The sequence below is a fragment of the Mycobacterium sp. AMU20-3851 genome (assembly GCF_043974665.1).
GTDB lineage: Bacteria > Actinomycetota > Actinomycetes > Mycobacteriales > Mycobacteriaceae > Mycobacterium.
The window spans coordinates 2844907-3075592 of sequence record NZ_CP146371.1 but is presented as its reverse complement, the minus strand read 5'-3'; the positions used below and the strand labels follow the sequence as shown (position 1 = coordinate 3075592).

The window sequence follows — 230686 nt, the reverse complement described above, 5'->3', positions numbered from 1 at the left end:
CCAACGCCGAGAAGAAGGCCGGCGCACTGCGTGCGCAGGCGGCGAAGATGGGTGCCAAGGCCACCAAAGCCGTTGCCGCCCAGAACATGTTGCGCCGTGCTGAACGGATGATCGCCGAGCTCGACGCCGAACGGGTGGCCGACAAGGTGGCCCGGATCAAGTTCCCGACCCCGGCGCCCTGCGGGAAGACGCCGCTGGTGGCCAACGGCCTGACCAAGACCTACGGCTCGCTGGAGATCTTCACCGGAGTGGACCTGGCCATCGACCGCGGATCACGCGTGGTGGTCCTGGGACTCAACGGCGCCGGTAAGACCACCCTGCTGCGACTGCTGGCCGGTACCGAATCCGCCGACGCGGGCACCATCGAGCCCGGGCACGGATGCAAGATCGGGTACTTCGCGCAGGAACACGACACCCTCGACAACGAGGCGTCGGTCTGGGAGAACATCCGCCATGCCGCCCCGGACACCGGGGAGCAGGATCTGCGAGGTCTGTTGGGCGCGTTCATGTTCACCGGTCCACAGCTCGAACAGCCAGCGGGCACACTGTCCGGTGGTGAGAAGACCCGGTTGGCGCTGGCCGGTCTGGTCGCGTCCACCGCCAACGTGTTGCTGCTCGACGAGCCGACCAACAACCTGGACCCGGCCTCGCGTGAGCAGGTGCTCGATGCCCTGCGCAGTTACCAGGGCGCGGTGGTGCTGGTGACCCACGACCCGGGCGCCGCCGAGGCCCTGGACCCGCAGCGCGTGGTGCTGCTGCCGGACGGGACCGAGGACTTCTGGTCCACCGAGTACCGGGATCTCATCGAACTGGCATAGCGCTGTTCGCAAGGCAATTCGGGCGTTCCCGCCCGGACTGTTTGTGTCCTTCACCGTCTGGGTATGCGCACCACTGCATCGCGAAGTGGGGAGATGTCGATGAAGGAAACGAACAAGTCTCGTGAACAGCTCCTGACCGACCTGCGCAGCGCGTACGAACGCGGTGCGAGTATCAGGTCGCTGGTGGCCGAAACCGGACGATCGTACGGATCGGTCCACAGCATGCTGCGTGAATCGGGAACCCGGATGCGCAGCCGTGGGGGACCGAACCACCGGAAGGCGAGCTGACCATTCACCTGGCCGGTGGCGGTGCTCACGGTGCCGGTCGGTGCATGTCGCCGATGGCGAGCGCGGAATCCCACGCGAGCCTGCTCGAAGCCTCGCCGCGACCGGTCCGGACCCGGTACGCGGCCCATCTTGCGTACGTGCCGTCGGCTCGACGGGCCAGCACCGGCACCGCGCGCAGGTGCACCCCCTCGCGCGGCAGTTCCTCGCCCGGAAACGTCAACGGTGTGGGGGCCAGGGTCACGCCGACCGCCTCGACCGGTACGTCATCGCGCAGCAGGGCCCCCTTGCGCAGGGCCAGCTGTCCGGGCTGCGGGGCGATCGGCACGAGCGGAATCCAGTGCGCAGGGATCGCGGTCTGTAACCGGTACACCCGTTCTTCCGGGCTGAGATGCTCCGGCCACGGGTCCGGCTCGGGCCGCGGTTCGCTCGCCCGGGAACGTGGATCTCCGCTGCGGCCCTGCACCGTGCGCTCGATGGCCCACGCCATGTTCGCCATCTCGTCGCGCAGGAACAGCACCTCCTCGACGGCCTCGCCCACCAGGCTGCCCGCCGCCACGGGTGGCAGCACCACGCCGGGCAGTGCGCGGCCCCCGGCCGTCGACACCCGGAACATGGTGAACTCGGGATCGGACAGTTCCGGCAGTTCGACGGTGTCCCCGAAATCGTCTGTCAGCCGCACTGTGACGACCTGATTGATCGCACCCAACAGGCCGTCCACGGGTACACCGAGCCAGTCGTCACCTGTGGACATGGCGAACTCGGCGAGACACAGCCGCGCCAGATCCGTGTCCTGAGCCTCGATCGCGGCGAGGTCCACCTTGCCGTCCTCCAGTTGCCAGTAGCGGTCCGCGGGCATGCCGGGAAAGCGCAGCGGCGTCGCCAGCATGGCCGCTGTCGTTTCGACGGGCGCCCCGGAGGGGGCACCGTCGGGTGTGTCGGCGGCTGCGGCATCAAGCCATTCGAGGTCACTCCAACGCACCTCCGCGGCACCGAACTGGGTGCCCCGGACGCAGACGGCGTCGGCACCGTCGCCGAAGCGCAGCGCGAAACGGTACTCGAGTCGCTCGGTCGACCATGCCCCGCCGGAGTCGGCGGCGCCGGTGAGCCAGGTGAGCCAGCCGCCCAGCACGGTGCGCACGGCGTCGGCGTCACCGGCGTCGGCCAGCCACGACGGATCCCCGGCTGCCAGATCGGTGGCAATGGCCCGGCCATCCGGATAGGCCCCGCCCAGCACCCGGAGCAGCCGTTTGGCCTGTGGATCGAGCGCGTCACGCGCAGCGATCTTGGCCAGCCGCGCCTTCCGGTCGTCATCGGACTCGCCGAGAACCGGCTGCTCGGGGGACTCCGGGTCCTCGGCGAGAGACAGCGGATACCGGGCGGCAAGTGCCGCGGCGAGGTCCGGTTCGCCGGCGTCGCTGAGCAGCTCGACAAGTTGCGCGCCGGCTTCAGCGCGCTGGCGCAGTCCCGAACCGAGGACCAGTTCGGGCACGTCCTGCACGAGTTCCTCGAGAATCGACCCCGCATACCATGGTCGCCACTGAACACCGTCCAGCCCGACGGTACTGTCGTCCAGCGGCGCCCAGGCCGTGATGGGCAGCGCCCGTGAGGAAACCTCTACCGCCACAGCCGATCCGGCGTCCTCGCCGACGAGTTCGCCGAACTGCCACTGCCTGCCGAGCAGCCATGCCGGGTCGGCCAGGCGGGCTTCGGAGCCGGGGGCGGGATCGCCGGTGGTGGAGTCGGGCTCCAACCGGACCAGGGCAGGCGGGTCCAGCAGATGCAGTTGCGCGGCAAGCGCCGCCAGGCGGGGATTGACGACGGCCGTGACCAACGAAACGGGCTCGATCTCGACCATCATTTCACCTCCGAGAGGAAGGGAGCGGCGGATGCGGTCCACTTGACCGCGGCCAGTTCGGCGAAGGCGAAACCCTTGCGCGGTTGCAACCAAGGGCTCGCCACGTAGATCGCGGGCAGGATGGCCGCATCCCCGGGCACCTTCTCCAGGGTGACCAGGCGGGCCTTGGCGATGTCGACTGTGGACAGCACCGCCTGCACCACCGTGTCGGTTGTCCAGCGCCGTCCGTCGGGTGATACCGCGGAGATGAATACCTGCGGCGCCCGAGCGGAGGCCTGGTTCGCGTGTACCGCGAGTCCCGTCGTCGCACGGGCCGCCCGCAGCGGGTTGTCCGGGTCGGCGCCCTCGGCGAATGCCCGTGCGTCCGGTTGGAACGGCAGTGTTTCGACCCACCCGTCGAAACTCAGACCGGCGAATCGGCCGCCGTAATCTGCGGTGGGGGAGACGAGTTCGACAACCATATGGGTTGCGCTGTGTGAGGGCCAGGGTGCGTCGTCGGGCCGCGGCCCGGCCAGCCACAGATCGGTACCGGGGGCCGCCACCGCGCCGTTGCGTTCGGTCAGCTGCGCCACGGTGAGCGCGATCGGGTGCCCGAGCGCACGGCCGAGCAGTTGGGCCTCCGACACCCGGCCGACACCGGCGCGGACCGTGGCGTGGTCGCGGATGAATGCACCGATCTGCGCGGGGGCGGGCTGCGGGAACACCGGTGCGGTCAGCGCCTCGACGAAATCATCAGGGCCTACTACGGCTTCGAGCAGGGGAAGCATCCGGAACCCGTCGCCGAGGATGCCCTCGGCGACGCTGGTGGCTGCGTCGAGGATTTCCTCCGCCGTCCGGGGTGGGTCATGCGGGGCCCGGATGGCATCGACCACCGCGCGGGCGCTTTCCCATCGGGCGGCAGCGGCATGCCATGCGCCCCAAGCCCATCCGGCATTCGTGGGGACCGTGAGGTCCGGTACCAGCGGTACACCGAACGCCGCGAGACCGGCCACCGCATCGGCCACGGCGCCGACGTCGGCCTCGTCGATCGCATACGTTTCCGGGTCGATCAGGGCGACCGCCGGCTCGCCGGCGGTGAGTACCTCGGCCAGCGCATCGAGCAGGGCATCGCAGCGGTGCAACAGCTCGTCGACGTCGACGGTCCGCTGGGCAGCACCGCCGGACCGCACGAGGTCACCGGGGCCCAACGGTTTTCCGCCCGCCGCGATGGTGCGCAGCGTCGAGGCGAGCGTCACCGCCGCGATGATCGAGGTCGATCCGGCGGGCCAGTCCTCGGCCGGGCTCTCGGCCAGCGGGCTCTCACCCATGCCGGCAATGGCGACCCGCAGATCGCGGTCGAGGGTGTCGAGGTTGTCGCACAACACGAGATCGAGCGCTGCGAATCCGGCTTCGGCCAGGGTGTGTCGCGCCCCCGGGGCATCGGTCACGATGATGGCGGCGGGGTCACCGAGGCGCCGCGCCGCCCACGCCTCGAGCCGGGGTTCGGCAATCGCGCGCGGGCGGGTGGTCGACCAGCCGACGGCCTCGACTCCGATGGCGGCGAACACTGCGTGGGTGAGGGTGCGGCCCGGCTGCCGAACTCCCAGCACGGCGAGGTCCGGGTCGACCGAACCGCCCGCCGCCAACGCATCGAGCGCAGCCGCCGCCCGCGCCGGGTTACCGCTCACGTATTGCATGACCGATTCACTGAGCAGCGCATCGGCCACCGCGTCGAGGGTGGTCGATGCGCCCCGCAGCGCGGATTCCACGGCATCCCACTCCGCGCCGGTGATTGCGGCCCAACTGCCGTCGGGGATGTAGGCGTTGACCGGTTGCGCTGCGAGCGCGGCCCTCAGTTCCGCGAGATTGTCCGGCGGGAACCGGCGCAGCAGCTCGACTCCGTCGACGACGTCCGCGGCGGCGACCCGGGTGCTGCGGTCCGCCTCGGCCAGGTCGTTGTTGAGTTCGTCGGTGTTCAGGGGCGCCAGCTCGCGCAGGCTGAGCTGGAACCGGGCGGCCGATCCGACGAGGGCGCGCTCGATCTGATAGCCGAGGAGCGCGCCGATCGACTGTCCGGCCTTGACTCCCTCAAGTACGCGCCGCAGTTCGGTGCCGCGCCGGCTGGAGAGGTCGATCGCAAAGGGCTGGTGCCCGTCCTTGGCGCCGATGTTGGATCGCTTCGCGCTGGCCAGCATGCCTGCGGCGACGGCGTGCGAACTGCTCGGGGCGTGCAACCAGCCGGCCGGCTCCCGGCCGCGCAGCCCGAGCCGGATGTTTTCGACGTAGCCGAAGGCACCGATGGTCATGGCGGGCTCGGCCTGGACGGGGATCCGCGACGCCGCCAGCGCCGTCGCCCATGCATCCACCCGGTGCGATGCCACGTCAAGTGCGGATGCCACGGCGATGCGACGTTCGTCGAGCGGGATCGCGCCCAGCGCGGTCATCGCCGTGCTCACCTCGCCGCGCGTCGCGAACGCATCGAGCAGGCCCGCGATCGCGTTCTGTCCGATCCAGCGCGCCTCGGCGGTATCGCCGAGGTCCAGGGCCACCTGCGCCAGCGAGGTGCGGGTTTCGGTGACTGGTTCGATGGCCGCCAGGCTGATCGGCTCGGTCGGCTGGCCGGCGAAGTGCACCACCGAGCGCAGATTTCGGGCGGCCGCGAAGGCCCGGTCCGGTTCGGCAGCGCCGCTGTTGCCCGGGGCGGTGGCGGCTTGCACCAGCGCCGCGATGTCCGGCTGGGTGGCCAGCAACTCCAGCAGCGGCGGCACGTAGGCATCGGGGGCGGACCGGAAGCCGATGGCCTTGGCGCTGTCCCAGGCGATGTCGAGCAGCGCCTGAAGCACGCTGTCCACCTTGGGGCTGCCGCCGGCCAGGATCTCGGCGATCACCTCGGGATCGTGCGCGGACACGAGAGGCATTGCGACCGTGCGACTTTCCCTGTTGAGTGACGGCGGCTTGTACCATTCGGCCGCTTTCGCCGAGTATTGGGCGAGCATCGCCCGGGTGATCTGGAGCTCGGCCTGTACGCGGGCAGGATCCACCCCGACCGCGGCGCCGCAGGGCTGCATGTGGTTGCCGTCGACCGCGGGCCGAACCCGTACCCCGATGGAGGTGGGGCTGGTCCCGAGCATGTCGAGAAGCTCGGCGTCGCCGATCTCGTCGCCGGGCCCGATGTGGGGGAGCGTACGAGACCGGGTCACCCATCGTTGGAGGGTCCGCTCGATGATCGGCACCAGGCGCGCGGTGAGTTCCCCGCCGCGCGGCGTCCATGCCGACAGATCGGTCACCGGGAGCACACCGTAGGGCTGCGCCCCGATACGCACGACCGGCGCGTGCCCGGCGGCCCGGAGGTGGTCGCGGTGCACCCGGCGGGCGGACTCGAGATTCGCCGGGGTCACCGCGGGGCTGGCCTCATCGACGTCGTCGAGCACCGGACCCCAGGTCGCGAACCACAGGGCGGTGTTCGCGGCCTGCTGGGCAGCGTCCAGTGTCGAACGTGCGGTGTCGGTGTCGAGCAGGTTCTCGATGGCAGCCGGGTCCACACCGAGCAGCCGGCCGGCGTTGCGGGCGTCTGCCGACGGGTCGGGCGGTACCAGCGGGGGCGGCCCGCCGGTGGCGTCGGGACGGTAGGGCGAGCGGTCGGTCTCGGCGTTGTTGGTGGGAGTGCCGGCGGCGCGCAGCGAGAAGCCGTCCGTGTAGCGGTGACTGGTGAGCAAGGCGGTGAAGTCGGCCGCGTTCTGCTCCTCGGAGACCGACCGGCGGGTGCCCACCACCACCACCCGGTCGATCACGGAGGTGCCCTGCGGGAGATCGACTTCCACGCCGAGACCGCCGGCCAGGGCATGGGCGAAGTCGACCGTCCACTCCGATCCGGCAGGCACCTTGAGGGCACCGGCGTCCACGATCTCGTCGTCGCCGAGCGCGATCGGTGCGATCGAGATGTCGCGGGAGATCGGGTTGCCGACCACGGTGATCGGTTCCCGCCCCTGCGGGAAGACGCGGACGACGAAGTGGTCGGGCAGACAGCGGGCGACGGTCCCCCGGGCGATCTCGATCGGCGCGTCCGGGAAGACGGGTGCGCCCGCCCCGCGTTCAGCGGGATTGGTCGGGGTGGTGACGTGGGCGATCCACGGCGCGCGCCGGGCCCCGGTGGCGGTGACGAGATCGGCCCAGGCGGTAGGTGACTCGTCGTCGTCCCACCGCACGGCCCAGTAGGCACGGCCGGCGGCGGCCTCGGCTTCGGTCACCGAACGCAGCAGGCTGTCGACGTGAACCTCGTCGGGGGTGATGCGGACGCGCAAGGTCGACGTCCCGGGCTTCATCTTGGTCTGCACCCGAACCGGCAGCAGCACCAGCGGGACGTCGGGCGACGCGTCGCACGGGTCGATGAGTCCGGCGAGACCGCCGATCCGGCCGGCGAGTTCGAGGTCGATGCGGGCGAGGTCGCGTCGGCGGGCGCGGTCCATCGGGGTGGCGACCAGACGCTCACGCTGTCCGGCAAGCCCGGCAACGGTGGCGCGTGCGGCAAGCAGATCGTGGGGCGTGTCGACGGGCACAGCTCATTCACCTCTCTTGATCAGATCGGTCGCTTGGAAAGCCACCCGCACCGGATCATGCAGGCGGGCCTTGGCGAAGGCAGCCGAATCGGAGGCCGACGGGACCGTCAGGAACTTTCCGTCGATCAGGTCTGCGGCGCCGATATCGGCATCGATCGGACGGTCGAAGCGTGTTGCGGTCGGGTGTTCGGCGATCAGGATCCACCACTCGGGCCGGTCCAACTCGTCGATCGCGAGGTTGACCCCGACCAGGGCGATATCGGGTTCCAGGTGGGCGGCGAACAGCTGCTCCGCGACGGCACCGCCCTGATCGAAGTCAGGGGCGTTGACGGGGCCGGGGTTGCGCACCGCCTGGATGATCAGGTCTGGGAACCGGCGGACCAGCTCGCTCTTGACGACGATCACCGCGCGCGGTTCGCTGCCCCCGGAACCGCCCGCTGATATGTGCCGGGACAACGGGGTCCGGGAAAAAGCGTGGACGGGCTGGGTCAGCTCGTCGTCCTGCGCGTCCCAGAACCTCCGGAAGTACGTTCCGCGCTGGTCGGTCGGGTAGTTGCGCCAGAGCAGCTCGCGGCCCATCTCGTCGGACAGGCCGACCAGGAACGATTCCATGAAGACGCTGTTGGACTCCAGGACGGTGACGAAATCCTCGGCGGGCAGCAGGCCGAGACCGGGTACCAGCCAGTCGCGGTCGTAGTCGTTGAGTGCCTGATACATCGGCCGGTTGAACCGCGGTGCAGCCATGATCGGGGTGATCACCGGCTTCGCGAACCAAGCGGGGGCGAGGTCGTGGGACAGCCGGAGCCGGCCGTTGAGGGCGGCCCGCACGGTGTGTGCGGGGTCGAGTCGCTGGGTCAGGGTGTCGATCGTCAGAGTGTCGCGGCGCGGGACCTTGTCGATGCCGAGCACCCCGCCGGGATCGGCGAATACCGCCATCTCGGCACGCAGCGCCGTGATCGGGAAGGCGTCGATACGGTCGAGAACCGGGGTTGCCCGCACTTCGGCCAGTTCGGCCAGCCGGGTGAGCGCCGTCGCCCGGGCGTCTGCCGGGCTCTGGTTGGTGACGCGTTGCAGCAGAGCGGGATTGAGCTGGTTGAGGCCACGGATCCGGCCGGGCAGCCGGCCCGCGCCCGCTACGGCGAGTCGCCCACCGGCACCGGGGAGGCGGCGCACTCCGGCGCCGATCGCGACGCCGCGCAGCACGGCACCGTCGCGGGCGATCCCGCCAACCGGGTTGGCGACACCGCCGACCCGGTCCACGACACCCCCAAGGGCCCCGACGCCGCCGAGCCCCCTGACGCCGCCGACGCGGTCGACGAGCGTGTTGTTGAACGTGACCGCCTGGCTTTCGAACCGCTCGCGCAGGCCGGCCCGGGCTGCGGCACCCGATTTCGCCAATTCCGCGGCCAGCGGGCCGACCCGTTGCGCGCGAACCGCCGCGAGTGCGGGTATCGGCGCTTCCCGCCGAACACGCTCGCCCCACTGCTCGACCACCATGGCACCCAGGTCGAAGTCCTGCCGGGGATCGGCCCATTGCCCCGGGTCGGTGAGCAGGCTGGCGAGGCCGCCCGCCATCGTCGCGTTGGCCACCGAGAGCGCATTCGGTACGCCTCCGATCGGAACGGCGATGGCGGCGGCCACCAGCGAGGCATCGAGAGACGCGATGGCCGCGGTGCTCAGCCCACCGACGCCGTCGGGATTCCGGTACACCCTGGTGAAATCCTTCATGACGGCATCGGTGCCGACCAACTCCCCGGCCCGTCGGCGGGTCGTCGCGCCGGCCCGCCGCAGTACCGGGCCGTCCGGACGCGTCGAACGGCGGAACGCACCCGAAACCGCCGCAGTGGGCGTCGCACTCTCGGCAATGTCGAGGGCCAGCGTGCGGTTCGCCGAAATCGAGACACGGGCCGCCAGCGGGGCAGCGATCTGCAGGAGCCGGCCTTGCTGCAGATCGGTTATCCGGCGGTGCATGCGCTGAGCGAGAAGTTCGGACAGTTGCGCCAGCCGGATGGCCCGGTTGGCCTTCTCCACCTCGCCGAGTTGTGCCCATGCAGCCTGCATGAGTTGTTCCTGATCGCGTTGCACCACACGGGTGCCCAGTCCGGCCACGATGCGGTTGGTCGGGGTGAGGTTGAGCTCGGAGAACCAGTCTTCGCCGGTGATGACCGCACTCCCGCGGTGCAACTTGGCGTAGATCCGCGGGCCCACGATCGGCAGATCGGGTATGCCCCCGGTGCGTTCTTGGGTGCCCTCGATCTGGGCGGGCAGGTCCAACTGGGTGCGAAGGTCCTCGATCATCGACTCGGGCCAGACCGCGGTCTCGGCGGTGGACTGCTCGGGTGTCGTCGGCGGGGACGGCGAATAGAGGGCGCAACGGAGCACCTGCTTGGCGCCCACTTCGTCATCGGGCAGCGACCCGAGCGGCTTGCCGGGCTCGGATACGTCGATGAACCGCCTGCCCACCTCGTAGGGTGCGACGACACCGGTCAGCCGCAGGGCGAGGGTGGTGAAGTCACCGTCGGGACCGGTGCGGAACTCCCACCGGTCGTAGACGGGAAGGCGGACCGGGTCCGCGGAGGCCGACGTCCACGCCGGGTCGAGGGTGCCACCGGTGAGGCCCAATCCGCCGCGCGCTCCGACATCGGTAGTGGGGACGACCGCGGCGACGTAGTCGGTGTCCTGGCGTAGAACCAGTGGCGAGACCAGCCGGGACAGGTTCACCGCGGCGAATTCGGGTGACATCCGCACCGGCAACGGAGACTCGTTCTCCGACACTGCAGTCTGGGAGTGCGCCCACAGGTGCGCAGCGGTGAGCGGTGGTAGCGCGGACACCGGGACGCGCAATACCGGAAGTAGCCCGGTCCCCGATTCCCATTGCACCGCAGACCTTTCCACGACGATCAGGGTCAGCCACGGCCGCAGCGTAACCGCCGCTGGCGCCGCCGAGAACGCCCACGGCAGTTCGGGACGGTTGAACTCGACGTGCGCGAGCACGGTTTCCTCGGCGGTGAGCGTGCCCGGCGCGGGGTAGCGGCGGACGATCTGCGCGGCGTCGATGCCACGCACGTCGCCGGGACCGTAGAGGGTCACCGTCAGCCCGGCGCTGGCCGTCGCGCCGGTGCTGTCGGCGAGGGGGAGCGTCACCTCGGAACTCGAACGCACCGCGCCCTGGGCCGGCTGTTGCGCCGCGGCAGCCAGACCTCCGACGGCGAATGAGGCGAACTCAAGCCGTTCGATGGCAATCTTGCTTTCGACGAATCGGTCCTCCTCGCGCACAATAAGTTTGAAGGCATCGGATACCACGTTGCGTGCCGTCGTACCGAAGGGCAGCACGACCTGAGCCGCAATTGCTTCGAGGTCTGGCATTGCTCATCCCCTCACCGAGGTCCGGACCGCAAGGTCGGCGGCACCGACTGCGTCGACGACGGCCGCGGCTTCGGTGGCGCTCAACGCACCGAGACCGGCCAGCAGCAGGCCGCCGGTTCTGCCGTCGGTCAGTATCGACGTCCCCTGCGGCAGGACGTCCACCGGCGGGTCGGCCGGCGCCTTCACCAGATACGGATTACCGGTTTCCGCGACGGCCCGGCCCACAGTGCTGGTGCGCACATACGCCGCGCCGAAGGTGTCGAACTTCCAGGTTTTCTGCCGGATGGCCGAGAACCGGTCGTCGGGGTTGCGCACGTAGGTGCGGTAGGCGACATTCTCCTGCTCGGAGTCCCCGAGCGTAGGTGTGGTGGCCGCGGCGATCCGGCAACCCCCGGTCAGTTCCTCGAATCCTGACCGAGCAAGCAGCTTCTCGCCTTCGAGGTCGAAGAAGTGGCCCGGCGCGAACGGGGTGCGCAGTTCGCTGACGGCCGCGACTTCGCCGGCCGAGGAGACCGGCATGCCAAGGGTGACCATGTCCGCCTTGACCGGTGAGGCGCCCACATGGGTGATCCGGACGCCGAGCGGCACCTGGGTCTGTGACACTTCGAGTCCGGCGAGGGGGTGGGCGATGCGCCCCGCGACGTCGTCGACGTCGGCCAGCGTCACCAGCTGCGCGGCATGGTCGGGCAGCGTCGCCTTCCACGAGTCGGGTTCGTCGAGGGCGGCGGCAGCCAGTGCCAGGGCATCGACCGGGGGCAGTTTCGGTGGCTCCCGGTCACCCCAGGTGATCGGACCGAGATCCTCGTCGAAGGTGGGCAGGAACCAGACGTCGACCTTGATGTGGCCGGCCAGTTCGAACGGGCGGGTGCCCTGCAGCGATCCACGGAACATGATCGAGGCGAACGTGAAGCCCAGCAGTTCCACCTCGACGCCGACTTCGATCGCCACCTTGAACGCGAACCGGGGCGACCAGATGAAGATCATGTCCAGGGTCAGCCAGGCCTTCGCGGCGACCACCGCGAAGTCCGCATTGAGCCGGCCGTCGATGCCGAGTTGCACGGACCCCGCGGTGATGGCGAAGTAGGCCTTGATGACGAAGCTGATGGCCTTGGCAGGGGAGAGGTCGATGGTGAGCCGGTCCATCTCGCCGAGCTTCGGCTTCTTGCCGACCAGCTTCTCGTATTCCGGGTGGAACCCGCCGATCGAGAACTCGAATCCGCCGGAGCCCGACCATTCGATGTAGAGACCCATATCTCCGGATACGGTGAACTCGGCGATCTTCGAGTCACGCATGCTCGCGAAGAGCAGAAGATGGTCGGGGGTGATCGCCACGAAGACATCGGCCTTGATGTCGGTGATGGGCGCATCCTTGGTGGGCACCCGCACCCGAAGCGAACCGAGCACGACGATCATCGGGTCGGGAAGGGCAAGGACGACACCGAGTTTCATCTCGACGAACTTCGCCTGGGACCCCCAGCCGAGTTCCACGATCGGACCGACGACGAAACCGCCGGGGCTCGGCGGGAAGATGTCGGCGACCTTGTCGAGCAGCTTGGGGGCCTCGGCGACCGGATTGTCCGGGAACAACATCTTGTCCAGGATGTGGTCCTTCATCCCGGACCTGAGGGCCTCCAGTGACAGTCCGCGGTCGATGGCCAGAATGCCGCCGATACCGTTGAGCGTGAAGCCGAAACTGAGTTCGATGGCGACCGGGAAGCGCACTCCGATCACCAGAACCAGCGAGAAGGGGTCCGGCGAGAGGATGACGATCGCCGAGACGCCGAACTTGAGAATCTGCAGCTGGACAACACCGCCGAACTCGATGCGTTTGACGTCTTTGCCGTCGACCTTGTAGGTGCGCTCGACACGCTGGATGAAACCGCCGCCGGTGATCGGACCCGCCTTGATGCGCAGGCCGAGGGCGTCGGGCCAGCGGGTGGAGACGGGCATCGCGAACATCGCCTGGTGTTCGGTTTCTCCCTCGGGGGTGATCACCAGCCCGCCGCCGACGACCTGCATCCCGACCGCAGCGCCCATCGTGGCGGCGATCGAGGTGGTGATCTCGAAGGCGGTGACCTCGCGGGCCGGATTGCGCACCAGGCCGAGCGCCATCTCGCGCAGTTCCACTCCCGGATAGGAGAAGCGGACGGGCAGCACCGCCTTCTCGTTGGCCCGGCCGTCGCCGAGATAGAAACCCTGGCCGGTGTCCAGCGAGATCGCGGTGGTGGTACTGGTTTTCGGTTCGCCCGCGCCCGGCATGACCCTGGCGAGCAGCGGATCTCGGGTGAGCCCGGGCTGCAGGATGGTGCGCATGCGCAGCCCGATGATGCCGACATCGCCGATGTAGTACTTGTTCTCACGCTGGACGAGTGATTTCTTCTCCTCCTCGGTGGGATTGGCGATCTCGCGGTCGCTGAACTGGAGGAAGCCTTCGAACGAGATCTCGTCGAGGGTCAGCATGCCGAGTGTGGCGGGACCCGCCGTAGGGGTCCGCGCCACCAGCTTGAACCCGTTCTGCTCCCGGTCGAGTTTGATCTTGTCACTCAGGTCCCCGAGCAGGTTGTCGATGCCCAACAGTCGCCCGAATTTGTTGAGCAGGTTGCCGGCGCCGGCTCCGAGGTTCTTGAACGGCTGGGCAGTCGGATTCCACAGACCCATCAGACCGGCCCGGATGTTCTCGTCGACGTGGCCGTTGGCGTCTTTGGCGAGTTCGGTGGCGACGATGTTGTACGCCTCGTCCGCGGCTGACAGTGCCATTCCGATGCGGATCGCCACACGGGCAGCGACATCGAAGTCGAAATCGTCGGTGTCGATGTCGCTCGACGATTCCGTGACCATCTTCTGGATGAGCTCGGTCTGTTTCTTGATCTTCTTGCCGATCTCGTCGAAAACCGGCTCCATCGCCTCGATATCGGCTTTGAGTTTGTCGAATCGCGTCTTGCGTGCCGGGGTGTCGAAGGTCACCACTGCGCCCAGGAACGGCCCGGTGTCGCTCCATGTGGTTTGGGTCATGTGCCCGAGCCGGGAGTTGAGAAACGCCTCGATCGCCTGGAGAAACCCTGTGCCGATATCGGTCATGAATCCCCCCGGTCGTCTGGTTCGGGCCTGCCGGCGAGATCCCTCGCGGCGTTGTCGACATGAGTTCGGATGGCATCGGTCAGTTCGGTCATGCCGGCGAATCGTTGCCGCCGGTTCGAGATCGGGTCCACGATTTCCCCCGTCAATCGGCCCATGACTTCGACGGCGAGGCGCAGCACCAGAGTGATCTGACGTGTGGCGGACAGTTGGTCCGCACTGGGATCGCCTTCAGCCATCGGCCCTCGCTGACTCGGTCGGTTCAGTTCTAGTCCGGGCCGCTGAGGTCGCTCTGAGGGTGACGCCGCATCGGCCGTGAGACTGCGATCAGATGCCGATCAGATCGCCGTGTCACACCGAGCTGGGATCGGTCCGTATCGCCGCGTACAACTGGACCGTCGCCGGCTCGGGCTCCGCATCGAATTCCCGGGCCAGCGCGGCGCGACACAGTGCGTATTGGCGCAACGCCTGAGCGCGCGCACCGAGACGGACATAGGCGCGCATCGTCATGCGGTGCGCATCTTCCCGGCAGGCGTCGATGGCGATCAACTGCAAGGCGGCTGCCAGTGCCTGCGGATAGTCGCCGAGTCCGAAGTGTGCGTCGCCGAGGCGGGCCAGGGAATCCAGGCACAACGCCCGCAGACGTTCCCTGTGGAGCAGGCCGGTGATGTCTTCGGGTGCGGTCAGGTCGCCGCGATACAGCGATACGGCTCGCCGGTATGAGTCGATGGCCGCCGCGACGGAGCCAGCCGAATGGAATCGGTGAGCTGCGTCGACCGCGGTCTCGAATTCCAGGACGTCGATCGACAGCCCGCTCTCGATGTTCAACCGATACCTGTTGTGCGAGTGGATGACAGGTGCCTCACCGCCGAGGGCGTCGTGGAGTTGGCGCTTGAGCCAATGCAGCAGGCTGCTGAGGCAACGGATGGACTGCGGTAACGGGGTATCGGGCCACACTTGTTCGACGAGGGCTTCGCGGGTCACACCGGCATGCGGGTGTGCGGCGAGTGCACTCAGTACGTGCTCGGTCTTTCCGCCCACTCGGAGGGGAAGCGCCATGCCCTCTTTGATGATTTCGAACGGGCCCAGCAGCCGGATCATGACTCCGGATGGCGTGGCGATCTCGAGTCCGCCTGACATCAGCGGCCCGGCTCAGAACGATGTTCCTGGGGCATGGCGTTTCCTCGGCGTCGGAGACATCCTTGCGTTGCGGTACTGAGCCGGTTGGCCACCGGCGCTGCACAACGAAACCTACGTGTGAGCGCCGAGGCCGACCTAGGTATGGCGGTACTCGATTCGCACCGCGGATGTCAGACCGAGCGCCGCTAACGCGGCTGCCGCACCGAATCCTCGACCAGGTCCAAGACCGCGCTGAGTTTGTCGGTGTCCTCCCCGGACGCCATCCGAGCCACCAGTCCATCCAGCACCAGATCCAGATAGGTCTGCACGACCGCGCCGGGCACGTCTTCGCGCAACCGGCCGGCCTGCTTCTGCTTGCGTAGCCGCTCAGTGGTGGCTGCCGACAACTCGGCCGAACGTTCGGCCCACCCCTGCTGAAATGCCGGGTCGTTGCGGAGCTTACGGGCGATCTCCAGTCGCGTGACCAACCAGTCGAACTGGTCGGGCGCGGCCAGCAGATCCCGCATCACCTGAATCAGACCCTCGCGGGCTGCCACCTCGGCCATCCGTTCGGCGTCCTCGCGGGCGAGTTCGAAAAACAGGGTGTCCTTGTCACGGAAGTGATGGAAGATGGCGCCGCGCGACAGCCCGATGGTGTCTTCGAGCCGCCGCACGGTCGCCTTCTCATATCCGTATTCGGCGAAGCAGCGCCGCGCGCCGTCGAGGATCTGGCGGCGGCGCGCCGCCAGATGATCCTCGGTGACCCGAGGCATGGATCAGGACTTCAGCATGTTGCGCAGGACGTACTGCAGGATGCCGCCGTTGCGGTAGTAGTCGGCCTCACCGGGGGTGTCGATGCGGACCACCGCGTCGAACTCCACCTTGCTGCCGTCGTCCTTGGTGGCGGTGACCTTGACCGTCTTGGGGGTCTTACCGTTGTTCAGTTCGGTGATCCCGGCGATGTCGTAGGTCTCGGTGCCGTCCAGCTTGAGGCTCGCGGCGGACTCGCCGGCGGGGAACTGCAGCGGGATGACGCCCATACCGATCAGGTTGGAGCGGTGGATGCGCTCGAAGGACTCGGTGATGACGGCCTTCACGCCGAGCAGTGCGGTGCCCTTGGCCGCCCAGTCACGCGAGCTGCCCGACCCGTACTCCTTGCCGCCCAGCACGACCAGCGGGACATCGGCCTTCTTGTAGTTCTCCGAGGCGTCGTAGATGAATGCCTGCGGGCCGCCATCCTGGGTGAAATCGCGGGTGTACCCACCCGAGACGTCATCGAGCAGCTGGTTCTTGAGCCGGATGTTGGCGAAGGTGCCGCGGATCATCACCTCGTGGTTGCCGCGGCGGCTCCCCAGCGAGTTGTAATCCTTGCGCTCCACACCGTTGGCGTCGAGGTACTGTGCGGCCGGGGTGCCCGGCTTGATCGCACCGGCCGGGCTGATGTGGTCGGTGGTCACCGAATCGCCCAGCAGGGCAAGCACTCTGGCGCCGGAAATATCACTGACCGGCTCCGGGTCGGCGGGCATGCCGTCGAAGTACGGCGCCTTGCGCACATAGGTGGAGTCCTCGTCCCAGGCGAAGGTGTTGCCCTCCGGGGTGGGCAGCGAACGCCAGCGGTCATCACCCTTGAACACATCGGCGTAGGACTCGGTGAACATGTCCCGGTTGATCGAGGAGGCGATGGTCTCCTGGATCTCCGCCGACGTCGGCCAGATGTCCTTCAAAAACACGTCATTGCCGTCGGTGTCCTGCCCGAGCGGATCGGTCTCGAAGTCGAAGTCCATGGTGCCCGCGATGCCGTAGGCGATCACCAGCGGCGGGGAGGCCAGGTAGTTCATCTTGACGTCGGGGGAGATGCGGCCCTCGAAGTTGCGGTTACCGGAGAGCACCGCGGTCACCGACAGATCGTTGTCGTTGATAGCGGCCGAGATCTCGTCGGGCAGCGGACCGGTGTTGCCGATGCAGGTGGTGCAGCCGTAGCCGCCCAGGTAGTAGCCCAACTTCTCCAGGTACGGCCACAGACCGGCCTTGTTGTAGTAGTCGGTGACGACCTGGCTGCCCGGCGCCATGTTGGTCTTGACCCACGGCTTGGAGGTCAGGCCCTTCTCGACGGCCTTCTTGGCCAGCAGCGCGGCACCGATCATCACCGACGGGTTCGAGGTGTTGGTGCAGGAGGTGATGCCCGCGACCACGACCGCGCCGTGGTCGAGCACGAACTCCCCGCGCTCCTCGGAGCGCACGGTGACCGGCTTGGACGGGCGGCCCTCGGCACCGTTGGCCGCGTTCGGGATCACCGCACCGTCATCGGCGAAGGACAGCACCGCAGGATCGCTGGCCGGGAAGGACTCTTCGACGGCCTCGTCGAGCTTGGTGTGCTCGGTCGGGTGGTTCTCTTCGACGTAGTTGTGGATGTCCTTGCGGAACGCGTTCTTGGCGTCGGAGAGCTCGATGCGGTCCTGCGGACGCTTCGGCCCGGAGATGGACGGCACCACGGTGGACAGGTCGAGCTCCATGTACTCGGAGAAGACCGGTTCGGAGTCGGGGTTGTGCCACATGCCCTGTTCCTTGGCGTACGCCTCGACCAGCGCCAGCTGCTCCTCGGTACGCCCGGTCAGCCGCAGATAGTTGATGGTCTCCTCGTCGATCGGGAACATCGCTGCGGTGGAACCGAACTCGGGGCTCATGTTGCCCAGGGTGGCGCGGTTGGCCAGCGGCACCTCGGCCACGCCCTTGCCGTAGAACTCGACGAACTTGCCGACCACGCCGTGCTTGCGCAGCATGTCGGTGACGGTCAGCACCACGTCGGTGGCGGTGACGCCCGGCTTGATCTCACCGGTCAGCTTGAAGCCGACGACGCGGGGGATGAGCATCGACACGGGCTGGCCCAGCATGGCCGCCTCGGCCTCGATGCCGCCGACGCCCCAGCCCAGCACGCCGAGGCCGTTCTCCATCGTGGTGTGGCTGTCGGTGCCCACACAGGTGTCCGGGTAGGCCACCCCGTTGCGGGTCATGACGACGCGGGCCAGGTATTCGATGTTGACCTGGTGCACGATGCCGGTGCCCGGGGGGACGACCTTGAAGTCGTCGAAGGCGCCCTGGCCCCAGCGCAGGAACTGGTAGCGCTCCCCGTTGCGCTCGTATTCGAGTTCGACGTTGCGCTCGAAGGCGCCGGCGTTACCGAAGACATCCAGGATGACCGAGTGGTCGATGACCATCTCGGCGGGCGAGAGCGGGTTGACCTTGTTCGGGTCGCCGCCCAGGGTGGCGACGGCCTCACGCATGGTGGCCAGGTCGACGATGCAGGGCACACCGGTGAAGTCCTGCATCAGCACGCGGGCGGGGGTGAACTGGATCTCGATGCTCGGCTCGGCCGACGGATCCCAGTTCGCGATGGCCTCGATGTGTTCCTTGGTGATGTTGGCGCCGTCCTCGGTGCGCAACAGGTTCTCGGCGAGCACCTTCAGGCTGTAGGGGAGCTTCTCGGTCCCGGGTACCGCGTCGAGGCGGTAGATCTCGTAGCTCTGGTCCCCGACGGCCAGGGTGTCACGGGCACCAAATGAGTTCAAGGATGAATTGGCCGTATTTTCGCTGCTCACATCAACTCCCGGCTAGATCTCGCCGCGACGGGCTGTGTCGACGGCGGTGCTGATCCTAACAGTACGCTTGTCCTGCAACGTGCTGTGGGTCGGGTTCAGTCTTCTCCAGTTCGGCTCCGGGTGCGACCCCGTTGGCCAGATCGTGGGATCACGCGGCAGTCACGCTGCAATGACGACCCGAGCGTCGGTTTCGGCGCTCGCAGTGGGGCGGCGGTACGGTGCCTGTGTGACCGGACCGCACGTACTCCCGCTCATCCCCGGCTATATCCCGCCCGACGTGGACATGAACCTGGTCAAGGCGGAGGTCGCCGACGGCGGTGTCAGCGCACCCGCCGGAGCGGACGTCGAGGGCCTCCGGCAGGTCGTCGCCGACGCCGGCCGGGATGGGATCGATCTCAAGATCGTCGTCATCGAAACCAATCCGCCGATCGACACGCCGCTGCGCGACATCGCCACCGAGGTGGGTACCGCCTACCCCGGATCGACCGTGCTGGCCATCAGCCCGTTCTACGCCGGGACCTACAGCCCGGTCTTTGACCGGGTCACTCTGGAGGCCGGTCAGGACCTGGCTAAAACGGGCGATCCGGTGCAATCTTCGAAGAATTTCGTGGCCGAGTTGCAGACCCCGGACTTTCCGTGGATGCCCTTTACGATCGTCGTTGTTGTCGGCGTTGCGATAGCCGCCGTTTTCACCCGTGTACTGCAGGTTCGCGCCAAGCGAACCGTTGCTGAATCCGGCCCCGCGGCGCCCGCGGAGTAATCGCAGAACCCTTATTGGCGAATTCGAATATCACTATTCGATAACGCTGGATTCAATTACATTCATGTAATTTGTGACTAAAGTTTCTTTAGCGCGTGATGTGACGTACGGTGCAAACAGTGCTCGTGTTGCAGGTGTGATTCCTGTGGCCCCAGACACGTATGTGATGTGCCAACACGTTGGCGTTGAGCCCTAGGAGACCTGGTCGAATGAGACGCACCCCTGGCGCCTCCGCTACCCGGATGTACGGGCGAATCTGCGCGGTACCCCTGTCGATGGGCCTGCTGTTCGCCGCCGCTCTGCCCAACGGCGCGGTGTCGGTTGCCGAACCGGTGGGTCCCGAGGGCGTGGCCGCGCTCGTCGCCGCGGTCGCCGAGGCCAACCAGAAACTGCAGGAGCTCGGCGCCGCCGTGCAGACCGAGCAGGAGAGCGTCAACAAGGCGCTCGTCGGCGTGCAGGATGCGCGTGACGCGGCAGCCGCAGCCGCACAGCAGGTCGAGGCCAGCCATCGCGCGGTGGCCGATGCCAACGCGGCAATCGCGGACGCACAGAAGCGATTCGACACCTACGCCGTCGCCGCCTACGTCAACGGCCCCGCCGCCTCCTACCTGAGCGCCACCGACCCCACCGAGGCGCTGAAGACCGCCGCCGCCGGACAGGCGATGGCGATCAGTTCCCAGCGGGTGATGGACGATCTGCAGCGGGCCCGCACCGAGCAGGTCAACCAGGAGTCCGCGGCGCGCCTGGCCAAGGAGACCGCCGACAAGGCGGCCGCCGACGCGCAATCCAGCCAGGACGCCGCGGTGGCCAGCCTGACCGAAGCGCAGCAGGTCTTCAGGTCCCAACAGGCCGATCTGGACCGACTCAGCGCGGAACGCAGTGCCGCACAGGCGAAATTGGATGCCGCCAGGCCGGTGGCGGCGCCGTCGGGTGCACCGGTGGCCCCGGCACCAGCCGGATCCGGTCAGGTACCGGTCGCGGCCGGACCGGCCGCCGCAGGCGTCAGCGCGGACTGGGACCGCAAGCCCGGGGCGGCAGCGCCAGGCGCGCAGTCCAGCCAGTGGGACCTGACCCTGCCCGCCATCCCGAGCGCGTTCGTCAGCGGCGATCCGATCGCGATCATCAACGCGATCCTCGGTATCGCGCAGACCTCGGCACAGCTCACCGCCGACATGGGCCGCAAGTTCCTGCAGAAGCTCGGCATCCTGCCCACGCCCACCGGCTACACCAACAACGGTGCGATCCCGCGGGTGCACGGTTACCAGGCATCCGAGTACGTCATCAAACGCGCGATGTCCCAGATCGGCGTGCCCTACTCCTGGGGCGGCGGCAACGCCGCGGGTAAGAGCCGGGGCATCGACTCCGGTGCCGGCACAGTCGGTTTCGACTGCTCGGGCCTGGTGCTCTACGCATTCGCGGGCGTGGGCATCAAGCTGCCGCACTACTCCGGATCGCAGTACGACATGGGGCGCAAGATCCCGACCGCGCAGATGCGCCGCGGTGACGTCCTGTTCTGGGGGCCCGGCGGTAGTCAGCACGTCGCCATCTACCTCGGTAACAACCAGATGATCGAGGCCCCCTACACCGGCTCGCACGTGAAGATCTCGCCGGTGCGCACCAGCGGCATGACGCCGCACGCCGTCCGTTACATCGAGTACTGACCGTTGGGAACTCCTTGAACTCCAAACGCTTTCGCAGCCTCAACCGCGTACTGGCCACGCTCGCCCTGGCCGGGGCGATGGCCATCGGCGCCGCTACACCGGCGACCGCGGCGCCCGGGGAATGGGATCCGACGCTGCCGGCCCGTCCGAGTTCGGGTGCGCCCGGGGACCCGGTCGCAATCGCCAATGCGTCCTTCGAGGTGAGCAGGATCGCGCTGGAGACCACCCAGAATCTCGGGTCCAAGTTCCTGCAGTCCATCGGCTTGGCGCCGGCGCCGGCGGCGTCGGCCGGCGGGTTGCCCATGGGTGCCCGGGTCCGCGGACCGCAGGCCATCGAGTACGTCATCCGGCGCGGCGGGTCGCAGCTCGGGGTCCCGTACTCCTGGGGCGGTGGCACCCTCACCGGACCCGGCCCGGGCGTGGACTACGACACCGGCAAGATCGGCTACGACTGCTCGGGCTTCACCCGGTACGCGTTCGCCGGTGTCGGTGTGCAGATCCCGAAGTATTCCGGCGACCAGTACAACGCCGGCCGGCCCATCCAGCCCTCCCAGGCCAAGCGCGGCGACCTGATCTTCTGGGGGCCCGGCGGCAGCCAGCACGTCGCCATCTATCTGGGCGGCGGCAAGATGCTGGAGGCCTCGGGCAGCGCGGACAAGGTGACCGTCAGCCCGTTGCGCACCGCGGGGATGTCGCCCCACCTGGTTCGTATCATCGAGTCCTGACGGCCCGGCACGCGGGCGGGCAACGTCGACGGATTCCGAACTGCCTGGAATAGTTGACGGCGGACGCCCCACCGTTGCGGTGGACGACGGCGAGTACCAGCGAGTTTGGACCGAGCAACCGTGGGAGGAAGCTAGATGACGTCACCGAGTGGGCCGCCGCAGGGCGCCGGAGGCTTTCCAGGCCCCGCCCCGACGCAGGGTTACCCGCCCGGCACGCAGAGCACACCGCCCCCGAGCGCGAACCTGCAGAACGAAGTGCACACCCTGGAACGGGCGATCTTCGAAGTCAAGCGCATCATCGTCGGCCAGGATCAGCTCGTCGAGCGCATGCTCGTCGGCCTGCTCGCCAAGGGCCACGTGCTGCTCGAGGGTGTGCCCGGTGTCGCCAAGACGCTGGCGGTCGAGACCTTCGCCAAGGTTGTCGGCGGCACCTTCGCCCGCATCCAGTTCACTCCCGACCTGGTGCCCACCGACATCGTCGGTACCCGCATCTACCGGCAGGGCAAGGAGGAGTTCGACATCGAACTCGGTCCCGTCGTGGTCAACTTCCTGCTCGCCGACGAGATCAACCGTGCACCGGCGAAGGTTCAGTCGGCACTGCTCGAGGTGATGGCCGAGCGCAAGATCTCCGTCGGCGGCAAGACCTTCCCGCTGCCCAACCCGTTCCTGGTGATGGCCACCCAGAACCCGATCGAGCAGGAAGGCGTCTACCAGCTGCCCGAGGCGCAGCGCGACCGCTTCCTGTTCAAGCTCAACGTCGACTACCCGTCGCCGGAGGAAGAGCGCGAGATCATCTACCGGATGGGCGTGAAACCGCCGGAGCCCAAGCAGATCCTGGACACCGGTGATCTGCTGCGGCTGCAGGAGGTGGCCGCCAACAACTTCGTGCACCACGCGCTGGTCGACTACGTGGTGCGCATCGTCACCGCCACCCGCGAACCGGAGAAGTTCGGTATGCCCGACGCGAAGTCGTGGATCGCCTACGGCGCCTCGCCGCGCGCCTCGCTGGGCATCATCTCGGCTTCCCGCGCGCTGGCGCTGGTGCGTGGCCGCGACTACGTGATCCCGCAGGACGTCGTCGAGGTGATCCCGGATGTGCTGCGGCACCGTCTCGTGCTCACCTACGACGCGCTGGCCGACGAGGTCTCCGCGGAGACGGTGATCAACCGGATCATGCAGACCGTCGGGCTGCCGCAGGTGAATGCGATTCCGCAGCAAGGCCATTCGGCGCCTCCCGGGGTGCCCGCCGCCGCGGCGGCCGGCGGTCGGTGACCGGCACCGGCGGCCGCGCGGTCGATCTGCCCTCGCTCAAGCGCGGCGAGATCCGTGACCCCGCGCTGTCCGCCGCGCTGCGCAAGCTCGAGCTCACGGTCCGCCGCAAGCTCGACGGCGTACTGCACGGCGACCACCTCGGCCTGATCCCGGGTCCCGGCTCCGAGCCGGGGGAGTCCCGGATCTACCAGCCCGGCGACGACGTCCGCCGGATGGACTGGTCGGTGACGGCGCGCACCACCCAGCCGCACGTGCGGCAGATGATCGCCGACCGTGAGCTGGAGACCTGGTTGGTCGTGGACGTGTCGGCCAGCCTCGATTTCGGCACCACCGGCTGCGAGAAGCGGGACCTCGCGGTGGCGGCGGCCGCGGCCATCGCGTTCCTCAACAGCGGCGGCGGCAACCGGATCGGGGCGATCATCTCCAACGGCGACACCACGCGGCGGGTACCGGCGCTGTCCGGTCGCCTGCACGAGCAGGAACTGCTCCGTGCGATCGCCACCACCCCGCAGGCCCCGATGGGGGTGCGCGGGGACCTGGCCGCCGCGATCGACTCGTTGCGCCGGCCGGAACGGCGACGGGGGATGGCGGTGATCATCAGCGACTTCCTCGGACCGATCGACTGGATGCGACCGCTGCGCGCGATCTCCGGTCGCCACGAGGTGCTCGGCATCGAGATCATCGACCCCCGCGACGTGGAACTGCCGGCAGTCGGCGATGTGGTGCTGCAGGACACCGAGTCCGGGGTGACCCGCGAGTTCACCATCGACGAGCAGCTGCGCGACGACTTCGCCCGGGCCGCCGACGCGCACCGCGCCGAGGTCGCCCGGACGCTGCGACGCTGCGACGCACCGCTGCTGACTTTGCGTACCGACCGGGACTGGATCGCCGACGTGGTCCGCTTCGTGGCGAACCGCCGCCGCGGCGCGCTTGCCGGAGGCAGGTAGCCGGGGCATGCCAATCGAGACTGAAATGACTGTGCGCACATGACATTGCCGTTGCTCGGACCGATGACCCTGTCGGGATTCGAACACAAGTGGTTCTTCTTGTTCCTGCTGGTGGTGCTCGGGCTCGTCGGGCTGTACATCATCGTCCAGACGGCCCGGCACAAGCGGATCCTGCGATTCGCGAACATGGAACTGCTGGAGAAGGTGGCGCCCAAACAGCCCACCCGCTGGCGGCATCTGCCGGCCATCCTGCTGGTGGCCGCGCTGCTGTTCCTGACGGTGGCGATGGCGGGGCCCACCCACGACGTCCGCGTCCCGCGCAACCGCGCCGTGGTGATGCTCGTCATCGACGTCTCGCAGTCGATGCGGGCCACCGATGTGGCACCCAGCCGGCTGGTCGCCGCCCAGGAGGCGGCCAAGCAGTTCGCCGACCAGCTGACCCCCGGTATCAACCTCGGGCTGATCGCCTACGCCGGCACCGCCACCGTGCTGGTGTCCCCGACGACCAACCGCGAGGCGACCAAGAACGGCATCGACAAGCTGCAGCTGGCCGACCGCACCGCCACCGGTGAGGGCATCTTCACCGCGCTGCAGGCGATCGCCACCGTCGGCGCGGTGATCGGTGGCGGCGACGAACCGCCACCGGCCCGGGTGGTGCTGATGTCCGACGGCAAGGAGACGGTGCCGTCCAACCCGGACAACCCCAAGGGCGCCTACACCGCGGCGCGGACCGCCAAGGATCAGGGCGTGCCGATCTCGACGGTGTCCTTCGGCACCCCGTACGGCTACGTGGAGATCAACGACCAGCGCCAGCCGGTACCGGTCGACGACGAGATGCTGGGCCGTATCGCCGAACTGTCCGGCGGCGAGGCCTTCACCGCATCCAGCCTGGAACAGCTCAAGGCGGTCTTCAGCTCGCTGCAGCAGCAGATCGGCTACGAGACCATCAAGGGTGACGCCAGCGTCGGCTGGCTGCGGCTGGGTGCGCTGGTGCTCGCCCTGGCCGCGCTGGCATCGCTGCTGATCAACCGCCGCCTGCCCGGTTAGCCGCTAGTACCGCGCGGTCCCGGCCGTCAGCGGCGGGTACTCGCCGGTCGCGGTGCCGTCGACCGTGGTCCCGGCGAACTGCAGCGCCAACCGCAGACCCTCCTCGATCGCGGGCCGGGGCACGTTGCGGGACCGGGACACCGCGTCGAGCCGGCGCAGCTGATCCGCGTCCAGGACCACGTCGAGGCCGGCCAGGTTGCTCTCCAGATGCTCCGGCCGGCGGGCCCCGAGGATCGGCACCACGGTGCCCGGTCGGGACCGCAGCCATGCCAGGGACACCGCCGCCGCGGTGCTGCCGAGTTCGTCGGCGATCTCGGTGACCACATCGATGACCCGGAACTCGTCGTCGTCGGGTGCGCCGACGAACGCGGCCCGCGCGGAATCGCCGACATCGCGGCCGCGCCGGTACTTCCCGGACAGGAACCCGTTGCGCAGCGGGCTCCAGGTCACCAGCGCCAGCGCCTGATCGAGGGCCAGCGGCACCGTCTCGCCCTCCACGTCGCGGGCCAGCAGTGAGTATTCGACCTGCAGCGCGATCAGCGGCGTCCAGGATCGCAGCAGGGCCATGGTCTGCGCCTGTGCGGTCACCCAGGCCGGGATGTTGGAGAAGCCGATGTAGCGGATCTTCCCGGCCCGGACCAGATCGTCGAGGGTGCGCATGGTCTCCTCGATCGGGGTGTGCCGGTCCCAGTTGTGCAGCCAGTACAGGTCCAGGTGATCGGTGCGCAGCCGGCGCAGACTCTGCTCCAGCTGGGTCAGGATGGATCGGCGGCCCGCGCCGCCGCCGTTCGGGTCGCCGGGGGTCATATTGGTGAAGAACTTCGAGGCCACCACCACACGATCCCGCCGGTGCGGGTTCCTCGCGAGGTAGTCGCCGAGGATCTTCTCGGAATGCCCGTTGGTGTAGAAGTTCGCGGTGTCGATGAAGTTCCCGCCGCGCTCGAGGTAGCCGTCGATGATGGACTCGGATTCGTCGACGCTGCAGCCGGCACCACCCGGATCTTCGCCGAATGTCATGGCCCCCAGTGCAAATGGGCTGACTCGCAGTCCGGAACGGCCGAGCGTGAGGTAATGGTCGAGTGTCATGGTGGGCGGCTCCTGGGAAGGTGGATATGACATCTCCATTGCACCGGCCACGCCCGCCCCGACGGTAGTCGAATCCGATCGGACTCTTGCCTGATCCTGCCCGATTCGGCAGGATCGAGCTGCATGCAGGCCGCCTTGGACGAACTGGGCGCACTCATCACCGCCCACAGTCGCCCGGACACGTCCACGACCATCGAGGGCCTGCTGCTGTCCAGCGTCACCGACACCTCGCCGGACTACTCGCTGACCGAGCCGTTGCTGGTCGTGATGGCCCGCGGGGGTAAGCGGTTGCTGCTGGGCGAGCAGATGTTCGAATACCGCGCCGGGGAGATTCTGGTGGTGACCGCCGAGTTGCCGGTCAGCGGGCATTTCCTCGACTGCGGTCCGGACGCCCCCGCACTCGGGGTGGGCCTGGTGCTGCGACCGCCGGCGATCGCCGAACTGCTGCTGCGCGCGCCCGGCGCGCCGGCGCGGCCGGCCGCGGGGCCCGCCATGTCGACGGGCCGGGCCGACCGTGATCTACTCGACGCCGTGCTGCGGCTGGTCCGGCTGTTGGACAGCCCCGGGGACGCCGAGGTGCTGGCTCCGCTGATCGAGCAGGAGATCCTGTGGCGTCTACTGCGCGGTCCGCACGCCGCTGCGCTGGCCGGGATCGGCACCGCCGGCAGTGGGTTGGCACACATCAACCGGACGATCCGGTGGATCCGGGAGAACTACGCCGAACCGCTGCGCGTCGCCGAACTAGCCGCGATGGCCGGGATGAGCTCCTCGGCCTATCACCGCCACTTCCGGGCCGCCACCCGGATGAGCCCGCTGCAGTTCCAGAAACGAATCCGCTTACAGGAGGCCCGCGCACTACTGGTCGGCGCCACCGGCGGGGAGATCGCGCGGATCGGGCATCTGGTCGGCTACGACAGCCCCGCCCAGTTCAGCCGCGAGTACCGGCGCCTGTTCGGCGCGCCGCCCGGCGCCGACGCCGCCCGGTTGGGCGCCCGCCCGGGCACCACGGCCGCCCACCTTCCGTGACAACGAACACGTCCCGCGCCGCGGACACGGCGGCGATGCGATTTCGAGCCGGTGCCGGTCAGACGATAAGTTGGCGGTCATGAGTGACACTGACGCCGCTGCAGCCGCACCCGCCGGCCGTCCGGCCTTCGTCCCGCGTTCGGTCCTGGTCACCGGCGGAAACCGGGGTATCGGTCTGGCCATCGCGCAGCGGCTGGCCGCCGACGGCCACAAGGTGGCGGTGACCCACCGTGGTTCCGGCGCACCCGAGGGTCTGTTCGGCGTGGTGTGTGACGTCACCGACAACGACGCCGTCGACCGTGCCTTCAAGGAGGTCGAGGAGCACCAGGGACCGGTCGAGGTGCTGGTGTCCAACGCCGGGATCTCCAAGGACGCGTTCCTGATGCGGATGACCGAGGAGCGCTTCCAGGAAGTCATCAACGCCAACCTCACCGGAGCCTTCCGGGTGACCCAGCGGGCCTCCCGCAGCATGCAGCGCAAGCGCTTCGGCCGGATCATCTACATCGGGTCGGTGTCGGGTATGTGGGGCATCGGCAACCAGGCGAACTACGCGGCGGCCAAGGCCGGGCTGATCGGCATGGCCCGCTCCATCTCCCGGGAACTGTCCAAGGCCGGCGTCACCGCCAACGTGGTCGCCCCCGGCTACATCGACACCGAGATGACCCGCGCGCTCGACGAGCGGATCCAGGAAGGCGCACTGGAATTCATCCCGGCCAAGCGCGTCGGCACCGCCGAGGACGTGGCCGGTGCGGTCAGCTTCCTGGCCTCCGAGGATGCGGGTTACATCGCCGGCGCGGTCATCCCCGTCGACGGCGGCATGGGCATGGGCCACTAGGCCCCCGAGACACAAGCCAGACACAAGGAGTTCTCACCGTGACATTTCTTCAAGGCAAGCGGATCCTGGTCACCGGGATCATCACCGACAGCTCGATCGCGTTCCACATCGCCAAGCAGGCCCAGGAGGCCGGCGCCGAACTGGTACTCACCGGTTTCGACCGGCTCAAGCTGATCCAGCGGATCGCCGACCGGCTGCCCAAGCCGGCCCCGCTGCTGGAACTGGACGTGCAGAATTCCGAGCACCTGGACTCGCTGGCAGGCCGCATCACCGAGGTCATCGGCGAGGGCAACAAGCTCGACGGTGTCGTGCACTCCATCGGCTTCATGCCGCAGACCGGAATGGGCGTGAACCCGTTCTTCGACGCGCCCTATGAGGACGTCGCCAAGGGCATCCACATCTCGGCCTACTCGTACGCATCGCTGGCCAAGGCGACGCTGCCGGTGCTGAACAGCGGCGGCAGCATCGTCGGCATGGACTTCGACCCGACCCGCGCGATGCCCGCCTACAACTGGATGACGGTCGCCAAGAGCGCCCTGGAATCGGTGAACAGGTTCGTCGCCCGTGAGGCCGGGCCGTTCGGCGTGCGTTCCAATCTCGTTGCGGCAGGGCCGATCCGGACTCTGGCCATGAGTGCGATCGTCGGCGGGGCGCTCGGCGCCGAGGCCGGCGACCAGATGCGTCTGCTGGAGGAGGGCTGGGACCAGCGCGCACCCGTGGGCTGGAACATGAAGGACCCCACCCCGGTCGCCAAGACGGTGTGCGCACTGCTGTCGGACTGGCTGCCGGCCACCACCGGCACCGTCATCTACGCCGACGGCGGCGCCCACACCCAGCTGCTCTAGGCCCATGGCAGCCGACTTCGACGCGCTGCTCCTGCTGTCCTTCGGCGGACCGGAGGGGCCCGAACAGGTGATGCCGTTCCTGGAGAACGTCACCCGGGGCCGCGGCATCCCGCGTGAGCGCCTCGAAGCGGTCGCCGAGCACTACCACCACTTCGGCGGAGTGTCGCCGATCAACGGGATCAACCGGGCGCTGATCGAGCAGATCGAGTCCGTACTGGCCGACCGGGGAACGGACCTGCCGGTCTACTTCGGCAACCGGAACTGGGAGCCCTTCGCCGAAGACGCCGTTGTCACCATGCGGGACAACGGCGTTCGGCGTGCGGCGGTATTCGCCACCTCGGCATGGGGCGGTTACTCCGGCTGCGCGCAGTATCAGGAGGACATCACCCGGGCCCGCGCCGCGGCGGGGGAGTCCGCGCCCGAGTTGGTGAAGCTGCGGCAGTTCTTCGACCACCCGTTGTTCGTGCAGATGTTCGCCGACGCGGTGGCCGACGCCGCCGCGACGCTGCCCGCGGATCTGCGGGCGCAGGCCCGGCTGGTGTTCACCGCGCACTCGATACCGTTGCGCGCGGCATCGCGCTGCGGAACCGACCTCTACGAGCGGCAGGTCGGCTACGCGTCCCGACTGGTGGCCTCGGCCGCCGGCTACGACGACTTCGACCTGGTCTGGCAGTCCCGTTCCGGTCCGCCGCAGGTGCCGTGGCTGGAACCGGACGTCGGCGATCATCTGACCGACCTGGTTGCCCGGGGTGTCGAGGCGGTGATCGTGTGCCCCGTCGGCTTCGTCGCCGATCACATCGAGGTGGTGTGGGATCTCGACAACGAACTCGCCGAACAGGCCGAGGCCGCCGGTGTGGCGCTGGCCCGGGCCATCACACCGAATGCGCAGCGCCGCTTCGCCGAACTGGTGGTGGCGCTGATGGACGAACAGCGGCTCGGGCTGGAACCGGCCAGAGTCGCGGCCCCGCAACCTGTTCCGGGTTACGGCAGCAGCGTCAACGGGGCCTTCTGCACGCCGGACTGCGAACCGGTCAGCGCCGCCAGGCCGAATACAGAATCGCGCTGATCGCGGCCAGTCGCGCGGTGCGGACCACCGAGGCCAACGGGCGCAGGGTGTCCGATGCGATGGCGATCTCCGAACTGGTCTGCAGCCCGATCGGCATCAGCCCGGAACTGGCGGTGATGATCGCGTCGACGTGTGCCGCGTTCTCCAGGACCCGGGCCGCGCGTTCGGGTGCGTGATCGGGCAGCCGGTGCAGCCGGGTCGCTTCCAGGAGTTGCTCGACCATGCCGCGCGGATCGTCGATGTCGGCGGCGCTGACGCTGGCGCTCAGCGCGCCGAGCGCGTCGGCGGCCGACCGCACGGCCGAGCGCAGCGAGTATTCGGCCTCACCCAGGTCGGCGTGCTCGACGAAGGCCGGCCCGGAGACCGAGTACACCGTCCAGGCCAACGACACCGGGTCCGGTTCGAAGTCCGGATCGTCGACGTCCTCGTAGATGTATTCGGGCACCATGCCGACCGAACGGGCCGGGTCCTGGCCGACGATGATGGCCTCGCCCATGGTGATCGCGTCGCGCTGGAACTGGGTGTCCGGTGGCAGACCGCGGACGTCACCCGGTACCGGCAGCACCAGCGCGAGCGCCGGCGCGCCGTTGGGTGCCCCGGCGGCGGTGCGCATGGTCTGCAGCAGCGACATCGTGCCGGAGTGGTCCAGGTCGGGCCACGGCAGGCCGGTTGAACCCGCCGCCACCGAGTCGTACGCGGTCACGGAATGCTTTGGCGCCCACTGCGATAGCGCGTCGAGCACGTCATCGGGCGCGGCGGCACCAGCGAGCCAGGCATTGACCCAGACCGTCAGCGAAGCACTCGGACACCACATAGTTTCCGCAGTGTAGTTGTCGGTCGCAGATACGGCCGTATTCGCTAGGCTGACACGTATGCCCGCGTGGATCTGGCTGGTCGCAGCACTGGGACTGGCAGGAGCAGAAGCCCTGACCGGTGACCTGTTCCTGCTCATGCTCAGCGGCGGTGCGCTGGTGGCGGCCGGCACCGGCTTCCTCTTCGACTGGCCGATCTGGGCGGACGGCGCCGTCTTCCTGGTGGTCTCGGTGTTGCTGCTGGTGCTGGTCCGGCCCGCGCTGCGCCGCAAGATGGAGTCCGGGAAGGGCCTGCCGGAGCCGGTCAAGGCTCTGGAGGGCAAGGCCGCCCTGGTGCTGGCGCAGGTGTCCCGGCACGAAGGCCAGGTCAAACTCGACGGCGAGGTATGGACGGCACGTCCTCTCAACGACGACGATGTCTTCTTGCCGGGCGACCACGTCACCGTCATGCACATCGACGGGGCGACGGCGGTGGTGTACCGGACGATCTGAGCCGATCGAGCAGTCGATATGGATGTGGGAGGGGAGTCTTCATGGATGGTGCTGTCGTAGGTCTCGTGCTGTTCGTGGTCCTGGTGATCTTCGCGGTGGTGGTGGTCGCCAAATCGGTGGCGCTGATCCCGCAGGCCGAAGCCGCGGTCATCGAGCGACTCGGCCGGTACAGCAAGACCGTCTCGGGACAGCTGACTCTCTTGGTGCCCTTCATCGACAAGATCCGCGCGCGGGTGGATCTGCGTGAGCGGGTGGTGTCCTTTCCCCCGCAGCCGGTGATCACCGAGGACAACCTGACGGTCAACATCGACACCGTCGTGTACTTCCAGGTGACCAACCCGCAGGCCGCGGTCTACCAGATCAGCAACTACATCGTCGGCGTCGAGCAGCTCACCACCACCACGTTGCGCAACGTGGTCGGCGGCATGACGCTGGAGCAGACGCTGACCTCGCGCGACTCGATCAACGGCCAGTTGCGCGGTGTGCTCGACGAGGCCACCGGCCGGTGGGGGTTGCGGGTGGCCCGGGTCGAACTGCGCAGCATCGATCCGCCGCCGTCCATCCAGGACTCGATGGAGAAGCAGATGCGCGCCGACCGCGAGAAGCGCGCGATGATCCTGACCGCCGAGGGCAGCCGGGAGGCCGCGATCAAACAGGCCGAAGGGCAGAAGCAGGCCCAGATCCTGGCGGCCGAGGGCGCCAAGCAGGCTGCGATCCTGGCCGCCGAGGCGGAAAGGCAGTCCCGGATGCTGCGGGCCCAGGGTGAGCGCGCCGCGCAGTACCTGAAGGCCCAGGGTGAGGCGAAGGCGATCGAGAAGACCTTCGCGGCGATCAAGGCGGGGCGGCCGACTCCGGAGATGCTCGCCTACCAGTACCTGCAGACGCTGCCCGAAATGGCCAAGGGCGAGGCCAACAAGGTGTGGCTGGTGCCCAGCGATTTCGGATCGGCGCTGGAGGGGTTCACCAAGATGCTGGGGGCCCCGGGCTCCGACGGCGTGTTCCGGTACACCCCGTCCCCGGTCGAGGAGGACCTGCCCAAACCCGAGGACGACTCCGACGAGGTCGCCGACTGGTTCAGCACCGAGACTGATCCGAAGATCGCGCAGGCGGTGGCCCGCGCCGAGGCCGAGGCGCGCGCGACCACGCCGCCCATCGGTTCGGCGCCCCCGGTCCCGCTGGAGGCCCGATCCGAGACACCGGAGTTGGACGGGCCCGCGGCGCCACCGCCGGGCGGTTCGCACCGCGCCCCGTAACGCGGGGTCGCCGGTCTCCGATACAACCCGCGGTCGGGTATTCGGCATCGAAGACGTCACGTCGGTTGACGGTGTCGAACATTTTTCCTGCCGTTGGGCGTTTCGACGTGGTCTAATGGCATATTGACAATTTGCTGACGCGGGACAGGGTTCTTTGCCGGTGCTGATGGGGAATGGCGACGATATGACAGGGACGCTGTGACTACCGCATGCGTGCGCTGCGCCGTGGGCGCGGGCGTGCTTTCGGCAATGCTCCTGGCCGGCGGTCCACCCGTCGCGTTCGCCGACCCCGATTCCGACGGCGGTTCCACGACGTCGACCGGCCAGAGCCAGGACACCAGCCCGGCCTCGGGCACCGAGTCCTCGACCGGCGAATCCGGTTCGGCGACGCCGGGCGCCGTCCGCCCCCGGTTCGACCTGCGCAGCTCGATCCGCGACACCCTGCGGGAGGTCCGGGGGGTACGGGGCACCGTGAAAGCCCGTACCGCGCAGTCCGGCGAGGAGTTGGTCGCACCCGAGCTGGTGCCGCCCTCCGATGCCGTCGTCACTGAGCCCGACGGTGCCGGACAGACCGCGCCGGCACAAGCCGGGTCCGACCAGCCCGCCGGCACCGGCTCGGTCACCCCGGTGTCCCAGCCGGTGGCCCCGGCACCGAAACGGCCCACGGCGCCGTTGTCCTACGACAAGCTGCCCGAGGTCGCGGCCACCGTCGGCAATACCGTTGCCGCGGTGCTCAATTCGACCCAGCAGTCGGTGTCGGCGGTGCCCGCGCTGCTGATCGGGCTGCCCACCTCCAGCACCCCGGTCACCGACGTGATCAGCACGTTGGAGTTCATGCTCACCTCGGTGAACACCTCCGTCAACACCATCGCTGCGCTGCCCGGTGAGCTCAGCGCCCTGATGGATGTCACCGCGCAGCCCGGCGTGGTCGCCGGTTTCGTTCCCGAGACACGGCCGTCGGTGCCGCTCGCTCCCGTCGACCTGCCGTCGTTGATGGTCCCGCAGCAGCTCGTCGAGAGTTCCCTGTGGACTGCTCCGGCGCTGACCGCGGCCGAGGCGCCGGCACTGCCGGCCGTCGCGTCGACACTGTCCCGCCGGATCGCCCCGCTGCCCGATGCGCCGCTCGGCGTCAGCGGCCTGACCGCATCGGGAGCCCCGGAGTCCTTCCTGGACCGGGCGGTCAGCACGCTGCTGGTGCCCATCTCGATCGCCGCCCTGGCCGCCGTGGCGCTGCCCGGGGTCGGCGGCCTGCTCGTGATCTGTGCTCTCGGCATCCGGATCGGATACCGCCAGGCCAAGGCCGGCTGGGCGATCCACGTCGCGGGTATCGGGCGCTTCGCCGGGTCGGGCCCGCTGGGCGTGGTGCGCTCCGGTTCGATGGTGTCGCTGCACGTGTCGCGGGGCGCCCGCGCCGAGAAGAAGCCCGCGCTGCGGCTGGTCGAACGCTCGCTGGAGCAGGCCGCCTGACTCAGCCTTTGACGGCGGGTTTCTGGTCCGCCATCCGCCGCGCATGCGTGCGGCGGTGGGCGCGCAGTTCGTAGATCAGTCCGGCCAGTCCGAGACTCGCGGTGCAGGCCGACACCAGCAGCAGTAGGGGACTGATGTTGCCGGTGAGGGCGTCACCCAGAATGACCACGGCGGCGGTACCGGGGAAGACTCCGATCAGCGTGGCCACCGTGTAGGGCAGTACCCGCACCGCAGAGGCGCCCGCCGCGTAGTTCAGCACCGCGAACGGCACCGCCGGGATCATCCGCATCGACAGCACCGTCACCCAACCGCGCTCCCGCAGCCTGCTGTCCAGCGACTCCACCCGAGGGTGCAGCGTCAGCCTGCTGAGCTGCCACCCCACGGCCCGCACCAGGAGCACGGCCAGGACCGCACTGAGGGTGCTGGCCGCGACGGCGATGCTCACCCCCAGCAGCGGGCCGAACAGCAACCCGGCCGCGAGGGTGAACGCGGTGCGCGGGAACGGGAAGACCGTCATCACGGTGTGGGCGGCGAAGAAGGCGAGGGGAAACCACGGTCCGGCGGCGGTGGCCCAGTCGCGCAGTTGCACGGCACTGGGCAGCGGGACCAGTACGGCGACTGCGACGAGAATCACAATCGCGGTGAGGATGGCCAGTGCCCGGCGCGGCGGTAACTGGGCGGCTGTCGACGTCACTGCGGCCCAGACCGTGCGCAACGTGGTGACGACGGGTTTCACGTCTCCCAACCCTACGGTGCGCCGAGCGGGTGTGCCCACAACGCTACTGCTCAGTAGCTTCCGACCGCCGTACGCTGCTGCGATGCCGATCATTTAGCCTGTGGTGAAAGCGGCCTCACACAGGTGGCTAATCTAACTAAGTCAGACAACGCTTCAGACCCCAGGAGTCGCGAGTGTCCCCGAGCGTCATTGAATCGGATCGCGAGCGCTGGCGCTCGGGTGTGGCCGGCGTATTGGCGAAGAGCCTGCGCCGAGACATCGCGGATCTGCCCGCCGAGCCGGAACGTCTGCTCGACTCACCGACCTATGAGGGTTTCCCGGTGCGGCCGCTCTACACCGCGCTCGACGCGGTACCGGAGTCGCCGCTGCCCGGCCAGTGGCCGTTCGCCCGCGGTGGTGACGCACACCGCGACGTGCTGAGCGGATGGAAGGTCGCCGAGCAGTTCCCGCTCGCCGCATCCGGTACCACCGAAGCCAACGGGGCACTGCTGCTCGCCCTCACCGAGGGCACCAGCGCACTGATCCTGCGCGTCGGGGGCGGGGCGAGCGAAGCGACGGGGAGGGGATCAGCCGATCACACGATCCCGGCCGCCGAACTGGACCGCCTGCTCGACGGCGTCTACCTCGACCTCGTGCCGGTGATCCTGGACGCCGGCGCCGACTACGTGGCAGCCGCCGACGCGGTGCTGCCACTGATCGCCGACTTCGACGCCGACCGGCGGTCCCGGCTGTCGCTGGACCTCGGCGCCGATCCGCTCACCGCGGCGCTGAGCGGCCGCGCCGCCCCGTCCATCGACGAGGTCACCGCGGTCGCCACCCGCACCGCCGGGCAGGCCGGAGTGCGGGCCGTCACCGTCGACGGGCCGGCGCTGCACAATCTCGGCGCCAGCGCCTCCTGGGAACTGGCCGCTGCCATCGCGGCCGGGGTGAGCTACCTGCGCCGGCTGACCGCCGGCGGGCTGTCGGTATCGGATGCGCTGGGCCAGATCAGCTTCCGGTTCGCCGCCGACGACGACCAGTTCATGACGATCGCCAAGTTGCGCGCCGCACGCAAGGTGTGGGCCCGGGTGGCCGACGTGGCCGGTGCCCCCGACGCCGGTGCGGCGGTGCTGCACGCGGTCACCTCCGCGCCGATGATGTCCCAGCGCGACCCGTGGGTGAACATGCTGCGCACCACGCTGGCGGCGTTCGCGGCCGGTGTCGGCGGGGCCGACACCGTTGCCGTGCAGCCGTTCGATGCCGCAATCCCTGGTGGATTGCCCGGCACCGCAACCACTTTCAGCCGACGCATCGCGCGCAACACCCAACTGCTGCTGCTCGAGGAATCGCATCTGGGTCGCGTGCTGGACCCGGCCGCCGGATCCTGGTTCGTCGAGGACCTCACCGCACAGCTGGCCGAGCAGGCCTGGGCGCATTTCCAGGAGCTGGAGTCGCGCGGCGGGTTCGTCGAGGCCCAGGATCACCTGGCCGCGCAGATCGCGCAGGTGCGGGAGAAGCGTGCCGACGACATCGCGCACCGTAAGACCTCGCTGACCGGCGTGAACGAGTTCCCTAATCTGGCCGAGCAACCGCTCGAGCGTGCCGAGGAGGCCGACGGAGATTATCAGGGCGTCTACCGCTACGCGGCCGGGTTCGAGGCCCTGCGCGACCGGTCGGACGCCTACCTGGCCCAGCACGGCAAGCGCCCGCAGGTGGCGCTGCTGCCATTGGGTCCGTTGGCCGAGCACAACATCCGCACCACGTTCGCGGCGAACCTACTGGCCTCGGGCGGCATCGAGGCCGTCAACCCCGGCACCGTCGACGCGACCGGTGTGGCCGCCGCGCTCGAAGAGCTTCCGGCCGGGCACAAGGCGGTGGTCATCTGCGGCACCGACGCCCGGTACGGCACCGAGGCCGAGGCGGTGGTGGCCGCCGCGCGGGATGCCGGCGTCACCCACATCTACCTGGCCGGCCCGGAGAAGGCTTTGCCAGATGCCGGGGAGGGTTCAGCTCGCCCCGACGAATACCTGACCGCAAAGATCAACGCCGTCGAGGCGCTGGCGACCCTGCTCACCCGATTGGGGGCCTGATATGACTGCCACCGAACCGAGCGTGATCGGCAGCTTCGCCGACGTCCCGCTGAACGGGGAGAGCACGCCCGCTGCCCCCACCGCCGAGGCCGCCGCCGAGTTGACCGCCGTCGCCGCCGCCGCGCACGGCTACACCCCCGAGCAGCTGGTGTGGTCCACCCCCGAGGGTATCGACGTCAAGCCGGTCTACACCGGCGCCGACCGGGACGAGGCGGTTGCCGCCGGTTACCCGCTGGACAGCTTCCCCGGCGACGCGCCGTTCATCCGCGGGCCGTACCCGACGATGTATGTCAACCAGCCGTGGACCATCCGGCAGTACGCCGGATTCTCCACCGCCGCCGAGTCCAACGCGTTCTACCGCCGCAACCTGGCCGCCGGCCAGAAGGGCCTGTCGGTGGCGTTCGACCTCGCCACCCACCGCGGCTACGACTCCGATCACCCCCGCGTCGCCGGCGACGTCGGCATGGCCGGGGTGGCCATCGACTCGATCCTGGACATGCGCCAGCTGTTCGACGGGATCGACCTGGGCAGCGTCTCGGTGTCGATGACCATGAACGGCGCGGTGCTGCCGATCCTGGCGCTCTACGTGGTGGCCGCCGAGGAGCAGGGGGTGCCGCCGGAGAAGCTGGCCGGGACCATCCAGAACGACATCCTCAAAGAGTTCATGGTCCGCAACACCTACATCTACCCGCCCAAGCCCTCGATGCGGATCATCTCCGACATCTTCGGCTACACCAGCGCGAAGATGCCGAAGTTCAACAGCATCTCGATCTCGGGCTACCACATCCAGGAGGCCGGCGCGACCGCCGATCTGGAGCTCGGCTACACCCTGGCCGACGGTGTGGAGTACATCAAGGCCGGCCTGGACGCCGGGCTGGACATCGACAAGTTCGCGCCCCGGCTGAGCTTCTTCTGGGGCATCGGGATGAACTTCTTCATGGAGGTCGCCAAGCTGCGCGCGGGCCGCCTGCTGTGGAGCGAGCTGGTATCGCAGTTCGACCCGAAGAGCTCGAAATCGCTGTCCCTGCGCACACATTCGCAGACCTCGGGATGGTCGCTGACGGCGCAGGATGTCTTCAACAACGTCGCGCGCACCTGCGTGGAGGCGATGGCGGCCACCCAGGGCCACACCCAGTCACTGCACACCAACGCCCTCGACGAGGCGCTGGCGCTGCCGACCGACTTCTCCGCGCGCATCGCCCGCAACACCCAGCTGGTGCTGCAGCAGGAGTCGGGCACCACCCGGCCGATCGATCCGTGGGGCGGCTCGTACTACGTCGAGTGGCTGACCCACCAGCTGGCCGAGAAGGCCCGCGGCCACATCCGCGAGATCGCCGAGCACGGCGGCATGGCGCAGGCCATCAACGAGGGCATCCCGAAGATGCGCATCGAGGAGGCGGCCGCCCGCACCCAGGCGCGTATCGACTCCGGTGTGCAGGCGCTGATCGGCGTGAACAAGTACCAGGTCGCCGAGGACCAGGAGATCGAGGTCCTCAAGGTCGAGAACAGCCGGGTGCGTGCCGAGCAGCTGGCCAAGCTGGAACGGCTGCGCGCCGAGCGGGACGAGGATGCGACGCAATCCGCGCTGGCTGAATTGACCCGCGCCGCAGGGGAAAACGTCTCGGCCGGTGAGGATGGGCTGGGCAACAACCTGATGGCGCTGGCCATCAACGCGGCCCGGGCGCACGCCACCGTCGGTGAGATCTCCGATGCCCTGGAAAAGGTGTACGGCCGGCATGTGGCCGAGATCCGGACCATCTCCGGGGTGTATCGCGATGAGGTCGGGAAGGCTGGAAACGTGGGTACCGCAACGGATCTGGTGGAGCGCTTCGCCGAGGCCGACGGTCGCCGCCCGCGCATCCTGGTCGCCAAGATGGGCCAGGACGGCCACGACCGCGGCCAGAAGGTGATCGCCACCGCGTTCGCCGACATCGGCTTCGACGTGGACGTCGGCTCGCTGTTCTCCACGCCCGACGAGGTGGCCCGTCAGGCCGCGGACAACGACGTGCATGTGGTCGGGGTGTCCTCGCTGGCGGCCGGGCACCTGACCCTGGTGCCCGCGCTGCGGGATGCGCTGGCCGAGGTGGGGCGACCGGACATCATGGTCGTCGTCGGTGGCGTCATCCCGCCGGGCGATTTCGACGAGCTCTACGAGGCCGGAGCCACGGCGATCTTCCCGCCCGGCACCGTGATCGCCGATGCCGCCGTCGGATTGCTCAACAAGCTGGCCGAACGACTCGGTTACGACCTGACTTGATGAGCCGCCCGGACCTCGCACCCGCGGAACTGGCTTCGGCACTGCGCAATGGAGACCGCTCCGCGCTGGCCCGGGCCATCACCCTGGTCGAGTCGACCCGGCCGGATCACCGGCAGCGGGCCCAGGAACTGCTGCTCGAGCTCATGCCCGAGGCCGGCAGCGCCCAGCACATCGGTATCACCGGCGTGCCCGGGGTCGGCAAATCCACCACGATCGAGGCGCTCGGCATGCACCTCATCGAGCGCGGGCACCGGGTCGCGGTGCTCGCGGTGGATCCGTCCTCGACGCGCACCGGGGGATCGATTCTCGGTGACAAGACGAGAATGGCCCGGCTCGCAGTACATCCGGACGCCTACATCCGGCCGTCCCCGACCTCGGGGACACTCGGTGGGGTGGCCCGCGCGACGCGGGAGACGATCGTCCTGCTGGAGGCCAGCGGTTTCGACGTCATCCTGGTCGAGACCGTCGGCGTCGGACAGTCCGAGGTGACGGTCTCGGACATGGTGGACACCTTCGTCTTCCTCACCCTGGCCCGCACCGGAGATCAGTTGCAGGGCATCAAGAAGGGTGTCCTGGAGTTGGCCGACATCGTGGTGGTGAACAAGGCCGACGGTGAACACGCCGTCGAGGCCAAGGCGGCCGCGCGGGAACTGGCCGGGGCCCTGCGTCTGATCTATCCGCGCGAGACACTCTGGCGGCCACCGGTTCTCACGATGAGCGCATTGACCGGCGATGGCCTGGCCGAGCTGTGGGAGACCGTCGAAAAACACACTGAAACACTCAAGACGGCGGGGGAGTTCGAGGCCCGTCGGCGTACCCAACAGGTCAACTGGACCTGGGCGATGGTCCGGGACGAGGTGCTCGACCGGGTGCTCGGCAATCCAGGGGTGAAGAGCATGCGTTCGGAGGTGGAGCGCAAGGTCCGCGAAGGGGAGTTGACCCCGGCGTTGGCGGCCCAGGCGATCCTGGAGGCCGCGGACCAGCCGCCCGCCTGAATCTCGCCCGGGGTTGTGCGCCCGATGAACGGGTGCGGCAAGATTGCGTTTCAGCTGGACAGCAAGCATCATTCGACTCGTCGGACCGCTCGGGAGGTTTCAGGGGTGACCCGCATCTTTCTTTCCACCTGGGGGCAGAACGACAACATCGGGGATTCGATACTGCGGCGCGGCCTGCTACGCACCTTCCAGGGGATCGACGGGGTGCAGTTGCACGTCCATGTGGGGCGGCGGGAACCGGGTGAGTACAACGACGAGGGCTACCTGTCGGCACTGCACCTGCGCGGCGACGAGATCCTGCACGACCGCACCGTCGACTGGCTCAGGGCAGCGTCGACGAGTGTGTTCGCCGAGCGCACCATCATGGTGCTGCCGGCCGGGGAGATCGTCTACCCCAAGGTGGGCCGCTCGCTGACCGGGGTGGGCAATCTGGTGTTGGCACTGGCGCCGCGGCTGCGGGGCGGCACCGCGCTGCAGGTCGGGGCCGGTGTGCGGCTTTCGTCGGTCGGCGCGAAGGCCGCGCAGCGCCGGGGCGCAAATGTGACCGTGCCGTTCACCGAGCGGCTTTCGCGACGGACGATGGCGATGGTGGCGTGGCGCGATCCGGCCACCCGGGCCGCGTTCGGACTCGGCGATCTGCTCCCGGACTGGGCGTTCGGCGAAGGCGATGATCCGCTCGACGGCGGCCTGGGGCCGGCGCCGGCCGAGCGAGAGCTGCTGGCAGTCTCCACCCGGTGGGATCGCGGCATGCTCAGCGACGAGAAGATCGCCCTGCTCCGCAGGCTGGCAGACCGGCACGGTCTGCGGCTGCAGGTCTACAGCCAGGTGCGTCGCGACCGTGAACACTGTGAGCGGCTCGCTGCTGCGCTGCATCCCGGCACCGAGGCGGTGCTGTTCGCCGACCAGACGCACGCCGAGTGGGAGCGCGAGGTTCGGGCGCTGCACCGCAGATCGGCACTGGTGGCCAGCGACCGTGCGCACGCGCTCATCATCGGTGCGACCGAGGGTGCGATCCCCGTGGTCGTCTCGAACTGGACCGCCGTGAAGCCCATCGAGACGCTGCGCGCCGGCGGAATCTGTGTGCCGGCGGACGCGGAGTCCGTCGACGGTGCGGTCGAGGATTACGTCGCCACCCAGCTGGCCGATGTCTCGTCGATCGAGCGGTCCGTGGTGGCGGCGCGCCAGCAGATTAGCGACGCCAGGACCCGGCTCCGGGAAGTCGTCGAAAAAGGTGCGTCAGCACCGGTTACCAGCAACGCAATTTGAGGTGTGGGCCAGATCGGGAAGGCCGGTGAACCGCCGCATTTCCGCCGGTCGGCGGTGTCGAGCCGGCAACAATACGCCCGACCCGAGCGCTGCCCGCTTCACAGATAGGTAACGCCTCTCGCTAGTTAGCCCCGCGGAGGAGTAACTTGGTCTGACTGTGACCTACGCAATAAATGGTGAGCGCAGCGCGGCGCCCACCGGCTCCACCAATCGCGCGGCGATGACCGAAGGCGCGGTTCTGCCGCGTGGGGTCGGCGGTGCGGCGGACCCCAACTTCGCCTGTGCCGTCTCGGCGTTCTCCAAGCTGTTCGGACACCGCCGGTTCGGTGGGGGAGCCCTCTCGGTGTACCTGGACGGGGTGCCGGTGGTCGACGTCTGGACCGGCTGGGCCGACCGGGCCGGCCGGCGGCGCTGGACCGAGGACACCGGGGCCATGGTGTTCTCCGCCACCAAGGGCATGGCGTCGACGGTCATTCACCGCCTCGTGGATCGCGGTCTCGTCGACTACGACGCACCGATGGCGGAGTACTGGCCGGAGTTCGCGGTCAACGGCAAGGCGACGATCACCGTCCGCGATGTGCTGCGGCACCGGGCGGGGCTGTCCCACCTGAACGGGGTGAACAGCAGCGATCTGCTCGACCACCGCAAGATGGAGGAACGCATCGCGGCCGCTCCGGCCGGACTGTTCCGCGGCCGTCCGGCGTATCACGCGCTCACCTACGGCTGGTTGGTCTCCGGGCTCGCACGCGCGGTCACCGGCCTCGGGATGCGTGAGCTCTTCCGCACGGAGCTGGCGGCTCCGCTGGACGTCGACGGCGCCCATCTGGGCCGTCCGCCGGCCGGCGCGTTGACCCAACCCGCCCAGATCATCCTTCCGCAGAGTGCCCTGCAGAACCCCATCTTCAATGCGGTGGCGCCGTATATGGCAGCGCTGCCCGGCGGGTTCGGGTCGCTGTACTTCCCCGGGATGAAGGCGACGGTGCAAGGCGACATGCCGCTGCTGGACAGCGAGATCGCCGCGGCCAACGGTGTGGCGACCGCGCGTGCCCTGGCGCGGATGTACGGGGCCATCGCCAACGGCGGCGAGATCGACGGCACCAGGTTCCTGTCCCGCGACCTGGTGGCCGGCCTCACCGGGCCGCGGAGTCTGCACCCGGACGGATCGATCGGGATGCCGATGGCCTTCCATCTCGGTTACCACTCGCTGCCCGTCCCGGGCCTGCTGCCGGGATTCGGTCACGTCGGCCTCGGCGGGTCACTCGGATGGGCAGATCCCGCGACCGGCCTGGCGTTCGGCTATGTGCACAACCGTCTGCTGACCCCGTTCGTGGTGGCCGATCAGGCCGGTTTCGTCGCCACCGCAGCGCTCATCCGGCACGGCGCCGCGCGCGCGAGAGACCGCGGATTCAGTGGGATTCCGCGGCTCGGCGCGGGGTTCGACGGGCCTGCCACGGTGGCCGGCTGAGCAGTCGGCGGGGGTTCGTTTTCGGGCCCGTGAGTTTTGCTTGAGCTCGCAAATACGCAGGTGGTACCGCCGGTCGCAGGGCATTGCTGCAGGCCCCGAATGGTGGGTAGGTCGGCTATCGGAAATCTTTGATCAAGTCCGGCGCGCGAAGGCGGTCCCAACAATCTCCGCCACACCCGATCGTGTTGTTTCCGTTATACATGTCGACGTTGCCGAAATCGGGCCGGGCGAACACCACCGCGCGAGCCCCGGTTGTCGCTGCTGGGGTGGGTGGTGCAGGTGTTTACGGTGGTAGCGCCCCTGAGAATGCTCTCAGCAGGGCCGCCCACGGCGGTCCCAGGTGGGAGCGAAGTTCAGGTCAGCAACGGCCGATAGTTAGCAGAGCTTGTTTGCTGACTTATGCCTTGGCTAATGTTCGGGTTGACAAAGTGAGGCGCATCACATTTACTGAAACGTCAATATGACAATGGATCCGCAGGTTGCGGCATTATCGGGAAGTTGCTGGAAGATCTTGTTGTAGCTGGTGTAGCCTCCGCGTCGCGGCTCTTGAGCCTGTAGAGTGCCGTGTGGATTTGCTCAGTTTTTAACGACCTCGTCAATGGAGACGACTACGCTACCGGCTTACGGACGAGCCACAGCAAGGTGCGGGAAGGGAAATTGGGCGGCGCGCGATGGCGCCACAGCTTGGTCCACTGCCGCAGTCCTGCTCAACTCGGTCTGCAGTACCCGTCTGGAAGAGGTTTGAACTAAGTGGTTGATACACCTGTCACAGCGGTCGCCATCATCGGGATGGCGTGCCGATTGCCTGGCGGAATCGACTCACCTGACCAAATGTGGCAGGCGCTGCTCAACGGTCAGGACTTCGTCACCACGATCCCGGAGAACCGCTGGGATGCCGACGAGTATTACGACCCCGAGCCCGGCGTACCCGGACGCTCCGTCTCCAAGTGGGGCGCGTTCCTCGACGACGTGGCCGGCTTCGACGCCGACTTCTTCGGCATCAGCGATCGCGAGGCCACCGCCGTCGACCCGCAGCACCGGCTGCTGCTGGAGACGGCCTGGGAGGCCATCGAGCACGCCGGTATCGACCCGGCCGTGCTGGAAGGTTCGCGCACCGGCGTCTTCATGGGCCTGACCCACGGCGATTACCAGTTGGTCGCCGCCGACGCGCACGCCATCGAAGGCCCCTACGGATTCACCGGCAACAACTTCAGCCTGGCCTCCGGGCGCATCTCCTACCACCTCGGCGCGCGGGGCCCCGCCTTCTCCGTCGACTCCGCCTGCTCCTCGGGCCTGCTCGCCCTGCACATGGGCGCGCGCAGCCTGCACGAGGGGGAGAGCGATCTGGTGCTCGCCGGTGGCGTGAACATCGTGCTGGAGCCGCGCAAGCTGTCCTCCGGCTCGGCGCAGGGGATGCTGTCGCCGACCGGCCACTGCCACGCCTTCGATGAGGCCGCCGACGGCTTCGTCCCCGGTGAAGCCACCGGCGTGGTGCTGCTCAAGCGTCTGGCCGACGCCGAACGCGACGGAGACCGCATCCTCGCGGTGGTCCGCGGTACCGCCGCCAACCAGGACGGCCACACCGTCAACATCGCTACCCCATCCCGGGATGCGCAGGTCGCCGTCTACCAGGAGGCGCTGGCCGTCGGCGCGGTCGACCCGTCGACCGTCGGCCTGATCGAGGCGCACGGCACCGGCACCCCGGTCGGCGACCCGATCGAGTTCACCAGCCTCGCCGCGGTGTACGGCAGCGACGGCCCGGTGGCCCTCGGTTCCTCGAAGACCAACTTCGGGCACTCGCAGTCGGCGTCCGGAACCATCGGCCTGATCAAGAGTGTGCTCGCGTTGCAGCACGCCACCGTGCCGCCGAACATCCACTTCAACCGGCTGCCCGAGGAACTGGCGAAGGTCAAGACCGAGCTGTACGTCCCGACCACGGCGGCGCCGTGGCCGGCCGGCGATCAGCCGCGGCGGGCCGCCGTCTCGGCCTACGGCCTGTCCGGCACCAACGTGCACGCCGTCCTCGAGGAGGCACCTGCCTCCGCAGCGGCCACCGCCGCGTCGGACTCGGCGGGACCGCACGTCTTCGCGCTGTCCTCGACCTCCGCCGAAGGGCTCCGCGACACCGCACGCAAGCTGGCCGACTGGGTGGCCGACCGCGCCGACACCCTCGATCTGCACGACCTGGCCTACACGCTGGCCCGCCGCCGGGCCCACCGCCCGGTGCGCACCACGGTGCTGGCGGACGACCAGGCATCCCTCATCACGGCGCTGCGCGAGGTCGCCGACGGCGAGACCCCGTACCAGGGTGCGGTCGCCAAGGACGATCGCGGCCCGGTGTACGTCTTCTCCGGCCAGGGGTCGCAATGGGCGGCGATGGGTGCCGGTCTACTGGCCGGCGAGCCGGCGTTCGCGGCCGCGGTCGCCGAGATCGAACCGCTGATCGCGACCGAGTCCGGGTTCTCGGTCAGCGAGGAACTGCGGTCCTCGGTGACGGTCACCGGTATCGACAAGGTGCAGCCGACGGTCTTCACCATGCAGGTCGCGCTCGCTGCGACGCTGAAGTCCTACGGGGTGACCCCCGGCGCGGTCATCGGCCACTCGATGGGTGAGGTGGCCGCCGCGGTGGTGTCCGGCGTGCTGACGCTGGAAGACGGCGTCAAGGTGATCTGCCGCCGGTCCAAGCTGATGGCGACCATCGCCGGTTCCGGTGCGATGGCCTCGGTCGAGCTGCCCGCCCAGCAGGTGCTCTCCGAGCTGGCCGCCCGCGGCATCAACGATGTCGTGCTGTCGGTGGTGGCGTCGCCCAAGTCGACCGTCGTCGGCGGCGCCAAGGAGTCGATCCGTGAGCTCGTCGCCGACTGGGAGAGCCGCGACGTGATGGCCCGCGAGGTCGCGGTGGACGTCGCCTCGCACTCGCCGCAGGTGGATCCGATCCTCGATGATCTGGCCGACGCGCTGGAGGATCTCGACCCGTCCGAGCCCGACGTCGACTACTACTCGGCGACGCTGTACGACCCGCGCGACATCGCGGACTGGGATGCCGACTACTGGGTGGACAACCTGCGCCACGCCGTGCGCTTCGCCGCCGCGGTGCAGGCCGCCCTGGAGGACGGCTACCGGGTGTTCGCCGAGCTGTCCCCGCATCCACTGCTGACCCACGCGGTCGACCAGACCGCGAGCAGTCTGGACATCAGCCACGCCGCGATGGCCAGCGTGCGCCGCGAGCAGGAGCTGCCTTACGGTCTGCGGGCCGTGCTGGCCGACCTGCACAACGCGGGGGCCCAGATCGACTTCTCGGTGCTCTACCCGTCCGGCAACCTGGTCGACGCCCCGCTGCCGGCCTGGACACACCGCGAACTCATGCTGGTCCGCGATCCGCACGAGCTCGCCCCGGGCGGTGCCACCATCGCGGTGCATCCGCTGCTCGGCGCGCACGTGCGGCTGCCGGAGGAGCCGGAGCGGCACGCGTGGCAGGCCGACGTCGGCACCGACACCCAGCCATGGCTCGGCGACCACCAGGTGCACAACGTGGCCGCGCTGCCCGGCGCCGCCTACTGCGAGATGGCGCTGGCCGCCGCCCGTGTGGTGCACGGTGACACCGGCGAGGTGCGTGACATCAGCTTCGACCAGTTGCTGCTGCTCGAGGAGAACACCGAAATCTCCGCGACCGCGACGGTGCTCGGTGCCGGGTCCGCGGAGTTCGCGGTCGAGACCTATCTGCAGGGCGAGCAGGTCAAGCGGGCCACCGCCACCCTGTGCGCCGACGAGAGCGACCCGGGCGTCGCACCCGAGCGGGTCGACATCGACGCCGTGATCGCCGCCCACCCGGTCCGGGTGGACGGCGCCGAGATGCGCGGCTGGTACAGCCAGCGCGGCGTGCAGTACGGCGCGGCCTTCGCCGGACTGGTGGCGGTCAACGTCAACGAGGACTCCCACGGTCCGTCCGATTCGGTGCTGGCCGAGGTCGCACTGCCCGGATCGATCCGCTCCCAACAGGGCGCCTACGGGGTGCACCCGGCGCTGCTGGACGCCTGCTTCCAGGCGGTCGGTGCACACCCGGTGCTGCGCAGCGACAGCACCGGCACGCTGATGCTGCCGCTCGGTGTCCGTCGGTTGCGGGCCCACGGCTCCACCCGTAACGCGCACTACTGCTACGCCCGGATCGTCAGCGTGACCGCGTCCGCCGTCGAGGTGGACCTGGACCTGCTCGACGAGGACGGTGCGGTGCTGCTCGCGGTGAGCGGGCTGCGGGTGGGCACCGGTGTCTCGGACAGCGGTCAGCGCGACCGCACCTTCAACGACCGGTTGCTCAGAATCGAGTGGCGTCAGCAGGAGCTGCCCGAGGCCGACTACCACGACGCCGGCCGCTGGCTGCTGATCAGCACCTCGGATGCGACCGACCTGCTGGCCACCAGGCTGGCCGACGCGCTCAAGAGCCACGAGGTGGACGTCACCAGCATGGTGTGGCCGCAGCACTCCGACCACGAGGCGCACGCCACGCGACTGCGTGAGCAGCTGGCCGCCCAGCCGTTCAGCGATGTCCTGGTCGTCACCCCGCCCCGGCACGGGGTCACCGACGAGCAGTCCGGGGTGCGCGGCGGCGACAATGTCCGCCACCTCGTGAAGATCGCGCGGGAGCTGCCCGAGACGCCGGGGGAGTCCCCGAGTCTGCACGTGTTGACCCGCAATGCCCAGACGGTCCTGCCAGAGGATTCCGCGAACCTCGACGAAGCCGGTCTGCGCGGTCTGGTGCGGGTGATCGGCACCGAGTACCCGCAGCTGTCCGCGACCCAGATCGACGTCGACGACTACACCGATCCGGCGCAGATCGCGGCCCAGCTGGTGTCCGGTTCGGACGAGGACGAGACCGCCTGGCGGTCCAGCCTGTGGTACGTCGCCCGGCTGGTTCCCGGGCCGCTGCGCCCGGAGGAGCGGCGCACCACCGTGGTCAACCCGGCGCGTGAGGGGATGCGGCTGCAGATCCGCACGCCCGGAGACATCCAGTCCCTGGAGTTGGCCGCCTTCGAGCGGGTCGCACCCGGGCCCGGTCAGATCGAGGTCTCGGTCACCGCGTCCAACCTGAACTTCGCCGATGTGCTGGTGGCGTTCGGCCGGTACCCCAGCTTCGAGGGCCGGCTGCCCAAGCTGGGTGCCGACTTCGCCGGTGTGGTCACCGCGGTCGGACCGGGCGTGACCAACCACAAGGTCGGCGACCGGGTCGGCGGCATCTCCGCCGACGGGGCCTGGGCGACGTTCGTCACCTGCGATGCCAACCTGGCCGTGACGCTGCCGCCGGGGCTGCCCACCAACCGGGCCGCCGCGGTGCCCAGTGCGCATGCCACCGCCTGGTACAGCCTGCACGACCTGGCCCGCATCTCGGCCGGTGACAAGGTGCTCATCCACTCCGCCACCGGTGGTGTGGGGCAGGCGGCGGTCGCCATCGCGCGGGCCGCCGGCGCCGAGATCTACGCCACCGCCGGTAGCGAAGCTCGTCGAGAGCTGTTGCGCGGCATGGGAATCGAGCACATCTACGATTCGCGCAGCACCGAGTTCGCCGAGCAGATCCGCCGCGACACCGACGGCTACGGCGTGGACATCGTGCTGAACTCGCTGACCGGGGCCGCGCAGCGGGCCGGCCTGGAACTGCTGTCCTTCGGCGGCCGGTTCGTCGAGATCGGCAAGCGCGACATCTACGGAGACACCCGGATGGGCCTGTTCCCGTTCCGGCGCAACCTGTCCTTCTACGCGGTCGACCTGGCGCTGCTGTCGCTGACCGACTCCGACACCCTGCGCCGTCTGTTGGAGGTCTGCTACCAGCAGATCGCCGACGGCGTGCTGCCGTTGCCGGAGACCACGCACTACCCGCTGGAGGACGGTGCCACCGCCATCCGTGTGATGGGCGCGGCCGAGCACACCGGCAAGCTGGTGCTCGACATCCCGCACGGCGGCCAGATCAACGCCGTCGTGCCTCCGGAAGAGGCGCACGCGGTCCGCGGCGACGGTGCCTACGTCATCACCGGCGGTCTGGGTGGGCTGGGCCTGTTCCTGGCCGAGAAGCTGGCCGGGTCCGGCGCCGGGCGGATCGTCCTGAACGGCCGTTCCGCACCGCCGCCGGCGGCCAAGGAGGTCATCGAACGGATCCGGCGGTCCGGTACCGAGGTCGAGGTCGAGCTGGGTGACATCGCCGAGCCGGACACCGCCGACCGGCTGGTGGTCGCGGCCTGTGCGACCGGACTGCCGCTGCGCGGGGTGCTGCACGGCGCCGCCGTCGTCGAGGACGCCGCACTGCCGAACATCACCGACGAGCTGGTCGAACGGGACTGGGCACCCAAGGTGTACGGCGCGCTGAACCTGCACCGCGCCACCTTGAAGCAGACGCTGGACTGGTTCTGCGTGTTCTCCTCGGCGGCCGCGCTGGTCGGGTCACCGGGGCAGGGCGCCTACGCCGCGGCCAACAGCTGGCTGGACGCGTTCACGCACTGGCGTCGCAGCCAGGGCCTGCCCGGCACCGCGATCGCCTGGGGTCCGTGGGCCGAGATCGGCGCGGGCGCGGCGATGGCCGAGAACAGCGATGCGGCCATCGAGCCCGAAGAGGGTGCCTTTGCGTTCGAGATGCTGCTGCGGCACGATCGTGCCTACAGTGGGTACGCGCCCGTGGTGGGAACACCGTGGCTGGCGGCGTTCGCCCAGACGAGCAAGTTCGCCGAGGCGTTCCAGTCGTCGGGGCAGCGCAACACCGGCAGCGCATTCCTTGCAGAGTTGCATGACCTGCCGCGGGACGAATGGCCGGCGCGCATGCGCAGGATGATCTCCGAACAGATCAGTCTGATCCTGCGCCGGGCGGTCGACCCGGACCGTCCGCTCGCCGAGTACGGCCTGGACTCGCTGGGCACGCTGGAGGTACGCACCCGCATCGAAGCGGAGACAGGTATTCGTATCGGATCGACAGATATTTCCACCATCAGGGCGCTGGCAGATCGTTTGTGCGATGTGCTGGATCCTTCCGAAGTATCGGTTCCGTCATGACCACGGGTTGCGCAACGTCGCACAATCCGGGGTCGGGCGTCGTCGAAGCAGGAGATGAATAGTGGTTGCGATGAAACCGATCCACGACTGGGTCGGCGAACCGGGTTCGGTGATTTCCTGGCATCCCTCGCGGGCCACGCTCGCCAAGGTCAAGGAAGCGCCGGTCAGTGATGTCCCGGTGAGCTACCAGCAGGCGCAGCACCTGTTGGCCTACCGCAAACACGAGTCGTCCGGCACCGACATGGCCCGGCTGAACATCCCGTCCTGGGACATCCCGGGCCGGTGTGATGTGCGCGCGATGACGCACGTCATCAACGCCTACCTGCGCCGGCACGACACGTTCCACAGTTGGTTCGAGTACGCCGAGCAGGACCGGATCATCCGGCACACCGTGGCCAACCCGCGCGACATCAAGTTCACGCCCACCGAGCACGGCGAGATGACCGCGGCCGAGTGGCGCGACCACATCCTGGCCACCGCGAGCCCCTGGGTGTGGGACTGCTTCCACATCGGGATCATCCAGCGCGAAGACCACTTCACGGTGTACATCAGCGTCGACCACGTGCACACCGACGCCATGTTCATGGGCTTGGCGTTCGTCGAGATCCACATGATGTACAACACGCTGGTCGAGGGCGCGGCCCCGCTGAAGCTGCCGGAGCCCGGCAGCTACGACACCTACTGCCGTGAGCAGCACGAGTTCGTGTCCCAACTGACCACGGAATCGCCCGAGGTCCGCGGCTGGATCGAGTTCCTGCAGCAGAACGGCGGCACCCTTCCGACGTTCCCGCTGCCGCTGGGTGACCCGTCGGTGCCGTACTCCGGCGACGTCGTCACCATCTCACTGCTGGACAAGGAGCAGGGCGACCGCTTCGAGCAGATCTGCATCGCAGCCGGCGCCCGGTTCAGCGGCGGTGTGTTCGCCTGCGGTGCGATCGCGCACTCCGCCATCACCGGCGACGCCACCTACCGGGTGATCACCCCGACCACCACCCGCCGCACGCCGGCGGAGTTCATGACCACCGGCTGGTTCACCGGCCTGGTGCCGATCACGGTGCCGGTCGACGAGGACGACTTCGGCGACATCGCCCGCGCGGCCCAGGAATCGTTCGACGGCGGAATGGATCTGGCCCACGTACCGGTCGAGCGGGTGCTGGAACTCGGCGCCGAATCGTACGGGCTGCGTCCCCCGGACGCCGGCGTGCCGATGCTGTCCTACCTCGACGTCGGCCTGTTGTCGCCCGGCGTGATCGCCGAATGGCAGCGACTCAACGGCACCATCTACAGCGATTCCCGCTCGGCGTATCAGGTCGGCATGTGGGTCAACCGGGTGGAGCAGGAGACCACGGTGACCGCGGCCTTCCCGAGCAATCCGATCGCCCGCGAATCGGTGATGCGCTACCTGCTGGCCATGAAGGCCGTGTACGTCGGCGTGGTCGAGGGACGCGACGTCGCTGCGGCCGCCATCGCCGCCGACACGGTCGGTCTCGACCTGAAGACGGCCTGATCGCCGACGTTGGCAACGGAGGTACCGCCGCGATGACGCGTGCCGTCACAGATCCCGCAGGGTTCGATGACCGGCTCGAATACACCGATCAGGCGATGTTCCTGGGTCTGCGCGCCACCGGCCAGGAAGCCGTGATGCAGATCGTCTGGATCTACGAGCGCCCGGTCGACCTGGACAACATCCGGCGCTTCCATGACGGCATCGGTTACGGCCTGCTCGGCCGCCGGATCGAACGCTCGGTGCTGCCGTTCGGCCGGCACCGCTGGGTGTCGGCGCTGGGTCCGCAGGCCGATCTGGACTTCGACGAGCCGCGCGACCGCGCGGAACTGGGCCGATGGATCGACGAACGCGCCACCATGCCGCTGGATCCGGAGCACGGCCCGGCCTGGCACGTCGGCGTGTTGCCGATGACCGACGGGTCCACCGCGGTCAGCATCGTGATCTCGCACTGCGTCAGCGACGGCGGCGGCGCGCTGCAGACCATGGTCAACGCCATCCACGGACGCCGGATCGACTACGGCTATCCGGCGCCGGGCGCGCGGACCCGCGGCCAGGCGCTGCGCGAGGATCTGCGGGTCACCCTGCGCGGACTGCCCGAGGTCGGCCGCACCCTGGTCGAGGCGGTCCGCCAGGTCACCCGCCGCCGCGATGAACTGACGAAATCCGGGGGCGTCAAGCCGCAGGTCGAAGGCCCGGACCAGCAGGTATTCACCCCGTCTGCGACGGTCTGCGTCAAGCTCGACGACTGGGATCGCCGCGCTGCCGAACTCGGGGGCAACGGCCACTCACTGGTCGCCGGTTTCGTCGCCAAGCTCGCCCAGAACATCGGGCGGGTCGGACCGGACGGCATGGTCACCCTCAACATTCCGCAGGGTGACCGCAATCCCGGTGACGACGACACCCGCGCCAACGCGGTGGTGCTGGTCAACCTGGCCATCGACCCGGACAAGGTGACCACCGACCTGGCCGAGGCGCGCGCAGCCCTGCGGGAGGGGCTGCGGACCGCCCGCGAGGTACCCGACGAGAACCTGCGGCTGCTGCCGCTGACACCGTTCACCCCGAAGCGTGCCGTCCGCAAGATGGCCGATGTGGCCTTCGGTTTCTCCACCGAGCTCCCGGTGTCCTGCTCGAACATGGGCGATGTCCCGCCGGGCCTGCCCGATATCGACGGCACCCCGGCCGACCTCGTTTTCCTGCGCGGTATCGACCGGGTGGCGACCCGGCACGCCCTCGAACAACGGTGCGGCCTGCTCACCGTGGTGGCCGGCCGGATCAACGGCACCGAGACACTGACCTTTGCCGCCTACGCCCCGGGTGCGGAGAACACCACCGCATGGCTGCGCGGCGAACTGGAGAAGACGCTGGCGGACTTCGACCTGTCCGGCGTGATCGAGTAGTAAAGGGGACGAGCTTTGACGATCGATGATGTCGGGTTGGCCGACAACCGGCTCACCCTGTGGGACGAGGCCCTGGTCCGTGCCAACCGGGCGACCGGCCGGGTGCAGCTCATCCAGTGCGTATGGGTCTACGAGCGTCCGGTGAACATGGACGCGGTGCAGGAGTTCTACCGCAACTTCGGGTACGGGATGGCCGGCCGCCGGGTGGAGCGCTCACCGCTGCCGTTCGGCCGCTACCGCTGGGTGTCCGCCCTCGGCCCGGCTGCGCCGCTGCAGGTCAACACCGACCCCCTGCCCCGGGATCAGGTGAGCGACTGGGCCGACCGGTTCGCGCAGGTCCCGGTGGACCCGGAGACCGGTCCCGGCTGGCACATGGCGGTACAGGCGTTCGACGGGGGCGTGACCGCGATCTCGGTCGTCGGCTCGCACTGCCTCGGCGACGGGGTGGCCGCGCTGTTGGCGGTGGGCACCGCGGTCGCCGGGGCCAAGATCGACATCGGCTACCCGCCGCCGCTGTCCCGGCGCCGGGGCCGGGCCATCGCCGCGGATCTGCGGGAAACAATTCGCGAGCTCCCCGAGATCGGCCGGGCGGCGCGTAAGGCGGTCAAGGTTCTGCGCGGTGACGGTGCGTCCGCCGGGGCGCCGGTGGCACCCAAAACCGTTCGTACCGTGGACGATCCGAATGAGCTCGTCATCGTTCCGGCGATCACCGCGTACGTGGATCTGGCGGAATGGGATGCCCGCGCCGAGGCGCTGGGCGGCAACGGGTACTCGATGCTGGCCGGGTTCAGCGCCAAGCTGGGGGAGCGGATGGGCCGGCGCAATCCCGACGGCAACGTCTCGCTGCTGATCGCCATCAGCGACCGCACCTCGGAGACCGACGTCCGGGCCAACGCGATGACGCTGGTGAACGCGAAGGTCGACCCGACCGATATGACCAAGGATCTGGCGCCCACCCGCAACGTCCTGCGGGAGGCGCTCAAATCCGCCAAGGATCAGCCCAACGAGATCCTCGAGCTGATGCCGCTGACCCCGCTGGTGCCCAAGCGGCTGGTGAAGAAGGTCGCCGACATGATGATCGCGTCGGACGACATGCCGGTGGTGTGCTCCAACATGGGTGACCTGCCCGCCATGCTGACCAGCGTCGACGGCACCGAGGCGGATTACACCGCGTTCTACGGCGTCGATCAGGCCACCCCGCGCGGTGAACTCGAGCACGGTGACGGTCAGCTGGTCGTGGTGTCCGGCCGCCTCAGTGGCAAGATCATCATCGGCATCGTCGCCTACCAGTCGGGGGCCGAGAATTCGAAGTCGCGGCTGCGCGATCTCACCGCCGAGACGCTCGCGGAATTCGACCTGACCGCTGTCTTCGTTTAATACTGCTTACCGATTGAGCGTGTTCTGAAAAAGGACTGCTGAGAAAGGCACAAACCCGATGTCCGATACCTCCCTCATTGGCGTGCTCCGCGAACGCGCGAGCCTGCAGCCCGAGGACATTGCGTACACCTTCATGGACTACGACCACGAGTGGGACGGTGTCGCCACCACCCTGACCTGGGCGCAGCTCAACCGGCGGGTGCGCAACCTGGCCGTCGAGATGCGGGCACACGGCCAGCTCGGTGACCGTGCGGTCATCCTGGCACCGCAGGGCCTGGAGTACGTGATCGGGTTCCTGGCTTCGCTGGAGGCCGGCATCATCGCGGTGCCGCTGTCGGTCCCGATGATCGGCCAGCACGACGAGCGGGTGTCCGCGGTGATCAAGGATTCGGCGCCGTCGATCATCCTGACCACCTCCGCGGTGGCCGGCACGGTCGCCGAGTACGCGGCCGGTTCGGACGACGCGGCCGCGGCCAAGGTCATCGAGGTCGACGCCCTGGACCTGGACGCCCGGCGCAAGGCGCTGTCCAGTCGTGAGGAGAAGCCGGAGACGGCGTACCTGCAGTACACCTCCGGGTCCACCCGCACCCCGGCCGGGGTGATGGTGACCAATCGCAACCTCACCTCGAACTTCGAACAGATGATGTGCGCCTTCTTCCCGCACTTCGGCAAGGTGCCGCCGTCCGGCGCGCACGTGGTCTCCTGGCTGCCCTTCTACCACGACATGGGGCTGTTGCTGGGCATCGTCGCCCCCATCCTGGGCGGTTGGAGCACGGTGTTCACCACCCCGCTGTCCTTCCTGGCCCGGCCCGCACGCTGGATCCAGCTGATGGGCAGCTACCCGCGGGTGGTGACCGCGGGCCCGAACTTCGCATTCGAACTGGCCGCCGGACGGACCACCGACGAGGATCTGGCCGGTATCGATCTGGCGGACGTGATCGCGGTGTGGAGCGGCGCGGAGCGGGTGCACGAGGCCACCTTGAAGCGCTTCTCGCAGCGGTTCGCCAAGTTCAACTTCTCCGAGGCGGTGCTGCGCCCGTCCTACGGTCTGGCCGAGGCGACGCTGTTCGTCGGCACCGGCGTGCCCGGCCCGCCCAGCGTGGTGGGCTTCGATCCGGAGCAGCTCTCGGCGGGCACTGCCGAACGCGTCGCGGACGGTGGAACCAAGCTGGTCGGGTACGGCAGGCCAGAGGATCCGGTGGTCCGCATCGTCGATCCGGACACCCGGGTCGAGGTTCCGGCCGGCCGGATCGGTGAGATCTGGTCCTACGGTGAAAACAACTGCCTCGGGTACTGGGATAAGCCCGAGCAGACCGAGCACACCTTCCGCGGGACCATCGAGAACCCGACCGACGGCACCCCCGCGGAGCCGTGGCTGCGCACCGGCGACCTCGGCTTCCTCTCCGATGGCGAGCTGTTCATCATCGGCAGGATCAAGGACCTGCTGATCGTGCGCGGTAGCAATCACTATCCCGACGACATCGAGGCCACCATTCAGGAGATCACCGGCGGCCGCGTCGCGGCGATCGCGGTCGAGGGCGACCGCACCGAGCAGCTCGTCGCGATCATCGAGGTCAAGCAGCGCGGCGAGACCGAGGCGGAGGTGTTGGAGAATTTCCTCAACATCAAGCGCAGCGTGGCCTCTGCGGTGTCGCAGACGCACGGGATCAGCGCGGCCGATCTGGTGCTGGTGCCGCGGGGTGCCATCCCGATCACCACCAGCGGCAAGATCCGCCGGCAGTCGTGCGTGGAGAAGTACGGCAAGCAGGAGTTCGCCCGGCTCGACGACAAGGTGCCCACCGCCTGAGCGCGATCGGCACCCCTGAGCGCAACTAGCATGTGGGAGTGGACAACACCCTTGCCTACATCGACCAGGGGTCCTTCCTGGGCCTGCGGGCGCTGGGGCGCGGCCCGATCATCCAAGCTGTCTGGGTCTACGACCACGGGGTGAATCTCGACGGGCTGCGCCAGTTCCGGCGCAACCTGGCCAAGGGGCTGTTCGCTCGGCGCATCGAGCGCTCGGTGCTGCCGTTCGGCCGGCACCGGTGGGTGGCCGACCCCGATCCGCAGACCTTGGATCTCTCGGTGCGCGAACGGCCCCGCGACGACCTGTGGACATGGGCCGACGACTGCCTGCGCACGCCCCTCGATCCCGAGCGCGGGCCGGGCTGGCGGCTGGCGGTGCAGCCGCTGGCCGACGGTGCGGCGGCGGTGAGCCTGGTCGTCTCGCATTCCATCGCCGACGGGCACGGGCTGGTCACCGCGGTCCTGGACGCGGTCAACGGTGTGGACCGGAACCTGGGGTATCCGCAACCCGGTTCGCGCGGCCGGGCCGAGGCACTGGCCCAGGACACCCGGCAGATGCTCGCCGCGGTACCGGAGATCGCGCGAGCGGTGGTGGCTTCGGCCCGGGTGGCCCGGGCCGAGCGCAGCGATCTGGCCACCTCGTTCCGGGCGGCCGCCGATGTCCCGGCCGGTGACGACGTGCCGATGGTGCCACCCGCGGTGGTCGCCTTCATCGACACCGAGCAGTGGGATCGATGTGCCCAGCGCCTCGGGGGCACCAGCAATTCCCTGTTCTCCGGGGTGGCCGCGCGGCTCGGCCAGGTCCTCGGCCGGGTGGACGGTGATGGGCGGGTGCACCTGTCCTGGCCGGTGAGCGAGCGCACCGACGCGGATACCAGGGCGAACGCGCTGGTGTCGGCGGCGATGACGGCCGACCCGGACGAGGTGCTGACCGATCTCAGCGGCGTCCGCGCAGCCATGAAGAAGGCGTTGAGCGAGTCCGCCGAGACCTCCCGGAGAATGACCGGCCCACTGCCGCTGACCCCGCTGACCCCGCGTGTCATGCTGCGCCGGCTGGAGGGCATGGTGCTCGCGGTGAACAACCCGATCGCGTGCTCGAACATGGGGGAGCCGGACCCGGCGTTCAGCCGCCCGGACGGCACCGACGCCGACTACGTGGTGATGCGCGGGGTGGAGCCGACCATCACCAGCCGGGTGCTCAACCGGATCGGCGGGCAGCTGCTGCTCGGCGGGGTGCGGGCGCGCGGACGGATGGCGCTGTCGGTCACGTCGTGGACCGTGCAGCCCGAGCGGCTGGGTCAGTCCAACACCAAGGAAGTCCTGCGCGAGGTGGTGCTCAAGGTGCTGGCCGACTTCGGGCTCACCGGGACAGTCGAGGGGCCGGGTGCTCCTGGGCCTTCTTCTCGATGAGATCCGCCGCGGCTTTCACGCTCTGTTCCGGTGTCGCCAGCCGGGCCGCGAAATCGCGGGCCCGTGCCACCACAGCCGGGTCCAGCACGGTGCGCAGCGCCTCGGTGAGCGACTTCTTGGTGATACGGGTAAAGCGTTGCGAGGTACCGATTTTCAGCTTCTTGACCTGGCGCGCCCAGACCGGCTGGTCGGCCGACACCCACAGCACCAGGGTGGGCACCCCGGCGCGGGCCCCGGCCGCGGTGGTGCCGGCACCACCGTGGTGCACGACCGCACGGCAGGTCGGGAACACCGCGGCATGGTTCACCGCGCCGACGAGTTTGACGTGGTCGGCCTGCGGGATCTCGTCGAGTTCCCACACCCCGGAGCTGATCAGGGCCCGCTCACCGAGTTCGGCGCACACCTCGGTGATCATCGAGACCGCTTCGGCGGGGGACTGGACCGGCATGCTGCCGAACCCGAAGTAGATGGGCGGCTTGCCCGCACTGATCCAGGACGTCACCTCCTCATCGGTGGAGGTCTGTAGGCCCAGCGTGATGGCGCCGGTGAACGGGCGGCTGCCGTTCCATTCCTCGGTCAGCCCGGGGTAGAACAACTGGTCGTAGGCCTGGATCTCCAGCGTCCCGCTGTCGACGACCCGCTTGGCCGAGCGCACCTTGGCCGGGGGCAGACCGAGGGTCCGACGCTGGTCGTCCTCGGCCTTCTTCGAGACCCGCCACAGACCCCACTCGATGACCGCGAAGCCGGACTTCGCCACCCAGTGCGGTGCGGGGACCGGGATGAGCTGGCTGTTGGGCCGGTTCGGGAAGTAGTGCAGGGCGGCCAGCGGGATCTGATGACGCTCGGCGACGTTGGCGGCCACCTCCTGGTAGGTGGTGCCGGTCAGGATCAGGTCGGCGTCGGCGGCCAGCCCACTCAGTGCCGCGTTCATGTCGGTCCAGCCGGCGGTGTAGTAGTCGATGGCCTTGCGCGCGACGGTCAGCGGGTTGTGGAACTGCCAGTAATTCTGGAAGGCGTCGCTTTCGACCTGCTTCTGCGAGTCGACCCCGTAGGGCACTGCATCGGTGAAGCCGATCGAGGCCACGAACCCGGTCAGGTTCGGCGGGACGGCCATCCGGACGTCGTGACCGCGGTCGCGCAGTTCACGGGCCACGGCGGCACAGGGTTCCACATCGCCACGGGTGCCGTGGACTGCCACAACGATTTTCATCAGATCGCAGTGTAGGCCGGTGCGTGCGGCCTCAGTTGTCGACCTTGGAGAACCAGCGGGTCTTGATCCGCCAGGAGTGCGCGGACGACAACGCGAAGCCGGCGCCGCAGGCACACGCGAAGATCCACACGAACACCCCGCGTTCCCATTCCAGCAGGGCGGGGAACAGCGCGGTGGCGATCCGGATGAAGCAGGCGATGATGCCGCTCGCACAGGCGACCAGATACACGTTGGCGATCCGGCGCGACCGCGGGTCCTTGCGCAGCACCATCAGCGCTCGGGCGCCGTACCCGAGCAGGTAGATCAGCATGCCGCAGAGCATCACCCAGTACAGGGTGAGCCAGCCGTCGGTGGGTGCGGCGAAGAGATCGCGGGCGTAGGACGTATGCGCACTGCTCACCGAGAAGGTGGCCAGCAGCAGGGGGATACAGAGCGTCGCAGGCAGTTCGACATATTGCTTGAACGCCCGCTGCATCTGGTGGTCGTCCTGCAACCGGCCGAGCGCGTTGTAGACGATGGCCGACGCCGCGACGATGTACATGTCGTGGCCGAGGAAATCCTCCAGGTTCCACATGCCGGTCGCCGAGTGCAGTGCCTTGCCGATGGTGTCGGAGGCGAGCGGGGACATCAGCAGGATCGCGCCGCCCTGCAAAGCGATATTGAGGGTGGCGGCGACCTCCCAGCGACATGACCACGTGACGCGACGGATCCACAGGCTCCACGCGATACACGCCAATGTGATCACGATCAGTGCGGTTAGTTCCATCGTGCTTCGCCTTCGCGGCCTGTGAGCTGAATTCCTGTCAGCAAATGGTAATGCCTAAAGCGGCGGCGCGTCGCTTCGCGGTGTCAATTCGGAGAGTCGTGGGCGCCTCGTCTTTTGCCGTCGATCGGCCTCCACGCGGACCGCATCCTGCACGGCCGTCACGGTGAACGGTGTCGATTCGATGTAGTTCCACACTTCTTGCCTGCTCATGAGGCCGAAGCGGACTTGGAGATCAGGGTAACTCAGGGCGAAGCGGTCGGCGACTCGACGCAGTTCCTCCGCGTCCGGGTAGCTGTTCTCCTTGATTCGCCGGTAATAGGTGCTGCTGGAGATGTCGAGCGCGTCGTAGATGTCCTTGGCCTCGACGTCTCCGTCCAAAAGGTAGTCGAGCAGGGCTTTCAGCTGTCTGCCGTTCTCATCTGTACGGGGCACCCACCAACAATAGCCATATCCCGCAGCTGGTGGCCAGCAACCAATCAACGGACAAAGTCTTCTTTATTGACAGGGATGTAAGACTTTCGGGAGTGATGTCCCAAATTTGGGACACCGCCTGTAGGCTCCGTCACATGGCCGCACCTGCTATGCACGACGAGCGAATCTTCACCTCGATGCCCCCGAGGAACGTCGGCTACGCCCTTGATCACGGACTACGCGACATCGACCGATGGCGCGTGCCGTTGCTGCTTCGACTCGACCCCGACGTCTCCCCGGCGCACGTGCGGGCGGCGCTCACCGCGGTGATCAACCATCACGTCGCGCTGCGTACCTCTTACGTCGCGCACGATGGCACCTGGGTGCAGCGAATCGCCGACCCCCAGGACTTCGACCGGTTGTCGATCGTGACGCTCGGCGATGCCGTCGCGGCAGACAGCCAGGCCGAACGGGACGCCGTGGCGACGGTGATGTCGGAGTTGATGAGCGAGTCCTCGGCCGCCGGGCCGCTGAGCGCGGCCTACATCGCGCCGGTCGACGGCGGACGCCCCCGGCTGGCCATCGCCCTGCACCGGCTGGTCTGCGACGAATCCTCGGTGGGCATCGTCGCCAGCGACACCATCATCGCCATCAGCCAGCAGGTCGCCGGCGAGCCGATCGTGCTGGCCCCGGTCAGCACCTTGTGGACCGAATGCGCCGCCGGACTCGACGAGCAGCCGAGCGTCGAGCTGAATCCGACGCTGCGGGTCACCGACTTCGACGCCGACGGAGCCCCCGGCATCGACGATCTGCACCGCATCTCGGCGCCGCTGTCCGGCGTGCTGAGCCGCGAACTCGAGGGTGCGGCCCGCGAGCTGGGCGTTCCGGTCGAGCATCTGCTGCTGGCCGCGCTCGGGCGGGCGGTCCAGCGGACCATCGGCGGCGGTGTCGTCACCGTCGACGTCACCCGTCCCATGCGCGCCGAATTCGGCACCGACCTCGGCCGGACCGTGGGCCCGCTGCCCACCACCCGCACCATCGCGCTCGGTTGTGTGGGCGCCGACGAGGTGGATGCCACCCAGATGGTGCTCGACGTGCGCGCCGCCATCGCCGCGGCGGTGCCCCGGGAGTCCGGCCCGGTGCCCAGCGAGCTGTCCCTGAGCTACGTCGGACCGGTGCCCGACCCCATCCAGTGCGATCTGCCGGCCCAGATCGACGGGGACTGGGCCGCCCCGGTCCGCGAGGTGGTGTCCGGTTTCGGTCACGCCGTGGAGCTGCGGGCCTGCCGCAGTGGCGGGGTGATGTATCTGGACTGGTGGTACGACGCGCGGCGCTGTGCCGAGTACACGATCGAGGAGCTGGCCGAACAGTTCCCGCACGCGCTGGTCGAGATCACCTCGGAGTCGATCCCCGAATTCGTCGGCGCCGCCTGACGGTTAGACTGCTAGCCACAGGCGTCGATCCGGCCATCACCGGGGAGCTTCCGGAAGAACGGGCGTCAGCTTCTCGAAAGCAAGCCCTACTAGAACCGGACGGTTTGGCCCGTCATCGCCTGCAGTTGAGTGGCGCACCATCTCGACGCGGTGCGCAAGCGGGGTGGTACCGCGGGCTCGCGCACCGGCGCGATGTTCGTCCCCGTGCCTGAATCTCTGGGCACACAGGAGACGACGAGCAGTGACCGCTTACCCGAAGCCGGCCGCCGGAGCACCGAACTTCCCGGCGCTGGAAGCCGAGGTCCTCGAGTTCTGGGGCACCGACGACACCTTCCGCGCCAGCATCGAACGCCGTGACGGCGCCGAGGAATACGTCTTCTACGACGGGCCACCGTTCGCCAACGGCCTGCCGCACTACGGCCATCTGCTGACCGGTTACGTCAAGGACATCGTCCCGCGCTATCGCACCATGCGCGGCTACAAGGTGGAGCGCCGGTTCGGCTGGGACACCCATGGGTTGCCCGCCGAGCTCGAGGTGCAACGCCAACTCGGCATCACCGACAAGAACCAGATCGAGGAACTGGGCATCGAGAAGTTCAACGATGCCTGCCGCGCCTCGGTGATGAAGTACGCCGACGAATGGCGTGCCTACGTCACCCGCCAGGCCCGCTGGGTGGACTTCGAAAACGATTACAAGACACTCGATCTGGGCTTCATGGAGTCCACCATCTGGGCGTTCAAGCAGCTGTGGGACAAGGGCCTGGCGTATGAGGGCAACCGGGTGCTGCCGTACTGCTGGAACGACGAGACCCCGCTGTCCAACCACGAGCTGCGGATGGACGACGACGTCTACCAGAGCCGGCAGGACCCGGCGCTGACGGTCGGGTTCCGGATCGCCGACGGCGCAGGGTCTTCCTTGGCCGGCGCCTACCTGCTGGTGTGGACGACGACGCCGTGGACCCTGCCGTCCAATCAGGCCGTCGCGGTCAACCCCGAGGTCACCTATGTGGTGGTGGAGGGCCCGGACGGGCACCGTTTCGTACTCGCCGAGGCCCGGCTGGCCGGTTACGCCCGTGAGCTGGGGGAGGAGCCCGTCGTCCTCGCGACCTACCTCGGTGAACAGCTACTCGGCCTGCACTATCTGCCGCCGTTCCCGTATTTCGTCGAATCCGACAAGGCGCGCAACGCCTTCCAGGTGCTGGGCGCGGAGTTCGTCAGCACCGAGGACGGTACCGGCATCGTGCACCTGGCCCCGGCCTACGGCGAGGAGGACAAGGCCACCGCCGACACCGCCGACATCGTCGCGGTCACCCCGGTGGATTCCAAGGGCCGGTTCGACGCGACCGTGCCCGACTACGCCGGCCAGCACGTCTTCGACGCCAACCCGCAGATCATCCGGGACCTCAAGAACGGCACCGGTCCGGCCGCGGTGCACACCCCGGTGCTGCTGCGCCACGAGACCTACGAGCACTCGTACCCGCACTGCTGGCGTTGCCGCAACCCGTTGATCTACCGGGCGGTGTCGTCCTGGTTCGTGCGGGTCACCGAGTTCCGGGACCGGATGGTGGAGCTCAACCAGCAGATCACCTGGTACCCCGAGCACGTCAAGGACGGGCAGTTCGGTAAGTGGCTGTCGAACGCACGGGACTGGTCGATCTCCCGGAACCGGTACTGGGGCACCCCCATCCCGGTCTGGGTTTCCGACGATCCGGCGCATCCACGCACCGATGTCTACGGCAGCCTCGACGAGCTGGAACGCGATTTCGGGGTCCGCCCGACCAATCTGCACCGGCCCTACATCGACGAGCTGACCCGGCCGAACCCCGACGACCCGACCGGGAAGTCGACCATGCGCCGCATCGAGGACGTACTCGACGTCTGGTTCGACTCGGGCTCCATGCCCTATGCGCAGGTGCACTACCCGTTCGAGAACCAGCAGTGGTTCGACGGTGGCGGCACCGAGGAAGCGCATTTCCCGGGCGACTTCATCGTCGAGTACATCGGCCAGACCCGTGGCTGGTTCTACACCATGCACGTGCTGGCGACCGCGCTGTTCGACCGGCCGGCGTTCAAGACCTGTGTGGCGCACGGCATCGTGCTCGGCAACGACGGTCAGAAGATGAGCAAGTCGCTGCGCAACTACCCGGACGTCTCCGAGGTTTTCGACCGGGACGGGTCCGACGCGATGCGCTGGTTCCTGATGGCCTCGCCGATCCTGCGTGGCGGCAACCTCATCGTCACCGAGCAGGGCATCCGCGAGGGTGTGCGCCAGGTGCAGTTGCCGTTCTGGAACGCCTACACCTTCCTGACCCTGTACGCGTCGAAGAAGGGGACCTGGCGCACCGACTCCACCCATGTGTTGGACCGCTACATCCTGGCCAAGCTGGCCGCGCTGCGCGACGACCTGACCGCCTCGCTGGACACCTGCGACATCTCGGGCGCGTGTGACCAGTTGCGGCAGTTCACCGAGGCGTTGACGAACTGGTATGTGCGACGGTCTCGTTCGCGTTTCTGGGAAGAGGACCCGGACGCCATCGACACCCTGCACACGGTGCTCGAGGTGACCGGCCGGCTGGCCGCCCCGCTGTTGCCGCTGGTCTCGGAGGTCATCTGGAGAGGTGTGACCGGTGGGCGTTCGGTGCATCTCACCGACTGGCCCGAGGCCGCCGATCTGCCCGCCGATCCGCACCTGGTGGCCGCCATGGACCAGGTGCGTGAGGTCTGTTCCACCGGTTCCTCGCTACGTAAGGCCAAGAAGCTGCGGGTGCGGCTGCCGTTGCCGAAACTCACTGTGGCGGTGGAGGACCCGGAGAGCCTTCGTCCGTTCGTCGACCTGATCGCCGATGAGCTGAACGTCAAGGCGGTGGAGTTGTCCGACGATGTCGACGCGTACGGCCGGTTCGAGCTGGCGGTGAACGCGCGGGCCGCCGGGCCGCGTATCGGCAAGGATGTGCAGGCCGCGATCAAGGCGGTCAAGGCGGGCGAGGGTGTGCTCAACGCCGACGGCACCCTCACCGCCGGCCCCGCTACCCTGCTGCCGGCCGAGTTCACCTCGAAACTCGTTGCCGCCGATCCCGAATGGACCGCTGCGCTGGACGACGGGGCCGGGCTGGTGGTGCTGGACGGGACGGTCACGCCGGAGTTGGAGGCCGAGGGCTGGGCCAAGGACCGCATCCGTGAGCTTCAGGAGCTGCGCAAGAGCACCGGCCTGGAGGTGTCCGACCGGATCAACGTGGTCCTCGACGTTCCCGCCGACAAGCTGGACTGGGCCCGGACGCACGCCGAGCTCATCGCGGGGGAGGTGTTGGCCACCTCGTTCGAGTTCGGCGCCAGCCCCGAGGCCAGCGATATCGGCGACGGCGTGCGGGCCGCCATCACGAAGGCGTGATCCGGGGCGGATACCTCTAGGCCTTCGCGAGCACGAACGCCTGCGGCAGGACCGGGTATCCGCCCTCGACGTACTGACTGCGGGCGGCCAGGATTCGCTCCGCGGAGAACTCCGGGAAACCGAACAGTTCCGAACGGTCTCCCTCGACGAGTTCCAGCGGGGTGGCGGCCACCAGTTCGGCGATGTCGGCATTCGTGCCGTATTCGTTGGCGATGGCCGGCTGGAACGGCTCGATATCGAGGAACAGGTCGACGGTGAACACGGCCTTGCCGGTCGGGGCCAGGACGTCGTGGATCGCCTGCATCAGACCGATCCGGATGTCGGGATCCAGGTGCTCGATGACGCTGATGCACAGAACGGTGTCGACACTGTTCGGCTGAAGTCCCGCACGGTCGAGCGTGCTCGCGATCACCGAGACATCGGTGCCGAAGGCGCGGTTCATGGTGGCCACCACTGCGGTCGGCCCGGGGCCGCGGTACCTGTTGGTAGGTCCGTACTCCACGAAGGGGTCGACGATCGTCGCCTTGGCCCCTTCGGTAGACAGCACGAAGGGCAGGCCGGAGAATCGGCCGCCGATGTCGATGACGTTGGAGCCCTTGATGGGCGCACACTGGGCGAAGGCCCAGGGGTATTCGAATCGCCGGGTGGTGCTGGTGGGTTGGAACGCAAACGGCCCGGCCTGTCGTGGGAACCACCGTCGTAGTTCCCGGAATCCCGCACGCCCCTTCGGGGCGTTCCACTTTCGATTCCATTCCCGATGTTCGGTGGTCAGAGGTTCTCGCCCGATCAAGGTCAGTCACACCCCTTCAAACTGTCCAAGTGCCCCTCGGGTCAAGGTAGCTGGCACAGTCATCCAGATTGTGGGAATTGATGAAAAGAATTGTGGGCGTGCAGAGTTGAGGTGAAGCAGGGTGGCCCGAGCCCGCGTTATATACGTTGCTGGAACTCGGCGATCCTGCACGCCCGCCCCGGCCGGCGGGTGAAGATGCGCGCGGGGCGACAACTTTGGCAACGTGCCCCGGCGGCGGCGCACCTGCGGGCCCGTGCGCCGCGGCAAACCATCGCGCGTTCGGCAGCGCCGCCCGGCGGGCATGCGCGGCGGGCGGGCGGCGAAGGTTGCTGAAATCGATCAGGGGTGCGGCCGTGAGGCGGCGGCAGTCACTCGCGCACGATGCGGGCGCTGTGCCCGGCGAAACTCACCACGTCGCCGGGGTGCAGCTGCCGGCCCCGGCGTACGTCTATCTCATCGTTGACGTGCACCAGGCCCTCGGCGATGACCGCCTTGGCATCGGCGCCGGAGTCGATCAGTCCGGCCAGCTTGAGAAATTGTCCGAGCCGGATCGACTCGTCGCGAATGGGCACGTCGACAGGTCCTTCCACCCGCTCAGCCTAGTACCGCCTAGCATCTCCAGGCGTGGAGCGCTGGGTGCTGCATCTGGACATGGACGCGTTCTTCGCCTCCGTGGAGCAGTTGACCCGTCCCACCCTGCGGGGCAGGCCGGTTCTGGTGGGGGGTCTCGGCGGCCGCGGTGTGGTGGCCGGCGCCAGCTACGAGGCCCGGGTGTTCGGCGCCCGTTCGGCGATGCCGATGCACCAGGCGCGCCGGATGGTGGGGGCCGGTGCGGTGGTGCTGCCCCCGCGCGGCGCGGTGTACGGCGCGGCCAGCGGCCGGGTGTTCGAGACGATCCGAACCGTGGTGCCGGTATTGGAACAGCTGTCGTTCGACGAGGCGTTCGGTGAGCCCGCCGAGATCGCCGGCGCCGAGGCCGCCGAGGTCGAGAGGTTCTGTGAAGCCTTGCGCGCCAGAGTGTTCGCCGAGACGGGCCTGGTGTCCTCGGTGGGCGCCGGGTCGGGCAAGCAGGTCGCCAAGATCGCCTCGGGTCTGGCCAAGCCGGACGGCGTGCGGGTGGTCCGCCGCGAGGAGGAACGGGTGCTCCTGGCCGGTCTGCCGGTGCGCAGTCTGTGGGGGATCGGCCCGGTGGCCGAGGAGAAGTTGCGCCGGCTGGGCATCGAGACGATCGGCGCGCTGGCGGAACTGACCGACGGGGAGGTGGCCGATGTGCTCGGCGGCACCGTCGGCCCGGCCCTGCACCGCCTGGCGCGCGGCATCGATGACCGCCCGGTCGCCGAACGCGCCGATGCCAAGCAGATCAGCGCCGAGTCGACGTTCGCCGAAGACCTGCGATCGCTGGCCGAACTCCGCGGCGCCGTGGACCGGATCGGTCGGCACGCGCATCGCCGGCTGCTCAAGGACGGCCGCGGTGCGCGGACGGTGACGGTGAAGCTGAAGCGAACCGATATGAGCACCTTGACCCGCTCGGCGACCCTGCCGTACGCCTCCACCGACGTCGCCCTGCTGGTCTCGACCGCCCGCCGCTTGCTGCTCGACCCGATCGAGATCGGCCCGATACGTCTTGTCGGCGTGGGCTTTTCGGGCCTTTCCGACATCCAGCAGGAGTCGCTGTTTCCCGACCTCGAACAAGGCGACGAGGACGTTTCGGCCGACGGTTCAGATGGTGCGGCCCCCACGTCCGCTGCTACCGAGCCGGTGGGATGGCGGATCGGCGACGATGTGTCCCATCCCGAACACGGGCACGGCTGGGTCCAGGGCGCCGGCCACGGTGTGATGACGATCCGCTTCGAGACCAGATCGTCGGGTCCGGGTGTCGCCAAGACGTTCCGGGCCGACCTGCCGGAGATCACCCGCGCCAATCCGATCGACAGCCTGGACTGGGGTGACTACCTGGACACCGTCTACCAGAGCACCGAGTAGAGGCCGGACAGGGTGAACCCGTGACCGCCGTAGGTGTGACACGTCACGGTGCCCTGATAGCCCACGCCGCAACTGGCGCCCCGGTTCTCCAGCCGGTGCCCCTCGGGCAGCACGTCCACATCCCGGGTGAACGTCGGTGTCTGCGAGTATCGGTAGGTGGCGGGCGTACCCGGCATCACCACGGTCTGGTTGAAACCCGGCGTATCGACGGGCACCGCGTCACAGCCGACCGGCCCGCCGTTGGGGCCGATCCCGCAGCGCCTGCCGTCCGGAGTGCGGAAGTACACCTGGCCGAACTCACCGGCGGTGTAGTTGCCCTGGGCGATCGGGTAGGCGTCGATCGCGTCGGCGCCGATCGGCGGTTCGGCCACGGCCGCCGCCGGCGCGGCCACAGATGCCAGCGCCAGGGCGGTCACCACCGAGCCGAGTGTGGTCATCCTTCTCATCAGTCGTGCATACCCCGGCGCGCAGCATCGTCAGCCCCACTCGGCGAAAATCTCCGGCGCCGACGCACCGGCACCCAGTGCGGCCATCAGCAGCACCCGGGCTTGGGCCGGACGCAGCGTCGGCGCCACCACGGCTCCGGCGTCGACCAGGGCGCGGCCCGGGCCGTAGGACGGGCGTACCCGTCCGCCCGGCACCCGGCTGGAGATCACGACGGCGACCCCGGCGGTACAGGCCCGCCGGGCACCGGCGATCACCGCGTCACCGGCATTGCCCGAGCCGAGCGCCTCCAGGACGACACCCCGCGCACCGGCGGCCACGCAGGCATCCAGGGCGACGGCGTCGGCTCCCGGGTAGGCGGCGACGATGTCGACCCGGGGCGCGTCGATCGCCCGCAACGCTCCGAGCCACGGGCGGCGCGGCACGCTCTGCAGGCGCACCACGCCGTCGTGCACCGAACCGACCGCAGCACCGGCGAATCCGCGCAGCTCGTCGGTGACGGCTTTGTACAGGCCCAGTGGCTGCCACAGCACCCCGGCGAAACTCAGCAGCACACCGGCGCCGGACGTCTGCGGATCGGCCGCCACCGTCAGCGCATCGCGCAGGTTGCCGGGCCCGTCGGCGTCGGGCGCGTCGGCGCTGCGCTGCGCGCCGGTGAGGATGACCGGGACGGCGCCGTCGTAGCTCAGCTGCAGCCACAACGCCGTCTCTTCCATGGTGTCGGTGCCGTGCGTGATTACGATGCCGGTGGCTCCGTCGGCGATCGCCTGGATGATCGCGGCGCTCATCCGGTCCCACTCGGGGGGACCGAGTGCCGAACTGTCCAGCGACATCAACTCGACCACCCGTACGTCGAATCCGAGGCCGAGGTCGCGGGTGAGATCCGCGCCGCTGCGGGTGGGGCGGGCCACGCCGTCGGCTCCGGAACAGGTGGCGATGGTGCCGCCGGTGCTGATCACGACGAGCCGCTGCATGACGGCAATTGTTCACCGAGTCGGGCGGCGCCGCGGCATCCGCCCGACAGTTTGGGATGATGGGCTGGTGACTGAGGATTCGACAGGCTCGACCGAGCCGGTGACCGCGGACCGACAAGAGCAACCGCGGCCCCGGAAGCGGCTGCGTCTGCTGCTGTCGATCGCCGGTGTGGTGCTGGTGCTCGACATCGTCACCAAGGTGCTTGCGGTGCGCCTGCTGGTGCCCGGACAACCGGTGTCGATCATCGGGGACACCGTCACCTGGACCCTCGTCCGTAACTCGGGGGCCGCGTTCTCGATGGCCACCGGCTACACCTGGGTGCTGACCCTGATCGCCACCGGCGTCGTGATCGGCATCATCTGGATGGGTCGCCGCCTGGTGTCGCCGTGGTGGGCGCTGGGGCTGGGCATGATCCTCGGCGGCGCGCTCGGCAACCTCGTCGACAGGTTCTTCCGGTCGCCCGGGCCGCTGCGCGGACACGTGGTGGACTTCCTCTCGGTCGGCTGGTGGCCGGTGTTCAACGTGGCCGACCCGGCGGTCGTCGGCGGGGCGATTCTGCTGGTGGTGCTGTCGCTGTTCGGATTCGACTTCGACACCGCCGGACGGCGCGAGCCGGACGGCGCATCCGATACCGCCGGACGGCGCGAGCCCGAGACCCGGACAGACTCCCGCCCCGACTCCAAGCCCGACACCGCTGCGCAGACCAAGACAACCGAGAGCACGCCCGCGACCACCGACAGCAAGCCGGACCGGGTCGACGAGCAGCCGGATATGACGAACTGATGACCACTCGCTCGATGCCCGTCCCGGAAGGACTGGCCGGCATGAGGGTGGATGCGGGGCTGGCGCGGCTGCTCGGCCTGTCCAGGACCGCCGCCGCCGCGATCGCCGAGGAGGGTGGCGTCGAACTCGACGGCGCGGCCGCCGGGAAATCCGACAAGCTCGTCGCGGGCGCCTGGCTGGAGGTGCGGTTGCCGGAACCGCCCGCGCAGGTGGAGAACACCCCCGTCGACATCGAGGGCATGTCGATCCTGTACTCGGACGCCGACATCGTCGCGGTGGACAAACCCGCGGGGGTGGCCGCGCATGCCTCGGTGGGCTGGACCGGGCCGACGGTGCTCGGCGGGCTGGCCGCGGCGGGCTACCGCATCACCACCTCCGGCGTGCACGAGCGTCAGGGCATCGTGCACCGGCTCGATGTCGGCACCTCGGGCGTCATGGTGGTGGCGATCTCGGAGCGGGCCTACACCCTGCTGAAACGCGCGTTCAAGCAGCGCACCGTGGACAAGCGGTATCACGCGCTGGTGCAGGGCCACCCGGACCCGTCGAGCGGGACCATCGACGCGCCGATCGGGCGGCACCGCGGCCATGACTGGAAGTTCGCGGTCACCGAGGACGGCCGGCACAGCATCACCCACTACGACACCGTCGAGGCGCATGTCGCGGCCAGCCTGCTCGACGTACATCTGGAAACCGGACGGACCCACCAGATCCGGGTTCATTTCTCGGCGCTGCATCACCCCTGCTGCGGCGACCTAACCTATGGTGCGGACCCGACCCTGGCCAAGAAACTCGGCCTGGAACGGCAGTGGCTGCACGCCCGGTCACTGGCGTTCGCGCATCCCGCGGACGGCCGGTGGATCGAGATCACCAGTCCCTATCCCGCTGACCTGCAGCACGCTTTGGACGTCTTGCGCAGCCAAGACCGGTGACCGACACCGCTGCCCGCCGTTCCGGCCTGCTCTTCGGAGTCGGCGCGTACGGCGCGTGGGGGATGTTCCCGGCCTTCTTCCCGCTGCTGAAGCCCGCCGGTGCGGTGGAGATCCTGGCGCACCGCATCGTCTGGGGCTTCCTCTTTCTCTTTGTCGTCGTCGTGGCGGTGCGCCGGCTGCGGGACCTACGGGCGATCGACGGCCGGACCTGGCTGCTGCTGGCGGCCGCCTCGGTGCTGATCTCGATCAACTGGCTGATCTACGTGTACGCGGTCAACAACGGCCACGTCGTCGACGCGGCACTGGGGTACTTCATCAATCCTCTGGTCACGGTGCTGCTGGGGCTGCTGCTCTTCCGGGAGCGGCTGAATCGCGCGCAATCCCTGGCGCTGGCGATCGCCGTGATTGCGGTGGTGGTGCTGACCGTCCAGCTCGGCGCTCCGCCGTACATCGGGCTCGGACTGGCATTGACCTTCGGCCTCTACGGAGCGGTCAAGAAGGTCGTGCCGGTCGATCCCCGGGTCAGCGTCGGCATCGAGACCGCCCTGGTGACGCCCGCGGCCGTGGGTTATCTGATCGTGTTGCAGGTCGGCGGGGACGGCGCATTCGGGGCCCACGGTCCCGGACACCTGGTGCTGATGATCCTCGCCGGTGTGTTGACCGCGATACCGCTGCTGTTGTTCGCCGGGGCGGCCCATCGTCTGCCGCTGGTGACGATGGGCCTGCTGTTCTACATGACCCCCATCATGCAGATGTCCTGGGGCATCCTGGTGGGGCACGAACCTATGCCCGCAGCCCGCTGGATCGGGTTCATCCTGATCTGGCTGGCGTTGGCGGTGTTCACCGTCGACGCCGTCGTCCGGACACGCTCGACCCGACTCGACCGGTCCCGTACCTCGTCCGGAGGGGCTCAGGTGTGAGACGGGCAACACTCTGTGAGCAATGGTCGTTCGTGGCACACAGAGTTACCAGCAACACCATGTAGCCTTGTCGCCAATGTCCAGACGTTCGAAGGTGACCGCGCGCGGCCTTCTCGCCTCAAACGGTCGCATGATCGTCCGGCATCCCGTGCTGGTCATCGCCGCATGGCTGGTCATCGCCGGTTCGCTGTTCGCGGCCCTGCCACCGCTGATCACGGTCGCCCAACGCAACCCACCTGGCTTCCTGCCCGAGGAGTCTCCGGTCCTGGCAACCAGCCAGCAAATGAAGGATGCCTTCAACGAGGCGGGCGCGACCAACCTCATCGCTGTGATCCTCGTCAACGAGGACGGGCTGACCGACGCGGACGACGCCACCTACCGCGAGCTGGTGGACAATCTGCGTGCTCGCAACGACATCGTGGTGTCGATGCAGGATTTCGTGAGCATCAAGGAAATCCGCCCCGCGATGACCAGCAAGGATGGCAAGGCCTGGAACCTGCCGGTCAGCCTCAACGGCACGATGGGCACGGGCACCGGGCAGGCCGCCTATCGGGACGCCGTCAAGATCATCGAGGAGACGACGGCCGGCACCACGCTGACACCGAGCGTCGTCGGCGGTGCGGCGACGATGGAGGACGTCACCGGTATCGCGTTGCGCGATCAGTTGATCATCGAGGTCTCCACGGTCGTCACCGTCCTGCTGATCTTGATCATCGTCTACCGCAACCTCGTCGCGATGCTCATACCGCTGCTCAGCATCGGTATCTCACTGGCGGTGGCGCAGCAGGTGGTGGCCGGACTCGGGCTGCTCGGGCTGGGTCTCGCTCCGCAGACGATCGTGCTGATCACCGGCATGATGCTCGGCGCGGGCGTCGACTATGCGGTGTTCTTCTTCAGTCGATATCAGGAATGTCTGCGCGAGGGCCTGAAAACCGACGACGCCATCATGAAGTCGATGGTCACCATCGGGGAGGTGATCGCGGGCTCCGCGGGCACGGTGGCGTTGACCTTCCTCGGTCTGTCCTTCGCCACCTTGAGCGTGTTCTCCACCGTCGGCCCGGCCCTCGCGGCGACCATCTTCATCGGGTTCCTCGGATCGATCACGCTGCTGCCGGCGTTCATCACCCTCGCCGGCCGCCGTGGCTGGGTGAACCCGCGCAAGGACATCACCGGTCCGATGTGGCGGCGGATGGGCGTCAGCATCGTCCGCCGGCCCAAGCGCAATCTGTTCGGCAGCCTGGTCGTGCTGGTCGCGCTGGCCGGCTGCGCGCTGCTGGTCGACTTCAACTACGACGATCGCAAGAACCTGCCGCGGGATTCGGAGAGCAATCAGTCCTACGAGACCATGAACGCCCACTTCCCGGCGAGTGCTTCGGTCCAGCAGTTCATCGTGGTGCACTCCGAGACCCAGGATCTGCGCTCACCCCGCGCACTGGCGGACATGGAGCAGATGGCCCAGCGGATCAGCCAGCTCCCCGACATCGCGGCGGTGCGCGGTATCACCCGGCCCAACGGCGAGATGCTGACCGAGGCCCGGGCCACCCACCAGGCCGGCGAGGTGGGCGGCAAGCTCGGTGAGGCCACCCATCTCATCGACGAGAACGATTCGCGGCTCACCCAGCTATCCGAGGGCGCCCACGCGCTGGCCGCCGCCCTGGACAAGATCCGCGATCAGGTGGTCGGCTCGGCTGACTCGATGCGCACCATTCTCAAGTCCCTGGTCGAGATCGAGCAGGAGTACGGGGGCGAGGACACCCTCAGGGACATCAACGTCGGCGCTGCGCTGGTGACGTCGATGCGCACGCTCGGCAAGACCATGGGGGTCGGCCTCGAGCAGGTCGTGCTGAACTACACCTGGATGGCGCCGATGGTGGCGCTGCTCAAGTCCAGCCCGATGTGCACCCTGGATCCCGCGTGCAACGCGGTGCGCATCGATATGGAGCGCATCGTCATCGCCTACGACGACGGCACCATCCAACAGCTCTACGAACTCGCCAAGCAGATGGAGACCACCCAGGAGGGTGACGGCCTGCAGCGTTCGGTCACCGGTGTCACCGACAACCTGGGGCAGGCGCTGGGCGCGGCCGACCGGCTGGGTCTGGACAGCCCGGAGGCCGTCGAGTCGCAGATGGACGAGCTGCTCAAGGGCGTCAACATGCTCGCCGACTCCAGCGAGGCGCTGGCCCAGGGCGTCCAGCTGCTGGTGGACCAGACCCGCCAGATGGGCGGCGGTCTGAGCCAGGCCTCAGACTTCCTGCTGGCGATGAAGCGGGATGCGGCAGACCCCTCGATGTCCGGGTTCTACATCCCGCCGCAGATCCTGACCCGGCCGGAGTTCGAGAAGGCGGCCAAGCTGTTCATCTCGCCGGACGGCCACACCGCCCGGTACATGGTGCAGACCGCGCTGGACCCGTTCGGCGCGGATGCGATGGACCAGGTCGACGACATCGTCGAAGCAGCTTTGAGTTCCCGCCCGAACACCACATTGGCCGATGCGGACATCGCGATGGTCGGCACCAGCGTGTTCCAGAACGAGATCCGCGGCTACTACAACGGCGACATCCAGTACATCGTGCTGGTCACCCTGATCGTGGTGTTCCTGATCCTGGCCGTGTTGCTGAAGGCGATCCTCGCACCGATCTATCTGGTGCTCTCGGTGGTGCTGTCCTATATGTCTGCGCTGGGCATCGCCGTCGTGTTCTTCCAGATCATCCTCGACCAGCCCATCTTCTGGAACACGCCGGGTATGACGTTCCTGGTGCTGGTGGCTGTCGGCGCGGACTACAACCTGCTGCTCATCTCCCGAATACGGGAGGAGGCACATCGCGGAACCCAGGTCGCCGTGATCCGGACCATCGGCGCGACCGGTGGCGTGATCACCTCGGCCGGCCTGATCTTCGCGGCGTCCATGCTGGCCATGACGGTCAGTAGCATCGCGGCGATCGTGCAGCTCGGGTTCATCATCGGTGTCGGCCTGCTGCTGGACACCTTCCTGGTGCGCACCATCACCGTGCCGGCGATCGCGGTGATGCTGGGCGAGAAGAACTGGTGGCCCTCGACGGTGCCGAGCGAGCTGAAGCGGCGCATCCCGCTGCTCAACCGCCGCTCGGAATCGACCCCCCGGACCGCACCGCTGACCTTCCCGGTCGACGATGACCCCTACGACGACGACACCGACGTCGGCTACGGCGTCGCCGTCGCCAAGGCTTCGATGGTCAGCGCGGCCTGGCGGGCGCGTTAGCCCGACGATCAGGGGCTACGGAACACCGCGGCCATCTGGGCGGCGGCATCGGGCCAGTCTCCGTGGGCGGCCGCCCAGGCGCGCAGCGCGGCGCGGTCCACATCCGGCGACTGCTGCCGTGCCTCGACGAGGCCGCGGGCCAGACCCTCGGCCCCGGGCCCGACGGGATAGAGCCGCTGGCCGCCGGTCAGGTCGGCCAGATGGTTGATCGGCTGACCCACGATCGGGCAACCCATGCTGAGCGAGAGCAGGGCGCTGCCCGAGGTGAAGAACGCGTGATGTGCGACGACGGACACGTCCGCTGCGGCGAAGTACGTGGGCACCTCATCATCAGGAATTCTCTTCGCGTGCACCACGATTCGAGGGTCGCGATGCGCGAGGTCGAGTTCGGCCGAGACGTCACCCTCCGGTTTGCCTGCGACGAGGAGTCGATCGTCGGCACCGGCGATCGACTGGAATGCCCGGATCACGTCCGCGAGCCCCTTGTACGGGCGGATCTTCCCGAAGGACAGTGCGACGAAACCGCGCGGCGGTAGACCGAGCCCGGCGCGGGCCACCGCCTGCGACGGCGGTTGCGGGTGCACGTTCACATACGCCGGGTGATGGACGACGGTGCACGGCCCGGTGTAGCCGAACTCCTTCCGCAGAATGTCCTGTGCCCCCGGGAAGTGGATGAAGACGTGGTCGGTGTGCGCCAACAGTTCCGCGCGGAAACAGCGCCCCAACTCCGGGTGCGGGTCGTCGTGGGGGACCAGGTTGTGCGCGGTCCACGCGATCCGGATTCCGCGCCGTTTGAGGCGGCGTATGTGCTGGTGAAAGGACTCCGCGCGGGTCATGTAGAGCCACCGCAGATGATGTACGTGGGCCTCGGTGGACCAGTGCACATGTAGCCAGTCGCCGGAGCGCAACCGGGTCGATCCGGCCCCGAGGAGATACGGGGTGGTTACCCGCAGCCCCTCGTCGCGTAGCCCGTCGACCACTCTGGGCAGGTAGTTGGTGCTCATCCATCGCGGCCACTGCAGCACCCGGACCGGCCGCGCCGTGCCTCGGTCGTCGCTGGGACCCTCGACAACCGTTGCGGCAGCGGGCTTCAACCCCCGGGCGACTGAGTGTGACACGGCCGGTGACTTTACCTGGGTTTTCTCCCGCGGTGGGGCGGCCGTTGCGGCCCTGCGCGAGAAGGCAGGTCGCCCGCCAGGTGGCCAAAGCAGTTGTCGCGAACGGCAATTCGTGACGGCCGTCACGCACCGGGGGCGGGTCTGCTCACGGGTGCGCGGGAAAACCCGGGCGGGTTTGCCAGAAACGACGGGCCGGGGACGTTCCGGCGGGGTGGCGGGCGCCCCCGGCGGACTTTGCCGGGACGGCGCCGATCCCAACCCGGAGTCGGCGCGTCGATCAGCGGTTGATGTGATGTACTGGGCACCGACGACCCGGCGTCGCCCAGCAGGCCTGCCATCGGTGCCGCGGACGTCAACGTGCAGCAGACACCGTTAGGCGAGGAGAGGTTGTTGGCTGGCAGACTCGATCCGGCCGCAGGTGACACCGCAGTCACATCAGCTCCGTCTTCTGACCGTCACCCTAGAGCCTGGAGTGCAGTCAAATGAAACTCAGCGTGATCGGAACGGGCTATCTGGGCGCCGTCCACGCCGCCTGCATGGCACAGATCGGCCACGAGGTGGTCGCCTACGACACCGACGCGTCCAAGATCGCGCAACTGTCGACCGGCACCTCGCCGTTCTTCGAGCCCGGGTTCGACGAACTGCTCGCCGAGGTGCTGGCCACCGGCCGGCTGCGGTTCACCCAGTCGGTCCAGGAGGCGGTGTCCGGGGCGTCGGTGCACTTCGTCTGCGTCGGCACCCCGCAGCTGGCCGGCTCGGACGCCGCGAACATCGAATATGTCGACAGCGCGTTCCGCACGGTGGCCGCCAACGCCGACTGCGACGGGCTGATCATCGGCAAGTCGACCGTCCCGGTCGGCACAGCCCAGCGACTGTCCGGCGAGGTTGCTCAGGCCGACTCGCCACACCGGTTGGAGGTGGCCTGGAATCCGGAGTTCCTCCGGGAGGGCAAGGCCATCGAGGATACCCTCAAACCGGACCGCCTGGTCTTCGGTGTCACGTCCGAGTACGCGGAGAAGACGCTGCTGGAGGTGTACGGCAGCATCATCGAGGCCGGGACGCCGTACCTGACCGCCGATCTGCCGACCTCGGAGTTGGTCAAGGTGTCGGCCAATGCCTTTCTGGCGACCAAGATCTCGTTCATCAACGCGATGGCCGAGGTATGCGAGATCGTCGACGCCGACGTCGTAACGCTCAGTCGCGCGCTGGGATACGACGACCGGATCGGCAAGCGATTCCTCAACGCGGGCTTGGGCTTCGGCGGCGGCTGCCTACCCAAGGACATCCGCGCGTTCAGCGCGCGGGCCGGCGAGCTGGGTGCCTCGGATGCGCTGCGCTTCCTGCACGAGGTCGACAAGATCAACCTGCGCCGTCGGGAGAAAGCCGTCTCGGTGGCGCGTGCCGTCGTGGGCGGGGAATTCCTGGGCAAGAGCATCGCCGTGCTGGGCGCCGCGTTCAAACCCAACAGCGATGACGTGCGCGACTCGCCGGCCCTGAACGTGGCCGCCGCGATGCATCTGAAGGGCGCCGATGTGCGGGTGCACGATCCGAAGGCGATCGAGAACGCCAAGGCGCGATTCCCCACGCTCGGCTATTTCGACGGTGTCGAAGACGCCTGCCGCAATGCCGATCTGATCGTGCTGGCCACCGAATGGGACGAGTACACCGCCATCGACCCGGTCGCGTTCCACTCGGTCGTCAAGCAGGCCCGTCTGCTCGACACCCGCAACGTCATCGATCGGGAGTACTGGTCGGGAGCCGGCTGGCAGGTGTACTCGCTGGGCAGAGGCGGATTGAACGTCTAGGTCATGACCAATCAGACGATCGAGGTGATCATCCCGGTCCGGGATATGGCAGATCACCTGCCCGGGTTGCTCGGCCCGATCCTCGACCAACTCGCCGACGGCGACCGGGTCACGGTGGTCAACGATGCCTCGACCGACGCGACCGAAGAGGTGGCGCGCTCGCTGGGCGCCAATGTCGTGACGTTGACCGACAGCCGCGGTCCCTATTACGCGCGTCAGGTTGCCGCGAGCAGGTCGCGCGCCGACATCCTGCTGTTCATCGACGGGCGCTGCCGGCCACTGCCGGGCCTGCTCGATGCGCACCGGTCGCTGCAGCAGCAACCGGGAGTCGCGCTGTCCTGCACCAACGTCCGGACCGTCACCGGGCCCACCCTCGCCGCCCGGATGGCGGCCAAGATGCAGCCCTTCATGCTTCCCCGGTCGGGCGGGGCGATGAAGGCGACGATCGGGATGGTGCCGCCCAAACCGGATTACTATCCGACGGCCAATCTCGGGATCGACCGGACCGCGTTCGCGAAGGTCCGCGGATTCCGGGAGATGCGCGGCGGCGGCGACCTCGACATCTGCTGGCGGATCCAGGAACAGTCGCTGGGCACGATTGCGACCGACACCCGGGTGCTGATGGAGTGGGAGCCCCGCGCGTCGATGCGCGACATGGGCAGCCAGTGGAAGCGGTACGGCCACAGCAATGCCTACCTGCGCTGGGCGCACCACAACGACACGGCGAATTCCTACGATCATTCGGCGCCCAAACACTCACCGGTCGAGGCGTGGACGACGCTGCGCGCCGAACTGCGCCGACCGGTCGGTGAGCTGGCGGCCAATGCGATCGTCGGACTGGCATTCCAGTACGGCTTCGTCACCGCGTGGCTGAAGCGCTCGGAGTTCGTGATGCCCAAGCATTTCGAGGTGGTTCCGGAGCTGGACCCCAAGTAGGGACGCCGTCGGCACCGACGTTTCTCGACCCACGGATTTGGTCGGGGCGCTTTTGCATTCGTGAACCTTTCTGAATCAAATATTTGCCGCGGCGCCGGGGGACCTTAATGTGAGGGTGGTATCACGGGGTCGCACGCTCGTTTCCGGAGCGTATGGGGGGACCGTGAGATCCGATACGCCGGGGGGCGATGAAATTGATCGGAAATCGTGCGGTACGAATGGTTTTCATTCTTACTTTGCTGTTCATCGGGTTTCTGCAGTACGCAATTCTCGTCATTGCACGGGCAGAGCCGTACCCCGCGATAATTCTGCCCGGGTTTCCAGCCCATTGCCCGGGCTGTCTGATGGAAACCGGGGTCGCCACGACGAAAAGCCCCGAATTACGCGTTCGATTCGCTGACGGTCATACGGAGGAAACGTCGGTCCGTGGCATTCTCCCGCCCGGACCGTCAGTCAGCCTGATGGCGTTCTCGTCCGCCTTCTCGGACTCCGGCGTCGAGGCCAACCCGGAGACGGTCGCTTGGCTCAAACACAGAACCGAGCGCCTTTTCCCGAAGCAGGACGTAGACGGACTGGACATCGTGTGGCGTTCGACGACCTACCGGACACCACACGAATCCGAGCTCAAGCACGTTCCGCTGTACACGATCAGCATCGATTTCCGAGACGCCCGATGAAATTGGGGGAGAGGTTCGACCGCTGGGTCGCAAGTGGACCGTTCACGCCTGCTGATTTGGGAATCTACCGGATCGTTTACGCGGGGGCCGCCCTTTTGACCGCCCCCGATATTCGCTGGGTCAGCCAATACCCGGATGTGACATTCAATCCGCCGCCCGGCCCCATGGCATTGTTCACGGGATTTCCGTCGCTCACTACTTTGATCGTTTTGGAGGTGCTCCGCACCGTCGCCTTGCTGATGCTCGGACTTGGTATTTGTACGAAATATGCATCCATTGCCGCATGGGTGATGCTGACCATTACCGCCGGGCTGACATATTGTTTCGGAAAGATCGACCATTCAATTCTTCTGGTCATCGTGTCACTGGTGTTCGCTTTCTCGGGCTGGGGAAATCGCTTCTCCATCGACGCGTTGCGCCGGACCGTAGACTGCCCGCCACAGCAGCAGTGGCCACTGCGCCTGATGGCGCTGCTGATCGCCTGGGCCTTCGCCGGTGCCGCGGTGACGAAGCTGCTGACCGGGTGGCTCTCGTTCTCCAGTCAGGCCGCTCGCGGATACTTCGTCCTCGGCTACCTGACCGAAGACAACGTCTACCTGTTGGCGCCGTGGGTAGCCGCACACGATGTGACAGCGGTGTGGGAGTTCGTCGACTGGACCACCGTGATCTTCGAGTTCTCCCTGCTGATCGCGCTGCCGTGGTGGCGTGCGTTCAGAACGGCGCTCGCGGTGGCAACGACTTTTCATCTCGGCGTGCTGTTCGTCATGAACATCGATTTCAGCCACGCGGTCGTTGCCTACGCCGCGTTCGTGTCCTGGGGCGCCATCGCAGAATTACTCAGCCGCCACCGAAGCCTCCGGACGCTGGCACGACTGTTCAATCCCGATGCCGAACCGTTGGTCGGCGCGCCGGCATATCTGCTCCTGGGACTGCTGGCCCTCGCTGTCGGCGGCGGAACCTGGTATCTGATGGTCAACCCGCTGGGGGACCTGCCCACCGGGTCCCTGCTCGGCAACGTATTCATCGTGATGGCCGGAGCCGGTGGCTTGACCTACCTCGCCCTGGAACTGCGCAACGCACTCCGCGCCGTCCGGATAGGGCGCCGCGGCGCGGCCGGTAATTCGTCCGTCGTCGACGAACCCGCGGACGCCGACAGGTAGTCGGGCTCAGGCCTCGAGCTTGCCGCCCTCGACCGCCATGCGGTAACCCCGGACGGTGGCCGGCACGAACAATGCTGCCAGCACCACAGCCCACAGCAGGGTCAGCAGCAGCGGCTGCCAGACGTCACCGCCCGAGGACAGCGCCCGCATGGCCGCCGCCGGCGGCGCGATCGGCTGGTACTCGACCAGCGGGCGCAGCACCGCGGGGATGCGTTCGACCGGGATCAGTGTGGCGAACGCCAGGCCCATACAGCCGCTCTGGGTCCAAGTGAGGATGAGTCGGCCCTGTGGGCGCAGCGCGAGGGTGATGACGACCGTCGCGAAGACGAGCACGACGATGACCGGGATCAACAGGTACAGAACGAGCGACAGTGCGCCGCCGGCGAACCGGAAGCCCATCACGTACGCGGTGGCCACGACGAATGCCGTACCGACGAAGGTGCGCACCGCCTCGGCCAGCAGCGCACCGGTCAGCGGTGCGGTGCGGTGCACCGGCATCATCCACATCCGGGTCAGCAGGCCGCTGTCGCGGTCGTAGGGCACCGAGAGGCCGGCGCCGACGGCAGCCGACATGGCGCCGGCCAGCGCGCACACCGGGATCAGCAGGTCCAGGCCGCTGTTACCGGTGATCCGCACCATCGACTTGCCCACCAGCAGGCCATAGATGATCAGCAGTCCGGTGGGGAACAGCAGCGCCTGCAGCGGGACCATCGGGTACCGGCGCCACTGGATGAACAACCGGCCGGCGAAGATCCAGCTCTCCGTCAGCAGCGAATGCTTGTGGGTGGGTTGGGTGGTCATGATCGCCGTCCCTGCAGTCGCACGGCGATGACGCCGAAGATCACCAGCAGGCCGATGCACCACGCCAGGCTGGCCGCCAGGTTTCCGGTGTCGACGTGACCGCTGGTGAATCCGCGCAACGTCTCGGTGATCTGTGAAATCGGCTGGTACTGCACGAAGGGATGCAGCCACGACGGGAAGGCGTCCAGCGGCGCGAGGCCGGTCGACAGCAGCACCAGCAGCAGCTGCGGGACGAGCAGCAGCTGGCTGGCCACCTCGGTGCGCCCGGCCTTGCTGCCGGTCGCATCGGCGCCCAGCGACAATGCCAGCGTGAGGACCAGCGCCATCACGACGAATGCGGCCGTGTAGCCGAATCCGGCGGACGGCCGGAACCCGAACAGCGCCGCCGCCAGGAAGGACGCGATCAGACCCAGCACACCGCGGACCAGGCTGTAGGCCATCCGGGCCATCAGCGGGGCGTAGGGCGAGATGGGCAACGTGCGCATCCGGGCGCCCAGCCCGCTGATCTTCTCCCAGGCCGCCCGGTCGGTGGTGGTCAGCGCGCCGAACAGCATCGCCTGCACGACCACGGCCGGCAGGACGTACTGGGCGTAGGTCATGTCGCCGACGGCGATGATGTCGCGCAGCAGGAACGTGAGCCCGATCAACCCGGCGATCGGTACCAGCGTGGCAAACACCAAGTCCACCCGGCTCTTGCGCAGCACGCGGGCCGTGAGGATCGCGACCGCCGTCACGTCGTGGTGACCGGGCTGGTGAGGTGCAGGAACACCTCATCGAGCGAAGGCCTGCGCAGCGAGATGTCGATGAGTTCGACACCGATCTCGTCCATCCGCCGGAACACCTCGGTCAGCGTCGCCACGCCCGACGGGGCCGGCACGGACACGGTGGTGGCGTCGGTGTCCACCTCGACCTCGTCGAAATCGGACAGTGCTGCGGCGATCCGCGGCAGGTCGTCGGGGTTCAGCGGCGTCATCTCGCAGTAGCTCGAGCCGGTCTGGCGCTTGAGTTCGTCGGCGGTGCCCTTGGCCACGATCTGGCCGGCGTTGAGGATCACGATGGAATCGCTGAGGATGTCGGCTTCTTCCAGGTACTGGGTCGTCAGCAGCACCGTGATGTCCTGAGCCTTCAACGAGGACACCAGGTTCCACACGTCACGCCGGCTGCGCGGGTCCAGGCCGGTGGTCGGTTCGTCCAGGAAGAGCACCTTGGGCAGGATGACCAGGGACACGGCGATGTCGATACGCCGCCGCATGCCGCCGGAGTAGCCCACGACCTGCCGGTCGGCCGCATGGCCCATGTCGAATTGGGCGATGAGTTCATCGGCCCGGGCGCGGGCCTGCGCCTTGCGCATGCCGCGCAGCCGCCCGAACAGCACGAGATTCTCCCGGCCGGTCAGCCGCGGGTCGAGGGCGGCGTCCTGACCGGTGACACCGATGTTCTGGCGCACCTTGGCGGGCTCGCGGGCCACGTCGTACCCGGCGACCACCGCGGTGCCCGAGCTGGGGGTGAGCAAGGTCGACAGGATCTTCACCGTCGTGGTCTTGCCGGCTCCGTTGTGACCCAGCAACGCACACACCGACCCGGTGGGAACGGAAAAGCTCACGTCGCGCAGGGCGGGCACGCTGCCGCCGAATGTCTTGGCGACGTTCTGGAGCTCGATCACGGAGTCATACGATACAGCCGCAATCCGGTATGTGAGACCTTCGGTCGCGGGTCGTCCTGGGTTGTCGTGACGGTGCCCGGTCTCCCAACGGGGCCCGCTCGGGCTGTGTGGGACGACACGTCATGCGACACGCCCGGAACTGTCGGAGCACACCAATAGACTGGCCACCCTATGAGCGCTTCGTTTGTGCACCTGCATAACCACACTGAGTATTCGATGCTCGACGGTGCCGCGAAGGTCAAGCCGATGGTCGCCGAGGCCCAGCGCCTGGAGATGCCCGCGATCGGCATGACCGACCACGGAAACATGTTCGGGGCCAGCGAGTTCTACAACGTCGCCACCGCCGCCGGGATCAAACCGATCATCGGTATCGAGGCGTACATCGCCCCCGCCTCGCGGTTCGACACCAAGCGCGTGCAGTGGGGTGACCGCAGCCAGAAATCCGACGACGTGTCGGGTAGTGGTGCCTACACGCACATGACGATGGTCGCCGAGAACGCCACCGGGCTGCGCAACCTGTTCAAGCTGTCCTCGCTGGCCTCGTTCGAGGGCCAGCTCGGCAAGTGGTCCCGGATGGACGCCGAACTGATCGCCGAGCACGCCGAAGGCATCATCGCGACGACGGGCTGCCCCTCCGGCGAGGTGCAGACCCGGCTGCGGCTCGGGCAGATCGACGAAGCGCTCGCCGCGGCCGCCAAGTGGCAGGACATCTTCGGCAAGGAGAACTTCTTCCTGGAGTTGATGGACCACGGCATCGAGATCGAGCGCCGGGTCCGGGACGGGCTGCTGGAGGTGGGCCGCAAGCTCGGCATCCCGCCGCTGGCCACCAATGACTGCCATTACGTGACGCGGGAGGCCTCGCACAGCCACGAGGCGCTGCTGTGCGTGCAGACCGGTAAGACGCTGTCGGATCCGACCCGCTTCAAGTTCGACGGGGACGGTTACTACCTCAAGTCCGCCGCCGACATGCGCGCGCTGTGGGACCCCCAGGTCCCCGGCGCCTGCGATTCCACCCTGTTGATCGCCGAGCGGGTGCAGTCCTACGCCGACGTGTGGACCCCGCGGGACCGGATGCCGGTCTTCCCGGTGCCCGAGGGGCACGACCAGGGATCCTGGCTGCGCCACGAGGTCGACGAGGGCCTGGCCCGCCGGTTCCCCGACGGTGTGGCCCAGGAGTACCTGGACCGCGCCGACTACGAGATCAAGGTCATCTGCGACAAGGGCTTCCCGGCCTACTTCCTCATCGTCGCCGACCTGATCAATTACGCGCGCTCGGTCAACATCCGGGTCGGCCCGGGCCGTGGCTCGGCGGCGGGTTCGCTGGTGGCCTACGCGATGGGCATCACCAACATCGACCCCATCCCGCACGGTCTGCTGTTCGAACGCTTCCTGAACCCCGAGCGGCCGTCCGCACCCGATATCGATATCGACTTCGACGACCGCCGCCGCGGCGAGATGGTCCGCTACGCCTCCGAGAAGTGGGGCAGCGACCGGGTGGCCCAGGTGATCACGTTCGGCACCATCAAGACCAAGGCCGCGCTCAAGGACTCGGCCCGGGTCAACTACGGCCAGCCCGGTTTCGCGATCGCCGACCGGATCACCAAGGCGCTGCCGCCGCCGATCATGGCCAAGGACATCCCGCTGTCCGGGATCACCGATCCCACCCATGAGCGGTACAAGGAAGCCGCCGAGGTCCGCGGCCTGCTGGAAACCGATCCGGACGTGCGCACCATCTACGAGACGGCGCGTGGTCTGGAAGGCCTGGTCCGCAACGCCGGCGTGCACGCCTGCGCGGTGATCATGAGCTCCGAGCCGCTGGTCGACGCGATCCCGCTGTGGAAGCGGCCGCAGGACGGCGCCGTCATCACCGGCTGGGACTACCCGTCCTGTGAGGCCATCGGCCTGCTCAAGATGGACTTCCTGGGGCTGCGCAACCTCACCGTGATCGGTGACGCGCTGGAGAACATCAAGGCCAACCGGGGCATCGACCTGGACATGGATCATCTGCCGCTCGATGATCCGGCCACCTACGAGCTGCTGTCCCGCGGTGACACCCTGGGCGTGTTCCAGCTCGACGGCGGGCCGATGCGCGATCTGCTGCGCCGGATGCAGCCCACCGGGTTCAACGACATCGTCGCCGTGCTGGCGCTGTACCGGCCCGGCCCGATGGGCATGAACGCGCACAACGACTACGCCGACCGCAAGAACGGCCGGCAGCCGATCAAGCCGATCCATCCCGAGCTCGAGGAGCCGCTCAAGGACATCCTCGCCGAGACCTACGGTCTGATCGTCTACCAAGAGCAGATCATGTTCATCGCCCAGAAGGTCGCCTCCTACACCATGGGCAAGGCCGACGCGCTGCGAAAGGCCATGGGCAAGAAGAAGCTTGAGGTCCTCGAGGCCGAATACAAGGGCTTCAAGGAGGGGATGACCGCCAACGGTTTCTCCGAGGCCGCGGTCAAGGCGTTGTGGGACACCATCCTTCCGTTCGCGGGGTATGCGTTCAACAAGTCGCACGCCGCCGGCTACGGGCTGGTGTCGTTCTGGACCGCCTACCTCAAGGCCAACTACCAGGCCGAGTACATGGCCGGTCTGCTCACCTCGGTCGGTGACGACAAGGACAAGGCCGCGGTCTACCTGTCGGACTGCCGCCGGCTCGGCATCACCGTGCTGCCCCCGGACGTCAACGAATCGGTGCACAACTTCGCCTCGGTCGGTCAGGACATCCGGTACGGCCTCGGCGGTGTGCGCAACGTCGGCGCGAATGTGGTGCAGTCGATCATCAACGCCCGCCGCGAGAAGGGGAAGTACACCGACTTCTCCGATTACCTGAACAAGATCGACATCGCGGCCTGCAACAAGAAGGTCACCGAATCGTTGATCAAGGCGGGGGCATTCGACTCGCTCGGTCATCCCCGTAAGGGGTTGTTCCTGGTGCACGCCGACGCGGTGGACTCGGTGCTCGGCACCAAGAAGGCCGAGGCGATCGGCCAGTTCGACCTGTTCGGTGGCGGGGACGCCGACTCCGGAATCGAGTCGGTGTTCACCATTCCCGTACCCGAGGGGGAGTGGGAGGACAAGCACAAGCTGGCCCTGGAGCGGGAGATGCTGGGGCTCTACGTGTCCGGGCATCCGCTGGACGGGGTGGCGCACCTGCTGGCCGCCCAGGTGGACACCCAGATCCCGGCGATCCTGGAAGGCGACATCGGCAACGACGCGCAGGTGCGCATCGGCGGGATCCTGGCCTCGGTCAACCGCCGGGTCAACAAGAACGGATTGCCCTGGGCCTCAGCGCAAGTGGAGGACCTCACCGGTGGCATCGAGGTGTTGTTCTTCCCGCAGACCTATTCGGCGTTCGGTGCCGACATCGCCGACGATGCGGTGGTGATCGTCGGCGCGAAGGTCGCGATCCGGGACGACCGGATCTCGCTGATCGCCAACGATCTGATCGTTCCCGACTTCTCGAACGCCCAGGGCGATCGCCCGGTCGCGGTCAGCCTGCCGACGCGGCAGTGCACGGTGGACAAGGTGACCGCGCTCAAGCAGGTGCTGACCCGTCACCCCGGGACCTCGCAGGTACATCTGCGGTTGATCAGCGGGGAGCGGATCACCACCCTGGAACTCGATCAGTCGCTGCGCGTGACACCGTCCTCGGCGCTGATGGGTGACCTCAAGGCGTTGCTGGGCCCGGGCTGCCTGGGCGGCTGAGCGGCGGTCACAGGTCGACCGCGACGATCGCGCTGTCCGGCCACACGTCGCGGTGCCGGGCGCGGCGCAGCTTCTCGCGCAGCGGCAGATCGCGGTGCACGTTGGTGACGCCGGGGATCTTGAGCAGCGGAAGAATGTTCCACTGCCAGCCGTACCGGTTGTGCAGCAAGGTATTGGCGCGGGTGGCGTCGGACCCGGAGAGCAGTCGGGCGCGACCCCCGACGGTGTCGCCGACGCAGTTGCCGCGGTGATCGCAGGCGGTCAACTCCACGTCGGCGCGGACCTGCAGGCGCCGCGTCTTCGGGCCGATCTTGGTGCGGAACAGGACGGTTCGACCGTCGGCGACGAACCAGATCGGCGTGTCGACCGGGGTGCCGTCACGGCGGTGCGTGCGCAGCATGGCGTAACGGGATCGGCTCAGGGCGGCAAGTTCGGTATCCATCGATGGCATGATCGACAGTCAACAACTTAGAGTTGGCTCTAAGTCAAGGGTCTTCAGGGAAGGTGCTGTCGATGGCCACACTATTGACCATCGGTGAGGTCGCACGCCGCACCGGAGTCGCGCAGACCACGCTGCGCTACTACGAGCAGATCGGCTTGCTGCCGCCCCCGCAGCGGGTCGGTGGTCAGCGACGCTACCCGGAATCGGCCATGATCCGGCTGGAGGTGATCCGCGCCTGTAAGGCCGCCGGATTCGCGCTGGAGGAGATCGTGGCGCTGATGGGGGACCACGCCCCCGGCAAGCCGGTGGCCCGGGCACTGGCCGAGGCGAAGCTCATCGAGATCGACGCTCAGATGCGGACCCTGGAGCGGGCCAAGGAGATCATCCGGTGGGGAATGGCCTGCGAATGTCCGTCGATAGAGGAGTGCGGATGCGGCATTCCGCACACGCTGTTGGCTGGGTGAGAAGGCAGAAGCTACCGGCGCGCGGACATTCCACCGGCCAGCCACACCGCGGTCGCCGCGGCGGCGGCGGTCAGCACGGCCGGACCAAGGTTGGCGGCGAGGACGCCGACCGCCACGAGCACCAGGGCGCCGAGGATCAGCGCGACCACCTTGTACATCGGCCACGGGACCCCGGCGATGTTGATTTCGGTGTGCGTGGTCATGGGTCCACGATAGCTCGCAACCCAGAGTTCGGGCAACCGAAACCTTCTGCGTGTCGTACGTCTCTGCCCGGCGTTGTCCCAGCACCGGAGGGGAAACCGGTTTTCGTCGTGAGGACAGGTAGTGGCACCATTAGACGGTGTCTGCAGACCTGAGCCGAGTCCCACGTGTTTCGCCGCTGTCCGCGGCCGACATCGACGAGGCCGCTGCACGAATTTCCGACGTCGTCACCCTTACTCCGCTGCAGTTCAGTGACCGGCTGTCGGCGGCGACCGGCGCCCAGGTGTACCTCAAGCGCGAGGACCTGCAGCCGGTGCGGTCCTACAAACTGCGCGGCGCCTACAACGTGCTGATGCAGCTCACGCCCGAAGAACTCGCGGCCGGCGTGGTCTGCTCGTCGGCGGGCAACCACGCTCAGGGTTTCGCGTTGGCCTGCCGGTCGATGGGCGTGCACGGCCGGGTCTACGCACCGGCCAAGACACCGAAGCAGAAGCGCGACCGCATCCGCTACCACGGCGGCGACTACATCGAACTGATCATCGGCGGCAAGACCTACGACCTGGCGGCCGAAGCCGCGCTCGATGATGTAGCGCGCACCGGGGCCACCCTCGTGCCCCCGTACGACGACCCCCGGACCATGGCCGGCCAGGGCACCATCGCGGTCGAACTGCTCGAGCAGCTCTCCGCCGAGCCCGATCTGGTCATCGTCCCGGTCGGTGGTGGCGGGTGTATCGCCGGTATCACCACCTACCTGTCCGAACGCACCACGACGTCCTCGGTGTTGGGCGTCGAACCGGCAGGGGCCGCGTCGATGATGGCCGCGCTGGCCGCCGGTGAACCCGTGACCCTCGATCACGTCGACCAGTTCGTGGACGGGGCTGCGGTGGCTCGGGCCGGTACCCACACCCACGCTGCGCTTGCCGCGGCCGGCGACATGCTGTCGATCACCTCGGTCGACGAGGGGGCGGTGTGCTCGGCGATGCTCGACCTGTATCAGAACGAGGGCATCATCGCCGAGCCCGCGGGAGCGCTGTCGGTGGCTGCGTTGTTGGAGGCCGACATCACCCCCGGCTCCACCGTGGTGTGCATCATCTCCGGCGGCAACAACGACGTCTCCCGATACGGGGAGATCCTGGAGCGCTCCCTGGTGCACCGCGGTCTGAAGCACTATTTCCTGGTGGACTTCCCGCAGGAGCCCGGTGCCCTGCGTGGCTTCCTGGACAGCGTGCTCGGCGCCAACGACGACATCACCCTGTTCGAATACGTCAAGCGCAACAACCGCGAAACCGGCGAAGCGCTCGTCGGTATCGAGTTGAGTTCGGCCGCCGATCTGGAGGGGCTGATCCAGCGGATGGAGGAGTCCGAGGCGCACGTCGAACTGCTGGAACCCGGTTCGCCGACCTACCGCTATCTGACCTGAGTCCGCAGCACCGCGAAAGAATGCCCCGGGATCGCGGTGCTCCCGCCATCGGTGGACGGTGGCTCCCAGGCCAGCACGGTGTCTCCGGCGACGGGAACGGTCACCGGAGCATCGCCCAGATTGCAGACGACCGCAAATGCGCCCCGGTGCATCACGATCCAGCGGTTCTCTTCGTCGTAGTCGATGCGCAGATTCGGCAGCCACGGGTCGGCGAAATCCGGTTCGGTGCGCCGCAGCGCGATCAGGCCCCGGTAGGTCTCCAGTAGCCGGACGTGCTCACCCTCGGTGACCTCGGCCCAGTTCAGCTTCGAGCGGAGGAAGGTCTCGGGATCCTGCGGGTCGGGGATCTCGTCGGCGTCCCAGCCGTGCTCGGCGAATTCGGCTTTGCGGCCCTCGGCGGTGGCGCGGCCCAGTTCCGGTTCGGGGTGCGAGGTGAAGAACTGGAACGGGCTGCTCGAGCCCCACTCCTCACCCATGAACAGCATTGCCGTGTAGGGAGATCCGAGCGCCAGCGCCGCCTTGACCGCCAACTGCCCGGTGGTCAGGTTCTGTGACGGGCGGTCGCCGGTGGCGCGATTGCCGACCTGGTCGTGGGTCAGGGTGTAGGCCAGCAGCCGGGTCGCCGGGATGGTGGCGGTATCCAGTGGGCGGCCGTGCCGGCGGGCACGGAACGACGAGTAGGTACCGGCATGGAAGTAGCCGTGCTGCAACGTCGTCGCCAGCGTCTCCAGCGTGCCGAAATCGCCGTAGTAGCCCTGCCGCTCACCAGACACCGCGGTGTGGATGGCGTGGTGGATATCGTCATCCCACTGTGCGGTGAGACCCAGTCCACCGCGATCCCGCGGGGTGATCAACCGCGGATCGTTCATGTCACTCTCACCGATCAGGGACAGCGGCCGGCCCAATTCCGCTGCCAACGCGTCCGTCTCGGCCGACAGCTCTTCGAGAATGTGGATCGCGGTCGTGTCCACCAGGGCGTGTACAGCGTCCAGCCGCAGGCCGTCGGCCCCGAAATCGCGCATCCAGCGCAGCGCACAGTCGATGATGTAGCGGCGCACCTCGTCGGCCCCGGCATCGGCGATGTTCACCGATTCGCCCCACGGGTTCGACCCGGTGGACAGGTACGGGCCGAACCGCGGCAGATAGTTTCCGGACGGACCGAGATGGTTGAAGACGGCGTCGATGAGGACTCCGAGCCCGTTCGCGTGGCAGGCCTCGACGAAGCGCAGCAGCGCATCCGGTCCGCCGTAGGGTTCGTGCACGGCGTACCAGAGCACACCGTCATAGCCCCAGCCGTGCGTGCCGCTGAACGCGTTGACGGGCATCAGTTCGACGAAGTCGACACCCAGATCGACCAGATGGGGCAACTTCTCGACCGCCGAATCCAACGTGCCGGCCGACGTGAAGGTGCCGATGTGCAGTTCGTAGATGGCGGAACCCTCGATCGACCGCCCGGCCCAGGTCGGAGCAGGGCGGTCCGGGCTCCACAGCTGCGACGGTGCGTGCACTCCGTCGGGTTGGCGCGGCGAGCGCGGATCGGGCAGCACGGTTTCGTCTTCGTCGAGGACGAAGCCGTAGCGGCTGTCCGGTGCGGCCGGCACCGTTGCGCGCCACCAGTCGCCGCTCGTCCGCTCCATCGGATACAGCGTGCCGTCCACGTGCAGCCGGACACGTTCGGGGCGCGGTGCCCACACCGCGAAGTCGCGTTCAGTCATCGGCTCGCTCCAGCAGTGCCACGGGCAGGTCGGCGAACAGTTCGGTGGCCGCCGGGCTGCCGGCATGGGTCCGGCCGGTCAGCCGGTCGATCCACATTCCCTCCGGCAGGGTGAGAGTGGTGTCCCCCCAGCCGGTTTCGGCGAGTTTCACCGTCCACCGGGACACCGCCACCAGCACGTCATCGCCGCGCAGGAATGAGATCAGGTGGGCCGCCGCAGACCCCGCGGCCGGCATCGGCCGGTAGCTCCCGTCCAGGAAGACGTCCGGACGGTCCCTGCGCAACCGCAGCGCCGCACTGACCACCCGCATCTTCGGATCGGTACGCGCCTGCAGCGCCGTGCGTCGCACCGCGTAGTCCACCGGACGGCGGTTGTCCGGATCGACCAGGCTGTCGTCGAACAGCTCGGTGCCCTGATAGATGTCCGGAACGCCGGGGACGGTGAGCGCCAGCAGTTTCTGGCCGAGGCTGTCGTTGTGGGCGTGCGGATCGGCGCGGTCGACGAACGCCGTGAGTTCTTTGGACACCGGACCCTCGATGACGGCGTCGATCCACTCGTGTACCCCGGACTCGAACTCGGTGTCCGGGTCGTCCCAGCTGGTGTGCGTCGCCGCCTCGCGCATCGCCTTCTCCGCGTACGCGTGCAGCCGGGTGCGCAGTGCATCGGTCACCTCACCGTCCACCGGCCACACCCCGAAGATGTTCTGCCACAGGAACAGTGACGTCGCCGGGTCGGGGGTCAGCACGATCTTCGACCACCGGTCGACCCGGTCGGCCCACTCGTCTGCCAGCTGGGACAGCACACCGATCCGGGCCCGCACATCCTCGCTGCGTTTGGTGTCGTGGGTGGAAAGCGTCACCATCGCGTGCGGCCACAGCCGCGCCCGGGTGGCGCAGCGCTCGTGGAACTCCGCCGCGCTGACCCCGAACAGCGCGGGCTCGCCGCCCACCTCGTTGAGACTGACCAGCCGCGCGTCGCGGTAGAACAGGCAGTCCTCGACCGATTTCGCGGTGACCGCACCGCACAATTGCTGAATCCGGGTGGCGGCCTCCCCGTCGTGTGCCAATGCGGCGGCCACCAGTTGCAGCGGTGCGTCCAGTTCGGGCCGGGTCCGCACCGTCCGGTCGATGGCCGTCGGGGCGATCCCGGCGAGGTCCAGATAGTCGAACCGGTATACGTGCACGTGGGTCAGCAGGGCGCTGACGGCGTCGGGCAGCAGCGGATGATCGGCGCCGGTGTCGGCGACGATGGCCCGGCGCACCCGGGCCAGCTCACTGCCCAGGGTGCGGGTCGCAGATCGTGTCTTGAGTTCTGCAACGCGCTGTTCGACGGCGCTGTAGTCCACGCCGGTCGATTCGTAGAGCGCGGTCAGGGTGGGCTCGGACGCGGGATCGATGAACAGCCCGCCGATTTCGCGCAGCGCGTCGTAGCCGGTGGTGCCGTCCACGGGGAGGCCGGTGTCCAGTGCCTCCTCGGGTGCCAGGATCTTCTCGACGACGATCCACGCCGCAGGCCCGACGAGGTCACGCAGGTCGGTGACGTACCCGGCCGGCTCGGCCAGCCCGTCCGGGTGATCGATCCGCAGGCCGTCGACGAGGTCCTCGGTGAACCAGCGGCCGACCTCGGCGTGGGTGGCCTCGAAAACCCCCGGATCCTCCTGGCGCAGGCCCGCCAGCGAGGTGATGGAGAAGAACCGGCGGTACCCGCACAGGTTGTTCCGCCAGCCGATCAGCTTGTAATGCTGGCGCTCGTGGACCTCGCGGCCGGATCCGCCGGCCGTGCCGGGGGCGATCGGCCACACCCGGTCACCGAGGCACAGCACGTCCCCGTCGACGGTGAGTTCGTCGAGGTCCTCGTCGGATCCCAGCACCGGCAACACGATTCGGCCGGTGGGATCCAGGTCCCAGTCGATGTCGAAGTACGTGGCGTAGGCGGAGTCGCGGCCGTGTTCGAGCACGTCCCACCACCAGGCGTTCTGCCGAGGATCCTCGACGCCGACATGGTTGGGCACGATGTCGACGACCAGGCCCATGCCGCGGGCGCGCGCCTGCGCGGACAACTCGGCCAGCCCGTCTGCACCACCGAGGGCCTCGGACACCGTCAGCGGGTCGGTGACGTCGTAGCCGTGCGTGGACCCGTGCGCTGCGGTCAGGATGGGGGAGAGGTAGAGATGTGAGACACCCAGGTCGTCCAGATAGTCCAGCAGTTCGACGGCCTCGGTGAAGGTGAACGCATCGCCGCGCATCTGAAGGCGATATGTGGAGAGCGGGACACCCATCAGCCGTTACCGCCTAGGTCGTTTTCCGGAGCACCCGAAGCGATCGTGCCTGCAGTGAGATCTTCTCGCCCGCAGATATCGTCACCTCGTCGGCACCGGCGGGATCGCCGGTGTCCAACGCGGTTACCCACTTTTGGGCGTAATCATCCGACGGCAGCACGAAATCCAGGGGTTCGTCGTGTGCGTTGAAGCACAGCAGGAACGAATCGTCGCGGACCCGTTCGCCGCGGGCGTCGGGTTCCGGGATGGCCTCGCCGTTGAGGAACACCGCGATGCTCTTGCCGAAGCCGGAATCCCAGTCCTCGGGGGTCATCTCCACTCCTGCGGGCGTCAGCCAGGCGATGTCGCGTTCCTGCTCGGCGCTGCGGATGGGGTTGCCGGCCAGGAACCGGCGTCGCCGGAACACCGGGTGCTTCTTGCGCAGCGCCACCGCAGTGCGGGTGAACTCCAGCAGGTCGGCGTTGTCCTCGAGTTTGGACCAGTCCACCCAGGCGACCGGTGAGTCCTGGCAGTAGGCATTGTTGTTGCCGCCCTGGGTGCGTCCGATCTCGTCGCCGTGGCTGATCATCGGCGTGCCCTGTGAGACCATCAGGGTGCCGATCACATTGCGCATCTGGCGGGCGCGCAGCGCCAGGATCTCCGGGTCGTCGGTCGGGCCCTCCACCCCGCAGTTCCAGGACCGGTTGTGGCTTTCACCGTCGCGGTTGTCCTCGCCGTTGGCCTCGTTGTGCTTCTCGTTGTAGGACACCAGGTCGGCCAGGGTGAAGCCGTCGTGACAGGTGACGAAGTTGATGCTCGCACCGGGCCGTCGGCCGGTGTTCTCGTAGAGGTCCGAGGAGCCGGTCAGGCGGGAGGCGAACTCGCCGAGGGTGGCGGGTTCACCCCGCCAGTAGTCGCGCACCGTGTCGCGGTACTTGCCGTTCCACTCGGTCCACAGACCGGGGAAGTTGCCGACCTGGTAGCCACCCTCGCCGACGTCCCACGGCTCGGCGATCAGCTTGACCTGACTGATCACCGGATCCTGTTGCACCAGATCGAAGAACGCGCTAAGCCGGTCGACATCGTAGAACTCGCGGGCGAGGGTGGAGGCGAGGTCGAACCGGAATCCGTCGACGTGCATCTCCAGCACCCAGTACCGCAGCGAGTCCATGATGAGCTGAAGGGTGTGCGGGTGGCGCGCGTTGAGGCTGTTGCCGGTGCCGGTGAAGTCCTTGTAGAACTGTTCCTCGCCGTCGAGCAGGCGGTAGTACGCCGCGTTGTCGATACCGCGGAAGTTCAGCGTCGGTCCGAGATGGTTGCCCTCGGCGGTGTGGTTGTAGACGACGTCGAGGATCACTTCGATGCCGGCCTCGTGGAAGGAGCGCACCATCGCCTTGAACTCGGCGACCGCGCCGCCGGCATGGCGGCTGGCCGCGTACCCGGCGTGCGGCGCCAGGAAGCCGAAAGTGTTGTAGCCCCAGTAGTTTCGCAGCCCCAGGTCGAGCAGCCGGTGGTCGTGCAGGAACTGGTGCACCGGCATCAGCTCGATGGCCGTCACGTTCAGCGATTTGAGGTGCTCGATGATCACCGGGTGCGCCAGGCCGGCGTAGGTGCCGCGGAGCTGTTCGGGGATGTCCGGATGCAGTTGGGTCAGCCCCTTCACGTGGGCTTCGTAGATGACCGTCTCGTGATAGGGGGTGCGGGGCGCCCGGTCCGAGCCCCAGTCGAAGAACGGGTTGATCACCACACTGGTCATCGTGCTGCCCAGCGAGTCGACCGGAGGGTCCGCCCGGGTCACGGCCGGATGCTCGGAGCCCAGGTCGTAGGAGTACAGCGCCTGGGAGAAGACGAAGTCGCCGTGAAAGGACTTGCCGTACGGGTCGAGCAGCAGCTTGCTGGGATCGCAGCGGTGGCCGGCGGTGGGATCCCACGGCCCGTACACCCGGAACCCGTAGCGCTGGCCTGGGCTCACCGTCGGAAGATAGGCGTGCCAGACGTAGCCGTCCACCTCGTCGAGCGGGATGCGTTGCTCGGTGCCGTCCTTGGCGATCAGGCAGAGCTCGACCTTGTCTGCCACTTCGGAGAACAACGAGAAGTTGGTCCCGGCACCGTCATAGGTCGCCCCGAGCGGGTAGGGCGTGCCCGGCCAGACCGTGATGTCCATGTCACCACCAGCCGGTGGCAGCTGCCAGCTGACGGCCCAGTTCGTTGGCCATGGTGCGCATGTAGGTCGCCGACAGGTGGTGAGAGTCGTGGTACATCAACACATTTCCCTCCACTACGCGACAGAAGTCGGGCCGGCACACCGCGTCGGTCATATCGAGTGGCTTCAGGTTCGGGAACCGTTTCACGAAGGCCAAGGTCGGGTTGTCGTCGGACAGTACCGCAGCACGCTTGACCCCGCACGAGATGGAGTCGCCGCCGTCGGCCAGGCAGTCGGCGGGGAAGAACGGCTTGTTGTTGCCGCGCACCAGCCAGGGGGTGTCGCGCATGGCCAGCACGTCGATACCGGCGTCCAGGAACTCCTGCCAGATACCGACGTAGAATCCGGGCATCACATCGCCGGGCTTGATGTTCCACGGCCGGGTCGAGGTGGTGAAGACGTAGTCCGGCTTGTCCGCCAGCAACTTCGGCATCACCTTCTCGTTCCATTCCCGGCACTTCGGGTAGGGCCGGTTGTCGCCCATCACCAGTGGCTTCTGCTCGGTGGTCAACGGGCAACCCATCTTCAGGTAGGTGACCACCTTGAAGTCGTGCATCCGGCCCAGCAGGTCCAGCGCGGTGAGCCAATGCTCGGCGTGCGAACCCCCCGCCAGCGCGATGGTGCGTTGGGCGTCCTTGTTGCCGTAGGTGCAGTTGATGACGTCGACGTTCTTGAAGTCGCTTATACAGCCGGCGTGGGTGGATTCCGGGACGTCGTCCTTGGCCTCCAGGATGGTGGGCCGCATCGGCAGCTTGGGTACCTTCGCGTTGTTCACCAGTGCCCGGGCGCCGGGGTAGTCGCGGGCCGACAGGCCGGACAGTTCCTTGCCGCTGGCCCGTTCGATGGTGACGTGCTCACGCCAGGTGAACGAGGTGGCGGTGAGCGTGACACCGAGCAGGGTGACCACCGAGCCGAGGACGATGGTGGGGCGGCGCATCCGGGTGCGCCACGGCACGGCGACCGGGTCGACGCGCGGGACCGGGGCCTTGTAGCGCAGCGGGGTCTCCACGTAACGGGTCGTCAGCCAGGCCAGGACCCCGGACACCAGTAGCACGATCGCGCCGTCGAGGAAGCCGGCGTGGTCGCGGCCGCTGTAGGCCAGCCAGAAGATCAGCAGCGGCCAGTGCCACAGGTACAGCGAGTAGGCCATCGACCCGAGCGCGACGAACGGCTTGGACGACAGCATCCGGTTGGGCAGCGGCAGTTTCCCGCCGGTGCGCGGGTCGGCGGCACGGTTGGCGGCGGAGAGGATGAACAGCACGGTCGCGCCGACGGGCACCAGGGTCCACGGGCCGGGGAATTCGTTCACCCCGTCGATGAACCAACCGCACAGCAGGATGGCCAGCAGCGAGACGATGGCGACCACGGTGCGTACCCACATCGGCCAGCGCACATAGGGGACCAGGGCCCCGATCAGTGCGCCGAGCGTCAGTTCCCAGGCCCGGGCGAAGCTGTTGTAGTAGGCGACGGCCTGATCGGCGTTGTGCGCGATGATCGCGTACACGAACGAGGCGACGGTCAGCGCGGTGAGCACGACGATGAAAACCCAGCGCAGATGCCGGCCGAGCGGTCTGCGCAGCAGGTAGGCGAACGTGAAGATGATCGCCAGCAGCGCGATGTAGAACTGGCCCTGCACCGACATGGACCAGATGTGTTGCAGCGGGCTGACCGTCTCACCGGCGCGCAGATAGTCGGCGGCGGTGTTGGCCAGCTCCCAGTTCTGGTAGTAACCCAGGCTGGCCAGGCTCTGGTCGGCGAAGGTCTCCCAGCGTGTCTCGGGCTGGATCAGGATGGTGAGCACCGCCCCGGCCGCGAGCACCACGATGAGCGCGGGCAGCAGTCGGCGGACCAGCCGCACGATCTCCTGGACCGGGCGCAGCGCGGTGGAGGTGTCCAGCGCCGCGCGCAGCAGCCGGCCACCGAAGAAGAACCCGGACAGCGCCAGGAAGACGTCGACGCCGCCGGATACCCGACCGAACCAGACGTGGAATACCGCCACCAGCGCGATCGCGACCCCGCGCAGTCCGTCGAGGTCGTGTCGATAGAAGCCCGAGTCGCGGGTGCCCATCTTGGGTTTGGCGTCCGGTGCGGAACCCGTGCGGGCCGCAGGTCGGGAGGGAGCGAGGGTCATCATGGTCGGGGAGTCAATCTACCGAAGAATGCTGGGCGACTCAGGTCGCGGGCGTGGCGTCACACCTGTTGAACGAAGCGATAGGGTCCGGTGCCATGCCTGCGTTGACGCCGTCGGAGATCAGCGCGATCGACGCCGCGCACATCTGGCACCCGTACAGCACCATCGGTACCGGGGCGTTGTCGCCGGTGGTGGCGTTGGGCGCCAAGGGCGCCTGGCTCACCGTCGAGCACCACGGCGAACCGATCGAGGTGCTCGACGCGATGAGCTCGTGGTGGACGGCGGTGCACGGTCACGGCCATCCCCGGCTGGACGCCGCGATCACGGCCCAGCTGGCCACCATGAACCACGTCATGTTCGGGGGATTGACCCACGAGCCGGCGGCCCGGCTGGCGCAGCTGCTGGTGCAGATCACCCCGGCCGGTCTGGAGACGGTCTTCTTCAGCGATTCCGGTTCGGTGTCGGTGGAGGTCGCGGTGAAGATGGCGCTGCAGTACTGGCGCAGCCGGGGACGTCCGGCCAAGCACCGGTTGATGACGTGGCGCGGCGGCTACCACGGCGACACCTTCACCCCGATGAGCGTGTGCGACCCGGATGGCGGCATGCATTCGATCTGGACCGACGTGTTGGTGCGCCAGGTGTTCGCCCCGCAGGTCCCCGGCGGCTATGACGCCGGCTACGTGGCGACCCTGGAGCGGCAGCTCGCCGAGCACGCCGACGAGTTGGCCGCGGTGATCGTCGAACCGGTGGTCCAGGGCGCCGGCGGCATGCGGTTCCACGACCCGCGTTACCTGAACGAGCTGCGCCGGATGTGCGACGAGCACGGCGTGCTGCTCATCTTCGACGAGATCGCCACCGGTTTCGGCCGCACCGGGGAGCTGTTCGCCGCCGACCACGCCGGGGTCAGCCCGGACATCATGTGCGTCGGCAAGGCGCTCACCGGCGGATACGTGACGCTTGCCGCCACCCTGTGCACGTCGCACATCGCACAGACGATCAGTGCGGGGGAGCCCGGTGCGCTCATGCACGGCCCGACCTTCATGGCCAACGCGCTGGCGTGCGCGGTGTCGGTGGCGGCGGTCGAGCTGCTGCTGGAGGGGGATTGGCGGACTCGGGTCCGGGAGATCGAGGCGGGGCTGCGGGTTGGGCTGGAGCCGGCGCGCACGCTGCCGAATGTGGCCGATGTGCGGGTGCTCGGCGCGATCGGCGTCATCGAGATGCGCGAGCCCGTCGACATGGCGGTCGCCACCGAGGTGGCGTTGCGGCACGGGTTGTGGTTGCGGCCGTTCGGCAAGCTCGTCTACGCGATGCCGCCGTTCATCTGCACTGCCGAGGAGGTCGCGCAGATCGGTGCGGGCATGGTCGGGGTCGCGCGTGCATTAACCTGAACCGTGAATTGAACACCGTTCAGGAGAGGCAGCACCGTGACCCGAACCGGTCTATCCCCGCTGGCCTGGCTCGCCGACGTCGAGCAGCGGCGTCGCGCCGAGGGGTTGCGCCGCACGCTGCGGGCCCGGCCGCCGGTCGGCACCGAGCTCGATCTGGCCTCCAACGACTACCTGGGGTTGTCCCAGCATCCGGCCGTGCTGGACGGCGGCGTTCAGGCGCTGCGCACCTGGGGCGCCGGCGCCGGTGGATCACGCCTGGTCACCGGAAATACCGAATTGCACGAGGACTTCGAGTCGGCGCTGGCCGATTTCGTGGGTGCCGAGTCCACGCTGGTGTTCTCGTCCGGGTACACCGCCAACCTGGGCGCGGTCACCGCGCTCACCGGGCCCGGCACATTGCTGGTCTCCGACGCGTTGACCCATGCCTCCATCGTCGACGCCTGCCGGCTGTCCCGGGCCCGGGTCGAAGTGACCCCGCACCTCGACGTCGCAGCCGTCGAGCGGGTACTGGCCGGACGCTCCGAGCAGCGTGCCGTGGTGGTCACCGAGTCGGTGTTCAGCACCGACGGGGCGCTGGCCCCGCTGCGTGAACTGCACGAGGTGTGCCGCCGGTACGGCGCACTGCTGATGGTCGACGAGGCGCACGGGCTGGGGGTGCGCGGGGCCGGCGGGCAGGGGCTGCTGCACGAGGTCGGCCTGGCCGGCGCGCCCGACGTGGTCATGACGACGACGCTGTCCAAGGCGCTCGGCAGCCAGGGCGGCGCGGTCCTCGGCCCGGCCGCGGTGCGGGCGCATCTGATCGACACCGCCCGGTCGTTCATCTTCGACACGGGCTTGGCGCCGGCCGCCGTGGGCGGCGCGTTGGCCGCCCTGCGCGTGCTCATCGCCCAGCCGGAACTGGCGACCGCGGTGCTGGCGCGGGCCGCCGAACTCGCGCAGATCTGCGGCGTCGAGGAGGAACCCACCTCGGCGGTGGTGTCGGTGATCCTGGGCGACCCCGACGTATCGGTCGGCGCGGCCGCGGCCTGTCTGGAGGCCGGGGTGCGGGTGGGTTGTTTCCGGCCGCCGACGGTCCCGGCCGGAACCTCCCGGTTGCGGCTGACCGCGCGCGCCTCGCTGAGCGATGAAGAGATGGTGCTGGCGCGGCAGGTGCTCACCGATGTGCTCGACGCCGTGCGGTCATGACCTTTCTGGTGGTCACCGGCACGGACACCGGTGTGGGCAAAACGGTGACGACGGCCGCCCTGGCGTGCGCGGCACGAGTGGCGGGCCTGGACGTCGCGGTGTGCAAACCGGTGCAGACCGGCAGCGCCGATGGGGATGACGATCTCGGTGAGGTCGGCAGGTTGTCCGGGGTGACCGCCCTGCACGGCGGCTGGCGGTACCCCGAGCCGCTGGCCCCGGCGGCGGCGGCCGACCGGGCCGGACTGGCGTTACCGACCCGTGGGGAGCTCCTGGAGGCGCTGCGCGCGGCGGACGCGCCGAACCGCCTGACGCTGGTGGAAGGGGCCGGCGGATTGTTGGTGCAGCTGGGTGCCGACGGCGTCACGCTGCGTGATCTGGCCGTCGAGTTGTCCGCGCCGGTCCTGGTGGTGGTATCCCCGGGGCTCGGTACCCTCAACCACACCGCGCTGACCCTGGAATCGCTTGCCGGACAAGGGCTCACCACCGCCGGACTGGTGATCGGCGCCTGGCCGGAACGACCGGGTGTCGCCGAGCAGGGCAACCGCGAGGCGTTGGCGCAGCTGGCCGAGTTGCGCGCGGTGCTGCCCGCCGGGGCCGCGCCGCTGAGCCCGGCAGGGTTCGAGCTGCTCAGTACCGAGGCATTCGACAAGAACTGGATCGCGGGCCTGGTGTAGCCATGGTGCACTCGGTCGAACTGCTCCTGGACGCCCATGGCGATGCCGCCGTCCGACGGGTCTGGGATGCGCTCACCGAGGCCGGTGTGCGCAGTCAGGCCGCTCATCGTTCGCCGACCAACCGCCCGCACGTCACCATGACCGTTGCCTCCGGGTTGTCCGAACAGGTCGATGGCGATCTGACTGCCGCGCTGGACCGGTTGCCGTTGCGATGCCGGCTCGGGGCCCCGACGCTGTTCGGGCGCGGTCCGTTCACCCTGGTGCTGCTGGTGGTGCCGTCCGCGGAACTACTCGACCTGCACGCCGAGGTGCATCGGATCTGTATGCCGCACATGAAATCTGGGCCTCTTCCGCATGCCGAACCCGGACAGTGGACGCCGCATGTCACGCTGGCCCGGCGGCTGGACGCCGGGCACCTGCGGGATGCGGTGACGGTGGTTTCGGCGGCCACGCCGATTGTCGGCGAGTTCGTGGCCATCCGGCACTGGGACGGCGACGCCCACCGCGAGTACCCGATCGGCATGCCCGATCAAAACGGTGGCGGGTCGCTGTCGTTGTAGACCCCGCCGATGGTCGACCAGCCCTCGTTGTCCCGGCCGACCCCACGGTGGGTGTCGCCTGCTTTCACGTCACCTACTGCGGCATGCGCGAGGGCGAGTTCGGTTGCGTTGCGGGTGCGTTCGGCGTTGATGCGGTATTCGCGGTCTTGGGCGCGGGTGCGGGCCCGGGTGGGCATCATGGAGTCTTGAGTGCCGCGGTGGTCGTCGTGGAGCAGGCTGATGTGTCGTGGTGGTGGGACGTCGGTGTGGCTGTTCCAGTGCGGGAACAGGATCGCCGCGCCCGCGGTCGTGACATAGGTGTGCCCGGTCGGTGCGCGCCATTCGGTGCTGCCGTCGGGTCCGGCGGTGACGGTCCAGCCGTTGGGGCCGGTGCGGAATGTTTTGAGTAGATGATGTTCTCGGCAGAGCGGCCGTAGGTTGCCCGGATGGGTGGCCCCGGCCGGCCACGGGGTGAGGTGATCGATGTCGCAGCGGTGCGCGGGTTTCGAGCAACCGGGGAAGCTGCAGGTCTGCGATTGCATCCGCACGAACGCGGCCAGTGCGGTGGAGGGCCGGTATTGACGTTCGGCGGGTAGGTTCGCGGCCTCGGAGAGGGTGCGGATTTTGGCGCCGGTGGCGATGAGTTCGGCCAGCATGGTCGCGGGGATGATGGCGCCGTCGAGGGTGATGCCGGCGCCGGCGCCGGGGTGGGTGGCCGCGGGCCGGGAGTCGGGTGCGTCCGGTTCGGGTGTCCGGGCGGCGGGCTGATCCGGTGTGTCCGGTTCAGGGGCCGGCTCCGGCGTGGGCCCAGGCTCGGGCTCGGCGGGTGCGGGGCTCAAATCAGGTCGGGGGCCGCCAGTTCCTTGCGGTGCCGGGGTCGGTTGCGGTCCGGGTCCGGGTTCGGGCCGTGCCTCAGCGCCGGGCACTTGGTCGGTGAGTGCATAGATGACGACCGCCGTGGACCGCGGATCCTTGCCGCTGCCTTCGCAGTCGGGGTCTCCGCATTGGCATGCCAACCGCAGTAGGGAGGGGCCGATGATGCCGAGGGCCCCCAGGGCGGCGGCGAGGCGTTCGCGCAGCGGCCGCGGATCATTCGGGCACACGGTGGCGGCCAGATCGTGCAGGCGCTGTTTGACCGCTTCCTTGTCGGTAGCCCGCAATCGCCCCCAGAACGAGCACACCCCATTCGGGTCATTGCGGTCATCGAACTCCACGTAGAGATCCTTGGCGGCGGTCTTGGATCGGATCACCGCGAGGGGATCGAATTTCTGGACCCACAGATCGATTGCCCGGGTCAGTTTTGTTTCTGACAGGGTGCCGTAGCGGGCGGCCTCGCAGGCGATCGCGGCGTCGATCAACGCCAGGGCTTCCTCGTCGACGACCAGTCGGGTGCGCCAGGCGATCTCGGCGATCACCTTCGCCGATACCGCCCCGGTCGCGAACACCGCCGCGGTGCGCGGCAACCGCTCCCGCAGCGCCCTACCGATGTGCATCTGGGTGGAGGCGGCGTGCTCGCCCAGATTGCACGCCGCACTCACCTGGGCTTTGGCGTAGGCCCAGCCATCGATCACCGCGTGGGCGCTGCCGTCGTCCTCGTCCTCACACTGGCGGGCTGTCACCTCGGCGATCAACGCCAACCGATCCGCGGCAGCCATCGCCTCCGCACGGGTCGCGGCCGTCACCGCGCAGATGAGCTCCTCATCACTCATCCTCGCCAACGCGACCCGTTCGAACATATGTTCGACAATACCGGACCCCTGTGACGCGCGCCACAAAGAAGGCCGGCTTATCCGACTGCCGCGTCCCGGTGCGCCGCGATGCCGTCCACGAGGAGACCGAGCCCGAACTCGAATCGGTGACCGGCATCCTCGGCCAGGACCGACTGATCCTCCGGAAGTTCAGCACCGGCAGCGTCCCATTGCAGCCGGGACTGTTCGTCGACGGTGAAACCCAGCACGTAATAGACGACGGTCCGGGCGGCCAGTTCGGCGTGTGCGGCGTCGACACCCGACTCGACGGCAGCCTCGGCAAGGCGCTGCACGACCTGCGTCATCGCCTCGGACTGTCCCGCGGCGAAGCTGGCCGACACCAATTCCGCGCCGTCGGTATGGGAGAGCAGCGCATCGCGCAGCCGGCGGCAGTCGGCACCGACGCGCTCGCGCCAGCCGCCGGCGGACTCCGGAGATCGCAACGCGGGCTGCAGGATTCGATCCGCCACCGCACCGAGCAGTTCCTGCTTGTTGGCGAAATGCCAGTACAGGGCGCCCGGGCTGATGCTGAGTTCGCGGGCCAACCTGCGCATGGTCAGGTCGGCGATCCCGAAGTTGTCCAGGATCGTCGTGGCGGCATCGACGAGGTCATGTTTGTGCAGCTGCACACCGTTACTCTAACCTGAACGGTGTTCAAGTCGAGACCGTAGGGACTGATTTAGGGAGAAGCACCGGTGACGGACATTCTGGTTCAGGCGCGCGAGCAGGTACTCGAGCGCGGCGTCGGCCTCGATCAGGACCAGACCCTGCAGGTGCTGCAGTTGCCCGACGATCAACTCGACGCGCTCCTCGAACTCGCACACGAGGTCCGGATGAAGTGGTGCGGTCCCGATGTCGAGGTCGAGGGCATCATCAGCCTCAAGACCGGCGGCTGCCCCGAGGACTGCCATTTCTGTTCACAGTCCGGCCTTTTCGCCTCGCCGGTGCGCAGCGCCTGGCTCGACATCCCGAGCCTGGTGGAGGCCGCCAAACAGACCGCCAAGACCGGCGCCACCGAGTTCTGCATCGTGGCCGCCGTCCGCGGGCCCGACGAGCGACTGCTGTCCCAGGTTGCCGCCGGCATCGAAGCCATCCGCAACGAGGTCGATATCCAGATCGCCTGCTCGCTGGGCATGCTCACCGAGGAGCAGGTGCAGCGCCTGGCCGATATGGGTGTGCACCGCTACAACCACAACCTGGAGACCGCCCGCTCCTTCTTCACGAACGTGGTCACCACCCACACCTGGGAAGAGCGCTGGGACACCCTGCGCATGGTGCGCGAGGCCGGAATGGAGGTCTGCTGCGGCGGCATCCTGGGCATGGGTGAAAGCCTGGAACAGCGTGCCGAGTTCGCCGCCAACCTGGCCGAGCTCAACCCGCACGAGGTCCCGCTGAACTTCCTGAACCCGCGCCCGGGCACGCCCTTCGGCGACCTCGAGGTGCTGCCGGCCGCGGACGCGCTGCGCGCCGTGGCAGCCTTCCGCCTCGCGCTGCCGCGCACCATGCTGCGCTTCGCGGGTGGCCGCGAGATCACCCTCGGCGACCTGGGCGCCAAGCAGGGCATCCTGGGCGGCATCAACGCCGTCATCGTCGGCAATTACCTCACCACGCTGGGCCGTCCCGCCGAGGCTGACCTGGAGTTGCTCGACGATCTGCAGATGCCGATCAAGGCATTGAACGCCACGCTGTAGAAATTAGTGGTGATGCTCGACATGAGTGAGAGCCCAGTGCTGCCCGCGCCCGTCGGCGCCGGTGTCTACAACGTGTACACCGGTGCCCCGGTCGATGGCGCCGCCGGAGCCGTCATCCCGACCGCCGCTCAGCTGGGCCTGGAACCGCCGCGGTTCTGCGCCGAGTGCGGTCGCCGGATGATCGTGCAGGTCCGGCCGACGGGCTGGTGGGCCAAGTGCTCACGGCACGGGCAGGTGGACTCCACGGACCTGGACACCCGTCGATGAACTCGGGCTCGATGAGCGCACCCCGTCTCTCGCACCGGGCCGCGGCCCTGCGCATCGTCCCCGCCCTCGCGGTCGCGGGTGCGGTGATCGGCGCGCTGTGGGCCCTGCTGGCGCCGCCGGTGCAGGGCGTGGTGGCGTTGACCCGCACCGGCAACCGGGTTCGGGCCTACCTGGGCAACGATTCGGATCACTTCTTCCTGGGCGGATTCCTGTTCATCGGACTGTTGGGCGTACTGGCCGTCGTCGCCGCGGTGGCGGTGTGGCAGTGGCGGGCACACCGCGGACCCGCCCAGGTGCTCGCGTTGACCGCCGGCATGGCGGTGGCCGCCGGGGCCGCCGCCGGAGTCGGTGTGGCACTTGCGCATTGGCGATTCGGGACAATCGACGTAGATGGCGCGCCGGTCAGCGAGGCGAACCGGGTGCACTACGTGTTCGAGGCACCCGCCGTGTTCTTCGGTCACGCCCCGCTGGTCATCGCGGCGACCATCGTGGTGCCGGCCGCGGTCGCGGCGCTGACCTACGCGCTGATGACGGTGTCGACGTCACGTGATGATCTGGGCGCTTGGCCGCCGGTCCAGTACACCGGCGTGTACCCGCCCCGGGTCGTCCCGGCCGCGGCCTCCGGCACGGTGGCCGACCGGCCGGCCGCTCCGCACGCCGCCCCTTAACTGAAACTGCTCGGCCGGGAAAACGTAGCCCCCACAAAGCCGGCTCACAGCGTTATATTTCGGGCGCATATTCCGGGGTTCAGCCGTGCGCGCAGGAATCCCCGTTCGACGTGATGAACCTGTGGAGAAACCGCGATGCCTTTGCTGGAGTACAAGACGACCCCGTCGTGGTTGCTGGAACCGCGCCGCCGGGCGGTGTCGCGGATTCCGATCCCGCTGATGCGCAAGGCGCTGTATCTGATGATGATCCGGAAGCTCGGCAACTTCACCGACCCGCAGACCTTCAACGAGAAGGTCAACTGGCGGATCTTCAACGATCGGCGGGACCGGATCGTCAGAGCCTGCGACAAGATGTGGATGAAGGAGATGGCCCGCGAGGCCTACCCGGGCGCCGATCTGCGCATTCCCGAAACCTTGTGGTCGGGCACCGATCTGCGCGACGCCCCGGACCTCACCTCGTTGCCGCCGTGGGTGCTCAAGCCCAACGCCAGCAGTGGGCACGCGCTGTTCGGCCCCGACTCGGACACCGATCTGGATGCGCTGATGCGCAAGACCCAGGTCTGGTTCGAGGAGACCCCGTTGGAACTGGGCGAGTGGGGTTACAGCGAGGCCCGCCAGCTGCTGTTGCTCGAGGAGCGCATCCCCACCCCGGACGGGAATGCACCCGTCGACTACAAGTTCTTCGTGTTCGACGGCCGCGTCGAGCTGGTCCAGGTGAATCGGGGCCGGTTCGGCACCCAGCAGACCGCGACGTTCCTGGACGCCGATTGGCGCCGGATCCCGGTGCGCTGGCGCATCCAGCCGGTGGCCGACGAGCCGAGGCCGGCCGAGCTGGAAAAGATGCTGGAGATCGCCGCCGTCCTCGGAAAGGACTGGGATTTCATCCGGGTCGACCTGTACGCCGTCGACGGCGAGGTCTGGTTCGGCGAGTACACCCCGTATCCGGGCAGTGGTCTGCTGCGTTACAAGCCGATGAGCTTCGACGTGGAGCAGGGGCGGCACTGGAAGCTTCCGGCGCTGGAGGACGTCCAGCGCGGCCGGCCCTGACGCCGGGCGGATCGATCCCCCGGTCGCTGCGCTCCTGCCCGCCTGATCAGCGGTCGAGCACCGACATCGGCAGCCGGTGCACCCGCCGCCCGGTCAGCACCTTGGCGGTGATGACGGCCAGCCGTGCCATGCCCTTGTAGGTCGACGGGTTGAACATCGTCGGCCACTTGGTGCGCAGCAGATGCTCTTTGAGCGGACGTTCGGCGAACCGGTCGGACAGCCAACGCAGTGCCATCGGCGCAGACATGGGGTGCAGCAGCAGATGCTCGCTGAACAGGTCGCGGTGGTAGGTGACGTTCGCGCCGCCGGAGGAGTATGCGTCGGCCAGTTCGTCGATGCCGTGCACCGAGATGATCTCGTCGTGCACCGCCTGGATGATCAGCACCGGCGGCGTCGGCACGGCGGCGCCCAGCTTGATGTCCTCGAAGACGTGCTGTACCTCGGGGGTGGACAGGATCTGCTCCAGCGGCTGATCCAGCAGGTCGCCCATATCGGTGCGCCACAACCGCACGATGGCTTCGACGGTGGTCATGTGGTGCAACCTGTCCAGCAGCGCACGGCCCTTCTCGCTGGCGTGCTCGGCGATGATCTTCTGCAGGCCGGGATAGACGTCGGCCAGGGCCGCGACGACCAGCGCGGGCAGCGCCGCGGCAAAGGTGCCGTTGAGCTTGCGAAAGGTGCGGCCCAGGTCCCCGACCGGGGAACCGAGCACCGCGCCGACGATGTTGAGCTCCGGGGCGTAGCTGCCGCTCATCTCGGCGGCCCAGGCGCTGGCCAGTCCGCCCCCGGAGTACCCCCACAGTCCGATCGGCGCTTCCGGTGACAGCGTGAGCTGCTCCGAGCTCAGCGCGGCACGCAGCCCGTCGAGCACCCGGTACCCGGGTTCGTACGGGGTGCCCCAGGAGCCGTTGACGCCCTCGTGGTCGGGCACCGATACCGCCCAGCCCTCGGCGATCGCCGCCGCCACCAGCAGCATCTCGAACTGCGGCACCGATCCTGGGGCCACCGCGTGCCGGCGCATGGCATAGGACGGGAAGCACCGCGAGGAGATCGCGTCGATGGCGCACTGATAGGACACCAGCGGACACAGCGGTTCCGGTCCGCGTTCGGCCGGGATGACCACCGTGGTGGCCGCGGCTTCGGGATTGCCGTTCATATCGGTGGTCCGGTACAGCAGCTGGACGGCGCGCACCTGCTGGGGGATCAACCCGAGGAAGGCCAGTTCGACGTCGCGGCTGCGCAGCACGGTTCCGGGGGTGGCGTGCTGGAACCCTTCCGGGGCGACGTAGAAGGGGTCGTCCTTGGGCAACTGCGCCCGCGCGCGGCGGTCCAGCTCCTGGTGCGGGACGGCACCGATCCACTCAGCGTCGGCAGAGGCGGCGGAACCGGCGAAATCCATCCGGGCATTCTTACTTAAGAAGGGTCTAAGAATCCAGTCCGACTCACCCTGGTGGCCGTAATGCCGCAAATTCGTCGGTGACCCGATATTGCGACTCGGTGAACCGGTACAGCGCCGCCGGCCGGCCGCCACTGCGGCCCGAACGCGCCGTGGTACCCGTCCTGGTGATGACGTTGCGGCGCTCCAGCACCCGCTGCAGATTGGTCGCGTCGACCGGGTGTCCGAGCGCCACACTGTAGATGTCGCGCAGCGTGGAGAGCGCGAATTCCTTTGGCGCCAGGGCGAACCCGATGTTGGTGTAGGACAGCTTGGCGATCAGCCGGGCGTGCGCGTTGGTCACCATGGTGCGGTGGTCGAAGGCCATCGGGGGAAGGTCCGAAACCGGGTGCCAGTGGGTGTCCGATGGCAGCTCGGGGTTGGCGGGGGAGGGCACTAGGCCCAGGAAGGTCGATGCGATCGTGCGCGGCCCGGGCACCCGGTGCGGGTCGGAGAAGACGGCCAACTGCTCCAGATGGGCCAGTTCGCGCAGGTCGACCTTCTCGGCGAGCTGGCGCCGCACCGAGCTGGTCATGTCCTCGTCGTCGCGCAGCGCGCCGCCGGGCAGCGACCACGTGCCGCGCTGCGGATCCATGGCGCGTTCCCAGAGCAGCACGCTGAGCTCGGGTTTCTTGGTGGCCAATTGCCGAACCTGGAGCACGACTGCAAGCACTTCGTGGTGGGTGCTAGCATGTGGCATGTTTTCGATTGTAAGTCGAAAACCCGGATTGGCCAAAAGGAGACCGTCATGACCGTCCTCGACCGGACCGCACAGCTGAGCAGCGTGCTGGCCTCGCGCATCGTCGATGGCCCCGGCGGCTACGACGGAATCGTGGGCGACGGGCAGTGGGCGGCCGAGGTCCGCCGCCTCGCGGATCTGCGCGGGGCAACCCTGCTGGCGCACAACTACCAGCTGCCCGCGATCCAGGACGTCGCCGATCACGTGGGGGACTCGCTGGCCCTGTCCCGGATCGCCGCAGAGGCACCGGAGGACACCATCGTGTTCTGCGGGGTGCACTTCATGGCCGAGACGGCCAAGATCCTGTCCCCGGAGAAGACGGTGCTGATTCCCGATCAGCGGGCCGGCTGCTCGCTTGCCGACTCCATCACTGCCGACGATCTGCGCGCCTGGAAGGACGAGTTCCCGGACGCCGTGGTGGTGTCCTATGTGAACACCACCGCCGCGGTGAAGGCGCTCACCGACATCTGCTGCACCTCGTCGAACGCCGTCGAGGTGGTGGCCTCCATTCCCGAGGACCGCACCGTGTTGTTCTGCCCGGATCAGTTCCTGGGCGCTCATGTCCGGCGCGTCACCGGCCGCAAGAACCTGCACATCTGGGCCGGCGAATGCCACGTGCACGCCGGGATCAACGGTGACGAGCTCGCCGACCAGGCCCGGTCACACCCGGACGCCGAACTGTTCGTGCACCCCGAATGTGGTTGTGCCACATCGGCGCTCTACCTGGCAGGGGAGGGCGCGGTGCCCGAGGACCGGGTCAAGATCCTGTCCACCGGCGGCATGCTGGACGCGGCACGGGAGACCCAGGCCCGCCAGGTGCTGGTGGCCACCGAGGTCGGCATGCTGCACCAGTTGCGCCGTGCCGCACCGGAAGTCGACTTCCTGGCGGTCAATGACCGGGCGTCGTGCACCTACATGAAGATGATCACCCCGGCGGCGTTGCTGCGCTGCCTGGTCGACGGCGCCGACGAGGTGCACGTGGACGCCGATGTTGCCGCGGCCGGACGACGCAGCGTGCAGCGCATGATCGAGATCGGGCAGCCCGGCGGCGGGGAATGACCACCGGCGGGGCGTGCGGCGGGGTCGGTTACTGGCAGCAACGCGCCGATGTCGTCGTCATCGGCACCGGTGTCGCCGGTCTGGTCGCTGCGCTGGCAGCTGCCCGGGCGGGCCGGAAGGTCGTGGTACTCAGCAAGATTGCCGAGACCGCCACGTTCTACGCCCAGGGCGGCATCGCGGTGGTGCTGCCCGACTCCTTCTGTGAGGACGGAGACTCCGTCGAGGCGCACGTCGCCGACACCCTGGCCGCCGGCGGCGGATTGTGCGACGCCGAGGCGGTCCGGTCCATCGTGGGCGGCGGATACGACGCGGTGGCTGATCTGGTGGCCGACGGTGCGCACTTCGACGAATCCACCCCCGGGCACTGGTCACTGACCCGCGAGGGCGGCCACAGCCGGCGGCGGATCATCCACGCCGGCGGCGACGCCACCGGCGCCGAGGTTCAGCGCGCGCTCAACGTCGCGGCCACCCATCTCGACATCCGGCGCAACCACGCCGCCTTGCAGATCTGCCATGACGGCGACCAGGTCACCGGTGTGCTGGTGCACAGCGACGACGGTCTCGGTGTCGTGCACGCGCCGTCGGTGATCCTGGCCACCGGGGGCTTGGGTCACCTGTACGCGGCCACCACGAACCCGGACGGATCCACCGGCGACGGCGTGGCGCTGGCCCTGCAGGCCGGCCTGAGCGTCACCGATATCGAGTTCATCCAGTTCCACCCGACCATGCTGTACACCGGCCCGGCCGGTGGCCGCCGCCCGCTGATCTCCGAGGCGCTGCGCGGTGAGGGCGCGGTTCTCGTCGACAGCCGAGGCGATTCCATCACCGCAGGGGTGCATCCGCTGGGTGATCTGGCACCTCGAGACGTGGTCGCCGCCGCGATCGACGCACGGCTTCGCGAGACCGGGGACCGCTGCGTTTACCTGGACGCCACCGGCATCCCGGCGGTAGCCGAGCGCTTCCCGACCGTGACCGCCGCATGTCTGGCCGCCGGAATCGACCCGGCCGTCCAGCCGATCCCGGTGGTGCCGGGCGCGCACTACGGCTGCGGCGGGGTCCGCACGGATGTGCACGGTCGCACCGATCTGCCCGGGCTGTTCGCCGCCGGCGAGGTGGCCCGCACCGGAATGCACGGGGCGAACCGGCTGGCGTCCAACAGCCTGCTCGAAGGCCTGGTCGTCGGCGGCCGGGCCGGCCGGGCCGCCGCGGTGCACGCGCACACCGCGGGAACCGTCCGGGCCGACGCGCCGCGGGCGCTGTCCGCGCCGGTGCTGTCGCGGGCGACCCTGCAGCGAGCCATGAGCGAGCACGCCTCGGTGGTCCGTGACGCCGACGGGCTGAGCCGTCTTGCCGCCCTGGTGGCGGATGCGCCGCGGCGACCGGTCACCGACCGGTCCGGCGCCGAGGATGCGGCGCTGACCCTGACCGCGCGTGCCATCGTGGCGGCCGCCGCCGACCGCACCGAGTCCCGCGGGTGCCACCACCGTGGCGACCACCCGCAAGCAGATGCCGCGCAGGCGGTCAGCACATCGGTGCGCATCGACGCCACCGGCGCGCCGGTCGTCGTCGCGCCGGTCGGAGCCCGCTGATGACACAGACGACCCGAGGAGCGCAGGTGAACCCCGCCGTGACAGGACTGTCCACAGCCGAACTCGAGGAGGCGCGGGCCCTGATCGCCCGCGCACTCGACGAAGATCTGCGTTACGGCCCAGATGTCACCACGCTGGCCACCGTGCCCGCCGATGCGTCGACCACGGCGTCCATGGTCACCCGGGAACCGGGTGTCGCCGCCGGGGTGGACCTCGCCCTGCTGGTGCTCGATGAGGTGCTCGGCGCCGACGGGTACACGGTGACCGAGCGGGTCGCCGACGGAACCCGACTGGAGGCCGGACAGTGCCTGTTGCGCCTCACCGGGCCGACACAGGGACTGTTGACCGCCGAGCGCACCATGCTCAACCTGGTCTGCCACCTGTCCGGGATCGCCAGCGCGACCGCCCGCTGGGTGGACGCCGTCGACGGCACTCGCGCACAGATCCGGGACACTCGTAAAACCTTGGCGGGCTTGCGGTTTCTGCAGAAGTACGCGGTGCGTGTCGGGGGCGGGGTGAACCACCGGATGGGCCTCGGAGACGCCGCGTTGATCAAGGACAACCACGTCGCGGCGGCGGGATCGGTGCTGGCGGCACTGGAGGCCGTGCGCGCCGCGGCACCGGATCTGCCATGCGAGGTCGAGGTCGACTCACTCGAGCAACTCGACGACGTGCTGGGTGCCGGGGTGGAGTTGATCCTGCTGGACAACTTCCCGGTCTGGCAGACCCAGATCGCTGTGCAGCGTCGTGATACCCGCGCGCCGGCAACGAAACTTGAATCCTCGGGCGGTCTGTCGCTGGAGTCCGCGGCCGACTACGCGGCCACCGGGGTGGACTACCTGGCCGTCGGCGCGCTCACGCATTCGGTGCGCGTGCTCGACGTCGGCTTGGACACCTAGCGGCCCCTACGGACCCCGTCGCCGCCGCTCAGGCCGTCCCCTCAGGCCGTTGCGCCGCGCCGGACCAGGGACAGCACCACCGCGGCGCCGGCGAACATGGTGGCGACCACTCGGTTGAGGATCGTCTGCTGACGCACGTTGTGCATCCAGTTCACCAGCCGTCCGGCCAGCCCGGTGTACAGGCCCATCACCACGATGTCCACCACGATCATGGTCGCGCCGATGGCCAGATATTGCGGCAGGAGCGGCGCGGTCGGCACCACGAACTGCGGCAGGGCGGCCAGGAAGAACACCAGCCCCTTCGGGTTGGTGGCATTGACCAGGAAGCCCCGCGCCAGCAGCCCGCGCCGGCTGCTGGCCGCCGTCACGTCGACCTGGGCGCGCAGATCGCGCGGCGCGGTCCGCCACTGCCGGACCGCCAGATAGGCCAGATAGGCCACCCCGAGCCACTTGATCACCGTGAACGCCAGCGCCGACGCCGCCACCAGGGCACCGACCCCGGCGGCCACCAGGACCAGTTGCAGCATCAGGCCGATCTGCAACCCGAGCACGCTCCACCAGCCGCGCCGCAGACCGTCGGTCATACCGGTCGCCATGGATTGCACCGCACCGGGGCCCGGGACGACGCTGATCGCGATCGCCGCGCCCAGGAAGGCCAGCCACATCTGCCAGGACATCAGCTCAGTGTCGCAGAACCCGGCAACCGAGTATCAGGCGATATCGGCGACGAACACCCCGGTCTTGCGGGCCATCACCCGAGCGATGAACGGCAGCGATGAATCCACCGTGCCCGCCGGCAGCACCCGCGGATTCACCAGGCGCAGATCCTTGCCCGACACCTGGATGTCCGCCTCGCCGGCGGCCAGCACATTTTTCACCCAGTTCGTCTTGCCGTGGATCAATCCGATGGCCAGGGTATTGCCCTTGCGGTAGGGAGTGACCGGGGTTTCGTAGGCGGTACCGGACGTGCGACCGGTGTGTTTGATCACGCTCATCCCGGGGAGCTTCTTGCTCACCGGCGTCATCAGCGGGTTGATGTACTTGATCTGAAAACGCTCCAGCCAGGGCGGGACGATCATCGGCACGCCGACGGCATTGTTGGGATGGTCTTTACGCGAAGATGAAGCGGACATGACGGCTCCCGAATTCGATTTGGCCTGTTCTGGGACAATGGGTGCGTGACATCCCCTCGATCCCTCATGGCCCGCATCGACCTGCGCGGCGCGGAACTGTCCGCAGCCCGGTTGCGGACCGCGCTGCCACGCGGCGGCGTCGATGTGGACTCAGTGGTACCGAAGGTCCGTCCGATCGTCGACGATATCGCCGAACGTGGCGCGACGGCAGCCCTTGAGTACGGCGAATCCTTCGACGGGGTGCGGCCGGAGACGGTCCGCGTGCCCATCGAGAAACTTGGTGAAGCTGTCCGTTTACTGGACCCGGACGTGCGCGCCGCCCTCGAGGTGGCGATCGAGCGGACCCGGGTGGTGCACGCCGATCAGCGCCGCACCGACACCACCACCACGCTGGCGCTCGGTGCGGCCGTCACCGAACGGTGGGTTCCGGTGGAGCGGGTCGGGCTCTATGTGCCCGGCGGCAACGCCGTCTACCCGTCGAGCGTCGTGATGAACGTGGTGCCCGCTCAGACCGCCGGGGTCGACTCACTGGTGATCGCCAGCCCGCCGCAGGCCCATGTGCAGGGTCCTTTCCACGGCCTGCCGCACCCGACCATCCTGGCCGCGGCCGAACTGCTCGGCGTCGAGGACGTCTGGGCCGTCGGCGGCGCCCAGGCCGTCGCGTTGCTGGCCTACGGCGGCACCGACACCGACGGGGCCGAACTCGCACCGGTCGACATGATCACCGGACCCGGCAACATCTACGTGACCGCCGCCAAGCGCATCTGCCGCTCCCAGGTCGGCATCGACGCCGAGGCCGGCCCCACCGAGATCGCCATCCTGGCCGACCACAGCGCCGACCCGCGGCACATCGCAGCGGACCTGATCAGCCAGGCCGAACACGACGAGATGGCCGCCAGCGTGCTGGTGACCGACAGCGTGGCGCTGGCCGACGCCTCCGACGTCGAGGTGCAGGCCCAGTTGGAGACCACCAAGCACCGTGCCCGGGTGACCGCGGCACTGACCGGTAAGCAATCCGCGATCGTCCTGGTGGACGACATCGAGGCCGGACTGCGCGTGGTGAACGCCTACGCCGCCGAGCATCTCGAGGTGCAGACCGAGGACGCCGCCGGCGTTGCGGCCCGGGTCCGCTCGGCCGGTGCGATCTTCGTCGGCGCGTGGTCACCGGTCAGCCTCGGCGACTACTGTGCCGGCTCCAACCATGTACTGCCCACCGCAGGCTGCGCCCGGCACTCCAGCGGCCTGTCCGTGCAGACCTTCCTGCGCGGCATCCACGTCGTCGAATACGACGAGGCCGCGCTCAAGGATGTCTCCGGACACGTCATCACGCTGTCGAAGGCCGAGGATCTGCCTGCCCACGGTGAAGCGGTCCGCCGGAGATTCGAAAGGTAAGCATGGCGAAGATCACCCTGGCAGACCTGCCGCTGCGGGAGAACCTGCGCGGCAAGTCCCCGTACGGGGCACCCCAACTGTCGGTGCCGGTGCGACTGAACACCAACGAGAACCCGCATCCGCCGACCGCCGCCCTCATCGAGGATGTGGCGGCGTCGGTGCGCGACGCGGCGGCCGAACTGCACCGCTACCCCGACCGGGACGCGGTGGCCCTGCGTACCGATCTGGCCGCGTACCTGACCGGGCAGACCGGCGTGCAGGTGACCGTCGAGAACGTCTGGGCCGCCAACGGATCCAACGAGATCCTGCAGCAGCTGCTGCAGGCGTTCGGCGGACCGGGACGCAGCGCGATCGGCTTCGTGCCCTCGTATTCGATGCACCCGATCATTTCCGACGGCACCCAGACCGAATGGTTGGAAGCCGCCCGCAGCGAGGACTTCGGACTGGACGTGGATACCGCCGTCACCGCGGTCGCCGAACGCACACCCGACGTGGTCTTCCTGGCCAGCCCGAACAACCCGTCCGGCCAGAGCATCTCGCTACCAGACCTGCGCCGGGTGCTCGACGCGGCCACCGGCGTGGTGATCGTGGACGAGGCGTACGGCGAGTTCTCGTCCCAGCCCAGCGCGGTGACGCTGATCGCCGAGTATCCGGCCAAGCTCATCGTCACCCGCACCATGAGCAAGGCGTTCGCGTTCGCCGGCGGGCGACTCGGCTACCTGATCGCCGACCCGGCCGTGATCGACGCACTGCTGCTGGTCCGGTTGCCGTATCACCTGTCCGCACTGACCCAGGCCGCCGCGCGGGCCGCCCTGCGGCATGCCGACGACACGCTGGGCAGCGTCGCGGCGCTGATCGCCGAACGGGAACGCATCACCTCGGCACTGACCGGGATGGGTTTCCGGGTGATCCCGAGCGACGCGAACTTCGTGCTGTTCGGTGGATTCGCCGATGCCCCCGCGGTCTGGCAGAGCTACCTCGATGCCGGGGTACTGATCCGCGATGTCGGTATCCCCGGATTCCTGCGCACCACCGTCGGGCTGGCCGACGAGAACGATGTGCTGCTCGACGTGAGCGCCAAGATCGCCACGAACGTACTCACCCCACAAGGAGCCTCGTCATGACGCGTCGCGCACGAGTCGAACGCAAGACCCGGGAATCCGACATCGTCGTGGAGATCGACCTCGACGGCACCGGGCAGGTCGACATCGACACCGGGGTGCCGTTCTTCGATCACATGCTGACCGCACTGGGCAGCCACGCCAGCTTCGATCTCACCGTGCACGCCAAGGGTGACGTCGACATCGAGGGCCACCACACCGTCGAGGACACCGCGATCGTGCTCGGCCAGGCCCTCGGCGAGGCGCTGGGGGACAAGAAGGGTATCCGGCGGTTCGGGGACGCCTTCATCCCGATGGACGAGACGCTCGCACACGCCGCGGTCGACGTGTCGGGCCGCCCATACTTCGTGCACACCGGCGAACCGGATTACATGGTGGAGTTCACGATTCAGGGATCCTCGGTGCCCTACCACACCGTGATCAACCGGCACGTCTTCGAATCGCTGGCGTTCAACGCCCGGATCTCGCTGCACGTGCGGACCCTCTACGGCCGCGATCCGCACCACATCACCGAGGCCGAGTACAAGGCGGTCGCCCGCGCGCTGCGTCAGGCCGTCGAGCCCGACCCGCGGGTGTCCGGCGTCCCGTCCACCAAAGGTGTTCTGTGAGTTCGACAGGCGAGCGGAGCGACGGGGAATGAAACGGGTCGTCGTCCTGGACTACGGGTCCGGGAACCTGCGCTCGGCGCAACGTGCGGTGGAGCGGACCGGCGCCGAGGTCACCGTCACCGCCGATGCCACACAGGCCTTCGAGGCCGACGGTCTGCTGGTGCCGGGAGTCGGCGCCTACCAGGCGTGCATGACCGGTCTGCGCGACATCGGTGGCGAGCAGATCATCGCCGAGCGGCTCGCGGCGGGCCGACCGGTGCTGGGCGTCTGCGTGGGTATGCAGATCATGTTCGCCCGGGGTGTCGAGTTCGGTGTGCAGACCGACGGCTGCGGCCAGTGGCCCGGCGCGGTGACCCACCTCGACGCACCGGTGATCCCGCACATGGGCTGGAATGTCGTCGACGCGCCGAAGGACAGCACGCTGTTCCGCGGTCTCGACGCGGACACCCGGTTCTACTTCGTGCACTCCTACGCGGCCCAGACCTGGGAGGGCGACCCGGACGCGCTGCTGACCTGGGCGACCCACGAGGTGCCGTTTCTGGCAGCAGTGGAGAACGGGCCGTTGTCGGCCACTCAATTCCATCCCGAGAAGAGCGGCGACGCGGGTGCGACGCTGCTGCGCAATTGGGTCGAGAGCCTCGGCTGACGAGGCAAGTAAGGTAACCGCACGTGTCTCTGATTCTTCTTCCCGCAGTCGATGTCGTCGAGGGCCGCGCCGTGCGCCTGGTCCAGGGTGTGGCAGGCAGTGAAACCGAGTACGGCTCGGCACTGGATGCGGCCCTGGGCTGGCAACGCGATGGTGCCGAATGGATCCACCTGGTCGACCTGGATGCGGCGTTCGGCCGGGGCTCCAACCGCGAACTGCTCGCCGAGGTCGTCGGGCAACTCGATGTGGCGGTGGAACTGTCCGGTGGTATCCGTGACGACGAGTCACTGCGTGCCGCGCTGGCCACCGGCTGCCGGCGGGTGAACCTGGGGACCGCGGCACTGGAGAACCCGCAGTGGTGTGCCGCCGCGATCGCCGAGCACGGTGACAAGGTGGCCGTAGGCCTCGACGTCAAGCTGGAGAACGGGGACTACCGCCTGCGTGGCCGCGGCTGGGAGACCGACGGCGGCGACCTGTGGCCCGTGCTGGATCGGCTTGTCGGTGAAGGCTGTTCACGATTCGTCGTCACCGATGTCAGCAAGGACGGCACGCTCAACGGACCCAACCTGGAGCTCCTCGGCGCGGTCACCGATCGCACCGACGCCCCGGTGATCGCCTCCGGCGGAGTGTCCAGCCTGGACGATCTGCGCGCCATCGCCACCTTGACCGATCGCGGTGTCGAGGGTGCGATCGTCGGTAAGGCGCTCTACGCCGGGCGTTTCACGCTGCCCGAGGCGCTCAGCGCGGTCGCCGGCTGATGATCGAGCCCGGGAAACTCGCGGCGCTGCTGGCGACCGCCGCAGATGTCCTCGACGATGCGTCGGGTGCCTTCGTCGCCGGTCACCGGGCAGAATCCGCAGTCCGCAAGCAGGGCAACGACTTCGCCACCGAAGTGGATCTGGCCATCGAACGCCAGGTGGTGGCCGCGCTCACCGAGCAGACCGGTATCGGTGTGCACGGCGAGGAATTCGGGGGCGCCCCAATCGATTCCGAACTGGTGTGGGTGCTAGACCCGATCGACGGCACCTTCAACTATGCGGCCGGCTCGCCGATGGCGGCGATCCTGCTCGGACTGCTGGCCGACGGTAAGCCGGTCGGCGGGTTGACCTGGCTACCGTTCACCGGTAATCGCTACATCGCGGCCATCGACGGGCCGGTGCGGGACAACGGAACCGAGTTGCCCAAGCTTGAGCACACCACGCTCGTCGATTCGATCGTCGGAATCCAGACGTACAACATCGATTCGCGTGGGCGGTTCCCGGGCCGCTACCGCGCCGAGGTGATGGCCAACCTGAGCCGGGTGTCCTCACGGGTGCGCATGCACGGCGCCACCGGTGTCGACCTGGCCTATGTCGCGGCCGGGATCCTCGGCGGCGCCATCAGTTTCGGCCACCACATCTGGGATCACGCCGCGGGTGTGGCACTGGTACGCGCCGCCGGCGGCATCGTCACCGACCTGGCCGGTGACGAGTGGACCGCGGATTCCAAGTCGGCACTGGCCGCCGCCCCCGGTATCCATGGACAGATACTCGAATTGGTGGCCGCCGCGGGTTCCCCGGAGGATTACTGACATGGCTGTAGCGGTTCGGGTCATCCCGTGCCTGGACGTCGACGACGGCCGGGTGGTCAAGGGCGTCAACTTCGAGAACCTGCGCGACGCCGGGGACCCCGTCGAACTGGCGGCCGCCTATGACGCCGCCGGCGCCGACGAGCTGACCTTCCTCGACGTCACCGCGTCATCGTCGGGCCGCTCCACCATGCTCGACGTGGTACGCCGCACCGCCGAGCAGGTGTTCATCCCGCTCACGGTCGGCGGCGGGGTGCGTTCGGTCGCCGACGTGGACGTGCTGCTGCGGGCCGGGGCCGACAAGGTCTCGGTCAACACCGCGGCGATCGCCCGTCCGGAACTGCTCGCCGAGCTGTCGCGGCAGTTCGGGTCGCAGTGCATCGTGCTGAGCGTGGATGCCCGTACAGTGCCCGAGGGATCCGGTCCGACCCCGTCGGGCTGGGAGGTCACCACCCACGGCGGGCGCCGGGGCACCGGCATCGACGCGGTCGAATGGGCGCGCCGCGGGGCCGAACTCGGCGTGGGGGAGATCCTGCTGAACTCGATGGACGCCGACGGCACCAAGGCCGGTTTCGACCTGCCGATGCTGCACGCGGTGCGCGAGGCGGTGACGGTGCCGGTGATCGCGAGCGGCGGCGCGGGCGCGGTCGGCGACTTCGCCCCAGCCGTGCAGGCCGGGGCCGATGCGGTGTTGGCCGCCAGCGTGTTCCACTTCGGTGAGCTGACCATCGGTGAGGTCAAGGCGGCCATGGCTGCCGAGGGGATCACCGTCCGATGAGCGCAGCGAAGAGGACAGATCGGGGTGAAGTCCGATGAGCGCAGCGAAGAGGACAAATCGACGAGAGGTGCGGTAGTGCCACTCGATCCCGCCATCGCTTCGCGCCTCAAGCGCAATGAAGCCGGTCTTTTCACCGCGGTGGTGCAGGAGCACGGCACCGGTGACGTGCTGATGGTCGCCTGGATGGATGACGACGCCCTGGCCCGCACCCTGGAAACCCGTGAAGCCACCTACTTCTCGCGGTCCCGCGGCGAACAGTGGATCAAGGGCGCCACCTCCGGGCACACCCAGCATGTGCATTCGGTGCGGCTGGACTGCGACGGCGACTCTGTTCTGCTGGTGGTCGACCAGGTCGGTGGTGCCTGCCACACCGGCGATCACACCTGCTTCGACGCCGATCTGCTGCTCGGCGAGGACTGACCGTGTCGCGCTGCCGGGACTTGTCGGTGCCGTCGGCCACAATGACCGGGTGAAGAACAACGGCCGGGCGAGCCACGACCCGGCGATCGACACCGCGGCTGCCCGCAAGGCGCGCGGCGCGTTCTTCACCCCACCGCAGATCACCCGGTATCTGGCCGACTGGGCGATCCGCAGCAGCGAGGACGCGGTCTTCGAGCCGGCTGCGGGTGACGCTGCCTTCCTGCTCGCTGCCACCGAACGGCTGCGCAGACTCGGTGCCGGGGTGCCGGCCCTGGACGGCGTGGAGATTCACCCGGCCAGTGCCGCCACCGCGCGGCGCCGGGTCACCCAGGCCGGCGGCAGGGCACGGATCCGCACTGCGGACTTCTTCGACATCACCCCCGAACCCACCTACACCGCGGTCCTGGGCAACCCGCCCTACATCCGGTACCAGGAATTCCGCGGTCAGCAGCGGGCCCAGTCCCGGCGCGCGGCCCTGCAGGCCGGGGTGACGCTGTCCGCGCTGGCGTCGAGCTGGGCGGCCTTCACCGTGCATGCCGCGCTGTTCCTGCGCCCCGGCGGCCGGATGGCGCTGGTGCTGCCCGCCGAGCTGCTCAGCGTCAACTACGCGGCGGCGGTGCGGAAGTTCCTCTTCGACCGGTTCGCCAGTGTCGAGTTGGTGATGTTCGACGAGCAGGTGTTCCCCGGCGCCGAGGCCGACGTGGTGCTGCTGCTGGCCGACGGATTCGGCGGCGGGCCGTCCGGGCACGCCGTCATCCATCGCGCCCGCAACGCCGAGTCGCTGACTTCCGAACTGGTCCAACGCCATTGGTCCCCGGTGGATCCGGCCGACAAATGGATCAGCGGGCTGATCGGCACCCGCGCCGTCGAAGATCTTCAGATCCTGCACGACGGCGGTCGGTTCGCCACCCTGGAGCACTGGGGTGACACCACCTTGGGCATGGTCACCGGCAACAACGGTTTCTTCGCGTTGTCCCCGGCCCGGGTGGCCGAACTGGGGTTGCGCCCCTCGGATCTACTGACGCTGTCCCCGCCCGGCAGCGGACACCTGCGCGGGCTGACGTTGTCTCCGGGGCAGCTGGCCAACCTCGGCGCCGACGGGAAATCGGTACACCTGTTCCGGCCCGCCGGGCGGCTGTCGGCGGCCGCGCAGCGCTACATCGACGCGGGCCATGCCGCCGGGGTGCATCTGGCCTACAAGTGCCGGGTCCGCAACCCGTGGTACCTGGTGCCGTTGGTCACACCGGCCGACCTGCTGCTCACCTGCATGAACGCCGACACCCCCCGGCTGGTCACCAACCGGGCCGGGGCGCATCACCTGAACTCGGTGCACGGTGTGTACCTTCGCGCCGAATTCACTGCGCTGGGCCGGGACCTGTTGCCGTTGGCCGCGCTGAACTCGGTGACGCTGCTGCACGCCGAGATGGTCGGGCGCGCGTACGGTGGCGGGGTGCTGAAAATCGAACCGCGCGAAGCGGATCGGTGGCTGGTGCCGAGCCCCGAGCTGATCACGGAGCGGGCCGCCGCCCTGCGGGCCGTCCGGCGTACGGTGGCCGGGCTACTGGGCAAGGGCAGGCTGCTGGACGCCGTGGACGTGGTCGACGGCGCACTGGCCCTCAACACCGATCTGGAATCGGTTCAGGCCGCGCGTCATTCACTGGCCTCCAGAAGGGCGGTAAGGTCTCGGCGTGCCCGCTGAGCCCTCGACAAAAGCCACCGCGTGGGCCATCTTCGACCGGATCGTCGCCGATGCCGCGCCCGGCGGAGTCCACACCAACCCCTGGGCGAGTATCGGCGGGAAACCGACCTTCCAGCCCGACTTCCGGGTGCTGCGCAAGCTGCTCGGCGTGCCGCTGTACCTGGACGCACCCTCGACCACCGGGGTGCCCGCGCTCGCCCTGGACGTCTGGATGTCCTACGAGCTGCGCCGGGCCGGCTTCGACGTCGATGCGGTATGGCCGCGTCCCACCGACCCGCGGATCATGCCCAGCGCCATCGCCGCGCTGCTCGAGGCGTTACCGCAGAAGGAGCGACTGCTCATCGAGCAGCGGCTGCGCCGGTCCATGAAGGGTGTCGCCGGGTCGAGCGCCAGCGTGCTCGGCAAGCACTACATGAAGCAGGTCGACGTGGTCATGTCGGACTGGGACACCGGGCCCGAATTGTTGATCAGCACCAAGCGGATGGATTCCAGCTTCGGCAAGAACGCCGCCAACCGCGTCGAGGAGAGTTACGGCGACGCCAAGAATCTGCGGCTGCGCCATCCACTGGCCGCGCTGGGTTTCGTCTACGGGCTACGCTCGACCATCCTTTCCACCGAACCCGACAAGGCCGAATGGCTGATCGACCTGCTCGGCAAGCTCGGCACCGAGGACGACGCGTATCACGCCGTCGCGTTGGTGATGATCGACTATGACGCCGACGTTGCCGAGACGCCCGAGGAAGCCGTCGACAGCATCGAGAAGGCGGAACCTGACACGCTTTTCGAGATCGTCGACGTCGCCACCGCCGCGGTCGACGAGGCGTTGGCCGCGTTACCCAACGTCGTCATCCGCCATGACGTGGTGCCTCCGCAGCTGCAGCCCGCCCGATTCCTGGAGATCATGGTGAACCGGGTGATCGAGACCACGCCGGTCACCCGGCACCGCGAGGCGCGCCGCCGGCGCCAGGTCGCACCCGAGGATTAGATCGCCCGCGCACCGGCCTTGGCCCGGGCGCTCCACCGGCCGTCGGAGAATCCCACCGTGACCGGGTGCCGGAATGCTTCGGACACGTGCTCGGTGGTCACCGTCGAGCGGGCATCTCCGCTTGCGACCGTGCGGCCCTCACCGATCAGCAGCGCGTGTGTGGTACTGGTGGGCAGCTCCTCGAGGTGGTGGGTCACCAGGATCGAGGCCATATCCGGATGCGTATCGTCCAGCGTGTCCAGGGTTTCCAGCAGTTGCTCGCGAGCCGCGACGTCCAGGCCCGTGGTCGGTTCGTCGAGCAGCAGCAGCCGGGGCTCGGCGATCAGTGCCCTGGCTATCAGCGTCCGGCCGCGTTCGCCCTGGGACAATGTCGGCCAGACCGCGTCGGCACGAGCGGACAGGCCCACCGTGTCGATCAGGGCATCGGCGCGGCGGATCTCGTCAGCGGTGGCCTGCCAACGGGCTGCCGTATCGATGGTGGCCGTGATTCCGGTGAGCACCACCTGCCGAACCGTCAACGGGTACTGCAGCCGGTGCCGCGGATTGACGTGCCCGATCGAGCGGCGCAGCACCGTCAGGTCGGTTCGCCCCATCTGATCGCCGAGGATCCGCACCGCCCCGGTGGTCGGAAATATCTGGGCCGCACAGAAGCCCAGCAGCGTGCTCTTTCCGGCCCCGTTGGGGCCCAGCAGCGCCCAGTGCTCACCCGCGTGCACGGCCATCGAGATGCCGTCGATGATCTGCTTACCGTCGCGACGGAACGTGACGTCGGAGATTTCCAGTACGGGGGTCATGTAAAGGCTTCCTTCAGAGTGCTCAGATGCGTGCGGCTGGAGCTCGACGCGGCGTCCGGGTCGCGGGCCGCGATCGCGTCGACGAGGTCACGGTGCGCATCGTGATCGGCCGATTCGGATGGCACCGGGCGGATTTTGAGCATGTCGATCATCGCCGACCGCAGCCGGGGGAGAAACGCATCGAACAGTTGGGTCAGCACGTCATTGTGGGCGGCGACGATCACCGCCCGATGGAACGCCATATCGGCGTCCACATGGTCGGCCACCGTCTGACCCGCTGCGCTGCGCCCGGCCAGGCTGCGCCGCAGTGCCCGCAGATCGGCCACGGTGCGGCGGGCCGCCGCCAAGGCTGCGGCTTCGGCCTCGATGGCGATCCGCGCCTCGATGACCGAGGCGATATTGGCCCGGCGTAGCACGCTGTCCCAGTCCTCGGTGACATCGACTGCGGTCACGAACACGCCGGCACCCTGCCGGCTGTCCAGTACTCCTCGTCCCGCCAGCTCGCGGATCGCCTCCCGCAGGGTAGAGCGCCCCACCCCGAGCTGCGCAGCCAGGGTCGTCTCGCCCGGCAACCGGTGGCCCAGGGCCCACTCGCCGTCGCGGATGCGGGCCAGCAGCAGTTCGGCGGTCTGCGCGGCCAATGGGTGACGCTGAACCTGAGCGACCATCAAACCTCTCTACTTGTCTGAGGAGTTGTGTACAGTGTAGCCATCATGACGCGCGTCCTCCTCCTTCGCCGCCTCGGCAGGGCCTGAACCGACCGGCCCCCTGCCGTGGGGCTGCGTCGCGCCGGTCGGATCCCCATTGACCGGACAGGGACACCTCATGAACTCGAACAAGAACTGGAACCGCCAACTGCCCGCACCCATGCCGTGGCAGCGTTACTCGAACATCTTCGACCGCGTGGAAGTGCCACTGCGGCAGCGCAACTGGCCCGAGGCGAGGCTGACCGAGGCGCCGCTGTGGGTACCGGTCGACCTGCGTGACGGCAACCAGGCGCTGGCCGAACCGATGGACCCGGACCGCAAACGCCGTTTCTTCGATCTTCTGGTCTCCATCGGCTACAAGGAGATAGAGGTCGGCTATCCGTCTGCCTCCCAGACCGATTACGACTTCGTCCGCCTGATCGCCGGGTCGGACATCGCACCGCCGGATGTCACCATCGTGGTGTTCACCCCTGCACGGCGTGACCTGATCGAACGCACCGTGGACTCGGTGCGGGGCATCGACAACGACGTGGTGATCCACCTGTACACCGCGACCGCACCGGTGTGGCGGGACACCGTGCTGGGCAAGGATCGCGACGACTTGCGGGAGTTGATCCTGGCCGGCGGGCGTGACGTACTCGAGCTGGCGGGACGCCTGCCGAACGTGCGGTTCGAGTTCTCCCCGGAGGTCTTCAACCTCACCGAACCCGATTACGCGCTGGAAATCTGCGACGCCATGACCGACCTGTGGCAGGCGACTCCGGACCGGCCGGTGATCCTGAACCTGCCGGCTACCGTCGAGGTCTCCACCCCGAACGTGTACGCCGACCAGATCGAGTACATGCATCGCAACATTGCCCGCCGCGACAGTGTCATCCTGTCGGTGCATCCGCACAACGACCGCGGGACCGGTGTCGCGTGCGCGGAATTGGCGGTACTGGCAGGGGCGCAGCGGGTGGAGGGTTGCGTGTTCGGCAACGGTGAACGCACCGGCAACGTCGACATCGCGACGTTGGCGCTCAACCTGTACGCCCAGGGCGTGGATCCCAAGATCGACTTCTCCGACATCGATGCCATCGCCCGGACCGTCGCGCACTGCACCCGGATGCCGATCCACGAACGGCACCCGTATGTGGGCGATCTGGTACACACCGCGTTCTCCGGCACCCATCAGGACGCGATCAAGAAGGGACTGGCCGAGCACCGTGACAGGGCGGTGGCCGCAGGACTGACCGAGCGGGAAATCGATTGGCGGGTACCGTATCTGCCCATCGACCCGGCAGATATCGGCCGCACCTACGACGCAGTGATCCGAGTGAACTCACAGTCCGGCAAGGGTGGGATCGCCTACCTGCTGAGCAGCGGGTACGGGCTGGATCTGCCGCGCCGGTTGCAGATCGACTTCGCCCGCCACGTCCAGACGCACACCGACGAAACCGGTACCGAGGTGAGCGGCGCCGAGCTGTATGAACTGTTCGAGGCGACATATTTCGGCGCGACCGGGGCCGTGGACGTGAAGGACTGGCACACCGACAGTGAGGGCAACACCGGGATCACTCTCATGGTCGACGGGCAGCCCCGCACCAGCAGTCACCAGGGCGTCGGCCCCATCGACGCGTTGACCGAGGCGCTGGCCACGGCCGGGTATGACGTCGAAATCCTGAGTCTGACCCAGCAGTCGGTCGGCGCGACCACGGTGACCTACCTGGAGTACCGCGGCGGGTGGGCGTGCGGACGAGCCGATTCGGTGCCGGCCGCTTCGATCGCGGCAGTGCTGCAGGCGGTCAACGCCGCCTGAGTGCCTCGAGCGCCTTGTCGGCGTGGGTGTCCATGCTGATCTCACTGGAGATCACCTCCAGCACGGTGCGGTCGGTGTCGATGACGAACGTGGTCCGCTTCACCGGCATGAACTTCCCGAGCAGTCCGCGCTTCACGCCGAACTGCTCGGCGACCGCACCGTCGGCATCCGAGAGCAGCGGGTAGTCGAAGCCCTGCTGATCGGCGAACTTGGCCTGCTTGTCGACCGCATCGGTGCTGATCCCCACCCGGGACGCGCCCACGGCGGCGAACTCCCCGGCCAGATCGCGGAAGTGGCAGGCCTCCTTGGTGCAGCCGGGCGTCATCGCCGCGGGGTAGAAGAAAAGCACCACCGGGCCGTCGGCGAGCAACGCCGTCAAACTGCGCGGGGTGCCGGTCTGATCGGGCAGTTCGAACTCGGCCACGCGGTCACCGGTCTTCATAAGCGTCACGGCTGCACACGCTACGCCGAAGGGCCGACGGCCGTCTGGGAAGATTGACCCGTGCAACAACCTTCGCCGGCCGCCACGCTGGCCGTCACCACGACTCGTGAGGTCTTCCGGGAGCTTGCCGCCGGGCATCGGGTGGTTCCGGTGACCCGCAAGGTGCTCGCCGACAGCGAGACACCGCTGTCGGCGTACCGCAAGCTCGCCGCCAACCGTCCCGGCACCTTTCTGCTGGAATCCGCGGAGAACGGTCGGTCCTGGTCGCGGTGGTCGTTCATCGGGGCGGGTGCGCCCTCGGCGCTGACCGTCCGCGACGGGCAGGCGGTGTGGCTGGGCAGCACCCCGCAGGACGCCCCGTCCGGCGGTGACCCGCTCGACGCGCTGCGCAGCACCCTGGACCTGTTGGCCACCGCCGCGCTGCCCGGGCTGCCGCCGCTGTCCTCGGGGCTGGTCGGGTTCTTCGCCTACGACATGGTGCGTCGGCTGGAACGCCTTCCCGAACTCGCCGTCGACGACCTGGGCCTGCCGGACATGCTGTTGCTGCTCGCCACCGATATCGCCGCCGTGGACCATCACGAGGGCACCATCACGCTGATCGCGAACGCGGTGAACTGGAACGGCACCGACGAGCGGGTCGACCAGGCCTACGACGACGCGGTGGCCCGGCTCGACGTCATGACCGCCGCGCTGAGCGAGGCCTTGCCGTCGGCGGTGGCCACCTTCAGCCGTCCGCAGCCGCAGTTCCGGGCGCAGCGCACCGTCGAGGAGTACAGCGCGATCGTGGACAAGCTGGTCGGCGACATCGAAGCCGGCGAGGCGTTCCAGGTGGTGCCCTCGCAGCGCTTCGAGGTCAGTACATCGGCGGACCCGCTGGACGTCTACCGGATGCTGCGGGCCACCAACCCGAGCCCGTACATGTATCTGCTCAACGTGCCGGACGGCAACGGCGGACTCGACTTCTCGGTGGTCGGTTCCAGCCCCGAGGCACTGGTCACGGTCAAGGACGGCAAGGCCACCACCCATCCGATCGCGGGGACCCGCTGGCGCGGGGACACCGAGGAGGAGGACCTGCTCCTGGAGAAGGAGTTGCTGGCCGATGAGAAGGAACGCGCCGAACATCTGATGCTGGTCGATCTCGGCCGCAACGATCTGGGCCGGGTATGTGAGCCGGGCACCGTCCGGGTGGAGGACTACAGCCACATCGAGCGCTACAGCCACGTCATGCACCTGGTGTCCACGGTGACCGGACACCTCGCCGATGACAAGACCGCGCTGGACGCCGTGACCGCCTGCTTCCCGGCCGGCACGCTGTCCGGGGCGCCGAAGGTCCGCGCCATGGAACTCATCGAAGAGGTCGAACTGACCCGGCGCGGCCTCTACGGCGGGGTGCTGGGCTACCTGGACTTCGCGGGCAACGCCGACTTCGCCATCGCCATCCGGACCGCGCTGCTGCGTGACGGCACCGCCTACGTGCAGGCGGGCGGGGGAGTCGTGGCAGATTCCAAGGGGCCGTACGAGTACAACGAGTCCGCCAACAAGGCCAAGGCCGTGCTGAGCGCTATCGCGGCGGCCGAGACGCTCACCCAACCGCAGTCGCCGACGCCATGATCAGGATCGCGCAGGCACTCCTGATTCTCGGCGCGCTGGCGCTGTGGGTGGCCTCGCGCCTGCCGTGGGTCGAGGTGAGCACCTTCGATGGCCTCGGACAGCCCAAGACGACCACGCTGTCGGGGGCGCAGTGGTCCACAGCGCTGGTCCCGCTGGCGCTGGTGCTGTTGGCCGCCGCGGTGGCGGCCCTGGCGGTGCGCGGCCTGCTGTTGCGGGCGGTCGCCGTCCTGGTGGCGGTCTCCGCGGCCGGGATCGGCTACCTGGGCATCAGCCAGTGGGTGCTCAACGACGTCGCGGTGCGCGGGGCGAACCTGGCCGAGGTGCCGGTCTCGGCGCTGGTGGGATCCCAGCGGTTCTACTGGGGCGCCGGTGTCGCGGTGGCAGCGGCGGTGATCGCGCTGGTCGCGGCGGGTTTCCTGATGCGCGCGGCGGCGACGGCGCGGTCGGGGGCGGCCCGCTACGCCAACCCGTCGGCCCGCCGTGACGCGGTGCGCTCCGAGACGGCTGACGGGGCGAACACCGCGGACATGACCGAGCGGATGATGTGGGATGCGCTGGACGAGGGCAGCGATCCCACCCGCGAACCGGGCTCGCCCGACACCGGCACCGATCCGGACAGGAAGGGTCGGTGATGGCTGGTGTGGCGCAGCCGACTAACCTCATGGCATCAGCGGGGTCGATGAAGACCCCTCCGGGGGGATCCCGGCCGACGGTAAAGGACGATGGCCAATGAGTTCGGCGACCGTGCTCGACTCCATCATCGAGGGAGTCCGTGCCGACGTTGCCACCCGTGAAGCTGCCGTGAGCTTCGCCGATATCAAGCAGCGGGCCAAGGACGCACGGCCACCACTTGACGTGTTGGCCGCACTCCGCGCGCCCGGCATCGCTGTGATCGCCGAAGTCAAACGTGCCAGCCCGTCGCGCGGTGAGCTGGCGTCGATTGCAGATCCGGCAGAGCTGGCGCGCGCCTACGAGGACGGCGGCGCCCGCGTCATCAGCGTGCTGACCGAGGAACGGCGTTTCCACGGCTCGCTCGACGACCTGGACAATGTGCGTGCCGCGGTGTCGATTCCGGTGCTGCGCAAGGATTTCATCGTCGGGCCGTACCAGATCCACGAGGCCCGGGCGCACGGTGCGGACATGCTGCTGCTGATCGTGGCGGCGCTGGAGCAGAAGGCCCTGGAGTCGATGCTCGACCGCACCGAATCGCTCGGCATGACCGCGCTGGTGGAGGTGCACACCGAGGAGGAGGCCGACCGGGCGTTGCAGGCCGGGGCCACTGTCATCGGTGTGAATGCCCGGGACCTCAAGACCCTCGAGGTCGATCGGGACTGCTTTGCCCGGATCGCGCCGGGGCTGCCCTCCAATGTCATCCGGGTCGCCGAGTCCGGCGTGCGGGGCACCGCCGATCTGCTCGCCTACGCCGGTGCCGGCGCCGATGCGGTGCTGGTCGGGGAGGGCCTGGTCACCAGCGGTGACCCGCGCAGCGCCGTGTCCGATCTGGTCACCGCCGGGGCCCACCCGTCGTGCCCGAAACCCGCCCGCTGATCCGCACCGATGAGCTTGCACGAAAAGAACCTGTAGAAATGGGCGATATCGCCGGCCCCGAGCTGCCGCAGACCAGCGCCGCACTCGCCGAACCCACCAGCCACGATCCGGACGCCAAGGGGCATTTCGGCCCCTACGGCGGACGTCTGGTCCCCGAGGCGCTGATGGCGGTGATCGAGGAGGTCACCGCCGCCTACGAGAAGGCCCGCAGCGACCAGACGTTCCTCGACGAACTGGACCGCCTGCAGCGCCACTACAGCGGGCGCCCGTCGCCGCTGTACGAGGCGGAGCGTCTGTCCGCCCACGTCGGCGGTGCGCGGATCTTTCTGAAGCGAGAAGACCTCAACCACACCGGGTCCCACAAGATCAACAACGTGCTGGGGCAGGCGCTGCTGGCCCGGCAGATGGGCAAGACCCGGGTCATCGCCGAGACCGGTGCCGGCCAGCACGGGGTGGCCACCGCGACCGCGTGCGCGTTGCTCGGGCTGGAATGCGTCATCTACATGGGTGCGGTGGACACCGCCCGGCAGGCGCTCAACGTGGCGCGGATGCGGCTGCTCGGCGCCACCGTGGTCTCCGTGGAATCCGGATCGAAGACCCTCAAGGACGCCATCAACGAGACGTTCCGCGACTGGGTGGCCAACGCCGACAACACCTTCTACTGCTTCGGGACGGCGGCCGGACCGCATCCCTTCCCGCTGATGGTCCGCGACTTCCAGCGCATCATCGGCCTGGAGACCCGCGCGCAGATCCGTGAGCAGGCCGGCCGACTGCCGGACGCCGTGGTCGCGTGTGTCGGCGGCGGTTCCAATGCGATCGGCATCTTCCACGCCTTCATCGACGACCCCGACGTCCGCCTGGTCGGGTTCGAGGCGGCCGGCGACGGCGTCGAGACCGGACGGCACGCCGCCACCTTCACCGGCGGGTCACCGGGTGCGTTCCAGGGTTCGTTCTCCTACCTGCTGCAGGACGAGGACGGTCAGACGCTCGAATCCCATTCCATCTCAGCCGGTCTGGACTATCCGGGCGTGGGTCCCGAGCACGCGCTGCTCAAGGACGCCGGCCGAGCCGAGTACCGGCCGATCACCGACACCCAGGCGATGGACGCCTTCCTGCTGCTGTGCCGCACCGAGGGCATCATCCCGGCCATCGAGTCGGCGCACGCGGTGGCCGGCGGCGTACAGCTGGCCGCCGAACTCGGCGCCGGGGCCATCATCGTGGTCAACCTGTCCGGCCGCGGCGACAAGGACGTGGAGACCGCCGGAAAGTGGTTCGGAATCATGGAGGACGCGTGAGCGGGGCCAGCGGAACGAGTCGGCTCTCGGCGGTCTTCGACAGCTGCCGGGCCGAGGGCCGTTCGGCGCTCATCGGGTACCTGCCGACCGGTTATCCCGATGTGGCGACCTCGATCTCGGCGATGACGGCGATGGTCGAGGCCGGCGCCGACATCATCGAGGTCGGCATCGCCTACTCCGACCCCGGCATGGACGGCCCCACCATCGCGCGCGCCACCGAGGCAGCACTGGCCGGCGGCGTGCGGGTCCAGGACGCGCTGCGGGCGGTCGAGGCGATCAGCAACGCCGGTGGCAACGCCGTGGTGATGAGCTACTGGAACCCGGTGCTGCGCAGGGGTGTCGACACTTTCGCGCGCGACCTGGCATCGGCCGGCGGGCTCGGTCTCATCACCCCCGACCTGATCCCCGATGAGGCCGAGGAGTGGTTGGAGGTGTCCGACCGGCACGACCTCGACCGGATCTTCCTGGTGGCGCCGTCCTCGACCCCGGAACGGCTCGCCGCGACGGTGCGCGCATCCCGCGGGTTCGTCTACGCCGCATCGACGATGGGGGTGACCGGTGCCCGCGACGCGGTGTCCAACGCCGCGCCGGAACTGGTGAGCCGGGTCAAGCAGGTCTCCGACATCCCGGTCGGGGTCGGTCTGGGCGTCCGCTCCCGGGAGCAGGCCGCCGAGATCGGCGCCTACGCCGACGGGGTGATCGTGGGGTCGGCGCTGGTATCCGCTCTCGACGATGGGCTACCCGCCCTGCGGGCCCTGACCGCCGAACTGGCCGAAGGTGTTCGGCAGGCGGTGCGCGCATGACGGTGACGACCCTGGCCTACATCCCGAGCCCCGCTCAGGGTGTCTGGTACCTCGGACCCGTCCCGCTGCGCGCCTACGCCCTGTGCATCATCGTCGGCATCGTCGCCGCGCTGGTGATCGGCGACCGGCGCTGGGAGGCCCGCGGCGGCGAGCGTGGCGTCATCTATGACATCGCTTTGTGGGCGGTGCCGTTCGGTCTCGTCGGCGGGCGGCTCTATCACGTCCTGACCGACTGGCCGACCTACTTCGGCGCAGGTGGCGCCGGGCTCGGTGCGGCATTCCGGATCTGGGACGGCGGTCTCGGAATCTGGGGTGCGGTGGCGCTCGGCGCCGTCGGCGCGTGGATCGCCTGCCGGCGACGCGGTATTCCGCTGCCGGCGTTCGGCGATGCGATCGCGCCCGGAATCATTTTGGCGCAGGCGGTCGGCCGGCTCGGCAACTACTTCAACCAGGAACTCTTCGGGCGGGCCACGGATCTGCCGTGGGGGCTGGAGATCTACGAACGGGTCGATGCCGCCGGTTTCCGGGACACCCTCAACGGGGTGTCCACCGGGAAGCTGGTGGCCGTCGTGCACCCGACCTTCCTCTACGAACTGCTGTGGAATCTCCTGGTTTTCGCGCTGCTGATCTGGGCGGACCGCCGCTTCAAGCTCGGCCACGGCAGGGTGTTCGCGCTGTACGTGGCCGGGTACTGCCTGGGCCGGTTCTGGATCGAGTTGATGCGCAGCGATACTGCGACGCTGATCGCGGGTATCCGGGTCAACTCGTTCACCGCGACCTTCGTGTTCATCGCCGCCGTCGTCTACATCATGGCGGCGCCCAAGGGGCGTGAGGATCCGGCCACGTTGCGGGGCAACGCCCCGACCGAGCCGGCTGCTGGAGCCGAGGAGCCGGCCACCGAGGTGATCGCGGTGGGTGCGGTGACCGGGGTCGTCGCGGCCGCCACCGTCGCCGGTGCAGACGAGGACGAAGGCACCGCGAGTTCCCTGGAACCCGACATCGCCGTCGCGGACGCGGCCGAGGAAGCCGATGAGGTCGAAGAGGCCGTTGAGACCGAGGTGCTCGCCACGACCGGGAACCAGGAGGCAGCCGGGTCCGCCGAAGCGGAACTGGCCGACGTGCTCGACGCCGAAGAGCAAGCCGCCGAAGAGGCCGGGACCGAAGAGGTGGCGGCCGAGGCGGAGGCCGAGGCGCTCGAGTCCGAGGCCCGCGTGACCGAGTCCGAGGCCCGCGTGACCGAGGCCGACGAGCCCGAGACCCGAGCCGACGAGGACACCACGGCGGCAGAAGACGAAGCCGAACCAGAGGCGGAGCTGGCCGACGTGCTGGACGCCGAAGAGGAAGCGGCCGAGGAAGCCGAACTCGAAGAGGCGGCCGAGGCGGAAGCTGAGGCTGAGGCCGAGGAACTCGAGGCCGAAGCAGACGACACCGCCGAAGCCGAACCGGAGGCCGAGCCGGTTGACGCGCTGGCCGCCGCCGAGGAAGCCGAAGCTGAGGCGCTCGAAGCCGAAGCCGAACCGGAGCCCGAGTCGGCCGACGTGCTGGATGCCGAAGAGGAAGCCGAACTCGAAGAGTCGGCGGCCGAAACGGAAGCTGAGGCTGAGGCTGAGGAACTCGAGGCCGAAGCAGACGACACCGCCGAAGCCGAACCGGAGGCCGAGCCGGCTGACGCGCTGGCCGCCGCCGAGGAACCCGAAGCCGAAGAGATCGTCGCCGAGGTGCTCGAATCGGTCGATGCTGCCACCGCCGAGGCCGAGGACGTCGACGGCGAGGAACTCGAAGAGGCTGCCGCCGAGTCCGAGACCGAGACCGAGACCGAAGAGCCTGCAGCCGAAGAGGTGGAAGCCGAATCCGGCTCTGCCGCCGAAGAGTCCGGGCAGCCGGTTGCTCCGGAAACACCGGCCGCGACCCCCGCTGCCACCGGCAAGACGTCTCGTCGCCCGCGGTGGTTCCGGCGTAAGGGCTGACCAGCCCCGCATTTCCGCCAGCGGGTCCCGGCCGCGCCGGGGCTTTGTTTCGGTGATATTTCCGCGGTGAGTCCACCGTGAGTACCGCTGCGCACCACCGCCCCTGCGGACATCGTGAGTTGGTGTTGACAAACACGACACCGCGGGGCAACGGATGCGGCATCGCCGACACATAACTTTCCTCTCAACCGTTTCCGCTGCTGGGAGGACCTCGTGCTCAAGACAAGCCGCAACCGAGACATCGCGCACTGGGATGCCGAAGATGTCGACGCCTGGGAGGGCACCGACGGCCGGACGCCAGGGAAGGTCATCGCGAAGCGCAATCTGCTCTGGTCGATCTTCGCCGAGCACGTGGGCTTCTCGGTGTGGTCCATCTGGTCGGTGATGGTGCTGTTCATGCCGCAGGACGTGTACGGCATCGACGCCGCAGGCAAGTTCTACCTGGTGGCCATGCCCACCCTGGTCGGCGCCTTCATGCGCATCCCGTACACCGTCGCACCCGCCCGTTTCGGCGGCCGCAACTGGACCATCGTCAGCGCCCTGCTGCTGCTGATCCCGCTGGCGCTGACGCTGTGGGTGATGAGTCAGCCCGGCACCTCCTACACCACCTTCATGGTCGTGGCGGCGTTCGCCGGCCTGGGCGGCGGCAACTTCGCCTCATCGATGGCCAATATCAACGCCTTCTACCCGCAGCGGCTCAAGGGCTGGGCGCTGGGCCTCAACGCCGGCGGCGGCAACATCGGTGTGCCCTTCATCCAGTTGATCGGCCTGCTGGTGATCGCCACCGTCAGCAACACCGCCCCCTACATCGTGTGCGCCATCTACCTGGTCCTGGTGGGTCTGGCCGCGGTCGGGGCCGCGCTGTTCATGGACAACCTCGGCAACCAGCGTTCGAACCTGAGTGCCATGGCAGAAGCCTTGCGCTACAAGCATTCCTGGGTGATGAGCTTCCTCTACATCGGCACCTTCGGCTCATTCATCGGCTTCTCGTTCGCGTTCGGTCAGGTGCTGCAGATCAACTTCCTGGCCGGCGGGGACACCCCGGCCCAGGCGTCGCTGCACGCCGCACAGATCGCCTTCCTGGGTCCGCTGCTGGGTTCGATCTCGCGTCCGTTCGGCGGCAAGCTGGCCGACCGCATCGGTGGCGGGAAGATCACCCTGTACGTCTTCGTCGCGATGATCTTCGCCGCGGGCATCCTGGTGGCCGCCGGCGTCCTGGACGACTCGATGGCCGGCGCACCCACCGGTGCCCAGATGATCGCCTACGTCGCCGGCTTCATCCTGCTGTTCATCCTGTCCGGCCTGGGCAACGGCTCGACCTACAAGATGATCCCGTCGATCTTCGAGGCCAAGGCGCAGGGCCACGACGAATGGAGCAAGGACGAGAAGGCCGCCTGGTCGCGCAGCATGTCCGGCGCGTTGATCGGCTTCGCCGGTGCGGTAGGCGCCTTGGGTGGGGTGTTCATCAACATCGTGCTGCGGATGTCCTACGTCAGCGACGCGAAGTCGGCCACCAACGCGTTCTGGGTGTTCCTCGGCTTCTACGTGGTGTGCGCGTTCGTCACGTGGTTCGTCTTCCTGCGCATGGGCGCCGCCCGCCGCAGTGCCACCGACGACCGGCTCCCCGAATCCGCCGTCACCGCCTGACCTGCAGTTTCGTTCGAACAGGCTGCCCTCGCGGCGAGCTCACCGAGGTGTCGGGCTCGCTGTGAGGTGCAGTTTTCTTCGCGCTAACGTCGCCTCAAAGGAACCGGAACAGTGCCCGCTGACGATGGTCGCATGACGCCACCCGGCCCCACCCGCACCGCGTGCTCCTACTGCGGAGTGGGTTGCGGCATGGAGGTGACCACCGCCCCCGATCCGGGAACCGGACTGCCCGTCATCGCCAAGGTCAGCGGGGACAAGCTGCACCCCACCAACTTCGGCCGGCTCTGCACCAAGGGCGCCACCCATGCCGAACTGATGGCCGCGACCGACAACCGGCTGACCACCGCCCTGGTCCGCGGAGCCCGCGGTGAACAGCCCGAACCGAGGCCGGTCGACGAGGCGGTCGCCGAGGCAGGCCGACGGCTGCGAGCCATCGTCGACACGCACGGCCCTGACGCGGTCGCGCTCTACGTGTCCGGTCAGATGTCTCTGGAGGCCCAGTACCTGGCCACCAAGCTGTCCAAGGGCTTTCTGCGCACCGTGCACATCGAGTCCAACTCGCGGCTGTGCATGGCCAGCGCCGGCACCGGTTACAAGCAGTCCCTGGGCTCCGACGGCCCGCCCGGTTCCTACACCGACTTCGACTGCGCCGACCTGTTCTTCGTCATCGGCGCTAACATGGCGGACTGCCACCCGATCCTGTTCCTGCGGATGGCTGACCGGCTCAAGGCGGGGGCCAAGCTCATCGTGGTGGACCCGCGGCGCACCGCCACCGCGGACCGGGCCGATCTCTACCTGGCGATCAAGCCCGGTACCGACCTGGCGCTGCTCAACGGGTTGCTGTACCTGCTGGTCGAAAACGGGGACATCGACCAGGAATTCATCGCCGAGCACACCGAGGGCTGGGATACCATGCCTGCGTTTCTCGCCGACTATCCGCCGGCCCGGGTCTCGGAGATCACCGGCATCCCGGAGTCCGACATCCGCACCGCCGCGGCGATGATCGCCGCGGCGGGGGAGTGGATGACGTGCTGGACCATGGGTCTGAACCAGAGCACGCACGGCACCTGGAACACCAACGCCATCTGTAACCTGCACCTGGCGACCGGCGCCATCTGCCGTCCCGGCAGTGGACCGATGTCGCTCACCGGTCAGCCCAATGCGATGGGCGGGCGCGAGATGGGCTACATGGGGCCCGGATTGCCCGGACAGCGGGCCGTGGTCTCCGCCGAGGACCGGGCCTTCTGCGAAGAACAGTGGGGACTGGAGCCGGGCACCATCCGTCCCGACGTCGGGCCAGGCACTGTGGCCATGTTCGAGCAGGCCGCCGCCGGCCAGATCAAGGCATGCTGGATCATCTGCACCAATCCCGTTGCCAGCGTGCCCAATCGGGACACCGTGATCCGCGGGCTGGAGGCCGCCGAACTGGTGATCACCCAGGACGCCTACCGGGATACGGCCACCAACCGCTACGCCGACGTCATGCTGCCCGCCGCGCTGTGGGCCGAGACCGACGCGGTGATGATCAACTCGGAGCGCAATCTGACCCTGCTGCCGCAATCGGTGACGCCGGCCGGTGAGGCCAGAGCGGACTGGGAGTTGATCTGCGGAGTAGCCGAATACCTGGGTTTCGGTGACGATTTCGCCTACAAGTCCAGTGCGGAGATCTTCGACGAGATCCGCCGGTTCGCCAACCCGCGCACCGGCTACGACCTGCGCGGCGCCAGCTACGAGCGGCTCCGTGAGACACCACTGCAGTGGCCCTGCCCGCCCGGGGACGACCAGGACCGCCACCCCATCCGGTACCTGAACGACGGGGTGTCCCAGACGCTGCACGTCGACGAGGACGGGCATCGGCCCCGGCTGGCGTTCGCCACCGGATCGCGGCGCGCCCAGTTCTTCGCCCGACCGCACATGGACGCCCGCGAACTGCCCGACGACGAGTACCCCATGGTGCTCAACACCGGCCGACTGCAACACCAGTGGCACACCATGACCAAGACCGGGCAGGTGGACAAGCTCAACAGGCTCAATGGCGCCCCCTTCGTCGAGATCCACCCCGAAGACGCGGCAGCACAAGGCATCACCGCACGGCACCGCGTCGAGCTCACTTCCCGGCGCGGTACGGCCGTGCTGCCGGTCGTGATCACCGACCGGGTGCAGCCGGGCAATGTGTGGGCACCGTTCCACTGGAACGACGAGCACGGGGAACACCTCACGGTCAATGCGTTGACCAACGACGCCGTGGACGCCGACTCGCTGCAGCCCGAGCTGAAGGTCTGCGCGGTCCGGCTGCGGCCCGTCGAGTCCGAGCGCCCGGACCCGTTCGGACTGGCCGGCGTCGCACCGGAATTCACCGAGGACGAACGGTTCTATCTCGCCGGCTTCTTCACCGGCCTGGACGCCCACCCGGTCGGAGTGCCGGTGCTGCCGCCCACGGCGCCGGTGCGGGCCCAGGTCCGGCTGTGGGTCGACGGACTGCTCGCCGGAACCTACTCGCGGGCCACCTCCGAAGACTCTGCCGAGACCGCCGGCGATTCCGGTCCGATGGTGTTGTGGGCCTCCCAGACCGGCAACGCCGAGGAGTTCGCCGCCCGACTGGCCGGGCGGCTGCCCGGTTCCCGGTTGGTCACCATGAACGAGGCCACCCTCGAGGATGTCGCGGCCGCCGACCAGGTGGTGTTCGTCACCAGCACCTTCGGTGACGGCGGACCACCGGACAACGGCGCGGAGTTCTGGCAGCGGCTGGCGGCCCCGGACGCGCCGACGCTCGACGGGGTGCGGTACGCGGTGCTGGGCATCGGCGACAAGGCCTACGACAATTTCTGCGGACACGCCAAGTCCCTGGATGCCCGGTTGACCGACCTGGGTGCCAGCCGGACCCTGGATCGCGTCGACTGCGAGATCTACGACGAGGCGCCGATGGCCGCCTGGGCCGACCAGCTGGTCGCCGGCTTGGGGAGGAGCGGTGCAACGACGAGCGCACCGGTGGCCGGCGCCCCGGTACCGCTGACCCGCAACGCACCGGTGCTCGCGCCGGTCTGCCGCAACACCCGGCTCACTCCGCTGTCGGCGCGGAAAGAGGTGCGCCAGTTCGGTTTCGACGTCTCCGAGCACGTGGCCGAGCACGGTGAGTGCTATTCGGTGGGCGACTCGCTCGGCGTCTTCGTCACCAACGCGCAGGAAACGGTGACGGCCTGGCTGGGCGCGACCGGACTGGCCGGCACCGAGATCATCGAGGTCGACGGCGTCGAGACCGATCTGCGTAGTGCCCTCACCTCGTCCTACGACATCTGCCGGATCACCCCCAACCTGCTGAGCTTCGTCGGTGAGCACTGCCGGGAAGCCAAGCGGTTGCGCAAGCGCGGGGACAAACTCGACCGCTGGCTGGACGGCCGCAACGGGCTCGACATCGTCGAGGAGTTCGCCGTGCGCGCCGATCCGGTCGAATGGCAGGACGCGTTGGTTCGGCTGACCCCGCGGCAGTATTCGATCAGTTCCAGCCCGCTGGTCAGCCCCAACGAGATCCAGCTGACCGTGTCGGTGGTGCGCTACCGCAGCGCCCGGGGCGCCAACCGGGGCGGGGTGGCGTCCACCCACCTGGCCGACCGGGCCGCCTCGGTGCCGGTGTTCGTGCAGCGTTCCCCCAATTTCCGGCCGCCCGCCGAATCGTCGACCCCGATGATCATGGTCGGCCCGGGCACCGGGATCGCGCCTTTCCGCGGCTTCCTGCAGGAACGGCGCGCGCTCGGACACACCGGCCGGAACTGGCTGTTCTTCGGCGACCAGCACCGCGCCGAGAACTTCTACTACCGCGAAGACCTTGAGCAGTGGGTCGCCGACGGGCTGCTCAACCATCTCGACCTGGCCTTCTCCCGCGACCAGGCGAGCCGGATCTATGTGCAACACAAGATGCTCGACGCGGGCGCCGAACTGTGGCGCTGGATGGAGGACGGTGCGCACTTCTATGTCTGCGGCGACGCCACCCGGATGGCCCGCGACGTCGACGACACGCTGACGACGATCATCCGCAAGCACGGGTCGATGTCCGGGGAAGCCGCCCACGACTACAAGAAGGAACTCGTCGCGACCAAACGGTACGTACGCGACGTGTACTGAAGGCTGTCCGCGCTCCGCCACGCACAATGGAACGGTGAGCGACGAACCAGACACCTACGTCCGGGTGTACGCCTCCCGTGTGCACAACCTGCGTGGGGTGGACGTCGCCGCACCACGGGACGCGTTCGTGGTGTTCACCGGCGTGTCCGGGTCCGGGAAGTCCTCGCTGGCGTTCGGCACCGTCTACGCCGAGGCGCAGCGCCGCTACTTCGAGTCGGTGGCGCCGTATGCGCGCCGGTTGCTGTTGCCCAACGACGCGCCGAAGGTCGACGACATCACCGGTCTACCGCCCGCGGTGGCGCTGCAGCAGCGGCGCGGGGCCACCAGCAGCCGGTCCACCGTCGGCACCGTCACCACCTTGTCGAACCTGTTACGGATGCTGATGTCCCGGGCCGGCACTTATCCGCCCGGCGCCACCGAACGCCTGGATTCCGATGCGTTCTCCTCGAACACCGTCGCCGGCGCATGCCCGGACTGCCACGGCCTCGGCCGTATCCACCGGGTCACCGAACAGACGCTGGTCCACGACCCGTCGCTGACCATCCGGGAAGGCGCGGTGTCGGCCTGGCCGGGCGCCTGGCAGGGCCAGAACCTGCGCGACATCCTCATCACGCTCGGCTACGACATCGACAAACCGTGGCGCAAACTGCCCAAGCGGCAACGGGATTGGATCCTGTTCACCGACGAGCAGCCCACCGTCGAGATCGACCCGAGCCAACATCCGGTCATCGCCGAGTACTACTACAACGGCACCTTCTCCAGCGCCGAACGGCACATCCGGCACACGCTGGCCAACTCCCAGAGTGCCATGATGCGCCGCCGCGCCCTGCAGTACGTGGACAGCATCGACTGCCCGGCATGCGGGGGTGCCGGGCTGCGGCCCGAAGCCCTTGCGGTGACCTTCGCCGGCCACAACATCGCCGAACTGGTGGCACTGCCACTGGAGGCGCTCGCCGCAGTGCTCGAACCCGCCGCCAGCAGAACCGAATTCGAGGCCGCCTACGAGTCCACCGAGTCCGGTGAGCACACCGAGGTGGCCACCATGATCGCCGCCGACCTGGTGGCCCGGATAGCGGTGCTGGTCGATCTCGGGCTGGGCTACCTCAGCCTGAACCGGCGCACCCCCTCGGTGTCGCCCGGCGAACTGCAGCGTCTGCGCCTGGCCAGCCAGTTGCGGGCCGGTCTGTTCGGCGTGCTCTACGTGCTCGACGAGCCGTCGGCCGGTCTGCACCCGGCCGACGCCGAAACCCTGCTCGAGGTGCTGGACCGGCTGCGGCGCTCCGGGAACTCGCTGTTCGTCGTCGAGCACGACATGGACGTGGTGCGCCGCGCCGACTGGGTCGTGGACGTCGGACCCGGCGCCGGTGAGCAGGGCGGCGACGTGCTCTACAGCGGCCCGGTGGCCGGGCTCGCCGATGTCGGGCGTTCGGTCACCCGGCGCTACCTGTTCGATGCCCGGACGACGCCGCGTTCGACGCCCCGGACCGCGTCGGGCACGCTGGGCCTGCGCGACGTCTCCTTCCACAATCTGCGCGGCGTCGACGTCGACATCCCGTTGGGCACCTTCGTCGCGGTCACCGGGGTATCGGGCTCCGGTAAGTCGACGCTGGTCTGCAAGGTGCTCGGCGACGTGATCGCCCGCGAGCTCGGCACGTCCGAGCCCGTCGAGGATGCCGGAGACGGCGACACCGAACTGCTCGACATCGACCAGGACGCGAGCGTCGGGGTGCGCGTCGACGGCGCCGGGGTCATCGACCGGCTGGTCACGGTGGACCAGAAGCCGATCGGGCGGACGCCGCGCTCCAACCTGGCGACCTACACCGGGCTGTTCGACGCGGTGCGAAAAGCCTTCGCCGACACCGACGAAGCCCGTCAGCGCGGCTGGAACGCCGGCCGGTTCTCGTTCAACGTCGCGGCCGGCCGATGCGACACCTGCCAGGGCGAGGGGTTCGTGGCGGTCGAGCTGCTGTTCCTGCCCGGCACCTACGCCACCTGCCCGGCGTGTGGCGGTGCCCGCTACTCCGACGAGACGCTGGAGGTCACCTACCGGGACCGCACCATCGCCGACGTGCTGGGCATGACCGTGGACGAGGCCGCCGGGTTCCTGGCCGATCTCCCCGGCGCGGCAAGGAGTCTGACCACCCTGCGTGACGTCGGGCTGGGCTACCTGCGGCTCGGGCAGCCGGCCACCGAACTGTCCGGCGGCGAGGCGCAACGCATCAAACTCGCCACCGAGTTGCAGCGTGCCAAACGCGGGCACACGGTGTACGTGCTCGACGAACCGACCACCGGCCTGCACCCCGCCGACGTCGAACTGCTGGAAGCCCAGCTGCACCGGCTCGTCGACGCCGGGAACACCGTCGTGGTGGCCGAACACGATATGACCGTCGTGGCCGGGGCCGACCACGTCATCGACCTCGGTCCCGGCGGCGGCGATGCGGGCGGCACGGTGGTGGCGGCCGGCACACCACGACAGGTCGCCGCGCACAAGGGGAGTCGGACCGCACCCTATCTGGCGGCGGCGCTGATCAGCCCAGCATGAATAAAAATCGCCCGCCCGCCGTTATACCTCGCGTATCAGAGGAGACTTCGGGTCAGGAGAGACGCGCACGATGACTTGGCACACCGGTGACACTGTGACCGCCAACCGCGAGATCGACGAGATGGATGTTCAGACGGTGCCCGAAGGCGCCCTCGGTACGGTCGAGGAGACCTCGATCTTCGGCCGGCCGAAGGTGGTCTGCTTCACGGTGCCGACCGTGTGGGGGCCCAAGCGTGCCTGCGTGCACGTACACCGTGGCGATGTGGAACTCGCCGGCTGAGTCGCTCAGCGATCTCCCGCGGCCCGCAACGCGTCGGCGACCTTCTCGACGGCGTCGACGCTGCGCAGTGAGGGGTCCAGTGCGGTGCCGGACACGATGACGTAGCGCTTCTCGCGGACAGCGGAGAGCCGGCTGGCCAACGGATCGCTCTCCAGGAATTCGATTTTCGCGGCGGCGGTGTCACCGTCGTCACCGCGGGTCAAGTCGGCGAGCACCAGGATATCGGGGTCACGATCCAGGATGGACTCCCAGGTGATCTCCGGCCACAGTTGGCGGCTGTCCGCGAAGGCGTTCTGCGCGCCGACGGCATCGGTGATCATTCCCGGCGCGCCACAGCATCCGGCGATGTAGGGCACCCGCGTCGCCGAATACCAGTACATCAACGTGGTGTCGGAGGCATCCAGGTCGGCCGTGGCGGTCCTCACCCGGTGCTGTATCGAGGTGATCAGTCGGGTTCCCGCGTCCTCGACGCCGAACACCCTTGAAATGTCCCGGATCTCGGCATAGATATCGTCGAATGTGAACGCGCGGTCCTGTTCGGCCTGCTGTCCGCGGCATTCACCGGCCGACAGATACGTGGGGATACCCAACTCGTGGAACCGATCGCGCGCAGCGATTCCATCATCCGAGAAGGTGTAGGCGAACGTCGCGTAGAGGAAGTCCGGGTCCCGCTCCAGGAGGCTCTCGAAAGAGGGGAAGTCCGCGCTCAATTCGGGCACCCGGGCGCTGTCGGCAGCCAATTCCGGTAGCACCGGCTCGTTCCACGACGCCGTCCCGACCATGCGATCGGCCAAACCCAGGGAGAGCATGAGCTCGGTCGCGGGCTGATTCACCGAGATCGCCCGTGCCGGTACAGCTGCGACCTCGACGTCGACCCCGCAGTTCAGCAGTGTCACCGGGAAACCGGATGTGCTGTGCTCCGTTGCGGGAGAGCTGGTCTGGTCGGATGTGTCCGTGCCGCAGCCGGCAGCCAACCCAGCCACCACGCTGAATGCGGCGACAATGGCGCGGCGGGACATCACTTCACTCCCAGCACGATGTAGTCGTCGAGCAGTTGCCAGACGGTGCCGACTTCGGAGAAGCCGGCCTGGGCGAGCGCCGCGAGGTGGAAGTCCACCGCCGTGCTCGGCGGCGGGGTCCGGTCGGCGAAACGCTGTTCACGCAGCGCGGCCAGCTCCGCCACGCCGTCGCGTGCCATTGCCGCCGCCCACCATCGGTCCCAGGTCGGGGCGCCGGCGGCATGCGCCTGCGCCTGGGTCGAGGTGTCGTGGGCCTCGGCGAGCCGTCGCAGCGTCGGCCACCGCCCGTCGAACCGGAAGTGATCACCGTTGAGCAGAATTCCGTTGCCGGGCAACATCTCTGCGGCGGCCGCGTAGACACGCAGCAGCGTGTCGGGAGACAGCCAGTGCAGTGCGGTGGTGGAGACGAAGGCCGATACGGCCGTCCCGGCGAGTGCGTCGGTGAGCGCACCCGTCCACGAGTGGTCGGCGAGGTCGGCTTCGACCAGGACAACGCGGTCACCGTGGTCGACGGCGAGCGTCTTGGCGGCGAGATCGAGCAGCAGCGGGTCGAAGTCGACGGCGAAGACGCGTGCACGCGGATGCGCAGCCAGGATGCGGGCACTCAAGGATCCCGGCCCGCACGCCAGGTCGACGACCACGGGCTCGTCGCCGCACGCCAGCCCGACGATATCGGTGATGATGTCGAACCGAGATTCGCGGCCCGCGATATAGGCCGACTGCTGGGCGTCCCAGGCTCTGACGAGCGCAGCAGGTTCGGTGTGGTTACCGCTGGAGGATGCAGACACGCCACGGCCCTTCGGCATCAGGGGCCTATCAGCGAGACCCGTTGACAACTCCGCGACGGCAGTCGCGGCTGCCAGCAGGTATCCGGACTCGGGGACAACCCCTCACCGCTGCGCGTCAGTCCCGGATTCACACCGGGTTCCCTACTCCTTGCGGAGGTGACTGGCCTGCAAAGGCTAGCAGGCCAGGCTAGACCGCATCGATGTCACGCACCGCGCCCTTGTCGGCCGACAGCGCCAGGGCGGCGTAGGCACGCAGCGCGGCCGACACGGTGCGCTGACGGTCCTTGGGCCGGTAGCCGCCGGAGGCCTCCAACGCCGCGCGGCGGCGGTCGAGTTCCTCGTCGGGCACGTCGACCTGGATACTGCGATGCGGGATGTCGATGGTGATCAGGTCGCCGTCGGCCACCAGGGCGATGGTGCCGCCCGCTGCCGCCTCGGGGGAGACGTGGCCGATCGACAGGCCCGATGTTCCGCCGGAGAACCGGCCGTCGGTGATCAGCGCGCACTGAGCCCCGAGCCCGCGACCCTTCAAATATGCTGTCGGATAAAGCATTTCCTGCATTCCGGGCCCGCCCTTGGGACCTTCGTAGCGGATCACCACCACGTCACCGGGTTGCACCCGCTTGTTGAGGATGGCGTCCACCGCGTCCTCCTGGGATTCCAGCACCACGGCCGGGCCGGAGAACTTCCAGATGGATTCGTCGACGCCCGCGGTCTTGACGATGCAGCCGTCCACCGAGAGGTTGCCGCGCAGCACCGCCAGACCGCCGTCGGCGGAGTAGGCGTTGGCCATGTTGCGGATGCAGCCGTTCTCGGCGTCGGTGTCCAGACTCTCCCAGCGCTCGGACTGGGAGAACGCCGACGCCGAACGTACACAGCCCGGTGCGGCATGAAAGAGTTCGACGGCCTCCTCGGTGGCGCAGCCGCCGCGAATGTCCCAGTCGCGCAGCCACTCTGCCAGCGAACCGGTGTGCACGGTGTGCACCGTCTTGTGCAGGTGCCCGCCGCGCCACAGCTCGCCGAGGATCGCCGGGATGCCGCCGGCCCGGTGCACGTCCTCCATCAGGTAGTGGCCGTTGGGGGCGACCTTGCACAGGCAGGGGACCATCTGGCTGCGCTTCTCGATGTCCTCGAGGGTGTAGTCCAGTTCGGCCTCACGGGCGGCGGCCAGCAGGTGCAGCACGGTATTGGTGGATCCGCCCATCGCGATGTCGAGGGCCATCGCGTTGTCGAACGCATCGCGGGTGGCGATGTTGCGCGGCAGCACGCTGGCGTCGTCGCGGTCGTAGTAGGCGCGCACGATGTCCATCACGGTGCTGCCCGCCTTCTCGTAGAGGGCGCGCCGCGCGGTGTGGGTGGCCAGCACCGAACCGTTGCCGGGCAGCGCCAGGCCGAGCGCCTCGGTGAGGCAGTTCATCGAGTTCGCGGTGAACATGCCCGAGCAGGATCCGCAGGTAGGGCAGGCGGCCTCTTCGATGCGGCTGATGTCGTCATCGGAGACCTCGGTGTTGACGGCATCGGCGATGGCGGACACCAGATTCAGCCGGGTCTTGACCGTGCCGTCCACCAGCACCGCGGTGCCGCCCTCCATCGGCCCGCCGGAGACGAACACGGTGGGGATGTTCAGGCGCAGCGCGGCCATCAGCATGCCCGGGGTGATCTTGTCGCAGTTGGAGATACACACCAGCGCGTCGGCGCAGTGTGCGTTGACCATGTACTCCACCGAGTCGGCGATCAGTTCGCGGCTGGGCAGCGAGTACAGCATGCCGCCGTGGCCCATGGCGATGCCGTCGTCGACGGCGATGGTGTTGAACTCGCGCGGTACGCCACCGGCGGCCGAGATGGCCTCGGACACGATCCGGCCGACGGGCTGCAGGTGGGTGTGCCCGGGGACGAACTCGGTGAAGCTGTTGGCCACCGCCACGATCGGCTTGCCGATGTCGGAGCCGGCGACTCCGGCGGCACGCAGCAAGGAGCGCGCGCCGGCCATGTTGCGACCGTGGGTGACCGTGCGGGACCTGAGTTCAGCCATAGCACAAAGGATGCATTTTGGGGGCCTACGTGGGAAGTCGCTGTTGATACTAGTACTGACACCACTACCCTGTGGGGGTGGACAAGAAGAGTCGCCAGCGGGCCGTGCTGGGGGAGTTCCTGCGTGCCCGGCGGGAGGCCGCACCGCGGGCCGAACTCGGATTCCCCGCCGTGCCCCGGATGCGCACCAGCGGCCTGCGCCGCGAGGAGGTCGCGGTGCTGTCCGGGGTGAGCGCCACCTGGTACACCTGGCTGGAGCAGGGCCGCGACATCAACCCGTCCAAACAGGTGCTCGACGCGGTGGGCCACGCGCTGCGGCTCTCACCGGCCGAACACGACTATGTGCTGGCGCTCGGTGGGTACACTGCGGACTCCGCCGCCACCGTGGACGCCGGCCCACCGCCGCCGCACATCCAGCGGTTCCTCGACGCGCTGGCCGGGTACCCGGCGTTCGCCATCGGCCCGACCTGGACCATCGTCGCCTGGAACCGCGCGTACGCGGCGCTCTACGGAGGCGTCGAGACCACCGCGGCCGCCGACCGCAATCTGCTTCTGCTGGTGTTCACGGATCCCGCGATCCGGGAATTGTTGCCGGACTGGGAGATCGACAGCCAACGATTCCTGGCCGAGTTCCGGGCCGAGGCCGGGCCGCGGGTGGGGGAGCCGTCCTACACCGCGCTCATCGACCGGCTGTTCGCCGACAGTGAGCACTTCCGGGCGGGCTGGCAGGCCAGCAGCATCGAGCGGTTCGCCTCGCGCGAGCGCCGGTTCTTCAACGCCCGGGTCGGCGAACTGCGGCTGGAGCACCATCAGCTGACACCCGCGGATGCGCCGGATGTCCAGATCGTGGCGTATCTGCCGGTCCCGGGCAGCGGGGCGGCAGAACGATTGGCGGAGTTGATCACTGGATGAGAAGAAAGAGGGTGTGTGTCCGAGGGGGGACTTGAACCCCCACGCCCGTTAATAGGGCACTAGCACCTCAAGCTAGCGCGTCTGCCATTCCGCCACTCGGACATTTCTCCGCGCTGTCCGCGAGGAGCGACTAAGGCTAACGGATGGCGGCGCCCAGACCCAAACCAGCCCCGTGAAGAGGTGCGTCACCTCACCCGACGGCGGCCCGGCGGTGGTACGAATGGTGACTGTGACCGAGCCTTCCGCCAGCTCCGCCGACGAGGTCGTCGATCTCGTCAGCAAGCTGATCCGATTCGACACCTCCAATACCGGTGACCCGGCGACCACCAAGGGCGAGGCCGACTGCGCGGAATGGGTGGGCGACCGGCTACGCGAAGTCGGCTACACCACCGAATACGTCGAGGCCGGGGCACCTGGGCGGGGCAACCTTTTCGCCCGGCTGGCCGGGGCCGACCCGAGCCGCGGTGCGCTGCTGATCCACGGGCACCTCGACGTCGTCCCCGCCGAACCGGCCGACTGGAGCGTGCATCCGTTCTCCGGAGCGGTGAAGGACGGCTACGTGTGGGGCCGTGGCGCGGTCGACATGAAGGACATGGTCGGCATGATGATCGCCGTCGCCCGGCACTTCAAACGACACGGCATCGTGCCGCCGCGGGACCTGGTGTTCGCGTTCGTCTCCGACGAGGAGCACGGCGGCACCTACGGGGCACAGTGGCTCGTCGACAACCGGCCCGATCTGTTCGACGGCGTCACCGAGGCCATCGGCGAGGTCGGCGGCTTCTCGCTGACGGTGCCGCGCCGCGACGGCGGACAGCGCCGGCTCTACCTGATCGAAACCGCCGAGAAGGGCCTGGCCTGGATGCGGCTGACGGCCCGCGGGCGGGCCGGGCACGGGTCGATGGTGCATGACGACAACGCGGTCACCGAGGTGGCCGAGGCGGTAGCCCGGCTGGGCCGCCACGAATTCCCGCTGGTGTTGACCGACCCCGTCGCACAGTTCCTCACCGCCATCGCCGAGGAGACCGGTTACGAGTTCGATCTGAATTCGCCGGACCTGGACGGCACCATCGCCAAGCTGGGCGGTATCGCCCGCATCATCGGCGCCACGCTGCGCGATACCGCGAACCCGACCATGCTCAAAGCCGGTTACAAGGCCAACGTCATCCCGGCCGTCGCGGAGGCCGTGCTGGACTGCCGGGTGCTGCCCGGTCGGCGGGCGGCCTTCGAACGCGAGGTCGACGAACTGATCGGCCCGAACGTGGTGCGCACCTGGGAGCGCGACCTGCCGTCGTATGAGACCACGTTCGACGGGGACCTGGTGGACCAGATGAACGCCTCACTGCTGGCCCTGGATGCCGACGCCCGCACGGTGCCGTACATGATGTCCGGTGGGACGGACGCGAAGTCGTTCCAGCGGTTGGGAATTCGGTGCTTCGGCTTCGCCCCGTTGCGGCTGCCGCCGGACCTGGATTTCGCGTCGTTGTTCCATGGCGTCGACGAACGGGTACCTGTCGACGCACTAGAGTTCGGGGCCAAGGTCCTCGAACACTTTCTCACCCACTGCTGAAAGGGCGCGATGAGCCAGTCACCGTATGACAACCTTCCGAAACTGCCGACGTTCACGCTGACGTCGGAGTCCGTCACCGACGGACAGGCGCTGGCCAACGACCAGGTCAGCGGGATCATGGGCGCCGGCGGCCAGGACGTCTCGCCGCAGCTGAGCTGGTCGGGCTTCCCGGAGGAGACCCGCAGCTTCGCGGTGACCGTGTACGACCCGGATGCCCCCACCCTGTCCGGTTTCTGGCACTGGGCGGTTGCGGACCTGCCGGTCGGCGTGACCTCGCTGGCCGCCGACGCCGGCAACGGCGATCCGCTGCCCGGCGGGGCCGTCACGCTCAGCAACGACGCCTCGCTCAAGCGCTTCATCGGCGCGGCCCCGCCGGCCGGGCACGGCCCGCACCGCTACTACATCGCGGTGCACGCGCTGCCCGTCGAGAGCCTCGGGTTGCCCGACGGAGCCACCCCGGCCTACCTCGGCTTCAACCTGTTCGGCCAGGCGATCGCCCGCGCCGTCATCCACGGCACCTACGAGCAGAAGTAGTTTTCTGCCTGCCGCGAGCGTGCGTGGACTCGGTCCAGACCGCGGCGTGTCTGCCGCAGACACGCACGCTCACGGCAAAAGGGGTCACTACCGCGTGGCCGCGCCGACCGCCTCGGACAGCGATGCGTAGCCGCCCTCGCGGAGCCTGCGCGCGAGGCCGTCGTGAATTCGCTTGGCCCACAAGCCGCCGCCGTAGATGAACCCGGTGTAGCCCTGCAGCAGGGTCGCGCCGGCGATGATGCGCTCCCAGGCGTCGTCGGCGGTCTCGATCCCACCGACACTGATCAGCACCAGCTTGTCGCCGACCCGGGCGTAGAGCCGGCGCAGCACCTCCAGCGAGCGCGCGGCGACCGGTGCACCGGACACACCGCCGGCACCCAACTCCGCCACGCCGGGGGTGTGCAGGCCGTCCCGGGACACCGTGGTGTTGGTGGCGACGATGCCGGCAAGATCCAATTCGACTGCCAGATCCGCGATCTCGTCGATATCGGAATCGGACAGATCGGGGGCGATCTTGACCAGCACCGGTGTGGACGTCGCCGCGCGGACCGCGGCCAGGATCGGGCGCAGCGAGGCCACCGCCTGCAGATCGCGCAACCCCGGCGTATTCGGCGAACTGACGTTGACCACGAGATAGGAAGCCAACGGACCGACCAGGCGGGCGCTTTCGGCGTAGTCCTCGACCGCGAGTTCGGCCGGTGTCACCTTGGTCTTGCCGATGTTGACCCCGATCGGCACATCCGAGCTGTGCCGGGTCAGTTGCCCGGCCAGCGCTCCGGCACCGTGGTTGTTGAAGCCCATCCGGTTCAGCAGCGCACGGTCCTCGGCCAGCCGGAACAACCGGGGCCGGGGGTTACCCGGCTGGGCCTGCGCGGTGACGGTGCCGACCTCGGCGTAACCGAACCCGAGCGCACCCCAGGCGGCCAGACCGTGGCCGTCCTTGTCGAAACCCGCCGCCAGACCCAATGGGCCGGGAAAGCGCACACCCCAGACGGTGCTGGCCAATGCCGGGTCGCGGGGCGCAAGCCGGGCACCCAGCAGCCGCCGGGCGAAGCCGGAAGCGGTGGCCAGGCGCAGGACGGCGAACACCAGGCCGTGGATACGTTCGGGATCGACCAGGAAGAAGGCCTGGCGAAGAAGGCGGTAGATCACAGGACGGGCTGCTCGCCGAGAGTCGACTTCTTGCGCCGCAACAGGACCCGGCGGCTGCCGTCGGTGTAGAGCCGTACCCGGGTCAGCTCCCAACCGCGGTACTGCGCCTCGATCGACAACCGCACCGACGCCGACAGCCGGGTGACATCCGGTGGCAGCCGCAGCGGCACCCAGTCGTATTCGTCGGACAGATCGCCCGCCCATCCGGCCGGCATCCGCCCCCGCTGGACCGTCGTCATAACCGTCTCCTCATCGCTTCGGCGCCGCGTCGGGGATCACCTGCACCCCGGCACCGGAACCGGACACCACGAACAGCGTGTTGGTGGCGTCGTCGAAGGCCAGGGTGTTGGGTTGCTGCACGGTCCGATAACGCACCTTCTCGACGGGTATTCCGGTAGCGAGATCGTATCCAACGACGGTATTGGTCGCCGTCTGTGACACCCAGGCCAGATCGGCCGAGCCGGCCACCCCGTAGGGGGCATCGTGTACCGGGAAGCGCTGACGCAGGATGAGTGGCTCGGTGCCATACACCAGCAACGCCCCGCCGCGGGTGTCGGTGACCAGCACCCGGCCCGCCGGGTCGGTGGCCATGTTGGTCGCACCCTCACCCGCGCGCAGGGCCTGCTCGGTGCCGGTGCCGTCGCCGTCGATCTCGGTGACCGAGGTCTGACCACGGTCCAGCACCACCATCGAGTCGTCCTGCGCGACAAGGACGTCGACCCGGGCGAACTTCTTCAGCTCGGCGGACACCGTGGTGTCCGAGTCCAGCGTGTACAGCGTGCCGTCGGCGCTGCCGAGCACCAGGCGGCCGTCCGCGTGCCGGGCGATGGCGGTGAAGTCGGTGTCCGCCCGGCCCTCGACCTCGACCGGGGTGGCGGCCGCGGCGGCGATGTTCACCCGCAGATAGCCGCCTCGCACTGCCAGCCACACCTCACCGCTGCCGTCGCCGGTCAGCGCGGCGGCCTCGGCGGGCAGCGCGATGGTGTAGGACTTGCCGGCGCTCGGCAGGACGGTGAGCTGATCGGCCGGGCCGAGCACGACCAGCGACGAGGTACGGATATCGAAGGTGGCGGCGGTACCGGCGCCGGACAGCGGTTGCACCGCGCCGTCCAACACGCCGGTGACCGGCGGCGACACGGCCGGCAACGCAACCGGAATGGTCGGTGGTGGCGAATCACTGGGACTCGATGAGCACCCCGAAACAACGGCGGCCACCACGGCGAATACCCCCGTCATCCGAAGGCGGAATGCGGATTTCGTGTCCAATGGCCCCGATGTCTCCTGATTTCGTTGAAGCGCTGATTCCGTTTTCAAATTCTAGGCAAACGACGCCTAATCGAACGGTTACGTCAATTCGACGGTAAGGTAAGGCTTATGACTGTCGCGCCGGGAACGGATCTGATGGCAGACGAGTTCGCCATCGAGGACATCTCCACGGGCGTGCACGCGAGTGGGTTCGGATCGCTCGGCGAGGGTCGTAGCTTCTCCTTTCACGTCGAAGACCGCCAGTTCCTGGTCGTCGAGGTGTACCGGCCCCGGCTCAGCGGGCCGGTGCCCCAGGACGAGGACATCATCGCCACCGCGACCCGCCGCCTGACCGACATCGACGTCACCGACGAGCGCAGCGTAGCCGCCGCGGTCCGAGACGCGGTCGCCGGAGCCGAGCCGGTGCGCACAGCACGCTGACACGCACCCCACGGTACGGTCGTCCGCGTGATTGACGTATCCGCGATGTCCTGGCTGCAGGTCATCGTGCTGGCCGTGGTCCAGGGACTGACCGAGTTTCTTCCGGTGTCCTCGTCCGGGCATCTGGCGATCGTGTCCGAGGCGTTCTTCGGGGGCGACGCCGGCGCCTCCTTCACCGCGGTCGTGCAGATCGGCACCGAGGTCGCGGTGCTGCTGTACTTCGCCAAGGACATCGCCCGCATCCTCAAGGCCTGGTTCGGTGGGCTCACCGATCCGGACCGGCGTACTCCCGACTACTGGCTGGGGTGGTGGGTGATCATCGGCACCGTGCCGATCGGGGTGTTCGGGTTCACGCTGCAGCACTACATCCGCGACGACATCCGGAACCTGTGGGTCATCGCCACCGCGCTCATCGTCTTCTCCTTCGTCATCGCCGCCGCCGAGTACTGGGGCAAGCAGACCCGCGCCATCGAACAGTTCACCTGGCGTGACAGCCTGCTCATCGGATCCGCGCAGGCACTCGCACTGATCCCCGGCGTCTCCCGGTCCGGCGTCACCATCAGCGCCGGCCTGTTCCTCGGCCAGAAGCGGGAAGCCGCAGCCAGATTCGGTTTCCTGCTGGCCATACCGGCGGTGCTCGGTTCCGGGCTCTACGAGCTGCGTCACGTATTCGAGCCCGGGGCGACGGGGATGAGTGCCACCGGACCACAGATCGTGGTCGGCACCCTGATCGCGTTCGTCGTCGGCTACGCCGCGGTGGCCTGGTTCCTGCGGTTCCTGGTGCGCCACAGCATGTACTGGTTCGTCGGCTACCGGCTGATCCTCGGGGTCACCGTGCTGGTGCTGCTGTCCACCGGCGTGCTGGCCGCACAGTGATCGAGAGGACCCCATGACCGTCATCCTGCTGAGGCACGGCCGCTCGACATCGAACACCGCGCACACGCTCGCCGGACGCTCCGAGGGCGTGGATCTCGACGACAAGGGCCGCGAACAGGCCCAGGCAGTGATCGACCGGATCGGCGACCTGCCGGTCAAGGCGATCGTCCGGTCCCCGCTGCTGCGCTGCGAACGCACCGTGGAGCCGCTCGCCGCGGCGCTCGGGGTGGATCCGATCGTCGACGACCGCATCTCCGAGGTGGACTACGGCACCTGGACCGGGCGCAAGATCGGCGAATTGCTCAAGGAACCGTTGTGGAAGGTGGTCCAGCAGCAGCCCAGCGCGGCGATCTTCCCCGACGGTGAGGGCCTGGCCGCGGTGCAGGCCAGGGCAGTCGCCGCGGTACGCGAGCATGACCGGCGGCTGGCCGCCGAACACGGCGCCGACGTGCTGTGGCTGGCGTGCACCCACGGCGACGTCATCAAGGCCGTGCTGGCCGACGCGCTGGGCACCCACCTGGACTCCTTCCAGCGCATCACCGCCGACCCGGCCTCGATGAGCGTCATCCGCTATGCCGAGACCCGACCGTTCGTGTTGCACGTCAACCACACCGGCAACGGGTTGACCGCCGGATTGGCCGCCAGACCCGAGTCCGACGCCGGTGCCGCCCCCGCCGGGGATGCGGTGGTCGGCGGCTCCACCGACTGAGGTAGACCCGCTACCGGTATTTTGAAAGGTGCCATGGCACGCGCAATTCACGTCTTCCGAACACCCGACCGCTTTGTGGCCGGGACCGTCGGGCAGCCCGGAAACCGCACGTTCTATCTGCAGGCGGTGCACGACAAGCGGGTGGTGTCGGTCATGCTGGAAAAGCAGCAGGTGGCAGTCCTGGCCGAACGTATCTCCGCGCTGTTGGTGGAGATCAACCGGCGCTTCGGCACCCCGATCCCACCCGACACCGGCGAGGTCGACGATCTGAGCCCGCTGGTGATGCCGGTCGACTCCGAGTTCCGGGTGGGCACCATGGGTTTGGGCTGGGACGCCGAAGCCCAGACCGTCGTCGTCGAACTGCTGGCCGTCTCGGACACCGAATTCGACGCCTCGGTGGTACTCGACGACGCCGAGGACGGCCCGGACGCGGTCCGGGTGTTCCTCAGCCCCGAGTCCGCGCGCGAGTTCGCCACCCGGTCCAACCGGGTGATCTCGGCCGGCCGGCCGCCGTGCCCGCTGTGCGACGAGCCGCTGGACCCCGAGGGGCACATCTGCGTGCGCCTCAACGGCTACCGGCGCAGCGCCATCGGCGGGGTGGCAGACGATGAACCTCCATTCTGAGCAGCAGGTACTGACCGAGGGCGAGCTCACTGTCATCGGCCGTATCCGCTCCGCGAGCAACGCCACCTTCCTGTGCGAGGCGCAGCTGGGGGAGCAGACGGTGCACTGCGTCTACAAGCCGGTGGCCGGGGAGGCCCCGCTGTGGGATTTCCCGGACGGCACGCTGGCGGGCCGCGAGCGCGCCGCCTACCTGGTGTCGGCCGCGCTGGGCTGGGACATCGTGCCCTACACCATCATTCGTGACGGACCGGCGGGCCCTGGCATGGTGCAGCGCTGGGTCGATCAACCCGGCGATGCGCTCACCGAGGACTCCCCGGAAGCCGATGATCCGGACACCGGCCCCGACCTGGTGGATCTGCTGCCCGCGGGCCGGTTACCGGCCGGCTACCTGGCGATCCTGCAGGCCTACGACTACGCCGGAGACGCGGTCACCCTGGTGCACGCCGACGACACCCGGCTGCGCCGGATGGCCGTGTTCGACGTGCTGATCAACAACGCCGACCGCAAGGGCGGGCACATCCTGACCGGGGTGGACGGCCGCGTCCGCGGCGTCGATCACGGTGTGAGCCTGCACAGCGAGGACAAGCTGCGCACCGTGCTGTGGGGCTGGGCCGGTAAACCCGTCGACGACGAGATGCTCGCCGCGGTGGCGGCGCTGCGCGAACAGCTCGACGGTGAGTTGGCCGAGCAGCTCGGTGAGCACATCACCGCACGCGAGGTGGCCGCGCTGAAGGCCAGAGTCAGCGAGCTGCTGGATCATCCGGTGATGCCGACCCCGGATCGGCATCGGCCGATCCCGTGGCCGGCGTTCTAGGTTTCGGGCCGAATCCCTCGAACGGATTCCACGATTGGCTACCCCTCACGTGCAGGTAGTAGGCGTAGTTGGCGGTGGACATGACGGCCCCGGCGAGGGCGAAGGTGACCACCTGGGTCAAAAACTGCGACGCGTGCAGCAGCGACAGCAGCACACCGAGCCCGAAGCCGATGCCCAGCAGCGTGGTGCCCTTGCGCCACATGCCCTTGACGTAGAAGTAGATGAAGCCGAACAGCAGCGCCCACCCGTTCGACGTCAGGCGGACCTTGTCCCAGAACGGCAGGGTGCGGTAGGCCGCCTTGGCCATCGGAGACGAGTTGGGCAGACCGTAGAGATCGAAGAAGGCGAACCGGCGCTGCCAGGTGGGGGCGAGTTCGCCCGCGGCGGGTGCGGTCATGGGCGGGCCTTTCAGGGTCTGGGCGACGGGAGAAGGCGTCCGGGGCAATCCGATCGAGCCAATCCTGAGCCATCGAACCGCATCGTGGAGCGTTTCCCGACACGTGCCCTGCAACTCCGCTCGGCGGCCACGCAATACTGGGTCGGTGAATTCCGCTGAGCAGACCGACGCCGATGTGGCCGCCACCGTGGCCGCCGAGGCCGGCGAACTGCTGGTGGCGTTGCGCGAGGAGGTCGGTTTCTACGACTCCTATGAACTCGGTGACGCCGGGGACCGCCACGCCAACGTGCTCATCCTCCAACGGCTCGCCGAACTGCGTCCCGGCGACGCGGTGCTCTCCGAGGAGGCGGTCGACGACCTGTCCCGGGTGCACGCCGAGCGGGTGTGGATCGTCGACCCGGTCGACGGCACCCGGGAGTTCTCCATGCGCGGGCATACCGACTGGGCGGTGCACATCGCGCTGTGGCAACGCAACGGCAGTCCGGACGGCGCCATCACCGACGCCGCGGTCGCGCTGCCGGCGGTCGGACAGGTCTACCGCACCGACACGGTGACCGCACCGCCACCGCGGCGCGACGGACCCATCCGCATCACCGCCAGCACCTACCGGCCCCCGGCGGTGCTGTGGTGGTTGCGCGAGCACCTCGACGTCGAGGTGGTGCGGATCGGCTCGGCCGGCGCCAAGGCGATGGCCGTCGTGCGCGGCGACGTCGACGCCTACATCCACGCCGGCGGGCAGTGGGAATGGGACTCGGCGGCGCCGGCCGGGGTGGTGCAGGCCGCCGGGCTGCACGCGTCCCGGCTGGGCGGGGCGCCGCTGATCTACAACCGTCGCGACCCCTACCTGCCGGACCTGCTGATGTGCCGAACCGAGCTGGCCGACACCCTGCTGCAGACCATCCGGTCCGCGTTTTGACCCGAATCGGGGATTGCGGGAATGTATTCGGCGCCGAACTTGTCGGTTCCCGTGAGCGGCATCCGGCACGAACCACACCATCGAAAGGCATCGGTGACCGAACACCTTAGAGTCGACGTCATGCAGTCCTGGCCGGCGCCGACCGTTCCCACATTGCCCGGCAGGGGTGTACCGCTGCGGCTGTACGACACCGCCGACCGGCAGGTGCGCCCGGTGTCGCCCGGCCAGACCGCCACCATGTACGTGTGCGGCATCACCCCGTACGACGCGACCCATCTCGGCCACGCCGCGACCTACCTGGCCTTCGACCTGATCAACCGGGTGTGGCGGGACAGCGGGCACGACGTGCACTACGTGCAGAACATCACCGACGTGGACGACCCGCTGTTCGAACGGGCCGAGCGCGACGGAATCGACTGGCGCGAACTCGGCGACCGCGAGACCCAGCTGTTCCGCGAGGACATGACCGCGCTGCGGGTGCTGCCGCCGCGTGACTATGTGGCCGCCACCGACGCGATCGCCGAAGTGATCACGCTGGTCGAGAAGATGCTGGCATCCGGGGCCGCGTATGTGGTCGACGATGCGCAGTACCCGGACGTGTACTTCCGCGCGGACGCCACCGAGCAGTTCGGCTACGAGTCGGGCTACGACCACGACACCATGGCGCGACTGTTCGCCGAACGCGGTGGTGACCCCGATCGCCCCGGCAAGTCCGATCCGCTCGACGCGCTGCTGTGGCGCGCGCAGCGGCCGGGCGAGCCCAGCTGGCCCTCGCCGTTCGGTGACGGCCGCCCGGGCTGGCATGTGGAGTGCACGGCCATCGCCCTAGACCGGATCGGCACCGGCCTGGACATCCAGGGCGGCGGGTCGGATCTGATCTTCCCGCACCACGAGTTCTCCGCCGCGCACGCCGAATGCGTCACCGGGGAGCGCCGGTTCGCCCGGCACTATGTGCACGCCGGGATGATCGGCTGGGACGGGCACAAGATGAGCAAGAGCCGCGGCAACCTGGTCCTGGTGTCCCGGTTGCGCGCCGACGGGGTCGATCCGGGCGCGGTGCGGCTGGGACTGTTCGCCGGGCACTACCGCGAAGACCGGTACTGGAGCCCGGCCATCCTGGACGAGGCCAACGCCCGGCTGCAGCACTGGCGGGCGGCGACGGCGCTGCCGTCCGGGCCGGACGCCACCGATGTGCTGAGCCGGGTGCGCAGCTATCTGGCCGACGATCTCGATACCCCCAAAGCACTTGCCGCCCTTGACGGTTGGTGTACCGACGCAGTGACCTACGGTGGTGGCGACCAGGGCGCTCCCAAACTGGTCGCCGACATCGTCGACAGTTTGCTGGGTGTAGACCTGTAAACGGAGCGGGCGGGTACGTTGATCGCCATGAGCTCACTGCACGGCAAGGTCGTCTTCATCACCGGGGGTGCCCGCGGTGTGGGCGCGGAGGTGGCCCGCCGGCTGCGCCGCAAGGGCGCGAAACTGGTGCTCACCGACCTCGATGCCGCACCGCTGGCCGAGCTCGCCGCCGAGTTGGGCGGTGAGGCCCACGTGCTGACCGCGCTGGCCGACGTGCGTGACCTGGCGGCCATGCAACGCGCCGCCGACGCGGCGGTGGCGCGTTTCGGGGGTATCGACGTGGTGCTGGCGAACGCCGGAATCGCCAGCTTCGGCTCCGTCCTGCAGGTCGATCCCGCCGCCTTCAAACGGGTGCAGGACGTCAACGTCGTCGGCGTGTTCAACACGGTCCGCGCCACGCTGCCGTCGGTGATCGAGCGGCGCGGCTACGTGCTGGTGGTCTCCTCGCTGGCAGCCTTCACCTCGGCGCCGGGGCTGGCGGCTTACCACGCCTCCAAGGCCGGCGCGGAGTACTTCGCCAACACGCTGCGCCTGGAGGTGGCCCACCTCGGGGTGGACGTCGGTTCGGCCCACATGAGCTGGATCGACACCCCGCTGGTGCAGGACGCCAAGGCCGATCTGGCCGCGTTCCGTGAGATGCTCACCCGGATGCCCGGCCCACTCAAACGCACCACCACGGTCACCGAATGCGGCGCCGCATTCGTCAAGGGCATCGAACGCCGCAAGAAGCGGATCTACTGCCCGGCCTGGGTCGGGGTGTTCCGGTGGATCCGGCCGCTGGTCTCGACCCCGTTGGCCGAGCGTGACATCCGGCGGTTCACCCCCGAACTCCTGCCCGAACTCGACGCCGAGGCAGCCGCCCTGGGCCGCAACACCAGCGCCCGCACCGAAGCATTGGAGAAGCAGTGACCCGTCTGCTCTGGGTGATGGTCCTCGTCGCCGCCCTCGCGGGCTGCAGTCCTGCCGCCAGGGAACCGGACCCGACCCCGACGCAGAGCCCCGCCGCGGACCGTCCGGTCTCGCTCGACGAGGCCCGGGCGATCGCGAAAGAGGCCTACATCTACGGGTTTCCGATGGTCGACAACTATCGGGTGCAGTACGCCTACTTCGTGAACAAGGACGACCCCGAATACAAGGGCGGCTGGAACGCCATCCACAACTTCGCCCGGGTGTACACCCCCGAGGACACCGCGATCCAGACCCCGAACTCGGACACCCCGTATTCGTTCGTCGGTGCGGACCTGCGCGCCGAACCATTGGTGCTGACGGTGCCGCCGATCGAACAGGACCGCTACTACTCACTGCAGTTCGTCGACGGCTACACCTACAACGTCGGGTATGTGGGCAGCCGCTCCACCGGCAACGCCGGTGGGCGATACCTGCTGGCCGGGCCCGGTTGGCAGGGCGACAAACCCGAGGGCATCGACGAGGTCATCCGGGCCGGCACGGATCTGGCGTTCGTGATGTACCGGACCCAACTGTTCGGCCCGTCCGACATCGACAACGTCAAGAAGATCCAGGCCGGCTACCAGGTGGCGCCGCTGTCGGTGGCGCTCAACCAGCCGTCGCCGGCCGCCGCCCCGCCGATCGACTTCACCCCGCCGCTGACCGCGGAGGCGCAGAAGACCTCGCCGCAGTTCTTCGAGGTACTCAATGCCGCGCTGCGGTTCGCCCCGGCGGCACCGGGCGAACAGGAACTGCGGGACCGGTTCGCGCGCATCGGTATCGGCCCGGACGGGGACTTCGACGCCGACAAACTGAGCCCGGAGATGCGCACGGCCGTCGAGGACGGCATGGCCGACGCGTGGGCAGAGTTCGACGCATTCAAGAAGGACAAGGTGGACACCGGCGAGGTCGGGTCGGCGCAGTTCTTCGGCACCGCCGAGCAGCTGGACGGCAACTATCTCTACCGGATGGCGGGCGCGGTGCTGGGGATCTACGGCAACACCGCGGCCGAGGCGCTGTATCCGAGCGCGATGAACGACTCCGACGGGGCGCCGCTGACCGGGGCGCAGAAGTACACCTACCGGTTCGAGCCGGGGCAGTTGCCGCCGGTCAACGCGTTCTGGTCGCTGACCATGTACGAGCTGCCGTCCAGCCAGCTGGTGCAGAATCCGATCAACCGCTACCTGGTCAACTCGGAGATGCTGCCCGACCTGATCCAGGACCCAGACGGCGGCTACTCGCTGAACATCCAACACGAGTCGCCCGGTCCGGGCCGGGAAGCGAACTGGCTGCCGGCCCCGGAGGGCCCGTTCGTCGTAGTGTTGCGGCTGTACTGGCCCAAACCGGACGCGCTGAACGGCAGCTGGCAGGCGCCGCAGCCGGAGCGGGTCGGCTAGCGGCTCTGGCCTGACCGGCCGCTCAGCGGCTCAGGCCTGATCGGCCGCTCAGCGGCCGCGCCTTCGCAGGTAGCGCTCGAACTCCGCGGCCAGCGCATCGCCGTCGATCTTGCCGAGAGCCTCGTTCATGTCCACCTCGGCGTCGCCGCGTTCCTCCAGCGACTGCACGTACTCGGCGATCTCGTCGTCCTCGGCGGTCATCTCGGTGACCGCCTGCTCCCATTCCTCGGCCGCGGTGGGCAGGTCGGCCAACGGCACCTCGATGTCGAGGACGTCCTCGACGCGCCGCAGCAGCGCCACGGTGGCCTTCGGGTTGGGCGGCTGCGACACATAGTGGGGGACCGCCGCCCAGAACGTCACCGCCGGGATCCCGGCCTGCACGCAGGCGTCCTGGAACACCCCGGCGATACCGGTCGGCCCCTCGTAGCGGGTCTCCTCCAGCCCGAAGAGCTTGGCCGACTCCGCCGAGTACGCGGCACCGGACACCGGGACCGGGCGGGTGTGCGGCGTGTCGGCGAGCAGCGCGCCCAGGATGACGACGGTGTCGACGTTCAGCTTGTCGGCGATGGCCAGCAGCTCTGCGCAGAACGTACGCCAGCGCATGTTCGGTTCGACGCCGTGCATCAACACGATGTCGCGATCGCTGCCGGGCGGGCGGCAGTGCGAGATTCGCATCGACGGCCAGACCAACTCACGTGTGACGCCGTCGATCTGGCGGATGACCGGCCGATTCACCTGGTAGTCGTAGTAGCTCTCATCGTCGATCTCGACGATGGTCTCGGCTTCCCATATCGAGTCCAGGTGCTCCAGAGCCCCGCTCGCCGCGTCGCCGGCGTCGTTCCAGCCCTCGAAGGCCGCCACCACAACTGTGTTCTGCAGTTCCGGCAGGCCGGGCACGTTCGCATCCGACGGTGTCACACTGCCAGCGTAAGCCCTGGATCGCGGTGATGAGCCACGGCGGGCCGCACGGCGATGTGCCGGCCGGAACCCGGTGGTCGGGGCGGCGGGAGACAAACCCATTTGGCTAGCCGGACTACTCTGTTCATGTGACCGCCGGCTTCCGACACCCGCACGACACCCGCCGACCGGATGTGCCCGGCCGGCGTGTCATGCCCGGTGCCGGCATCCTGGCCGGTGTCCATGAGGTCGAGACCAAATACGTTGGACTACAACAGGTCCAGCCAAGGTGGCGTTGACCTGCCGACAAGATCCGCGAGCTGTTGTCGCGGTGACGCCTCGGGCGTCGGGACGCCCATCGGGTGACGACGTAGACTTTCGAGGGTCGAGAGGCGTTGCAACGGTTATCCGGGGCCATTCCCCCTGGTATCCGCCACGCTCGGCAGAGTCAAGGACGCCTTCCGCCACCGGAAGGAGTGCACGTGACAGGCCTTGAGCCGAACATCCGCCCCGACTGCATCGACGAGCTGACCGCGGCGCTGCAGCAGCGGATCGTGGTGATCGACGGCGCGATGGGCACGGCGATCCAGCGGGACCGCCCCGACGAGGCCGGCTACCGCGGCGACCGGTTCAAGGACTGGCCGAGCGACCTGGTGGGCAACAACGACCTGCTCAACCTGACGCAGCCGCAGATCATCGAGGGTATCCACCGCGAGTACCTGGAAGCGGGCGCGGACATCCTGGAGACCAACACGTTCAACGCGAACGCGGTCTCGCTGTCCGACTACGGGATGGAAGAGCTCGCCTACGAATTGAACTATGCCGGCGCCGCCCTGGCGCGTGCGGCCTGCGATGAGTTCAGCACCCCGGACAAGCCCCGTTACGTCGCCGGGGCGCTCGGGCCGACGACGCGCACCGCGTCCATCTCACCGGATGTCAACGATCCCGGTGCCCGCAACGTCTCCTACGACCAGCTGGTCGCCGCCTATCTGGAGGCGGCCAACGGCCTGGTCGACGGGGGCGCCGACCTGATCATCATCGAGACGATCTTCGACTCGCTGAACGCCAAGGCGGCCGTGTTCGCCGTCGAGACGTTGTTCGAGCAGCGCGGTCGGCGCTGGCCGGTGATCATCTCAGGCACCATCACCGACGCATCCGGGCGCACACTGTCCGGCCAGGTCACCGAGGCGTTCTGGAATGCGGTCCGGCACGCGAAGCCGATCGCGGTCGGCCTCAACTGCGCCCTCGGCGCACCCGAGATGCGGCCCTACATCGCCGAGATGGCCCGCATCGCGGACACCTACGTCTCCTGCTACCCGAACGCCGGCCTGCCCAACGCGTTCGGCGAGTACGACGAGTCCCCGGAGCGGCAGGCGTCCTACATCGCCGAGTTCGCCGACGCCGGCCTGGTCAACCTGGTGGGCGGGTGCTGCGGCACCGCACCGCCGCACATCGCCGAGATCGCCAAGGTGGTCGACGGCAAGACTCCCCGCGAACTGCCGCAGATCCCGGTGGCCACCCGGCTCTCCGGTCTGGAACCGCTGAACATCACCGACAGCTCGTTGTTCGTGAACATCGGGGAGCGCACCAACATCACCGGCTCGGCCCGGTTCCGCAACCTGATCAAGGCCGAGGACTACGACACCGCGCTGTCGGTGGCCCTGCAGCAGGTCGAGGTCGGGGCGCAGGTCATCGACATCAACATGGACGAGGGCATGATCGATGGTGTCGCCGCGATGGACCGGTTCACCAAGCTGATCGCCGCCGAACCGGACATCAGCCGGGTCCCGGTGATGATCGACTCCTCCAAGTGGGAGGTCATCGAGGCGGGCCTGAAGAACGTGCAGGGCAAGCCGATCGTCAACTCGATCTCCCTGAAGGAGGGCGAGGAGAAGTTCATCCGCGAGGCCCGGCTGTGCCGCAAGTACGGCGCGGCCGTCGTCGTGATGGCCTTCGACGAACAGGGCCAGGCCGACAACCTCGAGCGCCGCAAACAGATCTGCGGGCGCGCCTACCGGATCCTGACCGAAGAGGTCGGTTTCCCCGCCGAGGACATCATCTTCGACCCGAACTGCTTCGCGCTGGCCACCGGTATCGAGGAGCACGCCACCTACGGGATCGACTTCATCGAGGCCTGCGCCTGGATCAAGGAGAATCTGCCCGGGGTGCACATCTCCGGCGGTATCTCCAACGTGTCGTTCTCGTTCCGCGGCAACAATCCGGTCCGCGAGGCCATCCACGCGGTGTTCCTGTTCCACGCCATCAAGGCCGGCCTGGACATGGGCATCGTGAACGCCGGTGCGCTGGTGCCGTACGACTCGATCGACCCCGAGCTGCGCGAGCGCATCGAGGACGTGGTGCTCAACCGGCGCGAGGACGCGGCCGAACGGCTCCTCGAGATCGCCGAGCGGTTCAACTCCAAGGACAAGGGTGAGGACCCGAAAGCCGCGGAGTGGCGCGGCCTGCCCGTCCGGGAGCGGATCACCCACGCCCTGGTCAAGGGCATCGACGCGCACGTCGACGACGACACCGAGGAACTGCGCGCCGAGATCGCCGCCGCCGGTGGGCGGCCCATCGAGGTGATCGAGGGCCCGCTGATGGACGGCATGAACGTGGTCGGCGACCTGTTCGGCGCGGGCAAGATGTTCCTGCCCCAGGTGGTGAAGTCGGCCCGGGTGATGAAGAAGGCCGTCGCGTACCTGCTGCCGTTCATCGAGGCGGAGAAGGAAGCCAACGGAACGTCCTCGTCCAAGGACACCAACGGCACGATCGTGATGGCCACCGTGAAGGGGGACGTCCACGACATCGGGAAGAACATCGTCGGAGTCGTTCTGCAGTGCAACAACTTCGAGGTGATCGACCTCGGCGTGATGGTGCCCGCGCAGAAGATCCTGGACGCGGCCAAGGAACACGACGCCGACATCATCGGTCTGTCCGGTTTGATCACCCCGTCGCTGGACGAGATGAGCAACTTCGCCGTCGAGATGGAACGCGCGGGGCTGGAGATCCCGTTGCTCATCGGTGGCGCGACCACCTCGCGCGCGCACACGGCCGTGAAGATCTCGCCGCGCCGCAGCGGGCCGGTCGTCTGGGTCAAGGACGCGTCGCGTTCGGTTCCGGTGGCCGCCGCGCTGCTCGACGACAAACAGCGGCCGGCGCTGCTGGAGGCCACCGCGAAGGACTACGCGGCTCTTCGTGAACGGCACGCCCAGAAGAACGAGCGGCCGATGCTGACCCTGGAGAAGGCCCGGGCCAACCGGACCCCGATCGACTGGGACGGCTACACCCCGCCGGTGCCGGCCCAGGGCCTCGGCGTGCGCGAGTTCGAGAACTACGACCTGGCCGAATTGCGGGAGTACATCGACTGGCAGCCGTTCTTCAACGCCTGGGAGATGAAGGGCCGCTTCCCGGACATCCTGAACAACCCGGCGTCCGGGGAGGCCGCCCGCAAGCTGTACGACGACGCCCAGGAGATGCTGGACACCCTGATCAAGGAGAAATGGCTGACCGCCAACGGGGTGATCGGCTTCTTCCCGGCCAACGCCGTCGGCGACGATATCGAGGTCTACACCGACGAGACCCGGTCACAGGTGCGGACCACCCTGCACAACCTGCGCCAGCAGGGGGAGCACCGCGACGGCATCCCGAACCGGTCCCTGGGTGACTTCATCGCCCCCAGAGAAACCGGTCTGCAGGATTTCGTCGGGGCGTTCGCCGTCACCGCGGGCCTGGGCAGCCAGGACAAGATCATGGAGTTCAAGGCCGACCACGACGACTACAGCGCGATCCTGCTGGAGTCGCTGGCCGACCGGCTGGCCGAGGCGTTCGCCGAGCGGCTGCACCAGCGGGTGCGCCAGGAGTTCTGGGGCTATCAGCCCGACGAGCAGCTCGACAACGAAGCGCTGATCGGGGAGCGCTACGTCGGGATCCGTCCGGCCCCCGGCTACCCGGCCTGCCCGGAGCACACCGAGAAGACCACGCTCTTCGACCTGATGGACGTCACCGAGCGGACCGGTATCGAGCTGACCGAGTCGATGGCGATGTGGCCCGGAGCCGCCGTCAGCGGCTGGTACTTCTCGCACCCGCAGTCGCAGTACTTCGTGGTGGGCCGGTTGGCTCAGGACCAGGTCGCCGATTATGCGCGGCGCAAGGGCTGGACCCTGGCCGAGGCGGAGCGCTGGCTGGCCCCCAACCTCGGCTACAACCCGGAGGACTGACCCCCGGAACCGTTGTCCGGCAAGGAGAACTGATCGGCGTTGCGGCGGGCCCACTCGTCGATCGAGATCGCCGGTGCGCCGGTCAGTTCGGCGACGAGGCCGTTGGCCTGCTGCGGCGCCTGCACTCCGGCCGCCAGGAGGTCGACGTACCAGTTCGCCTGGTCACCCATGACCGGCGCGAGCGTCGCCAGGGCCTCTTCGCGGCTGCACGTCTCGAACCGCACCGGCCGGCCGATGCCGACCCCGATCTGTTCGGCGATCTGGGCCCGGGTCAGCGCCTGCGGTCCGGTCAGCTCGTACATCTGCCCCAGATGATCGTCGGGCGCGGCGAGCAGGGCTGCTGCGACGCGGGCGATGTCGTCCATCGCGATCGGGGCCTCGACCACGTCGGGGTAGGGCTCACGAACCGTGCCGGTGGCCGCGATCTGCGGGGCCCACATGGCGAAGTTCTCGCAGAACTCACCCGGCCCGAGCTGGATGGTTGGCACGCCCGCCCCGGCGATCGTATCGGCGTGCTGCTGCCAGTGCGCGCCACCGGAAAGCGCCACCAGGCAGGACACCCGGGCCGCCGCGATCATCTCGCAGGTGATGCCGATCGTCGGCGGGTACGGCGCCAGGTACAGCCGGTCCACGTCGGCCAGCGCCACCGACAGCGTCTCCGGCTTGCCGAGGTAGCCGGTGACCACCTCCACGCCCTCGGGCAGATTCGCCTTGGCGGGATTGTTGGTCAGTGCCCGGATATCGGGGACCTCCAGTTCGAGTAGTCGATCCACGACCTTTCGGCCGATGTTGCCGGTGGCGCCCGTCACAAGAACCGTCATGCGACCACGTTAACCGCGCGCACCGACGGCCTTCGATTTTCCGGCCCGCCCGGTCGATGAGAGGATGGCAAACATGCGTGCTGTGTTGTGGGATATGGACGGCACCATCGTGGACTCCGAAAAGCTCTGGGATTTCGGCATTCACGAGCTCTACCGCCGACACGGACGGCAGCTGAGCGCACAGGTGCGGACCAGCACGATCGGCGGCTCCAGCGAGACCGTGATGAACATCGTGTACGCCGATCTGGGCCTGGAGCCCGATCCCGCGGACATGGCCCGGACCGCGGACTGGCTGCACGAGTACGTCGGGGGACTCTTCGCGGCCGGCCTGCCCTGGTGCGCCGGCGCACGGGAGATGCTCGAGGGGCTGTCCGCGGCCGGCGTGCCGATGGCGTTGGTCACCAACACCCGTCGCGATCTGGCCGATCAGGCGCTGGAGTCGATCGGCCGGCACTACTTCTCGGTGTCGGTGTGCGGGGACGAGGTGCCCGCCGGCAAACCGTCGCCCGACCCGTATCTGCGGGCCGCCGAGATTCTCGGCCTGCGCCCCGCGGACTGCCTGGCCATCGAGGATTCGGTGACCGGATCGACCTCGGCGGAGTCCGCCGGGTGCCCGGTTCTGGTCGTGCCCAACGAGATCGAGGTGCCTGTCGGCCCGCTGCGCCGGCACGCCGAGTCGCTGGCCGGGCTGTCGGTGTCCGATCTACGGGTCGTGCACAGCGAACTCGGTGAAGCATTGGACGAACGCAGCGCCTGATCCGGGCCCGATCCCACCGCGTCTGTGCGATTGTGATGTGACACCCATCGCAGCACGATGCGGAAGGACGAGTCGATGACACACGGTCCGGTCGGCGGAGATGACGCTTCGTTCCTCGACGATGATTCCGGGTTCCACTCCGGTCACACAGCGGTAAGGATCGCCGCGGTGGCCGCACTCGGCGGCCTGCTGTTCGGCTACGACAGCGCGGTGATCAACGGCGCGGTGGACTCTATCCAGGAAGACTTCGGGATCGGCAACTACGCGCTGGGGCTCGCCGTCGCCTCGGCGCTGCTAGGTGCCGCCGCCGGCGCCCTGTCGGCCGGCCGCATCGCGGACCGGATCGGGCGCATCGCGGTGATGAAGATCGCCGCGGTGCTGTTTCTCATCAGCGCATTCGGCAGCGGTTTGGCTCCCGAGACCATCACCCTGGTGGTGTTCCGCATCGTCGGCGGGATCGGCGTCGGTGTCGCCTCGGTCATCGCGCCGGCTTACATCGCCGAGACCTCACCACCCGGGATCCGCGGCCGGCTGGGCTCGCTGCAGCAACTGGCGATCGTGCTGGGCATCTTCGCCTCGTTCGCGGTGAACTGGCTGCTGCAGTGGATCGCCGGCGGACCCAACGAGGTGCTGTGGCTGGGCCTGGACGCCTGGCGCTGGATGTTCCTGGCGATGGCGGTGCCCGCCGTGCTGTACGGCAGCCTGGCCTACACCATTCCGGAGTCTCCGCGTTATCTCGTTGCCGCCCACAAGATTCCGGAAGCCCGTCGGGTGCTGACCATGCTGCTCGGGCAGAGGAATCTGGAGATCACCATCACTCGCATCCGGGACACCCTGGAGCGCGAGGACGAGCCGTCCTGGCGTGACCTGAAGAAACCGACCGGCGGCATCTACGGCATCGTGTGGGTCGGCCTGGGCCTGTCGATCTTCCAGCAGTTCGTCGGGATCAACGTCATCTTCTACTACTCGAATGTGCTCTGGCAGGCCGTCGGTTTCAGTGCCGACGACTCGGCGATCTACACCGTGATCACCTCGGTGGTCAACGTGCTGACCACGCTGATCGCGATCGGGCTGATCGACAAGATCGGCCGCAAGCCGCTGCTTCTGATCGGTTCGGCGGGGATGGCGGTCACCCTGGGCACCATGGCCGTCATCTTCGCCAACGCCACGGTCAACCCCGACGGCACGCCCAGCCTGCCCGGTGCGTCCGGCGTGATCGCATTGATCGCCGCGAACCTGTTCGTCGTCGCGTTCGGCATGTCCTGGGGCCCGGTGGTGTGGGTGCTGTTGGGCGAGATGTTCCCCAACCGCATCCGGGCGGCCGCGCTGGGGTTGGCCGCGGCCGGCCAGTGGGCGGCGAACTGGTTGATCACGGTCACCTTCCCCGAACTGCGCAATCAGCTGGGCCTGGCCTACGGTTTCTATGCGTTGTGTGCCGTGCTGTCGTTCCTGTTCGTGACGAAGTGGGTGCGTGAAACCAAGGGCGTCTCATTGGAGGACATGCACGCCGAGGTACTCAGCGAGGGGGACCGCCCGGCGCCTCGGTGAGCGGCCGGGCCGGTGAGGTGAAACCCGCGTGACCGCGCGAACGGGTCCGTGAAAGAATTGCGGTCCGTGAAGACCTTCGACGGCCTGTTCGCCGAGCTGAGTGAGAAAGCACAGACCCGGCCTGCCGGTAGTGGGACGGTCGCGGCGCTGGACGCCGGTGTGCACGGGCTGGGTAAGAAGATCCTCGAGGAGGCCGGCGAGGTGTGGCTGGCCGCCGAGCACGAGAGCGACGACGCACTCGCCGAGGAGATCAGCCAGTTGCTCTACTGGACTCAGGTACTGATGCTCAAGCGCGGTCTGAGCCTCGACGACGTGTACCGGAACCTGTGATGGCGCACGCAACGCGGGCCGGGGTGCTGCGAGTCGCGGTGCCCAACAAGGGCGCCCTCAGCGAGTCCGCCGCCGAAATCCTGTCCGAGGCCGGTTACCGGCGACGGACCGACTCCAAGGATCTGACGGTCGTCGACCCGGCCAACAATGTCGAATTCTTCTTCCTGCGGCCCAAGGACATCGCGATCTACGTGGGTTCGGGGCAGCTCGACCTCGGCATCACCGGACGCGATCTGGCCGCCGAGTCCGGCGCGCCGGTGCGGGAACGGTTGGCCCTCGGATTCGGGTCGTCCACGTTCCGCTACGCGGCACCGGCCGGCCAGAGCTGGACCGTCGACAAGCTGGCCGGCAAGCGGATCGCCACCGCTTACCCGAATCTGGTTCGTAAGAATTTGGCGGACAAGGGAATCGAGGCGACCGTCATCCGCCTCGACGGTGCCGTGGAGATATCCATCCAGCTCGGGGTGGCCGACGTCATCGCCGACATCGTCGGCTCCGGACGCACTCTGGGGCTGCACAATCTGGTGGCCTTCGGGGAATCGCTGTGCGACTCCGAGGCGGTCCTGATCGAGCGGACGGATGCCGAGCCGGACCCTGCCCGCGACCAGCTGGCCGCCCGCGTCCAGGGCGTGGTTTTCGGCCAGCAGTACCTGATGCTCGACTACGACTGCCCGCGCAGCGTGCTGGAGGCGGCCAGCGCCGTCACCCCGGGGCTCGAGTCGCCCACGATCGCTCCGCTGGCTGACCCGGACTGGGTGGCGGTGCGGGCGCTGGTGCCGCGGCGCGACGTCAACTCGATCATGGACGAGCTCGCCGCGATCGGCGCCAAGGCGATCCTGGCCTCCGACATCAGGTTCTGCCGCTTCTGAGCCGATTCGATTAACCGGGCCTGTAACCGTTCTGCGTGTTAGCGTCCGGGAAAATCATCGGTGTGCCCGGAGGTGGTCATGACGATCGTTCTCGTTCTGGTGCTGGCCCTGCTGATCGGTGTCGTCGCCGGTCTGCGGGCGCTGACGCCACCCGCCGTGGTCGCCTGGGGCGGTGCGCTGGGCTGGATCGATCTGGACGGCACCTGGGCCGAGTGGGTGGCCCACCCCATCACCGTCACGGTGCTCACCATCCTGCTGGTGGTGGAGCTGGTCACCGATCAGCTTCCCAACACCCCGGCGCGGACGGTGGCCGCACAATTCTCGGCCCGGCTGCTGACCGGCGGGTTCGCCGGTGCGGTTCTGGTCACCGGCGCCTTGGTGGCGGTCAAGACCGGCACCGTGGTCTCCGGTATCGGGGCCGGGGTCATCGGCGCGGTGCTGGGCACCCTGGGCGGCTACCGGGCCCGCAGGGCCCTCGTGGAGCGCAACGGTGGCAACGACCTTCCCGTCGCCCTCGTCGAGGACGCGGTGGCCGTTCTCGGCGGGTTCGCCGTCGTCGCACTCGCGACCCTGATCTGATGCCCGCCGACGTCACCGAATTCGACGCGATCATCGTCGGGGCCGGTCAGGCCGGACCACCGTTGGCCGGCCGGCTGACCGCGGCCGGCCAGAAGGTGGCCGTGATCGAACGCAAACTCGTCGGCGGCACCTGTGTGAACTATGGGTGCATCCCCACCAAGACCCTGGTAGCCAGTGCGCATGCCGCGCACATCGCCCGCCGCGGTGCCGACTTCGGCATCGGCACGGGCGAGATCACCGTCGACATGGCCCGGGTCAAGGCCCGCAAGGACGGCATCGTCGAAGGCGACCGGCGCGGTGTGGAGAACTGGATCGACGGGATGGACGGCGCGACGCTGCTGCGCGGGCACGCCCGCTTCACCGATCCGCACACCCTCGACCTGGACGGCAGGGCGCTGGGCGCGGACCGGATCTTCCTCAACGTGGGCGGCCGGGCCGTGGTGCCGGACCTGCCGGGCCTGTCCGACATCGACTACCTGACCAATGTTTCTGTCCTGGAACTGGATACCGTGCCCGAGCACCTCGTCATCGTCGGCGGGAGCTACATCGCCCTGGAGTTCGCGCAGATGTACCGCCGCTTCGGCGCCCGGGTGTCGGTGCTCGAGCGGGGCCCGCGACTGACCTCACGCGAGGACGAGGATGTCTCGGCGGCCATCCGCGAGATCCTGGAGGCCGAAGGGATCGAGATCCACCCCGGCGCCGATGACATCCGTTTCACCAAGCTGGAGAACGGATTTCAGGTCAGCACCGGTGCCGGGGCCGATCCGATCGTCGGCAGCCACGCGTTGATCGCCGTCGGCCGGACGCCCAACACCGACGATCTCGGTCTGCAGAACGCCGGTGTGCGCACCGACCACCGCGGCTACATCGAGGTCGACGACACCCTGCGCACCAGTGTCGGACACATCTGGGCGATGGGGGACTGCAACGGCCGGGGTGCGTTCACCCACACCTCCTACAACGATTTCGAAATCGTGGCCGCGAACCTGCTCGACGACGACCCGCGCCGGGTCAGTGACCGGGTTCCGACCTACGCGCTCTACATCGACCCGCCGCTGGGCCGGGCCGGGATGACCGCCGACGAGGTGCGCCGCTCGGGCCGGAAAGCGTTGGTGGGCAAGCGCCCCATGACGCGCGTCGGGCGCGCGGTGGAGAAGGGTGAGACCCAGGGCTTCATGAAGGTGGTGGTCGACGCCGAGACCGAGCAGATCCTGGGCGCCGCGATCCTCGGGGTCGGCGGTGACGAGGTGGTGCACGCCATCCTGGACGTGATGACCGCGAAACTGCCCTACACCGCGATCTCGCGCACGATGCACATCCATCCCACCGTGAGCGAGCTGGTGCCGACCCTGCTGCAGGACCTCAAGCCGCTGACATAGCCGCGCGTCCGGCATTGAGCTGGGCGGTGACCTCGGCGACGCGCTGTCCGAGGTGCCGGCAGGTCGCGACGTCGGCGGGGTGGACGTTCTCGGCTGCGGCGTCGACATCGGTCTGCGCGCCGGCGCCGAGCCAGAACCCGAGCCGGTTCAGGTCGTGCTCGCTGCCGGTCGAGGAGTTCCAGCCCGGACCCAAACCCAAACTGACCCAATGCATGTGGTGCTGGGCGGCGAACACGCTCATGGAGATCAAGGCGGTCAGCTTGTCGCCGCTCTTGGCGCCGGAGTTGGTGAAACCCGCGGCGACCTTGTCCCGCCAGGCACCGGTGATGCAGCGCCGCCCGGTCTTCTCCGTGAACGCCTGGAATCCGGCCGACACGTTGCCCATGTAGGTGGCGGCGCCGAAGATGATCGCGTCGGCCCCGTCCAGCAGGGCCCAGTCCGCGTCGGCCATGGTGTCGACGGGCACCTCGTGCACGGTGGCCCCGCCGGCACGCGCACCATCGGCGACCGCGGAGGCCAGGGTCGCGGTGTGCCCGAATCCGGAGTGGTAGGCGATGACGATCGCCGCGGTCCCGAATGTGTGTGCGGTCATGAGAACTCCTCAGCTGTCGGCGCGAAGCCCGAGATGGCCTGCACGCGTTGCGCCCAATTGGGTAACGGTTCACTGGCAAGATGTGCGGCGAGCCGGTCGAGGAACGCGTGTGTCCCGGTCCGGAAGCCGTTGGCGTTCGGTGCGCTGAGCCCCCGGTGACTGAACCGCAGCAGGGTGCCCGTCCCTTCGGGACTGAGCTCATAGCGGACCACCCCGGGCTCGACGATGGGCTGGAGCCACTCGTGTTCGAAAACGTGCGGCGGGTCCCACACCAGGATCCGGCCGGTCATCCGCTTGCGCTCGGGCGGTAGCGGTGGACCGGAGGCGACGGTATCAATCATTCCGCCCTCTCGCGGGTCGATCACGGTGCGTCCCAGCCACTTTCCGCGGTGATCGGGATCGGTGATCGCGGTCCACACCTGCTCGACCGGATAGGGGAATCGGCGTTCGAAGTGCAGCACCGCGCGGTCACCGTCGACGACGACACGGCCGTCAGGCGCGGTCACGACGACTCCCCGAAGGTTGTGCGCAGGTGGTCTTCGAGTGCGTCGAGGCGGTTGGCCCAGAAATGCCGGTAGGACGCGATCCAGGCGTCCATCTCGACGAGCCCGTCGGCGCGCAGGGCGTAGATGCGCCGCTGCGCATCGGAACGGACCTCGACCAGGCCGACCTCGCGCAGCACCCGGAGATGACGGGACACGGTCGGCTGGGTCAGCCCGGGCAGGGTTTCGACCAACTCGCCCGCGCTGCGCTCGCCGTGCCGCAGTGCGTCGAGCAGGGTGCGCCGGCTGGGTTCGGCGACGGCCTCGAAGACATCCACCCCACCAGTATTGCCCATCATCTATATAGATGCAAGCACATACAGGTCAGTGGGCGGCCCGCAGCATTCGCAGCAGGCCGATCTCGGAACCGTTCTTGGCCAACTCGATATTCAGCCACAGCACGGTGTCGGCGACGGTCCGGCCCGCGCCCGGCCCCCACGGGAAGTCACAGGGGGCGCCGAGATCGTCCGGGCCCAGCGCCGCCAGGATCTCCCGCCACCGATCGCGCAGGGATCTGATCGCCTGTACCGAATTCACCGGGCCGGGCCAACCGATCTCGCCGGGCGGCCGGACGGGCATGCCGGTCAGCTCGTCGACTGCCGCCGACCACCAGTAGATGACATGCCAGGTGAGCCAGCCGATGGTCGGCACCGGGACCGGGTCCGGTTCGGTCTCAGCCCAGTCCGGGTGCCAGGATCCGCCGGCGCCGCGATGTAGCGTCCACACCACTGCGGCGGGTTCCCAAAGGAAGTCATCCTCGGTCAGTGCGCTCAGGTGAAGATCGGTCAGCTCCCAGGCCAGGTCGAACTGGTTGCGCAGGGCCTCGATCACGGCGCCCGCTGCACCAGCAGGGTCTGCGCCGAGGTGCCGATGAATCCGTGCCGGTCGAAGATCTCCGCCGTCGTCACGCCGATGCCATCGGGTCCGATCGACCCGCGGGCCCGCAACGCGAAATCGTTGCCGCGCGGCGCCCGGTGCAGGTGCACCGCGGTGTCGGTGTTCATGAACACGAACCGGTCGGGATCCAGCGCCGCTCCCACACCGTTGGCCGAGTCCACCACCATCGCCAGCCGCTGCAGATCGGTGAGCGGCTCGGAATCGACCAGTGGCACAAGTGGACTCATCCAGGACACGGCGGGCTCACCGGGCGCCGTCTGCTGTCGACGCCAGCTCACGGTGTCCAGATAGCCGGGGGCGCCCAACCATGCGTGCGCGTCGGCCGAGGCGGTGCCCTCGGTCAGGGGCGGGTACCGGTCGGTGGCCGCATCGGCGGTGTCACTGGTGGCCAGCAGCCAGGCGCTGACCCGGGCCAGCACCCGGTCGGATCCTTCGACCGCGCGCATCTCGGCGACCGCCATGGTGATCCGGGCGCCGGGGCGCTCCACCCAGGCGCGGACCTTCACCGGGGCCACCGGGATGGCGCCCAGGATGTCCAGCAACAGCCGACCCACCCGCAACTCCGGGCGATCGCTGTAGAGCTCCTCGATCGCCTTGGTCAGCAGCGCCAGCGGCGGCGACCCGTGCTGGATCGAGGAATCCCAGTTGCTGGCAGTACCTATGGTGGATTCGAAGACCTGGAATCCGTCGGACCCGGACAGCCGTCGGTAGTGCGCGTCGCTCACTCTGCCATCATCTCCGGGGCTCTTCGCCCCTGGGCCTCGGGCTGCTCCGGCCAGCCCGGATAGCGCGGCGGGGTGCCGCCGAACTCCGGGCAGAACTGCTGATGCGCACACCACCCGCACAGCTTCGAGCGGCTGGCCCGGAAGTCGCCTGTGCTGCCCGCGGATTGGATCGCCCGCCAGATCGCGGTGAGCGTCCGCTCGAAACGCTGGAGCTCATCGAGATCGGGGGAGTAGTCCAGCACCTGACCGTCGGCGAGGTAGAGCAGCCGCAGTTTCGCCGGCAGCACACCACGCGACCGCCACAGCGCGACGGCATAGAACTTCATCTGAAACAGCGCCTTGGCCTCGGCCAGGGCCCACAGCTGCGACGGTGACTTGCCGGTCTTGTAGTCGACCACCCGCATCTCGCCGGTCGCAGCGATGTCGATGCGGTCGACGAAACCGCGCAGCAGTGTGCCGTCCTCCAGCTCGACCTCGACCCGCTGTTCACAACTGTGCGGGTCGAACCGCGTCGGGTCCTCGAGTCGGTAGTAACCGGACAGCAGCTTGCGGGCGTCACGCAGCAGTTCGGTACGCAGCGCCGCGTCGAGTTCCAGCCCCGTTTCACCGGCCTCGGACACCACCCGTTCCAGCGCCGGGTCGATCAGGGTCAGCGCGGTGTCGTGGCCGCGCTCGGCCGCGGGCAGTGCGTAGAGATCCTCGAGCGCGGCGTGTACGACCGACCCGCGCAGCTGCGCGGCCGACACCGGTTCGGGCAGCCGGTCGATGGCCCGGAACCGGTACAGCAGCGGGCACTGCTTGAAATCGCTGGCCCGGGACGGTGACAGTGCCGGACGCCAACCGGTCCGCGAAGGTGCTGGCGCGCTCATACCCTGCAGCCTAAGCCCGGCTCCCGACAACGATTCGGAGGACGACGATTCGGAACGGTGGCGGCGCGTCTGGCAGGCTGACCCCGTGCAAATCACTGGTCCGTTCGTCGTCGGCGATCGCGTACAACTCACCGATGCCAAGGGACGGCACTACACCATGGTGCTCACGCCCGGTGCCGAGTTCCACACCCACCGCGGCGCCATCCCGCACGACAACGTGATCGGTCAACCCGAGGGCAGTGTCGTCAAATCGACCAATGGCGACGCCTTCCTGGTGTTGCGGCCGCTGCTCATCGACTACGTGCTGTCGATGCCGCGCGGAGCGCAGGTGATCTATCCCAAGGACGCCGCCCAGATCGTGCACGAGGGCGACATCTTTCCCGGGGCGCGGGTGCTGGAGGCCGGTGCCGGGTCCGGCGCACTGACCTGTTCGCTGCTGCGCGCGGTGGGCCCGACCGGTCAGGTCATCTCCTACGAGGTGCGCGACGACCACGCCGTGCACGCCATCCGCAACGTGGAGACGTTCTTCGGTGAGCGGCCGGCCAACTGGGATCTGCGGATCGCCGACCTGAACGAGTATCCCGCCGGGGCGAGCGCAGCGACGGGCGACCAGGAAGTCGATCGGGTGGTCCTGGACATGCTGGCGCCGTGGGAGGTGCTGGACACGGTGTCCACGGCGCTGGTGGCCGGCGGTGTGCTGATCGTCTACGTCGCGACCGTCACCCAGCTGTCCCGCGTCGTGGAGGCGCTGCGCGAGCAGCAGTGCTGGACCGAGCCCCGGGCCTGGGAGACCATGCAGCGCGGCTGGAACGTGGTGGGTCTGGCGGTGCGTCCGCAGCACAACATGCGCGGGCACACCGCGTTCCTGGTCAGCGCCCGCAAGTTGGCCCCGGGCACCGTGACGCCGACCCCGCTGCGTCGTAAACGCCCGCAGGCCTGATCCGGCCTACTCGTCGGTGCTGCGGTGCAGGCCGCGCCGGGTGGACAGCAACTCCAGCTCCGGTCGGGCCGCCACCAGGCGTTCGGCGGCGTCGAGCACATCCACGACGTGTGCGCGATCGCCGGCCACCACCGAGATGCCGATGCCGGCCCGGCGGTGCAGATCCTGATCCCCGGTTTCGGCCGCCGACACCGCGAACCGGCGGCGCAGTTCGGCGATCACCGGGCGGACCACCGAACGCTTCGCCTTCAGGGAGTGCACATCGCCGAGCAGCAGGTCACACTCCAGCCAGCCGATCCACATGGTCCTACCGCGGAGGGTCCGGCGGCTGCGGGCCCAGTTCGAGCAGTTGATCGGCGGTCTCCCGGGTCAGCTGCCAGGCGCCCTCGTACAGGGTGAACTGCATGGGGAAGGTGAAGGGGCGAGCCTGCGGGCCCGGGTTGGCCGATTCGGCGGTGACGGTCGCGACCACGTCCCCGTAGTCGGTGGGTGACCAGGACAGGTCGGCGGCCCGGAAGGTCAGCGGCGCCAACCCGCCGTCGACGGTGGCCTTGGCGAACCGGTCCAGCGCCGCGCCGTCGTCGGCGGTGGCGTGCTGGACCAGAGCGACCTTCTGCTCACCGGGAATCGATGGATCGGCGAGCTTCTGGAGCACCGCGGTCAGGGCCTCGGGCGGCGGCAACGGCGCCTGGGGAGCCGTCTCCGGCCCCGGCACCGCCGCCGAGAACGGCGACGGTTCGGGCATCGGCGGCACCGGCTCCTCGCCGCAGCCCGACAGTCCGAGCACCAGCACCGAGATGGTGGCGCTCAGGACCGCCCTGGCGGGCAGCGCGGCGAGGCGGCGCATCGTCGTGGCGTCAGCCGACCGCCGACAGCAGCGCCATCGCCGACTGCTTGGAGACCTGCCAGCCGGTCGGGCTCGGGCCGGCGATGAACGTGACGCCCTGGGTGGCGGTCCCGCCGGTGGCCGCGGTGGCGGTCACGTTCGCGGTGGCGACCGGACCGTTCACGTCGATGTCGACGACGTTGAAGGTCAGCGGGAACTGTCCCTTGGCGGCCGCGTTGCTGTAGGCGCGATCGGCGGCGATGGTCTCGATGCGGCCCAGACCGCCCTCGATGAAGACCTTCTTGCCGGCGAATCCGCCGGGACCGGCGAGCCCGGCCAGCGTCTGCGCCAACGGCGCCTGCAGTTCCGGTGCGGGCGCCTGCGGCATCGGGGTGTCCCACACGACCGGCGTGATGGCCGGGGCCGCGCCGGACGCAACGGAGGTCACTCCCGCGGTCGCTGCGGTAACGATGCCGGCTGCTGCGGCGCTGGTTACGAAGCCGATTGCGAGGGTTTTGAAGATCACGGTGGGCCTTTCAATGGGGCAAACTCATCAAGGAGGTTAACAGCGTTGCGGGTGTGTCGAATTCCTAGAGCACACACAAAGGCTGAATCGCCGGTAGCGTTGAAGGTGTTACTGCACCAACATTCGGTGCGGGAGGGAGCGCAACATGAGTGAGTCCGAGCGTTCTGGGAGTTTCGGAACACCCCACGAATCCGGTATGTCCGCCGAAGATGCCGCCGAGCTGGAGCGGTTGCGCCGCGAGGCCGCCGCGCTCCGCGAACAACTCGAGGGGACCGTCGGGCAGTCCAGTGGGTTGCGGACCGCCCGCGACGTACAGCAGCTCGAGGCGAGGATCGACTCCCTGGCGGCACGCAACGCCAAGCTGATGGACACGCTCAAGGAAGCGCGTCAGCAATTGCTGGCGCTCCGCGAGGAGGTCGACCGGCTCGGTCAGCCGCCCAGCGGCTACGGCGTGTTGCTCGCGACCTACGAGGACGAGACCGTCGACGTCTTCACCTCCGGCCGCAAGATGCGGCTGACGCTGTCCCCGAACATCGAGGCGGCCGGGCTCAAGCAGGGTCAGACGGTGCGCCTCAACGAGGCGCTGACCGTGGTGGAAGCCGGCACCTTCGAGGCAGTCGGTGAGATCAGCACGTTGCGCGAGATCCTGTCCGACGGACACCGCGCGCTGGTGGTCGGGCACGCCGACGAGGAACGCATCGTGTGGCTGGCCGAACCGCTGGTCGCCGAGGAATTCCTGCCCGAGGGCATCGAGGTGGAGCCCTCACTCGACGGTGAGCAGCCGCGCAAGCTGCGCCCGGGCGACTCGCTGCTGGTCGACACCAAGGCCGGGTATGCGTTCGAGCGCATCCCGAAGGCCGAGGTGGAGGACCTGGTGCTGGAGGAGGTGCCCGACGTCAGCTACGGCGACATCGGCGGCCTGACCCGGCAGATCGAGCAGATCCGCGATGCGGTGGAGCTGCCCTTCCTGCACAAGGACTTGTACAAGGAGTACGCGCTGCGCCCGCCCAAGGGTGTGCTGCTCTACGGTCCGCCCGGGTGCGGCAAGACGCTGATCGCCAAGGCTGTGGCGAACTCGCTGGCCAAGAAGATGGCCGAGCTGCGTGGCGAGGACTCCCGCGAGGCGAAGTCGTACTTCCTGAACATCAAGGGCCCCGAGCTGCTCAACAAGTTCGTCGGCGAGACCGAGCGCCATATCCGGTTGATCTTCCAGCGGGCCCGGGAGAAGGCATCCGAGGGCACCCCGGTGATCGTGTTCTTCGACGAGATGGACTCGATCTTCCGCACCCGCGGCACGGGCGTCAGCTCGGACGTGGAGACCACCGTGGTGCCCCAGCTGCTCAGCGAGATCGACGGTGTCGAGGGTCTGGAGAACGTGATCGTCATCGGCGCCTCCAACCGCGAGGACATGATCGACCCGGCCATCCTGCGGCCCGGCCGCCTGGACGTGAAGATCAAGATCGAGCGGCCCGACGCCGAAGCCGCCCAGGACATCTTCAGCAAGTACCTCACCGAGGATCTGCCGATCAACGACGACGATCTGCAGGAGTTCGTCGGTGACCGCGCGCTGACGATCAAGACGATGATCGAGAAGGTCGTGGACCGGATGTACGCCGAGATCGACGACAACCGGTTCCTGGAGGTCACCTACGCCAACGGTGACAAGGAAGTCATGTACTTCAAGGACTTCAACTCCGGCGCCATGATCCAGAACGTGGTGGACCGGGCGAAGAAGTACGCCATCAAGTCGGTGCTGGAGACCGGGAAGAAGGGTCTGCGTATCCAGCACCTGCTCGATTCGATCGTCGACGAGTTCGCCGAGAACGAGGATCTGCCGAACACCACCAATCCCGATGACTGGGCCCGGATCTCGGGCAAGAAGGGGGAGCGGATCGTCTACATCCGCACTCTGGTCACCGGGAAGAGTTCGTCGGCCAGCCGGGCCATCGACACCGAGTCGAACCTGGGCCAGTACCTCTGACCCTGGCACTGCACTGAGGGCATCTCCCGGCTACGGGAGGTGCCCTCAGGCGTTGGCTTCCAGCTCGAGATAGGCGTCGCGGCCGGCGAGGCTGACAGCCACGTCGGCGATCAGCGGTTCGAAGAAGCGCTGCCGGTACAGCGGATCGACGCTGGTGCTCACGGTGAAGTACAGCCCGGACAGCACGGCCACGAACAGCGAGGTGTGCACCACCGTCTGCGGAATGGGCAGATGAACCCCGAACCATGTTCCCGCACAGGGCGGTTGGCCGACCTGGCAGGTCTGTTCACCCGACCACAGCACGGTCACCTCGTAGGGGATCGCGACGATGCCGAGCGCCAGGAAGAAGGCGAACAGCCCGGCGGTGAACAGCACCACCTGAATCGCCTGGGACACCACCATCACCGCGACGACGTTGATCTGTTCGGCCCGGGACAGCGCCGTACGGGCGCCGGGGATGCCCGCGAAGGGGGTGTCTGCCAGCAGCCGGACCGGATCGTTCTGCTCGGCGCGGTCCTCCCGCAGGGCCCGCACTTCGTCACGAATGGTGGTGACCATGAAGACCAGGGCGACCATCGCGAGGAAACCCACTGTCTCCCAGAGCCGTTGGCGTGTCATCCGGGCCGAGAGTTGCCACAGCTCACCGGTGAAGTAGACCACCACGGTCAACATCAGCAGCGGCAGCGCTCGGCTCATCAGGTTGCCCAGGGCGCCCAGCTGCACCCAGGCGAACCGGAATGCCCAGGCCGCGATGGAACCGACACCCAGATAGGTGAACCAGATCGCCAGCACCGAGATCAGCACGAACAGCGGCACCTCGGCCGCTGCGGCAGCCGAGGCGCCGCTCACCGTCACCGGCATCACCACGACGAAGATGGCCATCACCGACCAGGCACCCCACCGCCGGGCCACCTCGCCGAGCGCGGAGGACCGCCGGTGCAGCGCGTAGAGCACGAACGGGGCGGCCAGCAACACCGCGGCGATGATCCCCAGCCGCGATACGTAGCCGTAGTCGGTGCTCTCCGCGGTGGTGAGCTCGGCGAGCATCATGGTCACGGCCGTCAGGGCACCGACCGAGCTGATCATCGGCGCCGACCGCTCGATCAGTCGCCGGGAACGCACCCGCCGGGTGAGCACCAGCGGCAGCCCACGGTGCAGAAACCATTCATGCACCTGCTCATCGCGTGACAGCGGCGTGGAGTCGGGCACCGCAACATTGTGCGCGATCACCGGCCGATCGGTGGCGATAAGGCACAGTGGACGGATGCGACGTGGGCTGACCCGACCCGGCAATTGGGGGATTTCGGCGCGTTCGGCGTTCGTCGCTGCCAGTGTGGTGTTCGTCGCGCTCGGTGTGACGGGCATGGTGCTCGCCGGTGTGCTGTACCAGTCGATGCTCAGCGAGGTCGACAATGCCGCCGCGGCGCGGGTGGCCAGAGCCGCGGCCATCATTGCCGCCCGCGGCCCCGATGGGCTCGACGACGAACTGCTCGGCACCGATTCACGCATCCTGGCAGTCCAGGTGATCGGTGCCGACGGAACCGTGCTGCACCGGTCCCCGGGCGCACCGGCCGCGCCGCTGATTCCGGTGGGAGAGCTCGGGACCGGCCCGCGAATCGGTATGCCCGAACATGATTCACCCTTCGGCCAGATCCGTTTCAGCGCACAGACGGTCAGCGGACCGGACGGGGCCAACTACACCGTGGTGGTGGGGGAGGGCAGCCCGCTGGTGTTGTCCACGGTGGGTACCGTGGTGACCGCGCTGGCGGTGGCGGCTCCCGTGGTCATCGCGGTGTCGGCGGCCGCCACATACCTGTTGGTGCGCCGGTCGATGCGCTCGGTCGACGACATCCGGTCCCGGGTCGCGGCCATCACCACTTCCGATCTGACGGAGCGGGTCCCGGTACCGGACAGCCGCGACGAGATCGCCGCCCTGGCGGTGACGATGAACGAGATGCTGGCTCGCGTCGAGGCCGGCCACACGGCGCAGCAGCGGTTCGTCGGCGACGCCTCCCATGAACTGCGCAGCCCGCTGGCCACCATCATCTCGGCGCTGGAGGTCGCCCAGGCCCATCCGGATCTGCTCAACACCGACCTGGCCGAGCACACCCTGATGCCCGAGGCGCAGCGGATGCGCTCGCTCATCGACGATCTGCTGCTGCTGGCCCGCGCCGATGAAAAGGGCTGGAACATCCGCCACGACGACGTGGATCTCGATGATCTGGCGGCCGGCGAGATCGAGCGGATCCGGCGCGAGCACGCGCTGGAGGTGACCGCCACGCTCACCCCGGCCCGGGTGACCGGGGATCCGGCGGCATTGACCAGGGTGCTGCGCAATCTGCTGGATAACGCTGCGCGGCATGCAACCTCGGTGATCGAGGTCGATCTGCGACGGACCGGCGCCGATGTGGTGCTCACGATCGGCGACGACGGCCCCGGGATACCCGTGCCCGACCGGCTGCGGGTGTTCGACCGGTTCGTGCGCCTCGACGAGGGCCGCTCACGGGGTGCGGGCGGGACCGGACTGGGACTGGCGATCGTCTCGGAGATCGTCGCCGCCCACCTCGGGCAGGCGCGCATCGAAGACCGGCCCGGCGGCGGGACGCGTGCGGTGGTGCAGTTGACCGCCGCTGGATCGGCCACCGATCAGTGGTCGGCGGCCAACCGGTAGCCGACGCCGCGGATGGTCTCGATGGTGCTGGTACCGAACGGAATATCGATCTTTCGGCGCACGTAGCCGACGTAGACCTCGACGACGTTGTCGGGGCCGTCGTAGTGCGCGTCCCAGACGTTGTGCAGGATGTCGGCCTTGGTCACCGCGACGTTCTTGTTGCGCATCAGATACTCCAGCACCCCGTACTCGCGCGGGGTCAGCGACAGCGCCTTGTCGCCGCGGGCCACGGTGCGCCGACCCGGATCCAGCGTGAGGGTGCCGGCGGTGAGCACCGGGGGCGTGTGCGGGGCCGCGCGCCGGACCAGCGCCCGCAATCTGGCCACCAGCACGATGAACGAGAACGGCTTGGTCAGGTAGTCGTCGGCGCCGAGATCGAAGGCGTCGGTCTGGTCGTACTCGCCGTCCTTGGCGGTCAGCATCAGCACCGGCGTCCAGACTTCCCGGGCCCGCATCCGGCGCAGGACCTCATAGCCGTTGAGACCGGGCAGCATGATGTCCAGGACCACGACGTCGAAGTCGTTCTCGGTGGCCTGCCACAAGCCGTCGATCCCGTTGGCGGCCTCGACCACGGAGAATCCTTCGGCGCGTAACCCGATGGCAAGGGTGGAACTCAGACGGGGCTCGTCCTCGACGATCAGCACTCTCATAACGTCTCTATGTCTACCGCGTCCACGCAGAGGTCGGCACGCCACGCTGTTCGCGGTACCCCCATGCCAGGGAGTCAACGATGAGCATGAAGGTCAGTGCGCGGCGCGCCGACGGTCTGTTGATCCTGCGCTGTCTCCGCACGCTAGCCGCCGCGCCGCCGGTTGGTGCGCGATTCGCAGAACCTATGAGGTGCCGGGCGGAGCCGGGGTTTGGTCGGACAGCCGGTAGCGGTCGCGGGCGTCGAGGGTGAGCCGCAGATCCCGGATCAGCGGATCGAGAAACTCGGCCCGGTAGTCACCGTCACCGACGGCCCGCGCACTGATGTACATGAACGTCAACGCACCGAGGAACATCGAGATCTGGATCAGCGCCTGCGGGACCGGCAGCGTCATACCCAGCAGATACCCGTCGGTGGAGCCGTTGCGCGTCCACTCCGCCAGCAGGGCCGGATTCAACAGGATCAACCCGAGCACGAAGAAGATGAGACCGGTGACGATCGCGACCGTCAGCACCTGTAGCACCTGCGAGACCACCAACACGAAGACCACGTTGACCCGTTCGAGACGGGTGACCGGCACCCGCTGTTCGGGGGCGGGCAGGCCCTCGAACGGGGTGCCCCGAAGTCCGGGATCGTCGCCGCTCGGGCGGTCGGTGGTGGTCAGCATCGGGCGCACCCGCTCCACGGTCGCCGATGTGACGAACGCCACCGCGATCAGCCCGAGAAATCCGAGCGCCAACCACAGCCGGGACCGGCTGACGAGCGAGGCCATCAACCACATGTAGGTGTTGAAGAAGGCCAGCACCGTCAGCAGCATCACGGGCAGGGCTCGCACGAAGAGGTTGCCGGCCAGCGCCAGGTTCTGTGCGGTGGCGTCCAGCGCCCAGCCCAGGATCGCGCCCACGCCCGTCGCGGTGAGCGCCAGGATCACCGCGACGACCACGCCGACAAAGACCAGATCGATTCCGATCCGCGGGGTGGGTCCGCCGAACACCGCACCGAGCACCGCGGCCAGCACCGCGATCGCGGCCGCGACCGTGCGACTGCGCAGACCGCCCAGCCGGGACACCCACCAACCCACCGCGGCCGCCACCGGCAGCACCAGTACCAATAGCCCGAGAATGAACCATTCATCGCGGGTCGGCTCGCCGGCGATGTCGATGGTGTGTTCGTCGGTGAGCGCCACCACCGCGATCGAATTGAGCATGAACACCGCGAATGCGGCGAGGGTGGGGGCGGCCCGCGGCCACAATCCTCTGGCCAGCGCACCGGGCGGGAGTACCGCGGGCAAGCCCCGGCGCAGGAACCACGCGTGTGCCTCGATGCGTTGCACGACACCTCCGATTGCCTCTTGGCGGGCAGTCGAATCGTAGTCACCGCGGCCGCGCACCGACGGCCGCCGGGCCGCAGAAATGTCACTGCCGAAGAAAGAATTTCAGTCGAATTGAACTGTGACCGGGATCATGGTTTAGATAACGATTGTATAACGACTGCGCTCGGCGACCACGTCCGAAAATTTCGGCGTCGGCGCAGGTGGGTGCGCTTACCGCAGGGTTTCGCTGACCAGATGTGGCGTGTCACAGCTTGATTCGTGACTTCCGGTATGGCTACGTTCGGTGCACCGAAGACTTGAAACCAAATGTGATCGATGACTGCTCGGTGGTGACTTTTACTGAATATGAACGGCGTACAAAACGCACCGGATACGCGTATCCGGGCCCATGAAACTCCGGCGATCGCCGCGCAGGACCGGTCGATAACGCTCCGGCGGCCACAGGGCTCCGACGCCATCGCCATTCGCGAACTGGTGGCCGAGACCGGGGTGCTGGATCTCAACTCCACCTATGCATACCTGCTGCTGGCGACCGATTTCGCCGAGACGTCCATCGTCGCCGAGGTAGCAGGCGAACTGCAGGGTTTCATCACCGGATATTCCCCACCGAGCAGACCGGACGTGCTGTTCGTCTGGCAGGTCGCCGTCGCCCCCCACGCCCAGCGCGGCGGACTCGCCGCGGCCATGCTCGACGACCTGGTCGACCACGTCCGGTCCCGGCGCGGCCGAGCACCGCTCACCGTCGAGGCCACCGTCGCGCCGGGCAATGCGAGTTCGCGGGCCTTCTTCGGCGCGTTCGCCCGCCGCCACGGCGTACCGCTGCACGAGCAGCCACACTTCACCGCCGCGCAGCTCGATCCCGACCAGGCCCACGAGGACGAACCGCTGTTGCGCATCGGCCCGATCGGCTGACCCACCCCGCCCCCTTTGTTTCGCCGAAACCCCTTGGAGGACATCCCTTGTTGCTCGATACGCCCCTGACTGATGCCACCGGCCCGACCGAGTCCGACCTGCCGGCGGTATTCTCCTCGGTGGAGTCCGAGGTCCGCAGCTACTGCCGGGGCTGGCCGACCATCCTTGCCACCGCCAAGGACTCCTGGGTCACCGACACCGACGGCCGCCGCTACCTCGACTTCTTCGCCGGCGCAGGCGCTTTGAACTACGGGCACAACAACGATCAGCTCAAGGCCGCCCTGCTGGACTACCTCAGCGGCGACGGCATCGTGCATTCGCTGGACATCGCGACGACGGCCAAGCAGACCTTCCTGGAGACCTTCGACCGGCTGATCCTCAAGCCCCGCGGGCTCGACTACAAGGTCCAATTCCCGGGACCGACCGGGACCAACTCCGTCGAGGCCGCACTCAAGCTGGCCCGCAAGGTCACCGGACGAGAGTCGATCATCAGTTTCACCAACGCATTTCACGGCATGACGCTGGGTTCGCTTTCGGTAACCGGGAATTCGATGAAGCGCGCCGGCGCCGGCATACCGCTGGTGCATGCCACCCCGATGCCGTACGACAACTACTTCGGCGGCGTCACCGAGGACTTCCACTGGTTCGAACGGGTTCTCGATGATTCCGGCAGCGGTCTGAACCGGCCGGCCGCGGTAATCGTGGAGACCGTGCAGGGTGAAGGTGGGCTGAACGTGGCCCGACTGGAGTGGCTGCAGGAGCTGGCGAACCTGTGCCGCAAGCGCGACATCCTGCTGATCGTCGACGACGTCCAGATGGGCTGCGGCCGCACCGGCGAGTTCTTCAGCTTCGAGGCGGCCGGCATCGTGCCCGACATCGTGACGCTGTCGAAGTCGATCAGCGGCTACGGCCTGCCGATGGCGCTCACGCTGTTCCGGTCCGACCTCGACGTCTGGGCGCCGGGGGAGCACAACGGAACCTTCCGCGGCCACAACCCGGCCTTCGTCACCGCCACCAAGGCACTCGAAATGTACTGGCACGACCCGGCTTTCGCCGCCGAGACGGCCGAGAAGGGCCTGCTGCTGCGGGCCGGCCTGGACAGGATCGCGGCAACACACGACGGTGTGTCGGCCCGCGGCCGGGGGATGGCGCAGGGATTGCTGTTCGCCGACGCCGACCTGGCTGCCGATGTGTGCCGCAGCGCCTTTGAACGCGGCGCGTTGATGGAGACGAGCGGACCGTCCGACGAGGTCGTCAAGCTGCTTCCACCGTTGACCACGTCGCGCCCGGACCTGGAGGCCGGCCTGGAGATCCTGGCCGAATCCGTCGCCACGACCGTCTAGAACCGAAAGGAAAACGAAGGACCATGATCGTCCGCACCACCACCGAGATCACCGGAACCGACCGCGATGTCAGCGCCGGGGCCTGGCGCTCCAAGCGGATCATCCTGGCCGGCGACGGGGTCGGCTTCTCGTTCCACGAGACCACCATCGAGGCCGCATCGGTCAGCGAATTCCACTACCAGCACCACGTCGAGGCAGTGTGGGTCGTGGAGGGCTCCGGCACCCTCACCAATCTGGAGACCGGCGAGGTGCATCCCCTCGGGCCGGGCACCATGTACCTGCTCAACGGGCATGAGCGCCACCGGGTCACCGTCGACGAACAGATGCGCATGCTCTGCGTGTTCAACCCGCCGGTGACCGGCGACGAGGTGCACGACGAGACCGGCGCCTACCCGGCCCCGCAGGTTGAGGGCGTTGCATGAGCGCGCTGGTCCAGCAGGTTCACGATCCGTACCCGACCAGGCTCCCGCACGCGGTCAGTCCGATCGAGCGACTCGAACCGATCGTATGGGGCGACCAGAGCAGCGGACCGCTGAATTCGGCCGAGCTGACCGACTTCGCCACCCAGGGGTATCTGGTCCGTCCGGACACCGTCGACACCGATGCGCTGGGACCGCTGGGCAACGAACTCGAACGACTGGCAGCCGAACTCGGCAGCGACGACCCCAGGGTGATCCGGGAGCCCGGCGGCTCGATCCGGTCGATCTTCCAGCCCCACCTGCTGAGCACCCTGATCGCCGAGGTCGTGCAACGCGACACGGTGCTGCCGATCGCCCGTCAACTCCTCGGCGGGGACGTCTACATCCACCAGGCGCGGATCAATCTGATGCCGGCGTTCACCGGCACCGGCTTCTATTGGCACTCCGACTTCGAGACCTGGCACGCCGAGGACGGGATGCCGGAGATGCGTGCGGTGTCCTGCTCGATCGCGCTGACGCAGAACTACCCGTACAACGGCTCGCTGATGGTGATCCCCGGGTCGCACCGGACCTTCTATCCGTGCGTCGGCGCCACCCCGGACAACCATCACAGCTCCTCGCTGGTGGCGCAGCAGTTCGGGGTGCCCGACCAGGACACTCTGACCAAGGCGGTGGACGCCGACGGGATCGACCAGTTCACCGGGCCCGCCGGCTCGGCGCTCTGGTTCGACTGCAACCTGCTGCACGGTTCGGGCTCCAACATCACCCCGCTGCCCCGGTCGAACGTCTTTCTGGTGTTCAACTCGGTCGACAATCAGCTCGGCGCGCCCTACGCCGCGGCCGACATCCGCCCGGAATACCTGGCGGCCCGTGAAACCCGCTCGCTCGGGCTGTCCGCGTCCTGCGCCAGTGCTGCTGATCAGCGCGGGTACCACGTCCCCTAGGCTGGCCCCATGCAACGGATTATCGGCACCGAGGTCGAGTACGGCATCTCCTCGCCGTCGGACCCCACGGCCAATCCGATCCTGACGTCCACTCAGGCGGTGCTGGCCTACGCGGCGGCCGCCGGGCTGCAGCGCGCCAAGCGCACCCGGTGGGACTACGAGGTGGAGTCCCCGCTGCGCGACGCCCGCGGTTTCGATCTGTCCCGGTCCTCGGGTCCGGCGCCGATCATCGACGCCGACGAGGTCGGCGCGGCGAACATGATCCTGACCAACGGGGCACGCCTGTACGTCGACCATGCGCACCCGGAGTACTCGGCGCCCGAGGTCACCGACCCGATGGACGCGGTGATCTGGGACAAGGCGGGCGAGCGCGTCATGGAGGCCGCGGCCCGGCATGTGGCCAGCGTTCCCGGGGCGATCAAGCTGCAGCTGTACAAGAACAACGTGGACGGCAAGGGCGCGTCCTACGGCACGCACGAGAACTACCTGATGTCCCGGCAGACGCCGTTCTCGTCGGTGATCGCCGGATTCACCCCGTTCCTGGTGTCGCGCCAGGTGGTCACCGGGTCCGGCCGGGTCGGGATCGGACCCTCCGGTGACGAACCCGGTTTCCAGCTGTCCCAGCGTGCCGACTACATCGAGGTCGAGGTCGGCTTGGAGACCACCCTCAAGCGCGGCATCATCAACACCCGCGACGAACCGCACGCCGACGCCGACAAGTACCGGCGGCTGCACGTCATCATCGGCGACGCCAACCTCGCCGAGACGTCGACCTATCTCAAGGTGGGTACCAGCTCGCTGGTGCTCGACCTGATCGAAGAGGGACCGGCTCACGGCCTGGATCTGTCCGATCTGGCACTGGCCCGGCCGGTACACGCCGTGCACGTGATCAGCCGGGACCCGTCGCTGCGGGCCACCGTGGCGCTGGCCGACGGCCGGGAACTGACCGCCCTTGCGCTGCAACGGATCTACCTGGACCGGGTGGCCAAGCTGGTGGACGCGCGGGACCCTGATCCGCGGGCCAGCCATGTGCTGGAGACCTGGGCTCACGTGCTGGACCTGCTGGAGCGCGACCCGATGGAGTGCGCGGAGATCCTCGACTGGCCCGCCAAGCTGCGGCTGCTCGACGGTTTCCGGCAGCGCGAGAACCTCGGCTGGAACGCCCCGCGCCTGCATCTGGTCGATCTGCAGTACTCGGACGTGCGCCTCGACAAGGGGCTGTACAACCGGCTGGTGGCGCGCGGTTCGATGCAGCGTCTGGTCACCGAGCAAGAGGTGCTCGACGCGGTCGACAACCCTCCGACGGACACCCGGGCCTACTTCCGGGGTGAGTGCCTGCGCCGGTTCGGCGCGGATATCGCCGCGGCGAGCTGGGACTCGGTGATCTTCGATCTCGGCGGGGATTCGCTGGTCCGGATTCCCACCCTGGAGCCGCTGCGGGGCAGCAAGGCGCATGTCGGTGCGCTGCTCGATTCGGTGGACAGTGCGGTCGAACTGGTGGAGCAGCTCACCACATAAGCTTCGCTATCCCCGGCATCGACGGTGTTGACCGGTAGTGTGAAAGAACTGGACGAGCAATCAGGAGGCAGCGATGGCTCAGGAGCAGACCAAGCGCGGCGGTGGCGGCGGCGAGGACGACGACGCCGGCGGTCCGACGGCAGCCGGGCAGGAGCGTCGCGAGAAGCTGGCCGAGGAGACCGACGATCTGCTCGATGAGATTGACGACGTCCTGGAAGAGAACGCCGAGGACTTCGTGCGCGCCTATGTCCAAAAGGGTGGCCAGTGACGGCCTGGTCGAACAAGCCTTTCGCCGATTCGCTCGATCTCACCTCATCCCATCTGAACCTCTCCTCCTTCTCGGACTTCCTGAGTAGGCAGGCCCCGGAGTTGCTGCCCGGCGGTGTCTCACATGCCACCCCGAGCGGTAACGGCGGCGTGGAGTTGGCTCACGGCACCACGATCGTGGCGCTGAAGTATCCCGGCGGGGTGCTGATCGCCGGTGACCGGCGCGCGACGCAGGGTCACATGATCGCGAGTCGTGACGTCCAGAAGGTGCACATCGCCGACGATTACGCTGCCACCGGCATCGCCGGCACCGCCGCGATCGCCGTCGAGTTCGCCCGGCTGTACGCGGTGGAGCTGGAGCACTACGAGAAGGTCGAGGGTGTCCCGCTGACCTTCCGTGGCAAGGTCAACCGGCTCGCCACCATGGTGCGCGGCAACCTCGGTGCTGCGCTGCAGGGATTCGTCGCGTTGCCGCTGCTGGTCGCCTTCGACGTCGACGCCGCCGAACCGGTCAGCGCCGGGCGCATCGTGTCCTTCGACGCAGCCGGCGGCTGGAACATCGAAGAGGAGGGCTACCAGGCGGTGGGTTCGGGATCGCTGTTCGCGAAGTCGTCCATCAAGAAGCTCTACCCGCAGGTCACCGACGCCGATACCGCGTTGAAAGCGGCCATCGAGGCGCTCTACGACGCCGCCGACGACGACTCGGCCACCGGTGGACCGGATCTGGTCCGCGGCATCTATCCGACCGCCGTGCTGATCGGCGCCGACGGGGCCGAGGAAGTGACCGAGGCGCGGATCGCCGAGCTGGCCCGCGAGGTCATCGAGCGCCGGACCCGTACGGACGGGAACGGCTGATGAGCTTTCCGTACTTCATCTCGCCCGAGCAGGCGATGCGTGAACGTTCCGAGCTTGCGCGCAAAGGCATTTCGCGTGGCCGCAGTGTCGTGGCGCTGGCCTACGACAGCGGTGTGCTGTTCGTGGCGGAGAACCCGTCACGGTCGTTGCAGAAGGTCAGCGAGCTCTACGACCGGGTGGGCTTCGCCGCCGTCGGCCGGTTCAACGAGTTCGACAAACTGCGGGTGGCCGGCATCCAGTTCGCCGACACCCGCGGTTACGCCTACGACCGCCGCGACGTCACCGGACGGCAGCTGGCCAACGTGTACGCCCAGGCGCTCGGCACCATCTTCACCGAACAGGCCAAACCGTTCGAGGTCGAGCTGTGCGTGGCCGAGGTCGCGCACTACGGTGAGACGAAACCCCCTGAGCTGTACCGCATCACCTACGACGGGTCGATCGCCGACGAACCGCATTTCGTGGTGATGGGTGGCACCACCGAGCCGATCGCCGCCGCGCTGGAGGCGTCCTACACCGAGAACGCCGGTCTGGCGGATGCGGTGACCATCGCGGTCAACGCGCTGCGGGCGGCCGGGAACGGCAACGAACCGCGGGTCCTGGAGCCGTCCACCATGGAGGTGGCCATCCTGGACGCGAACCGGCCGCGCCGGGCGTTCCGCCGGATCACCGGGGCCGCGCTGGAGGCGCTGGTGCCGGCCGCCGAGGCGGACAAACCCGCCGCCGAATAGGCCTCAACAGGGCCGGACCTACCGGGCTTCCGGCTCGCTGCGTGCTGCGCCGCGAGCCGGAGATCGGGTAGGCCTTACGGGCCATCCAACTGCCTGGACACAGTCTGGGCGGCCACCGCCACACCTGGACTGAAACCGCAAGCCGTAAGCGAATACCGGCGAGCTTGCCCACCGATACCGAGACCCACCCCGTAAGCTCGAATGTGTGCAGCGACGGATCATGGGAATCGAGACTGAATTCGGTGTGACCTGCACGTTCCACGGTCACCGCCGACTCAGTCCGGACGAGGTTGCCCGCTACCTGTTCCGGCGGGTGGTGTCGTGGGGCCGCAGCTCCAACGTTTTCCTCCGCAACGGGGCCCGGTTGTATCTCGATGTGGGCTCGCATCCGGAGTACGCCACCGCCGAGTGCGACAACCTCCACCAGTTGGTCACCCACGACCGGGCCGGGGAGCGGGTGCTGGAAGACCTGCTGATCGACGCCGAGCAGCGCCTGGCCGACGAGGGCATCGGCGGCGACATCTACCTGTTCAAGAACAACACCGACTCGGCGGGCAACTCCTACGGCTGCCACGAGAACTACCTGATCGTGCGGGCCGGTGAGTTCTCCCGCATCTCCGATGTGCTGTTGCCGTTCCTGGTGACCCGCCAGTTGATCTGCGGTGCCGGCAAGGTGTTGCAGACCCCGAAGTCGGCCGCCTTCTGCCTGTCCCAGCGAGCCGAGCACATCTGGGAGGGCGTCTCCTCGGCGACCACCCGGTCCCGTCCCATCATCAACACCCGCGACGAACCGCACGCCGACGCCGAGAAATACCGCAGGCTGCACGTCATCGTCGGCGACTCGAACATGAGCGAATCGACCACCATGCTCAAGGTCGGGACCGCCTCGCTGGTGCTGGAGATGATCGAGGCCGGTGTCGCGTTCCGGGACTTCTCGCTGGACAACCCGATCCGGGCGATCCGCGAGGTCAGCCACGATCTGACCGGCCGCCGTCCGGTTCGACTGGCGGGCGGCCGGCAGGCCAGTGCCCTGGACATCCAGCGCGAGTACCACGGTCGCGCGGTGGAATACCTGCAGACCCGCGAGCCGAACACCCAGATCGAGCAGGTCGTCGATCTGTGGGGCCGCCAGCTCGACGCGGTCGAGAGTCAGGACTTCGCCAAGGTCGACACCGAGATCGACTGGGTGATCAAACGAAAGCTGTTCCAGCGCTACCAGGACCGGTACAACATGGAACTGTCCGATCCGAAGATCGCCCAGCTCGACCTGGCCTATCACGACATCAAGCGCGGGCGCGGGGTGTTCGACCTGTTGCAGCGCAAGGGTCTGGCGGCCCGGATCACCACCGACGAGGAGATCGAAGCCGCCGTCAACACGCCGCCACAGACCACCCGCGCCAAACTGCGCGGTGAGTTCATCAGTGCCGCACAGGAAGCGGGCCGGGATTTCACGGTGGACTGGGTGCACCTGAAGCTCAACGACCAGGCCCAGCGCACGGTGCTGTGCAAGGACCCGTTCCGGTCCGTCGACGAGCGGGTCAAACGGCTGATCGCGAGCATGTGAGCGGGTTCTTCGGCCCGTCGTGCACGGGTGTGGCGGTGCGGACGCCCTAAGCTTCTCGGGGTGGCGACATCCAAGGTCGAAAGACTGATGAATCTGGTGATCGCACTGCTGTCCACCAACTCGTATCTGACGGCGGAAAGGATCCGCAACAGCGTTGCGGGGTACGCCGACAGCGCCAGCGACGAGGCGTTCTCGCGGATGTTCGAGCGGGACAAGAACGAGTTGCGCGACCTGGGCATCCCACTGGAGACCGGGAAGCTGTCCTCGTTCGATGCCACCGAGGGCTACCGCATCAACCAGCAGGCCTACGCCTTGCCGCCGGTCGAGCTGACCCCCGAGGAATCCGCGTCGGTCGCGGTCGCGACGCAGCTGTGGCAGTCCCCGGAGATGGTCACCGCCACCCAGAGTGCCCTGCTCAAGTTGCGCGCCGCCGGCGTCGACGTCGATTCCGAGGACGCCGGGGTGGCGTTCACCTCGACGGCCACCCTGCCCGGCCTGCGCGGCTCGGAGGAGGTGCTGCGGGTCCTGTTGGCCGCCACCAACTCCGGTCAGGTGGTCCAGTTCGAGCACCGACCCTCCCGCAACGAGCCGTATCGGACCCGGACCGTGGAGCCGTGGGGCGTGGTGACCCACCGCGGGCGGTGGTATCTGGTCGGGCACGACCGCGACCGGGCCGATACCCGCACCTTCCGGCTGTCGCGCATCGCGCCCGGCGTGCAACCCGTCGGCCCCGCCGGCGAGGTGCGGATCCCGGACGGCATCGATCTGCGTCAGATCGTGCAGCGGGTGGTCGCCGATGTTCCCACCGGCGAGCAGGCCAGAGTGTGGATCGCGCAGGGACGCGCCACCGCGCTGCGCCGTCAGGCGACCTCGGCGACCCCGCGGGTGTGGCGGGGCCGGGCAGGGGAGGAGATCACCGTCGACATCGGCATGTACGACCGGCTGGCCCGCGAGATCGCCAGCTACGGTACCGACGCGGTGGCGCTGGAACCGCAGTCGCTGCGTGAGGACGTGCTGGCCCGGCTGCGCGCCCAGGCGGTCTCATGAGTCAGGTCTCCAACCGGCTGGTCCGGCTGCTGAACATGGTGCCGTACTTCCAGGCCAACCCGCGGGTGACCCGGGATGAGGCGGCCGCCGCGCTGGGGGTGACCCGCAAACAGCTCGACGCAGACCTGGACCAGCTGTGGATGTGCGGGCTGCCCGGCTATGGTCCCGGCGATCTGATCGACTTCGATTTCACCGGCGACACCATCGAGGTGACGTTCGCCGCCGGCGTCGACCATCCGTTGCGGCTCACCTCCACCGAGGCCACCGGGATCCTGGTGGCGCTCCGCGCGCTGCTGGACGTGCCGGGCATGGTGGATCCACGGGCCGCGCGCAGCGCCATCGCCAAGATCGAGTCGGCGGCCGGCACCGCGGCCGCAACCGACGCCCCGGCGCCCGAGGACGCCGAGGAGCCCGAGAGCGCGTCGGCGGCGGCCGTCCGGGACGCCACCCGCGCCGGCAGGGCTCTGGCACTGGAGTACCACTCGGCTTCCCATGACACCGTGTCCAGCCGCGTGGTGGACCCGATCCGGGTGGTCCTGGTCGGCGACCACAGCTACCTGGAGGCCTGGTGCCGCAGCGCAGAGGGGGTGCGGTTGTTCCGGTTCGACCGGATCGTCGACGCCCGGGTGCTCGACGAGCCGGCCGTCCCGCCCGCCCCGGCCGTGCAGGCCGGGCCGGACACCGCGTTGTTCGACGCCGACGCCGAGGACCCGTCGTTGCACTCCTCGCGCCTGCTCATCGACCGCTCGGCGGAGTGGATGTTCGACTACTACCCGCTGCGGGTCATCGCCGAATTGCCGGACGGTGCATGCGAGGCGGCCATGACCTACGCTTCCGATGAGTGGATGGCCCGGTTCGTGCTGGGCTTCGGCTCCGCGGTGCGGGTCCTGGCTCCGCAGTCGCTAGCCGACAAGGTCCGCGAGACAGCCGCGGCAGCGGTGCGCGCGTACGAGGACGAGTAGACTCGTCCACAATCTCTGGAGGTGTTTGAATTGGGCGGTCTTCAACCGTGGCACTGGCTGATCGTTATCGCGGCGTTCATCCTTCTTTTCGGTGCCAAGAAGCTCCCGGACGCGGCGCGTTCGCTGGGTAAGTCGATGCGTATCTTCAAGTCCGAGATCAAGGAGATGCAGTCCGACGGCGCCGACAAGCCGGACGCCACTCCGCTTTCCGGCAGCCCGGTCACCCAGGTGAACTCGGAGCGGGTGGACACCGCCGCGCCCGAGCAGTCCGGCGACAAGCGCTCGGCCTGAACCTGCCACATCCGTCCCCTCGCGGTGTGACGTCGCGCCGCTAGAGCGCGCCTGCCTGCGCCGACGTTAAAGGCTGTCCGTGCACACCCCTGGAATCTTCAAGAAACTCGACCCGCGCAACGTTCGCGCCATGGGTCGTAAACGTTCTAACCCCGACGGCACCATGTCGTTGGTCGACCACCTCGCCGAGTTACGTAACCGGCTGCTGATCGCCACCGCCGCGGTGGTGCTGACCACGATCGTCGGCTTCATCTGGTACACCCACGGGTTTCTGGGTTTCCACAGCCTCGGCGAATGGTTACGCGGCCCGTACTGCGCGTTGCCGGAATCGGCGCGGGCGACGATCGCACCCGACGGCGAGTGCCGGCTGCTGGCCACCGGCCCGTTCGACCAGTTCATGCTGCGCCTGAAGGTGGCGCTGATGGCCGGTGTCGTGATGGCCTGCCCGGTGTGGCTGTATCAGCTGTGGGCGTTCATCACACCCGGGCTCTACAGCAAGGAACGCCGGTTCGCGATGGCCTTCGTCGCGTTCGGGGCCGTGCTGTTCATCGGCGGCGCGATCCTGGCCTACGTCGTGTTGTCCACGGCGCTGAGTTTCCTGCTCACCGTCGGCAGCGACGTCCAGGTGACCGCGCTGTCCGGCGACCAATACTTCGGTTTCCTGATCAACCTGCTGCTGGTGTTCGGGATCAGTTTCGAGTTCCCGCTGTTGATCATCATGCTCAACCTGACCGGGGTGCTCAGCTACGCCAAGCTCAAGGAGTGGCGCCGCGGCCTGATCTTCGCGTTGTTCGTCTTCGCCGCGTTCGCCACGCCGGGCTCGGACCCGTTCTCGATGCTGGCGCTGGCGCTGGCGTTGACGCTGCTGCTCGAATTCGCCATCCAGATCGCCCGCATCCACGACAAACGGAAGGCCAGGCGGGAGGCGCTGGCCGAGGTGCCCGAGGATGAGGCCGCACCGATCCCGGCGGCCGAGCCGATCGCCCCACCGACAGCGGTGACCTCCCAGGCCTTGTTCGATGACGACGCCACCTGAGTCCGGGCCGGAACTGGCGGCATTCGCGGGCCAGTTGCCGTTCGGGCTGGACCCCTTCCAGATCCGCGCCTGCGCCGCGTTGGAGGCCGGGCACGGGGTCCTGGTCTGCGCGCCGACCGGCGCCGGTAAAACGGTGGTCGGCGAGTTCGCCGTCCACCTGGCGCTGGCCACCGGCCACAAATGCTTCTACACCACACCGATCAAGGCGCTGAGCAATCAGAAGCACCTCGATCTGACGCACCGCTACGGCGCCGACCGGGTCGGCCTGCTGACCGGGGACCAGTCGATCAACGCCGACGCCCCGGTGGTCGTGATGACCACCGAGGTGCTGCGCAACATGCTCTACGCGGACTCGCCCGCCCTGCAGGGGCTGTCGCATGTGGTGATGGACGAGGTGCACTTCCTGGCCGACCGGATGCGCGGCGCGGTGTGGGAGGAGGTCATCCTGCACCTGCCGGAGGAGGTGCGGCTGGTCAGCTTGTCGGCGACGGTGAGCAATGCCGAGGAGTTCGGCGGCTGGATCCAGACCGTGCGCGGGGACACCACGGTGGTGGTCGACGAGCACCGGCCGGTGCCGCTGTCCCAGCACATGATGGTCGGCAAGCGGCTCTTCGACCTGTTCCAGTCGGGCGGCGACAAGACGCTCGTCGACCCGAACCTGCTGCGCCATATCGCGCACCGGCGGGAAGCCGACCGGCTGGCCGACTGGCAGCCGCGCGGCCGCGGCCGGGGACGCCCGAACCGGCCGAGCCTGCACCGCGGCCCGTCGCGGCCCGACGTGATCGCCACCCTGGATGCCGAAGGGCTGCTGCCGGCAATCACTTTCGTGTTCTCCCGGGCCGGCTGCGATGCCGCGGTGAAGCAGTGTCTGCGAGCGCCCCTGCGGCTCACCGACGATGGCGAGCGGGCCCGCATTACCGAGGTGATCGACCGGCGATGCGCCGATCTCGCCCAGTCCGATCTGGCCGTACTCGGTTACTACGAGTGGCGCGAGGGTCTGCTGCGCGGGCTGGCCGCGCATCACGCCGGCATGCTGCCCGTCTTCCGGCACACCGTCGAGGAACTGTTCACCGCCGGGTTGGTGAAGGCGGTCTTCGCCACCGAGACACTGGCTTTGGGCATCAACATGCCGGCCCGCACGGTCGTGCTGGAACGGCTGGTGAAGTACAACGGCGAACAGCACGCACCGCTCACGCCGGGGGAGTACACCCAGCTGACCGGACGGGCGGGCCGCCGCGGGATCGACGTCGAGGGCCACGCGGTGGTGCTGTGGCACGCCGACGACAACGCGGCCGAACCCGCCGAGGTGGCGGGGCTGGCCTCCACCCGTACCTTCCCGCTGAAGAGTTCGTTCGCGCCCTCCTACAACATGACGATCAACCTGGTGCAGCAGATGGGCCCGGATCAGGCCCGGGCACTGCTGGAGCGGTCCTTCGCGCAGTACCAGGCGGACCGTTCGGTGGTCGGCCTGGTGCGCGGCATCTCTCGCGGCGAGAAGATGCTCGACGAACTGGCCGCCGAACTCGGCGGCCGGGACTCGGCGGTGCTGGATTACACCCGACTCCGGGCGACGATCGCCGCGCGGGAACGGGCGCAGTCCCGCGCGTCGCGGTTGCACCGGCGCCGTGCCGCCGACGAGGCATTGGCATCACTGCGCCGCGGCGACATCATCACCATCACGCACGGCCGCCGCGGTGGGTTGGCCGTGGTGCTGGAGCCCGCTCGGGACGCCGACGACCCGCGTCCGCTGATCCTCACCGAACACCACTGGGCGGGCCGGATTTCCTCGGCCGACTACTCCGGTGCCTCCGCTCCGCTCGGGTCGATGTCGCTGCCCAAGCGCGTCGAGCACCGTCAGCCCCGGGTACGCCGCGACCTGGCGTCCGCGCTGCGCTCGGCGGCGGCGGGACTGGATGTGCCGTCCCGGCGCCGCGACAAGGCCGTCGAACGGGACACCGACGCCGAACTGGCGGGGCTGCGTGAGCAACTGCGCCACCATCCCGCGCACCACGTGCCCGACCGGGAGGCCAAGGTCCGGGTGGCCGAGCGCTATCTGCGCATCGAGCGGGACAACGAGCAGATCCGGCAGAAGGTGGCGGCCGCGACGAACTCGCTGGCCCGTACCTTCGACCGGATTCTGGTGTTGCTCACCGAGCGCGGCTTCATCGACGGCACCGGCGACACGCCGAAAGTCACCGAGGACGGCCGGTTGTTGGCGCGGATCTACAGCGAGAGTGACCTTCTGGTCGCCGAATGCCTGCGCCGCGGTGCCTGGGAGGGATTGACGCCCGCCGAACTGGCCGCGGTGGTCTCGGCGGTGCAGTTCGAATCCCGCGGTGACGGTGCCGGCCCGCAGGGTCTGCAGATCCCCACCGCCGAGATCCGGCGGGCACTGACGGCCACCCGGCGGCTGTCGGCGCAGATCCGTGGCGAGGAGCAGCGACACCGTATCGCGCAGAGCCGTGAACCCGACGACGGTTTCGTCGCCGCCGTCCACCAGTGGGCCAGCACCGGTGATCTCGCGTCGTCGTTGGCGGCGTCGGATGTCAACGGCAGCGGATCTCCGCTGTCCGCGGGGGATTTCGTTCGCTGGTGCCGTCAGGTGCTGGATCTGCTCGACCAGGTGCGTATCGCCGCACCTACCCCTGCGCTGCGGACAACCGCGAAACGCGCCATCAACGACATTCGACGCGGCGTCGTAGCTGTTGATGCAGGGTAATGTGGCGGCGTAGATCCGCGGCGGCGGGTCTCGATGATGCACAACGAGCCCGGATCAAGGAGAAACGATGAGCGGACCGCAGGGATCTGACCCCACGCAGGGGTGGTCGGGTCAGCCGCCGCAGTCCGGCGGTGCCCCGTCGTCTGGCGACCAGCCCGCATGGCAGCCGACGTCGGGCGAGCAGCCCGCGTGGCAGCCACCGTCCCAGCCCGAGCAGCCCGGCGGCGATGCGCAGGCCTGGCAGCAGCCGGCCTACCAGCAACCGCAGGCCCCGCAGCAGTACCCGCAGTATCAGCAGCCTGCCTACAACCCGCCGCCGCAGCAGCCGTACCCGCAGCCTGACCAGTACGGTCAGCAGCCCACCGGCTATGGCCCGCAGGGCTACCCGCAGTACGGGCAGCCGGGTCAGCCGCCCTACGGTCAGCCGCAGTACGGCCAGCCGGGCCAGTACGACCCGCAGCAGTACGGGCAGTACAACGCACCCGGCAGCGAGGAGAGCTCGAAGAAGTCGCTGGCGGTCATCGGCACCGTGATCGGTGTCCTGGTCGGCGTGATCGTTGCGGTGGTGCTGGTGCTCGGTTTCTGGAAGCCCGGATTCTTCGTCACCACCACGCTGGACGTGGACGCCGCGCAGACCGGCGTGCAGCAGATCCTGACCGACGAGGCCAACGGATACGGGGCCAAGAACGTCAAGGACGTGCGCTGCAACGACGGTGTGAGCCCCGAGGTCCGCAAGGGCGACACCTTCACCTGCCAGGTGAGCATCGACGGCACCAAGCGACAGGTCACCGTGACGTTCCAGGACGACAAGGGCACCTACGAGGTCGGCCGACCCAAGTAAGCACCGCTGTCGGCGAATGCCCCGTGACATCCGGTGTCGCGGGGCATTCGTCCGTCAGGGGAGTTTGTCCAGCGCCTTCTGCAGCCGCCCGATCGAGGACAGCACCCCGTACTTCTCGGCCAGCGCCGCCACCCGGCCGGGATCGGCCGCCGCCAGCGGCAGCGCATCGGTGGCCGTGGACAGCGTGACGGGAGCATCCAGGGCGACCCGCACCACCGGTTCGGCGGCCGTGATGTAGTCGTCCGCGGCGAGCAGTTTCTTGCGTTGTGCGGCAGGCATTTTCGAGGCCGGATCCGCTGCCGCGGCGAGGATCGCGGCCAGCGACCCGTGTTGGGCCAGCAGCGTGGCGGCGGTCTTCTCGCCGATGCCCGCGACGCCGGGCAGCCCGTCCGACGGGTCGCCGCGCAGCAACGCGAGTTCGGCGTACGCGGCGCCGGCCCGCGCCACGGGCACACCGTAGGTGTCGGCGACCTCCGCGGGTCCGAACAGCACCGCCTTGGCCAGGCCCCGCCCGATGTAGAGCACCCGGATGCCGGGCGCCTCGTCGCTGACCAGCTGCAACAGGTCCCGGTCGCCGCTGACCACGATCACCGGATCGCGCTGCTCGCCTGCGGCCAAGGTGCCCAGCACGTCGTCGGCCTCGTATCCGGGCGCGCCGGCCGTGGCGATCCCGAACGCCTCCAGGATCTCCATGATCATCTCGACCTGAGGCGTCAGTTCGTCGGGCACCTCCTCGATGTCGGGGGCGCCGTCGGTGCGGGCCTCCTCGACGCGGTGTGCCTTATAGGACGGAATGCGGTCCACCCGCCACTGCGGGCGCCAATCGTCGTCGCGGCACACCACGAGCCGGGACGGCTGGTGCTGGGTCACCAGGGTGGAGATGGCGTCGAGAAACCCGCGCAGCGCATTGACCGGCCGCCCGTCCGGGGCCGTGATGGAGGACGGCACCCCGAAGAACGAGCGGAACCACATGCTCGCGCCGTCCAGCAGCAGCACCGGGCCGGTCATGCTGCGGTCCCGAACACGTAGGAACCCACGGTGACCAATCTGTCCTCATTTCCCTCGTCGTAGAGGTGCACCCGCACCGCGACGGTGCCGGCGGCCCCGTCGAATCGTTCGGTCTCGACCCGGAACGGCCCGGTCTTGCCGCGGGCCAGGAACATCACGTGCGCGGAGATGCCCTGCATGGTGCCGCCGGCGGCGTCCGATGCCGCGGTCTCCAAGATGACGAACTGCGGGCCGATGTGCAGCGCGGCGTCCGGCGAGGCCACCTCGGCGGACAGTTCCGGCAGGCCCCAGTTCCCGTCGTCGCGCCGGTAGCCGCCGAACACCTGCCACAGCGGAGGGAGGTCGGGGGAGTCGACGACCTCGATGTTGTCGACCTCCATCTTCTGCAAGCCCTCCGGCGGCACCCCGATGCTCACCCCCTGGCCTTCGATCAACGCCAGCACCCGGTCCGGCCGGTCCGCGTCGAGGATCTTGGCCCGGCTGTATCCGAACTGACGGCCCCGCTTCAGCGGCTCGGAGACGATCTCGATGCGGCGCACGTCGCGGCCGGGGTCGAGGATCTGGCAGGAGTGGATCACCGGATTGGGTACCGCCTCCAGATCCGACATGTGGCCGCTCTCGGGAGCCGAGATGCCGAGCACCGCGAACAGCAGACCGCCCTGGGCGTTGCGCATGTCGTGACGGACCGTGACGGTGTCCTCGACGTCACGCGGATCCATCGAGGCATACATCCGCCCGATGTAGCGGTAGCTGAGCAGACCGCCCCAGCGCCGCCGCAGTTCCTCGGCGTAGGCCTCCTGCTGGTCGGTCAGTTCACGAATATCGCGCAGCATCCCACTAGCCTATGGGCATGGCTACCGCCGGCGACGTCAATCTGTTCCCCACCGAGATCTACTCCCAGCGCATCTCCGCGGCCGCGGCCGGCGCGGCGAATGCCGGCCTGGCGGGTCTGGTCATCACCCCGGGCTATGACCTGCGCTATCTGGTGGGCTCGCGGGCGCAGACCTTCGAGCGGCTCACCGCGCTGGTGTTACCGGCCGACGGGTCGGCGCCCACCGTGGTGGTGCCCCGGCTGGAACTGGCCGCGCTGCGCGAGTCCGCGGTGGCCGAACTCGGTGCGACGGTGCTCGATTGGGTGGACGGACAGAATCCCTACGAACTCGTCGCCCGCGCCCTGCGTGGCTCGGGCGCCGATCCGGTCACCGTCGCGGTCACCGATTCGATGACCGCACTGCACCTGCTGCCGCTGGCCGAGGTGCTCGGGGCGGTGCCGGTGCTGGCCACCGATGTGCTGCGCAAGCTGCGGATGATCAAGGATGCCAGCGAGGCCGACGCGCTGCGCAAGGCGGGGGCGGCCATCGACCGGGTGCACGCCCGGGTGCCGGAGTTCCTCAAGCCGGGGCGCACCGAGTCCGACGTTGCCGCCGACATCGCCGAAGCGATTGTCGCCGAAGGCCACTCGGAGGTCGCGTTCATCATCGTCGGGTCCGGACCCAACGGCGCCGACCCGCATCACGAATGCTCGGACCGCGAACTGCAGGTGGGCGATATCGTCGTCGTCGACATCGGCGGCCCGTACGCCCCCGGCTACAACTCCGACTCCACCCGTACCTACAGCCTCGGTGAGCCGGACGCCGAGGTGGCCCGACGGTACGCGGTGCTGCAGCGGGCGCAGGCCGAGGCGGTGGCGGTGGTGCGGCCGGGGATCAGCGCCGAGGCCGTCGACGCCGCGGCGCGGGATGTGCTGGCCGCCGAGGGACTGGCCGAGTGGTTCGTGCATCGCACCGGGCATGGCATCGGGTTGTCGGTGCACGAGGAGCCCTACATCGTGGCCGGCAATGAAATCACCCTGGAGCCCGGGATGGCGTTCTCCGTGGAGCCGGGCATCTATTTCCCCGGCGAATGGGGCGCCCGGATCGAGGACATCGTGCTCGTCACCGAGGACGGTGTTGAGTCGGTGAACCGGCGCCCGCACGACCTGGTCGTGGTACCGGTCTGATATGGGGAGCTGATTGTCAAGGGGCAGGGTGAAGCGGCGGCCGTAACCGTCGCTACGGCCGCCGCTTCGTTGGCCAGGTAAGTGCTTGGTGGTGTCGAGCGTGTCATGTCGACGCGTTGTCAGTCTGATATGCGCGGGTTGGTTACCGCAGGACGGGACTTTCGAGTCGGAGTTGACCGCCATCTAGCATCGAGCGTGATCACGTTGTCGGAAAACGCGATTGCTCATAGACCGCTCGTGGGTCACTCCAAGACGCTGCCGTCTCCACCAAGCATTCCGACCTGGACGTTCATGGGTGACTACTCGTCGAGTACCGCCAGTGACCAGCACCAGCCGGCCAGTTCGCGGGCCACGGCCATGTTGGCGACCACGGAACGTTTCTTACGTTGATCGAAATGGGCCCACCGCTGATGCAGCCGCCGGTTGGCAGCCTGGCCACGCGCCTTGGCGGCCGGCGAGGCCAGCTCCCAGCGGCGCCGCAACACCGTTCCAGGCCGATAAGGGGCCCGGTGGTGCCAGGCCGCCTCGACCAGCAGGCGCCGGGCGTGTCCATTGCCAGTCTTGGTCACCGCGCCCTGGGCCCGGCTCGCGCCAGAGGAGTGTTCCGAGGGAACCAGGCCCAGGTAGGCGCCGATCGTTCGCCCGGTCAACCGGTGCCAATCCCCGATCTCGGTGGCCAGTCCGAACGCGGTCAGCGTGGCGATCCCCCGTAGGCAGCCCAGCCGTCGCACCACCGGGGTGAACTCACTGTCAGCTGCCATCGCCTCGATCGCCGCCTCGAGACGTTCACGACGGTCTACGCAGGCGGCCATGGCGTCGAAGGATGCGTCGTAGGTCAACTGCAATGCCGGACTGCCGAAGCGCTGCCGGCGCAGCCACAACTCGTGCCGCATGGTCCAGGCCTTCCCGTCGTAGTAGACGATTCCCTGGCGCAGAAGCAGTTTGGAGATCCGATGTCGCGCGGTCATCAGATCGCCGCGGCAGTCCTCCCGAGCCCGCACCAGATCGCGGGCCGCTTCCTGGCTGGCTGTGGGGACCGTGACAGCGGTGATTTGACCCAGATGCAGCAACCGCGCCAGATGCGCGGCATCGCGAGCATCGGTCTTGACCCGGTCCCCAGCCGGACGGATCAACTTCGACGGCGCAGCAACCTGACACTCAATGTTGGCCATCTCCAACGCTCGGGCCAGACCAAACCCCGTCGGGCCGGCCTCATAGGTCACCGCCACCGGGCCCGGCAAGTCCGCAATCCAACCCAGGATCTCGCGGTGATCCGGCGTCAACCGCCGTTCCGTGATTTCACCGGTTTCGCGGTCCAACCCGCACGCAACCACCGAACGTGCGTGCACATCCAAACCAACACTCGTACGCTGAGCTACCACTGGGGCCTCCTACATCTGTGGCTCTACCGGCCAGGACCCAATTCCTGTCGGCAACCCACGTTCACATGCAGTGAGGCCCCAGCCTCCCCATACCGTCTAGTCCTCGCCGCGGTCCAGCAGGGTGGACGAACCGAGCACCCGTTCCACCTTGACCTCGATGACCACCCGGCGGGGATTGACCCGTGGGGTGCGGTAGCGCTGGGCGTAACGCAGTTCGGCGTCCCGCACGGCATCGGGATCGGCACTGACGGTGGAGGTGCCCTCCAGCGACAGCCAGCGCGCCCCGTCGACCTGGCTGAGCACCGCGACGCCGCGTTCCTTGGCGTTGACGGCCTTCTGCGAACCACCGGTGGTGATGACCCGCGCTATGTGGGTGGTCGGATCGAAGGTGAAGCCGACCGCGACGACGTGCGGCGAGTTGTCGCTGCGCAGGGTCGTCAGCATGGCCAGATGCCGCTCGGTCAGGAAGGCCAGCGCATCGGTGGTCAGTCGGGTAGTCGCCTTGCGACCTGATGTAGCCATCGGGGTCCACGCTAGCGCAGGTCATAATCTGAGCCATGAAAGACACGGGCCTGGTCGTGATTTTCGGCGGGCGCAGCGAAATCGGTGTGGAAGTGGCGACGCGCATCGCGGCCGGACGGCCGGTGGTGCTGGCCGCCCGCCGGGCCCATGACCTGGCCGCCGAGGTCGAGGCCGTCCGCGCGGCCGGCGCGACGGCCGTGCAGGTGCGCGAGTTCGACGCCGACGACACCGCCGCGCATCGGGGGCTGGTCGACGCGATCACCACCGAACACGGCCCGATCGGCACCGCGGTGCTGACCTTCGGCGTGCTCGGCGACCAGGCCCGCGCCGAGACCGACGCCGGCCACGCGGTCGCGGTCGCGCACACCGACTACGTGGCGCAGGTCAGTCTGCTGACCGTGCTGGCGGATTCGATGCGCCGCGCCGGCGGCGGGGACCTGGTGACCTTCTCCTCGATCGCCGGGGTGCGGGTGCGCCGGGCGAACTATGTGTACGGGTCGGCCAAGGCCGGCCTGGACGGGTTCTGCAGTGGGCTCTCCGATGCCCTGCACGGTTCCGGTGTCCGGCTGTTGGTCGTCCGCCCCGGCTTCGTGACCGGCCGGATGACCGAGGGGATGGCGCCCGCCCCGTTCTCCAGCACGCCCGCCCAGGTGGCGGCGGCGACGGTGCAGGCGCTGGCCAAGGGGCGGCGCACGGTGTGGGTGCCCTGGCAGGTCGCGGTGATCGCGGCGGTCTTCCGGCTGCTGCCCGGACCGATCTGGCGGCGGTTGCCGCGATGACCCCCGGGAAGGTCGTCGTGGTCGGCGTCGGCGCCGACGGCATGTCGGGATTGGCCCCTTCGTCTGCAAACGAACTGCGCAGCGCCACAGTCATTTACGGCGCGCCCCGCCAACTCGAGCTGCTGGACGAGACGATCACGGCGCAGCGGCGGGAATGGCCGTCACCGCTGCTGCCCGCACTGGGCACGCTGTTCGACGGCCTCGACACCGTGCACGTGGTGGCCTCGGGTGACCCGATGCTGCACGGTATCGGCGCCACGCTGATCCGGGTGTGCGGCGCGGACCGGGTGCGGGTCCTGCCGCACGTGTCCTCGGTGACGCTGGCCTGCGCCCGCCTCGGATGGAGCGTGCAGGACACCGAGGTCATCAGCCTGGTCACCGCACCGGCGCACACCGCAGTCCGCCGCGGCGGCCAGGCGGTGGTGTTGAGCCGGGACGGGTCCAGCCCGGCCGAGGTGGCCCGCCTGCTCACCGAGCACGGCCGCGGCGCTTCGGAATTCGTCGTGGCCGAACAGCTCGGCGGACCTGATGAGCGGGTCCGCCGCTCGGTGGCCCGGGACTGGTCCGGTGATGTCGCGGCGCTCAACGTGATCGGCATCCGGTACCTGCCCGATGATCGTCGCCAGCACGCCCTGCCCGACGATGCGTTCGCCCACGACGGGCAGATCACCAAGCAGGCGATGCGGGCGGTCACCCTGGCCGCGCTCGGTCCCCGACCCGGGGAACTGCTCTGGGATGTGGGGTCCGGGTCGGGCAGCGTAGCGATCGAATGGTGCCGCAGCGCGCCCGGGTGCACCGCCATCGCGTTCGAACGCGCCGCGGCGCGGCGGGAGCGCATCAGCGGCAACGCGATATCGTTCGGCGTGCGAGTCGACGTGCGCGGTCCGGCGCCCGAGGCCTTCGAGGACACCGGCGGTGCGCCGGCGGCGATCTTCGTCGGTGGTGGTGCGACCTCACCGGGTCTGCTCGAAGCCTGCATGCAGCGACTGGCCCCCGGCGGGCGACTGGTCGCCAACGCGGTGACCGCAGAATCGGAAGCGGTTGTCACACAGTGGTACTCGAAGATCGGGGGAGAGTTGCGGCGGTTCCAGCACTATCAGGGCGAACCGATCGGCGGGTTCACCGGCTTCCGTCCGGCCTTCCCGGTCACCCAGTGGCAGGTGAGCAAGCCGTGACGGTCTACTTCATCGGTGCCGGCCCCGGCGCGGCCGACCTGATCACGGTGCGCGGTCAGCGACTGCTCAACCGCTGCCAGGTGTGCCTGTACGCGGGTTCGATCATGCCCCGGGATCTGCTCGACTTCTGCCCGGCCGACGCCCGGATCGTCGACACCGGACCACTGACCCTGGATCAGATCATCGACGAGCTGGCCGCCGCCGACGCCGCCGGCCTGGATGTGGCCCGGCTGCATTCCGGGGACCCGTCCATCTACAGCGCGCTGGCCGAGCAGTGCCGTCGGCTGGACGAGCTGGGGATCGGCTACGAGGTCGTGCCCGGAGTGCCGGCATTCGCGGCGGCCGCCGCCGCACTGGGCCGTGAGCTGACGGTGCCGGGGGTGGCCCAGACAGTCACGCTGAGCCGGGTCGCGACGCTGTCCACGGCGATGCCGGAGAAGGAGTCGCTGGCCGCCCTGTCCGCACCCGGGGCCACCCTGGTGCTGCATCTGGCCGCCGCGCAGGCCGAGACCATCGTCGCGGAGCTGACCGCCGGCGGCTACACCGCCGAAACCCCCTGTGCGGTGGTGGCCTACGCGAGCTGGCCCACCGAACAGCTGGTGCGCTGCCCGCTCGGGGAGCTGGTGGAGCAGCTGCGCGCGGCCGGGATCACCAAGACCGCGGTGATCATCGTCGGTGATGTGCTCGCCGCCGCGGGGTTCACCGACAGCTACCTGTACTCCTCGGGCCGGCGCCGCGGAAGCCGCCATTGAGCACCACGGCGCGGGTGCTGCTGTTGGGGGGCACCGGGGAGGCGCGGGCACTGGCCGCCCGGCTGCATCCGCAGGTCGCGGTGATCAGTTCGCTGGCCGGGCGGGTACCCGACCCGGCGTTGCCGGTCGGTGAGGTGCGTATCGGTGGGTTCGGCGGCCGCGACGGGCTGGCGGACTGGTTGCGCGCCAACGCGATCACCGCCGTGGTGGATGCCACCCATCCGTTCGCGGCCACCATCACCGCGAACGCGGCGTACGCCGCGGACCGGTGCGGGCTGCCGCATGTGGTATTGGCCCGGCCGGCCTGGCCGGAGGGGGACGCCCTGGTGGTGGCCTCCGATGTCGAGGCCGCCGCCGTGGTGGCGCGCAACGGCTACCGGCGGGTGTTCCTCACCACCGGGCGGTCGGGCACCGCGGCGTTCCGCGGCACCGACGCGTGGTTCCTGATCCGGGCGGTGACCGCGCCGACCGCCGACCTGCTACCGGCGCGGCATGAGATCCTGCTGTCCCGCGGCCCCTACCTCGTCGACGGGGAACGGGAATTGATGCGGGAGTACGCCATCGATGCGCTGGTGACCAAGAACAGCGGCGGGGACATGACCCGGGCGAAGCTGGACGCCGCCGCCGAGTTGGGGGTGCCGGTGATCATGGTGAGCCGCCCCGCACTGCCCGCCGGGGTGCAGGTCGTGCACAGCGTGGACGCTGCGGTGGACTGGCTGGGCGCCGGGGCCTAGATCAGCGCCAGGGTGTCGAGTTCGCGGATGGCCCGGCAGGATCGCTGCGCCATGGCCAGCATCATGTCGTCCCCGCGCTCGGTGGACGTCGCGAACGCGACACCGAACACGATGATCAGCGGCGCCTGGAGCATGCCGAGACGGTAATCCCGCCAACAGGTTTCCAGGTCGTAGTCCTGCACGCCGAGGGCGCAGAGCTCGCCGTGGTAGTCGGCGACGAGCTCCCGTTCCGCGGCGGCGCGGGTCTGCGGTTCCAGGCTGGTGCCGGTGAAATAGGCGAGATCCCGTGTCGGCAGACCGGAACCGAGTGTCTGCCAGTCGACGATCGTGACCCGATCGCGGTCCGGATCGAACAGCATGTTGTCCAACCGGTAGTCACCGTGCAGCAGCGCGAACCGGCTCGTCTCGGCCATCAACCACGGTGTCACCATCGCCATCGACGCCGCCATCGTGGCGCGGTCGTCCGCGCTCATCCGGTCACCCAGCTTCTCCAGGGTGATCTCGGTGGCCATCTTCGCGACATCGCCCATGCCGGAAGCCATTGCGGCATCGGGCTTGGGCATGGCGATGCCGGGGAAGTCGGTCAGCTTCGGGTCGCACCAGCTCGGTGCATGCAATCCGGCCAGCGCCCGCACGGCCAGCTTGGCTTCGGCGACGTTGCACCCGGCGATCTGGTCGCCCTGCTCGGCGGGCGCCATATCCGCCAGCAACAGCACGAATTCCGCTCCGTCACCGTCGATCTCGCAATGGTAGTTGCGGGGGATGGGCACCCGGACCAGGTCCGCGACGTTGGCGTAGAAGGCGTGCTCGGAGCGGTAACCGATGGCCACCCGGTCGCGGACGGTGTCGTCCTGCGAGGGCAGCTTGACGGCGAACGTCCGGGGCAGTCCGTCCGCGGCCCCGCCGTAGGCCACGGTGAGCCGGTAGGTCGCACCGGTCTGCCCGGTCCCGATCGGAGTGACCTCGACGTCGCGGACGTCGGCGCCCAACACACCACCCAACCAGGTCGGGGTCACATCGTCGGGACTGCGGGGGATGGCGTTGCTCATGACGTCTGGTCTCCGATCACCGTGCCGTAGATGGTGTGTAGCCAAATAGTTTCCGCGCCGACGACGAGATCGTCGCGGGATCGCGGGCCCCCCGCGACGAGGCGTTCCAGCAGCCGGTCGTTGAGTTCGAGCAGCACGCCGGCGAGCACCTCGGCGGCAGGTCCGTCGGGAGCATGCCCGGCCGCTCGCTCGGCGTCGATCATTGCCGCGATGGGCGGCACGAACGCCTCCCGCGCGTTGTCCCAGATCTCGCGCACCGCACTGCTGGCCGCGCGGGCGTCCAGCATCGCCGCGACCAGGTAGCGGTGCGCGGTACCGGTGTCCATGAGCGCGTCCAGCATCGACCGGATGCGGCCGCGGGGCGATCCGGTGGTCGAGGTGACGACATCGCCGGCGGCGAAGACGTCGTCGTACATGGTCTCGAGCAGGCCCGCGACGGCCGCGGCCTTGTTCTCGAAGTAGAAGTAGAACGCCGAGCGGCTCACACCGGCCCGCGCGGCGACCTCGGCGATGTTGACGGCCTCGAAACTGGTGGCGCGCAGGGCCTCGTCGAAGGCCGCCAGGATGGCGGCCCGCCGTTGATCGCTGCGCTGGGCCGCGCGCCGGTCGGTCGGCGAACGCCGCAGCGGTCCCGGTTGTTCGCCGACGTCGGCGACGTCCTTGCCCGGCTGCACGAGCGGGACATTATCCCTGCCGCTGACAACTGTCAACGATTCTCGACAGTTGTCAGCTCGGGTAGGTCCGCGGGGTGAACACCCGGTCACCGTGCCACTGCGTCTGGGAGGACCCGATGATCAGCAGACAGCGCATGTCCACCTCGGCCGGGTTGAGATCACCCAACCGCACCACCCGCACGGTCTCGTTCGCCCCCGCCACGTCGCGCCCGATGACCACCGGGGTGGCGGGGTCACGATGCTCGAGCAGCAGCTGCTTCATCTCGCCCACCTGCCAGGTGCGCGTCTTGGACGCCGGGTTGTAGACCGCGATGGCCAGATCGGCGGCGGCGGCCGCGCTGACCCGTTTGGCGATGATCTCCCACGGCTTGAGCCGGTCCGACAGCGAAATGACGGCGTAATCGTGCCCGAGTGGCGCGCCGACCCGGCTGGCCACCGCCTGCGCGGCGGTCATCGCCGGGATCACCCGCACCGGAACATCCGGCCAGGCCTTGGCCTCCTCCAGGACCGCGGTGGCCATCGCGAACACACCCGGATCACCCGAGGACACCACCACCACGGCCTTGCCCTGCTGGGCCAGTTCACAGGCCAGCCGGGCGCGGGCCATCTCGTCGGTGTTATCGCTGGCGTGCCGGGTCTGTCCGGCACGGGCGCCGACCCGGTCCAGGTAGGGGAAATAGCCGATCAGATCGGTGGCGCCGGCCAGCTCACGCCGTGCCTGCGGGGTGATCCAGTCCAGGTCCCCGGGACCGAGGCCGACCACCGCCACACTGCCACCGGGCCGGGAGGCGGCCGCCTCCCCGGGCAGCATCACGATCGAGAAGTACGGCACCTTGGTCTCGTCCACCTCGGCGGCGCCCAGCACCCGCTGCTGATCGGTGCTGGCCCGCTCCACGTACAGCGCCCGATCAAGCCGTTTGGTCGCCGAAAGCGCCTGCCGGACATCCGGATACGACTTGCCCAGCTTCATGATCACGGCCGCGTCGGTATCGGCGAGGCGGCGGGTGAGTTCGGCGGCGGGCAGCGTCCCGGGCAGGATGGTCAGCACCTCGTCGCCCTGCACCAACGGCGTGCCGGTGGCGGCCGAGGCCGCGCTGACCGACGTCACCCCCGGCACGATGACGGCATCGAACCGCTCGGTGAGCCGGGTGTGCATGTGCATGTAGGAGCTGTAGAACAGCGGATCGCCCTCGGCGAGCAGCGCGACGTTCCGCCCGGCATCCAGGTGCACCGCGATCCGCTCGGCGGCCTCGGCGTAGAACTCGTCCATGGCGCCGGCGTACCCGCCCGGATGGTCGGTGGTCTCGGTGGTCACCGGGTAGACCAGGTGCTCCTCGACCTGACCGTCGCGCAGGTACGGTTCGGCGATGCGACGGGCGATGCTGCGACCGTGCCGCGCACTGTGATAGGCCACCACATCGACCTCACCGATCAGCCGGGCCGCCTTGACGGTGACCAACTCCGGGTCGCCGGGGCCCAGCCCGACTCCGTACAGCGTGCCCTTACCTGCTGCGCTCATTCCTGCTCACTCGCAATCGCATTCACCGCGGCGGCGGCCATCGCGCTGCCACCCCGCCGACCGGTCACCACCAGATAGGACATCCCGCGTGGCCGCGCGATCAACTCGTCCTTGGACTGCGCGGACCCGACGAACCCGACCGGTCCGCCCAGCACCGCGGCGGGCACCGGGGCACCCTCGTCGATCAGCTCGAGAAGCCGGAACAGCGCCGTGGGCGCGTTCCCGATCGCCAGCACGGCACCGTCGAGCCGGTCGGCCCACAGGTCGACCGCGGCCGCCGAGCGGGTGCTGCCCAGCGTGGCCGCCAGCTCCGGGGCGCGCGGATCGGCCACCAACGAGACGACCTCGTTGCCGGCCGGTAGCCGGGACCGGGTGATGCCCGCCGCCACCATCGACGAGTCGCACAGCACCGGCGCCCCGGCGGCCAGCGCGGCGTGCGTCCGGGCCACCACGTCGGCGGTGAAGGCGACGTGCTCGGTGACGTCGACCTGGCCGCAGGTGTGGATGAGCCGGACCACCACGCGGGACACGTCCTCGGGAAAACGGGTCAGATCCGCTTCGTCCCGGATGGTCGCAAACGATTGCCGGTAGATCTCCGCAGCGTCGCGGGTGTAGTCGAGCACGCCGATCACCCTACGGGTGGCGCGCCTCGTAGCCGTGTCCGGTGGCCACCAGCACCTCGGCGCCCAGCGGGCTGCCGCAGGCCCGTGGGCAGCCAACAAAATGTCGATGCGCCCCCGAGGCGCCGTCGGTCAGCGCGGCCCGCGCGTCGGCGCGGACGTCGGAGAGAGATTTGTCACAGCCAGGGCTACCCGTGCACGCACTCAGCGTCAACCAAGGGGAGTTCTCGTCGAAGACGAGCCCCAACGGAGCCAGCACCCGAAGCGCGGTGTCCGCCACGTCCTCGGTGAGGTCGCACACCAGCATCGTGCGCCATGGCGTCACCACGACCGGCGCCTCGATGGCGGCCAGGAACTCCGCCGTGCGGGCCGGCAGCACGCCCAGCGGCACCGCGGCACCCAGCGCGATCCGGTCTCCGGCCGGATCGGCCGACTGCGGGATCCAGCCGACCGGCGGCCGGCCGCTGTGGTGGGGATAGGCGTGTCCCGCCTCGGCGGTGGCCACGAAGCCGTCGAGCAGCACTTCGGGATCGTCGAGCTCGGTGACCCGCCAACGCTTTCCCCGGACCGCCTGGAAGCGGCGCGCGATCTCGACCATGGTGGGCACCGCATCCTCGGCGGCCACTCGGATCCCGGTGTCCACGCCGGCCAGGGACAGCGCCACCGCGGCCGCACCGGGCAGGACCACGACGCCGACGTCGGTGCGCAACCCGGCCACATCCACGCGGCCGTCGTCGATGGAGAACCAGAACCGTCCCGGCAGGGCGGCCAGGGCGGGATCGGCCTGCAGGGCGGCGTCGAGTTCGCCCACCCAGCCGCGGACGTCGCACAGCCCGCCGCTGCGCCCGGACAGGGGCGAGCACACGATGTTGCGGACCCGTTCATGGGTGGGCGAGGGCAACAACCCGGCGGCAGCCAGCGTCTCGGCGACCGGACCGGGATCGGTGATGCCGCGGATCTGCAGACTGCCCCGCGAGGTCAGCTCCAGCACCCCGCCGCCGTACCGGGAAGCCAGGTGCGCCAGCGTCTCCAGCGCGGCGGCCGAGATCACCCCGCCCGGCAGACGCACCCGGACCAGCCCACCGTCGGCCGCCTGGTGTACCTGTAGCGCACCGGGGCACGCGTCCTGATCACGGGTACGGCTCACGGGTCCACGGTAGTCCTGTGCCGGCGGCGCACAACGCGACCGGACCGCACCCGGGCGCGCGAAAACGAGTAGTGCGCTACCCGGTCCCCGGCCCCGACCCGCTCCTAGTGTTGCCCGACATGGAGACGCATCCCAGCGTCGGGGAGGGTCCGCAAAGTATCTAGGAGGACTCGAAATGTCCGATCTCACACCATATCTGGCTCAGCGGCCACACCTGCCACGCCCCGATCTGCACCGCCTCACCGATGCGGTGCACCATGCCGGGGAGAGGGCCCACGCAATGTTCGAGTACGAGGAAAAACACGAGTGCAAGCGGTACCCGTTCATCGAGGATGCGCTGCTGTCGCGCGAGATGGGCCGCCTCTAGATCAACTGGCCCTGGCGGCACGCCCCAATCCCGGATCGACCACCGCCGAATAGCCGGAGGCATCACCGGCGACGACGCGACTGCGTTCACCCTGCACCGAGACCGGGATGTCACCGGCCAGGGTGACCCGGCTCAGCCGCCGGAACTGATCGTCGTAATCGGAGACCGCGTAGTGCTGGGTGGCCCGGTTGTCCCAGATCGCCAGGTCGCCGGGCTCCCAGCTCCACCGGACGGTGTTCTCCAGCTTGGTGACCCGCGCCTGCAGCAGGTTCAACAGCGTGGCGGACTCGTGGGCACCCAGCCCGACGAACCGTTTCACGAAGTGCCCGAGCAACAGCACCCGTTCACCGGTCTCCGGATGCACCCGCACCACCGGGTGCTCGGTCTCGAAGTACTCGGAGATGAACTCCTCGCGGTACTCGCGGGTGGTGTCGCTCAACTGCTCGTGTCGGCCATCGAAATCCGCGGCGTAGTCGTAGGTGTTGGTGTGCACCGCCCACAGGTTCTCCACCAGTGCCCGTAGCGGTGCGGGCAGCTCCTCGTAGGCCGCGCGGGTGGATGCCCAGGTGGTGGTGCCGCCATAGCTGGGTAGGGTGACCGCCCGCAGCAGCGACACCTTCGGGATGCGGTCGACGAAGGTGACGTCGGTGTGCCAACTGTTGGCCTTGTCGTAGCGGGAATCGATCGGCAGGATCCGCGCGCCGCGCGACGTCACCGTCGGGTGCGCGGTGGTCGGCGTGCCCAGCCGGCGCGCGAAAGCCAACTGCTGCTCGTCATCGAGATGGTGCTGGCCGCGGAAGAAGATCACCTTGTGCTCCAGCAGGGCGGCGTTGATGGCGGTGACCTCGTCGTCACCGAGGTCGCGATGGTCACCGCTGATGCGCACCCCGTCCACGCGGGCGCCGATCCGGGCGCCGAGTTTGACGACATTCAGGCCGTTGCGATGGGTCATGGCTCCATTGCGCCAGTTCCCGCCGGGGCCGTAAACGGTTTCGCTGGCGGCGATCCGAACTCGCCAAACGTCGAGGTCGGCGTGTTGGAACGGGCCGCGGTGTGACATCGGCCACAGCTTCTCGCGCGATGTCTGCTCACGCACAGAATGCGGGTCACGGGGCCGGTGCGGGCTAGATTTCCAGACAACCCGGTACCGCCGGTACCCCTTTGAGAGGAGGCGACGTCATGGCCTCATTGATCGCAATCGCACTTGGCGTGGTCCTGGTGGTCGCCGCCATCTGCACGCCGTACCAGGACTCCTGGTACGGCCGGTGGAGCCGTTCCGAACGCTGACCGGCAGGCCGCTCGAAGCGGCTGGTGGGGTAGAAATGGCCAGTGCCGAGTGTGCTGCTGCTGTCGACGTCCGATACCGATCTGATCACCGCCCGCGCCAGCGGCTCGGACTACCGATGGGCGAATCCGTCCCGGCTCGTCGACGATTATCCGACCCGCGAACTCACCGAACTCCTGGACGGCGTCGAGATCGCGGTGGTGCGGATCCTGGGCGGCTACCGCGCCTGGCAGGACGGTATCGACGTCCTGGTGGCCAGCGGGGTCCCGACCGTCGTGCTGTCGGGGGAGCAGTCACCCGACGCCGAACTGATGCGGCATTCGACGGTCCCCGCCGGTGTCGCACTGCAGGCCCACATCTACCTGGCGCAGGGCGGGGTGAACAACGTCGCGAATCTGCATCGTTTCCTGAGCGACACCCTGCTGATGACCGGCGAGGGTTTCGACCCACCGGTGACCATCCCGAACTGGGGCGTGCTGGAGCGTCCGGAACCCGCGGGCGACACGGGCACCGGCCCGACCGTCGCGGTGCTCTACTACCGAGCCCAGCACCTGGCCGGCAACACCGGTTACGTCAGCGCGCTGTGCGATGCGATCACCGAAGCGGGCGGGCGTCCGCTGCCGGTGTACTGCGCTTCGCTACGCACGGCCGAACCCGAACTGCTCGACCTGCTGGGCACGGCCGATGCGCTCGTCACCACGGTGCTCGCCGCCGGGGGTGCCACCCCGGCGGCCGTGGGGGCCGGCGGGACCGACGACAGCTGGAACGTCGCGCATCTGGCCGCCCTCGACGTGCCGATCCTGCAGGGGCTGTGCCTGACCAGTTCGCGGGCCAAGTGGTCGGAGAACGACGACGGCCTCTCGCCGCTCGATGTCGCCACCCAGGTCGCGGTGCCCGAGTTCGACGGTCGCATCATCACGGTCCCGTTCTCGTTCAAGGAGATCGACGACGAGGGCCTGATCACCTACACCGCCGACCCGGAACGCTGCGCCCGGGTGGCCGGGCTGGCGGTCCGGCACGCGCGCCTGCGCCACGTGAGTCCCGCCGACAAGCAGATCGCTCTGGTGTTCTCGGCCTATCCGACCAAACATGCGCGCATCGGCAACGCCGTGGGCCTGGACACCCCGGCCAGTGCGGTGGCCTTGCTGCGGGCCATGGACTCGCACGGCATCGACATCGGCGAATTCCCGGGCGTCGACGCCGAAGACGGCGACGCCCTGATCCACGCGCTCATCGAGCGCGGCGGACAGGACCCCGACTGGCTGACCGAAGAGGCGTTGGCACTCAACCCGATCCGGGTGTCCGCGAGCGACTACCGACGCTGGTTCGCCACCCTGCCTGCCGAGCTGGCCGATGCGGTGGTGACGCACTGGGGCCCGCCCCCGGGTGAGCTGTTCGTCGACCGCAGCCGAGACCCCGATGGCGAGATCGTCATCGCGGCAATGCATTCGGGCAACGTGGTGATCCTGGTGCAGCCGCCGCGCGGGTTCGGCGAGAACCCGGTGGCCATCTACCACGACCCGGACCTGCCGCCGAGCCACCATTATCTGGCCGCCTACCGCTGGCTGGACGGCCAGTTCGGCGGGACCTTCAGGGCCGACGCCGTCATCCACCTCGGCAAGCACGGCAACCTGGAATGGCTGCCGGGAAAGACGCTGGGGATGAGCGCCGAGTGCGGCACCGATGCCGCGCTCGGTGACCTCCCGCTGATCTACCCGTTCCTGGTCAACGATCCGGGCGAGGGCACCCAGGCCAAACGCCGCGCGCATGCCAGCCTGGTGGACCACCTCATCCCGCCGATGGCCCGCGCCGAAACCTACGGGGACATCGCCCGTCTCGAGCAACTGCTCGACGAGCACGCCAACGTCTCGGCGCTGGACCCGTCGAAACTGCCGGCCATCCGTCAGCAGATCTGGACGCTGATGCGCGCGGCCAAGATGGACCACGACCTCGGGCTGGAAGACCGGCCCGACGAGGATTCCTTCGACGACATGCTGCTGCACGTCGACGGCTGGCTGTGCGAGATCAAGGATGTGCAGATCCGCGACGGCCTGCACATCCTGGGCCAAGCCCCCCACGGGGAGGCCGAACTCGATCTGGTGCTGGCCATCCTGCGGGCCCGCCAGCTCTTCGGCGGGGAGCAGACGGTGCCCGGTCTGCGCCAGGCGCTCGGGCTGATCGAGGACGGTACCGACGAACGCACCAGCGTCGACGCCGCCGAGGAAGCCGCCCGCGCACTGGTCGCCGGGCTGCAGGACAGCGGCTGGGACGCCGGGGCCGTCGAGCGGCTGACCGACGATCCCGTGGTCGCCGAGATCCTGCGGTTCGCCGCCACCGAGGTGGTGCCGCGGCTGCGCGGTACCGCGGGCGAGATCGATGCGGTGCTGCGGGCGGTGGACGGGCATTACGTCCCGGCCGGACCGTCCGGTTCGCCGCTGCGCGGACTGGTCAACGTGCTGCCCACCGGCCGCAACTTCTACTCGGTGGACCCCAAGGCGGTCCCGTCCCGGCTGGCCTGGGAAACCGGTGTTGCGATGGCCGATTCGCTGTTGGAGCGCTACCGCGCCGACTACGGCGACTGGCCGTCCTCGGTCGGCCTGTCGGTCTGGGGGACCTCGGCAATGCGGACCGCCGGCGACGACATCGCCGAGGTGCTGGCCCTGCTCGGGGTGCGGCCGGTGTGGGATGACGCCTCGCGCCGGGTGGTGAACCTGGAGCCGATCGACCTCGCCGAACTCGGCCGGCCCCGCATCGACGTGACGGTGCGCATCTCCGGATTCTTCCGGGATGCCTTCCCGCACGTGGTGACCATGCTCGACGATGCGGTGGCGCTGGTGGCCGGCCTCGACGAGAGCCCGCAGGACAACTTCGTGCGTGCCCACGCCCAGGCGGACCTGGCCGAGCATGGTGATGAAAGACGGTCCACCACAAGGATTTTCGGCTCCAAACCGGGGACCTACGGAGCGGGCCTGCTGCAACTCATCGACAGCCGCAACTGGCGAGACGACGCCGACCTGGCGCAGGTCTACACCGCGTGGGGTGGGTTCGCCTACGGCCGCGGCCTGGACGGGGCACCGGCCTCCGACGATATGAGCCGCCAGTACCGGCGGATCGCGGTCGCGGCCAAGAACACCGACACCCGCGAGCACGACATCGCCGACTCCGACGACTATTTCCAGTACCACGGCGGGATGATCGCCACCGTCCGCGCGCTGACCGGCAAGGACCCGGCCGCCTACATCGGGGACAACACCCGCCCGGATGCGGTGCGCACCCGCACCCTCAACGAGGAGACGACGCGGGTGTTCCGGGCCCGTGTGGTCAACCCGCGCTGGATCAACGCCATGCGCAGGCACGGCTACAAGGGCGCATTCGAGATGGCCGCCACGGTCGACTACCTGTTCGGTTACGACGCCACCGCGCATGTGATGTCGGACTGGATGTACGAGCAGCTCAGCCAGAGCTACGTGCTCGACGGCGAGAACCGCAAGTTCATGTCCGAATCCAACCCGTGGGCGCTGCACGGGATGGCCGAGCGGCTACTGGAAGCGGCCGGCCGCGGGATGTGGGCGGCCCCGGAGCCGGCCACCCTCGACGGTTTGAAGCAGGTGCTGCTGGAGACCGAGGGTGAACTCGAAGGCTGAGCACACCTGCAGCCGACATAGGATTCACAGCATGGCTCTCACCTTTTCCGATGTCGCCAAGGCCGACTACGTCCTGCTGACCACGTTCACCAAGGACGGCAGGCCGAAGCCGACCGCCATCTGGGCCGTCCCCGACGGTGACCGCCTGCTGGTCATCACCCAGGCGAAGTCCTGGAAGGTCAAGCGGATTCGCAACACCCCGCGGGTGACGGTGGCGGTGTGTGACCGCAGCGGCAACCCCAAGAGCGAGGAGGTGGAGGCCACCGCCGCGATCCTGGAGCAGTCCGCGGTGGGCCGCGTCTATGACGGCATCGGCCGCCGCTACGGACTGATCGGCAAGGTGTTCAACGTGTTCTCGAAATTGCGCGGCGGTATGAAGAACAATGTCGCGCTGGAGCTGCGCGCGGCCGCCTGACATGACCGGAAGTTATCCCGCGCCCTCGCGACAGACCAGGCACAAGGACATCGGGCGGCTGTTGTTGCGCTGCCCGGACCGCTCCGGTGTGATCGCCGCGGTGTCGACGTTCCTGACCGAGGCCGGGGCCAACATCATCTCGCTGGACCAGCACTCCACCGAGCCCGAGGGCGGAGTCTTCTTGCAGCGCACGGTGTTCCATCTCCCGGGCCTGGCCGCCGCGGGCGGTGAACTGGAACGCGAGTTCGCCGCCAGGATCGCGCCGGCCTTCGACATCGAGTACCGGTTCACCGACGCCGCCAAGCCGAAACGGGTCGCGATCCTGGCCTCCACCGCCGATCACTGTCTGCTGGACCTGCTGTGGCGCAACCGCCGCGGGGAACTGGACATGTCGGTGGTCATGGTGATCGCCAACCATCCCGACCTGGCCGAGCAGGTCCGCCCGTTCGGCGTCCCGTTCGTGCACATCCCGGCCACCCGCGACACCCGGGCCGAGGCGGAGGCGCGCCAACTCGAACTGCTGCGCGGCAACGTCGATCTGGTGGTGCTGGCCCGCTACATGCAGATCGTCACCCCCGAGTTCCTGGACGCCGTCGGCGCCCCGCTGATCAACATCCACCACTCCTTCCTGCCCGCCTTCATCGGCGCGAACACCTATCGCCGCGCCAAGGAACGCGGGGTGAAACTGGTCGGGGCCACGGCGCACTACGTCACCGAGAACCTCGACGAGGGACCGATCATCGAACAGGATGTGGTGCGCATCGACCACACCCACACCGTCGAGGACCTGGTACGGCTGGGTGCCGACGTGGAGCGCGCGGTGCTGTCCCGGGCGGTGCTGTGGCATTGCCAGGACCGGATCGTCCGGCACGACAACGAGACCGTGGTCTTCTGACGCACGGGCTGACGTCAGGAACCCGCTGCGCGTGCCGGTCGTTGTCCTGACATGGCAAAGCGGTTGTTCCTGATCTACCTGCTGGTCGAGCTGGCGGTGCTGGTCGCCCTGGTGTCCACCATCGGCTTCGGCTGGACGGTGCTCGCGGTGCTCGCCACCTTCATGGTCGGCCTGATCCTGGCCGGCTCGCAGGTCGCGCGCCACCTCCGGCGGCTGCAGGCGGCGCTGAACTCCCGGTCGTCCTCGTCCGAGCTGGCCACCGACAGTGCCCTTGTCGCGCTGGGGGCGATCCTGGTGGTCGTCCCGGGCCTGGCCAGTTCGGTGCTGGGCGCCCTCCTGCTGATGCCGCCGACCCGGCGCATCGCCCGCCCGGTCGCCGTCGCACTGGTCGGTAGGGGACTGGCCAACGCCGCACCGCTGCGGGTGACCTACATGACGACCGGGATGGCCGGTCCGCAGCGCCGGCCCGTCGACTACGTGGAAGGCGAGGTGATCGACGTCGTCGACGTCGAGGCGAGCGGAGCGACGGGGAATCGGTACGAACCGACGGTGCTGGAGCGCCGCGGCACCACGGGCGATTAACCTGTCACCTTCGTGACCACTCTGCTGATCAACGGTCGGGTCCACAGCCCGGCCGCGCCCGACGCCACCGCCATCGCATTCAGCGACGGCCCCGCGGCCGCGGTCGTGTGGCTGGGCGCCGATGACACCGCCCGCTCGGAGTTTCCCGACGCCGAGGTCATCGACCTGGACGGCGCGTTCGTGGCCCCGGCGTTCGTGGACAGCCACGTCCACCTGACCGCCACCGGGCTCAGCCTGACCGGGCTGGACCTGCGGCACGCGACCTCCCGCGAGCAATGCCTGACGCTGGTGGCCGAGCACGCCCGCCGCCAACCCGACGGCATCATCTGGGGTTCGGGCTGGGACGAGTCGGGGTGGCCCGATCCGACCCCGCCGTCCACCGCCGACCTCGACCGCATCCTCGGCGGGCGGCCCGCCTACCTGACCCGGATCGACGTGCACTCGGCCGCGGCGTCGAGCGCACTGCGCGCCGCGGCCCCCGGCCTCACCGAGGCGGCCGGCTTCGATCCGCAACGCCCGCTGACCGCCGACGCCCATCACCGCGCCCGCGCCGCGGCACGCGACCTGCTCACCGCGGAGCAGCGCCGGGCCGCACAGCTGGCCGCTCTCGATGCCGCGGCCCGGCACGGCATCGTCGCGGTGCACGAGTGCGGCGGCCCCGACATCGGCGGTCTGGACGACTGGCGGGCGTTGCACGCACTCGAGCACGGGGTCGAGGTCACCGGCTACTGGGGTGAGGCCGTGCAGACCGCCGCGCAGGCCCACGCGCTGATCGGTGAGACCGGCGCGGCCGGGCTGGCCGGGGACCTGTTCGTCGACGGGGCGCTGGGGTCGCGCACCGCCTGGCTGCACGAGCCCTATGCCGACGCCCCGCACAGTTGCGGCAACACCTACCTGGACGGTGAGGCCATCACCGCCCATCTGCTGGCCTGCACCGAGGCCGGCGTCACCGCCGGGTTCCACGTGATCGGCGATGCCGCCGTGGGGGCGGTCACCGATGCGCTGCGGGTCGTGGTGGACACCTTCGGCGGCCCGGCGGTGGCCCGCTGCGGCCACCGGCTGGAGCACCTGGAGATGGTGTCACCCGAACAGGCCGCCGACCTCGGCGCCTGGGGGGTGATCGGCAGCGTGCAACCGAATTTCGACGCGTACTGGGGCGGCCCGGACGGGATGTATGCGCAGCGTCTCGGGGTTTCCCGGGCCGCGGCGCTCAATCCGTTCGCGCTGTTAGCATCCCAAGGCGTGCCCCTCGCCTTCGGCTCGGACAGCCCGGTCACCGGGCTGAACCCGTGGGCAGGCGTGCGCGCCGCCGTCCACCACCGCACCCCGGGCAGCGGAGTGTCGGCGCGGGCCGCGTTCTCGGCGGCCACCCGCGGCGCCTGGCGGGCCGGCGGTAAGCGCGACGGGATGACCGGCACCCTGGTCCCCGGCGCCCCCGCCTCGTACGCGATCTGGGACGCCGGCGAACTCGCGGTGGCCACCCCGGCGGCCGAGAAGGCCGAACGCTGGTCCACCGATCCGCGCTCCCGGGTGCCTGCGCTGCCGCAGTTGACCGACGGCGCGGAGTTACCGCGCTGCCTGCGCTCGGTCCATCGCGGCACCGTCCTCTTCGAGGACCGGTGAGCCATGGCTGACGTCGACGCCCCCGACGCCGACGCCGACGCCCGGGTGCCCGACCCGGAAGCCGCCCCCGACGGCCGGGCCGTCCGATTCCTGCGCGCCACCGGGCGGGCGCTGTCGGTCCGGCTGACCCGGCTGGCCGCATCGCTGGCCGGCGGCGCACTGATGTACCTCAGCTTCCCGCCCGTCGGCTGGTGGTGGACGGCGTTCCCGTCGCTGGCACTGCTGGGCTGGGTGCTGACCCGCAACCAGACCACCCGGGCCGGCGGTTTCGGATACGGCCTGCTGTTCGGGCTGGCCTTCTATCTGCCGCTGTTGCCCTGGATCGGTGGCCTGGTCGGCACCGGCCCGTGGCTGGCGTTGGCGCTGCTGCAGGCGTTGTTCCCGGCGGTGTTCGGGTTGCTGGCGGTGCTGGTCCGCGGCCTGCCCGGCTGGCCGGTGTGGTTCGCCACGGAGTGGGTCGTCGCGGAGTGGCTCAAATCGAGCATCCCGTTCGGCGGGTTCCCGTGGGGGGCGGTCGCATTCGGGCAGGCGGACGGGCCGCTGCTGCCGCTGGCCCAGTTCGGTGGTGCACCGCTGGTATCGGCCGCGGTGGCGCTGGTCGGTTTCAGCCTGACCGCGCTCGTGCTGGAGGTCGTGCTGTGGTGGCGGCGCACACATCCCGGCGCCGGATCGGACGCCGCACGACCGGAGGCGGTGCTGCCCGGGGTGTGCATCTGCGTGGTGTTGCTCGCCACCGCGCTGGTGTGGCCGGGGGTCCGCCAGGCCGGGGTCGGCGCCGGCGAGCACCCGTCGGTGACGGTGGCCGCCGTCCAGGGCAATGTGCCGCGGCTGGGGCTGGACTTCAACGCCCAACGCCGGGCGGTGCTGGACAACCACGTCACCGAGACGCTGCGGCTGGCGGAGGATGTGCGGGCCGGCCGGGTCCCCCAACCGATGGTGGTGATCTGGCCGGAGAACGCGTCTGACATCGACCCGCTGCGCAACACCGATGCCGCCGCCTCGATCTCGGAGGCGGCCCGCGCCATCCGGGCGCCGATCCTGGTGGGGACCGTGCTGGCCGCGCCCGGCTACACCCGGTCTTCCCCGGTAGCCACGAACACGGTGCTGGTCTGGGATCCGGAGACCGGCCCGCAGGACCGGCACGACAAGCGCATCGTGCAGCCGTTCGGCGAGTATCTGCCGTGGCGCAGCTTCTTCAAACGGTTTTCCTCCTATGCGGACCGGGCCGGCTATTTCCAGCCCGGCGACGGTAGCGGTGTCGTGCAGGCGGCGGGCATCCCGATCGGCGTGGCCACCTGCTGGGAGGTGATCTTCGACCGGGCGGTCCGCGACTCGGTGCGCAACGGCGCGCAGCTGTTGGCGGTGCCGACGAACAATGCGACCTTCGACGCCGCGATGAGCGCCCAGCAGCTGGCGTTCGCCCGGCTGCGAGCCGTCGAGCACGACCGGTACGTGGTGGTCGCGGGAACCACCGGGATCAGCGCGGTGATCGCGCCGGACGGGCATGCCCTCTCGAGCACGGAGTTCTTCGAGCCGGCGTACCTGGACAACGCGGTGCGGCTGAAATCGAACATCACCCTCGCCACGGATTGGGGTCCGGTGGTGCAGTGGGTGCTGGTGGGATTCGGCCTCGCCGCTGTGATCGGCGCCATGCTGCACAATGGGAGGTTCGTGCGCGTACGCAAGAGAGCCCGAACGCGCACCCGAGGCGGCTCGCCGGACGAGCGCACAGAACATGAACAGCCCGGTGAGGGCAGTGAGGACGAGGGAACAGCATGAGCGATCAGGTGTCGCCCAGCCGGCGCACGCTGGTGATCATCCCTACCTACAACGAACGGGAAAACCTGCCGCTCATCGTGGGGCGGGTCCATGCTGCGCTGCCGGACGTGCACATCCTCGTCGTCGACGACGGCAGCCCGGATGGCACCGGCCAGCTCGCCGACGAGCTCGCCCTGGCCGACCCCGACCGTATCCACGTCATGCACCGGGTCAGCAAGGACGGTCTGGGTGCGGCCTATCTGGCCGGCTTCGACTGGGGGCTGAGCCGCGAGTACACCGTGCTGGTCGAGATGGACGCCGACGGTAGCCACGCCCCGGAGGAACTGCCCCGCCTGCTGGCGGCGGTGGACGGCGGCGCGGACCTGGCCATCGGCTCGCGGTACGTGCCCGGTGGCACCGTGCGTAACTGGCCGTGGCGTCGGCTGGCCCTGTCCCGGACCGCGAACACCTACTCCCGGGTGCTGCTCGGGGTCGACATCAACGACATCACCGCCGGCTACCGCGCCTACCGGCGCGAGGTGCTGGAGAAGATCGACCTGTCCGCGGTGGACTCCAAGGGCTACTGCTTCCAGATCGACCTGACCTGGCGGGCCATCAACGCCGGGTTCACGGTGGTCGAGGTGCCGATCACGTTCTCCGAACGCGAGTTGGGCGTGTCCAAGATGAGCGGATCGAACATCCGCGAGGCGATGTTCAAGGTCGCTGAGTGGGGTCTGCGGGGGCGGCTGGACCGGGCCAGGGGAGTCAGCACGAGGCCCTGAACGCCGCGAGCGTGCGTGTCTGCGGCCGACACTCCGGGTGTCGGCGCGCGATCACGCACGCTCGGGATATTCGGTCGGGCGGTGTCAGCCGCGCCGGCGGGTCTTGATGATGTCGAGGCGCTCCTTCAGCAGCTCCTCGAGCTCTTCCACCGAGCGCCGCTCCAGCAGCATGTCCCAGTGGGTGCGCGGGGGCTTGACCTTCTTCGGCTCGGGGACGTCGCCGTCGATCAGCGTGCCCTCCATGCCGTTCTTGCACGGCCAGGTGCCGGGGATCTCGGCGTCGTCGGCGAACGGCACTTCGAACTCTTCGCCGTTATCGGTGCGGTAGCGCGCCACCTGGCGGGGCGCCAGGTCATGGTTGCGGTCGGTCTCGTAGCTCACGGCGCCGAGCCGGCTGCCCCTCAGAACACGATCAGCCATCGTCAACTTCCCTTCAAAACGCGCATTTCAGTCCGGATTGTCAACGCAGCGGTCCCACGCCGAGTTCCCGACTCAATCCACCAGGATACGGCAGATGCCGGGTACCTCCGGCCCGGCGGTCTACAGTCGGCGCGTGACTTCCGCAACGCCCGGTACATCCGCTGCGCGAAGGCGCAACCGGCCCCAGCCGTGCCGATGGTGCGGCCGCGAGGTGCCCGACGCCGGACTGGGCCGGCGACGCCAGTATTGCCGCCAATCCTGCCGTCAACGCGCCTATGAACAACGCGCCCAGGTCAAGGGCACCTCGGTGGCCCCGGATGCGGTGGTGCTCACCGCGGAGGAGGCCGCCGACCTGTCCGATCGGCTGTACCAGGTGCGCTGCGCGGCCGAGGACGTGTCGACCGCCGCGGAGGAGGGCGTCGTCGGCGCCGAGTTGCGGCAGTTGTGCGAGGCGCTGCTGGCGGCGGCCAAGGCCGCCGACGGCTGGCGCTGACACTGCGCCTCAGCAGGACAGCCGGACCCCGATCCCGGGCGGCGCAGCCGACTCGGTCAGGCAACCGAAACCGTCGACGCCGTCGGCGCCCATCCGGATCGCGGAGCGTTGGGCGTAGTTCACGCACACCACCGCATCGGTGTCCGCCCGGCAACGGTAGTCGCCGAACGCCAGCGAGGAGTCGGCGCTCAGCGCCGGTCCTTCGCCGTCGACGAACGGGCCGGGATCGCCGCGCTCGGATCCGATTTCCACGGCTTTGCCGTCGAAGTCGACCCAGTTGCCCTTCCACACGGTGAACACGTCGGCGGGCCGGGGCGGGGGATCGTCGAGGTCCACCAGACAGGCCAGCGCGCCATCCCGGTATTTCGGCGTGCTGATGCAGTTGACGGTGTCGGTGCTGAACGCGACACCGCCGTCGAGATCCGTGCCGGTGCCGTCGCGGGTGACGGTGCCGAAATCCTCCGGCGCGGCCGGTGCGCCGTCCTCGATCCAGGAGATGACCGCACCGATGTCGGCGCCGGCCCTGAGCTCACCGGACGGTCGTGTCGTCGGGGTCGTGGTGGCGGGCGTGCTGGTGCCGGCGGTGGTGCTCGGTGGCGCGACAGACAGGGGAGTGCGCGCGGTCGAGTGGTCGGAATCCAATGTCTGCGAGCAGCCCACCACCAGCGCAGATGTCATCACCAACAGCAGCAACCGCATTCGGCCAGGGTAGCGGGCCGCGACGCGGGGTCGCCAAGACGCGGCAAACCGCGCGATCTTCGCTAACGTCGGCGATATGCACGAACACACCGTCCGGGTCCGCATCGACACCGGAACCATCGAGGGATTCACCCGTAACGGGGTGCATCGCTGGCGGTCGATCCCGTACGCCAAACCGCCGGTGGGCGCCCTGCGCTACCGTGCGCCGGTTCCCGCCGAACCCTGGCCCGGGGTGCGGTACTGCCACGGATTCACCTACTGCGCACCGCAGGACAAGATGTACACGCTGCTCAGGGTCGGCAGGTACCAGCCGATGAGCGAGGACTGCCTGACCCTCAACGTGGTAGCCCCGGAGCACCCAGACGACGACGGCCCACTGCCGGTGATGTTCTTCATCCACGGCGGCGGCTACATCCTGGGCAGTTCGGCCACCCCGGTGTACGACGGGGTGGCGCTGGCGCGGCGCGGATGTGTGTTCGTATCGGTCAACTACCGGCTGGGCGCGCTGGGCTGTCTGGATCTGTCGGCGCTGTCCACCCCCGAGCACCCGATCGACGACAACCTCTTCCTCGCCGATCTGGTTTTGGCGTTGAAGTGGGTGCGGGAGAACATCGCGGTGTTCGGCGGCGACCCGGACAACGTCACCATCTTCGGGGAGAGCGCCGGAGCGCACGCGGTGGCGACCCTGCTCGCCGTGCCTGCTGCGGGTGGGCTTTTCGCGCAGGCTATCTCGCAGAGCCCGGCCAGCGGGATGCAGAGCGGCCCGGACACCGCCGCGGCGTTCGCCGAACAGTTCGCCGGGGTGCTGGGGGCGTCCAAGCGGGACGGCGCCGCGGCCGTAATGTCCGCGCGCCCGGCCGAATTGGTCGCCGCCCTGCGGGAGCTGGTGATCCGCGGCGGCCGGGACATGCCCGGCGCCTTCCCCGTCGGACCGACCTGGGGCACCGAGATGTTGCCGCAGGACCCGGTCGAGGCCATGCGCGCGGGCAATGCGCACCGGGTGCCGTTGATCGTCGGCACCAACGCCGACGAGGGCAAGTTGTTCACCCGCTTCCTGAAGCTGCTGCCCACCAACGAGGCCAGCATCGAGGCGCTGCTGGCCGCCGCCGGCCCGGAGACCCGGGATCGGATCGTGTCGGCCTATCCGGGCTACCCGAGCAAGGCGGCCTGTATCCGGCTGGGCGGAGACTTCACCTTCGGCACCGCCGCGTGGGACATCTCCCATGCACACAGCGCCTACGCACCGACCTACGCCTACCGCTACGACTACGCGCCCCGGATCCTGGACATGTCGGGCATGGGCGCCACCCACGCCACCGAGTTGCTCGCCGTCTTCGGCATCTACCGCACCCGGCTCGGAGGGTTGCTCACCGCCGCCGGCGACCGCGCCTCGGCGCGCCGGGTCAGCCGCGAGGTGCAGACCCGGTGGGGTGAGTTCAGCCGCACCGGCAGCCCCGGTGAGGGTTGGCCGCGCTATGACGAGAGCATGCGCGCGGTGCTGGTGTTCGACCGGCAGACCCGGCTGCATTACGACCCCGACGCCGACCGCCGCCGGGCGTGGCACGGGTTCACCCTGGCCGCGCAGTAGCGGCTTGCCCGAACGGCTGCGCCACCGCCCCCGTTGTGGTTGTTTGGTTCGATGGTGCACCCGCTGGATCCCCTCGGCCCCGACGAATTCACCGCTGTCACTGAGATCCTGGGCCGTGAGCACGGCGTCGGAGACGGCTGGCGGTACGCCTCCATCGAGATGGCGGAGCCGGACAAGCGCGCACTGGCCGACTTCGAGGCGGGCGGCGCGGCCCCGCCGCGCCGGGCGATCGTGGTGTGCCTGGACCGTGCGGCCAACGCCACCTACAAGAGTGTGGTGTCACTGACCGACGGCCGCGCCGAATCGTTCGAGCATCTTGCGGGTGTCCAGCCCAACTTCACCGTCGACGAGTTCCTCGAGTGCGACCAGATGCTGCGCAGTCACCCGGACTTCCTGGCCGCGCTGGCGGCCCGCGGCATCACCGATGTCGACATGGTCTTCGTGGACACCTGGACCTACGGCGACGCGGTCATCCCCGACGAGTTCCGCGGCCGGCGGCTCGGCTGGTCGGACACCTGGCTCAAGGACGGGCCGGGGATGAACCCGTACGCGCATCTGGTCAGCGGACTGCACTGTGTCATCGATCTCAACAGCATGGAACTGCTGCGTGTCGAGGACACCGGGAACATCGAAATCCCTTCCGTGATGGGCGAATACGTGCCTCGACACGTCCCCGAGCGGATTCGCGCGGCATCGCGCCGGGAGCCGCTCAAACCGCTGCACATCACCCAGCCCGACGGTCCGTCCTTCACCCTGGACGGCAACCTGCTGCGCTGGCAGAACTGGTCGCTGCGGGTGGGGTTCAACTACCGCGAAGGGATGACACTGCACACCGTCCGGTACCGGGACGGCGACCGAGAACGCTCGGTCGCGCACCGGTTGTCGTTCGCCGAGATGGTGGTGCCCTACCGCGACTCGTCGGTCGATCATTACCGTCGCACGGCATTCGACATCGGGGAGTGGGGACTGGGTTTCATGACCCAGTCTCTGGAACTGGGCTGCGACTGCCTGGGCGAGATCCGCTATCTGGATGCGGTCCTGCACAACAGCAAGGGGCAGCCGTACACGATCGCCAACGCGATCTGCATCCACGAGGAAGACGGCGCGGTGCTGTGGAAGCACGTCGACCACGACTCGGGGGCCGAGGTACGCCGGATCCGCAGGCTCACTGTGTCATTCCACGTCACCGTGGCCAATTACGAGTACCTGGTGTACTGGCGGTTGTATCAGGACGGCAACATCGAGTGCGAGGTACGGGCCACCGGCATCATGGTCACCACGCCGCTGGCGGCCGGACAGTCCAACCCCAATGGCACCCTGGTCGACGAGCGCACCTACGCACCGTTTCATCAGCACTTCCTGGTGGCACGTCTCGACCTCGATGTGGACGGGACCGACAACACCGTCTACATGTCCGAGTCCTTCGCCGAACCGACTGGGCCGGACAACCCGTACGGACTGTCGCTGGTGAGCCGCAATGTGGCGCTGCGCACCGAACAGGACGGCAAGCAGGACGTCGACTTCTCCACCCAGCGGGGCTGGAAGGTGGTCAACACCAACGTCGTCAACGGTCTGGGCACCCACCCGTCCTACAAGCTGGTGCCCACCGGTGCGCTGCCGGCGATGTTCGACCCCGATTCTCCGGTGTTGCGCCGCGCCAACGTCATCGGCCATACGCTGTGGGTCACGCCGAACCATCCCGAGGAACGCTGGCCTGCGGGGGAATTCGTCAACCAGTCGGTAGCTGACACCGGGCTGGGCGAATGGACGAAGGCGAATCGCTCCATCGAGAACACCGATGTGGTGTTGTGGTACGTCTTCGGCATCCACCACATCACCCGACCGGAGGACTGGCCGGTCATGCCGGTGGACGTGGTGTCGTTCTGGCTGAAACCGTTCGGGTTCTTCGACCGCAATCCGGCGCTCGACGTGCCTGCCACCCCCAAGGAGTGTCACAGCTAGTTGACACCTGTCATGTGTGATCGGTGCCACTGCTAGGTTGCCTCTGTGGACCTCACCCTGATCGAACGCCCCACCGACCTGACCAACGCCTGGCTGACCGCCGCACTGGAGGCCGGCACGGTGACCGGACACCGGTTCGAGCGCATCGGCACCGGCCAGATGAGCGAGTGCTACCGGGTCGCACTGAGCTACGCCGACGGCGAGAGCGGACCGCCGACGGTGGTGCTCAAGGTCGCCGCCGCCGACCCGAACAGCCGGGGCACCGGGCTCGCACTGGGCCTCTACGAGCGCGAGGTGAAGTTCTACGCGGAGATCGCGCCACGTTTGGTCCGGGGCGAGCGAAGCGACGGGAATTATCACAGTCCCTTCGCGCCCTGCTACCACCACGCCTACGACCCGGAGACCGGGGCGTTCGACCTGCTACTCGGTGACGCCGCGCCGGCGGTGGTCGGTGACGAGATCCGCGGCGCCACACCGGAACAGGCGCTGCTCGCGCTGTCGCAGCTGGGCCGGGTGCACGGTCCGTTGCTCGGTGACGATGCGCTGGCCGACGCGGCGTGGTTGAACCGGGAGGCGCCGGTGAATCAGGCGCTGCTGGCGGGGCTGTGGGCCGGGTTCTCCGAGCGCTTCGGCGACCGGATCGCCCCGGAGCACCGGCAGGTGTGCGAGCGGCTGGTGGAGGTGTTCGACGAGTACCTCGCCGATGAGGCTGCCACGGTGCAGGGGTTGGTGCACGGCGACTACCGGCTGGACAACATGCTGTTCGGCGAGGCGGGAGCGGATCGTGCGCTGACAGTGGTGGATTGGCAGACGGTCAGCCGCGGCTCGGCGCTGATCGACGTCGCCTATTTCATCGGCTGCGCGCTGCCCGACGAGGTGCGCCGGGAGCATTACGACGCGTTGCTGCGCGCCTACCACGAGGCGCTGGGCGAGACGTCGCCACTGTCCCTGGACGACGTCCGCGCCGGGGTGCGCCGGGCCGGCTTCTTCGGGGTGATGATGGCCATCGTGTCCTCGATGCTGGTCGAGCAGACCGAACGCGGCGACGCCATGTTCATGACGATGCTGGCCCGGCACTGCGCGCACGTACTGGACACCGATGCGCTGGCGCTGCTGCCCGCCGCGGCGGCGCCCGAACCGTTGACCCCGGATCCGGCCGACGAGGGTCCGCACGCGCACACCGACGAGGAACTGTGGAATGAGAGCTGGTACTTCGACTTCGTCGATGCCGCACAGGGTTTGGGCGGTTGGGTGCGGCTCGGCCTGATCCCCAACCAGCAGCGGTCCTGGATCAACGCGTTGCTGTGCGGACCGGGTATGCCCACGGTGGCGGTCAACGATCTGGCCGCTCCGCTGCCGGCGGACCCGGCCAGGGTGCGCACCGAACAGATCGACCTGGGGCTGTCCGCCACCGTGCCGCTGCAGCGCTACCGGGTGACCCTGACCGCCCGGGGCCAGGCCTACGACGATCCGGCCGGGCTGCTCCGTGGCGAGTCGGGGCGGCCGGTGGAGGTGGGACTCGATCTGGAGTTCACCTCGGTGAGCACGCCGTACCGGTACCGGATCACCCCGCGCTACGAGATCGCCTGCTCGGTGACGGGGACGGCCACCGTGGACGGCCGTCAGTAC

The 230686-nt window shown here is 68.6% G+C and carries 196 protein-coding genes, 1 tRNA gene and 1 riboswitch (2 of these 198 running past the window's edge); of the genes, 126 read left to right on the top strand and 71 right to left on the bottom strand.

All coding sequences use genetic code 11. The features are described 5' to 3' along the window. Together V4U86_RS14670 and V4U86_RS14665 are read left to right on the top strand one after the other, a co-directional pair. Positions 1–818, top strand: partial view of an ABC-F family ATP-binding cassette domain-containing protein gene (locus V4U86_RS14670; protein ID WP_395306713.1) — the 3' portion only. Its footprint begins 811 nt before the window's first position; 818 of the gene's 1629 nt are visible here — the last part of the coding sequence; its start codon lies beyond the left edge, outside the window; its stop codon occupies positions 816–818. Between the two features lie 99 nt (positions 819–917). Continuing rightward, positions 918–1106, top strand: coding sequence for a helix-turn-helix domain-containing protein (locus tag V4U86_RS14665; protein ID WP_395312051.1), 189 nt, complete (start codon positions 918–920; stop codon positions 1104–1106). 25 nt (positions 1107–1131) lie between these two features. On the opposite strand, the gene V4U86_RS14660 is transcribed toward V4U86_RS14665, so the two are convergent. From V4U86_RS14660 to acnA, 8 genes are all read right to left on the bottom strand, one after another. Then, on the bottom strand, positions 1132–2961 hold the full coding sequence (locus V4U86_RS14660; RefSeq protein WP_395306712.1) for a hypothetical protein: 1830 nt from the start codon (positions 2959–2961) through the stop codon (positions 1132–1134). Further along, positions 2961–7496: a hypothetical protein gene (locus V4U86_RS14655; protein WP_395306711.1), complete on the bottom strand. Its 4536-nt coding sequence runs from the start codon at positions 7494–7496 to the stop codon at positions 2961–2963. The genes V4U86_RS14660 and V4U86_RS14655 overlap by 1 nt, the downstream gene beginning before the upstream one ends. A gap of 3 nt (positions 7497–7499) precedes the next feature. After that, positions 7500–10862 (bottom strand): hypothetical protein, encoded by a 3363-nt coding sequence (locus V4U86_RS14650; RefSeq protein WP_395306710.1) that lies wholly within the window; start codon positions 10860–10862, stop codon positions 7500–7502. Between the two features lie 3 nt (positions 10863–10865). After that, positions 10866–13874: a DUF6603 domain-containing protein gene (locus V4U86_RS14645; RefSeq protein WP_395306709.1), complete on the bottom strand. Its 3009-nt coding sequence runs from the start codon at positions 13872–13874 to the stop codon at positions 10866–10868. A 62-nt stretch (positions 13875–13936) separates the two neighbouring features. Next, entirely contained in the window at positions 13937–14176 is a 240-nt protein-coding gene (locus V4U86_RS14640) for a hypothetical protein (RefSeq protein ID WP_395306708.1), read from the bottom strand. 112 nt (positions 14177–14288) lie between these two features. After that, positions 14289–15077, bottom strand: a complete 789-nt coding sequence (locus V4U86_RS14635; protein WP_395306707.1) for an AfsR/SARP family transcriptional regulator — start codon at positions 15075–15077, stop codon at positions 14289–14291. A 185-nt stretch (positions 15078–15262) separates the two neighbouring features. Continuing rightward, entirely contained in the window at positions 15263–15829 is a 567-nt protein-coding gene (locus V4U86_RS14630) for a TetR/AcrR family transcriptional regulator (RefSeq protein WP_395306706.1), read from the bottom strand. A gap of 3 nt (positions 15830–15832) precedes the next feature. Next, a complete protein-coding gene (gene acnA / locus V4U86_RS14625; protein WP_395306705.1) occupies positions 15833–18652 on the bottom strand; it encodes an aconitate hydratase AcnA in 2820 nt (939 codons plus the stop codon). Positions 18653–18878: 226 nt separating this feature from the next. On the opposite strand from acnA, the gene V4U86_RS14620 reads away from it, so the two are divergent. From V4U86_RS14620 to V4U86_RS14595, 6 genes are all read left to right on the top strand, one after another. After that, the gene (locus tag V4U86_RS14620) at positions 18879–19412 is read left to right on the top strand and encodes a DUF6676 family protein (RefSeq protein WP_395306704.1); all 534 of its coding nucleotides are present in this window, start codon (positions 18879–18881) and stop codon (positions 19410–19412) included. Between the two features lie 209 nt (positions 19413–19621). Continuing rightward, positions 19622–21073 (top strand): NlpC/P60 family peptidoglycan endopeptidase RipA, encoded by a 1452-nt coding sequence (gene ripA / locus V4U86_RS14615; RefSeq protein WP_395306703.1) that lies wholly within the window; start codon positions 19622–19624, stop codon positions 21071–21073. A 14-nt stretch (positions 21074–21087) separates the two neighbouring features. Beyond that, on the top strand, positions 21088–21798 hold the full coding sequence (ripB, locus tag V4U86_RS14610) for an NlpC/P60 family peptidoglycan endopeptidase RipB (RefSeq protein ID WP_395306702.1): 711 nt from the start codon (positions 21088–21090) through the stop codon (positions 21796–21798). Between the two features lie 135 nt (positions 21799–21933). Beyond that, positions 21934–23070, top strand: a complete 1137-nt coding sequence (locus tag V4U86_RS14605; protein ID WP_395306701.1) for an AAA family ATPase — start codon at positions 21934–21936, stop codon at positions 23068–23070. Next, positions 23067–24017, top strand: coding sequence for a DUF58 domain-containing protein (locus tag V4U86_RS14600; protein ID WP_395306700.1), 951 nt, complete (start codon positions 23067–23069; stop codon positions 24015–24017). Before V4U86_RS14605 ends, V4U86_RS14600 begins: the two co-directional genes overlap by 4 nt. A 39-nt stretch (positions 24018–24056) precedes the next feature. After that, on the top strand, positions 24057–25064 hold the full coding sequence (locus V4U86_RS14595) for a VWA domain-containing protein (RefSeq protein ID WP_395306699.1): 1008 nt from the start codon (positions 24057–24059) through the stop codon (positions 25062–25064). 3 nt (positions 25065–25067) lie between these two features. On the opposite strand, the gene V4U86_RS14590 is transcribed toward V4U86_RS14595, so the two are convergent. Next, on the bottom strand, positions 25068–26150 hold the full coding sequence (locus tag V4U86_RS14590) for an aldo/keto reductase (RefSeq protein ID WP_395306698.1): 1083 nt from the start codon (positions 26148–26150) through the stop codon (positions 25068–25070). Positions 26151–26273: 123 nt separating this feature from the next. Here V4U86_RS14590 and V4U86_RS14585 point away from each other — a divergent pair, with 123 nt between their 5' ends. The 4 genes from V4U86_RS14585 (at position 26274) to V4U86_RS14570 (ending at position 29922) form a co-directional block, all read left to right on the top strand. Next, the gene (locus V4U86_RS14585) at positions 26274–27176 is read left to right on the top strand and encodes an AraC family transcriptional regulator (protein WP_395306697.1); all 903 of its coding nucleotides are present in this window, start codon (positions 26274–26276) and stop codon (positions 27174–27176) included. Between the two features lie 79 nt (positions 27177–27255). Beyond that, positions 27256–28011 carry a 3-oxoacyl-ACP reductase FabG1 gene (gene fabG1, locus V4U86_RS14580; protein ID WP_395306696.1) on the top strand — a complete coding sequence of 252 codons (756 nt, stop codon included), beginning with the start codon at positions 27256–27258 and terminating at the stop codon, positions 28009–28011. A gap of 38 nt (positions 28012–28049) precedes the next feature. Next, positions 28050–28856: an NADH-dependent enoyl-ACP reductase InhA gene (inhA, locus tag V4U86_RS14575; protein WP_395306695.1), complete on the top strand. Its 807-nt coding sequence runs from the start codon at positions 28050–28052 to the stop codon at positions 28854–28856. A 4-nt stretch (positions 28857–28860) separates the two neighbouring features. Then, positions 28861–29922 (top strand): ferrochelatase, encoded by a 1062-nt coding sequence (locus V4U86_RS14570; RefSeq protein WP_395306694.1) that lies wholly within the window; start codon positions 28861–28863, stop codon positions 29920–29922. Here the strand turns inward: V4U86_RS14570 and V4U86_RS14565 are convergent. Beyond that, positions 29888–30736, bottom strand: a complete 849-nt coding sequence (locus V4U86_RS14565; RefSeq protein WP_395306693.1) for a hypothetical protein — start codon at positions 30734–30736, stop codon at positions 29888–29890. The two genes, V4U86_RS14570 and V4U86_RS14565, sit on opposite strands and share 35 nt — an antisense overlap. A 58-nt stretch (positions 30737–30794) precedes the next feature. Here V4U86_RS14565 and V4U86_RS14560 point away from each other — a divergent pair, with 58 nt between their 5' ends. The 3 genes from V4U86_RS14560 (at position 30795) to V4U86_RS14550 (ending at position 33946) form a co-directional block, all read left to right on the top strand. Continuing rightward, entirely contained in the window at positions 30795–31226 is a 432-nt protein-coding gene (locus V4U86_RS14560) for an NfeD family protein (RefSeq protein WP_395306692.1), read from the top strand. A gap of 41 nt (positions 31227–31267) precedes the next feature. Then, complete coding sequence (locus tag V4U86_RS14555) at positions 31268–32479, top strand: SPFH domain-containing protein (protein WP_395306691.1); 1212 nt, start codon at positions 31268–31270, stop codon at positions 32477–32479. A gap of 198 nt (positions 32480–32677) precedes the next feature. Beyond that, positions 32678–33946 (top strand): hypothetical protein, encoded by a 1269-nt coding sequence (locus V4U86_RS14550; protein ID WP_395306690.1) that lies wholly within the window; start codon positions 32678–32680, stop codon positions 33944–33946. 1 nt (position 33947) lies between these two features. Here V4U86_RS14550 and V4U86_RS14545 read toward each other — a convergent pair whose 3' ends face one another. Further along, positions 33948–34682, bottom strand: coding sequence for a TVP38/TMEM64 family protein (locus V4U86_RS14545; RefSeq protein ID WP_395306689.1), 735 nt, complete (start codon positions 34680–34682; stop codon positions 33948–33950). 173 nt (positions 34683–34855) lie between these two features. Between V4U86_RS14545 and mutA the strand changes: the two genes are divergently transcribed. From mutA to V4U86_RS14490, 11 genes are all read left to right on the top strand, one after another. Further along, positions 34856–36751 (top strand): methylmalonyl-CoA mutase small subunit, encoded by a 1896-nt coding sequence (gene mutA / locus V4U86_RS14540; RefSeq protein WP_395306688.1) that lies wholly within the window; start codon positions 34856–34858, stop codon positions 36749–36751. A 1-nt stretch (position 36752) separates the two neighbouring features. After that, positions 36753–39008, top strand: a complete 2256-nt coding sequence (gene scpA, locus V4U86_RS14535; protein WP_395306687.1) for a methylmalonyl-CoA mutase — start codon at positions 36753–36755, stop codon at positions 39006–39008. Next, positions 39008–40003, top strand: a complete 996-nt coding sequence (gene meaB, locus V4U86_RS14530; protein WP_395306686.1) for a methylmalonyl Co-A mutase-associated GTPase MeaB — start codon at positions 39008–39010, stop codon at positions 40001–40003. The genes scpA and meaB overlap by 1 nt, the downstream gene beginning before the upstream one ends. Before the next feature lie 105 nt (positions 40004–40108). After that, entirely contained in the window at positions 40109–41269 is a 1161-nt protein-coding gene (locus V4U86_RS14525; RefSeq protein WP_395306685.1) for a hypothetical protein, read from the top strand. Between the two features lie 157 nt (positions 41270–41426). After that, positions 41427–42734 carry a serine hydrolase domain-containing protein gene (locus V4U86_RS14520; protein ID WP_395306684.1) on the top strand — a complete coding sequence of 436 codons (1308 nt, stop codon included), beginning with the start codon at positions 41427–41429 and terminating at the stop codon, positions 42732–42734. A 789-nt stretch (positions 42735–43523) separates the two neighbouring features. After that, a complete protein-coding gene (gene pks2 / locus V4U86_RS14515) occupies positions 43524–49763 on the top strand; it encodes a sulfolipid-1 biosynthesis phthioceranic/hydroxyphthioceranic acid synthase (RefSeq protein WP_395312050.1) in 6240 nt (2079 codons plus the stop codon). Positions 49764–49824: 61 nt separating this feature from the next. Further along, positions 49825–51270 carry a condensation domain-containing protein gene (locus V4U86_RS14510; protein ID WP_395311877.1) on the top strand — a complete coding sequence of 482 codons (1446 nt, stop codon included), beginning with the start codon at positions 49825–49827 and terminating at the stop codon, positions 51268–51270. A 32-nt stretch (positions 51271–51302) separates the two neighbouring features. Continuing rightward, on the top strand, positions 51303–52667 hold the full coding sequence (locus V4U86_RS14505) for a wax ester/triacylglycerol synthase domain-containing protein (RefSeq protein ID WP_395311876.1): 1365 nt from the start codon (positions 51303–51305) through the stop codon (positions 52665–52667). Between the two features lie 15 nt (positions 52668–52682). Next, on the top strand, positions 52683–54044 hold the full coding sequence (locus V4U86_RS14500) for a hypothetical protein (protein WP_395311875.1): 1362 nt from the start codon (positions 52683–52685) through the stop codon (positions 54042–54044). 58 nt (positions 54045–54102) lie between these two features. Beyond that, positions 54103–55851 (top strand): AMP-binding protein, encoded by a 1749-nt coding sequence (locus V4U86_RS14495; protein ID WP_395311874.1) that lies wholly within the window; start codon positions 54103–54105, stop codon positions 55849–55851. Positions 55852–55889: 38 nt separating this feature from the next. After that, on the top strand, positions 55890–57260 hold the full coding sequence (locus tag V4U86_RS14490) for a wax ester/triacylglycerol synthase domain-containing protein (protein WP_395311873.1): 1371 nt from the start codon (positions 55890–55892) through the stop codon (positions 57258–57260). Here V4U86_RS14490 and V4U86_RS14485 read toward each other — a convergent pair. Genes V4U86_RS14485 through V4U86_RS14475 form a run of 3 tightly spaced genes read right to left on the bottom strand, consistent with a single transcriptional unit; the run spans position 57211 to position 59668 of the window. Continuing rightward, complete coding sequence (locus V4U86_RS14485) at positions 57211–58470, bottom strand: glycosyltransferase (RefSeq protein WP_395311872.1); 1260 nt, start codon at positions 58468–58470, stop codon at positions 57211–57213. The genes V4U86_RS14490 and V4U86_RS14485 overlap by 50 nt on opposite strands. Before the next feature lie 31 nt (positions 58471–58501). Further along, positions 58502–59236: a hypothetical protein gene (locus tag V4U86_RS14480; protein ID WP_395311871.1), complete on the bottom strand. Its 735-nt coding sequence runs from the start codon at positions 59234–59236 to the stop codon at positions 58502–58504. 54 nt (positions 59237–59290) lie between these two features. Then, positions 59291–59668, bottom strand: coding sequence for an XRE family transcriptional regulator (locus tag V4U86_RS14475; protein ID WP_395311870.1), 378 nt, complete (start codon positions 59666–59668; stop codon positions 59291–59293). A gap of 134 nt (positions 59669–59802) precedes the next feature. Here V4U86_RS14475 and V4U86_RS14470 point away from each other — a divergent pair, with 134 nt between their 5' ends. Both V4U86_RS14470 and ileS read left to right on the top strand, forming a co-directional pair. Beyond that, positions 59803–61080: a condensation domain-containing protein gene (locus V4U86_RS14470; RefSeq protein WP_395311869.1), complete on the top strand. Its 1278-nt coding sequence runs from the start codon at positions 59803–59805 to the stop codon at positions 61078–61080. A 241-nt stretch (positions 61081–61321) separates the two neighbouring features. Then, the gene (gene ileS / locus V4U86_RS14465) at positions 61322–64468 is read left to right on the top strand and encodes an isoleucine--tRNA ligase (RefSeq protein WP_395311868.1); all 3147 of its coding nucleotides are present in this window, start codon (positions 61322–61324) and stop codon (positions 64466–64468) included. 16 nt (positions 64469–64484) lie between these two features. Here ileS and V4U86_RS14460 read toward each other — a convergent pair whose 3' ends face one another. Beyond that, a complete protein-coding gene (locus V4U86_RS14460; RefSeq protein ID WP_395311867.1) occupies positions 64485–65258 on the bottom strand; it encodes a class I SAM-dependent methyltransferase in 774 nt (257 codons plus the stop codon). 368 nt (positions 65259–65626) lie between these two features. Next, positions 65627–65848, bottom strand: a complete 222-nt coding sequence (locus tag V4U86_RS14455; protein WP_395311866.1) for an RNA-binding S4 domain-containing protein — start codon at positions 65846–65848, stop codon at positions 65627–65629. Between the two features lie 46 nt (positions 65849–65894). Between V4U86_RS14455 and V4U86_RS14450 the strand changes: the two genes are divergently transcribed. Further along, complete coding sequence (locus V4U86_RS14450; protein WP_395312049.1) at positions 65895–67241, top strand: DNA polymerase IV; 1347 nt, start codon at positions 65895–65897, stop codon at positions 67239–67241. Here the strand turns inward: V4U86_RS14450 and V4U86_RS14445 are convergent. Together V4U86_RS14445 and V4U86_RS14440 are read right to left on the bottom strand one after the other, a co-directional pair. Continuing rightward, positions 67223–67687, bottom strand: a complete 465-nt coding sequence (locus tag V4U86_RS14445; protein WP_395311865.1) for a hypothetical protein — start codon at positions 67685–67687, stop codon at positions 67223–67225. The genes V4U86_RS14450 and V4U86_RS14445 overlap by 19 nt on opposite strands. 30 nt (positions 67688–67717) lie before the next feature. Beyond that, complete coding sequence (locus tag V4U86_RS14440; protein WP_395311864.1) at positions 67718–68659, bottom strand: asparaginase; 942 nt, start codon at positions 68657–68659, stop codon at positions 67718–67720. Between the two features lie 67 nt (positions 68660–68726). On the opposite strand from V4U86_RS14440, the gene lspA reads away from it, so the two are divergent. The 4 genes from lspA to V4U86_RS14420 all read left to right on the top strand — a co-directional run bounded on the left by lspA (position 68727) and on the right by V4U86_RS14420 (position 74533). Next, on the top strand, positions 68727–69443 hold the full coding sequence (lspA, locus tag V4U86_RS14435) for a signal peptidase II (protein ID WP_395311863.1): 717 nt from the start codon (positions 68727–68729) through the stop codon (positions 69441–69443). Next, positions 69443–70372 (top strand): RluA family pseudouridine synthase, encoded by a 930-nt coding sequence (locus V4U86_RS14430; protein WP_395311862.1) that lies wholly within the window; start codon positions 69443–69445, stop codon positions 70370–70372. Before lspA ends, V4U86_RS14430 begins: the two co-directional genes overlap by 1 nt. A 62-nt stretch (positions 70373–70434) precedes the next feature. Further along, positions 70435–71292: an EamA family transporter RarD gene (rarD, locus tag V4U86_RS14425; RefSeq protein ID WP_395312048.1), complete on the top strand. Its 858-nt coding sequence runs from the start codon at positions 70435–70437 to the stop codon at positions 71290–71292. Positions 71293–71368: 76 nt separating this feature from the next. Further along, on the top strand, positions 71369–74533 hold the full coding sequence (locus tag V4U86_RS14420) for an RND family transporter (protein ID WP_395311861.1): 3165 nt from the start codon (positions 71369–71371) through the stop codon (positions 74531–74533). A gap of 8 nt (positions 74534–74541) precedes the next feature. Here V4U86_RS14420 and V4U86_RS14415 read toward each other — a convergent pair whose 3' ends face one another. Beyond that, a complete protein-coding gene (locus tag V4U86_RS14415; RefSeq protein ID WP_395311860.1) occupies positions 74542–75651 on the bottom strand; it encodes a glycosyltransferase in 1110 nt (369 codons plus the stop codon). A 482-nt stretch (positions 75652–76133) separates the two neighbouring features. On the opposite strand from V4U86_RS14415, the gene V4U86_RS14410 reads away from it, so the two are divergent. The 4 genes from V4U86_RS14410 (at position 76134) to V4U86_RS14395 (ending at position 80229) form a co-directional block, all read left to right on the top strand. Continuing rightward, positions 76134–77456, top strand: coding sequence for a UDP-glucose dehydrogenase family protein (locus V4U86_RS14410; protein WP_395311859.1), 1323 nt, complete (start codon positions 76134–76136; stop codon positions 77454–77456). 3 nt (positions 77457–77459) lie between these two features. Next, positions 77460–78392, top strand: coding sequence for a glycosyltransferase (locus V4U86_RS14405; protein ID WP_395311858.1), 933 nt, complete (start codon positions 77460–77462; stop codon positions 78390–78392). Positions 78393–78580: 188 nt separating this feature from the next. Further along, the gene (locus V4U86_RS14400; RefSeq protein ID WP_395311857.1) at positions 78581–79069 is read left to right on the top strand and encodes a hypothetical protein; all 489 of its coding nucleotides are present in this window, start codon (positions 78581–78583) and stop codon (positions 79067–79069) included. Continuing rightward, positions 79066–80229 carry a hypothetical protein gene (locus V4U86_RS14395; protein ID WP_395311856.1) on the top strand — a complete coding sequence of 388 codons (1164 nt, stop codon included), beginning with the start codon at positions 79066–79068 and terminating at the stop codon, positions 80227–80229. The genes V4U86_RS14400 and V4U86_RS14395 overlap by 4 nt, the downstream gene beginning before the upstream one ends. A gap of 6 nt (positions 80230–80235) precedes the next feature. Here the strand turns inward: V4U86_RS14395 and V4U86_RS14390 are convergent, their stop codons facing one another. Genes V4U86_RS14390 through V4U86_RS14380 form a run of 3 tightly spaced genes read right to left on the bottom strand, consistent with a single transcriptional unit; the run spans position 80236 to position 82693 of the window. Continuing rightward, complete coding sequence (locus V4U86_RS14390; RefSeq protein WP_395311855.1) at positions 80236–81030, bottom strand: ABC transporter; 795 nt, start codon at positions 81028–81030, stop codon at positions 80236–80238. Beyond that, positions 81027–81764: an ABC transporter permease gene (locus V4U86_RS14385; RefSeq protein WP_395311854.1), complete on the bottom strand. Its 738-nt coding sequence runs from the start codon at positions 81762–81764 to the stop codon at positions 81027–81029. Before V4U86_RS14385 ends, V4U86_RS14390 begins: the two co-directional genes overlap by 4 nt. Then, a complete protein-coding gene (locus V4U86_RS14380) occupies positions 81761–82693 on the bottom strand; it encodes an ATP-binding cassette domain-containing protein (RefSeq protein ID WP_395311853.1) in 933 nt (310 codons plus the stop codon). Before V4U86_RS14380 ends, V4U86_RS14385 begins: the two co-directional genes overlap by 4 nt. 171 nt (positions 82694–82864) lie before the next feature. On the opposite strand from V4U86_RS14380, the gene dnaE reads away from it, so the two are divergent. Then, a complete protein-coding gene (gene dnaE / locus V4U86_RS14375; RefSeq protein WP_395311852.1) occupies positions 82865–86401 on the top strand; it encodes a DNA polymerase III subunit alpha in 3537 nt (1178 codons plus the stop codon). 7 nt (positions 86402–86408) lie between these two features. Here dnaE and V4U86_RS14370 read toward each other — a convergent pair whose 3' ends face one another. Continuing rightward, positions 86409–86843: a PPOX class F420-dependent oxidoreductase gene (locus V4U86_RS14370; RefSeq protein WP_395311851.1), complete on the bottom strand. Its 435-nt coding sequence runs from the start codon at positions 86841–86843 to the stop codon at positions 86409–86411. A 71-nt stretch (positions 86844–86914) separates the two neighbouring features. Here V4U86_RS14370 and V4U86_RS14365 point away from each other — a divergent pair, with 71 nt between their 5' ends. Continuing rightward, the gene (locus V4U86_RS14365) at positions 86915–87307 is read left to right on the top strand and encodes a MerR family transcriptional regulator (protein ID WP_395311850.1); all 393 of its coding nucleotides are present in this window, start codon (positions 86915–86917) and stop codon (positions 87305–87307) included. 11 nt (positions 87308–87318) lie between these two features. Here V4U86_RS14365 and V4U86_RS14360 read toward each other — a convergent pair whose 3' ends face one another. Continuing rightward, a complete protein-coding gene (locus tag V4U86_RS14360) occupies positions 87319–87510 on the bottom strand; it encodes a hypothetical protein (RefSeq protein WP_395311849.1) in 192 nt (63 codons plus the stop codon). A 137-nt stretch (positions 87511–87647) separates the two neighbouring features. Here V4U86_RS14360 and ilvA point away from each other — a divergent pair, with 137 nt between their 5' ends. Next, entirely contained in the window at positions 87648–88928 is a 1281-nt protein-coding gene (gene ilvA, locus V4U86_RS14355; protein WP_395311848.1) for a threonine ammonia-lyase IlvA, read from the top strand. Here ilvA and treZ read toward each other — a convergent pair. Genes treZ through V4U86_RS14335 form a run of 4 tightly spaced genes read right to left on the bottom strand, consistent with a single transcriptional unit; the run spans position 88916 to position 97237 of the window. Further along, positions 88916–90643: a malto-oligosyltrehalose trehalohydrolase gene (gene treZ, locus V4U86_RS14350; protein ID WP_395311847.1), complete on the bottom strand. Its 1728-nt coding sequence runs from the start codon at positions 90641–90643 to the stop codon at positions 88916–88918. The genes ilvA and treZ overlap by 13 nt on opposite strands. Continuing rightward, positions 90636–92921: a malto-oligosyltrehalose synthase gene (treY, locus tag V4U86_RS14345; protein ID WP_395311846.1), complete on the bottom strand. Its 2286-nt coding sequence runs from the start codon at positions 92919–92921 to the stop codon at positions 90636–90638. Before treY ends, treZ begins: the two co-directional genes overlap by 8 nt. A gap of 13 nt (positions 92922–92934) precedes the next feature. Then, positions 92935–95064: a glycogen debranching protein GlgX gene (gene glgX, locus V4U86_RS14340; RefSeq protein ID WP_395311845.1), complete on the bottom strand. Its 2130-nt coding sequence runs from the start codon at positions 95062–95064 to the stop codon at positions 92935–92937. A 1-nt stretch (position 95065) separates the two neighbouring features. Next, a complete protein-coding gene (locus V4U86_RS14335) occupies positions 95066–97237 on the bottom strand; it encodes an acyltransferase family protein (protein ID WP_395311844.1) in 2172 nt (723 codons plus the stop codon). A 92-nt stretch (positions 97238–97329) separates the two neighbouring features. On the opposite strand from V4U86_RS14335, the gene V4U86_RS14330 reads away from it, so the two are divergent. From V4U86_RS14330 to V4U86_RS14315, 4 genes are read left to right on the top strand one after another with little or no spacing between them, the layout of a single operon-like run. Then, complete coding sequence (locus V4U86_RS14330) at positions 97330–98622, top strand: adenosylmethionine--8-amino-7-oxononanoate transaminase (RefSeq protein ID WP_395311843.1); 1293 nt, start codon at positions 97330–97332, stop codon at positions 98620–98622. A 36-nt stretch (positions 98623–98658) separates the two neighbouring features. Next, complete coding sequence (locus tag V4U86_RS14325; RefSeq protein ID WP_395311842.1) at positions 98659–99807, top strand: 8-amino-7-oxononanoate synthase; 1149 nt, start codon at positions 98659–98661, stop codon at positions 99805–99807. After that, positions 99804–100481 carry a dethiobiotin synthase gene (gene bioD / locus V4U86_RS14320; protein WP_395311841.1) on the top strand — a complete coding sequence of 226 codons (678 nt, stop codon included), beginning with the start codon at positions 99804–99806 and terminating at the stop codon, positions 100479–100481. Before V4U86_RS14325 ends, bioD begins: the two co-directional genes overlap by 4 nt. A 2-nt stretch (positions 100482–100483) precedes the next feature. Next, positions 100484–101041 (top strand): 2'-5' RNA ligase family protein, encoded by a 558-nt coding sequence (locus V4U86_RS14315; protein WP_395311840.1) that lies wholly within the window; start codon positions 100484–100486, stop codon positions 101039–101041. On the opposite strand, the gene V4U86_RS14310 is transcribed toward V4U86_RS14315, so the two are convergent. Together V4U86_RS14310 and V4U86_RS14305 are read right to left on the bottom strand one after the other, a co-directional pair. Further along, on the bottom strand, positions 101011–102756 hold the full coding sequence (locus V4U86_RS14310; protein WP_395311839.1) for a DUF222 domain-containing protein: 1746 nt from the start codon (positions 102754–102756) through the stop codon (positions 101011–101013). The genes V4U86_RS14315 and V4U86_RS14310 overlap by 31 nt on opposite strands. Positions 102757–102806: 50 nt before the next feature. Continuing rightward, positions 102807–103397 (bottom strand): TetR/AcrR family transcriptional regulator C-terminal domain-containing protein, encoded by a 591-nt coding sequence (locus V4U86_RS14305; protein ID WP_395311838.1) that lies wholly within the window; start codon positions 103395–103397, stop codon positions 102807–102809. A 66-nt stretch (positions 103398–103463) separates the two neighbouring features. Between V4U86_RS14305 and bioB the strand changes: the two genes are divergently transcribed. The 4 genes from bioB to V4U86_RS14285 all read left to right on the top strand — a co-directional run bounded on the left by bioB (position 103464) and on the right by V4U86_RS14285 (position 106441). Then, positions 103464–104459, top strand: coding sequence for a biotin synthase BioB (bioB, locus tag V4U86_RS14300; RefSeq protein ID WP_395311837.1), 996 nt, complete (start codon positions 103464–103466; stop codon positions 104457–104459). A gap of 21 nt (positions 104460–104480) precedes the next feature. After that, positions 104481–104726 carry a hypothetical protein gene (locus V4U86_RS14295; protein ID WP_395311836.1) on the top strand — a complete coding sequence of 82 codons (246 nt, stop codon included), beginning with the start codon at positions 104481–104483 and terminating at the stop codon, positions 104724–104726. Between the two features lie 11 nt (positions 104727–104737). Then, complete coding sequence (locus tag V4U86_RS14290; protein WP_395311835.1) at positions 104738–105394, top strand: DUF2567 domain-containing protein; 657 nt, start codon at positions 104738–104740, stop codon at positions 105392–105394. A 135-nt stretch (positions 105395–105529) separates the two neighbouring features. Continuing rightward, entirely contained in the window at positions 105530–106441 is a 912-nt protein-coding gene (locus tag V4U86_RS14285) for an ATP-grasp fold amidoligase family protein (protein WP_395311834.1), read from the top strand. Between the two features lie 46 nt (positions 106442–106487). Here V4U86_RS14285 and V4U86_RS14280 read toward each other — a convergent pair whose 3' ends face one another. Both V4U86_RS14280 and V4U86_RS14275 read right to left on the bottom strand, forming a co-directional pair. Further along, a complete protein-coding gene (locus tag V4U86_RS14280) occupies positions 106488–107840 on the bottom strand; it encodes a lipase family protein (RefSeq protein WP_395311833.1) in 1353 nt (450 codons plus the stop codon). Between the two features lie 43 nt (positions 107841–107883). Beyond that, the gene (locus V4U86_RS14275) at positions 107884–108576 is read right to left on the bottom strand and encodes an NUDIX hydrolase (RefSeq protein WP_395311832.1); all 693 of its coding nucleotides are present in this window, start codon (positions 108574–108576) and stop codon (positions 107884–107886) included. A gap of 48 nt (positions 108577–108624) precedes the next feature. Here V4U86_RS14275 and nadA point away from each other — a divergent pair, with 48 nt between their 5' ends. Genes nadA through nadC form a run of 3 tightly spaced genes read left to right on the top strand, consistent with a single transcriptional unit; the run spans position 108625 to position 112162 of the window. After that, a complete protein-coding gene (gene nadA, locus V4U86_RS14270) occupies positions 108625–109674 on the top strand; it encodes a quinolinate synthase NadA (RefSeq protein ID WP_395311831.1) in 1050 nt (349 codons plus the stop codon). Further along, a complete protein-coding gene (locus V4U86_RS14265) occupies positions 109671–111263 on the top strand; it encodes an L-aspartate oxidase (RefSeq protein ID WP_395311830.1) in 1593 nt (530 codons plus the stop codon). The genes nadA and V4U86_RS14265 overlap by 4 nt, the downstream gene beginning before the upstream one ends. A 38-nt stretch (positions 111264–111301) precedes the next feature. Next, complete coding sequence (nadC, locus tag V4U86_RS14260) at positions 111302–112162, top strand: carboxylating nicotinate-nucleotide diphosphorylase (protein ID WP_395312047.1); 861 nt, start codon at positions 111302–111304, stop codon at positions 112160–112162. 41 nt (positions 112163–112203) lie between these two features. Here the strand turns inward: nadC and V4U86_RS14255 are convergent, their stop codons facing one another. Together V4U86_RS14255 and V4U86_RS14250 are read right to left on the bottom strand one after the other, a co-directional pair. Then, positions 112204–112839 carry a LysE family transporter gene (locus V4U86_RS14255; RefSeq protein WP_395311829.1) on the bottom strand — a complete coding sequence of 212 codons (636 nt, stop codon included), beginning with the start codon at positions 112837–112839 and terminating at the stop codon, positions 112204–112206. A 33-nt stretch (positions 112840–112872) separates the two neighbouring features. Next, the gene (locus V4U86_RS14250) at positions 112873–113295 is read right to left on the bottom strand and encodes a nitroreductase family deazaflavin-dependent oxidoreductase (protein WP_395311828.1); all 423 of its coding nucleotides are present in this window, start codon (positions 113293–113295) and stop codon (positions 112873–112875) included. A gap of 66 nt (positions 113296–113361) precedes the next feature. On the opposite strand from V4U86_RS14250, the gene hisD reads away from it, so the two are divergent. The 10 genes from hisD (at position 113362) to V4U86_RS14200 (ending at position 122511) form a co-directional block, all read left to right on the top strand. Next, the gene (gene hisD / locus V4U86_RS14245; RefSeq protein ID WP_395312046.1) at positions 113362–114687 is read left to right on the top strand and encodes a histidinol dehydrogenase; all 1326 of its coding nucleotides are present in this window, start codon (positions 113362–113364) and stop codon (positions 114685–114687) included. 2 nt (positions 114688–114689) lie between these two features. Next, on the top strand, positions 114690–115811 hold the full coding sequence (locus V4U86_RS14240) for a histidinol-phosphate transaminase (RefSeq protein WP_395311827.1): 1122 nt from the start codon (positions 114690–114692) through the stop codon (positions 115809–115811). Further along, positions 115808–116416, top strand: coding sequence for an imidazoleglycerol-phosphate dehydratase HisB (gene hisB / locus V4U86_RS14235; RefSeq protein WP_073854921.1), 609 nt, complete (start codon positions 115808–115810; stop codon positions 116414–116416). Before V4U86_RS14240 ends, hisB begins: the two co-directional genes overlap by 4 nt. A gap of 28 nt (positions 116417–116444) precedes the next feature. Next, a complete protein-coding gene (gene hisH / locus V4U86_RS14230) occupies positions 116445–117062 on the top strand; it encodes an imidazole glycerol phosphate synthase subunit HisH (RefSeq protein ID WP_395311826.1) in 618 nt (205 codons plus the stop codon). Between the two features lie 23 nt (positions 117063–117085). Continuing rightward, positions 117086–117820 carry a bifunctional 1-(5-phosphoribosyl)-5-((5-phosphoribosylamino)methylideneamino)imidazole-4-carboxamide isomerase/phosphoribosylanthranilate isomerase PriA gene (priA, locus tag V4U86_RS14225; RefSeq protein ID WP_395311825.1) on the top strand — a complete coding sequence of 245 codons (735 nt, stop codon included), beginning with the start codon at positions 117086–117088 and terminating at the stop codon, positions 117818–117820. Beyond that, positions 117820–118632: an inositol monophosphatase family protein gene (locus tag V4U86_RS14220; RefSeq protein ID WP_395311824.1), complete on the top strand. Its 813-nt coding sequence runs from the start codon at positions 117820–117822 to the stop codon at positions 118630–118632. The genes priA and V4U86_RS14220 overlap by 1 nt, the downstream gene beginning before the upstream one ends. A gap of 1 nt (position 118633) precedes the next feature. Next, on the top strand, positions 118634–119407 hold the full coding sequence (hisF, locus tag V4U86_RS14215) for an imidazole glycerol phosphate synthase subunit HisF (RefSeq protein WP_395311823.1): 774 nt from the start codon (positions 118634–118636) through the stop codon (positions 119405–119407). 75 nt (positions 119408–119482) lie between these two features. Further along, positions 119483–119827, top strand: a complete 345-nt coding sequence (gene hisI, locus V4U86_RS14210; RefSeq protein ID WP_395311822.1) for a phosphoribosyl-AMP cyclohydrolase — start codon at positions 119483–119485, stop codon at positions 119825–119827. A gap of 49 nt (positions 119828–119876) precedes the next feature. Beyond that, positions 119877–121526, top strand: a complete 1650-nt coding sequence (locus V4U86_RS14205; RefSeq protein WP_395311821.1) for an HsdM family class I SAM-dependent methyltransferase — start codon at positions 119877–119879, stop codon at positions 121524–121526. After that, complete coding sequence (locus V4U86_RS14200) at positions 121516–122511, top strand: hypothetical protein (protein WP_395311820.1); 996 nt, start codon at positions 121516–121518, stop codon at positions 122509–122511. The genes V4U86_RS14205 and V4U86_RS14200 overlap by 11 nt, the downstream gene beginning before the upstream one ends. Here the strand turns inward: V4U86_RS14200 and V4U86_RS14195 are convergent. Both V4U86_RS14195 and V4U86_RS14190 read right to left on the bottom strand, forming a co-directional pair. Continuing rightward, positions 122508–123305 (bottom strand): ABC transporter ATP-binding protein, encoded by a 798-nt coding sequence (locus V4U86_RS14195; protein WP_395311819.1) that lies wholly within the window; start codon positions 123303–123305, stop codon positions 122508–122510. The genes V4U86_RS14200 and V4U86_RS14195 overlap by 4 nt on opposite strands. Beyond that, positions 123302–123973, bottom strand: coding sequence for a FadR/GntR family transcriptional regulator (locus tag V4U86_RS14190; RefSeq protein WP_395311818.1), 672 nt, complete (start codon positions 123971–123973; stop codon positions 123302–123304). The genes V4U86_RS14195 and V4U86_RS14190 overlap by 4 nt, the downstream gene beginning before the upstream one ends. Before the next feature lie 199 nt (positions 123974–124172). On the opposite strand from V4U86_RS14190, the gene V4U86_RS14185 reads away from it, so the two are divergent. Next, positions 124173–125810 (top strand): 2-isopropylmalate synthase, encoded by a 1638-nt coding sequence (locus V4U86_RS14185; protein WP_395312045.1) that lies wholly within the window; start codon positions 124173–124175, stop codon positions 125808–125810. On the opposite strand, the gene V4U86_RS14180 is transcribed toward V4U86_RS14185, so the two are convergent. Continuing rightward, complete coding sequence (locus V4U86_RS14180; protein WP_395312044.1) at positions 125797–126252, bottom strand: peroxiredoxin; 456 nt, start codon at positions 126250–126252, stop codon at positions 125797–125799. The two genes, V4U86_RS14185 and V4U86_RS14180, sit on opposite strands and share 14 nt — an antisense overlap. Positions 126253–126312: 60 nt before the next feature. Between V4U86_RS14180 and V4U86_RS14175 the strand changes: the two genes are divergently transcribed. The 10 genes from V4U86_RS14175 (at position 126313) to V4U86_RS14130 (ending at position 142064) form a co-directional block, all read left to right on the top strand. Continuing rightward, positions 126313–127863 carry an anthranilate synthase component I gene (locus tag V4U86_RS14175; protein ID WP_395311817.1) on the top strand — a complete coding sequence of 517 codons (1551 nt, stop codon included), beginning with the start codon at positions 126313–126315 and terminating at the stop codon, positions 127861–127863. Next, complete coding sequence (locus tag V4U86_RS14170) at positions 127860–128495, top strand: TIGR02234 family membrane protein (RefSeq protein ID WP_395311816.1); 636 nt, start codon at positions 127860–127862, stop codon at positions 128493–128495. Before V4U86_RS14175 ends, V4U86_RS14170 begins: the two co-directional genes overlap by 4 nt. Positions 128496–128592: 97 nt before the next feature. Then, positions 128593–129411, top strand: a complete 819-nt coding sequence (gene trpC, locus V4U86_RS14165; protein WP_073854943.1) for an indole-3-glycerol phosphate synthase TrpC — start codon at positions 128593–128595, stop codon at positions 129409–129411. Positions 129412–129449: 38 nt separating this feature from the next. Next, positions 129450–130706, top strand: a complete 1257-nt coding sequence (gene trpB, locus V4U86_RS14160; protein ID WP_395311815.1) for a tryptophan synthase subunit beta — start codon at positions 129450–129452, stop codon at positions 130704–130706. Next, a complete protein-coding gene (gene trpA, locus V4U86_RS14155; protein WP_395311814.1) occupies positions 130703–131509 on the top strand; it encodes a tryptophan synthase subunit alpha in 807 nt (268 codons plus the stop codon). The genes trpB and trpA overlap by 4 nt, the downstream gene beginning before the upstream one ends. Beyond that, positions 131506–133476 carry a prolipoprotein diacylglyceryl transferase gene (lgt, locus tag V4U86_RS14150; protein ID WP_395311813.1) on the top strand — a complete coding sequence of 657 codons (1971 nt, stop codon included), beginning with the start codon at positions 131506–131508 and terminating at the stop codon, positions 133474–133476. The genes trpA and lgt overlap by 4 nt, the downstream gene beginning before the upstream one ends. Before the next feature lie 213 nt (positions 133477–133689). Continuing rightward, positions 133690–135123, top strand: a complete 1434-nt coding sequence (locus V4U86_RS14145) for a nitrate/nitrite transporter (protein ID WP_395311812.1) — start codon at positions 133690–133692, stop codon at positions 135121–135123. 132 nt (positions 135124–135255) lie between these two features. Continuing rightward, complete coding sequence (locus V4U86_RS14140) at positions 135256–139242, top strand: molybdopterin-dependent oxidoreductase (protein WP_395311811.1); 3987 nt, start codon at positions 135256–135258, stop codon at positions 139240–139242. A gap of 34 nt (positions 139243–139276) precedes the next feature. Beyond that, a complete protein-coding gene (locus tag V4U86_RS14135) occupies positions 139277–141784 on the top strand; it encodes an ABC transporter (RefSeq protein WP_395311810.1) in 2508 nt (835 codons plus the stop codon). Positions 141785–141854: 70 nt separating this feature from the next. Next, the gene (locus tag V4U86_RS14130) at positions 141855–142064 is read left to right on the top strand and encodes a hypothetical protein (protein ID WP_395311809.1); all 210 of its coding nucleotides are present in this window, start codon (positions 141855–141857) and stop codon (positions 142062–142064) included. Positions 142065–142069: 5 nt separating this feature from the next. On the opposite strand, the gene V4U86_RS14125 is transcribed toward V4U86_RS14130, so the two are convergent. From V4U86_RS14125 to ilvD, 3 genes are all read right to left on the bottom strand, one after another. After that, positions 142070–142960, bottom strand: a complete 891-nt coding sequence (locus tag V4U86_RS14125; RefSeq protein ID WP_395311808.1) for an ABC transporter substrate-binding protein — start codon at positions 142958–142960, stop codon at positions 142070–142072. A 122-nt stretch (positions 142961–143082) separates the two neighbouring features. Next, the gene (locus tag V4U86_RS14120; protein ID WP_395311807.1) at positions 143083–143871 is read right to left on the bottom strand and encodes a class I SAM-dependent methyltransferase; all 789 of its coding nucleotides are present in this window, start codon (positions 143869–143871) and stop codon (positions 143083–143085) included. 56 nt (positions 143872–143927) lie between these two features. Further along, positions 143928–144065, bottom strand: a riboswitch (cobalamin riboswitch). Further along, positions 144059–145903 carry a dihydroxy-acid dehydratase gene (gene ilvD, locus V4U86_RS14115; protein WP_395311806.1) on the bottom strand — a complete coding sequence of 615 codons (1845 nt, stop codon included), beginning with the start codon at positions 145901–145903 and terminating at the stop codon, positions 144059–144061. (Overlaps the previous riboswitch by 7 nt.) A 77-nt stretch (positions 145904–145980) precedes the next feature. Here ilvD and V4U86_RS14110 point away from each other — a divergent pair, with 77 nt between their 5' ends. Beyond that, positions 145981–146814, top strand: coding sequence for a helix-turn-helix transcriptional regulator (locus V4U86_RS14110; RefSeq protein WP_395311805.1), 834 nt, complete (start codon positions 145981–145983; stop codon positions 146812–146814). A gap of 16 nt (positions 146815–146830) precedes the next feature. On the opposite strand, the gene V4U86_RS14105 is transcribed toward V4U86_RS14110, so the two are convergent. Then, a tRNA-Leu gene (locus V4U86_RS14105) sits at positions 146831–146916 on the bottom strand. Between the two features lie 118 nt (positions 146917–147034). Here V4U86_RS14105 and V4U86_RS14100 point away from each other — a divergent pair. Continuing rightward, positions 147035–148381: a M20/M25/M40 family metallo-hydrolase gene (locus V4U86_RS14100; protein WP_395311804.1), complete on the top strand. Its 1347-nt coding sequence runs from the start codon at positions 147035–147037 to the stop codon at positions 148379–148381. A 9-nt stretch (positions 148382–148390) separates the two neighbouring features. Next, complete coding sequence (locus tag V4U86_RS14095) at positions 148391–148915, top strand: YbhB/YbcL family Raf kinase inhibitor-like protein (protein WP_395311803.1); 525 nt, start codon at positions 148391–148393, stop codon at positions 148913–148915. A gap of 87 nt (positions 148916–149002) precedes the next feature. Here V4U86_RS14095 and V4U86_RS14090 read toward each other — a convergent pair whose 3' ends face one another. The 3 genes from V4U86_RS14090 to V4U86_RS14080 are packed head-to-tail and all read right to left on the bottom strand — an operon-like array spanning position 149003 to position 151303. Next, entirely contained in the window at positions 149003–150064 is a 1062-nt protein-coding gene (locus V4U86_RS14090) for a quinone-dependent dihydroorotate dehydrogenase (RefSeq protein ID WP_395312043.1), read from the bottom strand. Beyond that, a complete protein-coding gene (locus V4U86_RS14085; RefSeq protein WP_395311802.1) occupies positions 150064–150306 on the bottom strand; it encodes a DUF5703 family protein in 243 nt (80 codons plus the stop codon). The genes V4U86_RS14090 and V4U86_RS14085 overlap by 1 nt, the downstream gene beginning before the upstream one ends. Before the next feature lie 10 nt (positions 150307–150316). Next, positions 150317–151303: a hypothetical protein gene (locus tag V4U86_RS14080; RefSeq protein WP_395311801.1), complete on the bottom strand. Its 987-nt coding sequence runs from the start codon at positions 151301–151303 to the stop codon at positions 150317–150319. A gap of 138 nt (positions 151304–151441) precedes the next feature. Between V4U86_RS14080 and V4U86_RS14075 the strand changes: the two genes are divergently transcribed. From V4U86_RS14075 to V4U86_RS14055, 5 genes are read left to right on the top strand one after another with little or no spacing between them, the layout of a single operon-like run. Continuing rightward, on the top strand, positions 151442–151753 hold the full coding sequence (locus V4U86_RS14075; protein WP_395311800.1) for a hypothetical protein: 312 nt from the start codon (positions 151442–151444) through the stop codon (positions 151751–151753). 45 nt (positions 151754–151798) lie between these two features. Next, positions 151799–152629, top strand: a complete 831-nt coding sequence (locus V4U86_RS14070) for an undecaprenyl-diphosphate phosphatase (RefSeq protein WP_395312042.1) — start codon at positions 151799–151801, stop codon at positions 152627–152629. 13 nt (positions 152630–152642) lie between these two features. Then, on the top strand, positions 152643–153338 hold the full coding sequence (locus V4U86_RS14065) for a histidine phosphatase family protein (protein ID WP_395311799.1): 696 nt from the start codon (positions 152643–152645) through the stop codon (positions 153336–153338). A gap of 33 nt (positions 153339–153371) precedes the next feature. Further along, complete coding sequence (locus V4U86_RS14060; protein WP_395311798.1) at positions 153372–153962, top strand: DUF3090 domain-containing protein; 591 nt, start codon at positions 153372–153374, stop codon at positions 153960–153962. Continuing rightward, complete coding sequence (locus V4U86_RS14055) at positions 153946–154776, top strand: SCO1664 family protein (RefSeq protein ID WP_395311797.1); 831 nt, start codon at positions 153946–153948, stop codon at positions 154774–154776. The genes V4U86_RS14060 and V4U86_RS14055 overlap by 17 nt, the downstream gene beginning before the upstream one ends. Here V4U86_RS14055 and V4U86_RS14050 read toward each other — a convergent pair. Then, on the bottom strand, positions 154703–155173 hold the full coding sequence (locus tag V4U86_RS14050) for a DUF2628 domain-containing protein (protein ID WP_395311796.1): 471 nt from the start codon (positions 155171–155173) through the stop codon (positions 154703–154705). The genes V4U86_RS14055 and V4U86_RS14050 overlap by 74 nt on opposite strands. A 145-nt stretch (positions 155174–155318) precedes the next feature. On the opposite strand from V4U86_RS14050, the gene V4U86_RS14045 reads away from it, so the two are divergent. From V4U86_RS14045 to V4U86_RS14030, 4 genes are all read left to right on the top strand, one after another. Beyond that, positions 155319–156089: a 3'(2'),5'-bisphosphate nucleotidase CysQ gene (locus V4U86_RS14045; RefSeq protein WP_395311795.1), complete on the top strand. Its 771-nt coding sequence runs from the start codon at positions 155319–155321 to the stop codon at positions 156087–156089. A gap of 120 nt (positions 156090–156209) precedes the next feature. Further along, a complete protein-coding gene (mshC, locus tag V4U86_RS14040; protein ID WP_395311794.1) occupies positions 156210–157448 on the top strand; it encodes a cysteine--1-D-myo-inosityl 2-amino-2-deoxy-alpha-D-glucopyranoside ligase in 1239 nt (412 codons plus the stop codon). Positions 157449–157475: 27 nt separating this feature from the next. Next, positions 157476–158357 carry an SDR family oxidoreductase gene (locus tag V4U86_RS14035; RefSeq protein ID WP_395311793.1) on the top strand — a complete coding sequence of 294 codons (882 nt, stop codon included), beginning with the start codon at positions 157476–157478 and terminating at the stop codon, positions 158355–158357. After that, positions 158354–159790, top strand: coding sequence for a DUF1254 domain-containing protein (locus V4U86_RS14030; RefSeq protein WP_395311792.1), 1437 nt, complete (start codon positions 158354–158356; stop codon positions 159788–159790). Before V4U86_RS14035 ends, V4U86_RS14030 begins: the two co-directional genes overlap by 4 nt. A 48-nt stretch (positions 159791–159838) precedes the next feature. Here the strand turns inward: V4U86_RS14030 and V4U86_RS14025 are convergent, their stop codons facing one another. After that, entirely contained in the window at positions 159839–160708 is an 870-nt protein-coding gene (locus tag V4U86_RS14025) for a PAC2 family protein (protein ID WP_395311791.1), read from the bottom strand. 455 nt (positions 160709–161163) lie between these two features. Here V4U86_RS14025 and metH point away from each other — a divergent pair, with 455 nt between their 5' ends. After that, complete coding sequence (metH, locus tag V4U86_RS14020; RefSeq protein WP_395311790.1) at positions 161164–164904, top strand: methionine synthase; 3741 nt, start codon at positions 161164–161166, stop codon at positions 164902–164904. On the opposite strand, the gene V4U86_RS14015 is transcribed toward metH, so the two are convergent. Next, positions 164886–165725, bottom strand: a complete 840-nt coding sequence (locus V4U86_RS14015; RefSeq protein WP_395311789.1) for an NmrA family NAD(P)-binding protein — start codon at positions 165723–165725, stop codon at positions 164886–164888. The genes metH and V4U86_RS14015 overlap by 19 nt on opposite strands. 73 nt (positions 165726–165798) lie before the next feature. Here V4U86_RS14015 and V4U86_RS14010 point away from each other — a divergent pair, with 73 nt between their 5' ends. From V4U86_RS14010 to V4U86_RS13985, 6 genes are all read left to right on the top strand, one after another. Next, positions 165799–166482 (top strand): HAD family hydrolase, encoded by a 684-nt coding sequence (locus V4U86_RS14010; RefSeq protein WP_395311788.1) that lies wholly within the window; start codon positions 165799–165801, stop codon positions 166480–166482. 75 nt (positions 166483–166557) lie between these two features. Then, a complete protein-coding gene (locus V4U86_RS14005; RefSeq protein ID WP_395311787.1) occupies positions 166558–168030 on the top strand; it encodes a sugar porter family MFS transporter in 1473 nt (490 codons plus the stop codon). Positions 168031–168078: 48 nt separating this feature from the next. Next, positions 168079–168360 (top strand): phosphoribosyl-ATP diphosphatase, encoded by a 282-nt coding sequence (locus tag V4U86_RS14000; protein WP_073854996.1) that lies wholly within the window; start codon positions 168079–168081, stop codon positions 168358–168360. A gap of 23 nt (positions 168361–168383) precedes the next feature. Then, positions 168384–169229, top strand: a complete 846-nt coding sequence (hisG, locus tag V4U86_RS13995; RefSeq protein ID WP_395312041.1) for an ATP phosphoribosyltransferase — start codon at positions 168384–168386, stop codon at positions 169227–169229. 78 nt (positions 169230–169307) lie between these two features. Further along, positions 169308–169808 (top strand): DUF4126 family protein, encoded by a 501-nt coding sequence (locus V4U86_RS13990; protein ID WP_395311786.1) that lies wholly within the window; start codon positions 169308–169310, stop codon positions 169806–169808. Further along, entirely contained in the window at positions 169808–171187 is a 1380-nt protein-coding gene (locus V4U86_RS13985) for an FAD-containing oxidoreductase (RefSeq protein ID WP_395311785.1), read from the top strand. Before V4U86_RS13990 ends, V4U86_RS13985 begins: the two co-directional genes overlap by 1 nt. Here V4U86_RS13985 and V4U86_RS13980 read toward each other — a convergent pair. The 6 genes from V4U86_RS13980 to V4U86_RS13955 are packed head-to-tail and all read right to left on the bottom strand — an operon-like array spanning position 171171 to position 174812. Beyond that, entirely contained in the window at positions 171171–171779 is a 609-nt protein-coding gene (locus V4U86_RS13980; RefSeq protein ID WP_395311784.1) for a flavodoxin family protein, read from the bottom strand. The genes V4U86_RS13985 and V4U86_RS13980 overlap by 17 nt on opposite strands. Further along, on the bottom strand, positions 171776–172285 hold the full coding sequence (locus V4U86_RS13975) for an SRPBCC family protein (RefSeq protein ID WP_395311783.1): 510 nt from the start codon (positions 172283–172285) through the stop codon (positions 171776–171778). The genes V4U86_RS13980 and V4U86_RS13975 overlap by 4 nt, the downstream gene beginning before the upstream one ends. Further along, positions 172282–172599: an ArsR/SmtB family transcription factor gene (locus V4U86_RS13970; RefSeq protein ID WP_395312040.1), complete on the bottom strand. Its 318-nt coding sequence runs from the start codon at positions 172597–172599 to the stop codon at positions 172282–172284. The genes V4U86_RS13975 and V4U86_RS13970 overlap by 4 nt, the downstream gene beginning before the upstream one ends. Positions 172600–172645: 46 nt before the next feature. Beyond that, complete coding sequence (locus tag V4U86_RS13965; protein ID WP_395311782.1) at positions 172646–173152, bottom strand: DinB family protein; 507 nt, start codon at positions 173150–173152, stop codon at positions 172646–172648. Further along, positions 173149–173943: a thioesterase family protein gene (locus V4U86_RS13960; RefSeq protein ID WP_395311781.1), complete on the bottom strand. Its 795-nt coding sequence runs from the start codon at positions 173941–173943 to the stop codon at positions 173149–173151. Before V4U86_RS13960 ends, V4U86_RS13965 begins: the two co-directional genes overlap by 4 nt. Continuing rightward, complete coding sequence (locus V4U86_RS13955; protein WP_395311780.1) at positions 173940–174812, bottom strand: RecB family exonuclease; 873 nt, start codon at positions 174810–174812, stop codon at positions 173940–173942. Before V4U86_RS13955 ends, V4U86_RS13960 begins: the two co-directional genes overlap by 4 nt. An 85-nt stretch (positions 174813–174897) precedes the next feature. Here V4U86_RS13955 and V4U86_RS13950 point away from each other — a divergent pair, with 85 nt between their 5' ends. Further along, a complete protein-coding gene (locus V4U86_RS13950) occupies positions 174898–175752 on the top strand; it encodes a tRNA (adenine-N1)-methyltransferase (protein ID WP_395311779.1) in 855 nt (284 codons plus the stop codon). A 6-nt stretch (positions 175753–175758) separates the two neighbouring features. On the opposite strand, the gene V4U86_RS13945 is transcribed toward V4U86_RS13950, so the two are convergent. Genes V4U86_RS13945 through V4U86_RS13935 form a run of 3 tightly spaced genes read right to left on the bottom strand, consistent with a single transcriptional unit; the run spans position 175759 to position 177104 of the window. Continuing rightward, the gene (locus V4U86_RS13945; protein WP_395311778.1) at positions 175759–176055 is read right to left on the bottom strand and encodes a DUF503 domain-containing protein; all 297 of its coding nucleotides are present in this window, start codon (positions 176053–176055) and stop codon (positions 175759–175761) included. A gap of 4 nt (positions 176056–176059) precedes the next feature. Beyond that, positions 176060–176599, bottom strand: coding sequence for a hypothetical protein (locus tag V4U86_RS13940; RefSeq protein WP_395311777.1), 540 nt, complete (start codon positions 176597–176599; stop codon positions 176060–176062). Positions 176600–176609: 10 nt separating this feature from the next. After that, complete coding sequence (locus V4U86_RS13935) at positions 176610–177104, bottom strand: hypothetical protein (protein ID WP_395311776.1); 495 nt, start codon at positions 177102–177104, stop codon at positions 176610–176612. 145 nt (positions 177105–177249) lie between these two features. Between V4U86_RS13935 and arc the strand changes: the two genes are divergently transcribed. After that, complete coding sequence (gene arc, locus V4U86_RS13930) at positions 177250–179085, top strand: proteasome ATPase (protein ID WP_395311775.1); 1836 nt, start codon at positions 177250–177252, stop codon at positions 179083–179085. 45 nt (positions 179086–179130) lie between these two features. Here the strand turns inward: arc and V4U86_RS13925 are convergent, their stop codons facing one another. Then, positions 179131–180294: a hypothetical protein gene (locus tag V4U86_RS13925; protein ID WP_395311774.1), complete on the bottom strand. Its 1164-nt coding sequence runs from the start codon at positions 180292–180294 to the stop codon at positions 179131–179133. 55 nt (positions 180295–180349) lie between these two features. On the opposite strand from V4U86_RS13925, the gene V4U86_RS13920 reads away from it, so the two are divergent. Next, positions 180350–181756 carry a sensor histidine kinase gene (locus V4U86_RS13920; RefSeq protein ID WP_395311773.1) on the top strand — a complete coding sequence of 469 codons (1407 nt, stop codon included), beginning with the start codon at positions 180350–180352 and terminating at the stop codon, positions 181754–181756. Here V4U86_RS13920 and V4U86_RS13915 read toward each other — a convergent pair. Together V4U86_RS13915 and V4U86_RS13910 are read right to left on the bottom strand one after the other, a co-directional pair. After that, complete coding sequence (locus V4U86_RS13915) at positions 181732–182406, bottom strand: response regulator transcription factor (protein ID WP_073855016.1); 675 nt, start codon at positions 182404–182406, stop codon at positions 181732–181734. The genes V4U86_RS13920 and V4U86_RS13915 overlap by 25 nt on opposite strands. A 183-nt stretch (positions 182407–182589) precedes the next feature. Then, positions 182590–183738 carry a hypothetical protein gene (locus V4U86_RS13910; protein ID WP_395311772.1) on the bottom strand — a complete coding sequence of 383 codons (1149 nt, stop codon included), beginning with the start codon at positions 183736–183738 and terminating at the stop codon, positions 182590–182592. Between the two features lie 345 nt (positions 183739–184083). Here V4U86_RS13910 and ectA point away from each other — a divergent pair, with 345 nt between their 5' ends. From ectA to V4U86_RS13835, 15 genes are all read left to right on the top strand, one after another. Then, positions 184084–184650, top strand: a complete 567-nt coding sequence (gene ectA / locus V4U86_RS13905) for a diaminobutyrate acetyltransferase (RefSeq protein ID WP_395311771.1) — start codon at positions 184084–184086, stop codon at positions 184648–184650. A gap of 50 nt (positions 184651–184700) precedes the next feature. Then, the gene (gene ectB / locus V4U86_RS13900; RefSeq protein ID WP_395311770.1) at positions 184701–185993 is read left to right on the top strand and encodes a diaminobutyrate--2-oxoglutarate transaminase; all 1293 of its coding nucleotides are present in this window, start codon (positions 184701–184703) and stop codon (positions 185991–185993) included. 23 nt (positions 185994–186016) lie between these two features. Next, the gene (locus V4U86_RS13895) at positions 186017–186415 is read left to right on the top strand and encodes an ectoine synthase (RefSeq protein WP_395311769.1); all 399 of its coding nucleotides are present in this window, start codon (positions 186017–186019) and stop codon (positions 186413–186415) included. After that, positions 186412–187356 (top strand): ectoine hydroxylase, encoded by a 945-nt coding sequence (gene thpD, locus V4U86_RS13890; RefSeq protein ID WP_395311768.1) that lies wholly within the window; start codon positions 186412–186414, stop codon positions 187354–187356. Before V4U86_RS13895 ends, thpD begins: the two co-directional genes overlap by 4 nt. Before the next feature lie 9 nt (positions 187357–187365). Next, a complete protein-coding gene (dop, locus tag V4U86_RS13885; protein WP_395311767.1) occupies positions 187366–188874 on the top strand; it encodes a depupylase/deamidase Dop in 1509 nt (502 codons plus the stop codon). 73 nt (positions 188875–188947) lie between these two features. Then, a complete protein-coding gene (locus V4U86_RS13880) occupies positions 188948–189142 on the top strand; it encodes a ubiquitin-like protein Pup (RefSeq protein WP_073855028.1) in 195 nt (64 codons plus the stop codon). Then, complete coding sequence (gene prcB, locus V4U86_RS13875; protein ID WP_395311766.1) at positions 189139–189996, top strand: proteasome subunit beta; 858 nt, start codon at positions 189139–189141, stop codon at positions 189994–189996. Before V4U86_RS13880 ends, prcB begins: the two co-directional genes overlap by 4 nt. Then, a complete protein-coding gene (gene prcA / locus V4U86_RS13870; protein ID WP_395311765.1) occupies positions 189996–190724 on the top strand; it encodes a proteasome subunit alpha in 729 nt (242 codons plus the stop codon). Before prcB ends, prcA begins: the two co-directional genes overlap by 1 nt. Before the next feature lie 205 nt (positions 190725–190929). Continuing rightward, on the top strand, positions 190930–192288 hold the full coding sequence (gene pafA, locus V4U86_RS13865) for a Pup--protein ligase (RefSeq protein WP_395311764.1): 1359 nt from the start codon (positions 190930–190932) through the stop codon (positions 192286–192288). 60 nt (positions 192289–192348) lie between these two features. Next, the gene (locus V4U86_RS13860; RefSeq protein ID WP_395311763.1) at positions 192349–193335 is read left to right on the top strand and encodes a helix-turn-helix transcriptional regulator; all 987 of its coding nucleotides are present in this window, start codon (positions 192349–192351) and stop codon (positions 193333–193335) included. Further along, the gene (locus V4U86_RS13855; protein ID WP_395311762.1) at positions 193332–194297 is read left to right on the top strand and encodes a helix-turn-helix transcriptional regulator; all 966 of its coding nucleotides are present in this window, start codon (positions 193332–193334) and stop codon (positions 194295–194297) included. Before V4U86_RS13860 ends, V4U86_RS13855 begins: the two co-directional genes overlap by 4 nt. Positions 194298–194327: 30 nt before the next feature. After that, a complete protein-coding gene (gene tatA, locus V4U86_RS13850) occupies positions 194328–194588 on the top strand; it encodes a Sec-independent protein translocase subunit TatA (RefSeq protein WP_395312039.1) in 261 nt (86 codons plus the stop codon). A gap of 79 nt (positions 194589–194667) precedes the next feature. Beyond that, positions 194668–195624: a twin-arginine translocase subunit TatC gene (tatC, locus tag V4U86_RS13845; protein ID WP_395311761.1), complete on the top strand. Its 957-nt coding sequence runs from the start codon at positions 194668–194670 to the stop codon at positions 195622–195624. After that, a complete protein-coding gene (locus V4U86_RS13840) occupies positions 195608–198343 on the top strand; it encodes a DEAD/DEAH box helicase (protein WP_395311760.1) in 2736 nt (911 codons plus the stop codon). The genes tatC and V4U86_RS13840 overlap by 17 nt, the downstream gene beginning before the upstream one ends. A gap of 67 nt (positions 198344–198410) precedes the next feature. Then, positions 198411–199184: a DUF4333 domain-containing protein gene (locus V4U86_RS13835; RefSeq protein ID WP_395311759.1), complete on the top strand. Its 774-nt coding sequence runs from the start codon at positions 198411–198413 to the stop codon at positions 199182–199184. Positions 199185–199238: 54 nt separating this feature from the next. On the opposite strand, the gene V4U86_RS13830 is transcribed toward V4U86_RS13835, so the two are convergent. Continuing rightward, entirely contained in the window at positions 199239–200192 is a 954-nt protein-coding gene (locus V4U86_RS13830) for a 5'-3' exonuclease (protein ID WP_395311758.1), read from the bottom strand. Next, complete coding sequence (locus tag V4U86_RS13825) at positions 200189–201025, bottom strand: hypothetical protein (RefSeq protein WP_395311757.1); 837 nt, start codon at positions 201023–201025, stop codon at positions 200189–200191. The genes V4U86_RS13830 and V4U86_RS13825 overlap by 4 nt, the downstream gene beginning before the upstream one ends. A gap of 17 nt (positions 201026–201042) precedes the next feature. Here V4U86_RS13825 and V4U86_RS13820 point away from each other — a divergent pair, with 17 nt between their 5' ends. After that, positions 201043–202191 (top strand): M24 family metallopeptidase, encoded by a 1149-nt coding sequence (locus V4U86_RS13820; RefSeq protein ID WP_395311756.1) that lies wholly within the window; start codon positions 201043–201045, stop codon positions 202189–202191. A 299-nt stretch (positions 202192–202490) separates the two neighbouring features. Here the strand turns inward: V4U86_RS13820 and V4U86_RS13815 are convergent, their stop codons facing one another. Continuing rightward, the gene (locus V4U86_RS13815) at positions 202491–203573 is read right to left on the bottom strand and encodes an IS110 family transposase (protein ID WP_395308692.1); all 1083 of its coding nucleotides are present in this window, start codon (positions 203571–203573) and stop codon (positions 202491–202493) included. A gap of 96 nt (positions 203574–203669) precedes the next feature. Then, complete coding sequence (locus V4U86_RS13810; RefSeq protein ID WP_395311755.1) at positions 203670–204095, bottom strand: F420-dependent biliverdin reductase; 426 nt, start codon at positions 204093–204095, stop codon at positions 203670–203672. A gap of 35 nt (positions 204096–204130) precedes the next feature. Here V4U86_RS13810 and V4U86_RS13805 point away from each other — a divergent pair, with 35 nt between their 5' ends. The 4 genes from V4U86_RS13805 to V4U86_RS13790 are packed head-to-tail and all read left to right on the top strand — an operon-like array spanning position 204131 to position 207535. Continuing rightward, on the top strand, positions 204131–204874 hold the full coding sequence (locus V4U86_RS13805) for an SDR family NAD(P)-dependent oxidoreductase (RefSeq protein ID WP_395311754.1): 744 nt from the start codon (positions 204131–204133) through the stop codon (positions 204872–204874). Then, on the top strand, positions 204871–206049 hold the full coding sequence (cbiE, locus tag V4U86_RS13800; protein WP_395311753.1) for a precorrin-6y C5,15-methyltransferase (decarboxylating) subunit CbiE: 1179 nt from the start codon (positions 204871–204873) through the stop codon (positions 206047–206049). The genes V4U86_RS13805 and cbiE overlap by 4 nt, the downstream gene beginning before the upstream one ends. After that, positions 206046–206801 carry a precorrin-4 C(11)-methyltransferase gene (gene cobM, locus V4U86_RS13795; RefSeq protein WP_395311752.1) on the top strand — a complete coding sequence of 252 codons (756 nt, stop codon included), beginning with the start codon at positions 206046–206048 and terminating at the stop codon, positions 206799–206801. The genes cbiE and cobM overlap by 4 nt, the downstream gene beginning before the upstream one ends. After that, a complete protein-coding gene (locus tag V4U86_RS13790; RefSeq protein ID WP_395311751.1) occupies positions 206798–207535 on the top strand; it encodes a cobalt-precorrin-6A reductase in 738 nt (245 codons plus the stop codon). Before cobM ends, V4U86_RS13790 begins: the two co-directional genes overlap by 4 nt. On the opposite strand, the gene V4U86_RS13785 is transcribed toward V4U86_RS13790, so the two are convergent. Genes V4U86_RS13785 through cobG form a run of 5 tightly spaced genes read right to left on the bottom strand, consistent with a single transcriptional unit; the run spans position 207532 to position 212544 of the window. Beyond that, positions 207532–208584, bottom strand: coding sequence for a phosphotransferase family protein (locus V4U86_RS13785; protein ID WP_395311750.1), 1053 nt, complete (start codon positions 208582–208584; stop codon positions 207532–207534). The genes V4U86_RS13790 and V4U86_RS13785 overlap by 4 nt on opposite strands. Beyond that, positions 208581–209258 (bottom strand): TetR/AcrR family transcriptional regulator, encoded by a 678-nt coding sequence (locus tag V4U86_RS13780; RefSeq protein WP_395311749.1) that lies wholly within the window; start codon positions 209256–209258, stop codon positions 208581–208583. The genes V4U86_RS13785 and V4U86_RS13780 overlap by 4 nt, the downstream gene beginning before the upstream one ends. 52 nt (positions 209259–209310) lie before the next feature. Then, positions 209311–210777 carry a precorrin-2 C(20)-methyltransferase gene (locus V4U86_RS13775; protein ID WP_395311748.1) on the bottom strand — a complete coding sequence of 489 codons (1467 nt, stop codon included), beginning with the start codon at positions 210775–210777 and terminating at the stop codon, positions 209311–209313. Beyond that, positions 210774–211400 carry a precorrin-8X methylmutase gene (locus tag V4U86_RS13770; protein WP_395311747.1) on the bottom strand — a complete coding sequence of 209 codons (627 nt, stop codon included), beginning with the start codon at positions 211398–211400 and terminating at the stop codon, positions 210774–210776. The genes V4U86_RS13775 and V4U86_RS13770 overlap by 4 nt, the downstream gene beginning before the upstream one ends. A gap of 10 nt (positions 211401–211410) precedes the next feature. After that, entirely contained in the window at positions 211411–212544 is a 1134-nt protein-coding gene (cobG, locus tag V4U86_RS13765) for a precorrin-3B synthase (RefSeq protein ID WP_395311746.1), read from the bottom strand. Positions 212545–212719: 175 nt separating this feature from the next. Here cobG and V4U86_RS13760 point away from each other — a divergent pair, with 175 nt between their 5' ends. Beyond that, positions 212720–212911: a hypothetical protein gene (locus V4U86_RS13760; RefSeq protein WP_395311745.1), complete on the top strand. Its 192-nt coding sequence runs from the start codon at positions 212720–212722 to the stop codon at positions 212909–212911. A gap of 1 nt (position 212912) precedes the next feature. Here V4U86_RS13760 and V4U86_RS13755 read toward each other — a convergent pair whose 3' ends face one another. Then, the gene (locus V4U86_RS13755; RefSeq protein ID WP_395311744.1) at positions 212913–213863 is read right to left on the bottom strand and encodes a TauD/TfdA dioxygenase family protein; all 951 of its coding nucleotides are present in this window, start codon (positions 213861–213863) and stop codon (positions 212913–212915) included. 377 nt (positions 213864–214240) lie between these two features. Between V4U86_RS13755 and cobN the strand changes: the two genes are divergently transcribed. From cobN to V4U86_RS13720, 7 genes are read left to right on the top strand one after another with little or no spacing between them, the layout of a single operon-like run. After that, a complete protein-coding gene (gene cobN / locus V4U86_RS13750; RefSeq protein WP_395311743.1) occupies positions 214241–217840 on the top strand; it encodes a cobaltochelatase subunit CobN in 3600 nt (1199 codons plus the stop codon). 31 nt (positions 217841–217871) lie between these two features. Then, positions 217872–218255, top strand: a complete 384-nt coding sequence (locus V4U86_RS13745) for a PPOX class F420-dependent oxidoreductase (protein WP_395311742.1) — start codon at positions 217872–217874, stop codon at positions 218253–218255. A gap of 1 nt (position 218256) precedes the next feature. Then, a complete protein-coding gene (purU, locus tag V4U86_RS13740) occupies positions 218257–219150 on the top strand; it encodes a formyltetrahydrofolate deformylase (protein ID WP_395311741.1) in 894 nt (297 codons plus the stop codon). A gap of 51 nt (positions 219151–219201) precedes the next feature. Further along, positions 219202–219732, top strand: coding sequence for an FxsA family protein (locus V4U86_RS13735; protein ID WP_395311740.1), 531 nt, complete (start codon positions 219202–219204; stop codon positions 219730–219732). Between the two features lie 12 nt (positions 219733–219744). Further along, positions 219745–221355, top strand: coding sequence for an amidohydrolase (locus V4U86_RS13730; protein ID WP_395311739.1), 1611 nt, complete (start codon positions 219745–219747; stop codon positions 221353–221355). A gap of 3 nt (positions 221356–221358) precedes the next feature. Continuing rightward, positions 221359–223134, top strand: coding sequence for an apolipoprotein N-acyltransferase (gene lnt, locus V4U86_RS13725; RefSeq protein ID WP_395311738.1), 1776 nt, complete (start codon positions 221359–221361; stop codon positions 223132–223134). Continuing rightward, entirely contained in the window at positions 223131–223895 is a 765-nt protein-coding gene (locus V4U86_RS13720) for a polyprenol monophosphomannose synthase (RefSeq protein WP_395311737.1), read from the top strand. The genes lnt and V4U86_RS13720 overlap by 4 nt, the downstream gene beginning before the upstream one ends. A gap of 84 nt (positions 223896–223979) precedes the next feature. Here the strand turns inward: V4U86_RS13720 and V4U86_RS13715 are convergent, their stop codons facing one another. Continuing rightward, entirely contained in the window at positions 223980–224315 is a 336-nt protein-coding gene (locus V4U86_RS13715; protein WP_073855077.1) for an RNA polymerase-binding protein RbpA, read from the bottom strand. A 133-nt stretch (positions 224316–224448) separates the two neighbouring features. On the opposite strand from V4U86_RS13715, the gene V4U86_RS13710 reads away from it, so the two are divergent. Next, entirely contained in the window at positions 224449–224808 is a 360-nt protein-coding gene (locus tag V4U86_RS13710) for a hypothetical protein (RefSeq protein ID WP_395311736.1), read from the top strand. A 9-nt stretch (positions 224809–224817) separates the two neighbouring features. Here V4U86_RS13710 and V4U86_RS13705 read toward each other — a convergent pair whose 3' ends face one another. After that, positions 224818–225507, bottom strand: a complete 690-nt coding sequence (locus tag V4U86_RS13705; RefSeq protein ID WP_395311735.1) for a hypothetical protein — start codon at positions 225505–225507, stop codon at positions 224818–224820. 76 nt (positions 225508–225583) lie between these two features. On the opposite strand from V4U86_RS13705, the gene V4U86_RS13700 reads away from it, so the two are divergent. The 3 genes in view from V4U86_RS13700 to V4U86_RS13690 are tightly spaced (at most 51 nt apart) and all read left to right on the top strand, a layout consistent with a single transcriptional unit that may run on beyond the window. Next, the gene (locus V4U86_RS13700; protein ID WP_395311734.1) at positions 225584–227095 is read left to right on the top strand and encodes a carboxylesterase/lipase family protein; all 1512 of its coding nucleotides are present in this window, start codon (positions 225584–225586) and stop codon (positions 227093–227095) included. A 51-nt stretch (positions 227096–227146) separates the two neighbouring features. Further along, positions 227147–229057: a primary-amine oxidase gene (locus tag V4U86_RS13695; RefSeq protein WP_395311733.1), complete on the top strand. Its 1911-nt coding sequence runs from the start codon at positions 227147–227149 to the stop codon at positions 229055–229057. A 45-nt stretch (positions 229058–229102) separates the two neighbouring features. Continuing rightward, on the top strand, positions 229103–230686 hold the 5' portion of the coding sequence (locus V4U86_RS13690) for a phosphotransferase (protein WP_395311732.1). The gene runs 423 nt beyond the window's last position; the window shows 1584 of its 2007 coding nt (coding positions 1–1584); it begins with the start codon at positions 229103–229105; the stop codon falls past the right edge of the window.

Coding starts and splice junctions, on each gene's coding strand:
- fabG1 (WP_395306696.1), top strand. CDS start 27,256: ATGAGTGACACTGACGCCGCTGCAGCCGCACCCGCCGGCCGTCCGGCC.
- V4U86_RS14445 (WP_395311865.1), bottom strand. CDS start 67,687: ATGAGAAGGATGACCACACTCGGCTCGGTGGTGACCGCCCTGGCGCTG.
- V4U86_RS14570 (WP_395306694.1), top strand. CDS start 28,861: ATGGCAGCCGACTTCGACGCGCTGCTCCTGCTGTCCTTCGGCGGACCG.
- V4U86_RS14630 (WP_395306706.1), bottom strand. CDS start 15,829: ATGCCTCGGGTCACCGAGGATCATCTGGCGGCGCGCCGCCGCCAGATC.
- V4U86_RS14100 (WP_395311804.1), top strand. CDS start 147,035: ATGGTGACTGTGACCGAGCCTTCCGCCAGCTCCGCCGACGAGGTCGTC.
- lgt (WP_395311813.1), top strand. CDS start 131,506: ATGACGGTGACGACCCTGGCCTACATCCCGAGCCCCGCTCAGGGTGTC.
- V4U86_RS14650 (WP_395306710.1), bottom strand. CDS start 10,862: ATGCCAGACCTCGAAGCAATTGCGGCTCAGGTCGTGCTGCCCTTCGGT.
- V4U86_RS13980 (WP_395311784.1), bottom strand. CDS start 171,779: ATGACCGCACACACATTCGGGACCGCGGCGATCGTCATCGCCTACCAC.
- V4U86_RS14405 (WP_395311858.1), top strand. CDS start 77,460: ATGACCAATCAGACGATCGAGGTGATCATCCCGGTCCGGGATATGGCA.
- cbiE (WP_395311753.1), top strand. CDS start 204,871: ATGACCCCCGGGAAGGTCGTCGTGGTCGGCGTCGGCGCCGACGGCATG.
- V4U86_RS13785 (WP_395311750.1), bottom strand. CDS start 208,584: ATGAGCAACGCCATCCCCCGCAGTCCCGACGATGTGACCCCGACCTGG.
- V4U86_RS14075 (WP_395311800.1), top strand. CDS start 151,442: ATGACTGTCGCGCCGGGAACGGATCTGATGGCAGACGAGTTCGCCATC.
- V4U86_RS14360 (WP_395311849.1), bottom strand. CDS start 87,510: ATGACCACGCACACCGAAATCAACATCGCCGGGGTCCCGTGGCCGATG.
- trpB (WP_395311815.1), top strand. CDS start 129,450: ATGGGCGATATCGCCGGCCCCGAGCTGCCGCAGACCAGCGCCGCACTC.
- V4U86_RS14495 (WP_395311874.1), top strand. CDS start 54,103: ATGTCCGATACCTCCCTCATTGGCGTGCTCCGCGAACGCGCGAGCCTG.
- V4U86_RS13715 (WP_073855077.1), bottom strand. CDS start 224,315: ATGGCTGATCGTGTTCTGAGGGGCAGCCGGCTCGGCGCCGTGAGCTAC.
- lnt (WP_395311738.1), top strand. CDS start 221,359: ATGGCTGACGTCGACGCCCCCGACGCCGACGCCGACGCCCGGGTGCCC.
- V4U86_RS14645 (WP_395306709.1), bottom strand. CDS start 13,874: ATGACCCAAACCACATGGAGCGACACCGGGCCGTTCCTGGGCGCAGTG.
- hisB (WP_073854921.1), top strand. CDS start 115,808: ATGACGCGTCGCGCACGAGTCGAACGCAAGACCCGGGAATCCGACATC.
- V4U86_RS14395 (WP_395311856.1), top strand. CDS start 79,066: ATGAAATTGGGGGAGAGGTTCGACCGCTGGGTCGCAAGTGGACCGTTC.
- arc (WP_395311775.1), top strand. CDS start 177,250: ATGAGTGAGTCCGAGCGTTCTGGGAGTTTCGGAACACCCCACGAATCC.
- hisD (WP_395312046.1), top strand. CDS start 113,362: ATGGCCCGCATCGACCTGCGCGGCGCGGAACTGTCCGCAGCCCGGTTG.
- V4U86_RS14665 (WP_395312051.1), top strand. CDS start 918: ATGAAGGAAACGAACAAGTCTCGTGAACAGCTCCTGACCGACCTGCGC.
- V4U86_RS13810 (WP_395311755.1), bottom strand. CDS start 204,095: ATGGCTACATCAGGTCGCAAGGCGACTACCCGACTGACCACCGATGCG.
- V4U86_RS13695 (WP_395311733.1), top strand. CDS start 227,147: ATGGTGCACCCGCTGGATCCCCTCGGCCCCGACGAATTCACCGCTGTC.
- V4U86_RS14240 (WP_395311827.1), top strand. CDS start 114,690: ATGGCGAAGATCACCCTGGCAGACCTGCCGCTGCGGGAGAACCTGCGC.
- V4U86_RS14440 (WP_395311864.1), bottom strand. CDS start 68,659: ATGCAGCGGCTCGTCGTGATCAGCACCGGCGGCACCATCGCCACCTGT.
- nadA (WP_395311831.1), top strand. CDS start 108,625: ATGACCGTCCTCGACCGGACCGCACAGCTGAGCAGCGTGCTGGCCTCG.
- pks2 (WP_395312050.1), top strand. CDS start 43,524: ATGGCGTGCCGATTGCCTGGCGGAATCGACTCACCTGACCAAATGTGG.
- V4U86_RS14480 (WP_395311871.1), bottom strand. CDS start 59,236: ATGGAACTAACCGCACTGATCGTGATCACATTGGCGTGTATCGCGTGG.
- V4U86_RS14080 (WP_395311801.1), bottom strand. CDS start 151,303: ATGACGGGGGTATTCGCCGTGGTGGCCGCCGTTGTTTCGGGGTGCTCA.
- V4U86_RS14130 (WP_395311809.1), top strand. CDS start 141,855: ATGACTTGGCACACCGGTGACACTGTGACCGCCAACCGCGAGATCGAC.
- treZ (WP_395311847.1), bottom strand. CDS start 90,643: ATGACTGAACGCGACTTCGCGGTGTGGGCACCGCGCCCCGAACGTGTC.
- ripA (WP_395306703.1), top strand. CDS start 19,622: ATGAGACGCACCCCTGGCGCCTCCGCTACCCGGATGTACGGGCGAATC.
- V4U86_RS14590 (WP_395306698.1), bottom strand. CDS start 26,150: ATGACACTCGACCATTACCTCACGCTCGGCCGTTCCGGACTGCGAGTC.
- meaB (WP_395306686.1), top strand. CDS start 39,008: ATGAGCCGCCCGGACCTCGCACCCGCGGAACTGGCTTCGGCACTGCGC.
- V4U86_RS14560 (WP_395306692.1), top strand. CDS start 30,795: ATGCCCGCGTGGATCTGGCTGGTCGCAGCACTGGGACTGGCAGGAGCA.
- V4U86_RS14485 (WP_395311872.1), bottom strand. CDS start 58,470: ATGAAAATCGTTGTGGCAGTCCACGGCACCCGTGGCGATGTGGAACCC.
- hisH (WP_395311826.1), top strand. CDS start 116,445: ATGAAACGGGTCGTCGTCCTGGACTACGGGTCCGGGAACCTGCGCTCG.
- V4U86_RS13990 (WP_395311786.1), top strand. CDS start 169,308: ATGACGATCGTTCTCGTTCTGGTGCTGGCCCTGCTGATCGGTGTCGTC.
- V4U86_RS14370 (WP_395311851.1), bottom strand. CDS start 86,843: ATGGATACCGAACTTGCCGCCCTGAGCCGATCCCGTTACGCCATGCTG.
- V4U86_RS13945 (WP_395311778.1), bottom strand. CDS start 176,055: ATGTGGATCGGCTGGCTGGAGTGTGACCTGCTGCTCGGCGATGTGCAC.
- V4U86_RS14065 (WP_395311799.1), top strand. CDS start 152,643: ATGACCGTCATCCTGCTGAGGCACGGCCGCTCGACATCGAACACCGCG.
- V4U86_RS14410 (WP_395311859.1), top strand. CDS start 76,134: ATGAAACTCAGCGTGATCGGAACGGGCTATCTGGGCGCCGTCCACGCC.
- V4U86_RS13760 (WP_395311745.1), top strand. CDS start 212,720: ATGTCCGATCTCACACCATATCTGGCTCAGCGGCCACACCTGCCACGC.
- V4U86_RS13955 (WP_395311780.1), bottom strand. CDS start 174,812: ATGAGCGCGCCAGCACCTTCGCGGACCGGTTGGCGTCCGGCACTGTCA.
- V4U86_RS14335 (WP_395311844.1), bottom strand. CDS start 97,237: ATGATGACCCTCGCTCCCTCCCGACCTGCGGCCCGCACGGGTTCCGCA.
- V4U86_RS14180 (WP_395312044.1), bottom strand. CDS start 126,252: ATGAAGACCGGTGACCGCGTGGCCGAGTTCGAACTGCCCGATCAGACC.
- V4U86_RS13895 (WP_395311769.1), top strand. CDS start 186,017: ATGATCGTCCGCACCACCACCGAGATCACCGGAACCGACCGCGATGTC.
- ilvD (WP_395311806.1), bottom strand. CDS start 145,903: ATGGCTGAACTCAGGTCCCGCACGGTCACCCACGGTCGCAACATGGCC.
- V4U86_RS14365 (WP_395311850.1), top strand. CDS start 86,915: ATGGCCACACTATTGACCATCGGTGAGGTCGCACGCCGCACCGGAGTC.
- V4U86_RS13985 (WP_395311785.1), top strand. CDS start 169,808: ATGCCCGCCGACGTCACCGAATTCGACGCGATCATCGTCGGGGCCGGT.
- V4U86_RS14640 (WP_395306708.1), bottom strand. CDS start 14,176: ATGGCTGAAGGCGATCCCAGTGCGGACCAACTGTCCGCCACACGTCAG.
- V4U86_RS14060 (WP_395311798.1), top strand. CDS start 153,372: ATGGCACGCGCAATTCACGTCTTCCGAACACCCGACCGCTTTGTGGCC.
- treY (WP_395311846.1), bottom strand. CDS start 92,921: ATGGGTGTCCCGCTCTCCACATATCGCCTTCAGATGCGCGGCGATGCG.
- V4U86_RS13805 (WP_395311754.1), top strand. CDS start 204,131: ATGAAAGACACGGGCCTGGTCGTGATTTTCGGCGGGCGCAGCGAAATC.
- V4U86_RS14310 (WP_395311839.1), bottom strand. CDS start 102,756: ATGTTCGAACGGGTCGCGTTGGCGAGGATGAGTGATGAGGAGCTCATC.
- V4U86_RS14220 (WP_395311824.1), top strand. CDS start 117,820: ATGATCGAGCCCGGGAAACTCGCGGCGCTGCTGGCGACCGCCGCAGAT.
- V4U86_RS14280 (WP_395311833.1), bottom strand. CDS start 107,840: ATGGATTTCGCCGGTTCCGCCGCCTCTGCCGACGCTGAGTGGATCGGT.
- V4U86_RS13880 (WP_073855028.1), top strand. CDS start 188,948: ATGGCTCAGGAGCAGACCAAGCGCGGCGGTGGCGGCGGCGAGGACGAC.
- hisF (WP_395311823.1), top strand. CDS start 118,634: ATGGCTGTAGCGGTTCGGGTCATCCCGTGCCTGGACGTCGACGACGGC.
- V4U86_RS14265 (WP_395311830.1), top strand. CDS start 109,671: ATGACCACCGGCGGGGCGTGCGGCGGGGTCGGTTACTGGCAGCAACGC.
- V4U86_RS13775 (WP_395311748.1), bottom strand. CDS start 210,777: ATGAGCGCAGCAGGTAAGGGCACGCTGTACGGAGTCGGGCTGGGCCCC.
- V4U86_RS13835 (WP_395311759.1), top strand. CDS start 198,411: ATGAGCGGACCGCAGGGATCTGACCCCACGCAGGGGTGGTCGGGTCAG.
- V4U86_RS14170 (WP_395311816.1), top strand. CDS start 127,860: ATGATCAGGATCGCGCAGGCACTCCTGATTCTCGGCGCGCTGGCGCTG.
- V4U86_RS13700 (WP_395311734.1), top strand. CDS start 225,584: ATGCACGAACACACCGTCCGGGTCCGCATCGACACCGGAACCATCGAG.
- V4U86_RS14660 (WP_395306712.1), bottom strand. CDS start 2,961: ATGGTCGAGATCGAGCCCGTTTCGTTGGTCACGGCCGTCGTCAATCCC.
- V4U86_RS14430 (WP_395311862.1), top strand. CDS start 69,443: ATGACCACTCGCTCGATGCCCGTCCCGGAAGGACTGGCCGGCATGAGG.
- V4U86_RS14050 (WP_395311796.1), bottom strand. CDS start 155,173: ATGACCGCACCCGCCGCGGGCGAACTCGCCCCCACCTGGCAGCGCCGG.
- V4U86_RS14565 (WP_395306693.1), bottom strand. CDS start 30,736: ATGTGGTGTCCGAGTGCTTCGCTGACGGTCTGGGTCAATGCCTGGCTC.
- V4U86_RS14295 (WP_395311836.1), top strand. CDS start 104,481: ATGAGTGAGAGCCCAGTGCTGCCCGCGCCCGTCGGCGCCGGTGTCTAC.
- V4U86_RS14275 (WP_395311832.1), bottom strand. CDS start 108,576: ATGCCACATGCTAGCACCCACCACGAAGTGCTTGCAGTCGTGCTCCAG.
- prcA (WP_395311765.1), top strand. CDS start 189,996: ATGAGCTTTCCGTACTTCATCTCGCCCGAGCAGGCGATGCGTGAACGT.
- V4U86_RS13825 (WP_395311757.1), bottom strand. CDS start 201,025: ATGCTGCGCGATATTCGTGAACTGACCGACCAGCAGGAGGCCTACGCC.
- V4U86_RS14195 (WP_395311819.1), bottom strand. CDS start 123,305: ATGACCCCCGTACTGGAAATCTCCGACGTCACGTTCCGTCGCGACGGT.
- V4U86_RS14010 (WP_395311788.1), top strand. CDS start 165,799: ATGCGTGCTGTGTTGTGGGATATGGACGGCACCATCGTGGACTCCGAA.
- V4U86_RS13915 (WP_073855016.1), bottom strand. CDS start 182,406: ATGAGAGTGCTGATCGTCGAGGACGAGCCCCGTCTGAGTTCCACCCTT.
- V4U86_RS13745 (WP_395311742.1), top strand. CDS start 217,872: ATGGCTCTCACCTTTTCCGATGTCGCCAAGGCCGACTACGTCCTGCTG.
- V4U86_RS14420 (WP_395311861.1), top strand. CDS start 71,369: ATGTCCAGACGTTCGAAGGTGACCGCGCGCGGCCTTCTCGCCTCAAAC.
- V4U86_RS14035 (WP_395311793.1), top strand. CDS start 157,476: ATGAGCTCACTGCACGGCAAGGTCGTCTTCATCACCGGGGGTGCCCGC.
- V4U86_RS14095 (WP_395311803.1), top strand. CDS start 148,391: ATGAGCCAGTCACCGTATGACAACCTTCCGAAACTGCCGACGTTCACG.
- V4U86_RS14555 (WP_395306691.1), top strand. CDS start 31,268: ATGGATGGTGCTGTCGTAGGTCTCGTGCTGTTCGTGGTCCTGGTGATC.
- V4U86_RS14015 (WP_395311789.1), bottom strand. CDS start 165,725: ATGACGGTTCTTGTGACGGGCGCCACCGGCAACATCGGCCGAAAGGTC.
- V4U86_RS14390 (WP_395311855.1), bottom strand. CDS start 81,030: ATGACCACCCAACCCACCCACAAGCATTCGCTGCTGACGGAGAGCTGG.
- V4U86_RS14505 (WP_395311876.1), top strand. CDS start 51,303: ATGACGCGTGCCGTCACAGATCCCGCAGGGTTCGATGACCGGCTCGAA.
- V4U86_RS14085 (WP_395311802.1), bottom strand. CDS start 150,306: ATGACGACGGTCCAGCGGGGGCGGATGCCGGCCGGATGGGCGGGCGAT.
- V4U86_RS14605 (WP_395306701.1), top strand. CDS start 21,934: ATGACGTCACCGAGTGGGCCGCCGCAGGGCGCCGGAGGCTTTCCAGGC.
- V4U86_RS13840 (WP_395311760.1), top strand. CDS start 195,608: ATGACGACGCCACCTGAGTCCGGGCCGGAACTGGCGGCATTCGCGGGC.
- V4U86_RS14595 (WP_395306699.1), top strand. CDS start 24,057: ATGACATTGCCGTTGCTCGGACCGATGACCCTGTCGGGATTCGAACAC.
- V4U86_RS13820 (WP_395311756.1), top strand. CDS start 201,043: ATGGCTACCGCCGGCGACGTCAATCTGTTCCCCACCGAGATCTACTCC.
- dnaE (WP_395311852.1), top strand. CDS start 82,865: ATGAGCGCTTCGTTTGTGCACCTGCATAACCACACTGAGTATTCGATG.
- rarD (WP_395312048.1), top strand. CDS start 70,435: ATGTTCCCGGCCTTCTTCCCGCTGCTGAAGCCCGCCGGTGCGGTGGAG.
- purU (WP_395311741.1), top strand. CDS start 218,257: ATGACCGGAAGTTATCCCGCGCCCTCGCGACAGACCAGGCACAAGGAC.
- V4U86_RS13720 (WP_395311737.1), top strand. CDS start 223,131: ATGAGCGATCAGGTGTCGCCCAGCCGGCGCACGCTGGTGATCATCCCT.
- V4U86_RS14285 (WP_395311834.1), top strand. CDS start 105,530: ATGCCTTTGCTGGAGTACAAGACGACCCCGTCGTGGTTGCTGGAACCG.
- trpC (WP_073854943.1), top strand. CDS start 128,593: ATGAGTTCGGCGACCGTGCTCGACTCCATCATCGAGGGAGTCCGTGCC.
- V4U86_RS14635 (WP_395306707.1), bottom strand. CDS start 15,077: ATGTCAGGCGGACTCGAGATCGCCACGCCATCCGGAGTCATGATCCGG.
- bioD (WP_395311841.1), top strand. CDS start 99,804: ATGACCTTTCTGGTGGTCACCGGCACGGACACCGGTGTGGGCAAAACG.
- thpD (WP_395311768.1), top strand. CDS start 186,412: ATGAGCGCGCTGGTCCAGCAGGTTCACGATCCGTACCCGACCAGGCTC.
- V4U86_RS14055 (WP_395311797.1), top strand. CDS start 153,946: ATGAACCTCCATTCTGAGCAGCAGGTACTGACCGAGGGCGAGCTCACT.
- scpA (WP_395306687.1), top strand. CDS start 36,753: ATGACTGCCACCGAACCGAGCGTGATCGGCAGCTTCGCCGACGTCCCG.
- V4U86_RS14070 (WP_395312042.1), top strand. CDS start 151,799: ATGTCCTGGCTGCAGGTCATCGTGCTGGCCGTGGTCCAGGGACTGACC.
- V4U86_RS14190 (WP_395311818.1), bottom strand. CDS start 123,973: ATGGTCGCTCAGGTTCAGCGTCACCCATTGGCCGCGCAGACCGCCGAA.
- glgX (WP_395311845.1), bottom strand. CDS start 95,064: ATGGACATCACGGTCTGGCCGGGCACGCCCTACCCGCTCGGGGCGACC.
- ectA (WP_395311771.1), top strand. CDS start 184,084: ATGAACGGCGTACAAAACGCACCGGATACGCGTATCCGGGCCCATGAA.
- V4U86_RS14005 (WP_395311787.1), top strand. CDS start 166,558: ATGACACACGGTCCGGTCGGCGGAGATGACGCTTCGTTCCTCGACGAT.
- V4U86_RS13755 (WP_395311744.1), bottom strand. CDS start 213,863: ATGACCCATCGCAACGGCCTGAATGTCGTCAAACTCGGCGCCCGGATC.
- V4U86_RS14315 (WP_395311840.1), top strand. CDS start 100,484: ATGGTGCACTCGGTCGAACTGCTCCTGGACGCCCATGGCGATGCCGCC.
- V4U86_RS14185 (WP_395312045.1), top strand. CDS start 124,173: ATGCCGTGGCAGCGTTACTCGAACATCTTCGACCGCGTGGAAGTGCCA.
- V4U86_RS13830 (WP_395311758.1), bottom strand. CDS start 200,192: ATGACCGGCCCGGTGCTGCTGCTGGACGGCGCGAGCATGTGGTTCCGC.
- V4U86_RS13920 (WP_395311773.1), top strand. CDS start 180,350: ATGCGACGTGGGCTGACCCGACCCGGCAATTGGGGGATTTCGGCGCGT.
- V4U86_RS13940 (WP_395311777.1), bottom strand. CDS start 176,599: ATGCGCCGCCTCGCCGCGCTGCCCGCCAGGGCGGTCCTGAGCGCCACC.
- V4U86_RS14290 (WP_395311835.1), top strand. CDS start 104,738: ATGAGCGCACCCCGTCTCTCGCACCGGGCCGCGGCCCTGCGCATCGTC.
- V4U86_RS14140 (WP_395311811.1), top strand. CDS start 135,256: ATGACGCCACCCGGCCCCACCCGCACCGCGTGCTCCTACTGCGGAGTG.
- V4U86_RS14250 (WP_395311828.1), bottom strand. CDS start 113,295: ATGTCCGCTTCATCTTCGCGTAAAGACCATCCCAACAATGCCGTCGGC.
- V4U86_RS13705 (WP_395311735.1), bottom strand. CDS start 225,507: ATGCGGTTGCTGCTGTTGGTGATGACATCTGCGCTGGTGGTGGGCTGC.
- dop (WP_395311767.1), top strand. CDS start 187,366: ATGCAACGGATTATCGGCACCGAGGTCGAGTACGGCATCTCCTCGCCG.
- V4U86_RS14330 (WP_395311843.1), top strand. CDS start 97,330: ATGCCTGCGTTGACGCCGTCGGAGATCAGCGCGATCGACGCCGCGCAC.
- V4U86_RS14585 (WP_395306697.1), top strand. CDS start 26,274: ATGCAGGCCGCCTTGGACGAACTGGGCGCACTCATCACCGCCCACAGT.
- mshC (WP_395311794.1), top strand. CDS start 156,210: ATGCAGTCCTGGCCGGCGCCGACCGTTCCCACATTGCCCGGCAGGGGT.
- V4U86_RS14400 (WP_395311857.1), top strand. CDS start 78,581: ATGAAATTGATCGGAAATCGTGCGGTACGAATGGTTTTCATTCTTACT.
- V4U86_RS13735 (WP_395311740.1), top strand. CDS start 219,202: ATGGCAAAGCGGTTGTTCCTGATCTACCTGCTGGTCGAGCTGGCGGTG.
- V4U86_RS14255 (WP_395311829.1), bottom strand. CDS start 112,839: ATGTCCTGGCAGATGTGGCTGGCCTTCCTGGGCGCGGCGATCGCGATC.
- V4U86_RS13855 (WP_395311762.1), top strand. CDS start 193,332: ATGAGTCAGGTCTCCAACCGGCTGGTCCGGCTGCTGAACATGGTGCCG.
- V4U86_RS14470 (WP_395311869.1), top strand. CDS start 59,803: ATGGCCGCACCTGCTATGCACGACGAGCGAATCTTCACCTCGATGCCC.